Annotated in this window: 205 protein-coding genes, 35 tRNA genes, 1 other RNA gene and 2 pseudogenes (1 of these 243 running past the window's edge); 147 read left to right on the forward strand and 96 right to left on the reverse strand. The window is 41.4% G+C overall.

The window, feature by feature from the left end:
• The 11 genes from ileS to NDQ71_RS17345 form a co-directional block, all read left to right on the forward strand.
• Window positions 1–1,321, forward strand: partial view of an isoleucine--tRNA ligase gene (gene ileS, locus NDQ71_RS17295; protein ID WP_192540425.1) — the final stretch only. It extends 1,508 nt beyond the left edge of the window; 1,321 of the gene's 2,829 nt are visible here — the last part of the coding sequence; its start codon lies beyond the left edge, outside the window; the stop codon is at window positions 1,319–1,321.
• Window positions 1,322–1,330: 9 nt separating this feature from the next.
• A complete protein-coding gene (gene lspA / locus NDQ71_RS17300; RefSeq protein ID WP_064665838.1) occupies window positions 1,331–1,831 on the forward strand; it encodes a signal peptidase II in 501 nt (166 codons plus the stop codon).
• Window positions 1,828–2,268, forward strand: coding sequence for an FKBP-type peptidyl-prolyl cis-trans isomerase (gene fkpB, locus NDQ71_RS17305; protein WP_064665839.1), 441 nt, complete (start codon window positions 1,828–1,830; stop codon window positions 2,266–2,268). Before lspA ends, fkpB begins: the two co-directional genes overlap by 4 nt.
• A complete protein-coding gene (gene ispH / locus NDQ71_RS17310; protein WP_064665840.1) occupies window positions 2,268–3,197 on the forward strand; it encodes a 4-hydroxy-3-methylbut-2-enyl diphosphate reductase in 930 nt (309 codons plus the stop codon). Before fkpB ends, ispH begins: the two co-directional genes overlap by 1 nt.
• Before the next feature lie 38 nt (window positions 3,198–3,235).
• Window positions 3,236–4,276, forward strand: coding sequence for a sensor histidine kinase (locus tag NDQ71_RS17315; protein ID WP_192540421.1), 1,041 nt, complete (start codon window positions 3,236–3,238; stop codon window positions 4,274–4,276).
• On the forward strand, window positions 4,273–4,974 hold the full coding sequence (locus NDQ71_RS17320) for a LytTR family DNA-binding domain-containing protein (protein ID WP_192540419.1): 702 nt from the start codon (window positions 4,273–4,275) through the stop codon (window positions 4,972–4,974). Before NDQ71_RS17315 ends, NDQ71_RS17320 begins: the two co-directional genes overlap by 4 nt.
• A gap of 108 nt (window positions 4,975–5,082) precedes the next feature.
• Complete coding sequence (gene pilV / locus NDQ71_RS17325) at window positions 5,083–5,643, forward strand: type IV pilus modification protein PilV (protein ID WP_192540417.1); 561 nt, start codon at window positions 5,083–5,085, stop codon at window positions 5,641–5,643.
• A gap of 1 nt (window position 5,644) precedes the next feature.
• Window positions 5,645–6,643: a PilW family protein gene (locus tag NDQ71_RS17330; protein ID WP_192540416.1), complete on the forward strand. Its 999-nt coding sequence runs from the start codon at window positions 5,645–5,647 to the stop codon at window positions 6,641–6,643.
• On the forward strand, window positions 6,631–7,116 hold the full coding sequence (locus tag NDQ71_RS17335) for a pilus assembly protein PilX (RefSeq protein WP_301561931.1): 486 nt from the start codon (window positions 6,631–6,633) through the stop codon (window positions 7,114–7,116). The genes NDQ71_RS17330 and NDQ71_RS17335 overlap by 13 nt, the downstream gene beginning before the upstream one ends.
• Before the next feature lies 1 nt (window position 7,117).
• Window positions 7,118–10,306: a pilus assembly protein gene (locus NDQ71_RS17340; RefSeq protein WP_301561932.1), complete on the forward strand. Its 3,189-nt coding sequence runs from the start codon at window positions 7,118–7,120 to the stop codon at window positions 10,304–10,306.
• Between the two features lie 10 nt (window positions 10,307–10,316).
• Window positions 10,317–10,742: a type IV pilin protein gene (locus tag NDQ71_RS17345; RefSeq protein WP_301561933.1), complete on the forward strand. Its 426-nt coding sequence runs from the start codon at window positions 10,317–10,319 to the stop codon at window positions 10,740–10,742.
• Between the two features lie 6 nt (window positions 10,743–10,748).
• On the opposite strand, the gene NDQ71_RS17350 is transcribed toward NDQ71_RS17345, so the two are convergent.
• Together NDQ71_RS17350 and NDQ71_RS17355 are read right to left on the reverse strand one after the other, a co-directional pair.
• Entirely contained in the window at window positions 10,749–11,276 is a 528-nt protein-coding gene (locus NDQ71_RS17350) for a GspH/FimT family pseudopilin (protein WP_301561934.1), read from the reverse strand.
• A gap of 79 nt (window positions 11,277–11,355) precedes the next feature.
• Window positions 11,356–11,904: a GspH/FimT family pseudopilin gene (locus tag NDQ71_RS17355; RefSeq protein WP_301561935.1), complete on the reverse strand. Its 549-nt coding sequence runs from the start codon at window positions 11,902–11,904 to the stop codon at window positions 11,356–11,358.
• Window positions 11,905–12,098: 194 nt separating this feature from the next.
• On the opposite strand from NDQ71_RS17355, the gene NDQ71_RS17360 reads away from it, so the two are divergent.
• Window positions 12,099–12,437: a P-II family nitrogen regulator gene (locus NDQ71_RS17360; RefSeq protein WP_192540404.1), complete on the forward strand. Its 339-nt coding sequence runs from the start codon at window positions 12,099–12,101 to the stop codon at window positions 12,435–12,437.
• A 69-nt stretch (window positions 12,438–12,506) separates the two neighbouring features.
• Here the strand turns inward: NDQ71_RS17360 and NDQ71_RS17365 are convergent, their stop codons facing one another.
• Window positions 12,507–13,268, reverse strand: a complete 762-nt coding sequence (locus tag NDQ71_RS17365) for an outer membrane protein assembly factor BamD (RefSeq protein WP_192540402.1) — start codon at window positions 13,266–13,268, stop codon at window positions 12,507–12,509.
• 141 nt (window positions 13,269–13,409) lie between these two features.
• Between NDQ71_RS17365 and rluD the strand changes: the two genes are divergently transcribed.
• The 3 genes from rluD to clpB all read left to right on the forward strand — a co-directional run bounded on the left by rluD (window position 13,410) and on the right by clpB (window position 17,796).
• Window positions 13,410–14,387: a 23S rRNA pseudouridine(1911/1915/1917) synthase RluD gene (gene rluD, locus NDQ71_RS17370; protein WP_064665852.1), complete on the forward strand. Its 978-nt coding sequence runs from the start codon at window positions 13,410–13,412 to the stop codon at window positions 14,385–14,387.
• Window positions 14,388–14,396: 9 nt separating this feature from the next.
• Entirely contained in the window at window positions 14,397–15,122 is a 726-nt protein-coding gene (gene pgeF / locus NDQ71_RS17375) for a peptidoglycan editing factor PgeF (protein WP_064665853.1), read from the forward strand.
• Window positions 15,123–15,219: 97 nt separating this feature from the next.
• On the forward strand, window positions 15,220–17,796 hold the full coding sequence (gene clpB, locus NDQ71_RS17380) for an ATP-dependent chaperone ClpB (protein WP_301561936.1): 2,577 nt from the start codon (window positions 15,220–15,222) through the stop codon (window positions 17,794–17,796).
• A 68-nt stretch (window positions 17,797–17,864) separates the two neighbouring features.
• On the opposite strand, the gene NDQ71_RS17385 is transcribed toward clpB, so the two are convergent.
• The gene (locus NDQ71_RS17385) at window positions 17,865–19,412 is read right to left on the reverse strand and encodes a PAS domain-containing methyl-accepting chemotaxis protein (RefSeq protein ID WP_301561937.1); all 1,548 of its coding nucleotides are present in this window, start codon (window positions 19,410–19,412) and stop codon (window positions 17,865–17,867) included.
• A 467-nt stretch (window positions 19,413–19,879) separates the two neighbouring features.
• Between NDQ71_RS17385 and gshA the strand changes: the two genes are divergently transcribed.
• Both gshA and NDQ71_RS17395 read left to right on the forward strand, forming a co-directional pair.
• Window positions 19,880–21,457 carry a glutamate--cysteine ligase gene (gene gshA, locus NDQ71_RS17390; RefSeq protein WP_064665856.1) on the forward strand — a complete coding sequence of 526 codons (1,578 nt, stop codon included), beginning with the start codon at window positions 19,880–19,882 and terminating at the stop codon, window positions 21,455–21,457.
• A gap of 125 nt (window positions 21,458–21,582) precedes the next feature.
• Window positions 21,583–22,191 carry a hypothetical protein gene (locus NDQ71_RS17395; RefSeq protein WP_192540395.1) on the forward strand — a complete coding sequence of 203 codons (609 nt, stop codon included), beginning with the start codon at window positions 21,583–21,585 and terminating at the stop codon, window positions 22,189–22,191.
• Window positions 22,192–22,480: 289 nt separating this feature from the next.
• On the opposite strand, the gene NDQ71_RS17400 is transcribed toward NDQ71_RS17395, so the two are convergent.
• Together NDQ71_RS17400 and NDQ71_RS17405 are read right to left on the reverse strand one after the other, a co-directional pair.
• Window positions 22,481–23,749: an HlyC/CorC family transporter gene (locus tag NDQ71_RS17400; RefSeq protein ID WP_192540394.1), complete on the reverse strand. Its 1,269-nt coding sequence runs from the start codon at window positions 23,747–23,749 to the stop codon at window positions 22,481–22,483.
• A gap of 61 nt (window positions 23,750–23,810) precedes the next feature.
• Window positions 23,811–24,617 carry an inner membrane protein YpjD gene (locus tag NDQ71_RS17405; protein WP_192540392.1) on the reverse strand — a complete coding sequence of 269 codons (807 nt, stop codon included), beginning with the start codon at window positions 24,615–24,617 and terminating at the stop codon, window positions 23,811–23,813.
• 271 nt (window positions 24,618–24,888) lie between these two features.
• Between NDQ71_RS17405 and ffh the strand changes: the two genes are divergently transcribed.
• The 6 genes from ffh to tyrA all read left to right on the forward strand — a co-directional run bounded on the left by ffh (window position 24,889) and on the right by tyrA (window position 29,995).
• Window positions 24,889–26,268 (forward strand): signal recognition particle protein, encoded by a 1,380-nt coding sequence (gene ffh, locus NDQ71_RS17410; RefSeq protein ID WP_064665860.1) that lies wholly within the window; start codon window positions 24,889–24,891, stop codon window positions 26,266–26,268.
• Between the two features lie 259 nt (window positions 26,269–26,527).
• Entirely contained in the window at window positions 26,528–26,776 is a 249-nt protein-coding gene (rpsP, locus tag NDQ71_RS17415; RefSeq protein ID WP_016708927.1) for a 30S ribosomal protein S16, read from the forward strand.
• A 17-nt stretch (window positions 26,777–26,793) separates the two neighbouring features.
• Window positions 26,794–27,330 (forward strand): ribosome maturation factor RimM, encoded by a 537-nt coding sequence (gene rimM / locus NDQ71_RS17420; protein ID WP_192540390.1) that lies wholly within the window; start codon window positions 26,794–26,796, stop codon window positions 27,328–27,330.
• Complete coding sequence (gene trmD, locus NDQ71_RS17425; RefSeq protein ID WP_064665862.1) at window positions 27,330–28,097, forward strand: tRNA (guanosine(37)-N1)-methyltransferase TrmD; 768 nt, start codon at window positions 27,330–27,332, stop codon at window positions 28,095–28,097. The genes rimM and trmD overlap by 1 nt, the downstream gene beginning before the upstream one ends.
• Window positions 28,098–28,130: 33 nt before the next feature.
• Window positions 28,131–28,490 (forward strand): 50S ribosomal protein L19, encoded by a 360-nt coding sequence (gene rplS, locus NDQ71_RS17430; protein WP_002962189.1) that lies wholly within the window; start codon window positions 28,131–28,133, stop codon window positions 28,488–28,490.
• Between the two features lie 371 nt (window positions 28,491–28,861).
• Complete coding sequence (tyrA, locus tag NDQ71_RS17435; protein WP_301561938.1) at window positions 28,862–29,995, forward strand: bifunctional chorismate mutase/prephenate dehydrogenase; 1,134 nt, start codon at window positions 28,862–28,864, stop codon at window positions 29,993–29,995.
• A gap of 61 nt (window positions 29,996–30,056) precedes the next feature.
• Here tyrA and NDQ71_RS17440 read toward each other — a convergent pair whose 3' ends face one another.
• Window positions 30,057–31,214 carry a chorismate mutase gene (locus tag NDQ71_RS17440; protein WP_064665864.1) on the reverse strand — a complete coding sequence of 386 codons (1,158 nt, stop codon included), beginning with the start codon at window positions 31,212–31,214 and terminating at the stop codon, window positions 30,057–30,059.
• Between the two features lie 362 nt (window positions 31,215–31,576).
• On the opposite strand from NDQ71_RS17440, the gene NDQ71_RS17445 reads away from it, so the two are divergent.
• Window positions 31,577–34,585 carry an EAL domain-containing protein gene (locus NDQ71_RS17445; protein ID WP_301561939.1) on the forward strand — a complete coding sequence of 1,003 codons (3,009 nt, stop codon included), beginning with the start codon at window positions 31,577–31,579 and terminating at the stop codon, window positions 34,583–34,585.
• Between the two features lie 126 nt (window positions 34,586–34,711).
• Here the strand turns inward: NDQ71_RS17445 and NDQ71_RS17450 are convergent, their stop codons facing one another.
• Window positions 34,712–35,911, reverse strand: coding sequence for an aromatic amino acid transport family protein (locus NDQ71_RS17450; RefSeq protein WP_084448070.1), 1,200 nt, complete (start codon window positions 35,909–35,911; stop codon window positions 34,712–34,714).
• A 385-nt stretch (window positions 35,912–36,296) separates the two neighbouring features.
• Here NDQ71_RS17450 and NDQ71_RS17455 point away from each other — a divergent pair, with 385 nt between their 5' ends.
• On the forward strand, window positions 36,297–37,199 hold the full coding sequence (locus NDQ71_RS17455; protein WP_192540385.1) for a DMT family transporter: 903 nt from the start codon (window positions 36,297–36,299) through the stop codon (window positions 37,197–37,199).
• Window positions 37,200–37,229: 30 nt separating this feature from the next.
• Here NDQ71_RS17455 and NDQ71_RS17460 read toward each other — a convergent pair whose 3' ends face one another.
• Window positions 37,230–38,105, reverse strand: coding sequence for an OmpA family protein (locus tag NDQ71_RS17460; RefSeq protein ID WP_192540496.1), 876 nt, complete (start codon window positions 38,103–38,105; stop codon window positions 37,230–37,232).
• Window positions 38,106–38,328: 223 nt separating this feature from the next.
• Between NDQ71_RS17460 and rnt the strand changes: the two genes are divergently transcribed.
• On the forward strand, window positions 38,329–39,024 hold the full coding sequence (rnt, locus tag NDQ71_RS17465; RefSeq protein WP_064665866.1) for a ribonuclease T: 696 nt from the start codon (window positions 38,329–38,331) through the stop codon (window positions 39,022–39,024).
• Here the strand turns inward: rnt and NDQ71_RS17470 are convergent.
• A complete protein-coding gene (locus NDQ71_RS17470) occupies window positions 39,008–40,633 on the reverse strand; it encodes a DUF342 domain-containing protein (RefSeq protein WP_301561940.1) in 1,626 nt (541 codons plus the stop codon). The genes rnt and NDQ71_RS17470 overlap by 17 nt on opposite strands.
• Before the next feature lie 279 nt (window positions 40,634–40,912).
• Between NDQ71_RS17470 and ssrA the strand changes: the two genes are divergently transcribed.
• From ssrA to NDQ71_RS17490, 4 genes are all read left to right on the forward strand, one after another.
• Window positions 40,913–41,269: a transfer-messenger RNA gene (gene ssrA, locus NDQ71_RS17475) on the forward strand.
• Window positions 41,270–41,500: 231 nt separating this feature from the next.
• Window positions 41,501–41,938 (forward strand): sulfite exporter TauE/SafE family protein, encoded by a 438-nt coding sequence (locus NDQ71_RS17480; RefSeq protein WP_301561941.1) that lies wholly within the window; start codon window positions 41,501–41,503, stop codon window positions 41,936–41,938.
• Between the two features lie 22 nt (window positions 41,939–41,960).
• Window positions 41,961–43,961 (forward strand): Ig-like domain-containing protein, encoded by a 2,001-nt coding sequence (locus NDQ71_RS17485; protein WP_301561942.1) that lies wholly within the window; start codon window positions 41,961–41,963, stop codon window positions 43,959–43,961.
• Window positions 43,939–45,747 carry an Ig-like domain-containing protein gene (locus NDQ71_RS17490; protein WP_301561943.1) on the forward strand — a complete coding sequence of 603 codons (1,809 nt, stop codon included), beginning with the start codon at window positions 43,939–43,941 and terminating at the stop codon, window positions 45,745–45,747. The genes NDQ71_RS17485 and NDQ71_RS17490 overlap by 23 nt, the downstream gene beginning before the upstream one ends.
• 114 nt (window positions 45,748–45,861) lie before the next feature.
• Here the strand turns inward: NDQ71_RS17490 and NDQ71_RS17495 are convergent, their stop codons facing one another.
• The 3 genes from NDQ71_RS17495 to mnmC all read right to left on the reverse strand — a co-directional run bounded on the left by NDQ71_RS17495 (window position 45,862) and on the right by mnmC (window position 50,369).
• Window positions 45,862–47,346 carry a methyl-accepting chemotaxis protein gene (locus tag NDQ71_RS17495; RefSeq protein ID WP_192542705.1) on the reverse strand — a complete coding sequence of 495 codons (1,485 nt, stop codon included), beginning with the start codon at window positions 47,344–47,346 and terminating at the stop codon, window positions 45,862–45,864.
• On the reverse strand, window positions 47,343–48,197 hold the full coding sequence (locus NDQ71_RS17500; protein WP_192542704.1) for a transporter substrate-binding domain-containing protein: 855 nt from the start codon (window positions 48,195–48,197) through the stop codon (window positions 47,343–47,345). The genes NDQ71_RS17495 and NDQ71_RS17500 overlap by 4 nt, the downstream gene beginning before the upstream one ends.
• Window positions 48,198–48,344: 147 nt before the next feature.
• Window positions 48,345–50,369, reverse strand: a complete 2,025-nt coding sequence (gene mnmC / locus NDQ71_RS17505) for a bifunctional tRNA (5-methylaminomethyl-2-thiouridine)(34)-methyltransferase MnmD/FAD-dependent 5-carboxymethylaminomethyl-2-thiouridine(34) oxidoreductase MnmC (RefSeq protein WP_283711219.1) — start codon at window positions 50,367–50,369, stop codon at window positions 48,345–48,347.
• A 177-nt stretch (window positions 50,370–50,546) separates the two neighbouring features.
• On the opposite strand from mnmC, the gene fabB reads away from it, so the two are divergent.
• The 10 genes from fabB to purF all read left to right on the forward strand — a co-directional run bounded on the left by fabB (window position 50,547) and on the right by purF (window position 64,474).
• Window positions 50,547–51,758: a beta-ketoacyl-ACP synthase I gene (gene fabB, locus NDQ71_RS17510; protein WP_301561944.1), complete on the forward strand. Its 1,212-nt coding sequence runs from the start codon at window positions 50,547–50,549 to the stop codon at window positions 51,756–51,758.
• A gap of 112 nt (window positions 51,759–51,870) precedes the next feature.
• The gene (locus NDQ71_RS17515) at window positions 51,871–52,989 is read left to right on the forward strand and encodes a 4-phosphoerythronate dehydrogenase (protein ID WP_301561945.1); all 1,119 of its coding nucleotides are present in this window, start codon (window positions 51,871–51,873) and stop codon (window positions 52,987–52,989) included.
• A 50-nt stretch (window positions 52,990–53,039) separates the two neighbouring features.
• Window positions 53,040–54,056, forward strand: a complete 1,017-nt coding sequence (locus NDQ71_RS17520; protein ID WP_064665886.1) for an aspartate-semialdehyde dehydrogenase — start codon at window positions 53,040–53,042, stop codon at window positions 54,054–54,056.
• Window positions 54,057–54,371: 315 nt separating this feature from the next.
• Window positions 54,372–58,433 carry a FimV/HubP family polar landmark protein gene (locus NDQ71_RS17525; protein ID WP_301561946.1) on the forward strand — a complete coding sequence of 1,354 codons (4,062 nt, stop codon included), beginning with the start codon at window positions 54,372–54,374 and terminating at the stop codon, window positions 58,431–58,433.
• Between the two features lie 171 nt (window positions 58,434–58,604).
• A complete protein-coding gene (truA, locus tag NDQ71_RS17530; RefSeq protein ID WP_064665888.1) occupies window positions 58,605–59,399 on the forward strand; it encodes a tRNA pseudouridine(38-40) synthase TruA in 795 nt (264 codons plus the stop codon).
• Window positions 59,400–59,559: 160 nt separating this feature from the next.
• Window positions 59,560–60,435 carry an acetyl-CoA carboxylase, carboxyltransferase subunit beta gene (gene accD, locus NDQ71_RS17535; RefSeq protein WP_064665889.1) on the forward strand — a complete coding sequence of 292 codons (876 nt, stop codon included), beginning with the start codon at window positions 59,560–59,562 and terminating at the stop codon, window positions 60,433–60,435.
• Between the two features lie 25 nt (window positions 60,436–60,460).
• Entirely contained in the window at window positions 60,461–61,726 is a 1,266-nt protein-coding gene (gene folC, locus NDQ71_RS17540; protein ID WP_283710988.1) for a bifunctional tetrahydrofolate synthase/dihydrofolate synthase, read from the forward strand.
• Between the two features lie 11 nt (window positions 61,727–61,737).
• On the forward strand, window positions 61,738–62,373 hold the full coding sequence (locus NDQ71_RS17545; RefSeq protein WP_064665891.1) for an SPOR domain-containing protein: 636 nt from the start codon (window positions 61,738–61,740) through the stop codon (window positions 62,371–62,373).
• Between the two features lie 61 nt (window positions 62,374–62,434).
• A complete protein-coding gene (locus NDQ71_RS17550) occupies window positions 62,435–62,929 on the forward strand; it encodes a CvpA family protein (RefSeq protein WP_016710222.1) in 495 nt (164 codons plus the stop codon).
• 18 nt (window positions 62,930–62,947) lie between these two features.
• Complete coding sequence (purF, locus tag NDQ71_RS17555) at window positions 62,948–64,474, forward strand: amidophosphoribosyltransferase (RefSeq protein WP_064665892.1); 1,527 nt, start codon at window positions 62,948–62,950, stop codon at window positions 64,472–64,474.
• A 284-nt stretch (window positions 64,475–64,758) separates the two neighbouring features.
• Here the strand turns inward: purF and NDQ71_RS17560 are convergent, their stop codons facing one another.
• The gene (locus NDQ71_RS17560) at window positions 64,759–65,358 is read right to left on the reverse strand and encodes a Yip1 family protein (protein WP_301561947.1); all 600 of its coding nucleotides are present in this window, start codon (window positions 65,356–65,358) and stop codon (window positions 64,759–64,761) included.
• Window positions 65,359–65,571: 213 nt separating this feature from the next.
• On the opposite strand from NDQ71_RS17560, the gene miaE reads away from it, so the two are divergent.
• Window positions 65,572–66,348, forward strand: coding sequence for a tRNA isopentenyl-2-thiomethyl-A-37 hydroxylase MiaE (miaE, locus tag NDQ71_RS17565; RefSeq protein ID WP_283710986.1), 777 nt, complete (start codon window positions 65,572–65,574; stop codon window positions 66,346–66,348).
• Between the two features lie 3 nt (window positions 66,349–66,351).
• Here the strand turns inward: miaE and NDQ71_RS17570 are convergent, their stop codons facing one another.
• From NDQ71_RS17570 to NDQ71_RS17580, 3 genes are all read right to left on the reverse strand, one after another.
• The gene (locus tag NDQ71_RS17570) at window positions 66,352–67,137 is read right to left on the reverse strand and encodes an ABC transporter substrate-binding protein (protein WP_301561948.1); all 786 of its coding nucleotides are present in this window, start codon (window positions 67,135–67,137) and stop codon (window positions 66,352–66,354) included.
• A 47-nt stretch (window positions 67,138–67,184) separates the two neighbouring features.
• Complete coding sequence (locus NDQ71_RS17575) at window positions 67,185–67,928, reverse strand: UDP-2,3-diacylglucosamine diphosphatase (protein WP_301561949.1); 744 nt, start codon at window positions 67,926–67,928, stop codon at window positions 67,185–67,187.
• 88 nt (window positions 67,929–68,016) lie between these two features.
• Window positions 68,017–68,508, reverse strand: coding sequence for a peptidylprolyl isomerase (locus tag NDQ71_RS17580; protein WP_064665896.1), 492 nt, complete (start codon window positions 68,506–68,508; stop codon window positions 68,017–68,019).
• 150 nt (window positions 68,509–68,658) lie between these two features.
• Between NDQ71_RS17580 and cysS the strand changes: the two genes are divergently transcribed.
• A complete protein-coding gene (gene cysS, locus NDQ71_RS17585) occupies window positions 68,659–70,038 on the forward strand; it encodes a cysteine--tRNA ligase (protein WP_192542961.1) in 1,380 nt (459 codons plus the stop codon).
• Window positions 70,039–70,160: 122 nt separating this feature from the next.
• A complete protein-coding gene (locus NDQ71_RS17590; RefSeq protein WP_301561950.1) occupies window positions 70,161–71,051 on the forward strand; it encodes a DMT family transporter in 891 nt (296 codons plus the stop codon).
• Between the two features lie 79 nt (window positions 71,052–71,130).
• On the opposite strand, the gene folD is transcribed toward NDQ71_RS17590, so the two are convergent.
• Complete coding sequence (folD, locus tag NDQ71_RS17595) at window positions 71,131–71,985, reverse strand: bifunctional methylenetetrahydrofolate dehydrogenase/methenyltetrahydrofolate cyclohydrolase FolD (protein WP_064665899.1); 855 nt, start codon at window positions 71,983–71,985, stop codon at window positions 71,131–71,133.
• A 348-nt stretch (window positions 71,986–72,333) separates the two neighbouring features.
• Between folD and NDQ71_RS17600 the strand changes: the two genes are divergently transcribed.
• From NDQ71_RS17600 to ppiD, 11 genes are all read left to right on the forward strand, one after another.
• A tRNA-Pro gene (locus NDQ71_RS17600) sits at window positions 72,334–72,410 on the forward strand.
• A 131-nt stretch (window positions 72,411–72,541) separates the two neighbouring features.
• Window positions 72,542–72,618 (forward strand) — tRNA-Arg (locus tag NDQ71_RS17605).
• A gap of 24 nt (window positions 72,619–72,642) precedes the next feature.
• A tRNA-His gene (locus NDQ71_RS17610) sits at window positions 72,643–72,718 on the forward strand.
• An 18-nt stretch (window positions 72,719–72,736) separates the two neighbouring features.
• Window positions 72,737–72,813 (forward strand) — tRNA-Pro (locus NDQ71_RS17615).
• Between the two features lie 70 nt (window positions 72,814–72,883).
• Window positions 72,884–72,960 (forward strand) — tRNA-Pro (locus NDQ71_RS17620).
• A gap of 494 nt (window positions 72,961–73,454) precedes the next feature.
• Window positions 73,455–74,759 carry a trigger factor gene (gene tig / locus NDQ71_RS17625; RefSeq protein ID WP_064668128.1) on the forward strand — a complete coding sequence of 435 codons (1,305 nt, stop codon included), beginning with the start codon at window positions 73,455–73,457 and terminating at the stop codon, window positions 74,757–74,759.
• Window positions 74,760–74,925: 166 nt separating this feature from the next.
• Window positions 74,926–75,543 (forward strand): ATP-dependent Clp endopeptidase proteolytic subunit ClpP, encoded by a 618-nt coding sequence (gene clpP / locus NDQ71_RS17630; protein ID WP_192542201.1) that lies wholly within the window; start codon window positions 74,926–74,928, stop codon window positions 75,541–75,543.
• A gap of 132 nt (window positions 75,544–75,675) precedes the next feature.
• Entirely contained in the window at window positions 75,676–76,959 is a 1,284-nt protein-coding gene (gene clpX / locus NDQ71_RS17635) for an ATP-dependent protease ATP-binding subunit ClpX (protein WP_192542202.1), read from the forward strand.
• A gap of 150 nt (window positions 76,960–77,109) precedes the next feature.
• Window positions 77,110–79,470 carry an endopeptidase La gene (lon, locus tag NDQ71_RS17640; RefSeq protein WP_301561951.1) on the forward strand — a complete coding sequence of 787 codons (2,361 nt, stop codon included), beginning with the start codon at window positions 77,110–77,112 and terminating at the stop codon, window positions 79,468–79,470.
• 185 nt (window positions 79,471–79,655) lie between these two features.
• The gene (locus NDQ71_RS17645; protein WP_301562686.1) at window positions 79,656–79,958 is read left to right on the forward strand and encodes an HU family DNA-binding protein; all 303 of its coding nucleotides are present in this window, start codon (window positions 79,656–79,658) and stop codon (window positions 79,956–79,958) included.
• A 171-nt stretch (window positions 79,959–80,129) separates the two neighbouring features.
• Window positions 80,130–82,034, forward strand: coding sequence for a peptidylprolyl isomerase (gene ppiD, locus NDQ71_RS17650; RefSeq protein WP_301561952.1), 1,905 nt, complete (start codon window positions 80,130–80,132; stop codon window positions 82,032–82,034).
• 127 nt (window positions 82,035–82,161) lie between these two features.
• Here the strand turns inward: ppiD and NDQ71_RS17655 are convergent, their stop codons facing one another.
• Complete coding sequence (locus NDQ71_RS17655) at window positions 82,162–82,422, reverse strand: Txe/YoeB family addiction module toxin (protein WP_192542205.1); 261 nt, start codon at window positions 82,420–82,422, stop codon at window positions 82,162–82,164.
• Entirely contained in the window at window positions 82,419–82,670 is a 252-nt protein-coding gene (locus NDQ71_RS17660) for a type II toxin-antitoxin system Phd/YefM family antitoxin (protein WP_016710239.1), read from the reverse strand. The genes NDQ71_RS17655 and NDQ71_RS17660 overlap by 4 nt, the downstream gene beginning before the upstream one ends.
• A 710-nt stretch (window positions 82,671–83,380) precedes the next feature.
• Between NDQ71_RS17660 and NDQ71_RS17665 the strand changes: the two genes are divergently transcribed.
• The 3 genes from NDQ71_RS17665 (at window position 83,381) to NDQ71_RS17675 (ending at window position 86,613) form a co-directional block, all read left to right on the forward strand.
• Window positions 83,381–83,899 carry a hypothetical protein gene (locus NDQ71_RS17665; protein ID WP_024606121.1) on the forward strand — a complete coding sequence of 173 codons (519 nt, stop codon included), beginning with the start codon at window positions 83,381–83,383 and terminating at the stop codon, window positions 83,897–83,899.
• A gap of 1 nt (window position 83,900) precedes the next feature.
• The gene (locus tag NDQ71_RS17670; RefSeq protein WP_024606120.1) at window positions 83,901–84,788 is read left to right on the forward strand and encodes a Kiwa anti-phage protein KwaB-like domain-containing protein; all 888 of its coding nucleotides are present in this window, start codon (window positions 83,901–83,903) and stop codon (window positions 84,786–84,788) included.
• Between the two features lie 493 nt (window positions 84,789–85,281).
• Window positions 85,282–86,613 carry a hypothetical protein gene (locus tag NDQ71_RS17675; RefSeq protein ID WP_301561953.1) on the forward strand — a complete coding sequence of 444 codons (1,332 nt, stop codon included), beginning with the start codon at window positions 85,282–85,284 and terminating at the stop codon, window positions 86,611–86,613.
• Window positions 86,614–86,811: 198 nt separating this feature from the next.
• Here the strand turns inward: NDQ71_RS17675 and NDQ71_RS17680 are convergent, their stop codons facing one another.
• From NDQ71_RS17680 to pspF, 6 genes are read right to left on the reverse strand one after another with little or no spacing between them, the layout of a single operon-like run.
• A complete protein-coding gene (locus NDQ71_RS17680; RefSeq protein ID WP_192542207.1) occupies window positions 86,812–87,573 on the reverse strand; it encodes an ATP-binding cassette domain-containing protein in 762 nt (253 codons plus the stop codon).
• Window positions 87,573–88,565 carry an oligopeptide/dipeptide ABC transporter ATP-binding protein gene (locus NDQ71_RS17685; protein ID WP_192542208.1) on the reverse strand — a complete coding sequence of 331 codons (993 nt, stop codon included), beginning with the start codon at window positions 88,563–88,565 and terminating at the stop codon, window positions 87,573–87,575. The genes NDQ71_RS17680 and NDQ71_RS17685 overlap by 1 nt, the downstream gene beginning before the upstream one ends.
• Window positions 88,566–89,459, reverse strand: a complete 894-nt coding sequence (locus tag NDQ71_RS17690) for an ABC transporter permease subunit (protein ID WP_064668111.1) — start codon at window positions 89,457–89,459, stop codon at window positions 88,566–88,568.
• Window positions 89,446–90,480 (reverse strand): ABC transporter permease subunit, encoded by a 1,035-nt coding sequence (locus tag NDQ71_RS17695; protein WP_192542209.1) that lies wholly within the window; start codon window positions 90,478–90,480, stop codon window positions 89,446–89,448. The genes NDQ71_RS17690 and NDQ71_RS17695 overlap by 14 nt, the downstream gene beginning before the upstream one ends.
• Window positions 90,480–92,087 carry an ABC transporter substrate-binding protein gene (locus tag NDQ71_RS17700; RefSeq protein ID WP_301561954.1) on the reverse strand — a complete coding sequence of 536 codons (1,608 nt, stop codon included), beginning with the start codon at window positions 92,085–92,087 and terminating at the stop codon, window positions 90,480–90,482. Before NDQ71_RS17700 ends, NDQ71_RS17695 begins: the two co-directional genes overlap by 1 nt.
• Window positions 92,088–92,105: 18 nt before the next feature.
• Window positions 92,106–93,164, reverse strand: coding sequence for a phage shock protein operon transcriptional activator (pspF, locus tag NDQ71_RS17705; protein WP_192542211.1), 1,059 nt, complete (start codon window positions 93,162–93,164; stop codon window positions 92,106–92,108).
• Between the two features lie 187 nt (window positions 93,165–93,351).
• Between pspF and pspA the strand changes: the two genes are divergently transcribed.
• From pspA to NDQ71_RS17745, 8 genes are all read left to right on the forward strand, one after another.
• The gene (gene pspA, locus NDQ71_RS17710) at window positions 93,352–94,011 is read left to right on the forward strand and encodes a phage shock protein PspA (RefSeq protein WP_064668107.1); all 660 of its coding nucleotides are present in this window, start codon (window positions 93,352–93,354) and stop codon (window positions 94,009–94,011) included.
• Window positions 94,012–94,071: 60 nt separating this feature from the next.
• Entirely contained in the window at window positions 94,072–94,305 is a 234-nt protein-coding gene (gene pspB / locus NDQ71_RS17715; protein WP_064668106.1) for an envelope stress response membrane protein PspB, read from the forward strand.
• Window positions 94,302–94,703 carry an envelope stress response membrane protein PspC gene (gene pspC / locus NDQ71_RS17720; RefSeq protein WP_064668105.1) on the forward strand — a complete coding sequence of 134 codons (402 nt, stop codon included), beginning with the start codon at window positions 94,302–94,304 and terminating at the stop codon, window positions 94,701–94,703. Before pspB ends, pspC begins: the two co-directional genes overlap by 4 nt.
• A gap of 58 nt (window positions 94,704–94,761) precedes the next feature.
• On the forward strand, window positions 94,762–96,174 hold the full coding sequence (locus NDQ71_RS17725; RefSeq protein WP_301562687.1) for a YcjX family protein: 1,413 nt from the start codon (window positions 94,762–94,764) through the stop codon (window positions 96,172–96,174).
• Window positions 96,171–97,214: a TIGR01620 family protein gene (locus NDQ71_RS17730; RefSeq protein WP_064668104.1), complete on the forward strand. Its 1,044-nt coding sequence runs from the start codon at window positions 96,171–96,173 to the stop codon at window positions 97,212–97,214. The genes NDQ71_RS17725 and NDQ71_RS17730 overlap by 4 nt, the downstream gene beginning before the upstream one ends.
• 127 nt (window positions 97,215–97,341) lie before the next feature.
• Window positions 97,342–98,523, forward strand: coding sequence for a methionine gamma-lyase (gene megL, locus NDQ71_RS17735; protein ID WP_064668103.1), 1,182 nt, complete (start codon window positions 97,342–97,344; stop codon window positions 98,521–98,523).
• Between the two features lie 212 nt (window positions 98,524–98,735).
• Window positions 98,736–99,533, forward strand: coding sequence for a phenylalanine 4-monooxygenase (gene phhA / locus NDQ71_RS17740; RefSeq protein ID WP_192542212.1), 798 nt, complete (start codon window positions 98,736–98,738; stop codon window positions 99,531–99,533).
• 9 nt (window positions 99,534–99,542) lie between these two features.
• Window positions 99,543–99,887 (forward strand): 4a-hydroxytetrahydrobiopterin dehydratase, encoded by a 345-nt coding sequence (locus NDQ71_RS17745; protein ID WP_064668101.1) that lies wholly within the window; start codon window positions 99,543–99,545, stop codon window positions 99,885–99,887.
• A 67-nt stretch (window positions 99,888–99,954) separates the two neighbouring features.
• Here NDQ71_RS17745 and NDQ71_RS17750 read toward each other — a convergent pair whose 3' ends face one another.
• Window positions 99,955–100,248 (reverse strand): hypothetical protein, encoded by a 294-nt coding sequence (locus NDQ71_RS17750; RefSeq protein ID WP_064668100.1) that lies wholly within the window; start codon window positions 100,246–100,248, stop codon window positions 99,955–99,957.
• Window positions 100,249–100,429: 181 nt separating this feature from the next.
• Here NDQ71_RS17750 and hrpA point away from each other — a divergent pair, with 181 nt between their 5' ends.
• The 3 genes from hrpA to NDQ71_RS17765 all read left to right on the forward strand — a co-directional run bounded on the left by hrpA (window position 100,430) and on the right by NDQ71_RS17765 (window position 105,064).
• Window positions 100,430–104,317, forward strand: coding sequence for an ATP-dependent RNA helicase HrpA (gene hrpA, locus NDQ71_RS17755; RefSeq protein ID WP_192542213.1), 3,888 nt, complete (start codon window positions 100,430–100,432; stop codon window positions 104,315–104,317).
• Window positions 104,318–104,381: 64 nt separating this feature from the next.
• Window positions 104,382–104,759 carry a PleD family two-component system response regulator gene (locus tag NDQ71_RS17760; RefSeq protein ID WP_301561955.1) on the forward strand — a complete coding sequence of 126 codons (378 nt, stop codon included), beginning with the start codon at window positions 104,382–104,384 and terminating at the stop codon, window positions 104,757–104,759.
• 8 nt (window positions 104,760–104,767) lie between these two features.
• Window positions 104,768–105,064, forward strand: a complete 297-nt coding sequence (locus NDQ71_RS17765) for a PilZ domain-containing protein (RefSeq protein WP_301561956.1) — start codon at window positions 104,768–104,770, stop codon at window positions 105,062–105,064.
• A 5-nt stretch (window positions 105,065–105,069) separates the two neighbouring features.
• Here the strand turns inward: NDQ71_RS17765 and NDQ71_RS17770 are convergent, their stop codons facing one another.
• Window positions 105,070–106,260: a class I SAM-dependent methyltransferase gene (locus NDQ71_RS17770; RefSeq protein WP_301561957.1), complete on the reverse strand. Its 1,191-nt coding sequence runs from the start codon at window positions 106,258–106,260 to the stop codon at window positions 105,070–105,072.
• Between the two features lie 150 nt (window positions 106,261–106,410).
• Between NDQ71_RS17770 and NDQ71_RS17775 the strand changes: the two genes are divergently transcribed.
• A complete protein-coding gene (locus NDQ71_RS17775) occupies window positions 106,411–107,064 on the forward strand; it encodes an HD domain-containing protein (RefSeq protein WP_301562688.1) in 654 nt (217 codons plus the stop codon).
• A complete protein-coding gene (locus tag NDQ71_RS17780) occupies window positions 107,064–107,453 on the forward strand; it encodes a VOC family protein (RefSeq protein ID WP_192542215.1) in 390 nt (129 codons plus the stop codon). Before NDQ71_RS17775 ends, NDQ71_RS17780 begins: the two co-directional genes overlap by 1 nt.
• Before the next feature lie 13 nt (window positions 107,454–107,466).
• Here NDQ71_RS17780 and NDQ71_RS17785 read toward each other — a convergent pair whose 3' ends face one another.
• The 3 genes from NDQ71_RS17785 to NDQ71_RS17795 are packed head-to-tail and all read right to left on the reverse strand — an operon-like array spanning window position 107,467 to window position 109,475.
• Window positions 107,467–108,456 (reverse strand): two-component system response regulator, encoded by a 990-nt coding sequence (locus NDQ71_RS17785; protein WP_192542216.1) that lies wholly within the window; start codon window positions 108,454–108,456, stop codon window positions 107,467–107,469.
• Between the two features lie 3 nt (window positions 108,457–108,459).
• Window positions 108,460–109,275, reverse strand: a complete 816-nt coding sequence (locus NDQ71_RS17790; protein WP_192542219.1) for a potassium channel family protein — start codon at window positions 109,273–109,275, stop codon at window positions 108,460–108,462.
• A 17-nt stretch (window positions 109,276–109,292) separates the two neighbouring features.
• A complete protein-coding gene (locus NDQ71_RS17795) occupies window positions 109,293–109,475 on the reverse strand; it encodes a hypothetical protein (protein ID WP_192542221.1) in 183 nt (60 codons plus the stop codon).
• Between the two features lie 115 nt (window positions 109,476–109,590).
• Between NDQ71_RS17795 and NDQ71_RS17800 the strand changes: the two genes are divergently transcribed.
• The gene (locus NDQ71_RS17800) at window positions 109,591–110,292 is read left to right on the forward strand and encodes a M48 family metallopeptidase (protein WP_225736671.1); all 702 of its coding nucleotides are present in this window, start codon (window positions 109,591–109,593) and stop codon (window positions 110,290–110,292) included.
• 45 nt (window positions 110,293–110,337) lie between these two features.
• Here NDQ71_RS17800 and NDQ71_RS17805 read toward each other — a convergent pair.
• Together NDQ71_RS17805 and NDQ71_RS17810 are read right to left on the reverse strand one after the other, a co-directional pair.
• A tRNA-Tyr gene (locus NDQ71_RS17805) sits at window positions 110,338–110,422 on the reverse strand.
• A gap of 48 nt (window positions 110,423–110,470) precedes the next feature.
• Window positions 110,471–110,555, reverse strand: a tRNA-Tyr gene (locus tag NDQ71_RS17810).
• Between the two features lie 112 nt (window positions 110,556–110,667).
• Between NDQ71_RS17810 and NDQ71_RS17815 the strand changes: the two genes are divergently transcribed.
• The 3 genes from NDQ71_RS17815 (at window position 110,668) to NDQ71_RS17825 (ending at window position 112,816) form a co-directional block, all read left to right on the forward strand.
• Entirely contained in the window at window positions 110,668–111,189 is a 522-nt protein-coding gene (locus NDQ71_RS17815) for a VC2046/SO_2500 family protein (RefSeq protein WP_301561958.1), read from the forward strand.
• Window positions 111,190–111,348: 159 nt separating this feature from the next.
• Entirely contained in the window at window positions 111,349–111,651 is a 303-nt protein-coding gene (locus tag NDQ71_RS17820; protein WP_064668088.1) for a DUF6172 family protein, read from the forward strand.
• Between the two features lie 220 nt (window positions 111,652–111,871).
• The gene (locus NDQ71_RS17825) at window positions 111,872–112,816 is read left to right on the forward strand and encodes a general glycosylation pathway protein (protein ID WP_192542969.1); all 945 of its coding nucleotides are present in this window, start codon (window positions 111,872–111,874) and stop codon (window positions 112,814–112,816) included.
• Between the two features lie 48 nt (window positions 112,817–112,864).
• Here NDQ71_RS17825 and NDQ71_RS17830 read toward each other — a convergent pair whose 3' ends face one another.
• Window positions 112,865–114,490 (reverse strand): M28 family metallopeptidase, encoded by a 1,626-nt coding sequence (locus tag NDQ71_RS17830; protein WP_192542968.1) that lies wholly within the window; start codon window positions 114,488–114,490, stop codon window positions 112,865–112,867.
• A gap of 288 nt (window positions 114,491–114,778) precedes the next feature.
• Window positions 114,779–115,018, reverse strand: coding sequence for an RNA recognition motif containing protein (locus NDQ71_RS17835; RefSeq protein WP_064668085.1), 240 nt, complete (start codon window positions 115,016–115,018; stop codon window positions 114,779–114,781).
• Window positions 115,019–115,262: 244 nt separating this feature from the next.
• Between NDQ71_RS17835 and NDQ71_RS17840 the strand changes: the two genes are divergently transcribed.
• From NDQ71_RS17840 to NDQ71_RS17855, 4 genes and pseudogenes are all read left to right on the forward strand, one after another.
• Window positions 115,263–115,487 carry a DUF6429 family protein gene (locus NDQ71_RS17840; protein ID WP_064668084.1) on the forward strand — a complete coding sequence of 75 codons (225 nt, stop codon included), beginning with the start codon at window positions 115,263–115,265 and terminating at the stop codon, window positions 115,485–115,487.
• A 132-nt stretch (window positions 115,488–115,619) separates the two neighbouring features.
• A complete protein-coding gene (locus tag NDQ71_RS17845; RefSeq protein WP_064668083.1) occupies window positions 115,620–115,871 on the forward strand; it encodes a type II toxin-antitoxin system Phd/YefM family antitoxin in 252 nt (83 codons plus the stop codon).
• A pseudogene (locus tag NDQ71_RS17850) lies at window positions 115,861–116,101 on the forward strand (type II toxin-antitoxin system RelE/ParE family toxin). Before NDQ71_RS17845 ends, NDQ71_RS17850 begins: the two are co-directional and overlap by 11 nt.
• Before the next feature lie 94 nt (window positions 116,102–116,195).
• A complete protein-coding gene (locus NDQ71_RS17855; protein ID WP_263973453.1) occupies window positions 116,196–116,330 on the forward strand; it encodes a hypothetical protein in 135 nt (44 codons plus the stop codon).
• Window positions 116,331–116,397: 67 nt separating this feature from the next.
• On the opposite strand, the gene lnt is transcribed toward NDQ71_RS17855, so the two are convergent.
• Genes lnt through miaB form a run of 5 tightly spaced genes read right to left on the reverse strand, consistent with a single transcriptional unit; the run spans window position 116,398 to window position 121,869 of the window.
• Window positions 116,398–117,963, reverse strand: a complete 1,566-nt coding sequence (lnt, locus tag NDQ71_RS17860) for an apolipoprotein N-acyltransferase (protein WP_192542967.1) — start codon at window positions 117,961–117,963, stop codon at window positions 116,398–116,400.
• Complete coding sequence (gene corC, locus NDQ71_RS17865; RefSeq protein ID WP_064668081.1) at window positions 117,944–118,825, reverse strand: CNNM family magnesium/cobalt transport protein CorC; 882 nt, start codon at window positions 118,823–118,825, stop codon at window positions 117,944–117,946. Before corC ends, lnt begins: the two co-directional genes overlap by 20 nt.
• Window positions 118,826–118,847: 22 nt before the next feature.
• Window positions 118,848–119,306, reverse strand: a complete 459-nt coding sequence (gene ybeY, locus NDQ71_RS17870) for an rRNA maturation RNase YbeY (RefSeq protein ID WP_064668080.1) — start codon at window positions 119,304–119,306, stop codon at window positions 118,848–118,850.
• Window positions 119,307–119,310: 4 nt separating this feature from the next.
• Window positions 119,311–120,372, reverse strand: a complete 1,062-nt coding sequence (locus NDQ71_RS17875) for a PhoH family protein (RefSeq protein WP_192542966.1) — start codon at window positions 120,370–120,372, stop codon at window positions 119,311–119,313.
• Window positions 120,373–120,423: 51 nt separating this feature from the next.
• Window positions 120,424–121,869: a tRNA (N6-isopentenyl adenosine(37)-C2)-methylthiotransferase MiaB gene (miaB, locus tag NDQ71_RS17880; protein ID WP_192542965.1), complete on the reverse strand. Its 1,446-nt coding sequence runs from the start codon at window positions 121,867–121,869 to the stop codon at window positions 120,424–120,426.
• A 176-nt stretch (window positions 121,870–122,045) separates the two neighbouring features.
• On the opposite strand from miaB, the gene NDQ71_RS17885 reads away from it, so the two are divergent.
• Window positions 122,046–123,293: an FAD-dependent oxidoreductase gene (locus NDQ71_RS17885; protein WP_347177785.1), complete on the forward strand. Its 1,248-nt coding sequence runs from the start codon at window positions 122,046–122,048 to the stop codon at window positions 123,291–123,293.
• Window positions 123,294–123,380: 87 nt separating this feature from the next.
• Here NDQ71_RS17885 and NDQ71_RS17890 read toward each other — a convergent pair.
• The 16 genes from NDQ71_RS17890 to lolB form a co-directional block, all read right to left on the reverse strand.
• Window positions 123,381–123,455, reverse strand: a tRNA-Gln gene (locus NDQ71_RS17890).
• 39 nt (window positions 123,456–123,494) lie between these two features.
• Window positions 123,495–123,579, reverse strand: a tRNA-Leu gene (locus NDQ71_RS17895).
• A gap of 120 nt (window positions 123,580–123,699) precedes the next feature.
• A tRNA-Gln gene (locus NDQ71_RS17900) sits at window positions 123,700–123,774 on the reverse strand.
• A gap of 40 nt (window positions 123,775–123,814) precedes the next feature.
• Window positions 123,815–123,899: transfer RNA gene (locus NDQ71_RS17905), tRNA-Leu, on the reverse strand.
• 66 nt (window positions 123,900–123,965) lie between these two features.
• Window positions 123,966–124,040 (reverse strand) — tRNA-Gln (locus tag NDQ71_RS17910).
• Window positions 124,041–124,079: 39 nt separating this feature from the next.
• Window positions 124,080–124,164: transfer RNA gene (locus NDQ71_RS17915), tRNA-Leu, on the reverse strand.
• 169 nt (window positions 124,165–124,333) lie between these two features.
• Window positions 124,334–124,410, reverse strand: a tRNA-Met gene (locus NDQ71_RS17920).
• Between the two features lie 5 nt (window positions 124,411–124,415).
• Window positions 124,416–124,490, reverse strand: a tRNA-Gln gene (locus NDQ71_RS17925).
• Between the two features lie 39 nt (window positions 124,491–124,529).
• Window positions 124,530–124,614: transfer RNA gene (locus NDQ71_RS17930), tRNA-Leu, on the reverse strand.
• A gap of 229 nt (window positions 124,615–124,843) precedes the next feature.
• A tRNA-Met gene (locus NDQ71_RS17935) sits at window positions 124,844–124,920 on the reverse strand.
• A 266-nt stretch (window positions 124,921–125,186) separates the two neighbouring features.
• Complete coding sequence (ychF, locus tag NDQ71_RS17940) at window positions 125,187–126,278, reverse strand: redox-regulated ATPase YchF (RefSeq protein WP_064668078.1); 1,092 nt, start codon at window positions 126,276–126,278, stop codon at window positions 125,187–125,189.
• Between the two features lie 34 nt (window positions 126,279–126,312).
• On the reverse strand, window positions 126,313–126,897 hold the full coding sequence (gene pth / locus NDQ71_RS17945) for an aminoacyl-tRNA hydrolase (RefSeq protein ID WP_192542238.1): 585 nt from the start codon (window positions 126,895–126,897) through the stop codon (window positions 126,313–126,315).
• Window positions 126,898–126,914: 17 nt separating this feature from the next.
• Window positions 126,915–127,520 (reverse strand): 50S ribosomal protein L25/general stress protein Ctc, encoded by a 606-nt coding sequence (locus NDQ71_RS17950; RefSeq protein ID WP_064668076.1) that lies wholly within the window; start codon window positions 127,518–127,520, stop codon window positions 126,915–126,917.
• Window positions 127,521–127,681: 161 nt separating this feature from the next.
• A complete protein-coding gene (locus NDQ71_RS17955; protein WP_064668075.1) occupies window positions 127,682–128,629 on the reverse strand; it encodes a ribose-phosphate pyrophosphokinase in 948 nt (315 codons plus the stop codon).
• A gap of 76 nt (window positions 128,630–128,705) precedes the next feature.
• A complete protein-coding gene (gene ispE / locus NDQ71_RS17960) occupies window positions 128,706–129,587 on the reverse strand; it encodes a 4-(cytidine 5'-diphospho)-2-C-methyl-D-erythritol kinase (protein WP_225736673.1) in 882 nt (293 codons plus the stop codon).
• A gap of 1 nt (window position 129,588) precedes the next feature.
• Window positions 129,589–130,176, reverse strand: a complete 588-nt coding sequence (gene lolB / locus NDQ71_RS17965) for a lipoprotein insertase outer membrane protein LolB (protein ID WP_192542237.1) — start codon at window positions 130,174–130,176, stop codon at window positions 129,589–129,591.
• An 83-nt stretch (window positions 130,177–130,259) separates the two neighbouring features.
• On the opposite strand from lolB, the gene hemA reads away from it, so the two are divergent.
• The 13 genes from hemA to NDQ71_RS18030 all read left to right on the forward strand — a co-directional run bounded on the left by hemA (window position 130,260) and on the right by NDQ71_RS18030 (window position 142,119).
• Window positions 130,260–131,516 carry a glutamyl-tRNA reductase gene (hemA, locus tag NDQ71_RS17970; RefSeq protein ID WP_064668072.1) on the forward strand — a complete coding sequence of 419 codons (1,257 nt, stop codon included), beginning with the start codon at window positions 130,260–130,262 and terminating at the stop codon, window positions 131,514–131,516.
• 7 nt (window positions 131,517–131,523) lie between these two features.
• Window positions 131,524–132,609 carry a peptide chain release factor 1 gene (gene prfA / locus NDQ71_RS17975; RefSeq protein ID WP_064668071.1) on the forward strand — a complete coding sequence of 362 codons (1,086 nt, stop codon included), beginning with the start codon at window positions 131,524–131,526 and terminating at the stop codon, window positions 132,607–132,609.
• A 2-nt stretch (window positions 132,610–132,611) separates the two neighbouring features.
• A complete protein-coding gene (prmC, locus tag NDQ71_RS17980; protein WP_192542236.1) occupies window positions 132,612–133,454 on the forward strand; it encodes a peptide chain release factor N(5)-glutamine methyltransferase in 843 nt (280 codons plus the stop codon).
• A 50-nt stretch (window positions 133,455–133,504) separates the two neighbouring features.
• A complete protein-coding gene (locus NDQ71_RS17985; RefSeq protein ID WP_301561959.1) occupies window positions 133,505–135,046 on the forward strand; it encodes a response regulator in 1,542 nt (513 codons plus the stop codon).
• 48 nt (window positions 135,047–135,094) lie between these two features.
• Window positions 135,095–135,469: a SirB2 family protein gene (locus NDQ71_RS17990; protein WP_192542234.1), complete on the forward strand. Its 375-nt coding sequence runs from the start codon at window positions 135,095–135,097 to the stop codon at window positions 135,467–135,469.
• A gap of 123 nt (window positions 135,470–135,592) precedes the next feature.
• Complete coding sequence (locus NDQ71_RS17995; protein WP_064668067.1) at window positions 135,593–136,420, forward strand: tetratricopeptide repeat protein; 828 nt, start codon at window positions 135,593–135,595, stop codon at window positions 136,418–136,420.
• A 16-nt stretch (window positions 136,421–136,436) separates the two neighbouring features.
• Window positions 136,437–137,690, forward strand: coding sequence for a DUF819 domain-containing protein (locus NDQ71_RS18000; protein WP_064668066.1), 1,254 nt, complete (start codon window positions 136,437–136,439; stop codon window positions 137,688–137,690).
• Between the two features lie 10 nt (window positions 137,691–137,700).
• Window positions 137,701–138,555: a 3-deoxy-8-phosphooctulonate synthase gene (kdsA, locus tag NDQ71_RS18005; protein ID WP_064668065.1), complete on the forward strand. Its 855-nt coding sequence runs from the start codon at window positions 137,701–137,703 to the stop codon at window positions 138,553–138,555.
• Between the two features lie 117 nt (window positions 138,556–138,672).
• A complete protein-coding gene (locus tag NDQ71_RS18010) occupies window positions 138,673–139,569 on the forward strand; it encodes a transcriptional regulator GcvA (protein WP_064668064.1) in 897 nt (298 codons plus the stop codon).
• Window position 139,570: 1 nt separating this feature from the next.
• Window positions 139,571–140,203: an alpha/beta family hydrolase gene (locus NDQ71_RS18015; RefSeq protein WP_064668063.1), complete on the forward strand. Its 633-nt coding sequence runs from the start codon at window positions 139,571–139,573 to the stop codon at window positions 140,201–140,203.
• Window positions 140,204–140,225: 22 nt separating this feature from the next.
• A complete protein-coding gene (locus tag NDQ71_RS18020; RefSeq protein ID WP_064668062.1) occupies window positions 140,226–140,594 on the forward strand; it encodes a DUF423 domain-containing protein in 369 nt (122 codons plus the stop codon).
• Between the two features lie 38 nt (window positions 140,595–140,632).
• On the forward strand, window positions 140,633–141,718 hold the full coding sequence (rlmM, locus tag NDQ71_RS18025; RefSeq protein WP_064668061.1) for a 23S rRNA (cytidine(2498)-2'-O)-methyltransferase RlmM: 1,086 nt from the start codon (window positions 140,633–140,635) through the stop codon (window positions 141,716–141,718).
• A 47-nt stretch (window positions 141,719–141,765) separates the two neighbouring features.
• Window positions 141,766–142,119, forward strand: coding sequence for a YkgJ family cysteine cluster protein (locus NDQ71_RS18030; protein ID WP_192542233.1), 354 nt, complete (start codon window positions 141,766–141,768; stop codon window positions 142,117–142,119).
• 60 nt (window positions 142,120–142,179) lie between these two features.
• Here the strand turns inward: NDQ71_RS18030 and cysZ are convergent, their stop codons facing one another.
• Window positions 142,180–142,905 (reverse strand): sulfate transporter CysZ, encoded by a 726-nt coding sequence (gene cysZ, locus NDQ71_RS18035; protein ID WP_064668059.1) that lies wholly within the window; start codon window positions 142,903–142,905, stop codon window positions 142,180–142,182.
• 243 nt (window positions 142,906–143,148) lie between these two features.
• On the opposite strand from cysZ, the gene NDQ71_RS18040 reads away from it, so the two are divergent.
• Window positions 143,149–143,622: a nuclear transport factor 2 family protein gene (locus tag NDQ71_RS18040; protein ID WP_225736672.1), complete on the forward strand. Its 474-nt coding sequence runs from the start codon at window positions 143,149–143,151 to the stop codon at window positions 143,620–143,622.
• 98 nt (window positions 143,623–143,720) lie between these two features.
• Entirely contained in the window at window positions 143,721–144,341 is a 621-nt protein-coding gene (locus NDQ71_RS18045; RefSeq protein ID WP_301561960.1) for a sulfotransferase, read from the forward strand.
• Here NDQ71_RS18045 and NDQ71_RS18050 read toward each other — a convergent pair.
• Window positions 144,332–145,723 (reverse strand): hypothetical protein, encoded by a 1,392-nt coding sequence (locus tag NDQ71_RS18050; RefSeq protein WP_192542231.1) that lies wholly within the window; start codon window positions 145,721–145,723, stop codon window positions 144,332–144,334. The genes NDQ71_RS18045 and NDQ71_RS18050 overlap by 10 nt on opposite strands.
• A 246-nt stretch (window positions 145,724–145,969) precedes the next feature.
• Between NDQ71_RS18050 and NDQ71_RS18055 the strand changes: the two genes are divergently transcribed.
• The 3 genes from NDQ71_RS18055 to speB all read left to right on the forward strand — a co-directional run bounded on the left by NDQ71_RS18055 (window position 145,970) and on the right by speB (window position 149,466).
• Window positions 145,970–146,431 carry a GNAT family N-acetyltransferase gene (locus NDQ71_RS18055; protein ID WP_064668056.1) on the forward strand — a complete coding sequence of 154 codons (462 nt, stop codon included), beginning with the start codon at window positions 145,970–145,972 and terminating at the stop codon, window positions 146,429–146,431.
• A 196-nt stretch (window positions 146,432–146,627) separates the two neighbouring features.
• The gene (gene speA / locus NDQ71_RS18060; protein ID WP_064668055.1) at window positions 146,628–148,541 is read left to right on the forward strand and encodes a biosynthetic arginine decarboxylase; all 1,914 of its coding nucleotides are present in this window, start codon (window positions 146,628–146,630) and stop codon (window positions 148,539–148,541) included.
• A 1-nt stretch (window position 148,542) separates the two neighbouring features.
• On the forward strand, window positions 148,543–149,466 hold the full coding sequence (speB, locus tag NDQ71_RS18065; protein WP_301561961.1) for an agmatinase: 924 nt from the start codon (window positions 148,543–148,545) through the stop codon (window positions 149,464–149,466).
• A 164-nt stretch (window positions 149,467–149,630) separates the two neighbouring features.
• Here the strand turns inward: speB and NDQ71_RS18070 are convergent, their stop codons facing one another.
• From NDQ71_RS18070 to NDQ71_RS18080, 3 genes are read right to left on the reverse strand one after another with little or no spacing between them, the layout of a single operon-like run.
• Window positions 149,631–149,816 carry a hypothetical protein gene (locus NDQ71_RS18070; RefSeq protein ID WP_301561962.1) on the reverse strand — a complete coding sequence of 62 codons (186 nt, stop codon included), beginning with the start codon at window positions 149,814–149,816 and terminating at the stop codon, window positions 149,631–149,633.
• On the reverse strand, window positions 149,813–150,850 hold the full coding sequence (locus NDQ71_RS18075; RefSeq protein WP_301561963.1) for a M48 family metallopeptidase: 1,038 nt from the start codon (window positions 150,848–150,850) through the stop codon (window positions 149,813–149,815). Before NDQ71_RS18075 ends, NDQ71_RS18070 begins: the two co-directional genes overlap by 4 nt.
• A complete protein-coding gene (locus tag NDQ71_RS18080) occupies window positions 150,851–151,945 on the reverse strand; it encodes a YjgN family protein (protein ID WP_064668051.1) in 1,095 nt (364 codons plus the stop codon).
• A 168-nt stretch (window positions 151,946–152,113) separates the two neighbouring features.
• Between NDQ71_RS18080 and NDQ71_RS18085 the strand changes: the two genes are divergently transcribed.
• From NDQ71_RS18085 to msrB, 9 genes are all read left to right on the forward strand, one after another.
• Entirely contained in the window at window positions 152,114–152,845 is a 732-nt protein-coding gene (locus NDQ71_RS18085; protein ID WP_283710951.1) for an RNA methyltransferase, read from the forward strand.
• Window positions 152,846–152,912: 67 nt separating this feature from the next.
• A complete protein-coding gene (locus NDQ71_RS18090) occupies window positions 152,913–156,308 on the forward strand; it encodes an AAA family ATPase (protein ID WP_301561964.1) in 3,396 nt (1,131 codons plus the stop codon).
• Between the two features lie 40 nt (window positions 156,309–156,348).
• Window positions 156,349–157,125, forward strand: coding sequence for a cell division protein ZipA (gene zipA, locus NDQ71_RS18095; RefSeq protein WP_301561965.1), 777 nt, complete (start codon window positions 156,349–156,351; stop codon window positions 157,123–157,125).
• Between the two features lie 97 nt (window positions 157,126–157,222).
• On the forward strand, window positions 157,223–159,244 hold the full coding sequence (gene ligA / locus NDQ71_RS18100; RefSeq protein ID WP_301561966.1) for an NAD-dependent DNA ligase LigA: 2,022 nt from the start codon (window positions 157,223–157,225) through the stop codon (window positions 159,242–159,244).
• A complete protein-coding gene (locus NDQ71_RS18105; protein ID WP_064668047.1) occupies window positions 159,237–159,581 on the forward strand; it encodes a DUF3392 domain-containing protein in 345 nt (114 codons plus the stop codon). Before ligA ends, NDQ71_RS18105 begins: the two co-directional genes overlap by 8 nt.
• A complete protein-coding gene (locus NDQ71_RS18110) occupies window positions 159,578–160,075 on the forward strand; it encodes a DUF2919 domain-containing protein (protein WP_301561967.1) in 498 nt (165 codons plus the stop codon). The genes NDQ71_RS18105 and NDQ71_RS18110 overlap by 4 nt, the downstream gene beginning before the upstream one ends.
• Window positions 160,076–160,102: 27 nt before the next feature.
• Window positions 160,103–160,543 carry a hypothetical protein gene (locus NDQ71_RS18115; protein WP_283710950.1) on the forward strand — a complete coding sequence of 147 codons (441 nt, stop codon included), beginning with the start codon at window positions 160,103–160,105 and terminating at the stop codon, window positions 160,541–160,543.
• 72 nt (window positions 160,544–160,615) lie between these two features.
• The gene (locus NDQ71_RS18120) at window positions 160,616–161,125 is read left to right on the forward strand and encodes a peptide-methionine (S)-S-oxide reductase (RefSeq protein WP_301561968.1); all 510 of its coding nucleotides are present in this window, start codon (window positions 160,616–160,618) and stop codon (window positions 161,123–161,125) included.
• 7 nt (window positions 161,126–161,132) lie between these two features.
• Window positions 161,133–161,573 (forward strand): peptide-methionine (R)-S-oxide reductase MsrB, encoded by a 441-nt coding sequence (gene msrB, locus NDQ71_RS18125; protein ID WP_301561969.1) that lies wholly within the window; start codon window positions 161,133–161,135, stop codon window positions 161,571–161,573.
• Window positions 161,574–161,705: 132 nt separating this feature from the next.
• Here the strand turns inward: msrB and NDQ71_RS18130 are convergent, their stop codons facing one another.
• From NDQ71_RS18130 to NDQ71_RS18165, 8 genes are all read right to left on the reverse strand, one after another.
• Window positions 161,706–163,367, reverse strand: coding sequence for a tetratricopeptide repeat-containing response regulator (locus NDQ71_RS18130; RefSeq protein WP_301561970.1), 1,662 nt, complete (start codon window positions 163,365–163,367; stop codon window positions 161,706–161,708).
• A 276-nt stretch (window positions 163,368–163,643) separates the two neighbouring features.
• Window positions 163,644–163,719 (reverse strand) — tRNA-Val (locus NDQ71_RS18135).
• Between the two features lie 19 nt (window positions 163,720–163,738).
• A tRNA-Val gene (locus NDQ71_RS18140) sits at window positions 163,739–163,814 on the reverse strand.
• A gap of 42 nt (window positions 163,815–163,856) precedes the next feature.
• Window positions 163,857–163,932 (reverse strand) — tRNA-Val (locus tag NDQ71_RS18145).
• A gap of 19 nt (window positions 163,933–163,951) precedes the next feature.
• A tRNA-Val gene (locus NDQ71_RS18150) sits at window positions 163,952–164,027 on the reverse strand.
• 35 nt (window positions 164,028–164,062) lie between these two features.
• A tRNA-Val gene (locus NDQ71_RS18155) sits at window positions 164,063–164,138 on the reverse strand.
• A gap of 170 nt (window positions 164,139–164,308) precedes the next feature.
• A tRNA-Val gene (locus NDQ71_RS18160) sits at window positions 164,309–164,384 on the reverse strand.
• 155 nt (window positions 164,385–164,539) lie between these two features.
• Window positions 164,540–164,615: transfer RNA gene (locus NDQ71_RS18165), tRNA-Val, on the reverse strand.
• 799 nt (window positions 164,616–165,414) lie between these two features.
• Between NDQ71_RS18165 and NDQ71_RS18170 the strand changes: the two genes are divergently transcribed.
• From NDQ71_RS18170 to NDQ71_RS18205, 8 genes are all read left to right on the forward strand, one after another.
• Window positions 165,415–165,490: transfer RNA gene (locus tag NDQ71_RS18170), tRNA-Ala, on the forward strand.
• A gap of 38 nt (window positions 165,491–165,528) precedes the next feature.
• Window positions 165,529–165,604 (forward strand) — tRNA-Glu (locus NDQ71_RS18175).
• A gap of 233 nt (window positions 165,605–165,837) precedes the next feature.
• Window positions 165,838–165,913, forward strand: a tRNA-Glu gene (locus NDQ71_RS18180).
• A gap of 180 nt (window positions 165,914–166,093) precedes the next feature.
• Window positions 166,094–166,169: transfer RNA gene (locus NDQ71_RS18185), tRNA-Glu, on the forward strand.
• A 91-nt stretch (window positions 166,170–166,260) separates the two neighbouring features.
• Window positions 166,261–166,336: transfer RNA gene (locus NDQ71_RS18190), tRNA-Glu, on the forward strand.
• A gap of 209 nt (window positions 166,337–166,545) precedes the next feature.
• Window positions 166,546–166,621, forward strand: a tRNA-Glu gene (locus NDQ71_RS18195).
• Window positions 166,622–166,801: 180 nt separating this feature from the next.
• Window positions 166,802–166,877, forward strand: a tRNA-Glu gene (locus NDQ71_RS18200).
• 446 nt (window positions 166,878–167,323) lie between these two features.
• Entirely contained in the window at window positions 167,324–170,197 is a 2,874-nt protein-coding gene (locus NDQ71_RS18205; RefSeq protein WP_301561971.1) for a pitrilysin family protein, read from the forward strand.
• A gap of 113 nt (window positions 170,198–170,310) precedes the next feature.
• Here the strand turns inward: NDQ71_RS18205 and gloA are convergent, their stop codons facing one another.
• The 3 genes and pseudogenes from gloA to NDQ71_RS18220 form a co-directional block, all read right to left on the reverse strand.
• On the reverse strand, window positions 170,311–170,709 hold the full coding sequence (gene gloA, locus NDQ71_RS18210; protein WP_301561972.1) for a lactoylglutathione lyase: 399 nt from the start codon (window positions 170,707–170,709) through the stop codon (window positions 170,311–170,313).
• Window positions 170,710–170,864: 155 nt separating this feature from the next.
• Window positions 170,865–172,772, reverse strand: coding sequence for an aminotransferase class V-fold PLP-dependent enzyme (locus tag NDQ71_RS18215; protein ID WP_301561973.1), 1,908 nt, complete (start codon window positions 172,770–172,772; stop codon window positions 170,865–170,867).
• Between the two features lie 110 nt (window positions 172,773–172,882).
• Window positions 172,883–173,046 (reverse strand): annotated as a pseudogene (locus NDQ71_RS18220) (endonuclease III); the annotation flags it as partial.
• 500 nt (window positions 173,047–173,546) lie between these two features.
• Between NDQ71_RS18220 and NDQ71_RS18225 the strand changes: the two are divergent.
• The 5 genes from NDQ71_RS18225 to NDQ71_RS18245 all read left to right on the forward strand — a co-directional run bounded on the left by NDQ71_RS18225 (window position 173,547) and on the right by NDQ71_RS18245 (window position 179,837).
• On the forward strand, window positions 173,547–174,098 hold the full coding sequence (locus NDQ71_RS18225; protein WP_168827633.1) for a TetR/AcrR family transcriptional regulator: 552 nt from the start codon (window positions 173,547–173,549) through the stop codon (window positions 174,096–174,098).
• A gap of 164 nt (window positions 174,099–174,262) precedes the next feature.
• Window positions 174,263–175,399 (forward strand): ISAs1 family transposase, encoded by a 1,137-nt coding sequence (locus NDQ71_RS18230; protein ID WP_024602346.1) that lies wholly within the window; start codon window positions 174,263–174,265, stop codon window positions 175,397–175,399.
• A 91-nt stretch (window positions 175,400–175,490) separates the two neighbouring features.
• Window positions 175,491–177,041 (forward strand): methyl-accepting chemotaxis protein, encoded by a 1,551-nt coding sequence (locus NDQ71_RS18235; protein WP_301561974.1) that lies wholly within the window; start codon window positions 175,491–175,493, stop codon window positions 177,039–177,041.
• Window positions 177,038–177,964 carry a chemotaxis protein gene (locus NDQ71_RS18240; RefSeq protein ID WP_301561975.1) on the forward strand — a complete coding sequence of 309 codons (927 nt, stop codon included), beginning with the start codon at window positions 177,038–177,040 and terminating at the stop codon, window positions 177,962–177,964. Before NDQ71_RS18235 ends, NDQ71_RS18240 begins: the two co-directional genes overlap by 4 nt.
• A 19-nt stretch (window positions 177,965–177,983) precedes the next feature.
• Window positions 177,984–179,837 (forward strand): protoglobin domain-containing protein, encoded by a 1,854-nt coding sequence (locus NDQ71_RS18245; RefSeq protein WP_301561976.1) that lies wholly within the window; start codon window positions 177,984–177,986, stop codon window positions 179,835–179,837.
• On the opposite strand, the gene NDQ71_RS18250 is transcribed toward NDQ71_RS18245, so the two are convergent.
• On the reverse strand, window positions 179,811–180,947 hold the full coding sequence (locus NDQ71_RS18250; RefSeq protein ID WP_024602346.1) for an ISAs1 family transposase: 1,137 nt from the start codon (window positions 180,945–180,947) through the stop codon (window positions 179,811–179,813). The two genes, NDQ71_RS18245 and NDQ71_RS18250, sit on opposite strands and share 27 nt — an antisense overlap.
• A gap of 80 nt (window positions 180,948–181,027) precedes the next feature.
• On the opposite strand from NDQ71_RS18250, the gene NDQ71_RS18255 reads away from it, so the two are divergent.
• Together NDQ71_RS18255 and NDQ71_RS18260 are read left to right on the forward strand one after the other, a co-directional pair.
• The gene (locus NDQ71_RS18255; RefSeq protein WP_301561977.1) at window positions 181,028–182,839 is read left to right on the forward strand and encodes an EAL domain-containing protein; all 1,812 of its coding nucleotides are present in this window, start codon (window positions 181,028–181,030) and stop codon (window positions 182,837–182,839) included.
• Between the two features lie 2 nt (window positions 182,840–182,841).
• Window positions 182,842–184,131, forward strand: a complete 1,290-nt coding sequence (locus NDQ71_RS18260; protein WP_301561978.1) for a PAS domain-containing methyl-accepting chemotaxis protein — start codon at window positions 182,842–182,844, stop codon at window positions 184,129–184,131.
• Between the two features lie 179 nt (window positions 184,132–184,310).
• On the opposite strand, the gene NDQ71_RS18265 is transcribed toward NDQ71_RS18260, so the two are convergent.
• The 15 genes from NDQ71_RS18265 to NDQ71_RS18335 all read right to left on the reverse strand — a co-directional run bounded on the left by NDQ71_RS18265 (window position 184,311) and on the right by NDQ71_RS18335 (window position 196,642).
• Window positions 184,311–186,098 carry a diguanylate cyclase gene (locus NDQ71_RS18265; protein ID WP_192532730.1) on the reverse strand — a complete coding sequence of 596 codons (1,788 nt, stop codon included), beginning with the start codon at window positions 186,096–186,098 and terminating at the stop codon, window positions 184,311–184,313.
• A 169-nt stretch (window positions 186,099–186,267) separates the two neighbouring features.
• Window positions 186,268–186,618, reverse strand: coding sequence for a hypothetical protein (locus NDQ71_RS18270; RefSeq protein ID WP_192532729.1), 351 nt, complete (start codon window positions 186,616–186,618; stop codon window positions 186,268–186,270).
• A 74-nt stretch (window positions 186,619–186,692) separates the two neighbouring features.
• Window positions 186,693–186,821: a hypothetical protein gene (locus NDQ71_RS18275; protein ID WP_263972592.1), complete on the reverse strand. Its 129-nt coding sequence runs from the start codon at window positions 186,819–186,821 to the stop codon at window positions 186,693–186,695.
• A 467-nt stretch (window positions 186,822–187,288) separates the two neighbouring features.
• Complete coding sequence (nth, locus tag NDQ71_RS18280; protein ID WP_301561979.1) at window positions 187,289–187,921, reverse strand: endonuclease III; 633 nt, start codon at window positions 187,919–187,921, stop codon at window positions 187,289–187,291.
• 37 nt (window positions 187,922–187,958) lie between these two features.
• Window positions 187,959–188,657, reverse strand: coding sequence for an electron transport complex subunit E (locus tag NDQ71_RS18285; protein ID WP_301561980.1), 699 nt, complete (start codon window positions 188,655–188,657; stop codon window positions 187,959–187,961).
• Window positions 188,654–189,289 (reverse strand): electron transport complex subunit RsxG, encoded by a 636-nt coding sequence (rsxG, locus tag NDQ71_RS18290; RefSeq protein ID WP_283710942.1) that lies wholly within the window; start codon window positions 189,287–189,289, stop codon window positions 188,654–188,656. Before rsxG ends, NDQ71_RS18285 begins: the two co-directional genes overlap by 4 nt.
• Window positions 189,286–190,344 (reverse strand): electron transport complex subunit RsxD, encoded by a 1,059-nt coding sequence (gene rsxD / locus NDQ71_RS18295; protein WP_301561981.1) that lies wholly within the window; start codon window positions 190,342–190,344, stop codon window positions 189,286–189,288. Before rsxD ends, rsxG begins: the two co-directional genes overlap by 4 nt.
• Window positions 190,344–192,785, reverse strand: coding sequence for an electron transport complex subunit RsxC (gene rsxC / locus NDQ71_RS18300; RefSeq protein WP_301561982.1), 2,442 nt, complete (start codon window positions 192,783–192,785; stop codon window positions 190,344–190,346). The genes rsxD and rsxC overlap by 1 nt, the downstream gene beginning before the upstream one ends.
• Window positions 192,786–192,794: 9 nt before the next feature.
• On the reverse strand, window positions 192,795–193,349 hold the full coding sequence (rsxB, locus tag NDQ71_RS18305) for an electron transport complex subunit RsxB (protein ID WP_064668456.1): 555 nt from the start codon (window positions 193,347–193,349) through the stop codon (window positions 192,795–192,797).
• Window position 193,350: 1 nt separating this feature from the next.
• Window positions 193,351–193,932 carry an electron transport complex subunit RsxA gene (gene rsxA / locus NDQ71_RS18310; RefSeq protein WP_301561983.1) on the reverse strand — a complete coding sequence of 194 codons (582 nt, stop codon included), beginning with the start codon at window positions 193,930–193,932 and terminating at the stop codon, window positions 193,351–193,353.
• A 238-nt stretch (window positions 193,933–194,170) separates the two neighbouring features.
• Entirely contained in the window at window positions 194,171–196,114 is a 1,944-nt protein-coding gene (locus NDQ71_RS18315) for an EAL domain-containing protein (protein WP_301561984.1), read from the reverse strand.
• A 150-nt stretch (window positions 196,115–196,264) separates the two neighbouring features.
• Window positions 196,265–196,341 (reverse strand) — tRNA-Asn (locus NDQ71_RS18320).
• 26 nt (window positions 196,342–196,367) lie between these two features.
• Window positions 196,368–196,444: transfer RNA gene (locus tag NDQ71_RS18325), tRNA-Asn, on the reverse strand.
• 23 nt (window positions 196,445–196,467) lie between these two features.
• Window positions 196,468–196,544: transfer RNA gene (locus NDQ71_RS18330), tRNA-Asn, on the reverse strand.
• A gap of 21 nt (window positions 196,545–196,565) precedes the next feature.
• A tRNA-Asn gene (locus NDQ71_RS18335) sits at window positions 196,566–196,642 on the reverse strand.
• Between the two features lie 1,077 nt (window positions 196,643–197,719).
• Between NDQ71_RS18335 and NDQ71_RS18340 the strand changes: the two genes are divergently transcribed.
• The 5 genes from NDQ71_RS18340 to NDQ71_RS18360 all read left to right on the forward strand — a co-directional run bounded on the left by NDQ71_RS18340 (window position 197,720) and on the right by NDQ71_RS18360 (window position 203,797).
• A complete protein-coding gene (locus tag NDQ71_RS18340; protein ID WP_301561985.1) occupies window positions 197,720–199,099 on the forward strand; it encodes an MATE family efflux transporter in 1,380 nt (459 codons plus the stop codon).
• The gene (gene uvrB / locus NDQ71_RS18345) at window positions 199,096–201,096 is read left to right on the forward strand and encodes an excinuclease ABC subunit UvrB (protein WP_301561986.1); all 2,001 of its coding nucleotides are present in this window, start codon (window positions 199,096–199,098) and stop codon (window positions 201,094–201,096) included. Before NDQ71_RS18340 ends, uvrB begins: the two co-directional genes overlap by 4 nt.
• Window positions 201,089–202,018: a class I SAM-dependent methyltransferase gene (locus NDQ71_RS18350; protein WP_192542502.1), complete on the forward strand. Its 930-nt coding sequence runs from the start codon at window positions 201,089–201,091 to the stop codon at window positions 202,016–202,018. Before uvrB ends, NDQ71_RS18350 begins: the two co-directional genes overlap by 8 nt.
• Before the next feature lie 6 nt (window positions 202,019–202,024).
• Window positions 202,025–202,690 (forward strand): tRNA (adenine(22)-N(1))-methyltransferase TrmK, encoded by a 666-nt coding sequence (locus NDQ71_RS18355; protein ID WP_064668409.1) that lies wholly within the window; start codon window positions 202,025–202,027, stop codon window positions 202,688–202,690.
• 87 nt (window positions 202,691–202,777) lie between these two features.
• On the forward strand, window positions 202,778–203,797 hold the full coding sequence (locus NDQ71_RS18360; RefSeq protein ID WP_192542503.1) for a hypothetical protein: 1,020 nt from the start codon (window positions 202,778–202,780) through the stop codon (window positions 203,795–203,797).
• A 12-nt stretch (window positions 203,798–203,809) separates the two neighbouring features.
• Here the strand turns inward: NDQ71_RS18360 and NDQ71_RS18365 are convergent, their stop codons facing one another.
• Window positions 203,810–204,052, reverse strand: a complete 243-nt coding sequence (locus NDQ71_RS18365; RefSeq protein WP_064668407.1) for a hypothetical protein — start codon at window positions 204,050–204,052, stop codon at window positions 203,810–203,812.
• A 200-nt stretch (window positions 204,053–204,252) separates the two neighbouring features.
• Here NDQ71_RS18365 and NDQ71_RS18370 point away from each other — a divergent pair, with 200 nt between their 5' ends.
• Entirely contained in the window at window positions 204,253–204,702 is a 450-nt protein-coding gene (locus NDQ71_RS18370) for an isoprenylcysteine carboxylmethyltransferase family protein (protein ID WP_064668406.1), read from the forward strand.
• 60 nt (window positions 204,703–204,762) lie between these two features.
• On the opposite strand, the gene queC is transcribed toward NDQ71_RS18370, so the two are convergent.
• A complete protein-coding gene (gene queC / locus NDQ71_RS18375; protein WP_227008908.1) occupies window positions 204,763–205,443 on the reverse strand; it encodes a 7-cyano-7-deazaguanine synthase QueC in 681 nt (226 codons plus the stop codon).
• 148 nt (window positions 205,444–205,591) lie between these two features.
• Between queC and queE the strand changes: the two genes are divergently transcribed.
• From queE to NDQ71_RS18395, 4 genes are all read left to right on the forward strand, one after another.
• Window positions 205,592–206,257 carry a 7-carboxy-7-deazaguanine synthase QueE gene (queE, locus tag NDQ71_RS18380; RefSeq protein ID WP_192542504.1) on the forward strand — a complete coding sequence of 222 codons (666 nt, stop codon included), beginning with the start codon at window positions 205,592–205,594 and terminating at the stop codon, window positions 206,255–206,257.
• Window positions 206,258–206,418: 161 nt separating this feature from the next.
• Complete coding sequence (locus tag NDQ71_RS18385; RefSeq protein ID WP_192542505.1) at window positions 206,419–207,162, forward strand: class I SAM-dependent methyltransferase; 744 nt, start codon at window positions 206,419–206,421, stop codon at window positions 207,160–207,162.
• A gap of 335 nt (window positions 207,163–207,497) precedes the next feature.
• On the forward strand, window positions 207,498–207,764 hold the full coding sequence (locus NDQ71_RS18390) for a hypothetical protein (RefSeq protein WP_192542506.1): 267 nt from the start codon (window positions 207,498–207,500) through the stop codon (window positions 207,762–207,764).
• 313 nt (window positions 207,765–208,077) lie between these two features.
• On the forward strand, window positions 208,078–209,478 hold the full coding sequence (locus NDQ71_RS18395) for an IS4 family transposase (RefSeq protein WP_301561664.1): 1,401 nt from the start codon (window positions 208,078–208,080) through the stop codon (window positions 209,476–209,478).
• Window positions 209,479–209,505: 27 nt separating this feature from the next.
• On the opposite strand, the gene bcp is transcribed toward NDQ71_RS18395, so the two are convergent.
• Together bcp and NDQ71_RS18405 are read right to left on the reverse strand one after the other, a co-directional pair.
• Complete coding sequence (bcp, locus tag NDQ71_RS18400; protein ID WP_301561987.1) at window positions 209,506–209,985, reverse strand: thioredoxin-dependent thiol peroxidase; 480 nt, start codon at window positions 209,983–209,985, stop codon at window positions 209,506–209,508.
• Between the two features lie 10 nt (window positions 209,986–209,995).
• Window positions 209,996–210,529, reverse strand: a complete 534-nt coding sequence (locus NDQ71_RS18405) for an ACT domain-containing protein (protein WP_301561988.1) — start codon at window positions 210,527–210,529, stop codon at window positions 209,996–209,998.
• Window positions 210,530–210,881: 352 nt separating this feature from the next.
• On the opposite strand from NDQ71_RS18405, the gene bamC reads away from it, so the two are divergent.
• Both bamC and NDQ71_RS18415 read left to right on the forward strand, forming a co-directional pair.
• Window positions 210,882–211,943 (forward strand): outer membrane protein assembly factor BamC, encoded by a 1,062-nt coding sequence (gene bamC / locus NDQ71_RS18410; RefSeq protein WP_301561989.1) that lies wholly within the window; start codon window positions 210,882–210,884, stop codon window positions 211,941–211,943.
• 67 nt (window positions 211,944–212,010) lie between these two features.
• The gene (locus tag NDQ71_RS18415; RefSeq protein ID WP_192541620.1) at window positions 212,011–213,429 is read left to right on the forward strand and encodes a YjiH family protein; all 1,419 of its coding nucleotides are present in this window, start codon (window positions 212,011–212,013) and stop codon (window positions 213,427–213,429) included.
• Window positions 213,430–213,487: 58 nt separating this feature from the next.
• Here the strand turns inward: NDQ71_RS18415 and NDQ71_RS18420 are convergent, their stop codons facing one another.
• Window positions 213,488–215,857 carry an EAL domain-containing protein gene (locus NDQ71_RS18420; RefSeq protein WP_301561990.1) on the reverse strand — a complete coding sequence of 790 codons (2,370 nt, stop codon included), beginning with the start codon at window positions 215,855–215,857 and terminating at the stop codon, window positions 213,488–213,490.
• Window positions 215,858–216,095: 238 nt separating this feature from the next.
• On the opposite strand from NDQ71_RS18420, the gene pyrC reads away from it, so the two are divergent.
• On the forward strand, window positions 216,096–217,148 hold the full coding sequence (gene pyrC, locus NDQ71_RS18425; RefSeq protein ID WP_301561991.1) for a dihydroorotase: 1,053 nt from the start codon (window positions 216,096–216,098) through the stop codon (window positions 217,146–217,148).
• Window positions 217,149–217,476: 328 nt separating this feature from the next.
• Window positions 217,477–217,680: a cold-shock protein gene (locus NDQ71_RS18430; protein WP_064668395.1), complete on the forward strand. Its 204-nt coding sequence runs from the start codon at window positions 217,477–217,479 to the stop codon at window positions 217,678–217,680.
• A 169-nt stretch (window positions 217,681–217,849) separates the two neighbouring features.
• On the opposite strand, the gene NDQ71_RS18435 is transcribed toward NDQ71_RS18430, so the two are convergent.
• The gene (locus NDQ71_RS18435) at window positions 217,850–218,986 is read right to left on the reverse strand and encodes an ISAs1 family transposase (RefSeq protein ID WP_024602346.1); all 1,137 of its coding nucleotides are present in this window, start codon (window positions 218,984–218,986) and stop codon (window positions 217,850–217,852) included.
• 447 nt (window positions 218,987–219,433) lie between these two features.
• Here NDQ71_RS18435 and NDQ71_RS18440 point away from each other — a divergent pair, with 447 nt between their 5' ends.
• The 9 genes from NDQ71_RS18440 (at window position 219,434) to NDQ71_RS18475 (ending at window position 226,579) form a co-directional block, all read left to right on the forward strand.
• Complete coding sequence (locus tag NDQ71_RS18440) at window positions 219,434–219,820, forward strand: response regulator (RefSeq protein WP_192541617.1); 387 nt, start codon at window positions 219,434–219,436, stop codon at window positions 219,818–219,820.
• The gene (locus NDQ71_RS24440; RefSeq protein WP_225736580.1) at window positions 219,807–220,025 is read left to right on the forward strand and encodes a LuxR C-terminal-related transcriptional regulator; all 219 of its coding nucleotides are present in this window, start codon (window positions 219,807–219,809) and stop codon (window positions 220,023–220,025) included. The genes NDQ71_RS18440 and NDQ71_RS24440 overlap by 14 nt, the downstream gene beginning before the upstream one ends.
• Before the next feature lie 458 nt (window positions 220,026–220,483).
• Window positions 220,484–221,254 (forward strand): DUF3450 domain-containing protein, encoded by a 771-nt coding sequence (locus NDQ71_RS18445; protein WP_016707788.1) that lies wholly within the window; start codon window positions 220,484–220,486, stop codon window positions 221,252–221,254.
• 6 nt (window positions 221,255–221,260) lie between these two features.
• Entirely contained in the window at window positions 221,261–222,625 is a 1,365-nt protein-coding gene (locus NDQ71_RS18450; protein WP_192541615.1) for a MotA/TolQ/ExbB proton channel family protein, read from the forward strand.
• Complete coding sequence (locus NDQ71_RS18455; RefSeq protein ID WP_064668393.1) at window positions 222,625–223,149, forward strand: MotA/TolQ/ExbB proton channel family protein; 525 nt, start codon at window positions 222,625–222,627, stop codon at window positions 223,147–223,149. The genes NDQ71_RS18450 and NDQ71_RS18455 overlap by 1 nt, the downstream gene beginning before the upstream one ends.
• Before the next feature lie 14 nt (window positions 223,150–223,163).
• Window positions 223,164–223,568: a biopolymer transporter ExbD gene (locus NDQ71_RS18460; RefSeq protein WP_064668392.1), complete on the forward strand. Its 405-nt coding sequence runs from the start codon at window positions 223,164–223,166 to the stop codon at window positions 223,566–223,568.
• On the forward strand, window positions 223,568–224,185 hold the full coding sequence (locus NDQ71_RS18465; RefSeq protein ID WP_016707784.1) for an energy transducer TonB: 618 nt from the start codon (window positions 223,568–223,570) through the stop codon (window positions 224,183–224,185). The genes NDQ71_RS18460 and NDQ71_RS18465 overlap by 1 nt, the downstream gene beginning before the upstream one ends.
• Window positions 224,186–224,196: 11 nt before the next feature.
• Window positions 224,197–225,456: a hypothetical protein gene (locus NDQ71_RS18470; protein ID WP_192541614.1), complete on the forward strand. Its 1,260-nt coding sequence runs from the start codon at window positions 224,197–224,199 to the stop codon at window positions 225,454–225,456.
• Between the two features lie 106 nt (window positions 225,457–225,562).
• Window positions 225,563–226,579: a hypothetical protein gene (locus tag NDQ71_RS18475; RefSeq protein ID WP_301561992.1), complete on the forward strand. Its 1,017-nt coding sequence runs from the start codon at window positions 225,563–225,565 to the stop codon at window positions 226,577–226,579.
• 18 nt (window positions 226,580–226,597) lie between these two features.
• On the opposite strand, the gene NDQ71_RS18480 is transcribed toward NDQ71_RS18475, so the two are convergent.
• Both NDQ71_RS18480 and NDQ71_RS18485 read right to left on the reverse strand, forming a co-directional pair.
• Window positions 226,598–226,942: a TraR/DksA C4-type zinc finger protein gene (locus tag NDQ71_RS18480; RefSeq protein WP_301561993.1), complete on the reverse strand. Its 345-nt coding sequence runs from the start codon at window positions 226,940–226,942 to the stop codon at window positions 226,598–226,600.
• A gap of 69 nt (window positions 226,943–227,011) precedes the next feature.
• Entirely contained in the window at window positions 227,012–227,968 is a 957-nt protein-coding gene (locus tag NDQ71_RS18485) for a tRNA-dihydrouridine synthase (protein WP_301561994.1), read from the reverse strand.
• 518 nt (window positions 227,969–228,486) lie between these two features.
• Here NDQ71_RS18485 and NDQ71_RS18490 point away from each other — a divergent pair.
• The 3 genes from NDQ71_RS18490 to NDQ71_RS18500 all read left to right on the forward strand — a co-directional run bounded on the left by NDQ71_RS18490 (window position 228,487) and on the right by NDQ71_RS18500 (window position 230,653).
• On the forward strand, window positions 228,487–228,942 hold the full coding sequence (locus NDQ71_RS18490; RefSeq protein ID WP_301561995.1) for a hypothetical protein: 456 nt from the start codon (window positions 228,487–228,489) through the stop codon (window positions 228,940–228,942).
• A 135-nt stretch (window positions 228,943–229,077) separates the two neighbouring features.
• Window positions 229,078–229,902 (forward strand): DUF692 domain-containing protein, encoded by an 825-nt coding sequence (locus tag NDQ71_RS18495; RefSeq protein WP_301562689.1) that lies wholly within the window; start codon window positions 229,078–229,080, stop codon window positions 229,900–229,902.
• Between the two features lies 1 nt (window position 229,903).
• Complete coding sequence (locus NDQ71_RS18500; protein WP_192541610.1) at window positions 229,904–230,653, forward strand: DUF2063 domain-containing protein; 750 nt, start codon at window positions 229,904–229,906, stop codon at window positions 230,651–230,653.
• Window positions 230,654–230,686 lie beyond the last annotated feature (33 nt).

Below are 230,686 nucleotides of genomic sequence, written 5' to 3' on the forward strand. Positions count from 1 at the left end.
GCAGCTGGTCGAAAAATCAGGTATTCAAGCATGGTACGACTTAGAGCCTGCGACTTTACTTGGTGAAGCTGACGCTCAACAATACATGAAAGTACAAGATACGTTAGATGTATGGTTTGACTCAGGTGTAACACACGCGTGTGTGGTTGATGCCCGTGAAGATTTAGTTGGCCCAGCTGATTTATACCTGGAAGGTTCAGATCAACACCGTGGTTGGTTTATGTCATCAATGATGACTTCAGTGGCAATTAATGGCCATGCGCCTTATCGTCAAGTGCTAACGCATGGTTTCACTGTGGATGAAAACGGCCGTAAGATGTCAAAATCGTTAGGTAACGTTATTTCGCCACAAAATGTGATGAATAAATTAGGCGCAGATATCTTGCGTTTATGGGTTGCTTCAACTGATTACACAGCAGAAATGACTGTATCAGATGAAATTTTCAACCGTTCAGCGGATCGCTACCGTCGTATTCGTAACACTAGCCGTTATTTATTAGCTAACTTAAGTGGTTTTGATCCAAAAACTGACCAAGTTGCTATCGACGATATGGTTGAACTGGATCGTTGGATTGTTGGCCGTGCAGCACAGTTACAAGATGAAATTTTAGCAGCTTACGAAAGCTATCAAATGCTGCAAGTAACGCAAAAGCTAATGAATTTCTGTACTGGTGAGTTAGGTTCATTTTACCTAGACGTGATCAAAGACCGTCAATACACAGCTAAAAGTGATAGTCATGCCCGTCGTTCGTGTCAAACTGCGCTGTATCATATTGCAGAAGCGATGACGCGTTGGATGGCGCCAATCATGAGCTTTACAGCACAAGAAATTTGGCAAGCACTACCAGGTGAACGTGACCAGTATGTATTCACATCAGTTTGGTATGATGGCTTAAAAGCTGTTAGCGAAGGTCAGTTTAGTAACGATGATTGGTTAACTATTCTTACTGTGCGTGATGAAGTAAACCGCGTCCTTGAAGGTGCACGTAAAGAAGACGTGATAGGCGCAACATTGCAAGCCAATGTCGCTCTTTATGCTAATGCTGAGCTAGCTGCAAAATTGGCAGCGCTAGGTGATGAATTACGCTTTGTGTTCTTAACTTCTAAAGTCACTGTAACAGCGGTTGATGCACAGCCTGAAGGCACTCAAGCGACTGAGATTGAAGGTCTGTATATTGCCGTATCAGCAACTGATGCACAAAAGTGTGAACGTTGTTGGCATTACTGTGATGATGTAGGTTCAAACCCTGCTCATGAAGAAATTTGTGGCCGTTGTGTGAGCAATGTTGACGGCGAAGGCGAGACGCGTCAGTTCGCATAGGAGTATTAAGTGAGCAAACTAGCCCAAAAAAGTGGTTTAGTGTGGCTATGGTTAAGTCTACTACTTTTAGTAGTAGACTTTGCTACGAAAACACTGGTTGTTAAAACCATGAACTTACGTGATTCAATTGATATTTTACCGTTTTTTAATCTTACTTACGTACACAACTACGGAGCCGCTTTTAGTTTTTTAAGTGAAGCGGGTGGTTGGCAACGTTGGTTTTTAAGCATTATTGCAATATCAATTAGTGTGCTGTTGATCTGGTGGTTAAAACGTTTACCTGCGACCAACAAGGTGCTTTGTGGGGCTTATTCGTTAGTACTTGCGGGAGCGCTGGGTAATTTATACGACCGTATGACTTATGGTTATGTGGTTGACTTTTTGCACTTCTACTACGAAAACTGGAACTTCCCTGCATTTAATATTGCTGACAGTGCCATTTGTATTGGTGCTGCATTATTATTATTTGATGCCTTTACTGGCGAAAGTCCTAAGGAGCAAAAAGCATGAGCCAAGTTGTAATCGGTGAAAAGTCAGAAGTTATTTTTCATTTTTCAATTAAACTATCGGATGGCTCTGCTGCTGACTCAACCAAAGTACATAATAAGCCTGCTAAATTAACAATGGGCGATGGCAGCTTGACGGCAAACTTTGAAAAGTGTTTGTTTGGTTTAGCGCCAGGCGACAGTAAGTCATTTGAGCTTGAGCCAGAAGACGCGTTTGGGCAACCCAACCCAGATAACATATATTATGTTGACCGCAGTAAATTTGGCCCTGAAACACCGGCTACCGTTGGTTCTATCATTGCCTTTACACAACCGGATGGTACTGAGTTACCGGGTGTTGTACGTGAAGTGCAAGGGGAGTCTGTAACGATTGATTTTAATCATCCGCTGGCAGGCCAACGTTTAACCTTTGAAGTTGATATTTTAGAGGTGAATGGCTAATGGATATTTTACTTGCAAACCCACGTGGATTTTGTGCTGGCGTTGACCGTGCTATCAGCATTGTTGAGCGTGCTTTAGATATCTTTGAAAAGCCAATTTATGTGCGCCATGAAGTAGTACATAACCGTTATGTTGTAGATGGTTTAAAAAATCGTGGTGCGGTATTTGTTGAAGAGCTGGATCAAGTGCCAGACGACAGCATTGTTATTTTTAGTGCCCATGGCGTGTCACAAGCTGTACGCAGTGAAGCTAAGCGTCGAGATTTAAAAGTATTTGATGCTACGTGCCCGTTAGTGACTAAAGTGCATATGGAAGTGACCCGTGCTAGCCGTAAGGGAACTGAGTGTATTTTAATTGGTCACCATGGTCATCCTGAAGTTGAAGGTACTATGGGTCAGTATGATAACGATGCCGGCGGTATCTACTTAGTAGAAACACCTGAAGATGTTATGAAACTGAGTGTTAAAAACCCTAATAATTTATTTTATTGCAGCCAAACTACTTTATCGGTTGATGACACCGCAGATGTAATTGATGCACTGAGAGTAAAGTTTCCATCAATCGATGGGCCACGTAAAGATGATATTTGCTACGCGACCCAAAATCGTCAAGATGCAGTGCGTGATTTAGCCGATAAAGTTGATGTGTTATTGGTAGTCGGGGCAAAGAATAGCTCTAACTCTAATCGTTTACGTGAACTGGCAGATAAAATGGGCACTGTGGCTTATTTAATTGATGATGCCAGCAATGTAGAAGATAACTGGTTTACCAATGCCAAAGCGGTTGGTGTTACGGCGGGTGCATCGGCACCAGAAGTGTTAGTACAACAAGTGATCAATCGTCTTAAGGAACTTGGCGGTAAGCAGGTAATTGAAAATCCAGGCGAAGAAGAAAACATAGTATTTGCCGTACCCGTTGAGCTACGCTAACCTTAGCGTACTAACAGGACATTTTTAAGGAGCGCGCAATGAGCAAGTCGGTGCAAACCAATACTTTGCTTTTTGCGGCGCTGTTTAAAGAACGCGGCGTACTTGCTACGTTAGTGGTGGCGCAAGTTATCGCCACTATACTTGCGTTCGCTCCTGCAACTGCGGATGATATTTGGATCCGCCTCGGTGGGATCAGCTTGTTTGTACATCTCACATTTTTGTCTAGTCTAACTTGGCTTTACTTACTGCGAACACAACTCCAGCAGCTAAGACAAGCACTGCAATTGACTGCCTTAATGCTCTCATTACTACTTACAACAGCTGTTTTTAGTGGTTTGTTAATTGAGTTTGCTGGTGATTATTTTGTGCAACAAAATAGCTATGAGTTTATCTTAAGAAACCTGCTAGTGGTGTTTTTAGTCACCGCATTATTCATTCAATTCTTAACCATCCATTTTGAAAAAGAACAACAAACCAACGCACTAGCTCGCGCTGAATTAGATGCCTTACAGGCACGTATTCGGCCGCACTTTTTGTACAACAGCCTCAATACCGCCGCTGAACTCACTCATTATGATCCACAAGCCGCAGAGCAAGCAATTTTAGCGCTTGCTGCATTATCACAAGCCGCTATGCGGGTTGGCAAAGAAACCGCATTAGCCGATGAAATCACACTCACTCAGCAATATATAAAGTTAGAAAGCTGGCGCTTTGCAGAGCGCTTGCAAGTTAATTGGCAACTACCTGAACAGTTACCAGCTATCACTATTCCATGTTTAACACTGCAACCATTACTAGAAAATGCAGTGTGTCATGGCGTTGAGCCTGCGCTGACTGGTGCGACAATTTACGTTGAGTTGCATATTAGTAAACGTTCATTAGTTATTTTAGTGGAAAATCCAATCTCGACGCAGCAACAAAAACGCCCTGGAAATGGTATGGCACTGGATAATATTCGTCAGCGGTTAGACCTTTACTATCAAGGTCGTGCAAAGCTGACGGTAACAACCCGTGGTGATGTATTTCGAGTTAAATTAGTGCTGCCTTTGAGTATTGATGATGTGCAGGTGCAAGCATGAAGGTGCTGATCGTCGATGATGAGCCATTAGCGCGCGCGCGTCTTCAGCGGTTACTTGCTCACTACCCTGAATATCAGCATGTAGCTCAAGCAAGTAGTGGTAATGAGGCTTTGCAACAAGTTAAGTTGCAGGCCCCAGATATTGTATTTCTGGATGTTGATATGCCAGCGATGAGCGGTTTAGAAGTTGCGACACAATTGAATAAGCTGCCGGTACCACCTGCGATTATTTTTGTCACCGCTCATCCTGAGCATGCTTTAGATGCATTACAGCTCAGTGCTGCGGGTTATTTAGTAAAACCGGTGACAGAGCAAAATCTGGCAAACACCATAGAGCAGCTAGGGCGTTTAACGAGAGCGCATGTGCACAAGCAACGACCTGCAATGATCAGTTATCAACTTGCAGGCGTGACCAGAAGTGTGGCGTTAGCAGAGGTATGTTATGTGATAGCGGAAGATAAATACACGCGTTTGATATTCACTCACGGCGAAGCACTGCTTGATCAAAGCTTAAAGCAACTTGAGCAAGAATATCCCACCCAGTTATTACGCATCCATCGTAAAATATTAATTAATAAATCGCGCTTAGTTGCGTTAAAAAAAGCGGGTGATGGCAGCCATGTGGTTGCACTAAGCGACTGTAGCTGCTTATTACCGGTAAGCCGACGAGCTTATAAAACCGTTAAAGATCATCTCTAAAGCTAGTTAACCATTCATCAACAAATATAACCGTTCATCCTTAGCATTGTTGTATATACACAGTGTTCGCATATGCTTATAGTCAGATTGTTTTATATTAGGTGTGTTATGAGAGTCACCAATTCGTCATCACAACGAGGCTTTACCTTAGTTGAGGTATTAATCGCGTTTGTGATCCTAAGCTTTGGCCTACTCGGTGCGGTCGCACTACAAGCAAAAGCAAAACAAGCCAGCTTCGACTCTATGCAACGAGCAGCAGCAGTTGCTTTAGGTAATGACATTATTCAACGGATACGAGCAAATGATACACCTCAGTTAGCAACACTTTATAAACAAAATTTTAGCAGTGAAACTAAAGCCAGTTCATCGACAACTTGTTTTAATTCCTCATGTAGTGCCGCACAAATTGCCTTACTCGATATAGAGCAATGGAAACGAGCAATACGCGCACGAGAAAATACCGGCTCTTTAGACAGTGCTACAGTATGTATTAATCCTGAGGCAGTCGCTGGCACTGGAGGAAAAGGGTTTAATTTAGAAGTTATAGTAACGTGGCAAGGGCGCCAAGAGTTTTCCGCAAATAAAGATACCGAGAGTGTTGCGTGTGGTACAGCTGATAAAAGGCGTCGCTTAGTGGTAATTACCAGTTATATTTATGTGAGGAGTTAACATGAAGCAAACAGGTTTTACACTTATAGAGGTGATGATTTCCTTGTTCATTGGTGGGCTTATACTTGGTGGTGTTATGTTTACTTATATTGGTATGAAAGTAACGACTAAAGACACTATGGCTATAGGAGAGATGCAAGAGTCGGGCCGATTAGCGATAAATATAATGCAACGAGATATTGAGCAAGTCGGGTTTTGGGGTACTTATTACGATGATTCATTCACTACAGCTAATACTGTTGTTAATTCAGCTATCACAGAGACCCCAGATTGTGGTGAGGGATTAAATAATGGTAGTTTCCCTGATTTAACGAGCAGCAGTAACTTTCGCTCCATTTACGCAAAAACAGCCAAAAGCAACAATGAGCTAAATTGCATCAGTGATGCAGTTAAAGATACAGATATTCTACAACTGAAATTTTTACAGGGTGATCCCCAGTATAATGCTGCCAATAACATTAATAAAACTATAGATGAGGTTAATTATTTTGTTGCAGAGCAGGAGAATGCCATGTTTGTAACTGGTAATTACACCCCTACAAATGGTAATGCAACAATATGGCCTTATAGCCATCATGTCTATTATATTGCAGAGCAAACATATGAAGTAAATAATAAAAAAATAACAGTTCCTGTATTAAAACGTAAGCGATTAGTTAATAACGGTATGACGTCAGAAACTATCATGGAAGGTATTGAAAATATGCGCTTTATGTTTGGTCTCGATACTACTAACGATAGTCGAGTCGATACCTATAAAAGTATCGCAGATATGACACCGACTGATTGGGAAAATCGTAAAGGAATTTTGACCTTACAACTATTTTTATTGGTAAGAACACTGCAACCCGACCCTGGAATTAAAATTAATAATCAAAAATATATACTTGGAGAAGGTTCAGGTAAGCGAGAATTAACATTTAATGATAACTACAGACGCACCGTATTCACCACTACTATTCGTTTAAGTAACGTTGGGGGAAACCTATGGAAAATTTAAATATGTTACAAAATAGGCAGCAAGGTGTAGTGCTTATTACAGCATTAATTATGGTCATAGCAGTGATAGGAATTGCGGTTACTTTAATGAGCAGTAGTAGTATTGATATTAAAATTACCAACGCAGCCCAAGAGCGCGAGGTTGCAGAAAATCAACTAATTGGTGAAGTGCAGCGAATAATTGCTGACGAAGTCAGTAAAGGAGCTACTAATCAGTTCTTTTTGACCCCTGAAGAAGTTTCAGACAAGGGTATTGTTATGGCCGAACGTGATGATATGAAAAGCAATATGATTAATTTAAACAATGGTGTACTCGATTTAGAATGCCCTCGTCGTTTTAGTTTTACTGCTGGTATCTCATGCAACATGGTACAAGTTTCAACAACCATAGAATATGGCTCTAAAAGTAAGCACCAGCTTACAATTGTCACCGGCGTAGCCCAAGAGATGGCTAGCATAAGTAAGGGGATTTAAAATGAAGCTTACGTTAAAGAGAGTGCTCATTTCTATATTTTGTGTATTAATTAGTTTATCAGCGAATGGTGAAGACATAGAGCTCTATGTTAACCACAATGTGGAAACTAATGAAAAGCCACGTGTTATTATGATTTTTGATACCTCGGGAAGTATGGCCTGGGATGTGGTTGATGGAGAAAAGTGTTACAAAAGAAATAGGAATGGCTTTTACGAAAGTGAATGCTTCAAAAGTAAAGATAGCTATAGTGCATACCAGCAGTGTTATAAATCTGTAAATGGTTATGCGCAAGCTATCTGTGAAGACAGTCGTTTACGAGTTGCACAAAATGCTATTACACAACTAGTGAACGATAATGATGATATTGAATTTGGTTTAATGCGCTTTAATGGCAGTAATGGTGGATATGTACTAGCCAGAGTTGGTGCTGAAAAGTCAACGTTATTAAATAAAGTTGATGAGCTACCTGCCAGTGGGGCAACCCCATTAGCAGAAACATTATGGGAGGCGTACTTATATATTACGGGTCAAGACGTATACTATGGCGGTAATACTAATGAACGAGATTTTACCGCAGAGTCATCAGGAGTTTATAAATCACCCTTTGCCCCAGTAGCGGGTGAACCATTACGTTGTGATAATAGTATCAACATTATTTTAATGACTGATGGAGATCCAAGTAATGATTCCAACAGAAATAATGATATTTACTATCTTCATCGCGACTATTTTTCTGAAAACCCACCTATTGTTAGTAATAGTTATTTAGCAGCCCTAGCTAAAATAATTCATGGTACTGATGATGTGGAAGTCGATTTATATAAAAACACTAAGAATGTACTTGATATTGGACGTGTATTTCCTATTGGTTTTGGTACGGGTATGAGCAACTCAGGAAAGAACCTACTTACTGAGACAGCAGACTACGGCGGTGGACAGTATTTACATGCAAATACTGCAGCACAATTATCAGACGCACTCAAAAATACGATTTCTCGTATTCGTGAAGTAAACGATAGTTTTTCATCGCCATCAGTGGCCAGTAATAACGTAGATCAAACTCGAAGCCGTGATGCTATTTATTTTGCAATGTTTTATCCAGAAACAGGTGCGCGCTGGCGTGGCAACCTCAAAAAGTTAAAAGTTTCAGGTAGTCAGATTGTTGATGCGACAAACAAGCCTGCTCTTAATAGCGACGGTTTAATTTCAAAAGATGCAAAAACATTTTGGCTACCTGCAGGCCAACCCGCTGATGGTAACGCGGTTGCGCAGGGGGGGGTAAACCATTATTTAAGCACCATAGATCCACTTACTCGTAATTTATTTACGGAGAATCAAGGCTCGATTGTTAGTTTTGATACTGCGGCTGTTAGTGACATTCTCAGTGGCATTGTTAATAACCCGCTGACCTTATCCACTCAAGATGTTAATTGGGCAAGAGGAGTAGATGTTGATGATGAGGACAAAGATGGCTCATCACAAGACCAACGCACTGATATATTTGGTGATCCTTTGCATTCAAAACCAATTGCAATTGATTATGGTAATGATGATATTCGCATCCTCATAGGGACAAATGCTGGCTTCTTACATATGTTTAAAGATGCCGGTGAGACTGTAAGTGAAAGTTGGGCATTTATACCTTCAGCACTGTTTGACATTATTAAACCACTTAGAAATAAACAAGCAGATAGTAAAGTATATGGTATGGATGGCCCTATCAGTGTCTACTTTAGTAATAAAAGCTTAAATAGTGAAGGTTTGAATGACGGTATTATAGATGCTAGCAAAGGAGACGAGGTATGGGCTTTTGCTGGAATGCGCCGTGGTGGTAAAAACTACTATGGTTTAGATATTACAAATCCTAATCAGCCAAAACGTCTTTGGAGCAAACCAATTGAAGGGGGTAAAGGCGACTTTAAAGAATTGGCACAAAGCTGGTCGAAACCAACAGTATCGTATATCAATTTAAAAAATTATAAAAATAGGCCGGTACTGGTTTTTGGTGCTGGCTACGATACTAATAAAGATAACGTTACGCGATCAGATGATACAAAAGGACGCGGTATTTATGTAGTCGATGCACAAACAGGTGTAAAAGTATGGTCTCTCACGCCAGCTAATGGGTTTAATGGTAAGCATAGTATTGCCGCAGATATTGCCTTGCTTGATTCTAATTATGATGGTTTTATTGACCGTATGTATGCCACCGATACTGGGGGGGATGTTTGGCGAGTTGATATGCCAACGGAAAACCCAACTGATGGTCAGCAGCCGTGGACACATTTTAAATTAGCTGAGTTGGGAGGGAGTACTGCAACCCAAGATCGTCGCTTTTTTTATAAACCGATGGTAGCGCGTACTATGTTTAGTAAAGTAACAGAGACAACGATAAATGGTAAAACGGTAATTACACGTCAAGATACACCCTATGACGCGGTATTGATTGGCAGTGGTAATCGTTCTAAACCAACTGCAACAACGGTACAAGATCAACTTTATATGATCAGAGATATAAATACAGTTAGCCGATCTTTTATTAGTAATAATACCCCAGCAGCTATTACGACCAATAAATTGATGAATATGAATGCAGATCCGTTTGGAAATGCATTGGATGATGTTGATAAATTTACCCAGCTAGAAGTTGAGCTTGGTAAGTTTAATGGTTGGTACTATAGTCTCCCTGCAAGTGGTGAAAAATCACTTGCCGCAGCTACAGTTGTGGGTGGAGTGGCTTATTTTACCTCGTTTACTCCGGCTTCAGATACAGCAACAGTAAATCAGTGTTCACTTAGTGGTGGTGGAGGCTCACTGTATGCGTTTCATTTACATTACGGCACTAAGGTATACGACGAGCTGAAATTTTCGACCAGTTATGACGTACCCGATACCCCGCAACTGTACTTTGGTGAAGGACCGTCGTGTGCTGATGGCAATGGTGATGGTAAATGTGACGATAACCCGACCGTTGATGTAAAACAGGAAAGCCAATTTTATTTAATTGGACCGGGCATAAAAGGTGATAATGCTAAAAACCCACTGCAACCACTGGAAATTACTGGGCCCGGCTTGAATGTTGTAAACAACAAAATACAATTAATAAATGATAAGGCGTTAGGTTTTGGCTTTAAAACTCGGCAAACATATATTTATAAACGCGAAGAAAATGATGAAGTTAGTAATTAAGGAGATTTAAGTGATTAAAAAGCAATACGGTTTTACCTTAATTGAATTAATGATTGCTGTTGCAATTGTCGGGATTCTAGCTGCAGTCGCTTTACCTAATTATAGTGAATACGTAAAGCGTGCTTCGCGCGCAGAGGCTGTAGCAGCATTATTAGACGCTGCAAATAAAGAAGAGCAGTATTTTGTAGATAATAGAGAGTATACAGAATTACTGAGTGATGTAGGGGTTCAAAGTAAGACAGAAAATAAACATTTTGAATTAACTATTAAAGTGGTTGATAAAAACACCTTCACAATCACAGCTAAACCTATAGCGGGGCCGGTAAAAGGAGACGGTGATTGCACTGAGCTTTTTATAACTGATACAGGTCTTAAAGGTGCTAAAGGTGCTAAAACAAACGACGGGAAAGATATTGACTACTGCTGGGGAAGGTAATTAAGGTTATTCTTCTTGGCATTTGTCAGTTGATTTAATGCGAACTCTGCCCGTTTGACTTACAGATAAAGCTAATCCTTCAAGATTGGCTTTATCACTGTTAGGGCAATATATAAAAGTACCATTTTGAAAACCATTTAACGAACCATCCGGTCGAAACGTAAGTGCACTACGAGGATACTCTAAGCTATCTGCCTCATTTACTTTTTCAAATATACTTAATAACAGTTCGTCATCATCTAATGTAGTTGACTTATCTTTATCGATAAATAGAGACACTTCCCCTTGCCACTCGTCTTTAATGCATTTGCTCTTTTTAAGAGCGCAAAGAGTGACGTAAGTGTTGTTTTCAATTGCATATAAACGGCCATAATTAATATTTCGGTAGAGTAAGTTTATATGGTTATTCAAGCGGTTCTTTGCTAAAAAATCAGGATAAAACCACATAGAAAGTTGACTGACTATACTAACAACAGCCACAGTAACCATAAGTGTTATTAGTGTTACGCCTTTATTTTTTAATAATAACTTCATCCTTGAAGTTCCGAATTGATAAGCTATTTACTCAGTCTAGTTAATGATACAAATATGACAAGATTGTTCTGTGTGTTTTTCAGGTGCAGGTGTTAGTGGTATTACCAACATAAAAAGCAGTTCCAGATTGGCTTACTGTTAACGCTTTATTGTTTACGTTATCACTGCTTGGGCAGTAAATAAAATCTCCTGGCTTTGTTGTAATACGTCCACTGGTGTTAAAGCGAAGGGTACTATCATTACCAGAATATTTTATTTTGTCATTAGAGGGGGTTTTTGACATTATGCGTAATAGACTATCATTTTTGCTATCATAGCTCCCGTCATTATTTTTATCTATAAATAAGATAACAGTATTAGTCGAGCCCCATTCACTTTTACATTCGAGATTTGAGGCACTATCTATAACTGTATTGAGGACTGGGCAGATTATAACTATTTCATCTGTACTAGCGGCTTGTGCACGGGCAAAGCTAATATTACGCTTGAGATCGAGTAAAAAATTTTCGGCCCTGTTTTCTTCAAGCATGTCACTGCTATCCCATAGAGCAATTGCAGCCACAATGCCGACTATGGCAATGGTGACCATCAACTCAAGTAGTGTAAAGCCATGTTGCGGTTTTTTCATGTTCACCTCTAATACTGGATGGCACTGAGTAAACAGTGCACTTTGAGCAACTTACCCTGAGTGTAGTTGCTCCTATTGGAGCAATCATACCATTGCTGGCGATTAAATCACCGTAATTCAATTGCTTTGTTTGCTATGAAGTGCAGGATTGTCTAAAATCGACCCAATTGGCAATATAAGAGCAGCGACTAATAATGAAAAAAATTGAAGCAATAATTAAACCATTTAAACTTGATGATGTCCGTGAAGCATTGTCTGATGTAGGTATCACCGGGATGACCGTTAGTGAAGTGAAAGGTTTTGGCCGTCAAAAAGGCCATACCGAGCTTTATCGTGGTGCTGAATACATGGTTGATTTCTTACCGAAAGTGAAACTTGATATCGTGCTTGGTGATGATGATGTTGAACGTGCTATTGAAGTGATTGTTAAAACAGCACAAACCGGTAAAATTGGTGATGGTAAGATTTTTGTCACTGACGTTGAGCGTGTTGTACGCATTCGTACCGCAGAAGAGGACGAAGACGCGATTTAATTTAAAAGTCAGACATTAAAAAAGCGCTACTTATAAATCATAAGTAGCGCTTTTTTTTGTATTTGGAATTTACTTGCGTTTATTTTGCTCGCGAGTCAGCTTAGCGTGTTCACTTAATTCAGGTAAACCAAGCTTGTTGTAGCTTTTTTCCATCATTTCGAGTGCTTGATCTAAATAACTACTTTGCGAATAATGTTCAACAACGTATTTACCGCGATTTGCAGCTGCTAAATAAGCTTCACGCTCATAGTAATAATCAGCCACTTTTAATTCGTAACGGGCCATTTTATTGAGCAACCAAACTAACCGTCTTTTTGCTTCAGGGGCATAGCCACTGTCAGGGAAGCGATTAACTAAGGTTGATAAATCAGTAAAGGCAACACGGGTACGATTAGCATCGCGATCGGCGCGGTCAACGCCAAAGTATTCCTGAAAGGCGTTTTTATCGGCTTTAATATTTACCAAACCACGCATGTAGTACATATAGTCTAAATCTTTGTGATTTGGGTTTAAACGGATAAAGCGATCAATGGTTGCCAGTGCTTGCTCAGTATTACCTGCTTGGTAATGGGCATAAACTAAGTCCATTTGCACTTGTTTTGACATAGGGCCAAATGGATAGCGCGAATCAATCGCACTCAACAGCTCTATTGCTCGCGCATATAAGCCTGAATCAAGCGTTTGTTTAGCATCTTCATACAATGCCTGCGCTGACTTATTAGGAACGCGTTGGATATCTTCTTCATCAGGTGCTGACGAACATGCACCTAAACCAAGTAATGAAACTGTAAAAACAATGGCAAATGCACGTTTCCCTATTCTATTTATCATTTTATTTGTTACCTTCGATGTCTTCGGCTAGGCCAAGTGGGTAAAACCGAGTAAACTATGCTTATTATATAATGCTTTTATTAAAAGCGATTCTAACCCAGTCGAGCACAGCTTGCACTGGTAAATTGGGTAAAGTTACTAATGACAGAGCAAATTTCTCTTCAAGCCGATGTGCCAACTGAGTTAGGCGGTAAACGTCTAGACCAAGTATTAGCACAATTGTTCCCGGATTATTCGCGTTCACGTATAAAAACGTGGATTTTAGATGATAAAATCACCGTAGATGGTGAAATTTTCAACACGCCAAGAGAAAAACTCTTTGGTGGTGAGGTTGTAAATGTTGAAACAAGTATTGAAGCACCACGTGAATACTTAGCACAAGATATCAAATTAAACATCGTTTATGAAGATGATGATATTTTGGTTATTAACAAACCTATGGGGTTAGTTGTACACCCAGGTGCAGGTAATCCTGATGGCACAGTGCTCAATGCATTGTTGCATCATTATCCAGATATCATTAATGTACCGCGCGCAGGGATTGTGCATCGTCTAGATAAAGATACTACCGGTTTAATGGTGGTAGCTAAAACGATTCAGGCACAAACACATTTAGTTAAAGCCTTGCAAAAACGCGAAAACTTCACCCGTGAATACGAAGCAATTTGTAATGGCACCATGACTGCCGGTGGTATGGTTGAAAAGCCAATTGGTCGTCATCCTACACAGCGTACGCATATGGCAGTGCATGAGCAGGGGAAACCCGCGATTACGCATTACCGTGTTGCTGAAAAATTCCGTGCTCATACGCGATTACGCCTGCGTTTAGAAACAGGTCGTACGCACCAAATTCGTGTGCATATGGCATTTATCAATCATCCATTAATTGGTGATAAAGCATATGGCGGTCGTCCACGTCCACCAAAAGGTGCAACACCTGAATTATTCCAGATGTTACGTGAGTTTAATCGTCAAGCATTACACGCTGTTAAGTTAAGTATTGCGCATCCTATCACCGGTGAAATGATGACCTGGCAAGCGCCTATTCCAGATGATATGGTCGCCATGACTCACGTACTGCGTGAAGATACTAAAGCTAACCCAAATATCGATTTTTAAGCTGCCTTAATGCTTTATCCTAATTGGACAGCGCCACCCAATGTAGGGGCTCTCAGTACAACTCGTCAGGGCGGTGTATCTGATGCGCCTTTTGCGAGTTTAAACTTAGGCCTACATGTGGGCGATGATCAGCACGCGGTATTAACGAATCGCGCGCTTTTAGCTGCTCAGCTTCCTCAAGCACCGGTGTGGCTTAACCAAGTCCATAGCAGTGAAGTTGTTGTTGTGGATGAGTATTTTGACCCACATGCTAATTATGATGCGGATGCACTCTATACCCGATTAAAAAATCAACCGCTGGCAATTATGACAGCAGATTGCCTGCCGATTTTGCTTACCAGTGAAAGTGGTGAAGAGGTGGCTGCTATTCATGGTGGCTGGCGCGGTTTGCATGCGGGTATTATCGCCAATACTTTGCGTCACTTTAGCTGCCCTCCAGCACAGATCAGAGCGTGGTTAGGTCCTGCCATAGGTGCTGCAAAGTTTGAGGTCGGCAGTGAAGTAAAAGCACTTTTCTGTGAGCAATCAGCAACTCATCACACTGCATTTGTGGCACAAGCGGATGGTAAATATTTAGCAGATATTTATCTGCTTGCAACCACAGAGCTTATTAACCTAGGAATAAGAAATATTAGTGGTGGTGAGTACTGTACAGTTAGCAATAGTGAACAATTCTTTTCATATCGTCGCGATGGTCAAACAGGGCGTATGGCTTCTTTGATCTGGCGCAAGTAATAGTCTATTCAGTGAGTATATTTTCTCCTAAGCCTTGATCAAAGTGCCGAGCATACCCATTAATTAAGTAATTAGTTTTTTTAATAGGTAACCCCTTATGCGTTTAGATCGATTTACCAGTAAATTTCAATCTGCGCTCTCTGACGCTCAGTCATTAGCGCTTGGTCGTGATCATCAATTTATTGAACCGGTACATTTAATGTATTCACTCTTGCAGCAAAGTGGCTCAAGTGTGCGTGCGTTATTGGCTCAAGCCAGTGTAAGTGCCGATGAACTCAATACCAAGTTATCGCAAGAGATAGAAAAGCTATTTAAAGTGGAAGGTGTTGGTGGCGACGTGCAGTTGTCAAACAATATGGTTTCACTGATCAACTTATGCGATAAATACGCACAAAAACGTAAAGATAAATATATCTCCAGCGAACTGTTTGTATTAGCTGCCTGTGAAGATAAAGGCCCGCTAGGTGATATTTTCCGTGCGCTAAATATGACCAGCACAAAGATAGAAGCCGCTATCAAAGCCATTCGTGGTGGTCAAAAGGTTGATGACCCAAATGCGGAGGATACTCGTCAAGCGCTTAAAAAATTCACCATCGATTTAACGGAACGTGCAGAGCAAGGCAAACTTGATCCAGTTATCGGTCGGGATGACGAAATTCGCCGTACAATTCAAGTTCTGCAGCGACGCACCAAAAATAACCCAGTATTAATTGGCGAACCTGGTGTGGGTAAAACCGCGATTGCGGAAGGGCTCGCGCAGCGTATTATTAATGGTGAAGTGCCAGAAGGCTTGAAAAACAAACGTGTGTTATCGCTTGATTTAGGTGCCTTGGTAGCCGGTGCTAAATACCGTGGTGAGTTTGAAGAGCGGTTAAAATCGGTGCTCAATGAGCTGGCCAAAGAAGAAGGCCAAGTGATTTTATTTATTGATGAAATTCATACTATGGTTGGCGCTGGTAAGAGCGATGGTGCGATGGATGCGGGCAATATGCTCAAACCCGCATTAGCACGTGGTGAGCTGCATTGTGTCGGCGCAACCACCTTAGATGAGTACCGTAAATACATCGAAAAAGATGCCGCTTTAGAGCGTCGTTTCCAAAAAGTGCTGGTGGAAGAGCCGTCGGTTGAAGACACCATTGCTATTTTACGTGGCTTAAAAGAGCGTTATGAGCTACATCACAGTGTTGAAATTACCGATCCGGCAATAGTAGCAGCTGCGCACTTGTCACACCGTTATATTAGCGACCGGCAGCTGCCAGATAAAGCTATTGATTTAATTGATGAAGCGGGGTCGTCTATTCGCCTGCAAATTGATTCAAAGCCAGAGTCGCTAGATAAATTAGAGCGCCGTATTATTCAGCTAAAACTTGAAGATAATGCGCTAGCTAAAGAAAAAGACGACGCCAGTCAAAAGCGCCGCAGCGAAATGCAAGAGCTGATCACTGAACTTGAAGCACAATATCGTGAGCTTGATGAAGTATGGACTTCTGAAAAAGCATCTTTACAAGGCACGCAAGTGATCAAAGCGGAGCTTGAGCAAGCGCGCTTAGATTTAGATGTTGCCCGTCGCGCCACTGACTTACAGCGTATGTCAGAATTGCAATATGGTCGTATTCCTGATTTGGAGCGTAAACTTGATTTGGCCTCACAAGCCGAAATGCAAGAAATGAGTTTATTGAAAAACCAAGTCGGTGAAGACGAAATCGCCGAGATACTTTCTCGTTGGACCGGTATTCCGGTATCGCGGATGCTCCAAGGTGAGCGTGAGAAACTGCTGCAAATGGAAGAACAACTACATCATAAAGTCATTGGTCAAGACGAAGCTGTAGTGGCAGTTGCCAATGCGATCCGTCGCTCGCGCGCAGGACTTGCAGATCCTAACCGTCCAATTGGCTCGTTTTTATTCTTAGGCCCAACTGGGGTGGGTAAAACTGAGCTGACGAAAGCGCTCGCGGGCTATATGTTTGACACTGAAAGCGCGATGGTGCGCATTGATATGTCTGAGTTTATGGAGAAACACTCAGTTGCGCGCTTAGTCGGCGCACCGCCGGGCTATGTTGGCTACGAAGAAGGTGGCTATTTAACCGAAGCCGTACGTCGTCGTCCTTATTCAGTCATTTTACTTGATGAAATTGAAAAAGCGCACCCTGATGTGTTTAATATTCTACTGCAAGTATTGGATGATGGCCGCTTAACCGATGGCCAAGGTCGCACCGTTGATTTTAAAAATACGGTGATCATTATGACCTCAAATTTAGGCTCGGATATTATTCAAGAGCAAACAGGTAATAACGATTACGCAGCGTTGAAAGAAAAAGTGATGGGCGTTTTGGTTAATGAGTTTAGACCTGAATTTATTAACCGGATTGATGAAACCGTGGTATTTCATCCGCTTGCTAACGAACACATTAAAGAAATTGCTGATATTCAACTCAGCAAGCTACGTGAGCGTTTAACAGCAATGGGGTACTTACTGCAAATAAGTGATGCAGCACTTGAGCGTATTGCTGCCAGCGGTTTTGATCCCGTTTATGGCGCGCGGCCACTCAAGCGTGCAATTCAGCACACGATTGAAAATCCGCTATCTCAGAAATTACTCGCTGGTGAATATCAAAGTGGTGACATGATAGTCATCGATGCTGATGAAAGTGGCTTAATATTTAGCTGTCGCTAATCAATTTATGCCTATAAAAAAACCGCTAGTGTTCATAACTTAGCGGTTTTTTTTATGGACTAAAGTCGTTACACTTTAAAAGTAAGCAGGATATCGTTTACTTTTCGAGAGCCTTCAACTAGTTGTGCAGCGCCACTAGCGACATTAAAACTCAATGTTAAGTTCTCGTCACTGTAACTTTTTATTTGCGTAATGTTATCGCTAATATCAAGGCTGACCGCTTGCTGTTGCTCTGCAGCCGAAGATATTTGTGTGGCAAGTTGCGATATTTCACTGATCTGCGCGAAAATACTATCCAGTTCAGTTTGCGTATGACCTGTGGTATTTACACACTCGTCGGCTTGCGCTTTAGTGTTTTTCATCACCGTAGACCAGCTAAACAGGGTATCTTGAATTTCTTTAATAGAACTATGGATTTGTGCAGTAGCACGCTGTGTCCGAGATGATAATGCACGTACTTCATCAGCAACCACGGCAAAACCACGACCGTGTTCTCCTGCTCGCGCGGCTTCAATCGCGGCATTTAAAGCCAGCAAATTGGTTTGTTCAGCTATACCTTCAATTTCAGTCATTACTTGGTCAATTTTATCAGCCTCGGTGGCAAGTGAGTTAGCTGTACTTGCAGCTTGCTCAACTTGCAGCGCAAGATCAGAGACCATCGCGCTATTATCAGCAATGTGAAGTTTTATATCGGTACAACTTTGATAAGTAAGGTTCACTTTCCCAGCGGTATCGTGAGTATTGCCCGATATCTCACCGATAGTTGCGCTCATTTGTGACATGGCAGTGGCTATTTGGCTAAGACGCTGTCCTTGTGATGCAATCCCTTGTTCGGTTAGGGTGGATTGTTCATCTAAATCAGCCGCTATACCCGTAAAAGTGCTCGTGGTGTCTTTTACTCGGCCCAATACTGTCCGTAATTTAGCGTTCAGCATCTGTATATTATATTCACTGATGCTAAACGGATGATGGCCAACATAGACATAGCGAGACACTGAATCATGGAGTAACTTTTGCTGTTTTAAGGCACTTGGCGTTACGATTAATTCGTCATAATTTAAGGCAACAACAGCTAAGCAAAATAACGCCGCGATCAGTGCAGCAGTAACAGATACAAACGCGGCCAATAACGCAAGACCAATTAAGCCCAGTAGCACAGCAGCAGTTTGGCGTATCGTCACCCATTCACGCCAAGATGACAGGGATTTTCCTGCATTTATTTTAGCGTATAGCTGTTGTGCTTGGCGTTTTTGTTGTTCGCTGGGTTTTGTCCGTACGGACTGATAGCCAACCAGTTGACCATGTTCAAAAATAGGCGTAACAAATGCATCAACCCAATAGTAACGGCCATCTTTACAACGGTTTTTAACCATGCCGCGCCACGAGTGCCCTTGTTTAAGTTTTTCCCACAATTCTTTAAATGCCGCTTTAGGCATATCAGGGTGACGGACAATATTATGATTTTTGCCAACCAGCTCTTCTAAACTGTAGCCTGCGATGGTACAAAATTCCTTATTTGCATAAGTGATAACACCGCGTAAGTCCGTGGTAGAGACAAGTTCTTGTTGCTGTGAAAAAGTAACTTCTTCGTTTAGTAGTTGCTGACCCCGACGCATAGGTAGTCCTTAAACATGCTTTATTATTAGTGATAATTATAAAGTTCATACCAATGTAAAGATAGCAGCTTCAGTGCTATCGGCTATAAAACGATTGTTAATTTACTTTTTTATGATCTAAAACAAAGAAATATAAAAATGCTGATGAACAATCTTTTAATAACTGAATATATAAATTGCTATCATCGGTCTAGTGCTATGAATTGATTATTGTTGGCTGCAGGCGAATCCTATTAAATTGCATCACTGTAGTGCAATTAAAGCAATTGTATATTAGCGCTCACAATGGCAAGATTAGTAAACATATGGGTATGGACTAAGCTGCCCGCAGCGAGTGTGCTTAATAAATACACGGTGACCTTCATGGTAAATAGTGGAAATTTCAGTTATGCCATTATTAAACCTTGAGTATTATCAATTTGCCCCCATTGACTTAGGATTAAGCCACGTGGCTCGAGGAAGCATTTTTGACAACACATGATTTAACTAAAGCGTTAACAGCGCTCGCCCCAGAACAGCATAAATTCGCAATTAAAGGCATTCAACGTGGTATTGAAAGGGAAGCGTTAAGGATCCAACCCAATGGTACGATTTCACAACAGCCGCATCCAAAAGGGGTTGGTTGTGCATTAACGAATGGGCATATCACCACTGATTTTTCAGAGTCATTATTAGAGTTTATTACGCCTGTTAGCGGCTCAGCTGAAGAAACGTTAAATCAGCTACATGATTTGCAAAAGTTCACCCTTTCGCAAATGGGTGATGAATTATTATGGCCTATTAGTATGCCGTGTTTTATCGAGCATCAAGATGACATCGCATTAGCTCAGTTTGGCGACTCTAATATTGGTCGTATGAAAACACTGTACCGTGAAGGCCTTAAAAACCGTTATGGTAGTATGATGCAAGCAATCGCTGGCGTGCATTTTAATATTTCATTTCCAACTACTTTTTGGCAAAGCCTACAAACGATTAAAGGCGATACAGGGCCATTACAAGATTTTATTTCGTCAGGCTATTTAGGTTTGATCCGTAACTTTAAGCGTGAACTGTGGCTGATCAGCTATTTATTTGGCGCTTCACCGGCATTATGTAATTCTTTTTTACAAGGCCGCAGTACCGACCTTCCTTTTAAGAAACTTGGTAAAGGCACACTGTATCTTGAAACTGGCACCGCGTTACGCTTAGGTAATTTAGGCTACACTAATAGCGCCCAGTCTTCATTAAAAGTAATGTATAACTCATTAGAAGAGTACATTGCGGGGCTAAAAGCGGCAATCAATTCACCGTCTGATATTTATGGTCAGCTTGCGGATTATAGAGATGCCCAGCCAAAGCAACTGAATAAGAATGTGTTACAGATTGAAAATGAATTTTACTCGCCAATTCGCCCGAAACGTAATGCGAACAGTGGCGAAACGCCAACAGATGCATTACTACGTGGGGGCATTGAGTACATCGAAATTCGTGCTTTGGATGTAAACCCATTTACAGCGACAGGAATCGATATTGAGCAAATTCACTTTTTAGATGTGTTTTTAACTTATTGCTTATTAAAAGACTCACCAACGATGGATTGGGATTCGCAACAACGCAGCACTGAGAATTTAGATACCGTAGTCAGTGATGGCCGTGCCGTGCAGGTGATGTTAAATCGTTCTGGAGAAGCATGTAGCTTAGCTACGTGGGGCTCAGATATTTTTAGCCAGTTAAACCATGTTGCAGCATATATGGATGAAGCGTATGGGGTGAGTTACTACAGTGAAACCATCACGCGATTAAGCCAATGGGTTGCAGATCCTGAGTTAACGTATTCTGGGCGGTATGTTAAGCAACTTAAAGAGTCGGGTCTTGATAATGGTCATTTTGCATTAGCACTTGCAAGAAACTATCAGCAAAGTCACGTGGATACACCTTATCATGTGTACTCAGATAGTTACTTAAAGCAGCAGGCCGAGCAATCCTTTGTTGCTGAGCAAACCTTGAAAGCAGCTGATAATGTGACATTTAATGCGTTTTTAGATGCGTATTTTAACGCAAACTAAACAGGCAAAAAAAACGCAGCCCAAGTTGGCTGCGTAAAGATTCTTCAGGGATAAACAATGCTAAACTGCGCATTCATAAAGTAGGACTTACGCTTTTATAAAAAGTTCAGCGAGAATCAAAAAAAATGAAAAAAAATTTAATTATTTTATCGCTGGGGGCTGCGTTAACAGGCTGCGCAACTGCTCCTCCAAAGCAACCTAATGATATATGTAAGATTTTTGAAGAAAAAAATGATTGGTATTATGACGCAAGAGATGCTCAAGAAAAGTGGGGATCGCCTAAACATGTACTAATGAGCATGATGTACCAAGAAAGTTCTTTTAGACATGATGCTGCGCCACCTATGGAATATTTTTTATGGATCATTCCCACTGGCAGAGCAAGTTCAGCCTATGGTTACTCACAAGCGAAAACTCCCACTTGGGCTGATTACATTCGTGAGACGGGTAACAGCGGTGCAGATCGAGATGATTTTGATGATGCGATCGACTTTATGGGGTGGTTTGTCTATAAAACCCATAAAGTAAATGGTGTGTCGAAGTGGGATGCTTATGCGCAATACCTTAATTATCATGAGGGTTGGGGCGGCTACAAACGTGGCACCTATAAAAAGAAACAATGGCTAATGGCGGTGGCAAATAAAGTTAAATACCGCGCCAGTCGCTATGGTGCACAACTTAAAAAGTGCGAAGCAGATCTAGATAAAAGTTGGCTAGAAAGGTTATTTAGTTAACCTGAACTCTGATTATTTGAACAGCCCGCATTGCGGGCTTTTTAGTATTCGGTTTATTTTCCAGGAAATTGATGTATATGCATATCGCGTTGTGGAAATGGGGTGGTGATATTTTCTTTTATAGGGGCGACTGAGTTCAGTAATAAAACTTTTCTTATAAACTATAAAGTTAGTAGGGTATATAATAACTTAATATTTAAGATTAAATGAGTAATAGCAGCAGACAATTGCAGAAAGTAAATGATGAGGGGTAGTAGTAGAGTAGTGAAGTACTACTCTACTTAAAGATTTATATTCTACGTTTATTGGCTTGGATACGAACTAGTTTGATCATGTTTTCTTTCACTTCAACTACTTCTATAGGGTAACCTGCAATACGTAAACTTAAATTCGCATCTGGAATATCTTCTAAGTATTCGACAATCAAACCGCTTAATGTTTTTGGCCCATCAAGTGGGAATTCCCAATCCATTTCTTTATTCAGATCACGTACGTTCGCGCCGCCATCAACTAAAAATGAACCATCATCTTGTGGAACGACTTCTTCGCTTGGCGTACGAGTTTGTGTGGTAGTAAAATCACCGACCACTTCCTCTAGGATATCTTCTAAGGTTACAAGCCCTTGAATATCACCATATTCATCAACTACTAGACCAATACGTTCTTTCGATTGTTGAAATTTTAATAGCTGGGTATTTAATGACGTGCCTTCAGGGATAAAATAAATCTCACGCACTGCGCGAAGTAGTGATGGCTTATCAAACTGCTCTTTCGTTAATAACCGCAGCGCATCACGCGAATGAATAAAACCAACCGCATCATCAATTTGATCACGGTAAAGTAATACACGTGTATGTTGTGCGTGAGTTAACTGCTTACTGATCAGCTTCCAGTCATCGTTAATATCAATCGCCACTATTTCATTACGTGGGATCATAATATCTTCAACGGTGACTTGTTCTAAATCTAAAATAGAGGTCAACATACTTTGGTGGCGAGCGGGGATCAGTGCACCAGATTCATTCAGCACGGTTTTTAATTCTTCTTTACTCATGCTGTGCTCTTCAATTTGTGCAGCACTAATACCAAATAACCGTAATATCCCGTTGGTCATCCAGTTTACAATGACGACAAATGGAAACAGAATTTTGAGTAATCCTTTAAGTACTATCGAACTTGGAAAGGCAACTCGCTCAGGGTAAAGGGCGGCTAACGTTTTTGGCGTTACTTCAGCAAAAATTAATACTACTAGGGTCAATGCACCGGTAGCAATAGCGATACCTAAATCACCGTATAAGCGAATACCTATGATGGTTGCAACCTGTGCGGCAGCAATGTTTACCAAGTTATTACCGATTAGGATAAGGCCTATCAGTCTATCAGGGCGGCTCAACAGTTTGTTGACACGCTTTGCTGCGCGATGGTTTTCTTTAGCAAGGTGACGTAAGCGGATTCTGTTAATTGACATAATGCCTGTTTCAGAACCAGAAAAATATGCAGAACAAAGTATAAGTATTCCAAGTATTATAAACAAAACACTTGTAGAGATGCTGTCCAAAGAAGGATCCTTTTTTATTTAACCAATGTGTATTAAGCGGGAGTGAGCTGCCTGAGTCAAGTTAAAACTTATTCAGGATCACCTCTTGCACAAAACGGCTACCAAAATAAGCCAACGTTAAAACAAAAGCAGCAGCCATGATAGCCAGTACAACGGGTTTACCACGCCAGCCTTGCGTTAAGTGACCTACAGTTACAGTTGCGAACATGGCCCAAGCAATCAATGATAAAACGGTTTTATGAATAAACTCTGTTGCAAACATGCCATCTAGGAACACAAACCCAGATAACAGCGCCATCGTCAATAACACGGTGCCTAACGTTAATAAGTGATAAAGCTGACGCTCAACGACCATTAAAGGTGGCAGGTGGCTGTGTACTATGGCTAAATCTTTGCGCTTTAAACGTTTGTCGATAAAGTAAAATTGCACGCTATATAAAGTAGCAATAATTAATACGCAGTAGGCAAGTAATGAAAGTGAAATATGAGTGACTAAACCGATTTCGACATTAATACTTTGCAATAAAATATGATGTGGAATGAATAAACTGGCAATAGTAAGTAATGCCGCAAAGCCATACACTACCGGCAGGAGTAAGGTTGCAGGAAACTTTAATGACACAGTAGTGACCGACACTACAATTACCCAGCAGGTTAGTAGTGCCACATTAACAATACTTAAATCTTGGCCATCGGTGCGAAATACTGAATTCACCAATAATAACATGTGCGCTAAGATCGCCACTGTACTGAGAATAATCGTCAGCTTTTGGCTCGGCCCTTGTTGGTGAAATAACCGAGACAACACGTGAGACGTTGCTAAGATATAAAATAAACTGGCAATAATAGTTAAACTAATAATCAGCATAGTGCTTGGGCCACTCAATTTGAGTCAAATATTCCTTGTTAGAGTAAGGACATTGTATTTTATAGCAAGGCAATTGCATAGAGTTTGTAAAAAGAAACTCAAACAGCGCACTTGAACACTGTATTGTGCGCCACCATTTACGGTATACTGTTTTTAATTAAAATTTTAATAATACTGATTCTAGAAATCGCGCTATTTACGCCAAGTGGTAAACTTGCAGTAATAACCTTGATGGGAAAATTGGTATATCACGTTTGATCGGAACCTTTACATGTTTGAGAACCTCCAAGAACGATTAGGTAAAACCTTAAAAAATATTAGCGGCCGTGGGCGCCTTACAGAAGACAATATAAAAGACACGCTACGCGAAGTGCGTATGGCCTTTTTAGAAGCCGACGTTGCTTTGCCTGTTGTTCGCGAGTTTGTTAAACAAGTTAAAGAGCGCGCAGTAGGTATTGAAGTCACTAAAAGCCTAAGCCCAGGGCAAGTATTCATAAAAATTGTTCGCGAAGAACTTGAAAAGGCTATGGGCGAAGCAAATGAAGAGCTGAGCTTAAATGCACAACCGCCAGCCGTTGTAATGATGGCGGGCCTGCAAGGCGCGGGTAAAACGACCAGTGTAGCTAAGCTTGCTAAGTTTTTAAAAGAGCGCAAAAAGAAATCAGTACTAGTTGTTAGTGCCGACGTTTATCGCCCTGCAGCGATCAAACAGTTAGAAACACTGGCCGATGAAGTTGGCGTTGAGTTTTTCCCAAGTGATATTTCACAACAGCCTGTTGATATTGCAACAGCGGCTATTTCTCATGCCAAAAAGAAATTTATCGACGTTGTATTAGTTGATACCGCAGGTCGTTTACATGTTGATAGTGACATGATGGACGAAATAAAAAATCTGCATCATGCAATCAACCCAATCGAAACCTTATTTGTCGTTGATGCAATGACAGGTCAAGATGCGGCGAATACAGCCAAAGCATTCGATGAAGCATTACCGCTCACAGGTGTGATCCTCACCAAGACAGATGGTGATGCCCGTGGTGGTGCTGCCTTATCTATTCGCCATATTACCGGCAAGCCAATTAAGTTTATGGGTGTGGGTGAGCGCACTGATGCGTTAGAACCATTCCACCCCGATCGTATCGCGTCGCGCATACTTGGCATGGGTGATGTACTTTCATTGATCGAAGAAGTCGAAATGAAAGTCGATAAAGAGCAAGCTGCAAAAGTTGCTGAAAAAGTATTTAAAGGTGATGGCTTTACCCTAGATGATTTTGCCGAGCAGCTAAAGCAAATGAAAAACATGGGTGGCATGATGTCAATGCTTGATAAACTTCCAGGTATGGCCAACTTGCCTGATGCAGTAAAAGGGCAAATGGGTGATAAAACCTTTATTCAAATGGAAGCGATCATCAGTTCAATGACCAAAAAAGAACGTGCGCGTCCAGAGATCATTAAAGGCTCGCGTAAAAAACGTATTGCAGCAGGCTCTGGTACGCAAGTACAAGAGATCAATAAATTGCTAAAACAGTTTACGCAAATGCAAAAGATGATGAAAAAAATGAAAGGCAAAGGCGGTATGCAAAAAATGATGCGTGGCATGAAAGGCATGTTACCGCCAGGAATGATGGGTGGCGGTGGCCCTAAATTCTAAGTTTTTGGCTAACATTCGATGAAAGCGTCATTTAGTTAATGAAAAAAGAGGTAAATAGCCTCTTTTTTTGTGGATAAATTATGCAGTGAAAGCGCGATATAGTCTGAATTAACGCGTAGATCATAGTTTAATCAACTTAACACTCATTTCGAGTCACTTCTTACTTGCATTGTTGCTAAAAACTCGTACAATTCCCCAGCTCCCCATACTGGGGAGTAAATCTTATTAATGAAAACAGTCAATCTATTTAGAGGACGGTATGGTAACTATTCGTTTGCAACGTGGTGGCGCTAAAAAACGCCCTTTCTATCAAATTGTGGTTGCGGATAGCCGTTTCTCGCGTGACGGTCGCTTCATCGAGAAAGTAGGCTTTTTTAACCCAATTGCTAGTGGTCAAGAAGAAAAAGTACGTTTAGATTTATCTCGTGTAGAACACTGGGTAGGTCAGGGCGCATCTCTTTCAGATCGCGTAAGTAAGTTAGTAAAAGACGCTCGTAAAGCGGCTTAATAGGCGTAAGTGTAACCATGAGTCAAGAGAACACCTCATCAATAATTGTCGTAGGAAAGCTCGGTGCCCCGTATGGTATAAAGGGCTGGCTTAAGGTACATTCATTTACTGATGATCCCCAAGGGATCTTCGATTTCAGCCCGTGGTTGATAGGGCAACAAGGTAAATGGCAGACCTTAGAAGTGGTCGACTGGCGTCGCCACAACAAAGGCTTTATCGCTAAAATTGCGCAAGTAAACGACCGAGACGAAGCAATGGCTTATACCCATGCAGAAATTTCTGTGGATGCAGCGCAATTACCAGAACTGCCGCAAGGCGAGTTCTATTGGCGAGATCTCATTGGTATGTCGGTTGTAACTGATAAAGGTTATAACTTAGGCATAGTTGATGACCTGATGGAGACAGGCTCAAATGACGTATTAGTTGTGAAAGCAAATAATAAAGATGCATTTGGCCAAGCAGAGCGTTTAATACCATTTTTAACTGATTCAGTTATCAAAGAAGTTAAACACGATGCGAGAGAAATTACCGTAGACTGGGATCCTGGCTTTTAATGAGTCAAACGAGTTCGTTGTGGGTAGGGGTGATTAGCCTTTTCCCGGACATGTTTGATGCAATTACAACGCAAGGTGTAACTGGTCGCGCAGTAAAAAATGGTTTAATCGATTTTAACTGCTGGAACCCACGTGACTATGCTACTGATAAGCATAGAACCGTTGATGATCGTCCTTACGGGGGCGGTCCAGGTATGTTAATGATGGTTGAACCATTGAAACAAGCCATTCTTGACGCCAAACAGGCGGCAGGTGATGGTGCAAAAGTAATTTATATGTCCCCGCAAGGGCGCAAATTAGATCAGCAAGGGGCGAGCGAACTCGCAAACTCCGAAAAACTGATTTTAATTGCCGGTCGCTATGAAGGTATAGACGAGAGAATAATAGAGTCATACGTTGACGAAGAATGGTCAATTGGTGATTTTATTTTGAGTGGTGGTGAACTACCAGCCATGACACTAATTGACGCAGTAGCGCGATTAGTGCCAGGTGTATTAGGACACAACCAATCAGCAGAGCAAGACTCATTTTCGGATGGCTTGCTAGATTGTCCTCACTATACACGGCCAGAAACATTGGACGACAAACAGGTTCCTGCTGTATTACTCAGCGGTAACCACCAAGAGATAGCAAAATGGCGGCTAATGCAGTCATTAGGCAGAACTTGGTTACGACGTCCTGACTTGTTGCATAACCTAGCTCTGACTGAGGAGCAAGCGGTATTACTCGCGAAATTTCAGCAAGAGTACCAAAAAGCTTGTGGCTAGAAGACAGTTACACCTAGGAAAGTGAGAAACATAATGGCAAAAGTAAACCAAAATATTATTAAAGCGCTTGAAGATGAGCAGCTTAAAACAGACGTACCTGCATTTGGCCCTGGTGATACAGTGGTTGTACAGGTAAAAGTAAAAGAAGGTGCTAAAGAGCGTCTACAGGCCTTTGAAGGTGTTGTAATCGCTAAGCGTAATCGTGGTCTTCACTCAGCATTCACAGTTCGTAAAATTTCGAACGGTGAAGGTGTTGAGCGTGTATTCCAAACGCACAGCCCTCTTATCGATAGCGTAGCAGTTAAGCGTCGCGGTGCAGTTCGCCGTGCGAAACTTTACTATCTACGTGAGCGTTCTGGTAAATCTGCACGTATTAGAGAAAAGCTTAACTAATACGCGCTGTTTAGCAACGCAAAAAAAACGGGTTGCAGCCTTCGGGTTGCAACCCGTTTTGGTTTTTATGAGAAGAGAAGTTAGCGAGGTGAAAGAGTAAAGTTAAAAGATCGAGCTCTAGTGATCACCATAGCTTGATTAGAGCTCAGCGAAGCCCACAAGCAATATTCTAAAAAGTACTACACATATATCGAATTTAACTTCAGTCATCCTTAAAGGATATGGCTCAGTACTTAAAACTCAAACCCTCATTCTTTTACTTATTTAGCCTTTTAACAGCTACCTGATCCTGTTAGTATTTATCGTATTGATTAGTTTACTTTTATGTAAATTTAAATGTACGAAATTGCAGTTTTCAAGGTGGTAGTCGCGTGGCGGATATAAAAGAGTTAGATAAGTTAAGAGAGGGCATTGATGAATGCGATGCCCAGTTGGTTGCTCTGTTGGCTAGACGTAATAGTATTACTGAGCAGATCGGCGCAATTAAACAGCAAACTGGGGCGCCACTGCATGCACCTGATCGTGAAGCTACGTTATTAGCTGCTCGTCGCCAAGAAGCAATCAACCAAGGTGTTAACCCTGAATTAGTCGAAGATATCCTACGTCGTATGATGCGTGAAGCATACCAAAACCAACAAGCGAAACTTGCATGTAGTGCACCGCAATTATCACCTATTGTTATTGTGGGTGGTCAAGGCGCGATGGGGCAGTTATTTGCTCAGCAATTTATTCGCTCAGGGTATGAAGTTAGAATACTCGACAAAGAACAGCAAAGTAACGCGCAAGAAATATTAGCAGGTGCGAAACTGGTGATGATCAGTGTGCCTATTAATGCCTTAGAAACAGTGGTCACTTCCTTACCTAAGCTCGATGATGAGTGCTTATTAGTTGATATTACATCGGTTAAGCAAGCGCCGTTAAAAGTATTAAAAGCGGTGCATAAGGGGCCCGTAGTTGGCTTGCATCCGATGTTTGGTCCAGATATCTCTCATTGGGTAAAACAAACTGTGGTGGTCTGTGAAGGCCGTAACCATGAGGTAGCACAAGGCTTGTTATCCCAGTTGCAAGTGTGGGGCTGTCAGCTTGTTGAACTCGATGCGAAAAAGCACGACGAAGCGATGCAAATTATTCAGGTGATGCGCCATTTAACCACGTTTGTATATGGCCAGTTTTTAGCAAAGCAAAGCCACACTCTTGAAGAGCTACGCAGTTGCTCATCACCTATATATCAGTTAGAGTTGATGATGGTTGGCCGTTTATTCGCACAATCACCAGAGCTTTATTCAGACATCATGCTGGCACAATTTGATAATGTCGAAGAGCTACTAGCGCAGTATCAAGATACGTTTGCAAGTACTTTAGCAAAACTTAAGGCTGGAGATAAAGCTGCTTTGATTGATTCGTTTGCAGATGCGAAAGCGTACTTCTCTGATTCTACCGCGCACTTTTTAACGCAAAGCCGCAGTTTATTAAATAAAGCCAATGACGCCAAAGTGCTAGATTAAAAAATAACTGTATCAATAAAAAAGGGCTAATTTTAGCCCTTTTTTATATTTTATTTAGTGTTTAACTTTCTACACTCACGGCCTGCAGAGATTCGCTTTGGTAACAACCTAGCACGCGCACATATTGAGTGTGCTCTTTAAGCTCTTCCAATGCTTGCTTAACATGGTTATCAACCAGGTTCGCTTCTAAATCAACATAAAACACTTCTTCCCATGGATTGCCAGGAACAGGACGTGATTCTAGTTTTACTAAGTTAATATTATGCTCTTTGAAAATCATCAATGCATCAGCTAAAGAACCAGCTTGCTGCTTAGTCGCCATGATTAAACTCGTTTTAGTTGGGATTTGTTTTGATACATGTAATGGCTTACGTGCGACAACAATAAAACGGCTGTGGTTTTCGCGCTGATTGGCAAGCCCTGATTTAATCACTTCTAACCCGACATTTTTACCCGCTTGTGCTGAGCCAATTGCCGCGCTGTTAGGGGTATCAAGCGCTGATTGCAGTGCACTTGATGTTGAGTCACAGGTTTCGTGTTGAATATCGCCTAAGCCTTGTAAAAAGCGGCTACATTGTGCAAATGGTTGTGGGTGAGCAAAAATTTTGCTGATCTGACTCAGCTCAGTATCCGGTGTAGCGAGTAAGCAGTGTTCTACACTGTGGGTTACTTCACCGACAATAGATACTTGCGCGTGTTGTAATAAATCAAATACTTCGTTAATACTACCGGAACTGGTGTTTTCAATCGGTAATAAACCAAAGTCAGCTTGGCCATTCTCAACTTTACCGGTGATCTGCTCAAAACTGGAGCAACCCATTTCAACAAGTTTACCAGGGCGACGACTAAAATATTTATGGCAAGCAAGTTGGCTATAAGAACCTTGACCACCTAAATACGCCACGCGATGCGTTTCACTCATTGCATCAGGGTTCAAGTTCTTTTGTAGCATAGCTTGTTGGTTTAGTACTGAATCTTCTAAAATTGTTTGAAAAACATTATTCACATAATAGGCATCTAGGCCGAGTGATTTACCGTAGCCAATTAACTTCTCTAATAAAGCGAGCTCACGGGCTTCGTCTCGTATTGGTTTATTATTAGCGATTTTATACTCTACTACGCCATGGCTAATTCGCCGACGCTTAGCCAATAAAACCAATAAGTCAGAGTCGATTTCATTGATATCGTGTCTGAGTGAATTTAGTACATCATTTGTCATTTTTGGGTTCCTCATTCCAAAAAATTACCTTTTGGGTAATAAAAACAAAAAAGCCTCCCAGTTGGGAGGCTTTGCTATTCGGTTGATTTAATCTCGCAAACAGGTAAGCCTCTCCTATCTAAAGAAGCTAAAAAATGAAAAGTGTAACTGCGAGAATTTTATATTCATAGCCTTAATGTATGGAGAGTGGGCTATAAAGTCAACACTCTAGCGGGTTTTATGACCATGAAAAGATGGTTTATTTTCGATATTGGTTTTTTTCAAGCAATATTAACGAAAAATTTATAAATCTAAATAGGGATCTGGTATATTTCTGTAGGTGAATTTAAATAAAAATAATTATTAAAAAATAAGGTTGTCCTGTGGTGTATAGACGCCCACCATCACGTTTTGGTGTAAATTCGTTAAGTATGAAACTCTCATTGCTGATTTCAGCTATCTGTTTAATTGCTGGGATTTGCGCTGCGGTGTTGATGCTCAAATCAGAAGAAAAACAGCTGGTATTTGAAGAGCATGAAATGCTCAAACATTCCAGTGAGCGTTTGATCCGGCAATTTAATAATTTAGTGAAAACTAAAATTAATATTGCCGAGCAAGCCAATAATGTAGTTTCTGGTCAGTTATTCCATAATTCATCGCAATTGGTGAGCAATCACAGTGCGCAACTGAGTTTTGAGCCTGATGGCAGTATCCGTAGCGCTTCTGAAGACGGTTTATCAGCGGCTTTTATGCAACAAGACAAGTATTCACCTTTTTATAAAAAACTGATTAATGATTCCGAATCGCTTTGGAAAATAGTCGCGCCTACTTTGATCCAAGATTTCTTTAACTTCTATTTAATTACCAAAGATAACTTTATCCGTATTGCGCCTCCTAATTGGGCCTTGAATGTTGCGGGTTCACATACATTTATCGATAACCAAAGTTTTAATTATGCGCAAGAAGCGCTTAACCCCACCCGCTCAGCAGTCTGGTCTAAAGTTTATTACGATAAAATTTGGCATAAGTGGCTGGTTAGCGTGCTGGTGCCAATTTATATTGAAAATGAATTTTTAGGGGTGACAGGCAGTGATTTAGCGCTAGATTCATTGATCTCACAATTGCCAATTGGCGATAACGAACAGCACTTGTTTGTGTTTGATAGCCAAGGGCAATTACTTGCTCATCCAAATTTGACTAAAAACCTGTATGAAGTCTACGGCCAAGCAAATAAGCCACTGCGCAGCCATGATTTTGTTAATGGCGATCTGCAAGAATTGATCAAGCAAACCATAAAAATGAACTTGCCGGAATACGCAGACTCTTTTGTGCAAGATGGTGAAACCCACATTATAAATATTCGTAAAGTTCAACATTTAGATTGGTATATTGGCATTTATAAAAAACGCTCATCAGCACTTTCTGCCCTTGAAGAGCTAAAAGTAAAGTTTTTTGGGCTGTTTATTTTATACGCTATTTTGGTGGCGCTATTGTTACATCAAGCATTGTATCAATTGGTGCTTCGTCGTATTCATTCACTTGTGCATGCGGTAACTAGCTTTGGTAAAGGCCACTTGCAAATCGAGTTTCCAAAAGAAAATAAAGATGAAATTGGTACTTTAAATGGCTCTTTTCGCGATATGGCGATTGAAATACGTAAGCTTATTGATGGTTTAAACCAACGTATTACCGAAAAAGAAATTGCTGAAAAAGCCGCTAATCGATTATCAAAAGCGGTGGCTTTCTCAGGTACTGGGGTGGTGATCACCGATCAACACTTTGTTATTGAATACGTCAATCCAAAAATGCTTGAAATGACTGGCTTTGATGAAAATCACTTTATGCAGTCGCCATTATTAAGCATTATTGCCAGCGAAATGGCTATTTTAGTTGATGACATTGATATTGATTTACGTAGTCGAAATTATTGGCGCGGCGATACCTTGATCCAAGGTTTAGATAAAAAACCAATCTGGGTGTCGTTGAGTATTTCACCTATTCGTGAAGAAGGTGGCAGCATCACCAGTTATGTTGCTTCTGCGCAAGATATTTCGTTTGTAAAAGAAAGCCAACGTAAAATGGAGCAATTAGCCTATTTTGATACCTTAACTGGGCTTGCTAATCGTACCTTCTTTAGAATGCAGTTACGCAAATCCATGGCGCTTGCGGAGCGCGGCCATTATGCGTTTGCCTTATTCTATTTTGACTTAGACGAGTTTAAACGTATTAACGATACACTTGGTCATGATGCGGGTGATCAGTTATTGATTGAAGTTGCGGATCGCTTAAAGAAACGACTTCGCGCTGAAGACACAATTGCCCGTTTAGGTGGTGATGAGTTTGCCGTGCTACTAAGCGGAATTGAACGCCAAGAACACGCCATGGATGTAGCGAATACCATCCAACAAACCTTAAATGCCCCCATTATGCTTGGTAATAACGAGGTTATTATTAGTGCCAGCATTGGTATTACTATGGCACCGTACGATAGTAAAGAAGAAGATCAGCTACTAAAACATGCTGATCTAGCAATGTATGAGGCAAAAGCAAAAGGACGTAATACTTACCACTTTTATAGCCAAGAGCTTAACGCTGCAGCTAATGAACGCTTGTTTATTGAGAATGAGCTACGTTTAGCCATTAAGGCGCAGCAGTTTGCTCTTTACTACCAACCGCAAGTTGATAGTCGCACTCAGCATGTAGTGGGCTATGAAGCCTTGATCCGTTGGTTCCACCCAACAGAGGGGATGATCCCTCCAACCAAGTTTATTCCTATCGCTGAGGCGACGGGTTTAATTGTTGAGTTAGGTGCGTGGGTACTCCAAGAAGCCTGCGAGTTTGCGGCTCGATTAGCGCTGCAAGGGCGAGAGAATAATATTTCTATTAACCTGTCAGCACGACAATTTAAAGATGCCAAACTTGTGCCGCTATTAGCATCGATCATTAAGAAAACCAGAGTGCCAGCTAAATGCCTGCACCTTGAATTGACTGAAAGTATGCTAATGGGCAATGTAGAGGCGGCAATAGCGCAGTTGCACCAGCTCAAAGCACTTGGCGTATCAATTTCAATTGATGACTTTGGGACCGGTTATTCGTCATTGAGTTACTTAAAGCGTTTCCCTGTCGATATTTTAAAAGTTGATCGCTCGTTTGTTAAAGATATTCCTGATGATCCTAATGACATGGAGATCACAGCTGCAATTATAGCGATGGCACAAAAGCTAAAATTAAATGTTGTTGCAGAAGGTGTTGAGACCATAGAGCAAGTGGAGTTTTTACAAAACAATAATTGCTATATCGTGCAAGGCTATTATTACAGTGCGCCGATTGCCGAGAGTGAGTTATCAAGCTTGTTTGAAAAGCTCAATGATCGGGTTGAACTCTCCCCATAATATTACGTTCATTGAGCAATAAAAAAGGCACCTGGGTGCCTTTTTTTGTTCTACAGGAAAAATTTATAACGCAGTTAGCGCTTTATTTAGCTCGCTAGAATGGTTAAATATTTAAGTCGGTTGGTATTAACCAATAGCAGGGATAAAGCCGGCCATTTGTAGGCCCTGAGCGCCGATAATAAGCACACCACAAAGCGCAGCAACTGCTAAGCCAATATTGCCACCTCGCACTGTATAGCCGCTTTTATCGCTGTTACGTTGCTTATAAACCATCGCAACGGGTAAAAATACAGCCAGTATCACCAAGGCGATAGCTGCGTACCCTAAAGCCATTATAAAGCCTTGTGGATAAAAGAGTGCAAACCCTAATGGTGGAATAAAAGTGATCAGCGCTGTTTTGATCCTATCTTTATTGCCATTACCTTTTTTAAAGGCATCTGCAAAAAAATCAAATAACCCTAAGCTTACCCCTAAAAAAGAAGTGGCTAGTGCTAGATCAGCAAACAAGTTAACCGCAGTGGCGACCGCTGAGTTGTTGGCAATATTGGCAATGCTTGCTACAAAACCCGGTAGGCCAGTACTTGTTAGTAATTCGGCTTGGCTCATCATACCTTGGCTAATTAATTGCCAAAAAATATAAATTACTAAGGGCAGGGCAGCACCAGTGATCATCACACGACGCAATGTTTTAATATCAAGGCCCACATACTTAACAATCGATGGAATAGAGCCATGAAAACCAAATGAGGTAAATACCACAGGAATAGCGGATAGAATAAGCCCTTGTTCAATCGGCATTTCGAGTAAGTGTTGACCGTGAACATAAGGCGTTAACATATAAAATAAGCTCGCCAATACTACAATTTTAATGCTAAATAGCACCCGATTTAGCTTATCGACTTTACTGGTGCCTAATGTCACAACGGTGCCAATTACAATAGCTAAAATGACAGAGCCGACTTGTGGAGCGATATCGAGGTGAAAACCAGTGTTTATTTTTTCTTGTAGCTGCGCACCACCGCCTGCAATATAAGCCGCACAAAGCGCATAGAATAAAAACATCACTGAAAAGTTAGCCAAATATTGGCCACGCTTACCAAGCCATGATTTTGCTAATGTATTTAGCGTGGCATCGCGATCAGCATGTTGATGTAGTTCAAGCATTAATAACGCGGTATAAGTCATTAACGCCCATGTTGAAATAATTAACGCTAATGCGGTTGTAAAACCCAGCCCAGCAGATGCGATTGGTAGTGCTAGCATCCCTGCGCCGATAGTGGTACCTGCAACAATTAACATGCTGCCGATTGTTTTATTTTTAAGCACTTTTTGCCCCTAAAACTTCGTGAGAGGCAGGCAAGATATAACTAGTTGGCACAAACTTAAATAGTTTTGTTATAAATCAAAGAAAATAAATGTAACTTATGATTTACAAGCTAGGCTAGTGAAGGCTGTTTTTACTATAAAAATCATTCAATGTGTTGACTTATTGTGCAGGTCTGCTATTTCTATAACTTCACTTTATTATTAAAAATTCTATTTATATGCAACACATAAACCGAGCCCTAACAATGCGCCCATGGCTGAATCTATCAGTTGTGCGTCCATTGCTGCGCTGCGGTTAAGTTGTTTTTACTAACCGCGATTTCAAAGCGGTTAGTGTTGTACTCCTTCCTCTTTGTTATCGCCGCCTTGCTAAAGGAATAAGCGTGTGAGCGTGAAAGCATCGTATTTTTTAATGGTTTTAATTTGGTCAACCACCCCATTGGGCATTGTCTGGAGTAGTGAGTCGGTCTCGCCAACACTCGCAGTGTTATTACGTATGTCGATAGGTTTAGTACTGGCTGCCTTGATTGTAGCAATTGCTAATATCCGCGTTCCTTGGCATCGTCGCGCGTGCTTTTTGTATGGCTACTCGAGCATCGGCATTTATGGTGGCATGTTATTGAGTTATATGGCTGCTAAAACGGTCCCTTCAGGGCTTATTTCTTTGATGTTTGGCTTAGCGCCTATTTTATCTGGTCTATTAGCACAGCGACTACTCAACGAGCCAAAATTTAGCGTTGTTAAACTAATTGCGTTAGCGTTTGCATTATTGGGGTTATTCTTGGTAAGTGAAAAACACATGCAAGGCTCATTAATGCAGATACAAGGCTTAGCCTACGTATTTATGGCCGTGTGCTTTTTTAGTTTAAGTGGCGTCATGATCAAGCGAGTAAAAATTGCCATTCATCCAATGGCAACCACATTCGGTGCATTGGTATTTGTAACGCCGTTATTTTTCATTACTTGGTGGCTGGTCGATGGCGAGCTTAACAGCAGTGCGTGGAGTGCAAAATCGTTATGGTCAATTGGCTATTTAGGGGTATTTGGTTCACTCGTGGGTGCATTGGCTTATTTTCATGTGTTACAAAAATTACCGGCAAGTACGGTCGCTTTGACGACCTTGATCACCCCAAGTTTTGCGCTAGGTTTAGGTGCATGGCTAAATAATGAAGCCGTAGATCAGCAATTGTTTATAGGGGCTGGTATTATCTTACTGAGTTTAGCGGTATTTCAGTTTGGTGATGGTTGGTTAAAGAAAAAGGCTAAGTTTACTAAACTTAACCCTTAATATTGGTAAAATGTAGCTAGCAAGTACTGGCTACATTTTTTCTATCTGGATCACTAAGCGGCGGTTTTTATCGCGGCCTAATATATTGTCGTTAGTTGCTATATGGCGTTTCTCACCAAACCCTTCGGTTTCAACTTTGCTTTCATCAATGCCTAAGCTCACCATATATTCTTTAATTGCTAATGCACGTTTTTTAGAGAGCTCTAAGTTATTCCAACGTCCGCCGTAGCTGTCTGTATACGATGCAATGGAAATCGCGGCAATACTGGTATCGTATTTTAAATATTCGGCAATTTCATCTAAGCGTTGTTGCGATGACTTGGTTAGCTTACTGGTGTTCGGCTGGTAGTTCATTACTGTGAACGAGATATCTTCAAAACTGTATGGTAATAATGCATCGCGGCACTGTAAAAATGCCCAATAGGCTTGTTTAAAGTTAATGCTAGATAATCCGACGGCAATTTTATCGGCACTATTTTGCCAGTCTTGGTAATAAAACGTAGGTTGATAGCCTTTTTCAAGCTCGGTTAACATTTCCCATGCGGTGTTATTGCCGAGTTCACCGTCAAACTTGCGGAGTAACTTCATATTGGCAATATCGCGTGCAGGCAAACCCGCCCGCCAAGGTGGTGGTACGGCTTTTAAGCCTGCAATACTGTAATTATCGGGGCGTACAACCATATCTAAGTTAAATAGCACGTTTTTGTTTTTACTGGCAGTGGCACTAAAAATAGCTTCGCCATAGTAGGGAACTTCATGATTTAACTGACATTGTAAACGAGTCGTTGTGACCATTTGCCATTGTGAGTTATCCGCTGTTGCAGTGTACTGACGCATGGCGGCATTGGCATTATAAGTTAATAGACCAATTGCTGTGAGGCTTATAGATAACAATGACAACTTCACCACGGAACTCTCCAACAGGGTTTACTTTAATCAAACTAAGCAGAGCCAATTAATTGGCGAGCTAAACATCAAACACGTCTAGCAACTGCAATTGTGACGCTAATTTAAATTAAAGCAATTTATATGCCTACAATTTATGAAATAATTAGTCCTGAAAGCCCCTAGCCGAGAGGGCATCAATTTTGTCATAATAACCAGCTAATACTGGCAAACCTAGAATACTATGGCAAATACTGAACAAACTCTTTTCGCAAAACGCTTTCGTGGCTTTTTCCCGGTGGTTATTGACGTTGAAACGGCGGGCTTTAATAAAGCAACCGACGCGCTGTTAGAAATTGCGGTGTCAGTATTAAAAATGGATGACGAAGGCTTACTCAGTATTGATCATACTGTGCACTTTCATGTTGAGCCATTTGAGGGTGCAAACATTGAACAAGCTGCAATCGATTTTAATGGTATCGATCCTTTCTCACCATTACGTGGTGCAGTTTCAGAAGAAGAAGCGATCAAAGAAATTTGCAAAGTAGTGCGTAAGGCACAAAAAGCAGCGGGGTGTCAGCGTTCTGTGGTTGTTGCTCATAATGCCGCGTTTGATCACGGGTTTTTAAATGCTGCTATCGAACGTAATAATATTAAGCGCACGCCATTTCATCCTTTTGTAAGCTTTGATACCACCTCTTTGGCGGGCTTAGCGCTTGGCCAAACGGTACTGGCAAAGGCATGCCGTGCAGCGGGAATTGAATTTGACAACAAACAAGCGCATTCAGCTTTGTATGATACAGAGCGCACCGCAGAGCTATATTGCTTAATCGTTAATCGCTGGCAGCAACTAGGTGGCTGGCCGCTGGCTGAAGAAGTGCCTGAAGAAATAGACCAAAATGATGACAGCGAAGACTCAGCCGCTAAAACGACTGAGTAATTTTACCTTCGCTCATTTTCACTGAGTGGGGCGGATAAATACGTGAAAAATGTTTTGAATCTTTTGCGATTTTAAGCTCCACACCAGGATGCATTAGCTCATTAATTTTTAAGCGACTTGTCGCTAAAAGCTGCGCGATCCTTTGTTTAACTAAATACTTTTTACGTTTAGTGTTAGCGATACGTATATCAATTTGCTGCTCACTTGCCCCTATCTTATCTAAAAACAACTGCCGCTTTGCTGGTACTGGAATTTTTACCGCTTTTTTACGAGCTTGCTTTAATGCCGCTGATTTAGTGGCTAAAAGTTTTTCAAAGTCAGCAATTTGTAATTGTTTTTGGCGCAAATCATGCCAATTTTGTGCGATGGAAACGCGTGTTTTAGTGCCAGACGGCGCACCTAGCTCACCGGTTTCAATTCGCATTGCATCTAAAATATTGCCACCGATAATTTTACCGCGCGGATCATTGGCTTTGCCGACGCGAATTAACCGACGTGCACTTAAATTACAATGCAGCGCTTGGCGTTCAATAAATAAGTCTTGCTCACTTTGGATATGGCAATATTGGGCGTAGCCGATAGAAATAGTACGGGCAGCTTTGATTGTACAAGTGAACGCCTCATCATTTTCACGTTTTCGACCAATCGCACCAAGCATGACTGTAACGGCACTGGCGCTGTTTATTTCGCCGGATTCAACAAAACCTAACACAGTAACATCACCGCTGGCATGCACGCGCATGCCATCTTTGATATCACCGCTGATGATCACACTACCATCAAAATTAACATGGCCGGTGCCAATATCAACATTATCAAAGCACAATACATCGTCAACACGCATGCCTCGGGGCAGGGCAACGGGCACACCTTTACTATCAGCAATCAATAAATTAGGGTTTGCAGGATCGAGTTTAGTGCCTTCAAACGGTTGTAAGGGTAAATCTTTTCCCGGTATTGCAGGCAGTACTTCACCAAACACTGTGTAGCCATCTTCGCCAGCGGTAGCCGCAATGCGCTGCATTAAAGGAGTCCCAGGTTTGACTGTGATGATGGCACCTAAGTCTCGCATATCGACCTTACCGCCTTCTTTTGCTTGCGGGCTTAGAACACGATCTTGTGCGGTGGAACATAAACGAACAAATTTCGCATCACTGCCTTCTTTTGGCCTGCGGCCATGAGCAACAATGGCTTTATAAGCAATACCAGCGGGTGTTTCAAATTGTTGGCCTAAAAAATTATCCAATGCACGGCAACTAATCCCTAGCCAAACACCTGCATCAACCAATACTTCACGGGCTTTTTCGATCGACATCAGCGCTCCACCTTTTGCAGTGGTTAAGGTGGCTTCTACGACCATATTCTTTTCATCAACGTGAATGAGTATAGACGCATCAAGCGCGCGGGCAATGATCAAAGAATCGGCGTGATAGTTTTTGTTGGGTGAAAATAGTTTGCCAATATTAGCACTGACTATTTCAAATTCTGCGAATTGTGACTGTTCAATTAATTCAATGAGCTGTGAACTAGTCACAGGGTAACCACTATTTTTAGGGTGCTCAAATAGTGATACAAAACCCGTTTTAGAGTCATGTATAAACAACGACATTTATAGACTTCCTATGTAATATGCCTGTTCTTATTATTTTCTTATTGGTTGTTGTTTAGCTAATACTAAATTCGGTATTTTCAAAACAGCAGCTATTTGAACATAACTTTCAGCGTATGTTAAGTAAATGCTTCTACCTGTGTTGTTTTTAATTAACATTTGTTTGATTGATAATTGTACGGTTAAACAGAAAAACAAAATAAACTAACGAAGACCCTTGAGTATCAGCGTGTTACTCAGTTATACTGCTTGCACGCTCTGAATGAGTTTACTAATTCAGGGGCTGATTAGGATTCGACGGAATTCATGAAGCCCAAGGTGCATGTCGAGGTGCGGTTTGCCTCGTTAAAAAGCCGCAATTTAAAGTAATCGCAAACGACGATAACTACTCTCTAGCAGCTTAGGCTAGCTAGCGCTCCTTCCATGTATTCTTGTGGACTGGATTTTGGAGTGTCACCCTAACACCTGATCGCGACGGAAACCCTGGCCGGGGTTGAAGCGTTAAAACTAAGCGGCCTCGCCTTTATTTACCGTGTTCGTCCGGGACTTAAAGGTTAATTAAATGACGATACTAAACATGTAGTACCGACGGTCGAGGCTTTTCGGACGGGGGTTCAAATCCCCCCAGCTCCACCAATATAGGTTTTTAAATTCGTTTGTTTAAAAACCCTAAAAAACCCGCAACTTGAGCAATCAAGTCGCGGGTTTTTTTATGCTTATAGCGAGGTGTTTTATTGTTTGAATAGCTGGTGGCCTGTTGCTCTTTGTTGTAATAAGCGTTTCATTTTACTGCTGCTTTGGCTACTCGCTTGTTGTTTTTAATCATGCTAACGTCATTATTCTGTTTTACTTGCCAAGTGGTCTTAGATGGAATTTTTAGCTGGTGATTTATTAACGCCGCTCAGCGTGATTGGGCTTATTATTTTGTCGGCTGTTACGTCGATGATTTCTGCGGCTTTTGGTGCTGGTGGCGGGTTGATGTTGTTGGTGGTGATGGCGTCGTTATTACCTATGAGTATTGTTATTCCGGTGCATGGGTTAGTGCAGTTGGGTTCAAATGCCAACAGGTTTATGCTGACTTTTAAGCACCTTGATAAAAGTATGTTTGTATACTTTTCACTTGGTGGGATTATTGGTGCGTTTGCTGCGTCGGCTATTGTGACACGTATTCCACTTGAATTGATGAAAATTGTCGTGGCGGGGTTTGTACTTTATTTATTGTGGGGCGTGACGCCAAAGTTGCGTGAAACCTCAGCTTTATGGCGCAGTGCTGCTGGTGCTGTGACAACCTATCAACAGTGTTAATGACATACCGACTATAACAGGTGTGCCTAGTGGCGCAGTCAATGAAAATTCGCAGTATAGCTTTATTCCAACGGCCACTGATAACGATGGCGACAATCTTAGTTTTAGTATTGAAAATCAACCGCAGTGGTTAGCATTTGATACAACAACTGGGCAGCTTTTAGGTGTGCCTAGTAATGCAGATGTTGGTAGTTACACTGATATTACCTTATCAGTGAGTGATGGAGTTGCAACGCAAAGTTTAACGCCATTCACACTCACCGTGGTAAATGTTAATGATGCACCGATGATCAGTGGTACACCAACGCTTACAGTTGCTCAAGATGTGAGCTACAGCTTTATGCCAACGGTGTCAGATATTGATAATTCAAACCTCATGTTTACCATTGTTAATAAACCAAATTGGGCCACGTTTAATAGCGCAACGGGTTTACTAACCGGGGTGCCAAGTCGCACTGATGTTGGTATCCACAGTAATATTTTGATCACCGTAACAGACGGAGATCTCAGTAATACACTTAGCCCATTTAGTATTGATGTTACTTATGTCAATGCCCCCCCTGTTGCTAATGATATGCAGCTTACTATTGATGAAGACACGAATATCAGTATTAGCGCAGATGTTAGTGATAGCGACAATGATAATTTAGTGATTGAAGTGGTAACGCAACCACAATTTGGTAGTTTAATGCTACAGGGCCAAGTGTTTAGCTATCAGCCGCAAGCTGATTATCATGGCAATGATAGTTTTAGTTATTTAGTTACGGATGGTGAAGCAAGGTCAGCTATCGCCACCGCAGCAATTACTATTCGCTCAATCAATGATACCCCTGTTGCGGAGCCTGATAGCTTTAGCCTGCCTTATCAGCAAAGTGGTCGGTATATGCTTGATGTGTTAGCAAATGATAGTGATGTTGATGGTCATGCTATTACGATTGTTGGCGCTAAGGCATCGGTCGGAACGCTAAGTATTGTTGAGCAACAGTTACAGTATGAGCTGTCGGCCAGCATTCAAGGTAGTGTAACAATTGAGTATATAATCACAGATCCTGAGCAAGCACTAAGTACTGGCACTGCAATTGTAACAATCACTGATGGGGCCGAAAATGCACCTAGTATTACAGCCCCTGCAGATATTTTAGTTAATGCAACCGGCTTATTTACCCGAGTTGATCTAGGCACTGCGATGGCCATTGATAGCCAAGGTAATCCACTTGCGGTATCTGTGCTCGATAATAAGGTCATCTTCGCACCTGGTATCCATCAAGTATATTGGCAAGCGGTTGATAGTAATGGTCGAGTAGCGATTGCGAGTCAGCAGGTTAGGGTTAACCCGCAAGTGTCTTTAGCTAAAAATAGAATTGTGGCGGAGCAACAAAACTATACAACCCATGTTTACTTAAATGGGCCGGCATTGGATTATCCAATGGTGGTGCCTTATACCATTTCTGGCAGTGCTGATGCAGACGACCATGACTTAGTTAGCGGTGAAGTTGTCATTGAATCGGGTGTGATGGCAGACATTAATTTCACCGTGTTTGCTGATAACGTCGTTGAGGCAGATGAAACCCTTATAATTACATTAGATGAAAGCCTTAATTTAGGAGGTCAATCTTCTAATACCATCACCATATCTGAGGCGAATATAGCGCCTAATGTTAGTGTCATGATCAGTCAAGGTAGTGAGCAAAGGCCCTTTGTACTCGCTAATGATGACTTGGTTACAATTACAGCTATGGTATCCGATAACAATCCTGACGATAGCACATCAATCAGCTGGCTTGCTGATGATGAGCGAATTATCAAACAAGCAAGTTCTGAGCATGAGTTTACTTTCTCAGCGAAAGATCTCGATATTGGCGTCTACACAGTGCAAGTGACAGCAACCGATGATGCTTCGCAAAGTCTGGCAACTACAGTTACGGTCTACTTTGAAGTTGTGGCTGGATTGCCTGAGTTGACTAACACAGATACAGACAATGACTTATTGCCTGATAATTTTGAAGGCTATCAAGATTATTGATAATAATGGCTTAGTTGATCATTTAGACGCAATTAGCGCATGTAATGTGATGCCTGAGCAAATAGCTGAAACATCGCAATTCCTTGTGGAAGGTGAAACTGGAGCATGTTTAAGAAAAACCTTTACCCAGACCGAAAATATTACTGCAGCAATGCAAATATTTGCCGATCAGCTTCCTGAAGATCTCGCAATGATAAATACAGGTGGGTATTTCAGTTTTGTTGTATCTGAGCTTGAACGTATAGGAGATAGCTATCGAATCGTATTCCCACAACGGATGCCAATCCCTGCAATGGCTGTATATCGTAAGTTTATTAATGGTGAATGGATAAACTTTAATACTGACAATGGCGATCAGGTCTATTCTGCCCATGGCGAACGTGGTTACTGCCCTGCACCGGGAAGTACACAGTGGCAAGTTGGCTTAAAAGAAGGAGACTGGTGTGTGCAATTACTAATCACCGATGGTGGCGATAATGATGCAGACGGAATTCAAAATGGGCAAATTCTTGATCCTGGCGGTGTTGCAGTATTAATGGGCGAAAATACACAGCCAATCACTCAGCCTGACTCAATCACCATCGCGGTTGGTGAGCAAATGATGTTTGATGTACTTAGTAATGACACTGATGCGGATGGTGATACACTCATATTAACGGGTGCCATAGCGGACTTTGGCCAGATAAGTATTGTTGATAACCAAATACGTTACCGCGCACCTGCTGACTTTATTGGTACAGATACGCTCACTTACAGTATCTCCGATGGCCAAGGCGGCACCGCATTTGATAATGCGAAGGTGAGCATTATTGTCAACAGTGCACCCACAACGGCAGCTGATACAGCGGCAACCAATGATCGCACACAAATAGTTATTGATGTTTTAAGTAACGATAGTGATATAGATGGCGACCTATTAACTGTTACAAATGCAACGGCTGTACAAGGTTCGGTGACTATCAACGCCGATAGTACATTGAGCTATCAGCCAAAAGCAGGTTTTGAAGGTATTGACCTCGTTGAATATACAGTTTCAGATAGTAAAGGGGCAACCGCTAAAGGTGAGGTGAAAGTGACTGTTAAAGCTTATCAAGCCACTATAATTGAAAATAGCTCTTCTGGGAGTTTAGGTGGGGGGATTGTGTTGCTTATAATTGGCGCCGTGCTCCTTCGTCGTCAGCCAAAACTTGCGCCTTGGGCATTACTTGCAACGGTTAGTATCATTAACCCGCCTGTATATGCAAGTAACTGGTCTGTTGATGGCACACTTGGGAAAGCCGCCGTTGCGGGCGCTATCAGCTATAAGGAGCAAGATGAATTAGTGCGCAGTGAGTATGACGATAGTGATGTTAGCTGGTCTATTGGCGCATATTATACTTTGCCAACGAATTGGCAGTTTGGAGTGCGTTATATCAATTTAGGTGAGGCTCAGAATACGTTTATTGGTGAAACGCTTGACCCTGCAACTGCACAAGCAGACTTGGCAACTACCGCACCTATCTTGTCACAAGGACCAGCAGTACAACTGGGATATGTGCTGCCGCTATTTACTCAGTTGAAAAGCAAAGTATATGTGGGCGCATTTAGGTACCATTATACAATCAACAGTCAACTAAATTCGCAGCCAATATCTGAGCACTATGAGAGCAATACTCGGCCATATTTTGGCGCGCAATTAGCTTACTCACTCATCGAAAGTACAGCCATTACACTAAATTACACTCATTACCAATTGAGTGAGAATGACGTAAACGAATGGACTCTTGGTTTACAGTATCAATTTTAGTGATCTTTAAAGTTAACTATCGGCAATAACAATGTCGATAGTTAACGTGCCAGTGTTATTAAGTGCTCGAACTAACAAGTGATATCAGTTTCATTTTAAATGCCATTATGAAATTTAGTATTTAAATAACCCCAGTTTTGCGACAATCCCTTGTTCAAGATCATTGAGTTGCTTTATCGTATCGTCGAGGTGCTCAGCTTCTTGGGCAAGCGATTTTGCGCCATGATTGATTTTTTCCATAGTGACTAATATTCCTTGTGTAACAAACGTTTGCTCTTCTGAGCTTGCCGCAATGCGTTCATTCATCAGATTAATTTCATCAACTTGCTGCGCAATGTTATGAAAAATGCGCTGGCTTTGTTGGTTTGCAGTCGTCACTTGATTACTTACATGTTTACTTTTTTGTGTAGCAGCAACACATTCACTGGCGTTGGTTTGCAGTGCAGTAATAATGTTTTCGATTTCAGATGTGGAATGATAGGTTTTGCTTGCAAGTGCGCGAACTTCATCAGCCACCACAGCAAAGCCACGACCAGACTCTCCCGCCCGAGCGGCTTCAATGGCAGCGTTAAGCGCCAGTAAGTTAGTTTGTTCGGCTATACTTTTAATTACATCAAGTACTTGGCTTATCTCGCTGCTGCGACTATCAAGTTGCTCTACCACTGTTGAAGTATGATCTAATTGATTTTCAAGATCGCTTATCAAGCTGCTGTTATTACCCATCGATAGCTCACCGTCTTGGCAGAGTCCTTGTACTTGTACTGTTTGCTCTGCTGTTTGCGTCGCGCCAAGTGCAATCTCCTTGGTGGCAGATGTTAATTGGCTGAGTGACAAGGTAGCGGCATCGGTTAATTGGTATTCTTGCTCGGCTTCATGTTTAGATCGCACTGTTGCTTCGTTGACTGCTGCGGCAATCACTTCAAGCTCAGTGGCTGTTTGGCCAAGACTGGCGATGATCTGTTGAACCTCATTAATAAAGCGATTAAACCCTGCGACTAAATGTCCTATTTCGTCACTTGATTGATAGTTGATACGTTGAGTTAAATCGCCAGAGCCACGGGCAAGTTCATCCACCAATTGATTAACGCTGACAATCGGTTTAATGATCAGTATGCGGCATACGCTAAGAATAATAATGCCTAACAAAGCAAATGAAATGGCAAGAGTGATAACCATGGTACTTAATGCTTTGTTGATGCTGTTATTTAATTGATCTTGGCTAAAGCTAATATGAATCGTGCCAATTTGTTGCTCTGAAAATGTCAGTGCGATGTGTTGTTTGAGCAATTGCTCCGTTGCAGTACTGGGTTTATCGAGTCGTCCGAGTTCAATACCTCGATGATCAATAACAGTGAGCTGTTGAATATCTGAGTTTTTGGCAAAAGCGTGCAATATTTGTGCTATCAGGGGTTTATCATAGGAAAATACCGGCTCAGCTAAAATAACCGTTAATTGCTGTTTTATCGCATCAATATTGTTGTGCCATTGCTGTGTTTCATCATTCTTTAGCAACATGTAATTAGCCCCAATTACAAAACTAAAAGTAACAAGTAAACATATACTCAGCGCGGTGATTATTTTTCTTTGTAATGATTTCATGGTGTGTTGCTGCTTTCGTTAAGTGGATCAAACCACAGAGAAGGCTGTGATAGCGGCGTGTCTGATGACAAACTAGGATTTTCTAATGGGATCACTGTGCGCGCTGCTAAGTTTGCTTTAGCTAGTACCATTTGCACTTGGCTGTCGTCAAAAAACATACTGGAAAAAGTACCATCGGCAATCATCGCTTGTAATGCGTTACTAAGCTGGTTAGCGAGAGTGTGGTTATCTTTCGCAACAAAAAAATATAGCGGTGCGGTGTACTTTAATAAAATATAGGGGTCAACGGTCAGATTTAATTCTTGATGAGTGGCTATTTCATCCCATGGTTCGTTGACACCACGAGGAAAGTAGTCAAAACGATTACCTTCAAGCATAGGGAAAAGGTTAGGGTATTTAAGCGTGGTAAGTACCTCTAAACCATTGGCTTTTAAAATTTGTGTATCGGGCCAAGTTTTCCCTTGTCCGGCAGAAAATTCTTTAAGTTCAGAAAGTTGGGTTACATGTTTAAATATATCGCGATTTTGCTGGGTGACAATGGCGACCCGCATGCCAAGCAAGCCTCTAAATAGCGGAATATAAATAGCTTGATAGTCTTGCTCAAGTTGTTGGGAGGTCATACTCCACATCACATCTAACTGACCATTTTTTACATCATTTAAAATACGCGCATTTGAAATGTCTTTATCACTTTCATAAGGATGGATATAGGTAAGGTTTTGCCTTGCTAATGCGGTTAGTAATAGCTTGTGCGGTAACGAAGTATCACCAGAATAACTTTGTAATTTGATTGCGGCGGCGTTGCAATAGTGACTGCCGAAGAATATCAATATATAGAGTAAATAGCGCATAAAGGCCGTGTTGTTATTATTGTGTTAATAATAAACTACGACGCTTTTGTTATAAGCTCAACAGTTTGTTTTATGCATACGTATTCAAGCCACTTCGTCGTCAAGCTGTTATTATTTTTTGAGTTCCGACACGCTATGTTTGTTAAGTTAAATTTTATTACGGATTAAATCGCGAACAATAAAACGAGCAGGGTGGATTGCTTGGCTTACTCGCTCACTTAATGGCAGTGGTTCATCGTTAAGTGCAGCAATTAAATGTTCCGCACACAAAGGCGCGCTGCATAAGCCGCGAGCACCAAACCCGGTTAAAAGGTGCAAACCTTGCTGCGGTTTTTGTAAGGCTTGATATTGGTAACGTTTACCCAAACGTAAATTGGCAAATGCTTGTATATAATCACTTTGCTGCGCCCATTCCCCCGCCATTGGCAGATGATCAATAAAACTGCACCGTACCGCGGCTTTGGCTGCAGTGACTTTTCCTAAGCTAGTTGCAAACTCGGTTTGCCCATAAAAGTTCAGTAGTTGCTCTCGGTTAGTTTGGTTGTCTTGCTCGGTGACCGCTCTGCTTTTTGAATTTTTCTCGAACGTTGCGCCCATGCAATGGTGGTCTAAGTATGCGGGAGTAAAATAACCTTTATGGCATAACACTGTTTTTAGCTGGCGTGATGCTGCGCTTGCTTGCACATGAGACACTTGACCACGCACGCCAACAATCGGCAAAGACTGAGTTTGTGCAAAGCGATCGCTGTGCTCACCCGCGCAAATAATAACATCACTAAATGGGCCAAATAGTTGTCCGTGACTTTTTAGTAACCAACCTTGTGAGGTTTTCTCTAGTGCTTCGATGTCACAATTAAAATGGCTCTGAATAGCAGTAAGCGCTTGAGCTTGTTGAAACAGCGCATTCACTAATTGAGGGGGATTTACCCAACCACCCAGTGGAAAGTACACACCAGAATAGCCTGTGCATACACCGGCAATTTCATCACCTTGCTCTGGCGTTACGCTGTGCATGAGCTCAGTTGGCCACAGCTGTTTGTTTTCAATATTTTGATGACGTTCGGCCAGGGGTTGTTTTACTGCATGCTGCAGGACCCCACACCATTGGTGATCATAGTGAAAGCCATTCTCAGTAAGTTGCTGATAAAGTCGCTTTGCATATAAAAAGCTATGTGCAAATAGTTCACTGTGCGGTGAATTCTTGGCTTGTAAGTGTGGGTAAACTGCGCCCTGCACATTATGTGATGCGCCCATTGCAAGTTGCGAGTCTTGGCAAAATAACTGAGCGCCGATACCGCGCTTGGCTAAGCTATATATAACCGCGCTACTGGCAATTCCCCCGCCAATAACCGCGACATTGCTTAATGCACTTGGCTGATGAGCAAAGTAAGCTGGCGTAGAGTGTGCATCATTAGCTTGTGTTAAATAACCAGTTAGCATTTCTCTTTTATTACCGTGGCCTTTTACTTTTTGTACTGTAAATCCGGCCTCTGCAAGCCCTCTGCGGACAAAACCTGCTGCTGTGAAGGTGGCAAAGGTTGCACTAGTGCGAGAAAGATTCACCATTGCGTTAAATAGTGATTGTTGCCACATTTCGGGGTTTTTACTCGGTGCAAAACCATCAAGATACCACGCATCGATAAGCCCCTGCGCAGGGCTACTCATTGTTGCAATCGATTCTTGTACATCACCAAAATGTAAATCGAGAATAATCTGGCCATTATCAAATTCAAGACGATGGCAGCCAGCGAGGTTTATCGGATATTTTTTTAATAACTGGTCAGTTAAAGGGGCTAAAGTTGGCCACACTTGCAAGGCTTTTTTTAGCTCTGTCGCTTTAATCGGGTACTTTTCAAAGGAAATAAAATGTAAGCGTTTCACGTTTTGTTGTTCTAAATTGTGAACTTCTCGATTAGGATGCTGCCTATTGGTTAAATGATTTTTAAATTGCTGCCAGGTATTTAAAAAATTAAGTCCAGTACCAAAACCTGTTTCTGCAATAACAAAATGAGTTTGGTCATGATTTTGTAACCGATACGGCATATTATTTTGTTGATAAAAGACATAATCGGACTCAGACAGGCCATCATCGTTTGAAAAATAGACATCGTTAAAATTGTCTGCGACGGGTGTACCTAAGTTATTAAAGTGGATTTCAGCGTTTTTGATCATGGCATGCAATAAATGAGTACTTTTTTTCATTATTTTACGTGTTTTCTTTGAAATAGTCTGGCGTTATTTATAAGCTAGAGGTTCAGAGTACAAGTGTACGCTAGAAAGCTGACCACTTTGTCGTAAGTTTCAGCGTAAAATAGAATACAATTTAGTATCAAGCTAAGGTAATTACCCATGAGAAGAGCCGTTATTACGGGCATCGGTGTTGTATCAAGCATCGGTAACAACAAAGAAGAAGTATTAGAATCGTTAAAAACTGGTAAGAGTGGTATCGCTTTTAACCCAGAATTTGCTGAATATAAGTTACGTAGTAACGTATCGGGCAAAATTGATATTGACGTTAAAGAGTTTGTTGATCGTAAAGCAATGCGCTTTATGGGCGATGCCGCAGCTTATTCATATATCTCTATGGCTGAAGCTATCGCAGATTCAGGGTTGTCTGATGAGCAAGTATCAAATGAGCGTACGGGGATCATTGTGGGTTCCGGTGGTGGTTCATCTAAATGGCAAGTAGAAGCCGCTGACATTTTACGTGAAAAAGGCGTAAAACGTGTTGGTCCTTATATGGTGCCACGTACTATGGCCAGCACAACGTCTGCGTGTTTAGCAACACCGTTTAAAATTAAAGGCGTTAACTATTCAATCAGTTCAGCCTGTGCAACCTCTGCACACTGTATTGGCAACGCAGTAGAACAAATCCAATTAGGTAAACAAGACGTTGTTTTTGCCGGTGGTGGTGAAGAGCTACATTGGACTTTAGCAATGGAATTTGACGCCATGGGTGCACTTTCTACTAAGTACAATGAAACGCCAGAAAAAGCATCTCGTACTTACGATGCTAACCGCGATGGTTTTGTTATCTCAGGCGGTGGCGGTATTGTAGTGGTTGAAGAACTTGAGCATGCCCTTGCACGTGGTGCGCACATTTATGCTGAAATAGTTGGCTACGGCGCGACTTCTGATGGTTATGACATGGTTGCTCCTTCTGGCGAAGGTGCTGCACGTTGTATGCGTCAAGCAATGCAAGGCATTGACAGCATTGATTACTTAAATACTCATGGCACATCTACACCGGTTGGTGATGTTAAAGAGCTTGGCGCGATTCAAGAAGTATTTGGTGGTAAGTCACCAATGATCAGCGCAACAAAAGCAATGACAGGCCATGCACTTGGTGCGGCTGGTGTTCATGAAGCTATTTTCTCGTTACTTATGTTAGAGCACAACTTTGTTGCGCCTTCAATTAATATTGATGAGTTAGATGAGCAAGCTGCAGGCTTAAACATCATCACTGAGCGTAAAGACGTTGAGCTAAATACTGTTATGTCTAACAGCTTTGGTTTTGGTGGCACTAACGCCACATTAGTAATGAGTAAATATAAAGGCTAATTTGGTTCAAGCTAATTAGTTTAGAAGCCGAGCAACTTGCTCGGCTTTTTCGTTTTCAAAACTGGCCTATGTTCGTTACAATAGCGGCTCTTCGTGCCAACTGGACTTGTTAATGAAAATTCTTGCGGATCAAAACATGCCACTCGTTGAGCAATACTTTGCTGATTTTGGTGAAGTAACGCGTTTTGACGGTCGTACATTGCAAAGTGAACAGCTAATAGATGTTGATGTATTATTAACGCGTTCAGTCACGCAAGTGAGCGAGGCACTGTTAAGCCACGCAAATAAATTACAGTTCGTCGGTACGGCGACCATTGGCATCGACCACATTGACACGGATTTACTTAATCAACGCGGTATCACTTTCTCCAGTGCTCCAGGTTGTAATGCTGTTGCGGTTGCTGAGTACGTGATCAGTAGCTTGTTTGCACTGAGCCAAGAAAATGCCATTAGTGTGCAGGGTAAAACCATCGGGATTGTCGGTGTTGGTAGTATAGGCAGTTGTTTACGAGAAAAACTCGCAGCACTTGACGTAACCGTGCTGCTGTGTGACCCACCCAAGCATGAAGCTGGGCAACTAGCAGAGCATATTGATATAGATGAGTTACTCGCTAAAGCAGATATAGTTACTTTTCATGTGCCACTGGTCACTACTGGCAAGCACAAAACGTTACATTTAATGGATAAAGCTCGTCTAGCTGCACTTAAGTCAGGCACTATCGTGATCAATGCCAGTCGTGGCGATGTCATTGATAATCAGGGGTTGTTAGAAGTGATGCAGAACGGCGCTCAATTAGATTTAGTGCTAGATGTATGGGAAAACGAGCCGAACATCCTGACTGAACTACTCGATTATGTGCGTTTTGCCAGTGTGCATATTGCTGGGCATACCCTTGAGGGTAAAGCTCGCGGCACGCAAATGCTCTATCAAAAACTGTGTGAGCTTAAAGACGTACAAGCAGATAAAACGTTAGCTGATTTTTTACCAGTACCTGCCATTACCCACGTCACTTTACAAGAAACCTTCAGTGTTGCTGACTTGGGGCAATTGCTCCATCTTGTTTATGATGTGCGTCGTGATGATGGTATTTTACGCCGTAATTTAGCAACAGACGGCTTTGATAGTTTACGCAAAAACTACCCGATCCGTCGTGAATTTAGCACTGTAAACATCACTGGCGCGAAACATAATAAAGCACTGCTATCAGGGCTTGGTTTCGTAACCGAATAATCTAATTTTAAACAGCGGCCATAAGGGCGGTTGTTAAACGAGGAATACACATGTCACAAAAATATAATGTTGTCGTACTTGGCGCAACAGGCCTTGTTGGCCGCCAAATTATTGAAACGTTAGAAGATCGTAAATTTCCAGTTGATCAATTATTTTTATTGGCAAGTAGCCGAAGTGCGGGTGAAGATATTAAATTTCGTGGTGAAACCATCGAAGTACAAGACGTTGCAGGATTTGATTTTAGCCAAGCCCATATTGGCTTGTTTTCAGCCGGTGGCAGTGTATCAGAGCAATACGCGCCTATTGCAGCTGATGCGGGTTGTATCGTAATTGATAACACCTCACATTTTCGAAACGATTTTGAAGTGCCATTAGTGGTGCCTGAGGTTAACGCTGCAAGCCTTGCTGATTTTAGAAACCGCAATATTATTGCCAATCCAAATTGCTCAACCATTCAAATGATGGTGGCGTTAAAACCAATTTATGATGCGTATGGGATTGATCGTATCAATGTGTCAACGTATCAAGCAGTCTCTGGTGCGGGCAAGCAAGCCGTTGATGAGCTAGCTAAACAAACGGCTAACTTAATGAATGCTCGTCCAATCGATAGCGAACTATTTCCAAAGCAAATGGCGTTTAATGTTATTCCGCAAATAGATGCTTTTGAAGATAATGGCTACACTCGCGAAGAAATGAAAATGGTTAACGAAACTCATAAAATTTTAGGTGACACAACAATCGCTGTTAATCCTACATGTGTTCGTGTGCCGGTCTTTTTTGGTCACTCTGAAGCGATTAATATCGAAACCAGAATGCCGTATGACTTTGAACACGTTAAGCAATTACTTAACGATGCACCTGGCCTTGAATTAATTGATGATGAAGGCGATTACCCTACACCGGTTTCTGATGCCAGTGGTAACGATACTGTGTATGTGGGTCGTTTACGCCAAGATATTTCTCATCCCCATGGCTTAAATATGTGGGTTGTGAGCGATAACACCCGCAAAGGTGCTGCAACCAATAGTGTGCAAATAGCTGAAGAGCTAATAGCTAACTACCTTTAATTTATAAGTAAAAAAGCGGCTTTTTGCCGCTTTTTTCTTTTTTAGCTGCCAAATAATTGCCGCATAGCCGCTAAAAGCGTATAAACTTAATCTTAACGAAAACAAACTCTTTCAGCTGATAAAGTTTAAGCTATTACGTATCAAAGTGTTGCGATGGATATTAGGACGCAACTGGTTTATAGTCAGCAACTGGAATAGAGCTTGCAAGAAAAACTCAATTAACTATTTATGTAAGTTATTTCTGTAAGAAATAATCAATGTTTAAGCGCCTAATTACAAGGTGCTGCGTTAACATTTAAACATTAAAGGATCAGCATGCGCGGTTTAGCTTCACTCTTCTTATTAGCGTCTGCATTGGTGGTAACACCGATATACTCCCAAGACGGAGCTCAATTAAAAGGGCCTAAGGGTGTCGATTATGGCGTTCAAGGGCGTTCAATTGGGCCAATAAAGCCAACTGATACATTATGGCGTATTGCAGCAAAAATACGACCAGATAACTCGGTCAGTATTTATCAAGTTATGCAGGCTTTGTATGAAAAAAATCCTCAATCTTTTTTAGATCAAAACCTTAATCATATGCGCGATGGCGCGTATCTAAAAATCCCAACCTTAACTGAAATTCAAGGTGTAAGCCCTGAACTTGCTAAGCAGCGCTCTGAGCAAGATGATGAATTGTGGGAAAAAAAGAAAAACGGCACGTTAACGAAAAGTGAGATCAACGCATCACAAAAGAAAGTCACCCAAGCGCGTAAAGTGGGTGTTGATGAGGCAAAGCAAGAATTAAAACAAGAAATCAACAGCATAAAAACGCAGCAAGGCACGCAACTGGTTGAGCTACAAAAACAGTTCAAATCATCTGTGAATAATGTTGAAGAAATATTAGTTGAAAATAACAAATTAAAGCAACAGCTTACAGGTGTTTCTAAAGAACTTGAAAACATTCGTGAACAGCTTGGTCAAGACAGCGAAATTCAACGACAACTGAAAGAATTAATAACCAAACAAAACGAAATTATAGAGCAACAAAATGCAAAAAAGCTCGAAGAGACTAGCGAATTTGATTTTGCTGGACTATTAGCCAATCCGCTAGTTCTCATTCTGTTAATGACCATACCGGCATTGTTGGTCATCTTTGCAATCGTGATGTTTTTGCGTAAGCGTAATAACAAACAAGATGAAGATGTTGATGATGATGAGTTTTTACCACAAAGCCCAAGTTATACCGCCGATGAAGATATCGACTTAGGCCCTTCACTTGATCCAATTATTCCAGATCCAGTTCCTGGTGATATTGATGACTTAAGTGTGCAGTTGGACGATGATGACAAGGATATTTTACCGGACGACGATGACATTATTTTTGATGATAATATCGATGATGAATTTGAAGATGGCGACAGTTTATTAAATCAAGATGAACTAAATGGTCTACTGAGTGATGACATCGTCTTCGATGATGAACATAAAGAGCAAGATGATGAGCTCGATATTTTCATGCAGCAAGATTTTGACAAAGCAGATGATGATAGTTTAGGCGATGATATCGACTTAGATATGAAAGCTGATGCTGACGACGGTGATATCTTAAGTGCTGCTGATCTAGACGACTTATTTGCCAATGACGTTGAACAGCCTGCAACGGCTGAAGCCGATGACTCGCTTGATTCAGATGATGATTTAGCAGCATTGAGTGAAGAATTGGCCGATGATGATTTTGATATTGATGCATTGATTGATGAGCAAAGCAGTAATAAACCCGCAGAGCCTGAACTTGCCTCAGAAGACGATGAATTTGATTTAGACGACATTGATGGTCTGATTGATGAAGCAGCGAGTGACACTAGCAAAGCTGAGCCTGAATTAGTTGAAGAAGACGATGAATTTGATTTAGATGATATCGATAGTCTGATTGATGAGACTGCTGCTGAAGACGTTAAGCCAGAGCCAGTTGAAGAAGACGATGAATTTGATTTAGATGATATCGATAGTCTGATTGATGAGACTGCTGCTGAAGACGTTAAGCCAGAGCCAGTTGAAGAAGACGATGAATTTGATTTAGATGATATCGACAGTCTACTTGATGAAACTGCTGCTGAAGACGTTAAGCCAGAGCCAGTTGAAGAAGACGATGAATTTGATTTAGACGATATCGATAGTCTGATTGATGAGACTGCTGCTGAAGACGTTAAGCCAGAGCCAGCTGTAGAAGATGATGAACTTGATATAGATGATATCGACAGTCTGCTTGATGAAACTGCTGCTGAAGACGTTAAGCCAGAGCCAGCTGTAGAAGATGATGAACTGGATGTAGATGATATCGACAGTCTGCTTGATGAAACTGCTGCTGAAGACGTTAAGCCAGAGCCAGCTGTAGAAGATGATGAACTGGATATAGATGATATCGACAGTCTACTTGATGAAACTGCTGCTGAAGTCGTTAAGCCAGAGCCAGTTGTAGAAGATGACGAACTGGATGTAGATGATATCGACAGTCTGCTTGATGAAACTGCTGCTGAAGACGTTAAGACAGAGCCAGCTGTAGAAGATGATGAACTTGATATAGATGATATCGACAGTCTGCTTGATGAAACTGCTGCTGAAGTCGTTAAGCCAGAGGCAGTTGTAGAAGATGACGAACTGGATGTAGATGATATCGACAGTCTGCTTGATGAAACTGCTGCTGAAGACGTTAAGACAGAGCCAGCTGTAGAAGATGATGAACTGGATATAGATGATATCGACAGTCTGCTTGATGAAACTGCTGCTGAAGACGTTAAGCCAGAGCCAGCTGAAGAAGATGATGAATTTGATTTTGGTGATATTGATAGTTTATTAGATCAGCCGACAGATGCTAAATCTGAGCCTGAACTCGGCATAGATCCTACCGAAACAGAGGATGAGTTAGGTGATATTGAAAGTTTAACGGATGAAGCGCATAACACGCAGCTTGATGAAGCACTTTCTGACTCGATGGAAGAATTATCGAATGTAGAAGATGAACTTGATATTGAAGAAGCTGAATCGATAGCTTCAAGTCTAGTTGATGAATCAGACGCTGGATCAGAACCTACAAGTACAGATGATGATTTATTCTCACAAACAAGTGAAGAATCAAGTGACGATTTGCTCGACGAAGACGATCTATTAGATGAGTATGACGATCCTTCACTCAAAAGTGTTGATGATTTACTTAATGAATTACAGCAAGAAGATGATTACGTTGAACCACCACAATGGTCTGATGTTGATGAACTTGACGATGAAATTGAGGAAGTTGAAATTGACTTGGGGGATGACCCCCTTGCAGATGAAGAACTTGATGATGAATTTGATCTAGCATTAGAAGATGAGCCGCTGAGCGCAGATGCTGTGACGCCGAGTGTAGAGCTTGATGACTATCCAGAACTTGAACTTGATGATGAAGAAGCTGAGGATAACGAGGCACGCGATGATGAAGCTAATGCCGATTCGCCTGAGCTGCAACTTAGTCAAGCAGAGCAAGATTTGGCTGATGCAATGGCGACAGGGCAAGACTTAGATAGTTTAGAACAAGATTTTGACGATGAGTTATTAATCGAAGATGAGTTACTTGCTGAAGATGAACCATTAAGTGAAGAGCCGCAGCTTAACGATACTCTCACGACTAATGACGATGTTAAAGAAGCTGAGACGGACGCTGCAGATGAGACACTGTTAGATAATGAAAATCACAGTGCTGAGCAAGTAACAGATGATGAAGATGATTTGGCCGTCGAACTTGACGAGCCGTTTGAGCAACCGCCAGCGCTTGATAGTAACTTAGATGCACAACAAAATGATCTATCAGACGACCAGCTTGATGATGACTTTATGGCTGATCTTACGCAAACAGATTTTGATGCGTTATTAAGTGAGTTGGCTGAACCAGAGCCGTTAGATATTGATGAGAGCAGTGATTTCGACGTTGATTTTAATGCACTGCTTAGTGAAGATCTTGCGGAACTTGAAGCATTCTCTGCAACTGATGATATGGGCTTGGCGGAGCAAGTAGATGAAGAAATAACTGCACCTAACAACAGTGACGAGCTCAAAGATGATTTTGTAGATATTGATTCATTGCTTGAACAAAGTGACGATGCAAGTTTAGATCATGAACCTTACGATGATGTAAATATGGATGTTGGTTTGAGTGAGTTTGACGCTTTATTAGCGGGCGATAACCCAACAGATGTTGATTTAGAAAGTGGTGGTTTTTCAGCTAAACTCGACTTAGCCCGTGCTTACATTGAAATAGGTGATATGGACTCAGCGCTAGATGCTATTGAAGAGGTTATTGCCAATGGTCCTGAAGAGGTGCAAGAAGAAGCGCTGGGTTTAAAAGCTAAAATAGTTTAATACTATTTTAATTTTAAGAAAGGGATATAAACGTAAGTTTATATCCCTTTCTTATTTAGTCTTACCAGTATAAATAAGTCTCGAGGTGCTTATTTGTAGTGAGTTACTTTTATTAGATTGGCATATAGCATAAAATGCCCGTCCTTTAGCACAGTAGGTAAAGCAGTCATTATGCGAGTAGCACTTGGAGTTGAATACAACGGCGCCCGATACAGTGGTTGGCAGCGTCAATCACACGTTAATAGTGTACAACAAGAAGTAGAAACCGCGCTTTCGCGTATTTGTAATCACCCGGTTGAAATTGTTTGTGCGGGGCGTACAGATGCGGGTGTCCATGGTACTGGCCAAGTTGTGCATTTTGATACGCACGCTGAGCGCGATATGGTGGCATTTACTATGGGTATGAACACTTTGCTACCGAAAGATATTGCTATTCGCTACGCAAAACCGGTGGATGAAAATTTTCATGCTCGCTTTAGTGCTACAGCAAGGCGTTATCGCTACGTTATTTATAATAACTCCTTTCGAGGGGCGATATTGAGTGAGGGAGTGACACATTTTCATCACCCCCTTGATGAAACTAAAATGCAACAAGCATGTCAGTATTTAATTGGAGAACATGACTTTACGTCGTTTCGCGCATTACATTGCCAAGCGAATACAGCGACACGTACCATTCATCATTTATCGGTTGAGCGCCAAGGTAACTATGTGGTCATCGATATAAAAGCAAATGCATTTTTACACCATATGGTACGTAATATCACCGGTTGCTTAATGGATATCGGTTTACATAAGCAGCAACCAGTGTGGCTTAAAGAATTACTTGATTTAAAAGAGCGCGCTAAAGCCAGCGCTACAGCGAAGGCGGCAGGTTTATACTTAGTGGATGTAGATTATCCAGAGCAGTTTGAAATTCCATCAACACCACTAGGCCCTTTATTTTTAGCTGATACTGGAGTTTAATTGGCGATAATTTAAACGTATTTACACAGGCATTTCACTACTAAGACCAGTTTTTTATACCGTGAGTGTGTAATTCATGTTTTAATTGAAAAAATTTGTCTGCTAATTATTTTTTGGCAGGAACGCAGCAAAGCACAGAATAGTATTAAGAGAGTTGCAAATGAGTTGGTTAGAAAAAATCCTACCTAAAACAACAAAGTCTTCGGCTCGTAAAGAGATACCTGAAGGTGTTTGGGCGAAATGTACAGATTGTGATTCGATTTTATATAAAGCGGAATTAGAAAAATCACTTAACGTATGCCCTAAATGCAATCACCACATGCGTGTGAGTGGCCGTAAACGTCTTGAACATTTTTTGGATGATAATGATCGCCAAGAGCTTGGTGTACAACACGAACCAAAAGATATTTTAAAGTTTAAAGACTCAAAAAAATACTCAGACCGTATTGCCGCTGCACAAAAATCAAGTGGTGAAAAAGACGCATTAGTCGCGATGAAAGGGCGCTTAAAAGGTATCCCTGTTGCTGCTGTTGCCTTTGAATTCTCATTTATGGGGGGGTCAATGGCATCGGTTGTTGGCGCGCGCTTTGTTGATGCGGTTGATCAGTGTTTAGAGCATAATATGCCGCTGATTTGTTTTTCAGCATCTGGTGGTGCACGTATGCAAGAAGCGCTTATGTCACTGATGCAAATGGCTAAAACCAGTGCTGCACTTGCGAAAATGAGCGAAAAAGGTTTACCGTTTATTTCAGTAATGACTGACCCAACCATGGGCGGTGTATCTGCATCATTAGCAATGCTAGGCGATATTAACGTTGCCGAGCCAAAAGCCTTAATTGGCTTTGCGGGTCCGCGTGTTATTGAACAAACAGTGCGTGAAACCTTACCTGAAGGCTTCCAGCGCAGTGAGTTCCTACTAGAGCACGGTGCTATCGATATGATCATCGACCGTCGTGAAATGCGTGATACGCTTGCACGTATACTGGCTAAATTTATGAACTTGCCTTCTACGGAACAAGAGCATAGAGTAGCGTAAATTTCAGCTTTACTGATTACACGCTATGACCAAAAACATTCCTAGCCAATCATCAAGCCTTGATGATTGGCTTTGTTATTTAGAAAGTGTTCACCCTGCAAACATTGCTATGGGGCTAGAGCGCGTTGCCCATGTCGCAAATGCGATTGGCTTACTCGACACACCTAGCAAAATAATCCTCGTCGGTGGCACCAATGGCAAAGGTACTACAGCTCGTTGTTTAGAAATGCTGCTACTTGCCCAAGGTTATTCTGTAGGTACCTATGCATCACCTCATCTTATTCATTACAACGAACGCGTACGCGTAAATGGCGCAGAGCTTGATGACCAATTTCATGTTGATGCCTTTGATTTACTCGAGCAGGGCCGTGGTGACACGCCACTGACTTATTTTGAATATGGCACTTTAGGTGCATTGGCGATTTTTAAACGCCACAGTGTTGATTATGTGTTGTTAGAAGTGGGGCTTGGCGGGCGTTATGATGCAACCAACATCGTTACCCCATTTGCCAGTGTGATCACCACCATCGATTTAGATCATAAAGAATACCTTGGTGATACGCGGGAGCTTGTGGGTTATGATAAAGCTGGCATCTTTCGCACCGGTACCCCTGCTATTGTTGGCGATTTAAACATACCGCACACAGTGACTGATTACGGGCATGAGATTAATGCCGATATGTATTTATCAGGCCAGCAGTTTATTTTTGCAGAATATGAAGATACGTTTAGTTGGCAATATCAAGGGCATCAGCTTGAATTAGCTAAACCAGCTATTCCGTGTCAAAACGTGGCGACAGCGTTGACCACATTAGCGGTGTTAAACTTATTACCGGATGAGGCTGTGATCCGCGATTGTTTAACTAATTTAGTGGTTGAAGGGCGTTTTCAGCAACTAAGCAGTGAACCTATGGTCTATACTGACGTGGCGCACAACCCTGAATCTGCACGTTATTTAGCTAAAAAGTTAGCTCACCTGCAAGAACAAGGCTTTAAAGTTCATGCGTTAGTCGCTATGCTGGCTGATAAAGACAAAGTTGCGGTATTAAATGAAGTAAACTCAGTAGTCGATACCTGGTATTTAGCTGGGCTAAATTGTTTTCGTGGCGATAAAGTAGAGAACTTAGCTAAATCGATGGGTAGTGTGCAAACATCAGCGCCGATTGAGCAATATCAAAGTGTTGATGATGCGCTAGATACGGTATTGCCACAATTAGATGATAAATCGATACTGATTGTATTTGGCTCCTTTTTTACTGTTGCAGCTGCCATTAATTATTGGAAAAAATAGAGAGGAATCTGGTGAACTCAGGCTTTATAAATCGTTTAGTCGGCACAAGTATTGTGGTGATTGCAGCTATCGTGTTTATTCCTAATATTCTCGATGGCGAAAAAGTACATTACAAAGAGGGCTTTAAAGCCATTCCTGAACGTCCTGAGTTCAAAACTATCGACCTCCAAGATGCGATAGATGACCAAGTGGCCAACGCACAGCAGCCAAAAGAAGACGTTGAGGAAGATATTGCAGCAGATGATGAACAGCTCACAAGTGCTGCAGAGGTCGTTGTAGAATCAACGCCTGCTGAGCAGAAAGTTGTTGAAGCATCAACTAGTCAAGTTGCAGCCAAAGAGAAACCACAAGCCGTTGAGAAGCAACCAGAGCCAGCACGTAAGCCAGAAGAAAATTTATCTAAAATGGCCTATGTAATTCAGCTGGGAAGTTTTTCTCATGCAGCTAATGTTAAATCGTTACAGGCGAAACTCAGCGATAAAGGCTTTAAAACCTTTACTCGCCCAGTTAAAACACCCAATGGCACTTTAACCAAAGTTTTTGTGGGTCCGTCGCTTAATAAGGCAGAGCTTGAGAGCAAACTCCCTGAATTAAAAGCGCTTACTAAACTCAATGGTAAGGTTACCCAATTTGAAGTAACAAAATGATCTGGTATTTAGCGCCGACCTCTTATAGAATGCGCCCCAAATTAACGACTAGTTGGTTCATATGATCTGGGTTGATTACGCCATACTTGGCATTATTGCACTGTCTACTATTATCGGTTTAATTCGTGGCTTTATAAAAGAAGCAATGTCTTTGGCCGTGTGGGCTGGGGCATTTATCATCTCTAGTTTATTTTACCAATATTTAGCTTCCTTCCTAACCAGTATTTCGGAACCCCTTTTAAGAAATGCAGCGGCCATTGCCATATTATTCTTTGCGACGCTATTGTTAGGCGGATTGTTAAACTACCTACTAGGTGAGCTGGTACATCGTACTGGTCTATCTGGTACAGACCGTGTCTTTGGCATTGTCTTTGGTGCACTTCGTGGCGTGTTGGTCGTGAGCGCGTTACTCTTCTTTCTTGATGCTTTTACTGGTGCGCCTAATACGCACTGGTGGGGTAACTCTATTTTGATCCCAGAATTTGGCTTTGTTGTTGAGTGGTTTTTTTCATACCTCGAAAACAATTCAAGCTTTTTAAATTCGGTCAACCGTTAATCGGCGAGGAAAAATTTCATGTGTGGTATCGTTGGAATAGTCGGAACATCTCCTGTAAACCAGGCGATTTATGATGGCTTAACTGTTTTGCAACACCGTGGCCAAGATGCTGCGGGCATCATTACCATTGAAAACAACACCTTTAGTTTACGTAAAGCGAATGGCTTAGTGAAAGATGTATTTCACACCCGTCATATGAAGCGCTTACAAGGTACTATTGGTATCGGTCATGTACGCTACCCGACAGCAGGTTCATCTAGCTCGTCAGAAGCACAGCCGTTTTATGTTAACTCACCGTTCGGTATTGCTTTAGCACACAATGGTAACTTAACTAATGCAGAGCAGCTTAAAGAGCAATTGTTCTGTGAAGCGCGTCGCCACGTTAACACAACGTCAGATTCTGAAATTTTACTTAACATCATGGCGCATGAATTAAGTAAACCAAATAAATTAAAGCTTGACCCTGAAGATATTTTTAACGGCATTACTGAAGTTATCAATAAAGTTCAAGGTGGTTACGCAACTATTGCGATGGTTATTGGTCACGGTATTGTTGCGTTTCGTGATCCAAATGGCATTCGTCCATTAGTGTTTGGTAAGCGTGACACTGCGCATGGTACTGAGTACATGTTTGCCTCTGAAAGTGTGGCACTTAAAACCGACGGCTTTGAGTTTGTTCGCGATGTAGCCCCTGGTGAAGCAATTTATGTAACTGAAGCAGGTGAGTTTTATTCACAAGCCTGTGCAGATAAAGCGTCTTACTCACCGTGTATTTTCGAGTTTGTGTATTTTGCACGTCCGGATTCAAACATTGACCGTATGTCTGTGTATGCGACTCGCGTTAATATGGGTACCAAACTAGGTGAAAAAATTGCACGTGAATGGGCTGATAAAGACATTGATGTGGTTATTCCAATTCCTGAAACATCATGCGATGTCGCATTGGAAATTGCCCGCGTACTTGATTTACCATATCGTCAAGGCTTTGTTAAAAACCGTTACATTGGTCGCACGTTTATCATGCCTGGCCAAGAAATGCGTAAAAAGTCAGTGCGTCAAAAGCTTAATGCGATTGACCGCGAGTTCAAAGGTAAAAACGTATTATTAGTGGATGACTCAATTGTACGCGGTACTACCTCTGCTCAAATCGTTGAAATGGCCCGTGAGTCTGGCGCTAAAAATGTTTATTTTGCTTCAGCTGCACCAGAAATTCGCTTCCCGAATGTTTATGGTATAGATATGCCATCAGCTGCGGAGTTGATTGCTCATGGTCGCGAAGTTGAAGACATTAATGCAAGCATTGGTGCTGATGGTTTGATCTTTCAATCATTGCCTGATTTGATTGCTGCGGTATCGCAAGAAAACCCAGAGATCACACGCTTTGAAACGTCAGTATTTGACGGCCAGTATATTACCGGCGGCATTGACCAAGATTATTTAAATCGCATTGAACAACTACGCAATGACTCAGCAAAAAGTAGCCGTGAAAGTGCAATGTCTTCTGGTTTAGAGTTACATAACCAAGAAGAAAATGGTTCGGATTAACGCATTCGTTAAACTCTAAACATAAAAAAAGGAGCTAAATTAAGCTCCTTTTTTGTGAAGGAAAGAAAATAATAACACTACTTTTTACTACATTTTACAGCTACTAACATGAAACTAGGAATTATACCAATCGTGTTAAGTTACTGACCATTTATAGCGACAGATAAATGGAGTGATAACAAGGCATAAATTTCGACATGTAGTTGTTCTACTTGAGAAATTTATAACACAGTTAGCGCTTTATTTAGCTCGCTAGAATGGTTAAATATTTAAGCCGATTGGTATTATGTAAAGCTAGGACTTACAATACCATTGGTCCACAATATGGCGGTGACCGCTAAAATAATCACCAACAAAATCAATCCACAGGTTACCACCGAACTTGCATAAATGAAGCCGCGCTCCTGTGGTATATGCATTAAAATTGGCACTCCCGTATACAATAAGTAAACTGAATAAGCTAAGGCAACCATACCTACGCAAACTACAAACCATAACTCTGGCCAAAATGCCGCCAGTGCTGACATAAATACCGGCGTTGAGGTGTAAGCAGCAAGCTCTAACGTTTGGGTAAAGGTAGGTTTAGCACCAAATGTCACCGCCATCCAATGCGCTAAATAAGCCAGTGCAAATACACCGACAATTAAAGCCGCATACATCGCTGCAGCAATTAATATTGCACTATCATGAGTTAAAAATACTGGATTACCAGCCCCGATGCTCCAGCCTAAATAAACGGACGAATAATAGCCCATTGCTGAAGGGAATAACGCGATAAGTAAAATATGTGAAAGGCTATAAGTTAAGCTTTCGTGACGGTTATCAATTGTTTGCCACTCTTCGAGTGGGTGAGCATAGATGCCCCATAAATGGTTTAGTATCATAGTGTGTGCCCCATAAAAGGAAGTAGACGCTGTTTTATTTTTATACAGCTTGTATTAAGTTATGGTTCAGTAATAGGGGCTTGTCAAGCAACAGTAATCTGAAAAGTACATAGGCATAATAATATTAAAAAATTTAGCTTGGTTTTATTCTCTCGATGGTTTCGTGGTAAAATAATCGCTCTATGAATTTAATTTTAATGAGCAGCCTAACTCGTGCCATACAGCCAACTTTTACAACCAATTAATGAGTTTCTTATTTGCGAAACGCCTCAAGCATGGATTGAGGAAGCCGTTAAAAAGGAAAACCTCGCGGTTATTTTAATTGATCATCTGATTTGTGAGCTTAAGGCCGCGCAGTCGGCAATGTTTTTGATTCGTAAATATGCCGTTGATAAAGACAGTAGTGATGCTTTGCTTGAGTGGCTTAAGCCATTTGAAACACTTATTTATAAGCGGGAAGGGAATTGGCGCGATCTTGCGGCGAAAAATAGACTGACTAAAGCCGTGATCCCCAAGTCTGATTCCGCTTATGGGCAAGATTTGGTTGATAAGATGGTGATGCTGATCAAAGAAGAGTTGCACCATTTTTATCAAGTATTAGAGATCATGGACGAATATGGGATTGAGTATCAAAGTATTACCCCATGTCGTTACGCTAAAGGCATGTTACGCCACGTAAAAACCTATGAGCCTGATGCACTAGTAGATAAGCTCATAGTGGGTGCTTACATCGAGGCGCGTTCGTGTGAACGTTTTGCAAAGCTTGCTCCCCATGTAGATAAACGTTTGGGGGATTTTTATATCTCATTATTACGCTCAGAGGCGCGCCATTTCCAAGACTATCTAACGCTTGCTCAAGAAATTGCTGGTTTTGATATTAGTGAGCGAGTGACGTTTTTTGGCGATATTGAAGCTGAATTGATTGCTACACCAGACACCGATTTTAAGTTCCACTCAGGTGCACCTTGCAGCAATGCACAATATAAATAATGCTCAACGCTTTAAAAACTCTAGGTATTGCTCAGTTTTCGCCTCTGAAAAACCGTGACGGAGTAAAACACTAGCAGCTTCGCCATTATTAATAATAGCCGTTAGGCCTGATTCAAGTTGCGAAAGGCGTTGTTCACTGTTTGCTGAAGATCTAGAAAAAACAATGTAAAGATGATGATAAGCTAAGTGTGGCTCTATGTACTCAATTTCAGCGGCTGTATCGGATTGCAAAATAGAATGATTTTTTAGCCAGTACTCGCCGACTTCCTTGGTACCGGCCACCAAATCTACACGGCCAAGCTGAAGCACCCTGAGACTACTAACTAAATCTTTACTTTCTGTGGTAGTTAAATTGCGTTGCTTACTAAACTCATCACCAACAATATAGTCACTGCCTTTACTAATATTGTAATCTTCTAATGAGGCTAAGCTACCATCGTAGCTTATATGAGTGTTTTTCCGCTTAAATAAACCAGTAAACGAATGCGCTAATGGTCGAGAGTAGAGAAATATTTGCTCTCGTTCAGTGCTAAAGTAAGCACCTAAAACTGCAGTGCGTTTATTTTTTTCAACTAGCTTTATAGCTCGGGCCCAGGTCGTAAACTCAATGCTTGCGGTAATATTTTGACTGGCTAATGCGGTAACGGTGAGATCAGCTAACAAACCCTGCTGTGGCAGTTGTTCAGCAAAGTAAGGTGGAAAGGGCTCAGTGACAAAAAGCCACTCTTCTTGGCTGTAAGTATGGTGTGTGAAACAGAGCCAGAATAGTAAAAAACAACGTTTAATCATAGCGGCCAACATTAAAAGCTATTAATACCTAGAGGGTAGTCAAAATTTTAAGCTTGTGCGAATGGCTCGTTTATTAAATTTTGTGCTTGAGCTGTTACCACTAAGTATGAGCCTTGCGTATACCAATCACCAAGCACTGTGCGAGTGAGTGTTTGATCATTAATTTGATAATGATGAACATCGGGTCTGTGGGTATGTCCGTGGATCATATTAGTTACTTGATGTTTGGCAAAAACATCAAGCACCGCCTGCTCGGTGACATCTAAAATCTCTAACGCTTTGCCAGCTTGGTTCATCTTTGATTTTTCTCGGGCGTTTTGCGCTACTTTACGACGATACCACAGCGGCATAGCCAGCATGAGGCGAGGCCACCACCAACCGCGAGCTTTCTTGCGAAACTTTTGATACTCAATATCTTGAGTACACATTTCATCGCCATGTAAAATAACGGTTGGCGTGCCGTATAAATCAATCACCACCTGCTCTGGTAATAAAGTCATGCCTGCTTGTTTGGCGTATTTATCGCGCATAATGAAATCACGGTTACCGTGAACAAAATAAATCGGTGTGCCATTGTCTCGCACTGCTTTTAAATGTTTTGCAACCTCAGTTGAAAGCTCAGTCACGTAGTCATCGCCTACCCACACTTCAAAGAAGTCACCTAAGATATAAAGCGCATCGACATCTTGATCAATAATGTGGGCATCTAAAAATTGAAAAAATGCCGCGGTAATATCAGGGCGGTTTTCACTTAAATGAAGATCGGCAATAAAGTATGTTTGGCGAGTCATAGGTAAGTCTTTTAAAAATAAATAAAGCGGGCATATACGCATAGCATAAATACCCGCTAAAACGCCACGTTACGTGGGTAAGCCTAACTTAGTTTACAGTGACGCTTTTGATGATAACGTCATCAAGTGGTACATCTTGATGAAAGCCTGTGCTGCCAGTAGCAACGGCTTTAATTTTCTCAACTACGTCCATACCTTCAACAACTTCGGCAAATACGCAGTAACCCCAGCCTTGTGAAGTTTCACTGCTGAAGTTTAAGAAGTCGTTGTCATTCACGTTAATGAAAAACTGTGCAGTTGCTGAATGTGGATCTGGCGTACGTGCCATTGCCAGTGTGCCTTTTTTGTTTGCAAGACCATTGTTTGCTTCATTTTCAATAGGATCATGCACTTCTTTTTGCGTCATACCAGGCTCAAAACCGCCGCCTTGTACCATGAAGCCGTCAATTACGCGGTGGAAAATAGTGCCGTCATAAAAACCTGCATTTGCATACTGTAAAAAGTTTTTAACTGTGTTTGGCGCTTCGGTTTTGTGCATGTTAATGGTGATGTCACCAAAATTTGTGTGTAGAACAACCATGAGGTTTCCTATTAGCTGAATTAATTGCCGCTATTTTATCTTAGTTAGCTAAGATTAACAAAGTGCTTATTCAATTGATAAAGCGCTAGAGCAGGGGCTTTTCAAGTGTTAACATAGTGATTCAAGCAAACAGTCAAGGACTTATAGTAAATGGTAAATATATACAACACACTCACGCGTCAAAAAGAGCAATTTAAACCTATGGTCGACGGTAAAATCGACATGTATGTGTGTGGTATCACCATTTATGATTATTGCCACATTGGTCATGCACGTACATTTGTAAGTTTTGACGTGATTGTACGTTACCTTCGTCATATTGGTTATGATCTAAAGTATGTACGTAATATCACCGATGTAGACGATAAAATCATCAAACGAGCTAATGAAAATGGCGAGGCGATCAACGATTTAACCGTACGTATGACTAAAGCAATGCATGAAGATTTTGATAATCTCAATATGCTTCGTCCTGATGTTGAACCGACAGTGACAGGCCACATGGATGAAATTATCGAAATGGTTGAACGCCTTGTTACTAAAGGCCATGCCTATGTAGCCGCTGATGGCGATGTGTTGTTTGACGTATCTACATTTGAGCAATACGGTGCGCTTTCTCAACAAGACCTAACTATGCTGCAAGCGGGCTCGCGTGTTGAAGTGGCTCAAGACAAAGATGATCCGCTTGATTTTGTATTGTGGAAAAAAGCCAAAGCGGGTGAGCCATCGTGGTCTTCTCCTTGGGGCGAAGGTCGCCCTGGTTGGCATATCGAATGTTCGGCAATGAGTTCAAAGCATCTTGGAGAGCATTTTGATATTCACGGTGGTGGTTCAGACTTACAGTTTCCACACCATGAAAATGAAATTGCGCAATCATGCTGTGCAAATAACGGTAAGTATGTAAATACCTGGATCCACACAGGTATGGTGCAGGTAAATAAAGAAAAAATGTCTAAATCATTAGATAACTTTTTTACCGTGCGCGATGTGCTTAAAGAGTATGATGCTGAATCAGTACGCTACTTTTTGATCTCAGGTCATTACCGTAGCCAATTAAACTATTCGCAAGAGAATTTAGATCAGGCCCGTTCTTCACTTGAACGTATTTATACTGCACTGCGTGGTGTTGAACCTGTCGCGTGTGAGCTTGACGGCAACGACTACGTGGCTAAGTTTAGAAAAGCCATGAACGATGATTTTAATACGCCTGAAGCATTACCTGTGTTGTTTGAATTAGCCAAAGAGCTGAACCGTGTAAAAGACACTGATGCAGAGCATGCAAGTAAATTAGCATTTATACTGCGCAGCCTTGGTGAAGTACTAGGGGTTGCACAACAAGCACCAGAGGCCTTCTTACAAGGCGGCCAAGCAGATGACGAAGTGGCAGAAATTGAAGCATTAATCGTTAAGCGTAATGAAGCGCGAACAAGTAAAGACTGGGCTGCCGCCGACGAAGCACGTGACGCACTTAATGCATTAGGTGTAGTGCTTGAAGACTCTGCCGGTAAAACAACCTGGCGTAAAGCGTAAGTCTATTCGTTAAAAAAGTTAAAAAAGGTTGCCAGATTGGCGACCTTTTTATTTTTTGTATATTGACCTCAACTTAGCTTGAGGTTTTATATTTGCATTTCTTAATTTATTAAAGGAATGAAATGAATATTCTTCTTGCTATGATCCCCGCATTTCTATGGGGTACCACCTATGCGGTAACAAAATATGCAACACCAGATTGGCCGCCCGTTTTACTCGGTGCAATACGGGCATTACCCGCTGGTTTACTATTATTACTTATCAAGCCAACTTGGCCAAAATGTAACCAATGGCGAGGTTTGATATTATTAGCTTTAGTCAATATCGCTTTATTTTTTAGTTTTATTTTTGTGATGGCGATTAATTTACCTGCTGCAATTGCTGGGGTGGGTATGGTATCAGTGCCTGTTGTTGCTTTATTGTATGCATGGTTGTTTAAAGGACAACGGCCTGCGCTATTACAATCCATGTGTGCGTTAACATTAGTTTATTTGGCGTGGCGGCTATTCGACCCACAGCACGTTGCAGTCAATATGTTAGGTATTGCTGCGTTGATAGGGGCATTATTAACAATAGTGATTGGCAGTACTTTGGTACAAAAGATCACCACACACATTCATTGGTGGACAGTACTAACTTGGCAACTCATTCTAGGTGGTGGAGTGTTGCTAATTGCCGCAGCAATGCAAGCGCTCTATATTGAGCCACAAGCTTACCAAGTTCTTGCTAAAGCGTTTACACCAAGCCAATGGTTTGTACTTTTTTGGTTGGTAGTGCCCAATACGGCGATAGCCTATACACTTTATGTTTGGCTGCTTGGGCGAATGACGGTGGTTGAATTTACATTCGGTACAATCGCCAACCCAATTGCAGGGATCATGTGCGCTGTGGTGCTACTGGGCGAGCAATATCAACCGTGGCAGTACATGCTTATGGCATTAATGATTTTCTTCTCTGTACTACCGCAATTGTTAAAACTAACACGGCGCCAGCGCTCAGCTAAAATAGCCTAACAATGCTGTTTTTCTTAACAACAAAGGGTTGCTGATCAGCAACCCTTTTAATATTAATAGAAGCAAAAATTAATGGCTTTTAGCTATGATACTTTTCACAGGCTTCAAGGGTATTTTCAATTAAGCTGGCAACAGTCATTGGGCCTACACCACCTGGCACAGGGGTTATAAAGTGTGCTTTTTGTTCTGCGATACCATATTCAACGTCACCCACCAATTTACCGGTATCTAAGCGGTTGATACCTACATCTATTACAATTGCGCCTTCTTTAACCCAATCACCAGGGATAAACTCAGGCTTACCTACCGCAACAACAAGTAAATCCGCACGACGAACATGGGTTTCTAAATCTTGGGTAAACTTATGACACACCGTGGTAGTACAACCTGCAAGCAATAACTCAAGGGCCATAGGGCGACCAACAATATTTGATGCACCAACCACAACAGCATGCATACCTTTGTATTTTACGCCGGTTGAATCCAGTAATGTAATGATCCCTTTTGGTGTGCAAGGGCGAAGGGCTGGCATACGCTGCGCGAGGCGACCAATATTATATGGGTGAAAACCGTCAACGTCTTTGAGTGGAGTAATACGCTCAAGAATTTTCTCAGCATCAAGGCCTGCAGGTAAAGGCAGTTGAACTAAAATCCCATCAACTTGTTGGTCAACGTTTAGCTCATCGATTAAATCTAATAATGTCTGTTCACTTGTATCTATAGGTAAATCAAATGATTTTGATACAAAACCAACTTCTTCACAGGCTTTACGTTTAGAACCTACGTATACTTGGCTTGCAGGATCTTGCCCTACAAGTACTACTGCAAGTCCTGGCGCGCGTAGACCATTTGCAACACGTTCAGTTACTCGTTGTGCTACTGCACTGCGTACTTGTTTAGCTATTGCCTTACCATCGATGATGTTTGCCGTCATGGGTGACCTTTAATTGGGGTTAGTTAACTTAATACCGATACTTTAAAAAAACGAATGCATACAAAAATAGGGGTAATCATGCTAATAAAGACCGTGTTCTTTATTACTCGTTTTTAAACTGCCCACTATTTTCGCAGAAAAGCGTTAAAGCGCCAAGTTGCTTTTCTGATATAGCCGCTAATTCTATAAAAGAGTTGAAATTTTAGCTTGTTTTTACATTATTTAGCCATTATGAACTAAAAATGACCGATTGATTTATTTTCTTAAAAAAAGGTTTGACCTGACTCGGTCAAATCACTATTATGCACCCCGTTGTCAACGAGGTCACTCGCAGGCAATAGTAAGCATCGGCGATTAGCGCAGTTTGGTAGCGCACTTGGTTTGGGTCCAAGGGGTCGCAGGTTCAAATCCTGCATCGCCGACCACTTTCTTAATTATTAATAATAGTGATAGTTGGTTTGGGTATATCTCATGCAGTCTCAGGTTTAAATCTGAAACGCTAGCCACTTTTTTAATTAAAAAGAGAAGCTTATTGGTTCGCTATGAAGTTTTCGATGCGCCCATAGCTCAGCTGGATAGAGCAACGCCCTTCTAAGGCGTCGGTCGAAGGTTCGAATCCTTCTGGGTGCGCCATTTTGAAAACATGTAAATATAGTGGTGGTTGTAGCTCAGTTGGTAGAGCCCCGGATTGTGATTCCGGTTGTCGTGGGTTCGAGCCCCATCAGTCACCCCATTTACAAAAAAAGAATATCGGCGATTAGCGCAGTTTGGTAGCGCACTTGGTTTGGGTCCAAGGGGTCGCAGGTTCAAATCCTGCATCGCCGACCACTTTCTCAAAAGTGGTCTTAAAATCAAAATTTAAGTATTCAATAGAAATATGAAGTTTAGTCTTCAATATCGGCGATTAGCGCAGTTTGGTAGCGCACTTGGTTTGGGTCCAAGGGGTCGCAGGTTCAAATCCTGCATCGCCGACCACTTTCTCAGCATCTAATAAGTAACATCTAACATCTAATATCTATAAAGATTGTTTATTAACTCAAAGTTTCATTATTCTTTTCCTGATAGCTGATAGCTGATAGCTGATAGCTGATAGCTGATAGCTGATAGCTGATAGCTGATAGCTGATAGCTGATAGCTGATAGCTGATAGCTGATAGCTGATAGCTGATAGCTGATAGCTGATAGCTGATAGCTGATAGCTGATAGCGCCTACTTTTCACCCAGTCAACTGCTATAATCCGTGATCTGACCAAATAATTGCCCCCTACACTCGACTATCATAAATATTAGGTTATAATGCCGCGTCTATTGTTTAACATAGTGCCCGAAGGGCAGAGCAGCATTGGTATCTTATAGTGAATATGGCGTAGAAAAGTTGTTTAAATGACTTCAAACGTACCAAACCGCATAGTGATCACCGTGTTTGTAAGGAAGGCGAACAGTCGCCAAAATTGAAGATTGAGGTATATCATGCAAGTTTCTGTTGAGACGACTCAAGGCCTTGAGCGCCGTCTGACCATCACCGTTCCTGCAGAGAACGTTGAGACCGAAGTAAAAAAACGCTTACAACAACTGTCTAAAACCCAGCGTATTGATGGTTTCCGTCCTGGTAAAGTACCAACGTCTGTAATCAACAAGCGTTACGGTGGCGCAGTGCGTCAAGAAGTTGCAGGTGAATTAATGCAACGTAACTTCTACGAAGCAATCGTAGCTGAGAAAATTAACCCAGCTGGTGCACCTACATTCGCTCCTAAAGCGCTTGAAGCAGGTAAAGATTTAGAATTCGCTGCAACATTTGAAGTGTACCCTGAAGTTGAAGTTCAAGGTTTAGATAAGATCGCTGTTGAAAAACCAGCGGTATCAGTGACTGACGAAGATTTAGCAAACATGCTAGAAACACTTCGTAAGCAACATGCATCATGGGCTGAAGTTGACACAGCTGCTGGCGAGAAAGACCGTGTAACGGTTGATTTCGTAGGTACTATCGACGGTGAAGTATTCGAAGGCGGAAAAGCTGAAGATTTCCCATTAGAACTTGGCCAAGGTCGTATGATCCCAGGTTTTGAAGATAACATCGTAGGTAAAAAAGCAGGCGAAGAAGTTGTTTCTGACGTAACTTTCCCTGAAGATTACCACGCTGAAAACCTTAAAGGCAAAGCAGCTCAATTCACAATCACTGTGAAGAAAGTTGAAGCGCAAGAGCTACCTGAATTAAGCGAAGAGTTCGCAACTAAATTTGGCGTAACTGAAGGCGGCGTTGACGCACTTAAAGAAGAAGTTAAAAAGAACATGACACGTGAACTTGACCAAGCGGTTAAAGCGAACGTGAAAGACCAAGCAATCAAAGGTCTTTTAGCTAACAACGAAATCGACGTGCCTAAAGCGCTAGTAGATCAAGAAATTGATGCACTACGTCAGCAAGCTGCACAACGTTTTGGTGGCGACGCTAAAAACATGCCTGAGCTTCCAGCTGAATTGTTCCATGAGCAAGCGGTTACTCGCGTTAAAACTGGCCTTTTATTAGGTGAAGTAATTAAAGCGAACGAGCTTAAAGTTGACGAGTCAAAAGTTGAAGCGTTAATCGCAACAGTAGCTTCTGCATACGAAGATCCAACTGAAGTAGTAGAATACTACAAAGCAAATGATCAACTTATGCAGCAGATGCGTAATGTAGCAATGGAAGAGCAAGCTGTTGAAGCTATTTTAGCTAAAGCGAATGTAACTGACGTTGAAAAAGCATTTGATGACATCATGAATCCGCAGCAAGGTGCTTAATAAGTCATTGACTTAAGTCCTCGCTAACGATTAAATGGCTCGTGTTACTCTGTATTATGCAGTGTGCCCGAGCCATTTTAGTTTGTGGCCTTCAATTTTGCTAAAAAGATAACTATGCTTCCTTATAAATAAGGATAAGTATAAGCGCATAAGGAATAAAATAAATATGAACACTGGTATTACAGATCCTCTCAATGCATTAGTACCTATGGTTGTTGAACAAACAGCGAAAGGCGAGCGCTCGTATGATATTTATTCGAGACTATTAAAAGAGCGAATCATATTCTTAACGGGTCAAGTTGAAGACAACATGGCCAATCTAATTCTAGCGCAAATGCTATTTTTAGAATCAGAAAACCCAGAGAAAGATATTTTCTTGTATATCAATTCACCAGGTGGTTCTGTTACTGCAGGTATGGCAATTTACGACACCATGAATTTCATTAAACCAGACGTAAGCACCATTTGTGTTGGCCAAGCGGCTAGCATGGGCGCATTTTTGCTATCTGGTGGTGCTAAAGGTAAACGTTATTGCTTACCTAATTCACGAGTAATGATCCACCAACCATTAGGTGGATTCCAAGGTCAAGCGTCTGACTTTGAAATACATGCCAAAGAAATCCTGTCTATTAAAGACAAGTTAAATCGTTTAATGGCTGAACACACAGGCCAACCGCTGGATGTGATCTCTCACGATACAGATCGCGATAACTTTATGACAGCAAGTCAAGCAGTTGACTACGGCCTAGTGGATGAGGTATTTACCAGCAGAGCAGGTAAATAATCCCCTTAAGCTGGTGACTATGTCGCCAGCTAAGCCTTTACTATGCGAAAAGCATTTTTTTTTGGTATAGTTAAGCGTATTGAAATAGCTGCTGAGTAGTTTGGCAGCCAACGTATAAGATGAGGTAGCTGAATGTCTGACACTCCTACAGACGGCGACAAAAGTAATAAATTGTTATACTGCTCTTTTTGTGGCAAAAGCCAGCATGAAGTTCGTAAATTAATTGCAGGTCCTTCAGTATACATTTGTGATGAATGTGTTGAGCTGTGTAACGACATTATCAGGGAAGAAATCAAAGACATTGCGCCTAAGCACAATACCTCTGATAAACTACCTGCACCAAAAGAAATTCGTAATCATTTAGATGATTATGTTATTGGTCAAGATCACGCTAAAAAAGTACTTTCTGTAGCGGTTTACAATCATTATAAACGCTTACGTAACCAAACTGGTAAAACAGATATCGAGTTAGGTAAAAGTAATATCCTCCTAATTGGCCCAACGGGCAGTGGTAAAACACTTTTAGCAGAGACATTAGCGCGCTTACTAGATGTGCCATTTACTATGGCTGATGCAACTACATTAACTGAAGCAGGTTATGTAGGTGAAGATGTTGAAAACATCATCCAAAAGCTATTGCAAAAATGTGACTACGACGTAGAGAAAGCACAGCGTGGTATTGTTTACATCGATGAGATTGATAAGATTTCACGTAAATCAGATAACCCATCAATCACCCGTGACGTTTCAGGTGAAGGTGTGCAACAAGCACTTCTTAAATTGATTGAAGGGACTGTGGCATCAGTGCCACCACAAGGCGGACGTAAGCACCCACAACAAGAATTTTTACAGGTAGATACCTCTAAAATCTTATTTATCTGTGGCGGTGCATTCTCAGGTCTTGATAAAGTAATTGAACAACGTAGCCACAAAAATACCGGTATTGGTTTTGGTGTGAACGTAAAAGAGTCTGCGGCGAGCCGTTCTTTAAGTGAAACGTTTAAAGATGTAGAGCCAGAAGATTTAGTAAAATATGGTTTGATCCCTGAGTTTATTGGTCGTCTACCAGTAGTGGCTACCTTAACTGAATTAGATGAAGCAGCTTTAGTGCAAATTTTAAATGAGCCTAAAAACGCCCTGACAAAACAGTACGGTGCATTATTTGGTATGGAAGACGTTGAGCTTGAATTCCGTGATGACGCACTGCGTGCTATCGCTCATAAAGCGATGGAGCGTAAAACAGGTGCTCGTGGTCTTCGTTCAATCGTTGAAGCGGTCCTACTCGATACTATGTACGAACTACCTTCAATGGAAAGCGTCAGTAAAGTCGTGATTGATGAAACCGTGATCAAAGGCGAATCAGATCCAATTTTGATTTATCAAAGTGCCAGCCAAGATAAAGCGGCATCTGAGTAAAATTTACTCATTTTGATAATAAAAAGGAGCCTAGTGCTCCTTTTTTTATAATTTATTTAATCCAGTTACGTTAAATTGTTGAACTTTACTTAGGTTATCCCCATATACTTGAGTAATCTTTAAAATAAATGAAGAGCGAAGAGAAAAATAATGACGCTTGAGAGAACAGATCGAGTCGAAATCCCGGTGCTGGCACTGCGCGATGTCGTGGTATATCCGCATATGGTGATCCCGCTTTTTGTAGGCCGTGAAAAATCAATTAAATGCCTTGAAGCGGCAATGGATAAAGACAAACAAATTTTCCTTGTTGCGCAAAAAGACGCGACCGTGGATGAGCCTGAGCAAGATGATATTTATCGTGTGGGCACCATAGCCACCGTTTTACAATTGCTTAAATTACCTGACGGCACAGTTAAAGTATTGGTTGAAGGCACGCAACGCGCAAAACTAGAAAGCTTTATCGATAATGAAGACTTTTTTGTTGCTAATGCCCAGTTTATTGGTTCGGAAGAAATCGATGAGCAAGAGCAAGATGTGTTTATTCGCAGTGCTATTAGCCAGTTTGAAGGTTATGTAAAGCTTAACAAAAAGATTCCACCTGAGGTATTAACCTCGGTTAGTGGCATTGATGAAGCGCCGCGTCTTGCTGATACTATGGCAGCGCACATGCCATTGAAAGTGCCTGAAAAACAAAAAGTACTCGAAATCACCAATGTTACAGAGCGCCTAGAATACTTAATGGCGTTGATGGAAGGTGAAATCGATTTACTGCAAGTTGAGAAAAAAATTCGTACCCGCGTTAAAAAGCAAATGGAAAAATCGCAGCGCGAGTATTACCTCAATGAGCAAATGAAAGCGATTCAAAAAGAACTTGGCGAACTTGACGATGTACCTGACGAATTCGAAGCACTGAAAAAGCGTATCGAAGAATCGGGCATGAGCAGTGATGCACAAGAGAAAGCTAATTCCGAGCTTGCAAAGCTTAAAATGATGTCGCCGATGTCGGCAGAAGCCACCGTAGTGCGTTCATACATTGACACATTAATTAATGTGCCATGGAAAAAACGCTCGAAAGTGAAAAAAGACTTAGCGGGCGCACAAAAGATTTTAGATAGCGACCATCACGGTCTTGATAAAGTCAAAGAACGCATTATTGAATACCTCGCCGTGCAACAGCGTACCAATAAACTTAAAGGGCCTATTTTATGCCTTGTTGGTCCGCCTGGGGTAGGTAAAACATCACTAGGTCAATCGATTGCTCGCTCAACAGGGCGTAAGTATATTCGTATGGCCCTAGGTGGTGTGCGTGATGAAGCGGAGATTCGTGGTCACCGTCGTACTTACATTGGCTCAATGCCAGGTAAGCTGATTCAAAATATGAGTAAAGTGGGCGTTAAAAACCCTTTATTCTTGTTAGATGAAATCGACAAAATGTCATCTGATATGCGTGGCGATCCTGCATCGGCATTACTTGAAGTACTTGATCCAGAGCAAAATAGTCATTTTGCGGACCACTACTTAGAAGTTGATTATGACTTATCTGATGTTATGTTTGTGGCAACCTCAAACAGCTTTAATATTCCAGGTCCGTTATTGGATCGTATGGAAGTCATCCGCCTATCGGGTTATACCGAAGATGAGAAGCTTAATATTGCTAAAGAACATTTAATTGTTAAACAAGTTAAACGCAATGGCTTAAAAGACGGCGAACTGATCCTTGAAGACAGCGCAATTATCGGCATTATTCGCTATTACACCCGTGAAGCGGGCGTGCGTAATTTAGAGCGTGAAATTTCTAAATTATGCCGTAAAGCGGTGAAAAATATCTTGCTTGAAAAAGGCACACAAACCGTCACTATCAATGCTGATAACCTTGAAGAGTTTTTAGGTGTACAACGCTATGATTACGGTAAAGCTGAAGATGGCGACCGTATTGGCCAAGTAACTGGCCTTGCATGGACAGAAGTGGGCGGTGACTTACTGACCATCGAATGTGCTGCAGTACCAGGTAAAGGCAAGCTAAGTTACACCGGTTCACTGGGTGATGTGATGCAAGAGTCGATTCAAGCAGCTATGACAGTTGTGCGAAATCGTGCTGATGCATTTCGTATCAACAGTGATTTTTACGAAAAACGTGATATCCACGTACACGTACCAGAGGGTGCAACGCCAAAAGATGGCCCAAGTGCCGGTGCGGCGATGGTTACAGGTTTAGTGTCAAGCTTAACCGGTAATCCTGTACGAGCTGATGTGGCGATGACGGGTGAAATCACATTACGTGGTGAAGTTTTACCAATTGGTGGCTTAAAAGAAAAGTTACTAGCTGCTCACCGTGGTGGTATTAAAACGGTTATTATTCCAAAAATTAACGAACGTGACTTAAAAGAGATCCCTGACAATGTATTGGCAGGACTTGATATTCATCCAGTTACGTGGATTGATGAGGTTTTAAAACTGGCTTTAGTACACCCAGTTGAGAGTTTTTCGGTCGAAACACCTAAAAACCAGTAAAAAAGCGAAAAAAAGTGCTTTAAAGGGCTTTTCAAATCGAGATGATATGATAAGTTAAGCACTGGTTTTCAAGCCTAGGCCTTATGTGGCCTAGGCTTAAGAAAAATTACAATCATATGAGCATGAAAAAGTTTGCTCTAAAATTTTCAAAATAGTGATGTTAGTTTAAAAAACAATCGCTCTTGATAATAACAATGAAAGAGGATGATATTGTGAATAAATCTCAATTAATCGATCAAATCGCAGCTGATGCTGACATTTCTAAAGCGGCTGCGGGTCGTGCACTTGATTCATTCATCGAGGCTGTTTCTGGCGCTCTTAAAGATGGCGATTCAGTAGCACTTGTTGGTTTTGGTACTTTCTCAGTACGTGAGCGTGCTGCACGTTCTGGCCGTAACCCACAAACTGGCGAGACAATTCAAATCGCTGCAGCGACTATCCCAGCTTTTAAAGCGGGCAAAGCGCTTAAAGACGCATGTAATAGCTAATCACTGCTCTTTAGTGAGTTAGTTTTGGCAGTGTAAGAAGTTAATCGCTTTTACAGCTTAATTAACTATCTTTCTCGCCAACTGCTTCAAGTGAAAAAGCGTATCTGGTAAGATACGCTTTTTTTACATAAGCAAGGCGATTTCTGCCTCGAATAGAATAGAGATAAATAAATGCTTGAGAAAATCAGAGAAGGTTCGCAAGGACCGGTAGCTAAAGTTATTTTAGGCGCGGTGATTTTATCTTTTGCCTTAGCAGGGATCGGTGGTTATTTAGGTCAAACCACAGAGCAGCCCGTAGCTGAAGTAAATGGAGTTAAAATTAGCCAAACCGAATTTAGCCGTGCGTTCCAAAACGAACGTGCACGTTTAGAGCAACAATTTGGCGAATACTTTGCACAAATTGCAGCTGATCCAAATTACATGGCACAAATTCGTCAAGGCGTTGTTGACCGTCTAGTACAACAAGAATTGCAAACACAACTAGCGGCAGAACTTGGTTTACGTGTTAGTGACGACAGTGTTAAAAAAGCGATTTTAGGATTGCCATACTTCCAAATTGGCGGCCAGTTCAACAACGATCGTTACTTACAAGTCATTCGCCAAATGAACTTCCAGCCAGATGCATTTCGTGAATATTTACGCGAAGAAATGACCCGTAGTCAGCTAATTTCAGCCGTTGCAGGTACTGACTTTGCCTTAAATAGTGAACTGGCCAGTGCTGTAGCACTACAACAACAAACACGTAGTATTGATTATGTTGTGATCAGTAAAGAATCGTTACAAGAAAATGTCGCTGTAAGCGAGCAAGAAATTGCCGATTACTATGACTTGAATACATCACAATTTTTAGCGCCAGAGCAAGTATCAGTAAGCTACATTGATTTAAATGCAGCTAACCTAACACTTGATAGCAATGTAAGCGAAGCAGACGTTAAAGCGTATTACGAGCAAAATAGCGCGCAATACATTGAACCAGAAAAACGCCGTGTAGCGCATATCTTAGTTGATAACAGCGAAGACGATGATGCCGCCAAAGCAAAAGCAGAAGACTTATTAGCACAACTACAGCAAGGTGCTGACTTTGCTGCATTAGCTGAATCATCATCTGATGATATCGTTAGTGCTGAAATGGGCGGTGATTTAGATTGGATCGAACGCGACATGATGGACCCTGCGTTTGAAGATGCGGCATTCGCATTAGCAAACAAAGGCGATTATTCAGATGTAGTACAATCTGAGTTTGGTTACCACATCATTCAGTTAACTGATATTCAAAGTGAACAGGTTAAAGCTTATGACGCTGTTAAAGCTGATTTACGAACTGAACTTGAGCGCACTGCAAAAGTAAATGCATTCTATGAAAAGCAAACAGAAATGGGCGCTATTGCATTTGAAATTTCAGATACCTTAGTTGATGCTGCAGAAGTTGCCGGTGTTGAAGTACAAACGACAGAACTTGTAGACCGTAATGCTTTACCAGCACCGCTTAATACACCAGCGGTAATCGCTGCTATCTTCTCGCCAGATGTGCTTGAAGATAAAATGAACTCAGAAGTTATCGAAGTGGGCGATGAGCATGTGGTATTAGTGCGTGTTAAAGAGCACAAACCAGCTGCAACCAAAGCACTTGCTGATGTATCTGAGCAAATTAAAGCACGCTTAGTAAGCCAAAAAGCATCAGAACTTGCTAAAGAAAAAGCAACAACACTGTATGCAGAAGTTGAAGCAGGCAAGAGCTTAAATGACCTAGTAACTGAGCAAGGCTTAGAACTACGTCAAGAAGCAGCACTGACTCGCCAAGCTTACACAGTATCGCCTGCTATCGTGCAACACGCCTTTAAAATGGCTCATCCAACTGATACAGCAGTGGTTGAAAAAGTTGAATTAAACAACGGTGATGCAGCAATTGTAGCCTTAAAAGCCGTGACTAACGCCACTGTTGAAGGTGAAATTGAAGCGCAACTTAAGCAAAATATTACCATGGCCCAAGTTAACAAAAACTACATGGTATTCATTGAAGCTTTAAAAGCAAACGCAGAATTAAACTTACCTAAGGCGCCAACCGCCACTGAGTAATAGTTAATTAAGCAAACCTAAAAAAGCGCCGAATGGCGCTTTTTTTTGTGGGTGCATTAAAAGGGGCTAGGCGCTAGGGGATTGGCTTGTAGGCGCGAGTTTACCTCGCGCAATGATTGTAATTTTTTTAAGTACTGTAGTGATATCTTAATTGCGCGATTAAAAGTGTATCGTCTTGGTACTTGTATACGATTCTATGCTCATCATTTATGCGGCGAGACCAATACCCAGATAAACCATGTTTTAATGGCTCAGGCTTACCTAACCCTTCATGTGGGCTGCGTTGAATATCTTTAATTAATAAATTTATACGTTTCAGTACTTTTTTATCATGGCCTTGCCAATAAAGGTATTCTTGCCACGCATGAGTAGAAAAGGTTAATTTCACTCAATTAACTCTCTTTGCGTGCCTTCACCTTGCTCAAGCTCGGCAATTGACTCCAAAAGCTTGCGGGCATTTGCAGGGGATCTAAGTAAATAAGTGGTTTCTTGCATGGCGTTATAATCTTCTAACGACATCATCACCACCGGACTTTCACTCTTGCGGGTAATAATAATCGGCGCATGATCATCGCACACCTGCGCCATGGTACTCGCTAAATTAGCGCGAGCAGCAGTATAACTAATAGCATCCATAACAACTCCAAAATGTTCATGTACATTAATTTGTACAGTATAGCCTATGCACAAATAATAAGTCACTTTAAATTAAGACACAGGAGTTAGGTTAAAGGTTAAAGGTTGAAGGCGCTAGGTAACTAGGGGCTAGGGGAGTGTGGCTTGTAGGCTCGAATTTACTTCGCGCTGCTACGCGCAGGTTGGGTAGAGTGAAACGAAACCCAAGGAAAAAACACCCTGTCAGTCTGGATCTAGGTACTGCATTATCGAGTGTTTTTATTTTCTGAATTTTGGCAAAGCCAATTAAGTGATTTATTCACAAAGAGGTTAAGAGACGCTGCGCTTATGAGAGAATATTAAAAACATCAATAATTGAGGTGGAAATTAAACCGAATAGTGTTATGAGACGACTATCAGCGTAACTCGTTTCTGCCCCATTGCGAGTTAACGACAAAGCTCTATGGGAGGCTTTGAGTGAAGCTGACGTTCATCCTTATTTATATTTCCATAATCCTTAAATTTCTTCCACAGTCAGGAAAACGAGCCAATAGGTCATGTTCGTCGTGACCACATTTAGAGCAATATGCTGGTAATTACTTCCTAACTTTGCTATCAATAGCCATAGGACAAACGAGACAGATTACGGTAGAAAAACTACCTAATCGCTCGATATTAAATTGTTAGCATGCAAATCGAGTTCAATCATAACTTAGAGCAAAGGAAATAATGTGTTAAGCACACTTGCCAAAATTTTACTTACTAGCACAGCAATAGCTCCTGTAGGCTTTACTTATGCGTGGGTAGCTTGGTTTAATGACGAAAAAACATTTGCTAGCTTGGCTATTGCTGCTTCATTATTCCTAGTACTGGTTTGCATCTGGATGCTTCGCTATGCCAAAAAGAACCTAGAGCGGTTCAATTTTTCTGTAGCGACTGTTGAAGCTGCTGATCGCGAAAATATGGGCTTTCTTCTTTTATATTTACTACCGCTTTTTACCGCAAGTTTCACGGCATTAAACTGGACAGTCTGGGTTCCAACATTATTAATATTTGCCGTGATAACCAGTACTGGGTATAGCTATCACTTCAACCCTCTTCTAGGCATCATGAAATGGCACTTTTATAAAGTAGGTACACCAGAGGGTGTAACTTACGTACTCATAACAAAAAAAGAACTTAGGCATGCTAGCCAACCCTTAACAGTGGCTCAGCTAACAGAATATATAGTTATCGATGTAGAGGAATAAAATGACAGCACAGCAGAATTTTTTTGCGTTTATTAAGGACGATAGCGGCAGCTGTCAAGTTAAACGAATTAGGGTAAATAATCCACTTCAGTCAGAGCTAATTCAAATATTTGAAGATCAGCGAGTCTCCTTTGAGCAAGGAGTAGATACTGAAGTGGATTTTAATGGTGACTGGAAGCCAGACGCGAATGAAGTCCTCACTATTGATGATATTAGTGAATCAACGTTAATGGCGAATGCAATCAATGCAAATGCATCATCTTTTACGGACGTGAATATTTCCAACTTCTCAAATGAGCCGATAAAGGCAATATTTACAGGCATTACTACAAATGGTCAAACTAAAGTGTTTGTTCAAAAGTTTTCATCAAGACAGGCTCTTTCGCTAAATCAGCTCCCTATAATAAAGATGCAAACTGGCAATACGTTTATAAAAACTACTGATGATATCTTTACGATTGATAATAAGTTAGTAGCAATTATTGAAGGCAATAAAACAAAGTTCAAAAGTTTCCACAATGCTCGAATGGTTTTCGATCTGTCAGAGTTTTATCGAGAGGCAACAGACGAAGACTTAACTCAGATGTCGCAACATACTTCATTGGAAATTACTGATCTTGCAATTTTTATCTCAGAAGCTGATACGCAAGTAAGAAAGATGGCGCACTCCATTAAGAGTTCGGGGGTGTTAGATAACTATACTGTTATCCAAATATCCACTGCTGCGGCCAATTTTCCTGACATTCCAGTCGTTGTAAATAATGGCAAAATAGCATTGCCAAGTGGCAAAAAAGAACTCAAAGAAGTACTGCACTTTTTATTAGAAGATATATATAAAGGGCCGTTGTCTGGTAGCGATTACTTAACTAACTCTAAACGTGTTCGGTAGCATGCTAACAAGTCACTGCACTTGGAAATTTTACTCGCTTCGCCCCAAAATTCCGGTTAGTGAAGCGTTACCGAATAAATACTCAAAGTTGTTTTTGTCCATAGACGGGTTATGTATATAAATCGCCTTTGCCCCAAAATGAGTTCACATGATTACTTTATAGGTCGGCTTTGAGTAATCAGTTACAGTGTTATTCATCTAATGCTATTGGCTCTACTCCATAAATCTGATATTCCACTAACTTTTATGCCATCACCAATACAAATAACTGTATGAATACACATTTTTCTTGTTGTGCTCCCATATTCAAGAAAATGAGCGACTAGCGTATTTTCTTTTTTCTAAATCTCTTTAGCGTCAATAAAAAATTAGAGTTGGCAATGCCTTAAGTTATTTGTTAAGAATAGATTTATTAATACATGAGCGTGGCATCGGCAGAAAGATGCGCTAGACGCGCACTATAAAATTGTTAGTTGCTAATGGAGTAAAATTCATGTGTCGTAATTATAACTGGATACTACTACTTCTTTTACTGTTTTCGAGCCGGGGTATAGCAGCTAGCGAAATCTCTACTGTTATCATAAAGAGCCCTGCTGGAAGTTGGAGTGTCAGTTATACGTCTGATGCACCCGTTACACGTATTTCCTTTCAAAGAAGTCCGGATAGCTCAAGGGGAAAGCGTTGGAGAATTAAATCTGCAGATTTTAAAGTTGTTAAGGTAAATGACTACGAAACTGTAAGACGAGTCGATGGTAAACCTTTCACTCAAGTTGAATTTGAACTTACACCTACATATATCTCATTACCGAAAGACTATGCACCTTTTTCCCCTTTCACTGACGGAGGAATGCTGTTTCATTCTGGCAGGTTCTTTGCGTGCCCTGACCTTTGTGATGGCTCATTAAACGAATGGCATATCCGTATTCGGGCATCTAAAGACGATAATATAATTGTTGACGGAGTTGTTTATACTGGAGATGCCAGTTGGGTGGATAGCGACAGCGGCCAAAAAGTATACGTTGGCAAGGGAGAGCCAATACAAGATGAAAATTTTGTCAGTTTGCTCGATAGAGGTCTTCCTGTACCGCTGAAAGAGTTGATGTCTCAAAACTTGCCAAAAATCCTTTCATATTTCGCCGCCCGCATGGGAGCACTTAACTTTCGCCCAAGCTTGTATGCTTCCTATAGCCAGACTAGCGATGGACGTTATGGTAATCAAGGCGGGACTCTGCCAAGGCAAATATTTATGCATTGGTATGGAGAAAAAGCCATAGAAAAATTAGATGAAAATGCTACATTTTGGTTTTTTGCTCATGAAGTGGCGCATTTATACCAAGGAAAGGCTGGCAATGTAGAAGCTTTAGCCGACGCGTGGTTACATGAAGGTAGTGCTGAACTATTTGCCGGTCTTTCATATTCAGAAATACACGGTAATCATAAAATATTTCTGAGTAAAATGGAGAAGGCAAAAGAAAATTGCTTGAGTAGCTTTGGAACTGAAACCAATTATAGAAACGTTGCCTTAAAAAGCAGTAAAATTCATTATAGTTGCGGCTTGCTGCTCTTTGATGCCTTAAACAATGAGCTTCAAGAGCGAAATAGCGATGTTTTTTTTCTGTGGAAGGCTTTCAATTCGGCTGTTAACGAAGGCAAACCAGCTACAACGGCAACTTTTGTAGAGGTTAGCAAATCATTCGTATCACACACGTCGTGGTTAACTTTGTTAGATTTTGTAACAAAATCTGAATTTAACTCAAGACAGTTCTTTCAGCAAATAGCAACTAACAAGTCAATACAGCCGACCGCTAACGCGTCGGCTGATTGAAGCGTTACCGAATAAATACTCTAACGTGTTTTTGTCCAAAAATGAGTTTGCCCGACCGTCAACTTCTCACTCTAATCCGTCTATCAGCTCTCACATTTATTGTTGGGTTTCGTCGCTCTCAACCACAACCTACGGTGATAAATTTAACGCCGGGCTGCTCTGGCTTTTCCTAGAACCTTTCACCTAGAACCTTTTTCTTCAACAACTCAACAATTTCTGGGTGACTTTTGATTTTGGATTTTGAAATACATCTCTAGTTTTACCGTATTCAACGATTTCACCGTGATCAAGTACCACCAGTTGGTCGCTAATATGACGTACTAGGCTTAAGTGATGGGTGATGAGAATATAGCTAAGTCCGGTGTCTTGTTGCAGCTTAAGTAATAAGTTTACAGTTTGTGCGCGCACTGATGGGTCTAGTGATGATAGGGCTTCGTCGAGCACCACCACTTTAGGGTCGAGGATTAACGCGCGGGCGAGGGCGACGCGTTGTAACTGACCGCCGCTGAACATGTGAGGGTAATAATGTTGATGGTCATTCAGCAAGCCAACCTTATTCAAGGTGGCTCTAATTTTTTCAGCGCGACTTGGTTTGTCTAAGTTGGTGTTATATTGCAGGCAGTCGTTGAGCATTTCGCCAATGGTGAGGCCTGGGTTTAATGAGGCTTCCGAGTCTTGGAAAATCATCCGAATATGGCGACATTGTTGATCCCTTATGCCTTTGTCTTCAATGATAGTGCCATCAAGCAAGATTTGCCCTGTGTCGGCGCTGTCGGCACCGGCTAATAACTTGGCTAAGGTACTTTTACCTGAGCCTGTTTCGCCAATAATCGCCAGAGTTTCACCTTGCTCTAAGCAAAATGAAATATTTTTTAATACTTCAAATCGTTTGCGTGAAAATAGCCCCGCTCTAAGGTTAAAGCTTTTTGATAAGGCTTGCACTTTTAACAGAGGCTGCATTATTTCATCGCCTTAATTAACGGAAAATGACACGCATAGCTGTGACCATGCTGTTTAGTTAAAGGCGGTGTGACTACGCAAGCCTTTTGTGCTTGTGGGCAGCGAGGTCCAAGTCGGCAGCCGATTGGTAAATGCTGCAAAGTGGGAATGGTGCCTTTAAGTGCATAAAACGGTTCTTTGTGCGCAAGCCCTTGTTCATAATCAGGTAAGCTTTTTAATAATGCTTGCGTATATGGATGGCGTGGCTGGCTAAAAATACGTTGAGTTGGACCTGCCTCGACCATTTGCCCACAGTACAGTACATGCATACCATGGGACCAGTTGACGATTTCTTCCAGTTCATGGGAGATCATTAAAATCGACATATTCTTAAGCTGGTTTAAACTTTTTAATAACCTAAATACTTGCGCGCGGGTGGTACTTTCCAGCGCGGTGGTTGGTTCATCGGCAATCAGTAGCTTAGGTGTGCGGGCAATCGCCATGGCTATCATTACTTTTTGACACACGCCTTCTGAGAGCTCATGTGGATAGCTTGACAATACTTTTTCGTGATCTTTAATCCCCACTTTGTGGATCAAGGCCTTAACACGGTCTTTGCGTTCCCGATTACGTTTTAAGAAAAAACCAGACCCTGCTATTTCAGGCAAGGTTTCGGCAATTTGCTCAAATATTTTCGCAGTAGGATCAAGGCAGCGGCTGGGATCTTGATAAATCATAGCGATATCGCTGCCAACAATTTTACGTCGTTGTTCGCTTGATAAGCGCATTAAGTCAACCCCGCGCCAGTGCATGCGGTCTGCGGTTATGTGCCAGCGCTTATTTAAAACGCCAACAATGGCTTTGGCGATTAAGCTTTTCCCTGAGCCGGATTCGCCGACTAATGCATGAACTTCGCCTTCTTTAAGGCTCAAGTTTACTCTATCAACGGCGCGGAACACGGTATCTGAGGTACGCAGCTCTATGGTTAAGTTTCGTATATCAAGTAATTGCATTTAGTCAGCCTTACGTGCTTTGAGCACTTGGCGTAGTCCGTCACCCACTAAATTGGTCGACAGCACCGCTAAAAAGAGTAATACCCCAGGCAAACCAACGGTCCAAGGAGCCAAATAAATTAAACCTAGGTTTTCAGCTAAAATTGCCCCCCATTCTGTGGTGGGCGGTTGTGCACCAAGTTTTAAAAAGCCCAATGCTGAAATATCTAGAATAGCGGTAGACAGTGCCATAGTAAAAATAACCACAATGTGCTCATAAATATTGGGGAAAATCCCCCGCGAGAGGATATGCCAATTAGAGGCGCCATCGAGTTTAAAGGCGGTGATGTAGTCTTTACTTAGCTCCGTCACAATCAAGTTACGTACTGAATGAATAAACTGCGGCAGCAGCGCTAAAATAATCGCCCAAACGGTATTCATCAGACCGGGGCCTAATATCGCAATAATAATAATCGCCAATAATAAAGACGGTATCGATAAAGTTATATCGAGCAGGTGATTTAAAAAGCTTGAACGAAGACCACGGCTAATACCGGCAAAGGTGCCAACTAAAACCCCAATAATAGTGGTGATAAGTGCAGCAATCACTGATAAGCCAAAGGTATAGGTTGCACCATTCATTAACCGTGATAATACGTCGCGACCTAAGTCATCTGTGCCGAGTATAAACCGTACGTCGCCCATTTCATGCCATGAAGGGGGGATCAATAAGGCATCACTGTGTTGCTGGTTTACGCCATAGGGTGCAATCAGTGGTGCGGCGGCAGCCAAAATTGCGAAGGCGATAAAAATCCATAACCCAACTAAGGCGGGGTGATTGGATTTAAACTTGCGCCAAAATCGCGCCAGTGGCGATTTGTTTGACTCTTCTGAAAATAAATTAAACTTTGCCATGCGCTTGATTCCGTGACAGCGGGTCGAACAAGGTATAGGTTAATTCTGCAATAATCGTAGCCAGAATTACAAACATCGATACCGCTAATAAACCACCTTGAATTGCAGGGTAATCGCGCTGGTAAATGCTATCAATCAACCAACGGCCAATGCCTGGCCACGAGAAAATCACTTCTGTGATCATGGCTAGGGTGATCAAGGTACTAAATTGCAAACCAATTTGTTTTATTACTGGTAACAGCGCATTACGCAGGGCGTGATGAATAATTAATTGGGCACGGTTTAAGCCTTTGGCTCGCGCGGTTTTAATATAGCTTTGATCTAGTACGTTTAACATTGAGTCGCGGGTAAAACGCACTAATACCGTGGTTGGGTACATTGCCAGTACGATGGTGGGTAAAGTTAAGTGATGCAAGGCATCCACTATTGCCATACCTGAGTAGGGGAAATCGGCCAATATAATATCTAATAAAATAAAACCGGTTTCAAAAGGTATCTCGTAGAGCAGCCCCATACGCCCAGACATGGGAAACCAACCTAGTTGCAATGAAAACACCATAATTAATAATAATGCCAACCAAAACACAGGCATTGAGTAACCCACTAAGGTGGTGGAGTTTACCAGTTTATCTGGCCAGCGGCGGTGGTATGCAGCGGCAAATATCCCTGCGGGTACGCCAACCACTACTGAGATAATTAATGCGTAAATACTCAGCTCTAAAGTTGCAGGGAACAGGTCGATAATATGGCTAAAAACGCTATCACCAGAGGCAAATGATACGCCCCAATCGCCTTGTACAATACGCGCTAGAAAAGCAAAGTATTGGATCAAATAATTATCATCAAAATGATACTTATCTTGTAGCACGCTGGTTTGTGAAAAGCTGGTATTACTGATGCCACTTAAATTACTGAGCGGATCACCAGGAAACAAATAACTCAGTGAGAAAGTAAATAAGCTTAAGGTAAACATCATAAATAACAGTAAGCCTAAGCGACGTAAAATATAATGTAAAACCATTATTTTTTCCTCGCGTTGGCTAAGGAAATGGCGCCAAATGGGCCAAGTGGAATGCCTTCAACATCGGCACTGCTGGCTTGAAAACGCATACCATGGGCAAGGGGCAGTAGTGGCAGTTCACGTATAAGCATAGCTTGTACTTGCTGATAATAGATTTTACGTTTGGCTAAATCGGTGGTGTCGAGTGCCTGTGTGAGCAGTAAATCAAACTCAGGGTTGCACCAATTTGCAGGGTTTTTACCACTAAAAGCTGCTGTGCAACTTAGCAGTGGGCTGAAAAAGTTATCAGGATCCGGAGTATCTGCAGCCCAACCTAATAACACGCTATCGTGGCGATGCTCACCAATACGCTGAATAAAGGTATTCCATTCATATTCAACAATACTGACATTTACACCAATTTTTCGTAAATCGCTTTGCATGAGCTCAGCCATTTTACGTGCATTAGGATTATAAATACGACTCACCGGCATTGCCCAAATGGTCATATTAAAGCCATTCGGAAACCCGGCTTCAATTAATAACTTTTTAGCCAGATCCGGATTAAAGCCTGGTAACTTAGGTTGTGCTTGATACGCCCATGATGTGGGCGGTAATAAAGATTGTGCACGGATACCATTGCCGTAATAAACAGCCTGCATGATTTTTTCAATATCGATGGCATGGGCCAATGCTTGGCGCACACGTAAGTCATCAAAAGGCGGGCGCTGGGTATTAAACGCCCAATAACCTACGTTTAAGTTGGTTTCTTTTTGCACCTTGATGTCGTCACGTTGCGCTAAAATACTCAGCTGCGCGCTGCTTGGATGCGCAGTAACATCGCACTCTTTTGTCAGCATTTTTGCAATTCGCGTTGTGCCATTCGGCGTGATGTCGTAAACCAACTGCTCAAGTACCACTGGGTGTTTCCAATAATCTGGGTTGCGGTAATAACGCACTAAGTGATCGCGACGATACTCTTTATAAATATAAGGGCCAGTACCAACAGGGTACTGATCAAACAAATTAACTTGCTCGCGCTGTTTTAATTGCATCGCGTATTCGCGCGATAACACCACGGCAAAGTCTGTCGCCATATTGGCTAAAAAGCTACTCTCTGCATTAAAAAGCTCAAAACGCACTTGGTGGTCAGAGACTCTAACGATTTGTCGTATTAATTGGTCAATACCCACACTTTGAAAATAAGGGTAGTCGGCATTACCAACAAAGTGATAGGGGTTATAGACATCAAATAATCGGCTAAAGGTGAAGATCACATCATCAGCATTAAACTCTCTGCTGGGTGTAAAGTAGGCGGTGGTATGAAATTTTACCCCTTTACGTAAGGTAAAGGTGACCGATTTACCGTCTTTACTTATTTTCCAGTCAGTGGCCAGCTCGCTTTTAAATTCAGCCGTGATAGGATCAATACTGATCAAACGGTCATATAATTGATTAGCAATAATATCAATGGTAGAGCCTGTGGTCGTCACTTGGGGATTAAACGACACAGGGTTGGCCTCAGCGCAATAAACTAAGCCCTGATTCTTTTCTTCTAACGTTTTTTCTTTGGTGTCTAAGCAACCTGTTAGGCATACCGTTAAGATACCAAGTAATAATTTATACACTCGTTTAGCCTCTGACTATTATTGTTGATCTAACAAGTTGTATTTTTTCAAATAGCCTCGTAGTTGATGATACGTCAAACCAAGTACTTCTGCAGTTTTCTTTTGATTAAATAGACTAAATTCCAGCGCTTTTTTTATTAAATCTATTTCAAACTCATTGGACAGGTCTTTTAAACTACATGGAAACTGAAATTGTGGGCTATTTGTTGCAATAATAGGTTCGCTGGGTGCTACTGCAACAGGCGCGGCTTCTACGGCCTTAGTGGGTAGCTTTTTAATTCGTTGCTTAGGTCTAAAGCGGCTTTCAAATGGGTCTAAAATAATCTGATGAACGGGAATATGTTCGCTACCATGACGATACAAGCTACGCTCAACCACATTTTTAAGCTCACGAATATTACCTGGCCAGTCATAGCCTTGCAGTATTTCCACGGCGCTGCGGGTAAAACCACTGAATAGTTGCCAGTCTAAATCTCGAGCCATATTCATCGCAAATTGCTCGGCCAGTAACATGATGTCTTCCTGACGCTCGCGCAGCGGCGGTAAGGTAATAACATCAAACGCGAGCCTGTCGAGTAAGTCGCTTCTAAATTCGCCTTGCTCGGCTAGATAAGGGAGATCTTCATTGGTTGCGCAGACTAAGCGGGTATCAACCTTGACGGTTTGCTTGCCACCTACGCGTTCAAACTCTCCGTACTCAATAACCCGTAGCAATTTTTCTTGCACCATGGCGGAGGTATTTGCTAATTCATCCAAGAACAGGGTGCCGGCATTAGCGCGCTCAAATCGCCCTTCGTGGCGTTTACTTGCGCCAGTGAATGCACCGCTTTCATGACCAAATAATTCACTTTCGAGTAGGTTTTCATTCAGTGCGGCGCAGTTGAGCTTAATGTAATTTTGCTCCCATCGCTTTGATAAAAAGTGCAATCGCGCGGCAATTAGCTCTTTACCAGTACCGCGTTCACCAATAATCAGCACTGGTTTATCTAAACTTGCCAGTTGTGAAACCTGATCAAGCACCGCTAAAAAGCTGTCTGATTGGCCGAGTAAATTATCTTGTTGGCGAAATTGGCTCATATTCCCTAACTCTTGGTCATTTTTACTAACAGTTAGTGTATTTCATAATCAAGGAGAACTAAAGGAATTTGTATTTTTAGTTTAACATTATGAAATTATTACTGTATTTTATGTTTTATAAAGTTGGCAAGCATATTGTAATAGTAACTGCAGACCAATTAAGTTAAACACTACAGAGGTAAATGTTATGGGAATTTTTTCGCGTTTTGCAGATATTGTTAATTCTAATATCAATGCCATTTTAGATAAAGCAGAAGATCCTGAAAAAATGGTACGTCTTATCATCCAAGAGATGGAAGATACGTTAGTTGAAGTACGTTCAACCTCTGCAAAAACATTAGCAGAGAAAAAAGAACTCGTACGTCGCGTTGATACACTTAAAGAGCAAGTTGCACAGTGGCAAGATAAAGCGGAGCTGGCGCTGAGCAAAGATCGTGACGATTTAGCCCGTGCTGCACTGCTTGAAAAGCAAAAATCAGCGCAAGCGGTAACCGCGGTTGAAGAAGAGCTTAACCACGTAGAGTCGCACATTGATAAGCTGCAACAAGAAGTAAGTACGTTACAAGACAAGCTTGCCGACGCTAAAGCACGTCAAAAGGCGATTATTCTGCGTCAACGCTCAGCTGAGTCGCGCCTAGAAGTGAAAAAAGCACTCGACAGCTCTAAAGTTGAAGATGCATTAAATCGCTTTGAACGTTACGAAACTAAGATTGATGGACTAGAATCACAGGTAGAATCGTACGACTTAGGCAAAAAGTCATTAGCTGATGAAATTGCTGATTTACAGCAAAATGAAAAGATTGATGACGAACTAGCAGCGCTTAAAAAGAAGCTTGCTGATAAATAATAATAAATGGGGGCATAGCCCCCAGTGCTTAAACATATAACGGATTGATAGGAGAATATCATGTTCGATGCAGAAGTTTTAATGCCACCAATCATAATTTTTATGGTTATTGTCGCTCCGCTTTGGCTTATTCTACATTACCGTAGTAAAAAGCAAGTTAGTCAAGGTTTGAGCGAGCATGAACATCGCCAACTTGTTGAGCTTGCACACAAAGCCGAAAAAATGGCGGAACGAGTTGAAACATTAGAAGCCTTACTTGATCAAGAGGCCCCACAGTGGAGGCGTAAAGTATGAGTACTAAACGTGAACTGTTAAGAGACCCAGTACGTGGCAAAATAGCTGGTGTATGTGCCGGACTCAGTGATTATTTTAATATGGAATTGTGGTTAGTACGTATTATCGTAGTAACGGCAGTGTTATTAGCGGGTGGCCCGCTGTTTGTAGTTGCTTATATCGCCGCTTGGTTTATTTTAGATAAAAAGCCAGCTAATACTCATGGTAAGACTGATACACAGCAACACGAAGATCCACTTGAAGTAAAATTTAAAGTATGGCAAAAAGGTGAGCCACCACGTCGTGCTTTACAAGATTTAAAAGACCGTTTAGGACGTGTTGATACGCGTTTACAAGAAATGGAACGTTATGTTACTTCAACAGAGTTTACGGTTAGCCGTGAAATCAATAAGCTATAAAGGATTTAATAGCACTTTAGACTAAGTAATTATGTAGCTGAAGTGCTAGCTCATTATGATAAACACTTCATCTGCAAAAAACGCCTTTAATAAGCTTAAAGGGAAGGCTGAAAAAGCCGTACACCGTAGCTTAGATCAACACGTGAAATTAGCGGTTACTGGCCTCAGTGGCAGTGGTAAAACCGCTTTTATTACCGCCTTAGTGAAGCATTTGACTAGCCAAGCGACTGATAAAAACTTACCGTTTTTTGATGTGATGCAGCAACAGCGTCATATCGCTACAAAAATTGTACCGCAGCAAGCGCTAACCATTCCGACCTTTGATTATACAAAGGCTTTGAGTGCATTATTACCGCTAGAAGGCCAGCCACACTGGCCTGCCTCAACTGAACGCATAAACACCTTGCGCCTTGCCATTAAATACCGCAGTGATTCTGGTTTACGAGGTCATTTTGCACCGCAATCAACCTTGTACTTAGACATTATTGATTACCCTGGTGAGTGGTTGCTTGATTTACCTATGCTAGAGCAAAGCTATCAACAGTGGAGTGAGCAGCAATATGCATTGTTACAGCGCGCTCCACGAGTTGAAAAGGCACAGGCATTTTTAACTGCGCTTAGTGAACTTGATCTAAATGCCCCCGTTGATGAAAACGCGTTAAGCGAGATTGCAGCGCATTATCAAACGCTGTTAATCGGTCTTAAAAAAGACACTAAGCTTGCCATGTTGCAACCAGGGCGGATGTTGATGCCTGGTGAATTACAAGGCGCGCCACTGTTGTTGTTTTTTCCTGTTGCCAAGTTTACTGATGAAATTATTGCGGGCTCGAACTTAGCGCATTTAAAGAAACGCTTTGATGCGTATGTCAAAGAGGTGGTTAAACCGTTTTATAGTCAACATTTTCGCAATTTTGATCGGCAAATCGTGTTGGTTGATGTGCTTAGTGCGCTCAATGAAGGGCCAGAGACATTACAAGAGCAAGGTGATGTGATCAAACAATTACTTGCCCATTTTAACTATGGCGAAACGGGCTTTTTAAAACGTTTATTCAAACCAAATATCGATAAGCTGTTATTTGCCGCTAATAAATCGGATCACATCAGTAGCGCGCACCATAAAGACTTAGCCTTGCTGCTTGATTCGTTAGTGCATGAGCAAAGTAACCATTTAAAATTTGATGGTGTTAAAATTGAAACCATGGCGATGTCATCAATTGCTGCAACGATGCCAAAGCAAGTGGTTGAACAAGGCAAAACCCTTAATTGTATTTATGGTAAGCCGTTATTAGAGTCGCAATGGTTGACTTATTTACCGCCGCAGCCACCACTGCGAATTCTGGGTAAAGACGAGTGGCCAAGTCATGGCTTTGAATTTTTATCCTTTGCGCCAATGCCAAGCCCAGATAAGCAGTTAAAACACATTCGTTTGGATCATGTCATGCAGTACCTGTTAGGAGACAAATTAACATGAGCGAGACCACATCAGGCTTTCAAGCTGGTAGACGTATTGATACCAGTGAACAGCCTTTAGAGAATGAACTCACCTTGACCCCAGCAAAAGTAATTGATCAAGGTGACTATGAAGATCAACACGTAAATGACGCGCCGCTGGACGAGGAAATTGATTTAGCGCCAGTTTATAAAAAATCAAAATGGCAAACGCTTAAAGCTGTCTTTGTTATTAGCTTTATAACTTTAGTGTTAGCTGAATTTATATTTTCTATGGTTGTGACATTTCAGCAATCTATCATCTTAGGCAGCGTATATTTAATTGCAGTGCTGAGCGGGGTGTTGTTATTAGGCAAGCTATTATGGCGTGAGTATAGAATGTTGCGTAGTTTAAAGCGCAATCAATTGCATCGCCATGAGGCAGATAGACTACTGAATAGCGAACAAGTGGGAGGCGCATTACCTTGGCTTGAAAAGCTCAATAAACATCAGCAATTAACCGGCTTTGACGAGTTTAAAGCCAGTATTGATAGCCATCATAGCGATAAAGAGATCATGACCTTGTACGCCGATAGCTTGTTAGTGAAACAAGATACCCAAGCGAAAAAGCTGATCAACCGTTTTGCTACTGAGTCTGGTTTATTAGTGGCGCTTAGTCCTTTGGCACTGGTGGATATGATGGCGGTGCTGTGGCGGGGCACTAAACTGATTGAGCAAATCGGTAAGATATACGGTATCGGATTTGGTTATGCTAGCCGGATCAAGCTTTATAAAATGCTGATCAAACAAGTGATGTTTGTTGGCAGTGCTGAGTTAGTATCTGATTTAGCGGCAACAGCGCTCAGTGCGGAATTATTAGGTAAACTATCAGGGCGCGCAGCACAGGGCTTGAGTGCAGGGATATTTACTGCACGTATTGGCTATAAAGCCATGGAATTAAGCCGTCCATTACCGCGACTTGAACATAAGCGTAGTTTACTCAAAGGCACCGCGCAGTTGATTGCGAGTAAAATTGTATCTCGTAAAAAAGCGACAACAGAGAGTTCAGCAAGCACAAACTGACAAGATATCTGTACAGTGACTTTGGGTCACTGTACAGAAGATAGCCATCTGAGCATCCGGCATGCTTGTGATCTAGAAGCTGATACGCTTTGATTATGATATTAATAATAATCAAAAAGATCAGACAATGAACACACTCCACATCGACAGTCAATGTATCCACGGACCAGAAAAAGCCAACGATCCACATGGCGCGCTAACCGCACCCTTATACCAAACATCAACGTTTCACTTTAGCAGTGCCGCGCAAGGGGCTGCGCGTTTTGCCGGTGAAGAGCCCGGCTATATTTATACCCGTTTAGGTAACCCAACCACCACAGAGCTTGAACAAAAGGTTGCCCAACTGGAAAGCTGCGAAGCCGCAGCCGCCACCGCAACGGGAATGGGCGCTGTATCAGCATCGGTATTGAGCTTCCTTTCACAAGGCGATCATCTAGTCGCATCAAGCGCTTTATACGGTTGTACGTTTGCGTTCTTCGCGCATATGTTACCGCGTTGGGGGATTGAGGTGACCTTTGTGGATATGACCGATGAACAACAATTACGTGATGCAATTAAGCCAAACTCAAAAATGATTTTTGCAGAAACACCAGTCAACCCAACCATGGCAGTGATTGATTTAGCGTTAATAGGGCAAGTGGCAAAACAGCATAACTTGATTAGCGTAATAGATAACACCTTTCTTACCCCGTTACTGCAAAAGCCAATGGATTACGGCATTGATTTAATTGTTCACAGCGCCACTAAATATTTAAATGGCCATGGCGATGTGGTCGCAGGGTTAGTGTGTGGCTCAGATGAACATATTAACTTAATTAAAATGACGGTACTTAAAGACATTGGTGCAACCATTAGTCCCCATGATGCCTGGCTAATAAACCGTGGTTTAAAAACATTAGCCATACGAATGCAGCGCCATTGTGAGAGTGCGCAAGTGATTGCTGAGTTTTTAGAGCAACACCCACAAGTGAATACCGTTTACTATCCGGGGCTTGCCTCTCACCCTGGGTTTAAGTTTATTGGTAAGCAAATGAAAGCGGCCGGTGGCGTGATTGCTTTTGAGCTAAAAGGCAACTTAAAAGATGGCGAACAGTTCATTAATAATACTCAGCTGTGTACGCTTGCTGTGAGTTTAGGTGATGCTGAAACACTGATCCAACACCCTGCATCGATGACCCATTCTCCGTATTCACCAGAAGAAAGAGCCGCAGCAGGTATCAGCGATGGCTTGATCCGGTTATCCGTTGGTCTTGAAGATGTTAACGACATAATTAACGATCTTAACCATGCCTTTACTTGCATTGGTTGATTTGTAATTTTAAGTTTACACTTTAGTCGCTTTTAAGGCCTTTAAAATAAAGGCTGTAAACTTTTCGATCTTTAACTGTAATTAAATCTATACAAAAGTTGGGGCGGTGCCAATTGTTGATATTAGCCCAGCTATTAAACTTTGTCTTACATTTGCTTAGTATCCCCTTAACACGTTGACACCGATACCGGTTTAACAGCAAGAAGGTTATTATGGCTAAAGCAAGTAAATACACCTCTAGGACACCAGATGAAAATGGCGTGATCCATTGGAGCGAAGAAGAAAATAAAATATGGTCAGAATTAGTCGCACGCCAATTAAAATGCATTGCAGGCAAAGCGTGTAATGAGTATATGGAAGGCCTTAAAAAAATAAACCTGCCTGAGGATCGTATTCCGCAGTTAAGTGAACTTAACGAGGTATTATTAGCGACAACGGGTTGGCAAGTAGCACCTGTGCCGGCGTTAATTGATTTTGATGAATTTTTTCGTCTGTTAGCGAACAAGAAGTTTCCCGTTGCTACGTTTATTAGAAGCCGAGAAGAGTTTGATTACTTACAAGAGCCGGATATTTTCCATGAAATATTTGGTCACTGCGCTATGCTTACCAACCCTGATTTTGCTGAGTTTACTCATAAGTATGGTCAGTTAGGGTATGCGGCTGAGAAAAAAGATCGTGTTTATTTAGCGCGTATGTATTGGTTTACTGTTGAGTTTGGCTTAATGCAAACAGATGAAGGTTTGCGCATTTATGGCGGCGGCATATTATCAAGCCCTGGGGAGACACAATATGTGTATTCAGATAAGCCTGAGATCAAGCCAATGAACGTACTAGATGTACTCCGTACGCCGTATCGAATTGATATTATGCAGCCTTTGTACTACACCATTAATTCTATCCATGATTTATTTGATATTTCACAGTTGGATATTATGGCGTTAGTTGCGCAAGCAAAAGAATTAGGGTTACATGACCCAAAGTTTCCTCCTAAAGAAAAATTAGCAAGTTAAGGATTTAAGATGTCATCACTAAGCGCACAAAAATGCGAAGCCTGTCACGTAGACGCTCCAAAAGTATCAGATGCTGAGTTAGCTGAACTAATTAAGATGATCCCTGATTGGGTGCCTGAAGTACGCGACGGTATTATGCAATTAGAGCGTGTTTATAAATTTAAAAACTTTAAACAAGCTATCGCATTTACTAACAAAGTAGGTGATATGGCTGAAGATGAAGGTCATCATCCCGGCTTATTAACAGAATGGGGCAAAGTAACTGTAACCTGGTGGAGCCACTCGATTAAAGGCTTACACAAAAATGATTTTATTTGCGCTGCTAAAACGGATGACGTTTTCGCTGCTCTATAAATAAAACACAGCATATTGTTCTGCCCAAAGAACATAAAAGGCGCTTAATTAGCGTCTTTTTTATTATTTAAACTAGTGACCAGAGTGCGTAAATAGGCAGTAAGCCAGCCCAAACACTGAGTATTATGACTAGTAACGCACTCTGCCAAAGTGGTAGTTTTTCCGGCTTAGGTTGTTGCCAGTTTTTATCAACTAATATGATCGATTTAAAATCAGCTTGAAAATTTTCTTCCACGCTGTAAATACGATTATCAAGCGTGTAATCAATGGCATCTCTTAAAGTGGTTAAACCGGCTTTATTGCCTAAAATGCAATCGGAGTCGACTTCATTATAAATTTTGATCCAAGGTTTATCTGACATTTATAGTCCTTTCCAGTGCCACGAAATTATTTAATAGTTTTAATAGTATTACATTATCAGAAAATCCCTACAGTCTGCAGCTTGAACATTTATATTATTTTATATCGCAGCAACGTTAACCCTCGCGGCGAAGTTTGCTACAATCGTGCGTCTTTATTCAAATTTTAGAAGGTAGTCGCGGGTGGTTAACCTAGGTCAATTGTTTGGTGAGCTAAAAACGTGTTTAAGAAAAGATCAATTCATCTTTAAAAAACGCCTTCACGGCATAAAAAAAATAACCGATGCAACAAAACAAGCCGCTGTGGTTGAAAAAATCACTGCCGATATTGCTCGTAGCCAACAATTGCGTGAGGTGCGCTTAGCCCAGTTACCTAAAGTTACTTACCCAGAGCAACTCCCTGTCAGTCAGAAAAAAGACGATATTAAAGAGGCTATCGCCAATAACCAAGTGGTGATCATCGCCGGTGAAACTGGCTCAGGTAAAACCACGCAAATTCCAAAAATGTGTTTAGAACTTGGTCGTGGCGTTGATGGCTATATAGGTCATACTCAGCCAAGACGACTTGCAGCGCGCAGCGTAGCGGATCGGATTGCCCATGAAATGCAGTGTGAGCTTGGCCAGCAAGTCGGTTTTAAAATTCGTTTTAGTGACCAAGTATCTAATAACAGCTACATAAAGTTAATGACTGACGGTATTTTACTGGCGGAAATTCAACAAGACCGGTTTTTAAACCAGTACGACACCATCATTATTGATGAAGCCCATGAGCGCAGTTTAAACATTGACTTTATTTTAGGTTACTTAAAAAACCTATTGCCAAAGCGTCCCGATTTAAAAGTGATTATTACCTCGGCGACCATCGATCCAGAGCGATTTTCAAAGCACTTTAATGATGCGCCAATTATTGAAGTATCAGGGCGAACATTCCCCGTTGATGTACGTTACAGGCCACTTGTTGAAATTGATAAAAATGACATGGAAGCCGAGGGCGATCAGCTGCAAGGCATATTTGATGCTGTTGATGAACTTTGCCAAGAAGGTCCAGGCGATATACTGATCTTTTTAAATGGCGAACGTGAAATTCGTGATACTGCCGATGCATTAAGCAAACGTAATTTAAAAGGGGCTGATGTATTACCGCTTTATTCGCGATTATCAAATGCAGAACAAAATCGAATTTTTGCCCCGCACAGTCGCCGGCATATTATTTTATCGACCAACGTTGCTGAAACCTCACTGACCGTGCCAGGAATTCGTTACGTCATAGACCCAGGTACCGCGCGAATTAGTCGTTACAGTTATCGTACCAAAGTGCAGCGTTTACCGATTGAGCCAATATCACAAGCCAGTGCCAATCAGCGAAAAGGCCGCTGTGGTCGTGTTGAAGCGGGTATTTGTATTCGCTTATACGCTGAGGATGATTTTAATTCACGCCCAGAATTTACCGATCCAGAAATACTGCGCACTAACTTAGCGTCGGTTATTTTAAAAATGTTGGGTTTAGGCTTAGGCGATATGGCGCAATTTCCATTCGTACAAGCCCCAGATAGCCGTAATATTAACGATGGTTTAACTTTGCTGGAAGAGCTTGAAGCGGTTAAACCAAGTCGCAACAATAGCAATACGCAACTTACTAAATCGGGTATTGAATTGAGCCGTTTACCAGTTGACCCGCGTTTAGCTAAAATGGTGCTGACAGCGCAAAAGCTGGGAGCGCTGCGTGAGGTTATTATTATTGTTGCAGCGTTGTCGATTCAAGACCCTCGCGAGCGTCCGCAGGAAAAGCGCGCTGCAGCCAATGAAAAACATGGCCGTTTTGACGACCCTGATTCAGATTTTATCGCCTTTTTAAATTTGTGGAACTACCTAGAAGAGCAGCAAAGCGAGTTGAGCAATAGCCAATTCAGAAAGCTGTGCCAAAAAGATATGCTCGCTTATATGCGTATTCGAGAATGGCAAGATATCGTTTATCAGCTCAGTACTGTGTGTAATGAAATGGGCATGAAAGCCACCACCAATGTTGCCGATGGCGATAAAATCCATCAAGCGCTACTGAGCGGCATGTTAAGTCACATTGGCTTTAAAGATGATAAGCAAGTTTATAAAGGTGCGCGTAATAGCCAGTTTCATATTTTTCCAGGCTCTGGGTTATTCAAGAAAAGCCCTAAATGGCTGATGTCGGCAGAGCTGGTTGAAACCAGTAAACTATATGCGCGTATTAATGCGAAAATTAATATTGATTGGGTTGAACCACTCGCGCAGCACTTAGTAAAACGCAGTTACAGTGAACCCCATTGGGAGAAAAAGCCCGGTGCGGTCATTGCGTTCGAGCAACAAGTGCTGTACGGGCTGATTATTGTTTCTAAGCGCCGCTGTGTGTATAGCAATATCGACCCAAAAGTGAGTCGCCAGTTGTTTATCCGCAGTGCTTTAGTTGAGCAAGACTTAGGTCAAAATGAAGGTTTTTTACAATTTAATCGCGAATTAATTGAAGATATTCAAACTTTAGAAAATAAGAGCCGTCGTCGTGATATTTTAGTTGATGAGCAAACCTTATATGAGTTTTATGATAGGAAAATTCCAGCTCAGATCAACAGCCGTGCGGCATTTAACAAATGGTACAAAACACAAAAGCAGCAGGATAAACAGTATTTGCACATGACCCGTGATGAGCTAATGCAACACGGCGCCAATAGCGTTACTGAATTTGATTACCCAGATGTATGGCAGCAAGGTAATCTAATGCTGCCGCTGAGCTATCACTTTGATCCCGGCCAGGCGGTGGATGGTGTGGCGGTGCAAATTCCGGTGGCTTTATTAAATCAAGTGGAAGAAACAGGCTTTGATTGGCATATCCCGGCATTTCGACATGAGTTGATCACTGGTTTAATTAAGTCGTTACCAAAATCGTTACGTCGTAACTTTGTGCCAGCCCCAAATTATGCGGATGCCGTACTGGCTGCCATTGAGCCAATGCAAGGTAGTTTTATTGAGGCGTTAAGTACGCGATTATTACGTATGACGGGGGTGAAAGTGGAGCCGGAGGCATGGGATCTCACTACATTGGCAACACATTTACGCTTACAGTTTGAAGTGCGAGATGATAAAGATACTGTACTTGCACGAGGTATGGATTTAGCGAAACTCAAAACGCAATTACAAGGTAAAGTAACGCAAACCTTGTCTAAAGTTGCGGATAAAGGCATTGAGAAAAGTGACCTGCTGCAATGGGACTTTGGTAAGTTACCGGTATCCTATGTGAAAAAACAAGGTCAGTATGAAATCAAAGCATACCCTGCGCTGGTGGATAAAAAGTCGTCTGCGGCGGTTGAATTATTTGATAATGAGGTTAAAGCCCAAGCCGCACACCAACAAGGTTTGCGCCGTTTAGTGTTACTAAATGTACCGTCGCCGATCAAATATTTACAACAAAACTTACCCAATAAAGCAAAATTAGGTCTATATTTTAACCCGTTTGGTAAAATTGCTGATTTAATTGATGACTGTATTGCCGCAGGCGTTGATAGTCTATTGGTAAAATTAGGTGATGTTCGTACCGAGCAGGCGTTTGAGCAAGTAAAAGAGCAAATTCGCGGCGAGCTGGGTGATGTGGTTGTGGGCATTGCAACTCAAGTTGAACAAGTACTCAGCATTGCCCATGCACTGCATAAAAAGATGAAAGGCCGTGTTGATTTAACCATGATCACTGCGCATGGTGATATAAAAAGCCAACTTGAATCGTTAATTTTTAAAGGTTTTGTTTCAAGCCATGGGGCGGATAAACTCAGTGACCTAATTCGTTACTTAAAAGCGATAGAAAAGCGTCTAGAAAAGTTGCCTGTTGATCCAAATCGTGACAGATTATGTGTACTTGAATTAGATAAAGTTGCGCAAGAGTATCAAAAACTGCTGAAAAAAGTGCCAACTGGGATGCCTGTACCACAACAATTACAGGATATATTTTGGATGCAACAAGAGCTAAGAGTATCTCTTTTTGCACAAACGTTAGGCACACCGTATCCGATTTCAGCAAAACGTGTGCTAAATGCTTTGCAAGAAATTGATTGAGTTAGATATCACTGAGTTTATCTAAAAGGAAACATTCGTAAGATGAGAAGGAACTGTATTAATTATGCGCTCATCCGCTAACAAACCTCCGCGTTTACTGGTTGTAGACGACGAGTACTTTAATTTTGAGATGCTCAAAGTTGCTTTATCAACAAACTTTGAGCTCAGTTATGCTGAATCAGGTAAAAGCTGTTTATCGTCAGCAATTGCTAATCCTCCGGACGCTATATTACTGGATGTATGTATGCCCGGGTTGGATGGCTATGATACTTGTAGAATGCTGAAAAACACCCCTGAAACGCGGGATATTCCAATTGTGATGGTGTCAGGCTTAGAATCTGCACAAGAACAACAAGCTGGCTTTGAGGCCGGTTGTGATGCGTATGTGGTTAAACCTTTTTCTGTAGTGGGGTTGTTGGAAAAAATAAATACTGTGGTGTAGGAGGTCAAATGCTCAATGAAGATAAACGTAACTTTAGACGTATGCAGTTAAATGCCCGTGCCAAACTAACGACTCTTGAGCCTATTGCTGATCAACAATTTGATGTCGTCTGCGTTGATTTAAGTGCAACTGGCTTATCAATACAGTTAGATGAATTACTTGAACTGGGCACCATAGTAAAGGTTAATATTGACTCTACTAGCCCCGCTATTGCACCACTTGATGCCACTGCTAGAGTAATTCGTGCCAGCAAAGAAAGTGATGGCACGGTGACCGCAGGGCTTGAAATAATGCAGTTTAACTAGCTAGACTAGTACACTTTACAGATCAAGCCTTTTAAGTAAAAACCTTCCGGGTAGCTACCTGCAATTGGGTGATCCGCTGCTTGATTTAAGCGTTCCATGATCAATAAATCTTTGCCAGCATCGAGCGCCGCATCGGCAACCACTTTTTGAAACAAGTTTTGATCCATTAAGCCCGAGCATGAGAAGGTTAACAAGGTGCCACCAGGTTTTAAAATTTGCATGGCAATCATATTGATGTCTTTATAGCCACGACATGCACCAGTTAGCTGCGCTTTATTATCAGCAAATTTTGGTGGGTCCATCACAATTGTGTCAAATAGCACGCCGTCTTCACGATATTGACGGAGTAACTTAAAAACATCTTGTTTAACAAAATCAACACGGTTTAAATCTAACTCGTTGTGTTCAACATTACGTTTTGCGGTATCCAGCGCTGGTTGTGATACATCGACGTTGGTTACATGTTCACAGCCGCCGCGCAGTGCATATAATGAAAATGTGCCGGTGTAACTAAAGCAGTTAAGTACTTTTTTATCTTTTACAAAACGCTCCAATGCAGCACGGCTATCACGTTGATCAAGATAGAAACCGGTTTTATGGCCTTCAAGAATATCGACTTCAATTTTAAAGCCGTTTTCCTCAATTAATACGGGTTGCTCGGGTTTATTACCCCATAACACGCCCATGGTTGGCTCTAAACCTTCTTTGCTGCGCACATCGACATCAGAGCGTTCATAGACATTACAGCCTGGGAAAATATCAATTAAAGCACCCACTATTTCACCTTTATGGCGCTCTGCACCGGCACTTAATAACTGACACACTAAAAAGTTGTCAAATTTATCAATGGTCACGCCTGGTAAAAAGTCAGACTCGGCGGCACATAAACGAAACCCGGTTAAGCCACCCTCAGCAATTACTTGCTCGCGTGCAGCTAATGCGCGACGTAAACGACGCTCAAAAAAAGCTTGGTCGATGACTTCTGTTTCATCAAAGCTCCAAACACGGGCACGAATTTGTGAGTGTGGGCTGTAAGCCGCCGTGGCTAAATATTTACCATTGTTATCGTGAATGGTTACTGTGTCACCTAAACTCGGTTTACCTTTTATTTTTTTGATGGCTTTTGAAAACAACCAAGGGTGTTTTCTTTTTAGTGATTTTTCACGACCAGCTTCTAGGTATACGACAGATGACATTAGGCTTCTCATTACGGATAAATTAAGAGCGTATTTTAGTGAAGCAGGCTCGAACATACAATGAATGTTTTGCACAACCCCCTATAACCGCGGTAAAGTAATGGTAATTCAATGCATTAATTTGAAATTACAGAATTTATGGAACAACGTTTGCCCGTTTTAGCATTATCTGAGCCGTTACAACAGCTAGAAAATCATTGTCGTGCCTTCATTATGTCGTTAGTAAGTGCTGATGTCGCCCACGATATAACTCATATTGAGCGCGTGGTAAGAGTCGCTAAGCAATTATGTGTTGCTGAGCAAGCGGATATGAACATTGTTTTACCTGCTGCATGGTTACATGATTGTGTTGCTGTGGCTAAAAATCATCCCGATCGTGCCAGAGCATCGACAATGGCTGCTGATAAAGCGATCACCTTCTTAACGACGATTGACTATGATCCGCAATTTTTTAAAGCCATTCATCATGCTATTGCTGCTCACAGTTTTAGTGCCAATATCGCGATTGAAAGTGTTGAAGCGCAAATTGTCCAAGATGCCGACCGAATGGATGCATTAGGGGCGATTGGCGTTAGCCGTTGTATGAAAGTAGGGGGCTCAATCGGGCGCAATTTGTATCATCCAGAAGATCCATTTTGCCAGCATCGAACAGCTGATGATACTTTGTATACATTGGATCACTTCTTCATCAAGCTATTACATATTGCAAAAAGTATGAATACTCCCTCAGCAAAAGCAGAAGCCGCGCGTCGTACTGAGTATATGCAGGTGTTTATTGAACAACTTAAATCGGAGATAGGCTAATGGCACTCCCTTCTTTATCTGGTGTCGATCATTGCCATTTAAATGTGGCAAACCTTGAGCAAGCTGTGAGCTGGTACAAAACGGTATTAGGCTTTGATATTGTGCCAGAGCTGGCTTTTTGGGATGAAGGTAAAGGGCCTTTAACTTTAGAAGATGCACAGGCGACCATCCGTTTAGCGCTGTTTGAGGCCGAAGGCAAAAGTAAAGGTATTGCCTTTGCCGCATCGGGTGAGCAGTTTATTGCCTGGTTAAAGCACTTACATGCGCTCAATATTAAAACCGTAATTGCAGATCATCAGGTGACCTATTCGGTTTATTTTCAAGATTTAAGTGGCAATAGTCATGAAATTACCTCTCATGACCATGTTTACATCGCTGCGAATATATAACCGCTCTACACCGCTAATTTTGATAGAGAGAATACACTTCTAAAATTGCATCTAGTTGGCCCTCAAATAAAGCTACCAGTTGCGGATCAAAGTGTTTGCCGGCTTGCTCGCGCATATGTGCAAATGCTTCCTCAACGCTCCAAGCTTGCTTATAAGGGCGTTTAGATGTGAGCGCATCAAATACATCCGCAATCGCGACAATTCGCCCTTCAATCGAAATCTCTTCGCCTTTAAGTGCTTTCGGATAACCCGAGCCATCCCATTTTTCATGGTGCTCCATAGCAAGCACATGAGCCAGTTGTAATAATGGTGAAGATGAATTTGCTAAAATTTTTGCGCCAATTTGTGCATGCTCCTTCATATGCTCAAACTCTTCACTGGTTAATTTACCTGGTTTGAGTAGGATTGCATCGGGTATACCAATTTTACCTACGTCATGCATTGGTGCGGCTTGTCTGAGTAGCTCAGCGTGTTGTTCATCCATACCGTAAGCCAGGGCTAAAATTTTACTGTATTTACTCATCCGCGCAATATGTTCGCCGGTATCGGTATCTTTGTATTCAGCGGCGCAGCCTAAGCGATGAACCAAGTCAACATGGGCTTGCTTTAATTGTTCTGCTTGTACTAAGGATAAGTGAGTTTTCACCCGGGCGCGCACGATTGCTGGGCTGATAGGCTTGGTAATGTAATCTACCGCGCCAATTTCAAAGCCTTTAAATTCATCACTCTCATCGGCAAGGGCGGTGACAAAAATGATCGGAATATGTTGTGTTTGCGGGTTTTCTTTTAAACGCTGGCATACTTCAAAGCCGCTCATGTTCGGCATCATAATATCGAGTAGAATGAGTTTGGGTAGCTCTTTTGCAACGAGTGCAAGCGCGGCATCCCCCGACTTTGCAAAAGACAGGCGATATTGATCCCCTAAAACTTCGCGCATTACTTTAAGGTTTGCGGGCTCATCATCAACAACTAAAATACGTGCACGTTCAGTGTTAAAATCCATCAGTTAGCCTCCATCTTTTGCAGTTTGGATAAGGAGCGAAATTAACGACTCTAAGTTGGCTTGAGCAGCATAAAAATCAAACTGGTCAAAAAGCTCAATGATATCGTCAATATCGCTTTGATAATTGAGCGGAGCGTGCGTTTTAATTGTTGTTAATAGCTCATCATTCAATTCTGCATTTTCAGCATGTTGATGTAATTGCTCGCATAGCGTTTTAAATTCAGTTATTGAAATCAGCTGCGTTTTTTGTTCGTTATCTTCAAGTGTAGCTGGTTTACAGGCTAAGGTGTTTTCGCGCAGTAATACGTTTACGCTGCTCAGCTCTGTCTGCAGTTGTGCAATAATTTCAGCTTGTTGTTGCGCTGATGGTGCTTTTTCTAGCGCAGAGAATAATTTCATCATGGTGGGCAGACCTAAATTACCTGTTAGCCCTTTTAACGTATGCAGGCTACTTTGTGGATCACTCAATGCATTAACTCCGCCGCTAAAAAGGGTATCACAGAGTATTTTCTGCTCATCAACAAAGCGTTGTATTTGCGTTAACTGCTTACATTTACTCCCCCAAAGTTGGCTGCCTTTTTTGAAATCAATGTGTTTTGCTTTGGGATCACTTTGTTCAATTAGTACTGCTTTTTTTAGCCCGAGGCCAAGCACTTGCGATATTTCTTGATTGAGTTGATTAATATCAACAGGCTTATTTGCAAAGCCATTCATCCTATCACCATATCCTAAGGTTGTGAACGTAACCACGCTAAAATAAAAGCTATTTAGTAGCGCTGATAAATTATCGCTCAATGATGCCGCAGTATTTAGTTGCATTAGCTGCCCTGCATCCATCACCCAAAAATAAAATAGCACAGGGCACAACAGATGATTAATGACAGGCTAAAGCGGATCACGTTTTCAGGTTTTTCGCCGTAGCCACATAACATATCAAAGCAAAAGCCTGAGCCCATGTCTGTTTCTTGGCAATTGTGGCCATCAGGAGAGGTATAGCTACAACAAGGCTTATCAGGCATCTTTGACGTCGCTTTATTTAATTCTACTTAGTTATAGATTAGCAGTTATTTTGCAGGGTAATATAGCCACCTATTAATTTGTTTAATAACTGCTGGCCAGTTGCAAGAGTTAGGTTTGTTTGAATATACATTAAAACGTAGTCGTCGCCGCAAAACTGTGGCTATCAAAGTGCAACAACAAAGTGTCACTGTTTATGCGCCAGTAGGGGTCGCTAAACAGGAACTTGAAGGTTGGTTATTGAGTAAAAGTGACTGGATAACAGCACAAATTCAGAAGCAAAGTCAGTTACTCGATACTCGTCAATATCCTTTAAAAGATAATAGTATTCTCGTTTTTGCACAGCCAATGGCGCTACTCTATGGAACTAACTCACGCTGTGAATGGCGTCAAGTTAAAAATCAGCCACAGCCAACGCTGCAGTTAAACTTGTCTGGGCGGGTTAAACATAAGCAAGCTATGTATCAAAGCTTACTTGAAGAGTTTCTACATGAGCAACTTGAAAGTTATATCGAAATGCGAGTGAACGAGTATTGTATAAAAATGGCTGAGGCGTTACCGAGCAGTATTCGTATCCATATTTATAAACGTCGTTGGGGCAGTTGTAATCGACGCCGAGAGCTGACTTTTAATTTATTACTTGCCAGCGCACCACCGACTATTATCGATTATGTCATTGTGCATGAACTTGCCCACTTAAAGTATTTAAATCATAGTACGGCGTTTTGGCAGCGAGTCAGTGAGTTTTATCCTGAGTATAAGCAAGCAACAAAATGGCTAAAGGAGCAGGGTGCAAGTTTGTCTTGGGTGGTTGAGTAAAGTTAGCAAGGGTAAAGTTAGCGAGAGTAAAGCTAGAAGGAAAAGTGGTGGAGGGAGCTGGATTCGAACCAGCGAAGGCTGAGCCGTCAGATTTACAGTCTGATCCCTTTGGCCGCTCGGGAACCCCTCCACACTAATTTTGTTACATTTGGCCCCACTTAACTGAGCGATAGAAAAGTGGTGGAGGGAGCTGGATTCGAACCAGCGAAGGCTGAGCCGTCAGATTTACAGTCTGATCCCTTTGGCCGCTCGGGAACCCCTCCAATGCAACGGCGCTGATAATAGCAAAGTGAGTATTTAAGTAAAGAAAAAAGCTAAAGAAATATCAAATAAAGCCGATAAATATCCATTACCTACTTTAATCGGCTAAAGTCTATGCAAATCGATGATTTGTTAATCACAGAGAGTCAACTAAACAATCGTCTTGCTAAAAGTGTGAGTGAATCACGCCGTGGTGAGTTTGCATTGTTATTAGCCATGCTTTCTCATGATGCGCTCGATTTTAGTCAGTTTCATTTACCGAAAACGCCATTTGATACTCATGGGGCGAGCCAAAATGAAACGCAATTACGTGAACAGTTAGGCGCAGGTCCTGAACAAGCACTCGCGCCTGCGCAGTTTGATATATTGATTGGGCAATATAATGCACAACGTTTACAGCAAGGGGGTATGGCAGATATACGTTTACGTTCATGCCTCAAACCTGAGCCATTAGTGATCCGTAATGATGACAAGCATATCCGACTTATTGTGATCGATAATTGTGAACCGGTCGTGCGTAAGCGCCATTTAAATAAAGAAACTCAATTAGATCACCCGCAAATGGATGCCGCTGCATTCTACGATAGTTTGAATAATGCTGACCTTCATCAACCCTTGCACCTAGCACAAGCATGATGTTAGGCTGCTGAAGTTATCGGCAAGACGACTTTATTTGCTTTACTGTAAAAAAAGCATCCAAAAACTAAATGCAATTGCTATAATGGCTGCAAATGGTGTTGCCAATTTATTTGGTATTTATGCCATCATCATTAAATCAAGGTAATTAGGAACGTAATGAAGAAAACATTCACGCTGAATCATGAGAAAATCAAATACCCTCGCATGGTAGATGCTGCAAAGCATGAAGTAAAAAAGTATTTGAAAAGAGAGCGTAACAAAACATTGCCAATAGATGCTGATTACTGGGCATTTGATTGTAAATTTGGTAACACAGCTGAAGATGCGCAAGTTGTGCATGTAGCTGAAATCACTAATTCAATTAGCGAGATTGAAAAGCAAGGCTTAGAGTCTTTCTATGTTGAAATCATTGCTCGACCTGCACAACGTCAAGTGCAAGACTTTGATGATGAAGTGTAAAAGTAATTGATTTGATGAAAAAACGGGCTGCTTAGCCCGTTTTTTTGTGCCTGCAGTTATTGTTTGAAATCTTATCCAAAGTAGCCAATTAACGCACTGTCTCGGTGCGAGAGCAACAATTATCTTCTGTAAATAACTTTAATTTATTGATTTTTAATTAAAAATAAACTTGGTTCTGTAATTGCTTTGGATCCTAACAACGTAGTTAGGAGATTCAATTATGGCCAGAATGAGTTACATCAGTAGCGTTGAGCGTTACCAAGAATATCAACCCGTGATCCATGAATTACTTGATTCAATTTTAGCAAGCCTTGCTGATGGTATTAAAAAGCAACAAGACAACCGGCATTTAGTAAATCAATATCCATTTTTGGAACTGCAATACTGTTTAGATAGAAACGGTGTGCAGCTGGGTAATAATGTCTGTTTTAAACGCCAATATATGAAAACCTTAAATAATCGTGGTGATGCACAAGATTTAAGTGAACGGCCTTATTTTCAAGATATTCAAAAGCAATCTCAGACTCGTTTTACTGCGCCATATATTTCGATTGCCACTAATCATTTATGTATATCGGCTGTCAAAGCACTCAATGATTCCCATGGTGAGCAAGCTTACTTAGTGATTGATGTATGCTTGACCCAATTAATTGAGTTTATCATGGGCGATTGCACTCGCGCGACTATGACGCCATTTTTCAAAGTAGGCTATGGCATTATTGTTAGCTGCTTATTTTGCTTGGTGTTATTTTTACTTTATCGGGTGTTTGGCGACATTTACAGTTTGTTATTTAAAACCTCGTTAGCCGAAGATCCACTCGAGCCTTTTAGTATCATTATTTTTATTACTTTAGCGCTGGCTATTTTCGACTTGGGTAAGACCATTCTTGAAGAAGAAATTTTGATGCATAAAGACATCTTTAGGCACAGCTCAACACGTAGAACTATAACGCGGTTTATTTCGACAATTTTGATTGCAGTATCTATAGAAGCTTTACTGACTATGTTTAAAGCAGCGCTTGGTCAATCTCAGTATTTATTACCGGCTATTTATATGATGCTGGCAGTAGTCGGATTATTAATTGCGTTGGCGATTTATGTGTATTTAGGCGCCAAAGCGGAGACTTTGTTGCTGAGTAGTCAGCGGCATAGGAAAAATACCTAAGTAATTTAATAATGGCTTGAACCTTCAAGCCATTATTGTATGAGGTGTTTATGGGCGTTCTTGTTGGCGTTTCTTCTTAAAGTCTGAATCAGTTTGCCATGCCGGCCAATCACCGTTATTCGCCAGTTTTGTGGCTATATCAACAATTAGCTCAATATCTTGTTTAACCCCGCCAAGGGACCACTGTGGGGAATAGTCATCCGCTTCTTTATGGTATTTGTGGGCGATATAGTCAGGATCAGTATCGCCTAAGCTCATAAACAATAAACTTGGCACACCTTGTTTTGCTAATGAGAAGTGGTCTGAGCGAAAAAATAGGCCATTCTGCGGACGTGGATCCATTTTAACATGGCGCCCTTGTGCTTTGGCCGCATCAGCAAGGTAGTTTTCCATTTCTGACATGCCTTTACCGTACTGCAGAATGTAATCAACACCATCTAGTACGTTCATCCCATCGATGTTGAGTAATGCGACCATTTGTTTGGTTGGCACTATGTCACCAGTGGCAAATTGCTGTGAACCTATCAAGCCGGTTTCTTCTGCGGTGAAGTTGGCAAAAATGATTGAGCGTTTAAATGGGGTTTGCTGATGTATTTTACTAAGAATTCGCGCAATCTCTACGGTGGCAGCACTGCCAGAGGCGTTATCAACTGCACCGTTATATATCTTTACACCGTCATCCGTTTGCTTAGTGCCAAAATGATCCCAGTGCGCGCCAATCACAATATATTCGTCAGGCTGCTCGCTACCAGTTAGCTGCGCGACCACATTATGAGATTGCGCTTGTGATATCTCAGAGTTAAGTGTCAGGTTGGCTTTAGCGTTTAATGGTGTTGCTTTAAAATCTGGGCTCAGCGCTTTGGCCTTTTCTGTTTGATAATCAAGCCCTGCTTGGGCAAAAATGTCATTTGCCGCTTGCTCATCGATCCAGCCCATCACTGGAATATCAGAGGCATTTTTTTCATCATCTATAAGCGTATATTTACTGCCAGTATTCGAGCTTTCAACCACGCCCCAGGGGTAAGCGGCAGGCGCTGTTTCATGGACTATTAATACGGCTTTTGCACCTTGGCGCGCGCCTTCTTCGTATTTATAAGTCCAGCGGCCATAGTAGGTCATGGCATTACCGGTAAATAGGCTTTCGTCTTGGGTCGCAAAACCAGGATCATTGACAAGCACGACGATAGTTTTACCTGTTACATCGATATCTGCAAAATCATTCCACTGGTATTCAGGGGCGTTAATCCCATAACCGACAAATACCACCTCTGAGTCGCTGACATTAATTGTTTCATTAATTTGCTGAGTGCGGGCGGTAAAATCTGTTCCTGCATTAAAGCTTAAATCGCCAATTTTTAATGTCATGTTTTGATCAGGAGTCAACTTTGCCATAGTTACTGGCTGTAAAAATTCACTTTTGTAAGCGCCGGTTAACCCTAGTTTTTTGTATTCATCTGCAAGGTAATTAATGGTTAACGTTTCACCTTCAGTTAAAGGGCCGCGGCCTAAAAACTGATCAGACGCTAAAGTTTCAATTAGTTGATGGACGTTTTTAAGATCAACCGCGGGTTGGCTATCAGTTTGTTGGCCGTTATTTTCTGGCGCAGGCTCAGAGCAGCCAAACAAGGTGAGTAATACCGTTGCAGTTATTACCTTGGAGAGTGTTGTTGTCATTTGGAATCTTTTAGTTATTTGCTATCAGACTGATACCCTACCACTTATTAAAAACCAAGAGTAGAGCTGAATAATACCAATCGGCTTAAATATTTAACTATTCTAGCGTGCTAAATAAAGCGCTAACTGCGTTATAAATTTCTCAAGTGGAAAACTACATGTCGAAATTTATGCCTTGTTATCACTCTATTTATCTGTCGCTATAAATGGCTAATAACTTAACATGATTGGTATAGATACAAAAAAACCAGCTTAAAATGCTGGTTTTTACATGAGTGTACCGCACGATTAAGCGTCTGCTAATTTTACGCGTATCTTACTTTTATCAACACTGGTTTGATTTAATGCGGTGATTGCAGTTTTTGCTTCCGCCTCATCTGGCATTTCAACAAACGCAAAGCCTTTTGATTGGCCCGTTTCTTTGTCTAATACTAAATTACAATTAGTAACTTTACCGTGAGCGCTAAATAATGTGCGAATATCGTGTTCGCTGGTGGTTCGTGCTAAATTTCTGACTAATAGTTTCATTATGAACTCTATTTAAAAATGACGAGGGTGATTGTCTCAAGTAATCTTGCTATGACCTAATGATTAATTACAAACCAGTGAAATAAAGCGTAATAAAGATGGATATGAGCACCGCACTTATTTTTTAAGTGCGGCCAGTAATCAATTAAGCGCGAGTGTAAAAAACTGGTGTGGGCAGATAAATAGCTGTTATCATTTTAAATGATGACAAAATTAAAATTTTTAATACGTTATGGATAAGCACATGCAAATAGACACAGATAAAATAGACGATGCTGCATTAGCACTGATGTATTTAACCTTGCACGACAATTGCCGTGCTTGGAAACAGATTGATTGGGATATTACCAATCGATTACATGACAAAGGCTTAATCGACAACCCCATCGGCAAAGCTAAGTCAGTTGGACTGACGGAAGAAGGCCTAAAACAAGCCGAGCTATTGTTTGAGAAGTTGTTTACGAAATAGTTGCTGTTAATCTGGGTAACACACTTTAGAGTCTAATATATACAGGCTGTCGCGATGTAAAATCGCTGCTACAAGTGGTGGATCAGCGTAGGCTCGGGTTTACTCCGCGCATTTAATAGTAAGGGTATACCTATGAAAAGTTCGCATGCAAATTTTTCAGCGACAATTGCAGATTTAAAACAAGATCCAGCTGGACTGATAAAAAATGCGAATGATTTAGCTATTGCTATTTTAAACGACAATCAGCTTGTCGCTTATTTAGTCTCAGCATCAGCGTATGAAAGGTTGGTTGATGAAATTGATGATTACGAATTAGCAAAGATTGTTGCAAGGCGGAGAGAAAAGGTTTCAACCGCAGTTGAAGTAAATATTGATGACTTATAAGCTCAAATTTTTACCTGCATCACAAAAAGAAACTCATAGAATGACTAGAAAATCCTCATGTACCGGCATCGAAACTAAGAGGTTTTGATAGCCTATATAAAATAAAATTGCGCACAGCAGGCCACAGGCTTGCCTATGAAGTGATTGATGATGAAGTTGTAGTATATGTACTCGCTATCGGCAAACGAGATAAAGATGCAGTGAATAAAAAGTTGATGAAACGCAGTTAATAAATACCGTAAGGGTGATTATGAAAAGTGTATTCATATTTTACCTTTGCAAATAACGCGATGCGCTTGGCTAAATAGGTATTGCAAATTATTAGTGGGTACAGGACTTTCAGTTAAGCTCAAAGCCCATCTAAGTGAAAAATCAACAGTTAACCTGCGTTATTTTGCAGATGAAACCCATGACACTGTTGCTGCATTAAGTTGGTATTATGGACTTAAGAGTTACTAAAAAATAAGTTGTTGGGCTTTGTTACACTCAACCCAAGCTACGAATAAACTCGCTTACCGCTTACCGCTTACCGCTTACGACTTATAGCAATCCCCACAACCCCCATTAACACCACTACAATCCAAACAGGCAAATTCCCATATTGACTATAGATGCTGTCGCCTTGAATGAGTTTGACGTTGACTTTCAAGGTATCGGCTGCAAATTGTGGCATGCTAACTTGAATTTGGCTGATTGGGTCGTATACGCCACTAATGCCGTTGTTGGTCACACGAATAAGCGGGCGTTGCAATTCAAGGGCGCGCATTCGGGCTATTTGCATATGCTGGTGAGGGCCGTGGGAAGCACCAAACCAGGCATCGTTACTGACGGTAAATAAAATATCTGAATTATGGCGATAATTACCACGTACTAAATCAGCAAACGCAATTTCGTAGCAAATGGCCGGTAAGATATTTAAGCCATTAGCACGTAAGTTATTTTGAACTTGGTCGCCTCGAGAAAACGATGACATAGGTAAATCAAATAACGGAGCGATAGGGCGCAATATATCTTCAAACGGCACAAATTCACCAATCGGCAGTAATTGGTGCTTTTGGTAACGATTTTTACCTAGGTATTGATAATGGCCATGTTCGTCGTCGCGCTCTTTATTACCAAGTACAATCAAGGTGTTGAAAATTGCTTTAGTGTCGCGTTGATAGTCAACAATACCAGTAATGAGGGCGGTGTTGTTAAATGAGGCGGCGCTATCTAAGCCTGCTAAATAACTATCTGCAAGGGCTTCTATTTCAGGAACTGCGGCTTCTGGCCAAACGATTAAGTCTGCATCCCAATGCGGGCGAGTCATGTCTTGGTACTTACTCATTGTGGTCCAAAATTCACTCGGGTCAAAACGCAGATGCTGTTTGATATTGCCTTGTACCAGTAAGGTGCTAATGGTTTTATCACTGTAGCTGTTATTACGCGTATAGTGTGTAATAGCCAATAGTAAAGCGATGCTCAGCATCGTGGCTACTGTGGCTTTAAAGTTCCTTGTAAACAGCAGGCGGTAGAGCGCAAAGCCAATAGCGATACAAATAAGGGTTAAGCCAAATTCACCAATCACGGGGGCGAGTAGGTTAAGCGGGCTATCGGTTTGAGTATAACCAAAGCTTAGCCAAGGGAAGCCTGTCATTACCACGCCACGTAAATACTCAGTAACAGCAAAGCCACAAAGTAATAATAAACCATAGCTATTAGGGCCACTGGCAAAGCGTGTGGCAAACATAAAGGCTAAAGTAGGGTAAATGGCTAGATAAGCGCATAACAACACCATCAGTAGTACTGAAGCGATTAACGGCATGCCGCCGAAGGTGGCAATGGATACATGCACCCAGCTGATCCCAGCGCCAAACCAGCCAAGGCCAAAAATGAAGCCGTATTTAGCGGCGCGCTTACTCGCTTTTTTACCGTACTGTAATTCAGGTTCAGTCGTGTGAGTTGTGTAGATTGCCAGCGCTAAGCAGGCAAAAGTGAGGGGCCAAACCTCAAAAGGAGCATAGCTTAAAGTTAAAAGAAGGCCCGCAACCAGTGCGAGCCATGCTTTTTTATCTTTAGCTAAATGCAGGCAGTTAGTCAGTATTGTCTTCACTGTCGTTATCATCAGCCTTTGGCACGGTAACTTGTAATTGCAATAATCGACGATTATCAGCATTGGTTACCTTAAATTGAAAGCCATCAATCTCAATAAGCTCACCACGACCTGGCATGTGCCCAAAGGCATGAAGCACGGTACCGCCGATGGTATCAGCGTCTTGCGTGCTGTAGCCGGTTTTAAAATATTCGTTAAAATCATCAACCGGTGTCAGTGCTTGTACAATAAACACGTGTTTTGCAAGTTGACGAATATCTAGTTGATCTTCTTCGTCGTGTTCATCTTCAATTTCACCAACGATGAGCTCAAGAATATCTTCTATTGTTACTAAACCAGATACGCCACCGTATTCGTCAATAACTAGCGCCATATGATAGCGTTGTTGGCGAAACTCATTAAGCAGCGTATCCACACGCTTACTTTCTGGTACAACAACCGCTGGACGTAAGTAATCACGTAATGATGGCAGTAGCTCATCTTTGTTCAGAATCAGTGGTAGTAGATCTTTTGCTAGTAGAATGCCTTCTATGTGGTCTTTATCTTCACATACCACTGGAAACCGTGAATGCGTAGAATCGACCATCATTGGAATGACTTCTTCCAACGGTGCGTCAACTTCGAGTGTGATCATTTGTGAGCGCGGGATCATAATATCTCGCACTTTTAATTCTGACACACCGAGCACACCTTCGATCATCTCTTTGGTTTCAGGATCTATAACATCCCGAACTTGCGCATCGGCAATTACTTCAGCCAGCTCTTCTCTATTCTGGGGTTCCCCTTGCAACATTTGGGTAATTCTACCCAACCAGGTCTTGCCAGAAGAACCCTGGCTAGTCTGCGAGTTATCGTCGCTCATTGCGTCTATTTGCTCCGTAAATTTAAATATCGTCCCGATATGGGTCTGCTATGCCTAATTCGGCAAGCAATTGCTTTTCAATGCTTTCCATCTCTTTCGCATCTTCATCCTTTATATGGTCAAATCCAAGTAAATGCAAGCATCCGTGGATCACCATATGGGCAAAGTGGTCATGAAATGACTTTTCTTGCTCTATTGACTCAGCTAATACAATGGCCGGGCATATCACTAAATCGCCAACCAAAGGCAGCTCTATTCCTGCTGGCGCTTCAAATTCAAACGACAACACATTCGTTGGTTTATTTTTACCACGGTAGTCATTATTAAGTTGTTGGCTTTGCTCTTCGTCAGCAATCACGATACTCAACTCTGATTCATCACGATATTGACTCAGCGCTTTGTTAGCCCACAACGCAAATTGTTCTAGGCTAGGTAAGTTGTCAAACTCACAGGCTATTTGTAAATCTAATTCAGTGTTCACGGTATTACTCTTTAGTAGCAGGTTGTGCTTGCTCTTGATTTGCGAGCAAGTCTTTAGCGCGCTGTTTTTCGGCGCGTTTTTGTCGCTCAGCTTCGTCGTTGCGCTCATACGCTTCAACAATACGAGCTACCACAGGGTGGCGTACCACGTCTTGTGATTGGAAAAAGTTAAAGCTTATTTCGTCTACCTCACTAAGCACTTCAATAGCGTGACGAAGCCCTGAGCGCGCACCACGAGGTAAATCAACTTGCGTTATATCACCGGTGATCACTGCTTTTGAATTAAAGCCAATCCGGGTTAAGAACATTTTCATTTGTTCAACTGTGGTATTTTGGCTTTCATCTAAAATAATAAAGGCGTCGTTAAGTGTACGACCACGCATAAAGGCCAGTGGCGCAACTTCAATAACATTTTGCTCCATTAATTTTTCCACTTTTTCAAAGCCGAGCATTTCAAACAATGCATCGTATAATGGGCGCAAATATGGGTCGATTTTTTGACTTAAATCGCCGGGTAAAAAACCAAGCTTTTCGCCGGCTTCAACCGCAGGTCGGGTCAATAGAATACGACGGATTTCTTGGCGTTCTAAAGCGTCAACAGCGGCGGCAACAGCTAGATAAGTTTTACCTGTGCCAGCAGGACCAATTCCAAAGGTGATGTCGTGGCGAAAGATATTCGAGACATAATGACCTTGGTTATCGTTGCGTGGCTTGATAACCCCACGACGGGTTTTGATCATCACTTCTTTGCCATACTCGTTCAGTTCATCTTGTTCTAATGCTGATGATTCACTGATTGCTAAATGAACGGTATTTGCTTCAATTTCGGTAATAACACCACGGACCGGCTGCGTTTCGACATATAAGTCTTTGAGAATTTCCATCGCGGCAAATGCGCTGGTGGTTTTTCCGGTGATTTTAAAGTAGTTATCGCGATGAGTAATTTCAACACCTAAACGGCGTTCAATGTGTTTGATATTTTCGTCAAACGGACCACATAAAGAGGAAAGACGTTTGTTGTCGGAGGGTTCTAAATAAATCTCTAATTTCTTTAATTGATTACTCAAAATTGCTTCCTGTTTTGATGTGCCAGCCAAGGCTGGCACAGTAAATTTCGCCTACGGAACGAAAGTCGTAACACCTAATTCATTTGGTGTTGCTTGCGGCTCTGGCTTTGCTGCTTTACTTAAAATATCAGCAGGAGCAACTTCGCGGCGTAAGTTCATTTCTGATTCTGTACGAATTAAGTCACCACGTAAAGAGTTTGGCAGTGCTTCAGTGATACGTACATCAACAAACTGACCGATCACAGTGTGCGGGCCAATAAAATTAACTACGCGGTTGTTTTCAGTACGACCGCGTAATTCCATCGGATTCTTCTTCGATGGCCCTTCAACTAAAATACGTTGCTCTGTATCAAACATTTGGCGACTGATCTGTTGCGCCATTTGGGTAATACGATTTTGTAACAGGTATAAACGCTCTTTCTTTTCTTGCTCGCTCACATCATCAGGCAAATCAGCTGCGGGTGTACCAGGGCGTGCGCTGTAGATAAAGCTAAAGCTCATATCAAAACCAATATCATTGATAAGGTTCATGGTGGCTTCAAAGTCAGCGGTACTTTCACCAGGGAAGCCGATGATAAAGTCTGATGACATACTTAAATTAGGACGAATTTTACGTAACTTACGAATTGTTGACTTGTACTCAATCGCAGTATGGCCACGTTTCATTAAGTTAAGAATACGGTCCGAACCACTTTGTACTGGTAAATGTAAATGATCGACAAGTTCAGGCACATCAGCGTATGCGTCAATGATGTCTGGTGTAAATTCTACCGGGTGCGAGGTGGTATAACGTATACGGTCGATACCATCAATAGCCGCTACATAACGAATTAAGTCTGAGAAGTAACAAATTTCACCATCATGGGTTTCGCCACGATAAGCATTTACGTTTTGACCTAATAAGTTTACTTCGCGGACACCTTGCTCAGCTAACTGGGCAATCTCTAATAATACATCATCAAGCGGGCGGCTTACTTCTTCACCTCGGGTATAAGGGACTACGCAGAATGTACAGTACTTAGAGCAGCCTTCCATGATTGAAACGAATGCAGACGGGCCATCGGCTTTTGGCTCTGGTAAACGGTCAAACTTTTCAATCTCAGGGAAAGAAATATCAACCACAGAGCTGCCTTTGTTACCTTGCACTTGTTTGATCATCTCAGGTAAGCGGTGCAGAGTTTGCGGGCCAAAAATTACGTCTACAAAAGGTGCGCGTTGGCGAATTGAATCACCTTCTTGTGAGGCTACACAACCACCAACACCAATGATTAGATCGGGTTTATCATCTTTAAGTAGCTTCCAACGACCTAGTTGGTGGAAAACTTTTTCCTGCGCTTTTTCGCGAATTGAACAGGTATTGAGTAGGATTACATCTGCATCCCCAGCTTCATCAGTTAACTGGTAGCCGTTGGTTGCATCGAGAAGATCAGCCATTTTCTGAGAGTCGTATTCATTCATCTGACAACCCCAGGTTTTAATATGCAGCTTTTTACTCATTGAAATATAGCCTCGTTTTCAATTCGGTAGTGGCACGATTGTGCGCTAAACAGGATAAGTGGCACGTTCGCTTACTTAAAGGACGCGTATTTTAGCTGGATACCCGCTTAGATCCAAGTATAGTTTTTATGTTTGTGAATTGAAGTCAAACAAAGCGTCTTTTCTAGCGGATTAAGATGAAACTCACTCGCACTAATAAACAGAAGTACGATACAATCAAACGCACTGAAAATAGCCAGATTAGTGACGTAAAAATGATGAAAAATAAGGTTATTGTTGTCGGCGGTGGAATGGTCGGTGCAGCTACCGCAGTGAAGCTTGCAAAACAAGGATGCCAAGTAAGGGTGATTGAACAGCGTGTAATTAACGCCGCTGATGTTCTTGCTAATGACAAGGTTGATATTCGCGTATCGGCAATTAATCGCTTTTCAGAAAATTTATTAGACGAACTCGGTGCCATGGCTACTTTGCGCGCACATCGTCATGCGCCTTACCAGCAGCTCGAAGCATTCGAACGCGCAGGCGACAATCTACTATTTGATTGCCATGATATAAACACCACTCATTTAGGTCATTTAATCGAGAATAACTTAATTCAAGCAAGTCTCTGGCAGCAGTTTGCAGCGTATGATATTGAGGTGGTTGAGATCAGCCAACCGTTATCCGCAATAAAACAAGATGATCAACAAGTAACATTACATTACGCAGAACAACAGTTTTGTGCTGACTTAGTCGTTGCAGCTGATGGTGGACAATCAATGTTACGCCAAAAAGCCGGTATTGGTGTTACCGGTTGGCAGTATGGTCAGCATTGTATGGGCGTGCTTATTAAACTCGATGCTCCACAACAAGTAAAAACGTGGCAACAATTTAAGCCCACCGGCCCCGTTGCATTTTTACCTATGCAGGCACCATACGCTAATTTAATTTGGTATGACGATGGCAGCAAATTACAAAGCTTAAAAAAGTTAACCCCTCTAGAGTTAAAACAGCAAGTATTGGATAACTTCCCGCCACTAGCGGGGGATTTTGAGGTTATAGAGCACGCCGTTTTCCCTTTGGCACGCCAGCATGCAAACCGTTACTCACAAGGGCGAATAGTGCTTGTAGGCGATGCCGCGCATACTATTAACCCGCTCGCAGGGCAGGGCGTTAATCTAGGTTTTCAAGATGTTGTAGCTCTTGCTGATAAGCTCAGTAATGTTGACGATATCGGTGCTGCACAGCACCTTAAGCAATATGAAAACACTCGCCGTAAAGCTAACCTATTAATGATGAGTATGATGGATACGTGTTATTTTGGCTTTTCTAATCATGTAACACCATTACAGTGGGCGCGCAGTCGTTTTTTAAAGATGGCGAATACGTCCGGACCGGTAAAAAACTGGGTTTTAAAGTACGCGATTAGTGGTGAACTTGGTTAGTTATACAAATAACTGGAGTGGGTGAAAGCTCACTCAAATACTATTTGATTAAAGATTAAAGATTAAAGATTAAAGATTTCTGGAAGTTGGCTGGGATACCAGGATTTGAACCTGGGAATGCCAGGATCAAAACCTGGTGCCTTACCGCTTGGCGATATCCCAACTCTAAATTTGGATGAGTTTTAGTTCTAATTAAGAACATGGTGCGGAAGGAGAGACTTGAACTCTCACAACCGAAGTTACTGGAACCTAAATCCAGCGCGTCTACCAATTCCGCCACTCCCGCAGTTCTTAGAATGCAGTTAATCGTTTTGGAACCTAAATCCAGCGTCTAATTCAAGACAACTGCCAATTCCACCACTCCCGCAGTTCTTAATTCTTAGCAACATTCTTTGGTAGAAGAAGTTGGCTGGGATACCAGGATTTGAACCTGGGAATGCCAGGATCAAAACCTGGTGCCTTACCGCTTGGCGATATCCCAACAAAGAATCAGTTGATAGTTTGAGTTCTTATCAAGAACATGGTGCGGAAGGAGAGACTTGAACTCTCACAACCGAAGTTACTGGAACCTAAATCCAGCGCGTCTACCAATTCCGCCACTCCCGCATATAATTTTTATATTTTTACTCTTAACAGAGCTATTCTTTAGCAACATTCTTTGCTAGAAGAAGTTGGCTGGGATACCAGGATTTGAACCTGGGAATGCCAGGATCAAAACCTGGTGCCTTACCGCTTGGCGATATCCCAACAAAGAATCAGTTGATAATTTTAGTTCTTATCAGAACATGGTGCGGAAGGAGAGACTTGAACTCTCACATCCTAAGATACTGGAACCTAAATCCAGCGCGTCTACCAATTCCGCCACTCCCGCATCGAGCATATACAGGTATTAATGTTTTGGAACCTAAATCCAGCGCCTAATTCAAGACAACTGTCAATTCCGCCACTCCCGCATACTTTGTGTAATTAAACACTAGGTAGTTATTTTAAACTCTTCATTGAGTGCAGTTTAAACTCCTACAGAGCCACTTCAAAAGAAGTGGTGGCTAAGACGGGATTTGAACCTGTGACCCCATCATTATGAGTGATGTGCTCTAACCAGCTGAGCTACTTAGCCATTGTTGGCTGGGATACCAGGATTTGAACCTGGGAATGCCAGGATCAAAACCTGGTGCCTTACCGCTTGGCGATATCCCAACAATAAACAATTGATAATTTTAGTTCTTATCGAGAACATGGTGCGGAAGGAGAGACTTGAACTCTCACAACCGAAGTTACTGGAACCTAAATCCAGCGCGTCTACCAATTCCGCCACTCCCGCATCGAGCATGCAGGTATTAATGTTTTGGAACCTAAATCCAGCGTCTAACTCAAGACAACTGCCAATTCCGCCACTCCCGCATCGAGCATACAGGTATTAATGTTTTGGAACCTAAATCCAGCGTCAAATTCAAGACAACTGTCAATTCCGCCACTCCCGCATTTCAAATTTTGATAAATCAAAACTGAGGTAGTTATTTTAAACTCTTCATTGAGCAACAAAAAATAAATGGTGGCTAAGACGGGATTTGAACCTGTGACCCCATCATTATGAGTGATGTGCTCTAACCAGCTGAGCTACTTAGCCATCTTTTTTGTTAGCACTTCATCGCTGAGTGCGGGGCGTATTATGCTGATATGACCCAAATCCGTCAACACCTTTTTTGCAAAAAAACACGTATCGTGGTTTGTTTGCGGGAAAAATAGGCTAACAGGCTAAATTTTAATAAAAATGGTGTTTTTTTAACAGCTTTGTAGTGACTTATTTCTTTAATAGTAGTGCAAAAATAAAAAAGGCTCGTAAAAACGAGCCTTTAAAAATCACTAAATGTGATAAGTCATAGTGGCATGTTGTTAAACGTTGAACAAGAAGTTCATTACATCGCCATCTTTAACTATGTATTCTTTACCTTCTTGACGCATCTTACCTGCTTCTTTTGCGCCACTTTCGCCTTTAAAAGCGATGTAGTCATCAAAAGCGATAGTTTGCGCACGAATAAAGCCACGTTCAAAGTCAGTATGAATTTTACCAGCAGCTTGTGGCGCTGTTGCACCGACAGGAATTGTCCATGCACGTACTTCTTTTACGCCCGCAGTAAAGTAGGTTTGTAAATGCAGTAATTCATAACCACCACGGATCACAAGGTTCAAACCTGGTTCTTCTAGGCCAAGATCGGCCATAAACTCAAGTTTGTCTTCTTCATCCAGTTCAGAAAGCTCTGACTCTATCGCAGCACATACTGGCACAACAACCGCATCTTCAGCAGCGGCAATTGCACGTACGCGATCCAGATGTGGGTTATTCTCAAATCCATCTTCAGCAACGTTAGCAATATACATTGTTGGTTTGATGGTTAAGAAGTTGATAGGCGCAATCGCTGCCTTCTCTTCTTTTGTCAGTGCTAAAGAGCGTAAAGTTAAACCTTCATCAAGGTGTACTTTTACTTTTTCAAGAACAGCGTTTTGTTCTTTGGCGTCTTTATCGCCACCTTTGGCTTTTTTCGCGTTACGGAAAATTGCTTTGTCGGCGCTGTCCATATCCGCAAGTACTAATTCAGTGTTGATCACGTCGATATCATCAGCTGGGTCAATTGTGCCCGCTACGTGAATTACGTTTTCATCTTCAAAACAGCGAACTACGTGACCAATTGCATCTGTTTCACGGATGTTAGCTAAGAATTGATTACCTAGACCTTCACCTTTTGATGCACCTTTTACTAGACCTGCAATATCTACAAATTCCATACTAGTCGTTAGGATGCGTTGTGGATTAACAATTTTTGCAAGCTCGTCTAGACGAGGATCTGGCACCGGTACCACACCCGTATTTGGTTCAATGGTACAAAAAGGAAAGTTAGCGGCTTCGATACCCGCTTTGGTTAATGCATTGAAAAGTGTTGATTTACCAACATTAGGCAAACCGACGATGCCACATTTGAAACCCATAGTTAAGATACCTTGTTTAATTCCGCTTAACCGATTATGGCTTAAACGAATGTAGTCTGTTTTGTGCTTTTAACACACCGTCTTTTGCAAGTATTTCCATACAACGAACTGCTTCATCTACTGCGGCATCCATTTTTTCTTGGTCTTCCTTGGCTGCTTTTCCAAGCACCCATCCGGTGACCATTTCACGATGTCCTGGATGACCTATTCCAATACGTAAGCGCATGAAATCTTTTTGATTTGCCATTTTTACGATAATGTCTTTTAAACCATTATGGCCACCGTGTCCGCCACCTTTTTTTAATTTGGCAACACCGGGTTCTAAATCCATTTCGTCATGGGCAACTAAAATGCTCTCAACAGGGATTTTGAAAAAGTTGGCTAAACTACCGACCGCTTTACCACTTAAATTCATATAAGTTGTCGGGATCAGTAATTTGAATTCTTGACCTTGGATGATCACTTTACCAGTAAGGCCATGATACTTAGGATCGTGTTTTAGCGTACAGTTGTAGCGTGCAGCGAGTTGCTCGATGAACCAAGCACCTGCATTGTGGCGTGTGTTTGCGTATTCGGGGCCTGGATTAGCCAGGCCCACAAGCATTTGAATAGAATTCAAGGTGCAAACCTTAAAAATTATTCTGCAGCTTCGTCTTCAACTGGCGCAGCTTTGTTAGCTTTGATAGTTACGATAGACTGGTCGTGATCAGCACCTTTCGCTAAATCAACAGAAGAAACACCTGCAGGAAGTTTAACGTCAGAGATGTGGATTGAATCACCAGCAACTAGGCCAGATACGTTAACTTCAACGAATTCAGGAAGTGACTTAGGAAGACACGTGATTTCGATTTCTGTTAATTGGTGAACAACAGTGTTACCAGCTTTAGTTACTACGTCTTCACCGATGAAGTGAACTGGCACTTTAGTGTGAAGTTTGTGAGCAGCATCTACACGTTGGAAATCAAGGTGAGTGATTTTAGGCTTGAACGGGTGACGTTGGATATCTTTAAGGATAGCTTCAACTTTTTCACCAGCGATATTAAGAGTAAGAATGTGAGTGTAAAAACCTTCACTTTCTTGTGCTTTGATCATATCTTTGTGTTCAAAAGTAAGTGATGCAGCTTCTTTGTCAGCACCGTAAAGGATCGCAGGGATTTTATCTTCACGACGTAGGCGGCGGCTCGCACCTGTACCTGTTGCTGTGCGTAATTCTGCATTGAATGTATAAGTTTCGTTAGACATGATGTCTCCAATAAATAAATAGTGTAGGGCCTTTGCGACCAAGGTCCCTAGCCAAAAGGCGCGCTATCATACCACTCCCACTGTACAAAAGAAACACGACATATAAAAAAAGCGCCACAGAGGCGCTTTAATTCAATCAGGGGGTTTGTAACTAAATAGTTTTAGTGTTCAAACATCGCTGAAATAGATTCTTCGTTGCTAATACGGCGAATTGTTTCCGCTAGCATGTCTGCAAGTGTTAACACTTTAATTTTATCAATTGCTTTTAATTCAGCAGACAGTGGAATTGAGTCAGTGACAATCACTTCATCAATTACTGAGTTACGAATGTTTTCTACCGCTTTACCAGAAAGTACAGGGTGAGTTGCGTATGCAAATACACGCTTAGCGCCATGTTCTTTAAGTGCTTCAGCTGCTTTACATAAAGTACCGCCAGTGTCGATCATATCATCAACGATGATACAGTCACGGCCTTCAACATCACCAATAATATGCATTACTTGAGAAACATTCGCTTGTGGGCGACGTTTATCAATGATGGCAAGATCGGTATCGTTTAATAATTTAGCAATAGCACGGGCACGTACTACACCGCCGATATCTGGTGATACAACAACAACATCATCAAACTGACGCTCTTTCATATCTTCAAGTAGCACAGGGCTACCGAATACGTTATCAACTGGTACATCAAAGAAGCCTTGGATTTGCTCAGCGTGTAAATCAACCGTAAGAACACGGTCAACACCAACACTTGAGAGGAAATCTGCAACGACTTTAGCTGTGATTGGTACACGGGCAGAACGCACTCGGCGGTCTTGACGTGCATAACCAAAGTAAGGAATGACGGCTGTTATACGACCTGCAGATGCACGACGTAAGGCATCAACCATAACGATTAGCTCCATTAAGTTATCGTTAGTAGGGGCACAGGTTGATTGCACAATAAAAACGTCCGAGCCACGAACATTTTCATTAATTTGAACACTGATCTCACCGTCGCTAAAACGGCCAACAACAGCATCGCCAACTTCAATATATAAACGTTTTGCAACTTTTTGAGCTAACTCAGGTGTTGCGTTACCAGCGAAGAGCTTCATGTCAGGCACGGTAGGGTTCCTCAGGCACTGAATTTCTGGACTAATAAGCGATACATAAAGTATAGCTTATTAACTTAAACTTTATTTACTTGTACGTTACTTCATTGCTTAAATGAATAGCGTTCAACTGCGTATGGGCAGGAGAGATATTAACGCTGCTGGCAATAAAACCGTCCCAGCTATCGGGGAGATTTTCAAGAACATGTTGCGCTTCTTTTTGCGTGGCAAATTCAACAAAACAACATGAACCTGTGCCAGTCATCTTAGACGGAGCGTATTTTAGCAACCACTGGAGGGTCTTTTCAACCTCAGGGCAGAGCTTTTTAACTAAAGGCTCACAATCGTTGCCTAATGTGTGCTGTTGCCAGTTGCCATTTAGCTTCGGTGTATCGCGTTTTAAATCGGGGTGAGTAAAAATTTTTGCAGTGCTGACATGTTCACTTGGATGCACGACACAATACCACTTTTGCGGCAGCTCAACATCGACCAACTTCTCGCCAATGCCTTGCGCTAGGGCGCTTTTGCCGTTAATGAATACAGGCACATCAGCACCAAGTTGCACACCAAGTTGTGCTAATTCTTGTAAGGATAATTGACAGCGCCATAATTTATTCAGTGCTAAAAGTGTACTTGCGGCATCGGAAGAGCCACCGCCAACACCGCCTCCCATGGGCAATATTTTAGTTAAATTTATTTTTGCACCAAAAACTGAATTACAGTGCTTTTGTAATAAAACAGCCGCTTTATAGATCAAATTATCTTTAAGTGGAATAGCAAAGGTGTCGCCAGTGACTTCAATCGCAGTCGTTTCAGTTAAAGTAAAAGTGAGTTGATCGCCGTAATTTAAAAATGTAAATAAGGTTTCGAGTTCATGATAGCCATCTTCACGACGACCATTTATATGTAAAAATAAATTTAGTTTTGCTGGAGCTAATAACGAAAAAGAAGTCATAGTGTGATTAGTCATGTTAGTCAAAGTGCCACTCATAGAGTTGAATTTTTATTTTAATATCGCGGTGTTTTAATGTCAGTTTTTTAGGCAGCCAAAACCCTGCATATTGCTGGTAGTCAGCGTAGTTTATTTGCCATTTAGCTCCATCTGCGGCTTGCCATATTACACTTTTAGCTCGACCTAGTTCATCGACTTGCAGACTTGCATCGTCGACCGTGCCTTTTAACCAGTCATCGGCACTGTCCATGGGGATAGTAAAACCAGTGAGTCGGGCAAGTAAACGTGATGCATTTATATCATGATAAACGTCATCATCGTATTCAAGTTCTGCACCGTGACTATTTTGCGTTAATGCCAAAACTCGGGTACCGATAAAACTAGTTAGAATGAGTTGGTTTAATTCATCCTTTTGTTGCCAGTTTAAATTAGCTGATTGGCGTTCGTCAGGACTAATAAAAGCTAATTTGCCTTCTACTTGCCAGACACTTTGTTGTGATAATTGCGACTTCCAGTCATCATAAAGGGCAGTTTGTGGCCTAATTTGCTGCGCGCAGCCACTTAAAAATAAAAAAAATATGAGTAAAATCAAATATAGTCGAATCAAATGTCGTTCCTTACTTTCCATATTCCGCTGATTTTTGGTAAAATTATCGTCTTTCGAGCACGGCTTAGCAATATTTGGCACATATGACCATAGTAGCACTTGGTATTAATCATAAAACCGCATCTGTAGAATTACGCGAAAAGGTTGCCTTTTCGCCTGAGCAATTATCAGAAGCATTACAGCAACTGAGTGATCATGATCAGTTTAATGAAGCGGTTATTGTGTCAACCTGTAACCGTACAGAAATCTATTGTAGCCTTGCCCAGCAAAATTCCCAAATACTGTTGCAATGGTTAGCTAGTTTCCATGGTTTGGATGAATATGAACTGAGCAGTAATGTTTATTGCCACCAAGATAACGACGCGATAAATCATTTAATGCGCGTTTCTTGTGGACTCGACTCATTAGTGCTCGGTGAGCCGCAAATACTGGGTCAAATTAAGCAGGCATACAATAGTGCTAAAAATCACAACTCAGTCAGTGTGGTGTTTGACCGCTTATTTCAAAAAACCTTTTCGGTCGCCAAACAAGTTCGCACTGAAACAGATATCGGTGCCAGTGCCGTGTCTGTTGCCTATGCTGCGGTTAATTTAGCCAAGCATATCTATGGCAAGCTAGATAAAACCAAAGTGCTTTTAATCGGTGCTGGTGAAACCATTGAACTGGTAGCTAAACATTTATATCAAAATGATCCTCAGCAAATTACCGTGGCGAATCGCACCATCGAGCGGGCGCGCTTATTAGCGGAAGATGTTAATGCTGATGTTATTGCCTTGGCACAATTACCAGAGCGGTTACATCAAGCAGATATAGTGATTAGTTCAACTGCCAGCACCTTGCCGATTATTGGTAAAGGGGTGGTTGAGCAAGCGTTAAAACAGCGCCGAAATAAGCCAATGTTATTTATTGATATTGCTGTACCACGTGACATCGAAAGCCAAGTGGGTGAATTAGATGCTGCCTATTTGTATTCGGTAGATGACTTACAGGCAATAGTAAGCGAAAATATCGCCTCAAGGGAGCAAGCAGCCGATGAAGCGCAAGTGATCATTACTCAGCGCTGTGCGGAATTTGCTATGTGGATGCGTTCACTCGACTCTGTCGATTTAATTCGCAGTTACCGCCAAGATGTACATGATATAAAATCAGAACTGGTTGATAAGGCTATAAGCCAATTAAATACCGGTAAAGATGCAGAACAAATTATTTTAGAGCTGGCCAACAAATTAACCAACCGCCTGATGCACGCACCTACCCGTGCAATTCAAGACGCGGCAAAAAAAGGTGAAGTTGCCCAGTTAAGCCAATTAAAGAAAATGTTAGGTATTGATCAGGAATAGCAGTTACATGAAAGAGTCTGTATATCGTAAGTTAGAAACTTTAGTAGAGCGCTACGAAGAAGTGCAAGCGCTGCTAAGTGATCCGTCAGTTATCAGTGACCAGAATCGCTTTCGTACGCTTTCAAAAGAGTACTCAGAGCTGGAAGAGATCGTTAAAGCGTTTTTAGCGTATCAGCAAACACAAGATGATGTTGCAACCGCTGAGGAAATGCTCAAGGATTCAGACCCAGACATGCGTGAAATGGCGCAAGAAGAATACAAAGAAGCAAAAGCGCAAATTCAGGTAATTGAAGAGCAAATTCAAGTTTTAATGCTCCCTAAAGATCCACGTGATAATAACAATGTATTTTTAGAAGTACGTGCTGGTACAGGTGGCGATGAAGCGGCCATTTTTGCTGGTGACTTGTTCCGTATGTATAGCCGTTACGCAGAAACTAAGAAGTGGAAAGTTGAAGTAGTTAGTACTAATGAAGGTGAGCACGGCGGTTACAAAGAAGTGATTGCTAACATTAGTGGTGAAGGTGTTTACGGACAGTTAAAATTTGAATCAGGCGCTCACCGCGTTCAGCGCGTACCAGAAACTGAATCACAAGGGCGTGTTCATACATCAGCCTGTACTGTGGCGGTAATGGCAGAAGTCCCTGAGGCGGAAGCTATTCAAATTAATACTGCAGACATTAAGGTTGACACTTTTCGTGCATCAGGCGCCGGTGGTCAGCACGTTAATAAAACCGATTCAGCAATTCGTATTACTCACTTACCAACCGGTGTGGTTGTTGAGTGTCAAGATGAGCGTTCACAACATAAAAACCGCGCTAAAGCGATGTCAGTTCTTGCCGCCCGCCTACAACAAGCTGAAGATGAAAAACGCCATGCAGCCGAAGCTTCGGAGCGTCGAAATCTAGTGGGCAGTGGTGACCGTTCTGAGCGTATTCGTACTTATAACTACCCGCAAGGGCGTATTACCGATCACCGTATTAACCTAACACTTTATCGTTTAAACGAAGTGGTTGCGGGTGATTTAGGCTGTGTAATTGAACCACTAATGCAAGAACATCAAGCTGACTTGTTAGCTGCGATGGGCGATGAATAAGCGTGACAGACACGGTTGAATCAGCAATAAAACGGGCTACTTTGCTATTGCAAAGTAGCACCGACAGTGCCAAATTGGACGCGCAAGTTTTATTACTTGATGTCTTACAAAAACCACGTAGCTATTTATTCAGTTGGCCTGAAAAACTGCTTAGTGCAGCACAGCAGCAGCAATTTGATCAACATTGTCAGCGCCGTTTCAATGGTGAGCCAGTTGCTCATATTACGGGTTTAAGAGAGTTTTGGAGCTTACCTTTACAAGTCAACTCAAGCACTTTAATACCGCGTCCTGATACTGAAACACTGGTAGAGCATGCCCTGACACTTGCGTTACCTGCAAATGCTAAAGTACTTGATTTAGGCACTGGTACAGGCGCGATAGCACTGGCCCTTGCTAGTGAAATGCCTGATTGGCAAATAACTGGTGTTGACACAGTGACAGAGGCCGTTTCTTTAGCGAATACAAATAAGCGGCGATTAGGTTTTACCAATGTGAACTTTGTACAAAGTGATTGGTTTAGCCAAGTTACAGCACAACAGTTTGATCTAATTGTTAGTAATCCTCCGTATATTGAACACGATGATATTCATTTAAGCCAAGGTGACGTCCGTTTTGAACCGCTATCGGCATTAGTGGCCGATGATGACGGTATGGCAGATATAAAGTATATTATTAGCCAAGCGCGCGACTTTTTAACCCCAAATGGCACGCTTTTAATTGAGCATGGTTTTCAACAAAGTATTAAAGTGCATAGTTTTTTTGCAGAAATGGCGTATACAAATATACTTACAGTTAAAGATTTAGCGAATAATGATCGTGTAACGCTCGCACAGTGGCCTGGATAACCATAACAATGACAGTGCGAGAGCAGCATAACCGCCTTTGAGGACTTAGTATGATGGATGATTTTTTGTTTTCGGACGAACCGCAAGAAGAGATTTGTGAAGTAATAAAGGGCACGTGGAAAGTTATTATTGTTGATGATGAGCCAGAAGTCCATGCTGTTACTAAACTTGCATTAAGTGATTTTGAATTTCAAGATAAACGCTTAGAATTTATTAGCGCATACTCAGGTGCTGAGGCAAAAGAGCAAATAGATAAAAATCCGGATGCTGCCATTGTATTGCTCGATGTGGTGATGGAAACTGACGATGCAGGTTTAAAAGTCGCGCAGTATATTCGTGAAGTTGCTAAAAATAATCATATTCGTATTATCCTTCGTACAGGCCAACCAGGCCAAGCTCCAGAGCGTCAAGTTATCGTTAATTACGATATTAATGACTATAAATCTAAAACAGAGCTGACCGCGCAAAAACTATTTACCGTGGTGATGTCGAGCCTGCGCTCTTATCGTGATATTTTATCAATTGAACAGTCTCGCCAAGGCCTTGAGAAAATAATTAAAGCCTCGCGTGATATTTTCTCAGCTCACTCCCTCGATCATTTTATTGAAGGGGTAATGCAGCAATTGACTTCGTTGTTGGGCACGGTTGATCAAGCTATGTATGCAACGAGTTTAGTGGCGGGAAATCCACAAGATAATCAGCATAAATTGGTGGTATTTTCTGGGCGAGGCGATTTTGAACGCAGTGAAGGCAAAGCAATTGAAGAAGTACTGAATACCGAGCAGCTATTAGCGTGTCAACAAGCACTCCAAGATAAAACCATAGTCTATAAAGATAATTACCTGTTTGCATACTGTTGCAGTGAGCATAATCATAATTCAATGCTGTTTATTTCTGGCATTCCAAAGTATTTAACTGACACGCAGCGCCATTTAATTGAGATATTTTCGCAAAATGTACAACTAGCGTATGAAAATGTGCAATTACAATCGGAAATTGAAGCAACTCAACAAGAGCTTGTGTTTCGTTTAAGTGAAGCACTGGAGCAGCGTTCAACTGAAACCGGGAATCATGTGAAACGGGTGTCGCATATATGCCATACTTTAGCGCTGGCATATGGTTTATCAAAGCGTGAAGCCGAGCTCGTACGGTTAGCATCATCATTGCATGATGTGGGTAAGGTAGGTATTCCAGACGCTATTTTGAATAAACCAGCAAAATTGAACGCCGAAGAATGGGAAGTAATGAAAACCCACACCCAAAAAGGTTTTATGATATTAAAAGGCTCTCGGCGAGAAATTGTTAATGCGGGTGCTGAGATTGCACGTGACCATCATGAAAAGTGGGATGGCACGGGTTATCCTCAAGGGCTTCAAGGGCTGGATATTCATGTGTTTGGTCGTATCGTTGCGCTTGCGGATGTTTATGATGCGCTACGCCATAAACGTTGTTATAAAGAAGCGTGGACAATTGATGACGTTGTTAATGAAATAAACCAGCAAAAAGGTATGCACTTTGAGCCTAAGCTCGTTGATATATTTAATGATAATCTTGAAGAGCTTGAACAAATACTGGCGCGTTATCCAGATTAAAAATTAACACCGGATTTAAAATTAACATTAAAGAGTAGTTAGGGGCATATGGATTATTTAGCAGTAAAACACACACACATGGCAATTGCAGTTTTAAGCATTGTTTTATTTTATGTTCGTTCATTTTCACGTTTAGGCAGTGGCACTATCGCAAAAAATAAAGTCGTTTTTATTGGTAGCCATGCAACCGATACCTTGTTACTTATTTCAGCCATAGTGCTAATGGCGATTGCAAAGATCAATCCACTAGAGCAAATGTGGTTACTTGAAAAAATTATTCTCGTGGTGGCTTATATTGCATTGGGTATTATTGCCAGTAAACAACAAAAAACCAGTATTAAAGTGCTGTTTTTAGTTGTTACAACCGCGGTCATAGCGCTAATTGGTAAATTGGCTGTCACTAAAACTGCTTTATTTCTTTAAAGTAGTGACTGTGCAAGGGGGAATTTTTACCTTTGCACAGTAAACTTAGCTACGGCGTTGGTATCTGCTCTAAAAACTAGGTAAACTAGTCGTTCATTTTCTATTTAAGATGTTGCCGTATAAATGACCACCCCTTGGTTTGAAGATCAAAATGAACCCTATCAAGATGAGGCTTTTGACACATTCGTTCCCCAAGCGTTGTATCGTTGTATCAGCGCAGAAGCGAAGTGGGATCCACACGCCGATTTAAGTGATAGCTTTGCCACCTTAAACGACTTTGAAACGCAAGTCACCGCACTGTGTCAACAACACGAAGATATTCATGAGCGCTTTGATGCGTTAGTTGATATGTTCTTTACGCAGTGGCTATTTAGCGTATCTAGCCTGAAAGTACCCGAATATACCCTCAACAGCTTTAGCTATATGTTAAGCATGCGCAGCGGTTCAGAAACCACGCTGGCTATTTTACTCTGCCACTTACTTAACCACGCTGACTTTGACGCCAATGTGACGATTAATAATGGCGAAATAAATGTTCATGTTGCCATCAGCGATGAAGAGGGCTATTTGCTTGAGCCAAGTTCTGGTCAGCAAAGTTGGTATATCATTCCTGAAAACGCCAGTGAAGAAAATGGCGATGAACAAGAGCCACTAGAGCTTATTTTTGACGAGGAAGTGTATAAGCTTTACTTAGCGCAACAAAAGTGGGCGTTCATTACCAGCAACAAGTTTGGTCATGCTTTAAGCTGTGTTGAGATGTTGATGGAGTTAATAGGCGATGACCCGTACGAAAGACGCGACAGAGGCTATTTACTTAACCAACTAGATTGTCCGAAAATGGCTCGTGATGATTTACAATTTTTTATCGATGAGTGCCCAGATGATCCTGCGATTGAAATTATCCAGCATCAACTTGAAGAACTCGAAGATAATCATAAAACTCACCATTAACTTTTAAGGAATATACATGGCTGACGCCCATACGGCTCTGATCACCAATGACGCAGTTGTCTTTGGTTTATTAGCAGTAATATTAGGCTTTATTTTTAAAACATCGAGCAGCCAAAATAGTGCGCTGAAAAAGTTTTACAAATATGTCCCAGCATTATTACTGTGCTATTTTTTACCTTCACTACTGAACACCTTTGGCATTGTTGATGGTCACTCATCCAATGTGTATTTTGTTGCATCACGGTATTTGCTTCCAGCATGTTTAATCTTACTGACCATTAGTATTGATTTAAAAGCTATTATTAATCTTGGCCCCAAAGCCCTTATTATGTTTCTAACTGGTACTGTGGGTATTGTTATTGGTGGCCCATTGGCTATTTTGATCATGAGTGCAGTGTATCCTGAAGCTGTTGGCGGTCATGGTCCAGATGCAGTATGGCGTGGTATGACAACCATCGCAGGTAGTTGGATTGGCGGTGGTGCAAACCAAGCGTCGATGAAAGAAATGTTTGAAGTGGGTGGCGATATATTCTCAGCGATGGTGACGGTAGATGTGATCGTCGCGAATTTATGGATGGCGGTATTGTTATTAATGGCTGCCAACCATAAAGCTATTGATGCAAAAACCGGCGCTGATACCAGCGCGATTGAAGAGCTGAAAAACCGTGTTGAGAAGTATCAGGCCGAGCATGCACGCATGCCTACAATGAATGATTATATTATGATCATTGCTATTGCATTTGGTATTACCGGGCTTGCACACTTTTGTGCTGATTTCTTAGGGCCTTATTTTGGGGCTAATTTCCCATGGGCACAAGAATACAGCTTAAACAGTAAATTCTTTTGGCTGATCGTTATCTCGACGACGATTGGTATTGCATTATCGTTTACTAAAGTTCGCCATATTGAAGCATTTGGTGCATCAAAAGTCGCTTCTTGCTTTTTATATATTTTGGTAGCCTCAATTGGTCTGCATATGAATATCACTGCGATAGTCGAATCGCCAATGTATTTTGTTATCGGCTTAATTTGGATGCTAACCCATGCCAGCTTAATGCTGATTGTTGCTAAAATTATTAAAGCGCCGTTATTTTATATGGCTGTCGGTTCGCAAGCGAATGTCGGCGGCGCTGCATCGGCACCTGTGGTGGCGTCAGCATTTCACCCGTCGCTTGCACCGGTTGGCGTGTTACTAGCCGTACTCGGTTATGGCGTGGGCACTTACATGGCCTATATTTGTGGATTAATGATGCAAGCAGTTGCACCTTAAGGAATGAAAAATGAATAACCAACTGATTAAGATTAATGACATTGAATTAGCAAACGAAAAACCGTTTGTATTGTTCGGTGGCATGAATGTTTTAGAATCGCGCGATTTAGCAATGCGTATTGCTGAGCATTATGTTGAAGTGACCACTAAGCTTAATATTCCTTATGTATTTAAAGCCTCGTTTGATAAAGCAAACCGCTCATCAATCAACTCATACCGTGGACCGGGTATGGAAGAAGGATTAAGAATTTTTGAAGAAATTAAAAAAACCTTCAATGTGCCTTTGATCACCGATGTTCATGAACCACACCAAGCCGCACCTGTTGCTGAAGTTGTTGATGTAATTCAATTACCCGCTTTTTTAGCGCGTCAAACTGACCTAGTTGTTGCGATGGCGAAAACGGGCGCAATTATAAATGTTAAAAAACCACAGTTTTTAGCGCCGCACGAAATGCGTCACATCATTACTAAATTTAATGAAGCAGGAAATGACAATATTATCCTGTGTGAGCGCGGCTCAAGCTTTGGTTATAACAACTTAGTGGTTGATATGCTTGGCATGGATGACATGAAACCAATGGCGCCGGTTATATTCGATGCAACCCATGCATTGCAACGCCCAGGTGGTCGTGCTGATTCTGCCGATGGCCGTCGTGCACAGGCCGCTGAGCTTGCTCGTAGCGGCATGGCATTAGGTATTGCAGGTTTATTTATTGAAGCACATCCAAACCCTAATGAAGCTAAATGTGATGGTCCATGTGCACTGGCACTGAGTAAGCTAGAAGGCTATTTAAGCCAAATGAAAGCCGTGGATGATTTGATCAAGAGTTTTAGCCCACTGGATACCAGCGCCAGCGATTTATAATTTTAAATAATACCTAAAAAGCGACTAAGGTCGCTTTTTTTATGTCTTGAATATACACCTAGCTAGTTGGCGTATATAATCCATCCATAAGAAAAACTAATTCTAAGTTTGGTTGCTATGTCTCGACGTGTTCCTCCCTTAAACGCCTTAAAAGCATTTGAAGCTGCTGCTCGCCATTTGAGCTTTACCAAAGCGGCGGAAGAATTGTATGTCACGCAGGCAGCGGTGAGCCATCAAATTAAAACCTTAGAAGAGCACCTCGGTTTAAAGCTATTCTTACGTAAAAATCGTTCATTATTACTGACCGAAGAAGGCCAAGGTTATTTTTTAGATATTAAAGAAATATTTACCCAGCTCATTGATGCGACAGAAAAACTGTTAGCACGTGGTGCAAAGGGCTCGTTAACTGTAAGCCTAACGCCAAGCTTTGCTATTCAATGGTTAGTACCGCGCTTAAGCTTATTCAACGAGCTGCACCCTGAAATTGATGTGCGGATAAAAGCCCAAGATCAAGACGAAAATTCACTTACTGATGATGTTGATGTCGCTATTTATTACGGTCGTGGTCATTGGAGTGGGGTGCAAACCCATAAGCTGCATACCGAATATTTAGTACCTTTATGTAGCCCAATGTTATTAACTGGGCCAAAACCACTTAATCAGCCCAGTGATTTGGCAAATCATACTTTACTGCACGATACCACTCGAAAAAACTGGAAAACCTGGATGAAAACAGCGGGCGTACGTAATGTACAAGTAAACCAAGGGCCTATTTTTAGCCACTCATCCATGGTGCTTCAAGCCGCTGTGCATGGCCAAGGGGTTGCCATTGGTAACAGCGTGCTTGCTAAACCAGACATCGATGCAGGGCGTTTAGTTATTCCTTTTAACCACAGTTTAGAAAGTAAAAATGCCTATTATTTAGTGAGTCGTGAAACGCAATCTGAATTGGGTAAAATAGTGTCGTTTAAGCAGTGGATGCTCAGCCTCGTTGAGCAAGAACAAGAGTATTAATATGATTGAATGGATCAGAAGTAAGTCGCCTGCTAAAGCTCAGTTTATTTTTGCCCATGGTGCCGGTGCAGGTAGTGATTCTGAGTTTATGCAGCAGATGGCGCAATTAATAGCTGCGCATGAAATTGATGTAGGTTTGTTTGATTTTCAATATATGCAAACTGCCAAGCAAACCAATAAGCGCAGGCCACCCGATCGGGCACCTAAACTGCTGGATTATTTTGAACAGGTATTAACCGTTACACAACCTACGCTTCCACTATTTATTGGTGGTAAGTCGATGGGCGGGCGCATGGCATCAATGCTTGTCAGTGAAGCGCGAGCAACAACTCCCGAAATTTCAGGGGTGGTTGCATTTGGCTACCCATTTCATCCACCAGGTAAGCCTGACAAATTACGCATCGATCATTTTGGCAAAATAGCATGCCCGTTTATGGTGCTTCAAGGGGAGCGCGACACGTTTGGTACTCGCGATGAATTAACTCAGATGCAGCTCGATAAGCGCCCTGATTTTGTCTGGTTACCTGATGGCGATCATTCATTAAAGCCACGTAAACGCAGTGGTTTTACAGAAAGTGAAAATATCCAAAGCGCAGCTGAGCACGCCGTAGGGTTTATCAAGCAGCATATTTAAAGGCAATTTCGCAGGAAAAATCATGATTAAACTATTTTTAATGACAGGCAGTTTATTTTGTATGCTGTCAGTGGTGTTGGGCGCATTTGCAGCCCATGGCTTAAAAAGCCGAGTGTCTGAATACGCAATCGGCGTATTTAAAACCGCAGCAGAATATCAAATGGTGCATGGCCTTGCGCTAATTGCGATTGCCATTTTAATTAAATGGGGAATTAACTTAAGCTGGGCTGGTTGGTTTATTATTGCTGGTATTGTGCTGTTTAGCGGTAGTTTATATTTATTAGCAATCACAGGTTATAAGTGGTTAGGGCCAATTACGCCACTTGGTGGAGTCTGCTTTATAATCGGCTGGGTTATTTTATTAGTGCAAGTGGCGCGCTTCAAATTTTAATAGAGAATATCGCGCGAGTGCGTAATTAAAGGGTTTTTATGTCAAGTGTAGTGATTTACTGTCGTAGTGGGTTTGAAAATGATGCCGCTGCAGAAATAACATTTCATGCAGCAGAGCAGGGCTTTGCAGGCTATGTAAAAGCAAAACCTAATACCGGTTATGTGATCTATGAATGTTTTGAAGCGCACCATAGTGACGAAATTATTAAAAAAGTCGATTTCAAAAATATGGTGTTTGCCCGTCAATGGTTTGCTGGGACTTTGCTGGAAAATATGCCTGTTGAAGATAGAGTTGGCGAAATCGTAACAGCAGCAGTTGATTTTCCACTTTGCTCAGAGCTACGGGTAGAAACGCCTGATACAAATGAAGGCAAAGAGCTATTAACGTTTTGCAAAAAAATCTCTACTCCGCTTAAAAAAGCGTTAGAGAAACAAAACACTGTGCTACGTGAACCGAAAGCTAATCGTCCTGTTATGCACATCATGTTTTTAACCAACAACACCGCCTATGTTGGCCATTCATATAGCTATAATAACTCGCCATTTTTTATGGGCATATTACGACTAAGAATGCCAAGTGATGCACCGAGTCGCTCGACATTAAAATTGGATGAAGCGTTTAACGTATTTATTCCTGAAAAAGATCAAGAAAGCCGCGTACAAGCCGGTATGCGCAGTGTTGACTTAGGTGCTTGCCCCGGTGGCTGGACATATCAATTAGTGCGCCGTGGCATGTTTGTCAGCGCTATTGATAATGGCCCAATGAACGATGATTTAATGGAAACAGGTCAAGTTAAACATTTTCGTGTTGATGGCTTTAAATACCGCCCAGAAAAAAGAAATATTACTTGGTTGGTGTGCGACATGGTGGAAAAACCAACCAAAGTAACCAGTCTTATGATTGATTGGGCAGTCAATGCCTACGCCAAAGAGCTCATATTTAACTTGAAACTCCCTATGAAAAAGCGTTTTGATAGTGTGTATGAATGCTTAACCATGATCAAAGAAGAGCTTAATAAATACGGCATAAGCTATGAGCTACAAGCTAAGCATTTATATCATGATAGGGAAGAAGTCACTGTGCATTTGAACGTGACGAAAGTGCCGCAAAGCCTATATAGCTAATTAATTTTAGTGTGGCATGAATACCGGCTAAATAAAGGTAAAAATTGATGTATAAGAACCAAGAAGTTATTTTGCGCTTGCGCGCTAATATACCACAGTTTGAATGTGTTGAAGGTTGCCATGATTGCTGTGGGCCCGTAACAACTTCATCTGAAGAAATGTCTCGATTACCAGTAAAAACGGATGCCGAGCATGAAGCCGCACTAAATGAATTTAATTGTGTACATCTGGGCCCTAAAGGCTGCACTGTATATGACGAGCGGCCGTTGATTTGCCGCTTGTTTGGTACTACGCCTCGAATGCCTTGTTCGAATGATCGCAAGCCTGAAAAGCCTGTCGATGCTAAAATAGAGCGCGAAGTACATCATTTTATTGCCAATACACGGCAAGTTTTAGTGTAAATAGAGGGGGCAGTTTGGGGACTTTAACGGTTTGCTAGCAGTCCCCTTTGAATATTGCTATTAGCGGTAATTAGGGCGGTATTGGTCTACCCATAAGCGCGTTGCACCGCACACTGCAACGGGCATAACAATTAAATTTACGATAGGGATTGCAGTAAGTAGCAGAACCGCTATACCAAACCCGTAAGATAATGTTTGCTTTTGTTTTAGGTCTTGCTTCATCTCGTTAAAATTGATTTTATGGTTATCAAATGGATAATCTTTATATTGCACCGCATACATCCAGCAAGTAAACATTACCCACAACACTTGGCCAATCACAGGTAATACCCATAACAAAATAAAGAAACCGATGGCGCGTGGTAAATAGTAACAAAGTTTTGTCCATTCACGGCCAAGCATCCGCGGCACGTCTTTAACAATCTCCGCTAAGCCATCATCATTAATTTTTTGCCCCGTTAAGTGCAGCTCAACTTTTTCGCTGAGTAAGCCATTAAAGGGTGCAGCAATAAAGTTAGTGATCACCGTAAACAGCATACTGTAGCTAAATAAAATAACTAATACGGCAATCGGCCACATTAACCACTCGAGCCAACTTAACCAACTTGGTAATAGATCATTTAAATAAGCAAACCCATCGGTAAGCCAGCCATATAAAAAGAATAACGAGCTACCAAAGAGCACAATATTGATTAACAAAGGAATAAGCACAAAGCGCTTTAAACCTTTCTGGGTGATTAATTTAAAGCCCGAAAAAAAATATTCCATACCCTGCGTAAATTGCACGTTAAAACCTCAGATCATATCAACATTGCTCACAGTATAAGTTGCTCAGCTTTTTTGAACAGTATTTTTGCGTAACAAAGTGTTTAAAATCCAGCGTGTAACAGCGAGGCCTGAATACATTATGGATTGCCATTGAGGCGCAAATAGAAAGTGCAGTAAATAATTGTATCAATATTAACGCTGGGCTATGGTTTGTAGATTAATTGATACGAGAGCAGCAATCAGCTTGTCAGGATGCCCCAAATGACTATGAGTAAACGCTATTTTTTGTCGTTGTTATTGGTTCCACTTTTAAGTTACGCCAATACTGATCCTTTACAAAATAAAATGCGCGGTTTAGATGCCGCATTGTTTGATGCTTTTAATCATTGTGATAATCCAGCGCAATTGGCGAAGCATGCTAGTTATTTTGCCAAAGATGTCGAGTTTTACCATGATAATGGTGGGGTGACTTGGGATCGTGATTCCATGATAGCCAATACCAAGAATTTTGCATGTGGTAACTATACGCGGGAGTTGCTCAGCGGCACGTTTGAAGTGTTTACCATTAAAGATTTTGGTGTAATGACCAAAGGAACCCACATATTTTGTCAAGATGGCGGCAATAAATGTGACGGTAAAGCTGATTTTGTGATGCTTTGGCATGACTTAGGCGACAAATTAGAAATTACCCGAGTATTGAGTTATGGGCACCGTAGCAATATGAATAATAAATAAGGGAGCTTGCGGTTAAACTTCGGCTTAGCTTTGTTGCTCTGTGGGTGATGCTGCCATTTAGGTATATACTAACCAGCCTTTTTATATGAGCGTCTGTGATGTCTAAGATTTTTATTATCGGCCTACCAAGAACGGGCACTACTAGTATTAGTGTTGCGTTGTTAGACATGGGCTTGTTGGTTGCGCATACTGCCTTTACTAAAAAAGCATTTGAGGTAGCTGACGCTGTATCAGACGCGCCATGTTTTAGTGATTTCAAGCAATTAGATTTATTATTTCCCCACAGCAAGTTTATTTATTTAAATCGAGAGCTTAGCGCGTGGTTGCCATCCATCACTATGTTGCTTGAAAAAATGGCGCCGCATTTGTGCCTTAAAACAGGCCATTTTAATCCAGTATTAAAACGCAGCTTTCAACAAACTTTTCCTAATATTCACCCTCTGAATGAGCGCGAGTTGGCTGCTTGTTATACACAACATCAACAGGCAGTATTAGAGTATTTTAAAGATCGTGATGATTTTTTATCGCTTGATGTAAGCGTGCAGGGCAGCCTGCTAAAGCTAAAACAATTTTTGGGAATGCCGACAGATGGCGATACTGACTTTGCGAAATTAAATGTTGGCCGAAATGTCGCCAACTGGCGTGAATATAAACACCCTAATAAAGTGAATGCCAACTTGGCAGGCCTAGAGCACCGTAAGTTCTTTGATTACGGTTGATTTTCAGCTGATTGAGGCGCTTCACTATCTACTGAACTGCGAACGTTGCCACTGCTGAAAAAGGTAAGATCACCGATTAAATCAGGTATTAGTCGCTCACTATTATAGTCATAAATTTTATTCATTTGAGCTACGTGAAATGCGCCTTCAATACGCGAAATATTTTTTAGTGCCCAAGCTTCAACTGAGTCTGAGCGGGTAAACTGCTCAGGCAGTTTTTCTTTATCATCAAGTAGTGTTTGCCATAATTCGTTTTGAATTTGCGCTGGCGTGCCGGTGAACTGCTCTAGCGCATCGTTTATCCAGCCCATGCCAATGTCGTTATAGGCGTTTAAGATATTGTTATAAAGCTCACGTCTATTAGAGTCAGAGCTAATATTATCTTGCTGTGCAACAAATTTACCGTTGTCCATTTGGTAATACTGTTTATTCGCTTGGTAATTGGTTTGCTGCGAAAGGTAGCTAAACAAGTTAGGCTCGCCGTCTTTATCAACTTCATTGAGCATCGCTAATACATCATCGTTTTGATGGGTTTTCAATAGACTCATCATGTCGATAATACCGCTGCTTTGCTCAAGTGTACTTTCAGACAGGTGGTCATTTAATTGGATAAGCTGGCCTTCGCTAAAGGTTTTTTCAATTAATAAATCGGCATAGTTATTTGCTAACTCATACTTTGCTGTGTTGGCGCTGTAGTTTGATTTAAACCAATTTATGTTTTCAGGCATGCTGATCATTTCTAACGTTTCATTACCATTTTTATTCTCTCCGATTGGCGACACTGGTTTTTTATAATCATTCCCTTGCTGTAATAGCTCACCCATGGTTGCAATTGTGCTGCTTAAGGCATCATCAGAGAGTTTGCTCAACGATGAAATTAATTGCTCACTAATATTCTTGTTTTCTATGCCAAATAAGTGACTAGAGGTTTTGACAGCAAACTGAGTGAATGCAGCAAGTTCTTCATCACTCATTTTTTGTACGAGCTCAAGCAACTCAGCGGTTGGCTTGAGATGTTGAAACATGTTTTTCAACTCCCCATCTAGACGATCCACCTGATCTAAAAAAGCATTTATGTCATCGTGATCTGTAAAATCACCATAGCGGTAGCTCGGCTGTGTGATTGGTTCTCCCATGTTAATGGTATTACTAGAAACGATACTGTGATGTTTCATACCCAAATAGGAAGAGGGGGTATAGTCTAAGTTAAACCTACGGCCTTTAAAGGGGTCATGCAAGGGCGTACTTGCTGCGCTTTCCAGCTTTGATAAGTTACCTTGTGGTTCGATAAGAGTCGTTGCAGTTTTAAATTCAGCGGCCCGATTAGCAGACACTTTCTGTAACGCTATCTGCTGTATTTGATTAAAATTAGTTAGTTTCATTGTTATTCCTTTAACGATACCTTATATAACTTATCGGCGCTGCACGATAGAACTTGATGTTATAGCTTGTTATTTTATAAAACTTTAATAAATACAGTAGCTAACAGAGTATTAAAATACAGACGCAAGACAAAAGTAGTAACAAATAAATGCATAAATAAACGATAAATCCATTATTCTGGGTTGTTCATTCGCTGCAATTCGGTATAGTTTGTTATCAAATTATAATTATAAATTAGAGCTTTTATGCAGTTAGTCGACTTAACCCCTGATGATCCGGATGTGATTAATGTTTTTTCGGATATCGATAGGCTTATAAATTCTCTGTATCCAGTCGCTACGGCTCAGTCGTTATCACTCAATGAACTTGGCCAGCCTAATATATTTGCGATAGGCTTAAAAAATGACGATGGTATTGTCGCGTGTGGAGCGATTGTAAAACAGCTTGATACCGTTCCTTATGGTGAAATACGCCGCTTGTATGTAAAACCGAGTTATCGTGGCAAAGGGTTATCTCGACGTATTATGCAAATCTTATTGCATCATGCCGGAGAGGAACAAATTCCATTGATCCGATTGGAAACGGGGCCAAAACAAAAAAAATCAATAAGTTTATATGAAAACTTAGGCTTTCAACCTTGCGGCCCGTTTGGTAACTACACAGAGAATCCGCAAAGTTTATTTATGGAATTAGGCTTAAATCAATAATTTTTCAATTCAGATCTAAATAATTTGGGGCTTGGCGTAGGCTGGGCACCCAAATTGTACCCTGCAAGCCCTTTCACACTATCAACAGCAAACCTCACTCGTTACGAGCAAAAATACTTGTTGGACTTGATAAGCTATTTTTCTTTTAATGCGCGCAACAGCCGCAAGGCATTCATTAAATAAAAGAGAAAGATAAATGAAAGAGACAACATCACTAGAACAAGCTCGTACGAGTTACAATGTTCGTCATTGGAGCCAAGGTTTTTTTGGTATTAATGATCAAGGTGATGTGTATGTTGCGCCAAAGGCTGATGCCCCAGAGCAAACCATTGCACTTATTGATATCGCGAAACAACTTGAAGATAAAGGTTTAAGTCTGCCTGCTTTGGTACGTTTTCCACAAATCTTGCATCACCGTGTACACAGTTTATGTGCGGCATTTAATACCGCAATTGAAAGCTATGGTTACCCTAAAGATTACTTACTTGTTTATCCAATTAAAGTGAATCAACAACGTGAAGTGGTTGAAGAAATCGTGGCAAGCCAAGCCAATGTTGAAAAGAAACAACTAGGTTTAGAGGCGGGCAGTAAGCCTGAGCTATTAACCGTTTTAGCGTTAGCTGAAAAAACCAGTGCAGTGATTGTATGTAATGGCTACAAAGATCAGGAATATGTGCGTTTAGCGCTAATTGGTGAAAAGTTAGGCCACAAAGTGTATATCGTGCTTGAGAAATTATCTGAGCTGGATATGGTACTTAGCCAAGCGAAAGAACTTAATGTAAAGCCACGCATTGGCATTCGCGTACGTTTAGCGTCGCAAGGTAAAGGCAAATGGCAAGCCAGTGGCGGTGAAAAATCAAAATTTGGTTTATCGGCTTCACAAGTATTACATGTTGTGAACCGCTTAAAAGAAACTGATCAGCTTGATTTAGTACAGTTAGTGCATTTTCATTTAGGGTCGCAAATGGCCAACATTCGCGATGTACGTTTAGGTGTCAGCGAAGCGGCACGTTTTTATTGTGAGTTACGTAAATTAGGCGCACAAATTGATTGCCTAGATGTAGGTGGTGGTTTAGCCGTTGATTATGATGGTACGCGAAGCCAGTCTCATAACTCAATGAACTACAGCTTAGCAGAGTACGCAAATAATATTGTTTACACCATAGGTGATATTTGTAAGCAGTATGAGCAACCGTTCCCGACCATTATCTCTGAGTCAGGACGTGCGTTAACTGCGCATCACGCGGTTCTTATCTCTAATGTGATTGGCACTGAAAGCTATGAGCCTGAAGAAATTCAAGCACCAGCAGCAGATGCCCCATTATTACTAAATAATATGTGGTTATCTTGGCAGCAATTGCATGTGTTGACTGATGACCGTGCACTGATTGAGATTTATCATGATAGCCAAGGTGACTTAGCTGAAGCGCATAACCAGTTTGCGATGGGCTTATTAGATTTAACTCAACGGGCATGGGCAGAGCAAATTAACTTACGTGTATGTTATGAGCTTAACAAACACATGGATAATAAAAACCGTTTTCATCGCCCAATTATCGATGAACTCAATGCGCGGTTAGCAGATAAGTTTTTTGTTAACTTCTCACTGTTTCAGTCATTGCCTGATGCGTGGGGAATTGATCAAGTGTTTCCAGTATTACCATTAAGTGGTCTGACTGAAGCGCCACAACGTCGTGCGGTATTATTAGATATTACGTGTGACTCAGACGGTGCACTAGATCATTACGTTGATGGACAAGGCATTGAGAGCACTTTACCAGTGCCGGCATTTAGTGCAGAAAAACCGTATTTGATGGGCTTTTTCTTAGTGGGCGCGTATCAAGAGATTTTAGGTGATATGCATAACCTGTTCGGTGATACCCACAGTGCGATGATCAGCATGGATGAGCAAGGCCAGGCGAGTATCGTAGAAATTAATCAAGGTGACACAGTGGCAGATATGATGCGTTATGTGCACTTAGATGTTGAAGGTTTTCAATCTTCATATGCACAGCTGGTGGCTGCAAAATTACCACAAGCTGAGCAACAAAGCGTGCTTGATGAATTACAAGCGGGTTTAGACGGTTATACTTATTTAGAAGAGCTTTAATATGACCACTTTGTTTGATCACCCTGATCACTCATTGTATTCCAATGGCATGACGTTTTTACGTCAGCCAATGGTACAAAATATTGCTGACATCAATGCTGATGTTGTGGTGTTAGGGTTGCCATTTGATATGGCAACCTCAGGACGCCCAGGTGCACGGTTAGGCCCTGATGCGATTCGTCGTGCATCAGTGCATTTAGCATGGGAAGAAACAAAATACCCATGGACGTTTAAATTGTTTGAGCGTTTAAAAGTGGCCGATGCAGGGGATTTTACTTACCCAGTTGGCGATGCTGAGTACTTTACCGCTAAGCTTGAACACGCAGCCACAGGTATTTTAAGCCAAGGCAAAACGATTTTAGGTTTAGGAGGCGATCACTTTGTAACTCTGCCATTACTGCGCGCGCACGCAAAGCGCTTTGGTAAAATGGCCTTGGTGCATTTTGATGCCCACACAGACACTTACAGTAATGGCTCACGCTACGACCATGGCACCATGTTTTATCATGCGCCGAAGGAAGGGCTGATTGACGTTGATCACAGCATCCAAATTGGTATTCGTACTGATTTTGATCAAAGCAAACACGAGTTTGCAGTGATTGATGCGATGGCTGCCAATGATTTATCGGCGCAAACCATTGCTGAGCAAATTAAAGCGAGAGTGGGTGATTTGCCGGTGTACATCACCTTTGATATAGATTGCTTAGATCCGGCGTTTGCTCCAGGTACTGGTACACCAGTATGCGGCGGCTTAAGCAGCGACAAAGTGCTGAAAATATTACGTGCTCTTAAAGGCATTAATATGATTGGTATGGACGTAGTTGAAGTATCACCTTCGTATGATCAAAGTGAATTAACTGCGATTGCCGCAGCAACCATTGCCAGTGAGCTATTGCATTTATGGGCACTAAAGCATAAGTATTAATATGTTTTAATGCAGATTAAAAAGCGCCAATTTGGCGCTTTTTTTAATCCAGCAAATTATGGAAATTTCATATTATGCTTTTTTGCATAGAGCAAACAAACAGGTATCTCGATAATTAAGTAAGTTAGCAAGGTAAACCAAAACCAATTCAACTTAAATCCTAGTCAGTTAAATTCAATGTTGGAGTTGTAATATAAGCTCGCAGCGATAAACAAAGTTACGGCCGTTGCAAACACATCTTGCATCGATACTCTTTTAAAGTCATTACCTGCAAAGCGTGGGTAAATAAAACCATATCCTAGCGCAATCATGATAGCGGCTAAAACGATTAACGTTAACTCAGGTGTCATTTGGGCTTATATTGCCTCGCATAATCAATTCGCTCTTGCGAGCTTGGGTGTGTTGATAAGTATTCTAACCAGCTATCATCAAGCTTAGCCTGTTCATCGAAGCGTGTTTGCAGGGCTTCAATTGCATCCGCAAAATCATGATTAGAGTAACCTAATGCAATTAATTTTTCGATGGCATACTGATCAGCTTCGCGTTCCATATCTCTTGAAAATGCTTGCTGTAAAAAAGACGATCCAGAGCCCAAAACCACCTCTGTAATACCTTCTAAGTCACCAAAAATAACCGCGAGAACAATACTACTGGCAGCCGCTTGGGCGGTCAGGCGAATACCATGATGGTACTCAACATGACCAATTTCATGTAATAAAATTGCGCGGAGTGCGTCCGGCTTATCATTCAATAGCGTTACTAGCTCATCGGTAACAACAACGCGGCCATGGGGCAGTGCAAACGCATTAGCAGACAAGTAGTCTGATTTATAAAATGAGAGTCTAAATTTAGCGGTATCTAAATTCAACTGCTTGAGCATGGTTTGCCATTGTAACTGTAATGCTGATTGCTGGTCTTCACTGAGGTTTGTTGGCTCTAAAGCAACTTTCTCAATCACAGTGAGAGCTTGCTCTCCCATGTTTTCAACGGTGTTAGGGGAGGCCAAGCTTACGCTATATACCGCGATGGCTGGGATGCCTCGGTATAAAATAAACCACAATAGCAGTGGCGTTAAGATAATTGACAGTAAAATAAGCGTTTTATTTTTTTCTAAGCGTTCAGTAAGTCCCTGTTTATCCGGAGCAAACGGCCAGCGAAAATGTATATCCTGGGGCACAAAGCGGCCCCCTTCAGAAAAGCTGATTGCGGATGCAATACCCGGCAAAGGGCTTTCTAACTGGCAATTTACGAGTGATGAAGACACTAAAAGCTGTTGTTGAGCGTCGACAAGTTGCAGGTTGTCGTCAGTGACAATAGCGCTGCATTGTTGATGCTGGCTACTATTAGGGTAGTAATAGCAGCCAGTGATAGGAAAATCACTCATTTAAGTAAGCGAAATATCAATATCAAACACATTTGCCGCTTCTTCGGCAAATGATGATTGCTCTTGTTGTGCGGTATCAATAATTGCAAGGGCACCGCTGTAGATGGTGACCTCTGTTGCTTTAGCGAGTAGGCGAGCTCTGCGTATTTTTGCCCATGGGTAAGCCATGCCTAAGCTAAAAATAATTGCCAGTGCATTAGTAAATAGTAGTATGGCGTAGTCAGCTGCCTTTAAATCAGATTTAAAACTAGCAACATCGTCAAATTCACTGCTGTTAAATATATGGTTACGAATAATTGATTGATAAACTGCACTGAGCAATGTCAAAAATGCAATATAGAGTGCCATGATTAACACGGGAAATAATATTGTCGAGACATTTAAGTTACCTGGGTCAACATTACCTACACTCATCGCAACACCGCTAATACCTACAAATATACCAAAAATGACCAAACCTGCGATTGCAACTCCAATTGTAATGAGTGCAGCCATATAATAGGTTTCACCTTTGAGGTTCACATTGATAGCTTTATTACCGTAACTGATATTTTCATGTAAATATTGATCCATACGCTTTAACGCGTAAGGCAGTAATAAATACAAGGTGAATACACTGGCGATAGGCAATAGTACAAAGTTAACGAATGCGTCGCCGTAGTTGCCAGAAAATGCAAAACGTACGTTACGATGGCGGGTCATACGCATATTAAAACGTAGGCCTTGGTTGATGATCCAAGGCATAGCCAATAAAAAGCCGAGTGCGAATAATAGTCCAATTAATGGCAATAACTGTACAACAAGGCTGTAAATTACAAACACCACCACCGCTAAAATACGCCCTTTGAGAATTTGTATTGGGGTGGCTAGGTAGTCAAAACTATGGCCATCGATTTGGGTGTTACCATAAAAATAACGATAGGTGCGTACTTTAGCCCATGCCGAATAAATACCGAGGGTTAAAATACTAAGCAAAATATTGACTATCCAGATGCCAAAGAATTCGCCAGCTTGACCGCTAAATTGTACTCGGCCTTGAAAGATAGTTGGATTAGTTGCGATTGGTGATTCAGCTGAATGTGTGGTGGGTTCCATTTTTATTTCCAGTTCCTTTTATTAAGCAGCAAAAGTTACTAAAAAAATGCTTTTTAATCAATCATAATCAACAGTAGTAGCTGATTAAACGGTAGAAAGACTGAGTTTTCAATTTTAGAACTTCTAGTTATATCTGTTATACTCACGGCGTCATTTTATGAGGCTGTTATGATTTCAAAAAACCAACTCAAGTTAATTCGTGCATTAGGTCAAAAAAAATACCGAAAGCAACATAATCAATACCTTGTGCAAGGTGAAAAAAACGTACTTGAGTTATTGGCAAGTGGCTTGGCGATAGTTGATGTATTTGCTACAGCTGCCTTTATAGCGCAGTTCCAAGCACAATTTCCTCATGTCACTATGATAGAAGCGGATGAAGACAGCCTAACTAAAGCCAGTACCTTAGTGTCAAACAATGCGGCAATTGCGGTTGTTGCTATGCCAACCGTTGCTTTACCAAGCCCAGAAGGATTAATGTTAGCTTTGGATGGCGTATCTGACCCTGGTAACTTAGGGACGATTATTCGCGTTGCGGATTGGTATGGGATCAACCATATTGTAGCGAGCTTAGACAGTGCCGATCCATATAACCCAAAAACTATTAGTGCCACTATGGGATCGTTTGTCCGCGTTGCCGTAAGCCAAGTAGATTTACCTGCTTATTTAAATGATCTTGATTTACCTATTTATGGTGCCTTTTTAGAGGGTGAAAACTTACATCAAGCAACACTCGCGCAAACAGGTGTATTACTAATGGGCAGTGAATCGCATGGTATTCGCGGCGCCTGTGCCGCACTGGTTACAAATAAAATTACTATTCCGGCGTTTGGCGCTGCTGAATCACTCAATGTTGCTATGGCAACGGGAATTATTTTAGATAATTTTAAACGCCAAGCTTAACCTTTTGACTCAAAATGGGTTAAATTAACATTAAGCAGATAACAATAATAATCGGTAAACCAATTAGATGCGTTTGAGCACCATAAAATTAGCGGGCTTTAAATCTTTTGTAGAGCCCACTAAAATACCATTCCCTGATCAAATGACCTGTGTTGTTGGTCCAAATGGCTGCGGCAAGTCTAATGTCATTGATGCGGTGCGCTGGGTGCTGGGTGAAAGCTCTGCTAAAAATTTGCGTGGCGATGCCATGACTGATGTTATTTTTAATGGTTCAACAAACCGTAAACCCATATCTCAAGCTTCAGTTGAACTTATTTTTGATAACACACAAGGGCATTTACCCAATACCTTTGCCGATCGTAATCAAGTGGCTATTAAGCGTTTAGTAACGCGTGACGGTCAATCGCTATATTTTCTCAATGGCAGTAAGTGTCGAAAGCGCGATATTACCGATATATTTTTAGGAACAGGCCTTGGCCCGCGTAGTTATGCGATTATCGAGCAAGGCATGATCTCACGCTTGATTGAAAGCAAACCTGCCGATTTACGGGTGTTTTTAGAAGAAGCCGCAGGCGTTTCAAAGTACAAAGAGCGTCGCCGTGAAACACAAACTCGAATTAAAAGCACCCGCGAAAACCTTGAGCGTTTGCTGGATGTACGTAAAGAATTACAAGCACAAGTTGATAAACTGGCAGTACAGTCTGTTGAAGCAAAAAAATACCGGGAGCTAAAAGCGCAAGAGCGCACCCTTAAAGGTCAACTAGCGGTATTGAAATGGCAAAAGTTACATCAGCAGCAAGTGATTAAAGCCGACAAAATGGCCCAGTTAAATGAGCAAATAAGTTTTTTTAAAACCGCTCATTCAGGTCATGACGATGTACTAGCAAGCCTTGAAAACCAAGTACAACACCAGCTTGAAAAACTCAATGATGCGCAGCAAGCACAACATAAAACGCACACCGAACTTACCCGTGCAGAGCAACAACAAATTAGTTTAAAGCAGCAACAGCAAGCGTTTAATCATAATTTGCTGAAACAACAGCAGTTGCAACTGCAAAATCAGCAGCTACAACGCCAGCAGAAAGATCACACCGATGAACAGCAAAGTGCCTTACAAGCGGCGATAGAACATACCTTGATATGCACAGAGCAAGTGGCAGAAATGGCTGAAACTGTTGCTCAGTTACAGACCGAGAAAGAGCAAAAAGTTACTGATTGGCAAGCGATTAATGAGCAGTTTAAAACTATTAATGCGCAATATAGCCAGCAACAGAATATCGCTCAGCAGTACACGCAAAATGCCCAGTATATCGAAAATCAGCAAACTGCATTGGTCAGCGAATTAGCAGAACTTGCTGAAAACCCAATTGCGCAGCAAGTTACGCAGCAGCAACAATTGATGCAGTCGTTGACCCAAGAGCTCGCGGCAAAACAAAGCGCATTGAACAAGGTTCAGGCCAATGTACAACAAGCCCAAACGGCCTTACGCAGCAGTCAAAATACTCAGCAAACTCTCACTCAGCAACTCAACGAGAATAAAGCCAAAATAGCGGGCTTAACTTCAATGCTGGGGGATGCTAAAGAGCAAGGCGAGGGTAATTTGCTCGCACAATTAGTTGTGCGTAACGGCTTTGAACATTTAGTTGAGCAGGCGCTACAAGGGCTTGAACAATTAACTGTCACTGCCGCAGTAACACCTAACGGAATATGGCCTGTACTTGATACTGCCCCTGAAGGGTCATTGGCGACATTTATTGAGCAAGGGGTTTATCCGGATTTATTACATCGCATTGCCTATAAAGATAGCTTCAGTAAAGACGATTTAGCAGATCAATACTGGCTAGCTGTGATAGATCGCGAGGGCAATATCCATGGTCGAAATTGGCAGCAGCAAGCAGATAAAAATGCAGATAATTCTTTGCTTGTTAAACATAAGCAGTTACAAGAGGCGACGCAGCTAACAGCAGAGCTTAGTAGCGAGCTGGCCACACAAAATACTTCAGTAGCCGCGCAGCAGCAAGTTTGCGAACAGTTGCATACGCAAAGCGAAGCATTAAAAGCTGCCGTTCATCAGCTAGCGCAACAAGTGGCATCGGGCAGCACTCGTCGCGACATGCTCAAAGATCAATTACAGCAATTTCAAAATCAGCAGCACAAGTTACAAACTAAGCTCGCGCAATTAGATGTTGAACACAGCAGCCTTGAAAATAAGCTAACAGCTCAACAGCAACATATCGAACAGCTCGGCGCGCAGCGGGATGAAATAACGGACACGCTTACTGCTGCTCAATTGGCGCAACAGCAAAGTGATGAGCAGTATAAACAAGCACATGCGCAGTTAGAGCAATACAAAACACAAGCTCACCAAGCCACTCTAAGTGAGCAAAAGGCGCGTAGTGAATGCCAACTCAGCGATACTAAGTTACAGCATGCAATTACGGCCAGTGAGTCAGCTCGTGAAGCTGTAATGGAATTAACAGCCCAAATTGAAGAGCTGGTTATGCCATTAGAAGAGGTGGCAGAGCAAATCTTGCGCCTATTGGAGCAAAACCAGCAAAGTGACATTGAGCTTAAAAATTTGCAAACTGCATTAAGTGAAGCTAAAACAGCACTTACGGATAAACAAACAACGCTTAAAGCTTCGCAAGCAGAAATGACACAACTGCAAGAGCAATTACAGCAACATGCTCTTGAAGAACAAAGTTTATTAGTAAAAGCACAAGCGGCGCTAGAGCCACTTGATGAATTGCAGCAAAACTTAAAACAAGTGTTGGCGCAGCTCCCTGAAAATGCCAACATAAATACGCATCAAGGACAGCTCAACAAAGTTGCGCAAAGTCTCGGTGAGTTGGGCGCTGTGAATTTAGCCGCGATTGATGAATTTGAACAAGCACAACAGCGTAGCCAGTACTTAGACGCTCAAGTGGAAGATTTAACTAAAGCGTTAACAACGCTTGAAGGTGCAATTGGTAAAATTGATCGCGAAACAAAAACTCGCTTTAAAGCAACATTTGATCAAGTTAATCGTGATTTTGCTCAGTTGTTCCCCAAAGTATTTGGCGGCGGCAGCGCATATCTTGAATTAACCAGTGATGACTTATTGGAAAGTGGTGTTAGTATAATGGCACGCCCGCCGGGCAAGAAAAATTCAACAATTCACCTGTTAAGTGGTGGAGAAAAAGCGCTGACCGCATTATCATTAGTGTTTTCAATATTCAGGCTCAATCCAGCTCCTTTCTGTATGCTGGACGAGGTAGATGCACCACTTGATGATGCGAATGTTGGACGGTTTTGTCGATTAGTTGAAGAAATGTCACAATCGGTGCAATTTATTTATATCAGTCATAATAAAATTGCCATGGAAATGGCTGGCAGATTGACCGGTGTAACAATGGCTGAACCAGGCGTTTCGCGTGTGGTCGCTGTCGATATTGAACAAGCGGTGCAAATGGCACACGCATAAATATTAATATTTGAGTAAATAGATAATAAAAGGTGAGGGGATGGCCGAACAATTAAGATGGGTTTTAATCATTATCAGTGTAGTAGTCATTGGTGGATTATTAATACATGGCCTATGGTCTGTGCGTAAAAAAGATGCGCCCGCTGCGACACATGACGAACGGGTTGAACCTGCAGCTCATCAAGCACCTGTTGAGCGTCAAAGTACACCTGAGCCAGTTTCTCACAATGAGCGTGATGAACCGCAGTTTGGCGATTTAAGTTTTAGCGCTGATGAAAAACAGCACTCTCACGCTGATTCATTTGCTGAGCCAGAGCAAGAAACCACCTCTGAGGTTGATGATGTTGCAACAGCAGCAGACTCAAACGATGCAGTGGTAACTGAGCAAGAGCCTGAGCAACCCGTGGCCAGTGATTTTATTATTGTTCATATTCAAATGCCTGAAGGTTTAAATATGGAAGGTAGTAAATTATTACCAGCGGTTAATACACTTGGTTTTAAATACTCAGAAGAAGGCTTTTTTAATCGTCATTTAGATCCTGCCGGCCATGGTCCAGTGCTATTTCGCTTAGTTAATATGTACAACCCAGGCACGTTCGATATTGATAATATGGAACAGTTTAGTACTGCCGGGGTCAGTTTATTTATGACTCTACCGTGTGATGGTGATGGCCTTGCGGCCTTTAACATGTTGCACAGTGCCGCTAAAAAGTTAGCCGATGAATTTGGCGCAACTATTTTAGATTCACAACGTGAAGAAATGACTGTTGATAGTGTACGTGAGTATGTTGAAAAAGTGAGACGCTTTTCAGTTTGATTACCAGCTATGTATAAAGTTAATTAGTTAAGAGTTTTATAAGCCACTTAATGATGACTCGTTAAAGTGGCTTTTTTTATGTTTTTTTGAGGTCAGTATGTCCACTTTAGTGTTAGCGCAAATCACGCAACTTCGTCAGCAATTAGAAGATCACAATCATAACTATTACGTGCTTGATAACCCCAGTATTCCTGATGCTGAGTATGATAGATTATTACGTGAATTGAGTGCGCTTGAGACGGATAATCCAGAGTATATGAGCGCCGATTCACCGACTCAAAAAGTGGGCGGTGCTGCACTTGCTAAATTTGAGCAAGTAACACATCAAGTGCCTATGTTGTCGTTAGATAACGCCTTTAGTGAAGAAGAGTTCAGCGCTTTTAACCGTCGTATTAAAGAACGGTTGATGGACAATAAAGAACTTACTTTTTGTTGTGAGCCAAAACTTGACGGCCTTGCTGTATCGATTTTATACCGCAACGGCATACTCGTGCAGGCAGCAACCCGCGGCGACGGTCACACCGGTGAGAATATTACCACTAACGTGAAAACAATTCGTAACGTGCCACTAAAGTTACGCGGTGATGATTTCCCTGAGGAAATTGAAATTCGCGGTGAAGTATTTATGGACAGCGCGGGTTTTGACAAACTCAATACTGAGGCTGAAAAGCGTGGTGACAAAGTGTTTGTTAATCCTCGTAATGCTGCGGCGGGCAGTTTGCGTCAGCTGGATTCAAAAATTACTGCCAAGCGACCATTGATGTTTTACGCCTACAGTATTGGAGTTGTTAAAAATGGTGAGCTACCGAGCGATCATTATCAACAGCTAGCAAAATTAACTGACTGGGGTTTGCCACTGTGTCCAGAAACAAAACTAGTTGAAGGTCAGCAAGCAGCGCTTGATTACTATCACGATATTCTTGAGCGTCGCAGCAGCCTTAAATACGAAATTGATGGTGTAGTGATCAAAATAAACAACAAAGCCATGCAAGAGCGTTTAGGTTTTGTAGCGCGTGCTCCGCGCTGGGCAATTGCGTATAAGTTTCCTGCGCAAGAAGAGATCACTCAACTACTAGATGTTGAATTTCAGGTCGGCCGTACAGGGGCTATTACCCCTGTTGCCCGCTTAGAACCTGTGTTTGTCGGTGGTGTTACGGTATCGAATGCAACCTTGCATAACCGTGATGAAATAGACCGTTTAGGAGTTAAGATTGGCGATACAGTGATCATTCGCCGGGCTGGCGATGTGATCCCACAAATTACTCAAGTGGTATTAGAGCGTCGCCCTACAGGTGCGAAGGAAATCGAGTTTCCGGCGACATGTCCAATTTGTGACTCCCATGTTGAACGCATAGAAGGTGAAGCCGTAGCGCGCTGTACAGGCGGTTTGGTATGCCAAGCACAGCGCAAAGAAGCCATTAAACACTTTGCTTCACGAAAAGCGCTCGATATCGATGGCCTTGGCGATAAAATTGTTGAACAGCTGGTGGATAGAGAACTTATTAAAACGCCTGCGGATTTATTTATTCTTAAGCAAGGGCATTTTGAGTCACTTGAACGCATGGGTCCTAAATCAGCTAAAAACCTGGTTGCAGCACTTGAAGATGCGAAACAAACCACTTTGGCCAAATTTTTATATTCTTTAGGTATTAGAGAAGTGGGTGAAGCTACGGCGCAAAATTTAGCAAACCACTTTTTAACACTTGATAAAGTAACTAGCGCAACCACTGAAGCGTTAGTTGAAGTAAGTGATGTTGGCGAAATTGTAGCTAAGCATGTACAGGGCTTTTTTGCTGAGCAACACAACTTAGACGTTGTGAATGCTTTAATAGAGCAGGGGATCCATTGGCCTGAATTAACTGCGCCAAGTGAAGATTCACAGCCGCTAGCGGGCTTAACCTATGTGTTAACAGGGACTTTAAACGAGCTAAATCGTAATGATGCCAAAGCACGGCTGCAGCAATTAGGCGCAAAAGTGTCTGGTAGTGTATCAGCGAAAACAGATGCTTTGATTGCTGGTGAAAAAGCCGGCTCTAAGCTAACTAAAGCGCAAGAGCTAGGGGTTGATGTACTCAGCGAAGATGACTTAATTGCATTACTGGCGCAACATAATGGATAGTGTTATTACGCTTTGTCAGGATTTAGCGCTGACTTTCGGACAATGGTTAAAGCCGTACTTGTATAATATCGCTTTATTACTGGTGGTTTGTATAGTGTCTTTATATGCCAATGAAATCATTAAAACCACGAAACGATTTGTAGCAAGACGTAACTTTATTATCAGAGTGTGCGCGTTTGTCCTGGTAACTGGGTTCGGTTTTGGTTTATTAGTGGTGTTTGTGACGCCGTTAATTAGCCAGTTATTGATGTTTTTTGGCACGCGTTGGTTAGCAGTGATGGTTGTTTCAGCATTTATCCTACTTGGCATCTTAGCTGATAGGAAAAACCAGCTATGAAACGTTATGGGCCTGAGTATTGGGATAAATACGGCACATATCGGACCCCAATCGCATTTCATTTGAGTTTATTGGTCTTGCTGCGAGCGTATTTTATCTGGATCATTGCGGCGCTAAGCCGCCGGCCTGAGCTTGATTTGATGTCATTGGCATTTCGCTCAAAAAGTGATTTTTTCAGTGCTTTGGCCATTGGTGCTATTGCAATTATCCCTGCGGTGGTTTTTTGTTTGCGCAGGCCACAAAAAAGCCCCGATCATGCAGCACGTTTTGCCCGAATATGGCGTTTTATGCGCTGGCCATTATTGGTGTGTGCAGCAGTAGATTTAAGTTGGTTGGTTATTCAAGCTGCACATAGCTATTATCAGTTCTCGATGTTTTTAGCCTTACAAATGGTAACGGTGTTGTGGGTACTACTGTATTTAGCTAAAAGCCGTTATTTAACGGTGTTTTTTAATGACTGGCCCGATCCAGAAACGGATAAAAAGAGCCATTAACTAAAGCAGTATAAAATAGGAGCTGCAATGCGAAAAATTAATCAACGATTGGCGTTGATCGTCGCCTGTTTTGGCATCGTACTGTTATTGTTGAGCGTATTTACTGGGCTATTTCAACAGGCTTGGTTTGTATTTTTAATTGCCTTATGGCTGTTTGTATTTAGCTCATGCTGTTACCGGTTAACGCCACTATTTATAGCGCGTAACCCGTTAGATAAATTTATTAAACGTGAGCAGCAACACCTTTTACTATTTACCTTGTCGGGATTTTTCGACAGGACTCATGGCCCGCAGTGGCTGGTCATTGATAGTATTGAGAAAATACAGTGTAATGATGACCAATGCACTATTTTTTGCAGTGAGCAGCACCAATACACTATAGGCTTACCGGCCTCTAAAACTGAACTTATGTATTATTTTAATGGTCTTTTTACTGAGCATGAAAAGCAGATAATTATCATTTGCTGAAATTAAATTCTGCTTTACACGGTATAAGTTAGTTCAGTGAGCTGTGATTAATAAAACAATAGGAGGTATAGCATGCTACAGCAAGTTGGCCTCGGAGGCAGCTGTCATTGGTGTACAGAAGCTATTTTTAGTTCACTGATAGGCGTTGAAAGTGTTGACCAAGGTTGGTTTAAAAGTGCAGAGCAAGATAGTCAGTTCAGCGAAGCGATAAGACTACGTTTTTATCCTAAAAGGATCAGCCTCACAGACTTAATTGCTATTCATATCGATACCCACAGTGCCACCAGTAAACACAGTATGCGAGAAAAGTATCGCTCGGCTATTTATGTCTATAGCAACGAACAACGTGACGCTGCATTACGGGCTTTAAATTTAAAGCAGACTGATTATGCTGATCCTTTAATAACAAAAGTGGTCACCGCGGGTGAATTTAAACACTCACCAAGTCAGTATCAAAATTACTATTTTTCAAACCCAAACAAACCATTTTGCGAAGTGCGGATAAATCCCAAGCTCGCAAGGTTATTAGCGCGATACCATGATAATGTGGATAGCAGTAAATTAACCCATCTTACTCAATGAGGTCAGTATGTTGAATTGGAATGATATTTTAAACTTTGCCAATAAAGGTAATCCAGAGCCGAGCCGTAAAGTAGTTAAAACCGAGCAGCAATGGCGTGAACAACTAAGCGAAGCCGCGTTTTATGTTACTCGCAACAAAGGCACAGAGCGCCCACACAGCTCTGATAGCTGCACTTTGTTTGAACCAGGTAAATACGCCTGTGTGTGCTGTGATAACTTACTGTTTGATGGTGATGAAAAGTTTGACAGCGGCACTGGCTGGCCATCATTTACTCAGCCCGCTGAAATCAACTCAATTGCTTACAATAGTGATAAAACCCATGGTATGCAAAGAATCGAAACAGTATGCAACGTATGTGACGCGCATTTAGGCCATGTATTCCCTGATGGTCCTATGCCAAGTGGCCTGCGTTATTGTATTAATGCAGTATCATTACAAAAGTTATAATAGCTAATCTGACTTATCAACGTTTTACTGGATTTAATTTACTAATCCAGTAAAACTCACAGTGGTTAGCTAAATTGTTAGTTATGAATTGATGGTTTTTCATGCTGCCTAAACAACAGCTATTTAAATAGTTTATTTAGTTTTGCCAGGCTCTTCTAAATTCGCAAGTGTTATCCCCATCGCTGTCGCTTGTAGAACTATTTTATTAAAGCGTTGTTGTTGCTCATTATCCAGCGCCGTTGTATTTAGTAACGCATAACATTTCTTTGCCATCATTGTATTTAATGATTGACCATTTTGTTTAGTATTATCAAATAAACACTGCAACAAATTTAAAGCAATGCTGGAGTTGCGAGGCATGATCCTAAATGCTTGAGTGAAAGCTTCTAAAGCGGTATTTAATTGCCCACGATTAAACTGAGTCACAGCATGGTTGTTGAGCTCTTTCGGGCCCATTTTTATATCGCGGCGCTCGCTTTGCTGCTGCTGAATATATCGTAAATAAACCGGATCACTCACTGTAGGATGACGCTCACAATGGCTGATAATTTGGTTGAACAGTGATTGTGCTTTATGGTGAAAGCCCAACTCATGAAATGCTTTTGCTTTATCAAGCGCGCCATCCACCGAGCGAATATGATTATCGTCATCATCAAGTTGCTCTATCAACATTTTTGCTTTTTGGTGCTCGTCTTTTAGATAATGCAGGCGGGCATTGAGCACATCAATTTGCGCTTGATTATGACTATTGGGGAACTGGCTTTTTAAATCAGTTAAATATTTATTGGTTTGTCTTGAAATACGTTGAATTTGGTCGCTTTGATCTGTTGTTAAGGCAAAGTCAATTCCCGCCCGTGCTGCATTTAAATAAACATCAGGGTGATCGTGAATTGAGTGCTTGGCAAAATTAGCGATGTCTTTTTGGGTTAGGTAGTTTTTTTCATAATCGTGATTGATCAGTGAAACATGACTCAGTGATTTTTGACGTTCGATATTACGTGGTGCAATATCAACTGCTTGGCTTAAAAAGTCTTGTGCTAGCTCGAACTGGTTTAATTTTATTTCTAACTTACCAAGTAAATCCAGTGCAACTAATCGTGTTTCATGGCGCTGCAACATTGTTTTAAGCATTCTTTGTGCAAGAATATGCTCATTGTTTGCAATTAATGCTTCTACTAATCCTACCTTGGCCCAAGCGAATTTTTGAATGTCTAACACGGATTTAAAAAAGGCTTTTGCTACATCTGCACGTTTTAAGCGAAGTAGGGCATCGCCTTTCAAACGTAAGAGTATCGCACTGTAAGCATTGCCTTTTTGATCAAGTGCCGTGTTTATCTCCTTTAATGCTTTAGAATCATTACCATCGTCAATGTAGTTGTATATTGTTTGTAAGTTATTTTTACGCAGTAAAATTCGTTCTATACGCGTTTTAAGATCATAGATGGTAAAAGGCTTTACTAAAAAATCATCAGGTTGCAGCTCTAAAACACTGTGCACAAGGGAGCCGCTAGTTTCAGCAGAAATAAAAATGAAGCCTGTGGAGTTTTTTATTAAACGTTTAACCCGCAACTCTTCATACAGCTGATAGCCATCTTGATTTTTACTCAGATTAAAAGAGCACACAATGAGATCAAATTGCTCAGTGGTGCACTGCTCTTTAGCTGAATTTGCATGCTCAGCGAAGCGTAACTGCCGAAAGCCTAATTTTTCGAGCGATTGTTTCATATAGCTTTGAGCAAGTGGTTGCTCTTCAACTATTAATATTTTGGCATTAGAAAAAATCTTTGCTGGCATTAGACTTGTGACCACGTGAACGTATCAGTGACTATAATAAACAGTCTAGTCGCTGACAAGGGAATTTAAAATTTAATACTGCAGACTGCGTTTATTTAATCAGTTATAAATTTTCAAGCAGCCTAATTATGCTTGAGGATTTTTATAGGGATAGGAGCCCCTAGGTTGATGCTTTTCAAACTTAAATAGATCATCTATTTGTGAAGGGTGGCGATGCTCTTTCTTTATCAGCTGAGCTAATTATTGATTAAAGAATATAACGTGAGGTTTTATATGTGGTGGGTGATACTGGACTTGAACCAGTGACCCTCGCCTTGTAAGGGCGATGCTCTCCCAACTGAGCTAATCACCCACATATAATTTTGATTAAATGGTGGGTCGTACTGGACTTGAACCAGTGACCCTCGCCTTGTAAGGGCGATGCTCTCCCAACTGAGCTAACGACCCCAAATAATCAATTACTAAACTTTACGATAACCATTTTATAAATGGTGGGTCGTACTGGACTTGAACCAGTGACCCTCGCCTTGTAAGGGCGATGCTCTCCCAACTGAGCTAACGACCCGTAAAGTTTTATATCTAAATGGTGGGTGATACTGGACTTGAACCAGTGACCCTCGCCTTGTAAGGGCGATGCTCTCCCAACTGAGCTAATCACCCATTTAGATACTTTGTAATATGCACCATTCTAGGAATGGTGGGTCGTACTGGACTTGAACCAGTGACCCTCGCCTTGTAAGGGCGATGCTCTCCCAACTGAGCTAACGACCCATATTACAATATTAAGCTGCTACTATTAAAATAAATAGTACTGGACTTTAACCAGTGAACTTCGCCGTTACTTGTAAATAGCGGTGATGCTCTCTTTTCTTGTAACTGAGCTTGTGACCCATATTACAAATTTAAAACGTGACTATTAATATAATAACAGGTTTTATATGTGGTGGGTGATACTGGACTTGAACCAGTGACCCTCGCCTTGTAAGGGCGATGCTCTCCCAACTGAGCTAATCACCCACATATAAATTAAAACTCGACTATTAAAATATAAATAGTACTGGACTTTAACCAGTGAACCTCGCCGTTACTTGTAAGTAGCGGGGATACTCTCTTTTTCTAAATGAGCTAACGACCCATATAGAATATCAGATGTGAAGCACTTTAAAATAAAGTGGTGGGTGATACTGGACTTGAACCAGTGACCCTCGCCTTGTAAGGGCGATGCTCTCCCAACTGAGCTAATCACCCACATCTGAACAACATCACATTGCTGCGTTGTTGTGGGGCGCTATTATAGATAGAGTTGTAAATGTGTCAACACTTGAATGAGTAAAAATGTTTTAGATGCAGCTTTTATAATCAATGAACCTTTATTGAGATTGTTTTATAGCCAATTCGCTGTCTTTACTACATAAGTGAAATCACTTTGGTACTTATTTAAGTTTATCCGTGTAATAGTTTACGGCTAACTACCAATACTATTGATTAGTAAGTTTGCATACCTACTTGCTTTGGGATTTTACTTTATTTTGGCTTAATCTGGATCTACCTATACTTTTAGAGGCATAAAGTGACGAATAGCAACCGAACACAATTTGGCAGTTTTGCTTAGCCAATCATGTAGAAAGAGAAAATATTTTAATAGTAAGTAAAAATTACTCAGGGTAGGGAAGCTCACTATAGATTGACTCTGGTTTTCATACTTATGAATAATTGGCTGACACTGATGGCCAAAAAAGAACAAAAACACAGTGACTTTATTTTGCATATAAATGTATAACATATTACTTTGCTAATTAGCGCACCCTAAACAATCAAGGTAACTTTGTTTGTTGGTGTTTAAGTTTCAAATTTTGTTTCGAAACAGTAGCTTTGCGTGCATTTTGAACAGTGCAGTTTATTCGTTATTCAGTTTGCTGAAAATTAAACCATTTGAATAAAGTTACTGAAAAAAATGTTGACATTATTTTGGTGGCTGCATAGAATGCGCCCCGCACTCAGCGATACACAGCACGGTTTAACTGCGCAGTGTTTAGCAAAATAAATTGGGGCTATAGCTCAGCTGGGAGAGCGCTTCGCTGGCAGTGAAGAGGTCTGCGGTTCGATCCCGCATAGCTCCACCAATTTATAAAGTGTTTGTCCTAGGGTAACAGTTTTCTGTGTCCCCATCGTCTAGAGGCCTAGGACACCGCCCTTTCACGGCGGTAACAGGGGTTCGAATCCCCTTGGGGACGCCACTTAACTTTTATTAGTTAAAGGCGGGTTAACCGAGAAAATAGCGAACAAATTAAGCTCGAGTCTTAATTTGTATATATCGCAATTACCTTATACAGCTCAGGATGTGAGTTTAACTAATCAATTGTCCTAGTGACACAGAAAATGTTTCTGAGAAGATAATGCCATTCGCCTCGCAGGCTCGGCTCATCTTACGCAGAAATAGCAAATCAGTGATTTGCAAAGCAATTTCTGCGTCCCCATCGTCTAGAGGCCTAGGACACCGCCCTTTCACGGCGGTAACAGGGGTTCGAATCCCCTTGGGGACGCCACTAATTATTTTAAGTAATGTATAAAGCAGTGTGACACCGCACTCTCTATGCACGACGTTAACAAGAGTACTAATCTCTTGGGGACGCCACTTACTTATTTTTATAGGCAAGTGCAGTGTTATTAAGAAGCTCGTCTGAATCGAGTTTAACTATTCAGTTGTCCTAGTGACACATTTCTGTGTCCCCATCGTCTAGAGGCCTAGGACACCGCCCTTTCACGGCGGTAACAGGGGTTCGAATCCCCTTGGGGACGCCACTTACTTATTTTAATAGGGAAGTGCAGTGTTATTAAAAAGCTCGTCTGAAACGAGTCTAACCATTCAGTTGTCCTAGTGACACATTTATGTGTCCCCATCGTCTAGAGGCCTAGGACACCGCCCTTTCACGGCGGTAACAGGGGTTCGAATCCCCTTGGGGACGCCACTTACTTATTTTAAGTAATGTATAAAGCAGTGTGACACCGCACTCTCTATGCACGACGTTAACAAGAGTACTAATCTCTTGGGGACGCCACTTACTATTTTCATAGTTAGTGAAGTGTTATTAAAAAGCTCGTCTGAATCGAGTTTAACTATTCAGTTGTCCTAGTGACACAGAAAATGCAAGTCAGTGATTTGCAAAGCAATTTCTGCGTCCCCATCGTCTAGAGGCCTAGGACACCGCCCTTTCACGGCGGTAACAGGGGTTCGAATCCCCTTGGGGACGCCACTAATTATTTTAAGTAATGTATAAAGCAGTGTGACACCGCACTCTCTATGCACGACGTTAACAAGAGTACTAATCTCTTGGGGACGCCACTTACTTATTTTTATAGGCAAGTGCAGTGTTATTAAGAAGCTCGTCTGAAACGAGTCTAACCATTCAGTCGTCCTAGTGACACATTTCTGTGTCCCCATCGTCTAGAGGCCTAGGACACCGCCCTTTCACGGCGGTAACAGGGGTTCGAATCCCCTTGGGGACGCCACTTACATTATTTTAAGTAATGTATAAAGCAGTGTGACACCGCACTCTCTATGCACGACGTTAACAAGAGTACTAATCTCTTGGTAACGAAACATATTTATTTTAAGTAACGCATAAAGCGGTGTAATGCCGGACTTTCTATTCACATGTTATCAGGAGTGCCAACTCTTAAAAATTAACAGTGATAAATAACATTTCATAGTTATCTTCATTATTTATAAAATAACCTCATCAAAATATTTACTGTAGGCCAAATTAAGTTATATTTTTCTGACCGCTGACCGCTGACCGCTGACCGCTGACCGCTGACCGCTGACCGCTGACCGCTGACCGCTGACCGCTCATTCACACTTAGTTACAAATTGCTGCAATTGTTTGTTTAGCTGCGCTTGTTCCACTTTTAATAAAACCATAAACTCGCTGGGTTATTAAAAAATGGATGATAAAATGAAATTAACAAAAATTGCCGTTGCGGTACTACTGACAACGGGTTTGGCTGGCTGTAGTAATAGCTCAGTAAATAATACCAACGAAGCAGCGAGCGCAGTCCAATCTGCCTACCCGGGCATTACCTTAATTGAATCAGTTGCGGCGAATGCTGCTGAGATCAGTATCCCCTATAAAAAATATCAATTAGAGAACGGCCTTACTGTTATTGTGCACGAAGATCATTCAGATCCGTTAGTACATGTAGACGTGACATATCACGTAGGCTCTGCGCGAGAAGAGTTAGGTAAATCAGGTTTTGCCCACTTTTTTGAACATATGATGTTTCAGGGTTCTGAAAACGTTGCGGATGAAGAGCACTTTAAAATTATTACTGAGGCGGGCGGTACACTCAACGGTACCACTAATTCAGACCGTACTAACTACTTCGAAACTGTGCCTGTAAACCAACTAGAAAAAATGTTGTGGTTAGAAGCTGATCGTATGGGCTTTTTATTAGACGCAGTAACCCAAGAGAAGTTTGAAGTACAACGCGAAACAGTTAAAAATGAACGAGGCCAGCGTGTTGACAACCGTCCTTATGGTCGTGTAAATGAACGAGTTTCACAAGCATTATACCCAGATGGTCACCCATATTCTTGGCCTGTAATTGGTTTTATGGACGACTTAAATCGAGTTAACGTAAATGATTTAAAAGCATTCTTTTTACGTTGGTACGGTCCAAATAATGCAACGATCACCATTGGTGGTGATGTCAGCGCGGATGAGGTGTTACCGTTAGTAAGTAAATATTTTGCCCCAATTCCGCGTGGGCCTGAAGTTACTAACGCCGAAAAAGTTGCTGTGACTCTTGATGCCGATCGTTATATTTCAATGGAAGATAAAGTTCATTTACCATTGTTAAGTATGAATTTCCCTACCACTTATGCTCGTGCCGCAGATGAAGCACCACTTGATATTCTTGCTGAGATCATTGGCGGTGGCAATAACTCATTACTTTATAAAAACTTGGTTAAAACACAGCTTGCAGTTCAAGCGGGTGTTAGCCATCCGTGTCGTGAGCTGGCGTGTTCATTAAGTATTTATGCCTTACCAAATCCTGCCTCAGGTAAAACTTTGGCTGATATTGAAAAAATTGTTCGAGATTCATTTACTGAGTTTGTGCAACGTGGCGTAACTCAAGATGATTTAGATAAAGTGAAAGCTAAAATCGAATCCGGCGCTATTTTTGGCTTACAAAGTGTCGCAGGTAAAGTATCTCAGTTAGCTGCATTTGAAACCTTCACTGGTAACCCAAATTTTATTCAGGATGATCTTGCACGCTATAACGCAGTGACTAAAGCTGATGTAATGCGTGTATTTAATCAATATGTAAAAGGTAAAGCGGCAGTGATCATGAGTGTTGTGCCTGAGGGACAACGTCAACTTATTGCGGCAGAAGATAACTTCACACCTATTTCACATGACTTTGGTGGCCCTTCAACAACCAGTGCCGATGATTTAGTTGCCCGTAAAGCAGTTGATACCTTTGACCGTAGTAAACAGCCTACAGCTGGTGTTAACCCTGCTGTAGAGGTACCAAAATTATGGCACGCAACAACAGCAAATGGTATTGCAGTGTTAGGCACTCAAAGTACAGAGACACCAACTACCTCATTATTAATTAAAGTACCCGGTGGACAATACAGTGAGCAAGCTGAAAAAGTAGGGTTGGCAACAGTAACAGCAGCACTATTGAGTGAGTCAACACAAAACTACACCACTGAACAAATGAGTGGGGCACTTGAGAAGTTAGGAAGCACTATTCGTATATCGGCAAACAGCACTCATACTAATATATTTGTTTCAAGCTTAACTAAAAACCTTGATGCGACACTTGCGTTGCTTAAAGAAAAACTCTTTAACCCAGCTTTCAGCGAAGAAGATTTTAATCGTAATAAGCAGCAAAGTATGCAAAACATTCAGCACGCGCTTAAAGATGCGGGTTATTTGGCGAGCAATGCTTACAGTAAGTTATTGTATGGCGATAGCATTGCCGCATTGCCTAATGGCGGCACACTCGAGAGTATCGAAGCGATTAGCCTAGATGATGTGAAAGGTTTTTATAACGCTAACTTTAAACCGCAAGGCAGTGAAGTGATTGTGGTTTCTGATTTAGCTCAGCAAGCACTGCAAACAAAAGTAACCGCTACACTTGATAATTGGCAAGGTAAAGCGCCAGCTCCTACAGCGACTTTTGCTGAGCCAAATATTGCGGGTAATGTTATTTACCTTGTCGATAAGCCAGGTGCACCACAATCAGAAATCCGCATTGGTAAGCGCGATATGATTGAAGATATTACCGGAGAGTTCTTTAAGTCAAACCTAATGAATTTTGCATTAGGCGGTAATTTCAACAGTCGCATCAACTTAAACCTTCGCGAAGATAAAGGCTATACTTACGGCGCACGCACTAATTTTTGGGGTGATTCAACTTCTGGTGGGTTTACCGCATCAGCGGCTGTACGGGCAGATTCAACTGCCGCGTCTATTGTTGAATTTACCAATGAGTTAAATAATTATGCGCAAAATGGTATCAGTGATGAAGAGCTTCACTTTATGCGCCAAGCTATCAACCAAAAAGATGCCTTGAAGTATGAAACACCCAATGCCAAATTAGGCTTTTTAGCACAAATACTCGAGCATGATTTACAGCCTAGTTTTGTCAAAGATCGTAATAAAATCGTCAGTACAATTAGTAAATCAGAAATAAATGCTTTGGCCGCAAAACATCTCAATACTAAAGAAATGGTGTATGTTGTAGTCGGTGATGCTAAATCACTTAAACCTGAGCTTGAAAAGCTTGGTATGAAAGTACTTGATTATAAGCTTTAATAAGTACTGATGTTGCGGTCTTCTTCGTGGCCGTATTTCAGTTACTGTAATCACGAAATAATCAAAAAAGGTGCACCAAGCACCTTTTTTATTTCTTAATCTGATTTTACCACTTAAAATTGGTGATTGTCTTTTTTCTGTATTAACTCAATAGCATAGCCATCAGGGTCTTTTACAAACGCGATTTCTGTGGTGCCGCCTTTTACAGGGCCTGGCTCACGGCTAACATTACCGCCAGCTGCTTTGATATCAGCGCATGCTTTATAAATATCATCAAATTCAATCGCAATATGACCATAAGCATTGCCTAAATCGTAGCTGTCAGTGTCCCAGTTATAAGTCAGCTCTAATACAGTGCTGTCTTTTTCATCACCGTAGCCTACAAAGGCGAGTGTGTAACGGTATTCTTCGTTGTCCGCGCGACGTAACTCTTTCATGCCGAGTATTTGAGTGTAGAACGCAATAGATTTTTCTAAATCAGCAACCCGTAACATGGTGTGTAGTAAACGCATTTAAATCCCCTTGTAAATTCACATAAATTTTTAACAGCAGTGCATGTAACTATTGCTGTGCTGTTAAAATATCAATGATCCGATTATAAATTATTTCGTTGAGCATCACAGTATCATTGCCATTAGTATTTATAAGACAGTATTAAAGGATATATTTACTTGTTTACCTTACCCTTAAGAACATAGATCTCACCATCGAAACTTCCTTGAATCGTCAAGCCTTGTCCCGCCAATTCTTTCAGATATTCAATATGTTCTTCAGTGATATGCTGGCCCGGCACTAACAGTGGAATGCCCGGTGGATAGGGCGTGACTAAACCGGCACAAATGCGGTTGTTGCTTTTGCCGATAGGCACAGATTCGCGCTCGCCATAAAAAGCGTCGCTTGGAATACACGCTAAGTCTATGGCAGGCAAGTTTTCCGGCAAGCGAGATCGCCGCGTCGATTTTGATAGCTTTACCTTACCGCTGTCGAGTTTTTTGAGCGCATTGTACAGACGAATTATTTTTGAGCGCGTACCGCCAAGGGTTAGTAAAACCAAGATGGTGCTGTGAGTGTACTTCTCTATTTCTAAGCCAATTTCATCCAGTAGGAATTTATGAATATCCTTTAATGAATACGGTAACTCGCTAATATCGATAAGGATCTTCAGTGGATCGTGGCCCATGTTATCGCCACTAAAATGCGGAAATATTTCCATAAAGTCTTGCTTACCAAGCACTTTGATATGCTTGAGTGAGGCCATCTGTTGTTTAAATTCATCCACATGGTTTAGCAAGGCATTGAGTAATTTATAGCCTTCCATCTCTAATTGCTTTTGGCACACGTCAAGTGACGCAATAAGCTGATACTTTGGTGATGTGCTGGCGTAAATACTGTAAATCTCGCGAAAGAAATCGGCATCGAAATCGGGATCGTTCACATGAATATAAGACGCCTGAGAAAACGCTGATACCACTTTATGCGCTGAATGGGTAACATAGTCAGCGCCCGCATGAATAGCGGAATAATAGCGTAGGCTGGGGTGAAAAAGGGAGTAAGCAAACCAGGCTTCGTCGATAAACACTTTAATACCATGTTGATGGGCAAACTCGACCACTTGTTTCAAATCGCTCAGCAGGCCATCGTAAGTACAACCGGTGAGCACCAGTAATTTAGCATCGGTATTTTGTTCAATTGCCTGCTTGATGTCGGCCAACGACGGCGGTGCAAAGATGCCATATTTTGGATTTAAAATACTCGACAAATAAATAGGGAAACTGGCTGATTGCAAAATGCCATAGTGCACAGACTTATGACAATTGCGGTCGATAATCACTTTATCGCCCTTGCGCAGCAGCGTCTGTAAGATGATTTTATTTGAGGTGGACGATCCGTTGGTAACAAAGTAAGTATGCTTAACCTCAAACGTCGCCGCTGCTGACTCTTGCGCACGGCCAATGGTATTGGTGCTGTCTGATAATGAACCTAACGAATCGACTGAAACCGACAGATCGCCAACGAACACATTGCGGCCATAAAACTGATAAAAATCTTTGATATAAGGGGAGTTTCTAAAGCTAGAACCGCCGCTGTGACCGGGTGTATGCCATGAATCGTTCGCTTCGCCGACATAACGGCGATACGCGGTCCAGAATGGGGTTTCTGATCGGTCATCAAAGTCGTTGATCATATACCCTAAAATTGCTTCAGGATCAGAAATCACCTCATCTTTAAAGAAGAACGACTCAATCTCCTCCGACTCGTTGACTATCTCCAATCCTTTCGTGTCGTCGCCAATAACATAAACGGGCAACTCAAGGCGGATCCCCTTTAACTGCTCGATAAAGCGACTATAAGTGCGTTCGCCCTTGTTGTGTACATCCCAACTGAGTACTACGGCTTGAATATCACCATCTTCCTCAACACATGCTAACGCTTGCTTCAGCTCGAGACGCTCAATAATATCGATATGAATATCATCTCGCTCAAAATTAGCAATGGTTTTTGAGAGATTCGTTGAAAGCTCTTGCAAGGTGATTGGGTCTTGCTCAATTAACAAGATGCGAAGTAAAGGTAACATAGGAATTCCCGCAATAAAATTTCATAATGCTCAACAGCATAACCAAAGGATTGACACTTGTGAAATTAATACTTTGAAAATGTTTCATTAATTGGGCAGTTTCACTAACACGCCACGCAGGTGTAAAGCCCATGGAGTATGAGGCAGTGGTGCACATCAACTTTAAATTCTTTTGTGATCACTTTTTCAAGCTTTTGTTCACCTCAACTACATTTTTACCCATCGCAAATTTGGTTCGATTTGATACGCGGTCGATGTGGGTGTCTACTCGTACAGGGCTAGCCGGAGGGTAATAAAGGTAGATATAAAATATGTCTAATTGCACAAGGCTGGTTTGTTCCATGAGCAGACATTGAAGATTTTTAATGTGTGAAGTCAAGATCGGCTCTAACTCATTTTTGCCCCAAAACGTGTTAACGTAATTACTCTATAGGTCGGCTTTGAGCGATAAGCGGAGATATTGCTTTAGACTTTAAAACTCATCAATGTCTGCTTTGAGTTTTGTAGGGATACGGCGAGCTCAAACTCGTAATCTTTAAGGGTTAACTAAGTAACATTAAAATTCAAATTAGTTCTCCCGTCTAAAAATGTTTAAAAAAACAAGCAGACACCCACGCGCCAAGCTATGATATTCAGCGAGTAATTTTATCTCTCATAATCCAAGATTTCATTTTAGTTATTTGAGATCAAAGTCATCTTTTATGAGCTGAGTTAAGATGCCCCCTGAAGGAACTTTGAGGATAATCTCGCTTTAATCAAAAGGGACTCTGCTTAATGAAAGCAAAGATCGTTGAATCCGCTATTACTCTCATCGAGTCAGGTGAAATAGACAAATTTTCCGTAACTCAGGTCGCTAAGTACATGGGGATTTCTCAAGGAAACTTGACCTATCACTACCCAACTAAGCAGGCTTTAGTTGAGGCAATTATTGATAGACTTCTCGAAAGACACACGATACTGCTTCCTGAATCGTTTTACAAAAACTTTGATACCAAAAACACCTTGGTTTCGGATGATGCACTAGAGCACTTTATGCGACGGACATCTCAGCGAGAAGTTGCTAACATAATGGTGTTTATCTGGAAACAGGCAATTAACTCTCCAGAAATTGCGCAAAAACTGGCAGAATACTACAGAACGATAATATTTAAGCAAATTAATGATGCTGGTGTAGAGCAGACTCAAACAGACAAAATCAATCACATTATCTTGCTATCATCGATGGTCGTTGGACTCATACCACTGATGGGGTTAGGTCGTACAACATTTGACATCAATGAACTCGTAGCAAATGCCAAGTTGATAAATCAGAAGCTCAATCGGTAATGTAAACTTTTAAATACACCCCGCCTAGCACAGTAAATGAGGATAGCGCAATCAGTTTGCACAAATTCGGTGCACATAAATCACGGCAAGATCATTATAAATTGAACTTATAGAATATGTAGTGATCAGATCAAGGCATAATAATCACCTTGGTCACGTAAAATATGAGCGCTACTTTTCTGAAACACTTTAATTCAATTACCGATCCTCGCATTGAACGCTGTAAAAAGCATGAGCTTATCGATATTCTCCTTTTAGCCATTAGTGCAGTAATCTCCGGTGCACAAGGATGGGAGGATATTGAAGACTTTGGGCATCTAAAACTTGATTGGTTAAAAAGATATGGCGCTTTCAACGCGGGTATTCCAAGACACGACACCATAGCCCGTGTCATTTGTCGGTTAAAATCAGATGAAATAGAGCATGCATTTCAATCTTGGATATCTTCACTTATTGAAACCACGGGTGCTGATATTATTGCTATGGATGGAAAAACTGCACGTCGTTCATTTACAACCAAAGATAGAAAAAGTGCTTTACATACCGTCAGTGCATGGAGCTGCCAACACCAGTTAGTTTTAGGGCAAACAGCCGTTGATAGCAAAACAAATGAAATCACAGCCATACCTGAGTTACTCACCATGCTAGATATTGAAAATAGCATCATTACACTTGATGCTATGGGCTGCCAGCAAGAAATAGCGAAACAAATAATTAAACAAAAAGCTGATTATATCCTAGCGCTCAAAGGTAACCATTCAGGTATGCAGAGTGAATTAGAAGCTTGGTGGCACAAGAGTGAGCGCGAAGGATTGACCAATAGCAACTATGATAAACATACCGAAATAAGCTCAGGGCATGGGCGCATTGAAACAAGGGTTTGTCAGCAATTGCTTATTGATAAAAGCTGGTTAGATAAAATCTACCAATGGTCTGGCTTAAAGAGTGTTATTCAAGTAACCGCTGAGGTTCACGATAAATCATCAGGTACAGACACGATAGAAACGCGTTGGTATATTAGTTCGTTAGCGTTAGGTGCGGAGCAAGCACTTAATGCGGTACGAAGCCACTGGCAGGTTGAAAGTATGCATTGGATGTTGGATATGAACTTTAGGGAAGATGAATCAAGAATCCGTAAGAAGCAAGGACCCCTTGTTTTTAACGTAATGAGAAAAATAGCCATGGCGTTATTTAAACAAGATACAACTAAAACAGCCAGTATGGCGAGAAAAAAGAAAATGGCAGGGCTAGACGATGATTATCGCTCAACCCTGTTAGAATCTGGGATTAAAATGCGCTAGCCGTGTATTTACTAATAGATCTAGGTTAATCCACCTACATGATGTAAGGTGAGTATATTTAATAAGCTAAATATGCACACGGATGCTATCTATGCGCAAAAACCTCCCTGTTACATCTAACGAAAAAACTTTCCCATCGTCTGTGAAGCTAATTTCAGTTACGGATAAAAACGGCAATATTGTTGATTGTAATGACGCTTTCGTTGAGGTAAGCGGATTTTCCAGGTCGGAGTTAATTGGCCAGCCACATAATATTGTTCGACACCCCGATATGCCAGCGATGGCTTTCAAAGTAATGTGGTCACATCTAAAAGAGGGTAAAGCATGGATGGGGTTGGTTAAGAACCGTTGTAAGAACGGTGACTTTTACTGGGTAGACGCTTATGTAACACCCGTGACCGCTAATGGACAAGTTATTGGGTACGAATCTGTTCGTTCAAGCCCAAGAGCAGAAGATGTACAAAGAGCAGACAGAGTATACCGCCGCTTGAGTTCGGGAAGTAATTTACCTAAACCGTTACCTATATCGCTGCCTAACATTTTTTTAATGGTGTCTGTCGCTATCGCGCTTGCGACATTCTTTCTTGGTTACAAAGAGTTATCAGAGAGTTTGTTGCTCGCCGTCATTGCGATCTATGCAATTTGGGTCAATGTGAAAGACCACGCCAGAGCGTCTGACTTAAAGAAATTACTAAGCCGTTCTTTCTCGCATGAACTCGCAGTTCTCACCTACACCAATAAGTCCGGACTTACTGGCGCATTAGAAGTCTCTGTATTGAGCCAGCAAGCTCATCTGACAACTATTATCAACCGCATTGATGATGCCGCGAAAAGAGTATCGCGCGAAACACTTTCCTCATTTGACTTGGTTAAACAATCTAAGCAGGTTATTGATCACCAGCAATCTGAAACGATTCAGGTTGCTACAGCGATGAATGAGATGACGACAACTATTTCAGAGGTATCGTATCATGTTTCCAATACCGCTTCACAAGCTGATAAAGCATTTAATCTGGCCGAAACCGGTGGAGGACTCTTCAAAACAACAAGCGCCTCTATTGAAAAACTTAGAGCAACTGTCCAGACCATTTCGAAATCCGTTGTTGATGTAGAGCTACAAACGACGAAAATTGCCCAAGCAGCTCAAATAATTGAACAGATTGCTGAACAGACCAACTTACTTGCGCTAAATGCTGCTATCGAGGCAGCGCGTGCCGGCGAGCAAGGCCGAGGTTTTGCCGTGGTTGCTGAAGAGGTGCGTAATCTTGCAAAACGTACCCAAGATTCTACGAAAGAAATATACGAGATTGTCAGAGCTCTCTCACTAAAATCCAGCGAGGCCGTTAAAGTAGCTGAATCAGGTGCTTCTGACGCTGACGAGGGGCTGTCAAAAGTCATTGAGAGTGGAGATATGCTGCAAGGAATCGTTGCCTCAGTCGGGCATATATCCGAAATGACGACACAGATGGCAGCAGCTGTAGAGGAGCAAGCTCATGTGGCTGAAGATATCAATCGCCAGGTTGTAAGTATTTCAACATTGGCCGATGAAAGCGCCAATTCTGCTGATAAAACAGCAAGCTCTCTAGAGCACCTTAAGAAAATATCTGAAGAGCTACACGAGCTGGTGGTGCGTTTTAAATGAATATGTTAATGAAGTCTATTGACCAAAGGACAAATCTGGCAGGTCAAAATCGCTTTGAAATACTCCTCTTTAGCCTGAATGGTCATCAGCGTTTTGGCATCAACGTCTTTAAGGTTCGGGAAGTAATTCGTGTACCTGAGCTCATTGAAATGCCAGGAGCCCACCCTTTTATAAAGGGCATTGCGCAGCTTCGTGGCAATCCAGTTATCGTTATCGACCTGAGTGAAGCTACGACAGGTAAGCCGATAGGTTATCCCGAACAGGCTTTTGTGATTGTGACGGAATACAACCGCCATATCCAAGGCTTTCTGGTTTCGGCAGTTGATCGCATCGTTAATCTGAACTGGAGTCAAATTCAACCTTCACCTCAAGGAGCAGGGCAAAGTCATTACCTAACTGCAGTGACAGAGATTGAAGGCAAGCTCATTCAAGTCATAGATGTTGAAAAAGTGTTCTCGGAGATCATGCCCAACGACCATGAAATTGAAGCTGAAACGGCGCAACAGCTTAAAGGGTTCAACACCTCTGAGATTGAAGTGTTGGTTGCGGATGATTCAGCAGTTGCCAGAAATCAGATTAAACGCGTATTAGACAGCGTAAATATCCCGTCTAAACTGGTTAATGATGGCCAATCTGCGCTTCAATTTTTACAAGACTTGGCAGTTAAGCATAAAGGCGTCCTTTCCGAGAAGATACCTTTGGTTATCTCCGATATTGAGATGCCAATTATGGATGGCTATACGCTCACTTCTGCGATCAAATCTGAACCACTTTTAAAAGATATTCACGTCGTTTTGCACTCATCACTAAGCGGTGTGTTCAACGAGTCAATGGTTAAGAAAGTCGGCGCAGACCAATTTATCGCTAAGTTTCATCCCGATGAATTATTACAAGCAATCAATCACTGGTTGTTAACGAAGTAAAGACAGGTGCGCTATGAGAGTGGAAGAAGTATTAAAGCGATTAAACATCAACCCCGTCTCTTTTGATGAGCGTAAAGCTCTTATTAATCTTTCAACTACCGAAATTAAATTGCTCGAAGCCATTCATAAACCACTTTATGCCTATGAGAATGAGCTTATTCATGCTTTTTATCAGCATCTTTTAAAGTTTGACCATGCATCGAAGATGCTGCATGACGTTAACCTGATGAGCAAACTTCAAGAAACACAAAAACTGTACTTTAGGAAATTAACTGCCGGCGATTATGGATTCGACTACGCCCAAGATCGTATTAGAGTGGGCATTGCGCACCAAAGGGTTGGTTTGACGCCGCAATGGTATATTGGCGCTTACGGTGTTTACTTAGATCTCGTTTGTAAATTCGTCAGTGTGATATTGAATAGCGATATGGAGCGTATCGAGCCAACGTTAACTGCGCTCTACAAAGTGGCGCTACTGGATATCACCCTCGCCTTTGACGCCTACATGTACGCTAGCCACCAGACACTTGAGCAGTCCAGGCAGCAGATTTCTGACAAATACGATTTTCAAATTCGTACCAGCAATGCCATCGCTAAGATTCAGCGCGCTTTTATACTTAATGAGTCGTATGACAGTGCACTTAGCCTTTTACTTAATGAACTCATCGCTCTGACAGATAGTCAGTTCGGTTTGATTGGTGAGGTGCGGGAAGACTCGCAACTACGACCGTATCTGAAGGTCAGCGTTTTGACAAATATCAGCTGGGATCATGAAACCCGTGAGCTATATGAAAGAAGTAAGGCGGATGGCTTAGAGTTCCATAATCATGACAATTTACTGGGTGAAGTATTAACAACCGGCCAAGCTGTTATCTCAAACAATCCTCAGGATGATTCTCGTGCTGGTGGCACACCACATGGTCATCCCAAGCTCTCCTCCTTCCTTGGATTACCAATTAAACATAATGGTAAGTTGATTGGCATGGTCGGTCTGGCTAACGCAGCCAACGGCTATGAACAATCTGACGTTGAGAAACTGAACCCCATCCTCGAAACCTTGGAATCGCTGTCTGAAGCAAGAGAGATTAAAAATAAACTTGCTCTGACACTGGAAGAGAACGCCCGCCTTGCATTAGTTGCTACACAGACTGTGAACGGAGTAATGATCTTAGATTGTGATTACAACATCACTTGGTGTAATGCTGGCTTCGAACGAATCTCTGGTTATTCTTTGGAGGAGCTTGCGGGTCAATCGCCGTGGGCAACATTAACTGGGCCACAGACTAACAGCTTTGACCTTTTGGAGTTACAAAAAGCAGTCGCAAAGAAAAAGTCCATTGAAATTGAATTACTTAAATATCGAAAGAGTGGAGAGACCTTTTGGAGTCGCATCAGTTGCAACCCTACGTTTAATGAGCTTGGAGAACACTCGGGATATATTTCGGTTGAACTGGATATAACTCAAGAGCGCTTGAGGCAGGACGAACTGACCAGCTTTAAAAGCGTTGTTGATCAAATCGCTGATGCCGTCTTATTTTTTGATGCCGAAACGTTGGACATTTTATATGCCAACCTCGCTGCACAGCATCAACTTGGGCGGAGTTGGGCGATGTTACAAATTATGAAGCCCTACGAATTTAAGCCGAGCTACGATGCACAATCGTTCGATCGGCTTTTGAAGCCGCTCAAAATGGGTGAGGTGGAGCTGCTGCATTTTGTTACCCAACATCGCAAAGGGGATGGCAACATCTATCCTGCAGAAATTAGTATGCAGATTGTACAAACCGCGTTTAACCAAAAAGTCGTTGTCAATATAATTCGTGACATCTCAGCGCAGCTTGCACGGCTAGCGCATTTTAATCCCAGATTCTAACAGGGTTGAGCGATAATCATCGTCTAGCCCTGCCATTTTCTTTTTTCTCGCCATACTGGCTGTTTTAGTTGTATCTTGTTTAAATAACGCCATGGCTATTTTTCTCATTACGTTAAAAACAAGGGGTCCTTGCTTCTTACGGATTCTTGATTCATCTTCCCTAAAGTTCATATCCAACATCCAATGCATACTTTCAACCTGCCAGTGGCTTCGTACCGCATTAAGTGCTTGCTCCGCACCTAACGCTAACGAACTAATATACCAACGCGTTTCTATCGTGTCTGTACCTGATGATTTATCGTGAACCTCAGCGGTTACTTGAATAACACTCTTTAAGCCAGACCATTGGTAGATTTTATCTAACCAGCTTTTATCAATAAGCAATTGCTGACAAACCCTTGTTTCAATGCGCCCATGCCCTGAGCTTATTTCGGTATGTTTATCATAGTTGCTATTGGTCAATCCTTCGCGCTCACTCTTGTGCCACCAAGCTTCTAATTCACTCTGCATACCTGAATGGTTACCTTTGAGCGCTAGGATATAATCAGCTTTTTGTTTAATTATTTGTTTCGCTATTTCTTGCTGGCAGCCCATAGCATCAAGTGTAATGATGCTATTTTCAATATCTAGCATGGTGAGTAACTCAGGTATGGCTGTGATTTCATTTGTTTTGCTATCAACGGCTGTTTGCCCTAAAACTAACTGGTGTTGGCAGCTCCATGCACTGACGGTATGTAAAGCACTTTTTCTATCTTTGGTTGTAAATGAACGACGTGCAGTTTTTCCATCCATAGCAATAATATCAGCACCCGTGGTTTCAATAAGTGAAGATATCCAAGATTGAAATGCATGCTCTATTTCATCTGATTTTAACCGACAAATGACACGGGCTATGGTGTCGTGTCTTGGAATACCCGCGTTGAAAGCGCCATATCTTTTTAACCAATCAAGTTTTAGATGCCCAAAGTCTTCAATATCCTCCCATCCTTGTGCACCGGAGATTACTGCACTAATGGCTAAAAGGAGAATATCGATAAGCTCATGCTTTTTACAGCGTTCAATGCGAGGATCGGTAATTGAATTAAAGTGTTTCAGAAAAGTAGCGCTCATATTTTACGTGACCAAGGTGATTATTATGCCTTGATCTGATCACTACATATTCTATAAGTTCAATTTATAATGATCTTGCCGTGGCGCAGCTTGATTATGAAAGACTCAAAAGTGAAAACGAAAAGCGCTTGGTGAATTTGCTGCATAAATCAGAGGATGCGATGGGCATAATCAGCCCAGATTTTGTGATTACCGATTGTAATGATGCAGCCGCAAAACTTTTTGACTTGTCTGACCGCAAAGCGCTGATTGGCTTGTCGCCTATTCAATTTTCACCATTGAGCCAGGGTAAAAACAACAGCGAAGAGCTCGCCAAAGTTCTTTTAAATAAAGCCTCAACAGAGGGCTACCAGCGTTTTGAATGGCTTCATATCACTAAACAAGGTCACCATCTACCGATAGAGGTAACGCTCACTCCAGTCATCTACCTTGGAAAAAACGCTATCCAGGTAATTTGGCGTGATTTAAGTGACATTAAAGCCAAAGAGCATCGCATCAAGCAATTGGCATTTTTTGATGAGCTAACGGGACTGGCTAATAAAAATTTATTCTCTGACCGAGTTAAATACCTACTTAAAATTGCAGAGAGACATCAATATACCATCGCGATTGTATATATCGACCTGGTTAATCTTGAAGATATTAACGAAACAATGGGATACGAAGCGGGTGATGCAGTCATCCAAGCGGTCGGTCGCAGATTAGCAAAAACCATCCGCGGTGCAGATACTTTAGTGCGTTGTATCTTTGAGAACGAGGACTGCCAGACTTTACCTGTCGTCAATGACATAGATCGAGAGTTTGACTCCTTAGCCCGTTTAAATTCTGATATTTTTGCGCTTGCAGCCGTTTTATCTAATCCCGATGCGGCATCAATAATGGTCAACAGGTTACAACAAGCTCTCGCTGAGCCGCTCGAAACCCTAGAGGGTGAAGTCAGTATCAATGCAAGAGCTGGAATTGCTTTATATCCTCAGGATGCGGATACCTTTGATGCAATAACACGAGGTGCCAATATAGCACTTAATATGGCCAAAGAGTCCGGTTTACCCAGTTGCTATTTTAATATTGAAGAGGGTGAAAGGATTCAGAAAAAATCAATTATCTCAAAGCAACTTGAGAGAACCTTACTCTCCTATCCTGATAATCTGCGAATCGTCATTCAACCTCAAGTTTGTTTAAAAACACATAAGTTAGTCGGTGCTGAGGTTCTGGTGCGCTGGAGAGACGAAGAGCTTGGCGAAGTTTCGCCAGGATACTTTATTCCAATTGCTGAAGAGCGAGGGTTAATCAATAAGTTGACGCATCTCGTATTAGAACGTGTTATTGAACTGAAACGCAGTTGGCAGAAAAAAGAAGTGTTCTCGCAAGAAAATTTGCGCTTCAAACTTGCGGTTAATATTTCAGCGAAAAGCTTTGATGATGAGTCTGTAATTAATGGTTTTTTATCTTTGATAGAGCAAGCGGGGTTAGAGCCAAATGATTTTGAGCTTGAGCTTACCGAAACTGGGATTATGCGTGATCCCGATAAAGCAATATCAACTTTAAATATGATACGAAGTAAAGGTTTTGCGATTGCCATTGATGACTTTGGTATGGGGTATTCTTCATTAAGTTATCTAAAAAACATCAATGCGGATGTGCTGAAAATTGATATGCACTTTATCAAGTCAATACTTGAAGATGAGAAAAACCTCGCCATTGTTAAAACCATTATTTCAACAGCAAAGATTTTTGGCATGAAAACTCTTGCTGAGGGAATTGAAACTCAAGAAATTGCGACGCTACTGGCAGAACTGGGTTGTGATTGGGGGCAAGGTTACTACTTCGATAAACCTCTCTCTGTTGAGCAGTTTGAAAAATTACTTTTGAGCTATAAAAGAGAATACTGATTATGTTCGACTTTCTAAAAAAAACACCCACTTTAACCGAACCACTAAAAGTTTCTGATGAAAAACTCCTCTTTAATGCCATGTTAAACGCTACCGCGATGGTGATTTTTAATCATTCAGGCGAAATACTTGAAGTGAGTCAGAAGTTTGCTGACTTTATGGGGTACAGTAAACAGGAACTTCTGGGCCAGCATCACCGCATTTTGTTTGAGACTGCCTATACATCGAGGCCCGAGTATACTACCTTCTGGCGAAATCTCCTTGAGGACAAACCGCAGCGAGATACCTTTAAATATATGAAGAAGAATAGGGAAACTATCTTTGTCGGCGCACGTTATGTGCCAATTAAGGATGAACAAGGTAAGGTGTATCGTGTTGTTAAATTGGCTTTTGATGTCACCGCGCAGTATAACGAATCTGCGTCGCAGAATGCTGTTTTTACGGCACTTAACCGCTCACAGGCTGTAATTGAATTCACCCCGGATGGCACAATCACCAATGCTAACCAGAATTTTCTTAATGCTATGGATTGCAAACTGGAACAGATAAAGGGTAAACACCACAACATTTTCTGTGATGAAAACTTTTATCGTGATAACCCAAACTTCTGGCGCAACTTGGCCAACGGTAACTATCAGACAGGTCGATTTCTAAGAAGAAGTCTGTCTGGCAGGAGCGTCTGGCTTGAAGCAACTTACAACCCCATTCTTGATGGGCAAGGTAAAGTCTATAAAGTGATAAAATTTGCGTCAGATATTTCTGAGCGCGTCAATAATGCCATTAATACAATGAACCTCGCGGCGCAAACATCCGAAAAGACATCAGCGTTAACAACAACGGCAATGCGAGAGCTGGATAACAGCGTAAATACCAGTGTTCAAATCGCATCACAGGTTGAAAATACTGCACAAGTTGGTCAAGAGCTAAATCTGAAATCAAAGAATATTCAGGAAATAGTAACCACCATACGTTCTATTGCAGATCAGACAAATTTATTGGCACTTAATGCGGCGATTGAAGCTGCAAGAGCCGGAGATTCCGGCAGAGGGTTCGCAGTTGTTGCAGACGAAGTAAGAAAGCTTGCCGCCAGAACGGCTTCCGCAACCTCAGACATTGCGGAGGTCGTAAAGGAGAACGCGGGGCTCATTGATAAAATTGACACCGGTTTAAAAGAAATAAATGTGATCGCGAAAAAAGGTCATGAATCTATCGAGCATGTCGAAAAAGCTATCGAGAGTGTGAATGTGAGTATCAGTGAACTCGTGTCAATGGTTGAAGCATTGAAACCCTAATTTTTATACCAACAATCCTTTATTTATTGGATTTGTTACCAGAGCGCTCCTGATTTGTTGGAAGGTGTTTTACTTCTTCATCAGATAGCGCTATTAACGATGAATGAAAAATGGACAGCTCACATCAAAACAAAAATCTAACAATTAAAAAACAATGCGTTTAAATAAAAATTTTTAACCTAACCATACGCATCATTACCAGAGACTAAATAGAAAGCGTTCTTTTTCTTTTTTGCGATATACATAGCCTGGTCAGCTTTATTAATAATCTCATCTGAACTAAGTTTTTCGCCTTTATGAATGTAGGCTCCAATACTTGAAGTACAAATATAAGATTCGGCCCCTAGATCGTAAGGATAACTTAGTCGTTCTCTTATTTTTTTGCCTATTTTTTTAACCCAAGCATCAGAAGAGAAAATTTGGTTGCGTCCAGAGAGCATAATTAAAAACTCGTCACCTCCAAACCGGCAAACCGTATCGCTATCACGAACAGATTCTATTAATCGATTTGATACAGCTTTAAGTAAATGATCTCCTGCCTCATGACCTTGAGTATCATTTAGTAACTTGAAATCGTCGAGATCTATATACATCAATGCAATAGGAAATTTATCTCTTTTAGCTGATAGTAGTAGTTGCCCTAATCGTTCTTGCAACAATCTTCTATTAGCAAGACCTGTTAACGAATCATAGAATGCAAGGCGCTTAATTTCTGCCTCTGCCGCTACAGCGGCACTAATATCTCTCGCTATCTTGGAAGCACCTATTATCTGCCCCTCAGAATTATATATCGGCGAAATACTCACTGATAAATCTATTAGTTGACCATTTTTGTGTTTGCGTTGCGTGACAAAATGATCTACTTTCTGTCCACTTGAAATTTTATTTAGAATTTCAGCCTCTTCGTGTGACCTCTTACTTGGAATTATCAATGTCATTGATTGACCGATTATCTCCTCCTCTGAGTAGCCAAAAATCTTTTCAGCCCCTCTATTCCAACTTGCAATAATTCCATGACTATTCTTACTGATAATCGCATCGTCAGAAGATTCAACTATGGCTTTGAAATGCGCAAGGTTTAGTTCTGCAAGTTTCCTTTGAGTTCTTGCTATCCAACTGATAACACTTTCCCGTGAATTTCCTTTAACTATAATTGGCGTTAAAAAATTCCCTTTCCCTAACTCATGTAAATGGCCTTCTAATTCAGGAATAGAACAGCCGATTATCTTACGAAGCTGCACGCCAATTTTAAGAATAAAAATAATCAGAAGTATCGAAAGTAAACATAGACTTCCTATAACTAGCATCAGCCTATTTTTTGCTATATTTACAGTGGATTGTGTCCTGTCAAAAACCATCTGTTCAGTTTCGATAATCGGTCGCATGATTTCTGCCTTTGTTGAGATAAAGAAATCATCTGCTAGCATTTCTAAAGCTTTTTCGCGTTTTTTAGGATCTGTCGGTACGTTTTCTTCAAAAAGGTCAATTGCTTTATTTTCTACCGCCACTAATAAGTCTGACTTTTCCTTAGAAAGCTTTAAATTTTGTAATTCAATTTCAGTAAAGCCAGCTCTTTGCATTAGTTCAATAATCGAAATTCCGTCACCGCTGGCGTCATGCTTCGACTCTGAAGTATCGGGGGCTGCTCCATTAACATCCCAATAAGCAAGAGAATAATTCTTCGGTCGCGTTCTCAACCCGTCACGTATTTCAACGACAGCCTGAAACTGATGTTTATAAAGAGGGTTACCAGTAATGATATAAGTTCTTACTAACCTTGCTAAATCGTTAGATGACTGGCGAAGCTCCGCAGCCAACTTAATAGACTTCTCTCTCGTATCAACAGCACTCTGATAACGTAATTGTTCAAAAACAAGTACAACGATACTCGTACCTAACAAGAAAACAATAGCTAGCATCGAATACAAATAAATTTTGAATGCTTTAGGTTGTTCCTTCCATTCCATGTGCTAATAAATCCTGTCTGTAATTTTGATATTAAGGTTAAAAAAAACAAATTCAGAGATTAATCATACTGGAAACGCTTGAATATGTCGAAAAGTGAGTGTGAAATAATATTGTGTAGAGAGGTCCGTCTAATGCGTCAGACATAAGTCGCTAGCCTGATGGCACACTTTATTTATATGAAACGTTATCATGCACGGTAAATTTCGGAATCACGCCACAATCAGCAAACACAATCCCTGCCTCTAATTGATCAAAAATCCAAAGTAGATGACCAACTCTTATTTTTTCCTCACCGGTATGCTCAAGTATACCGACTATGTAATCCCGAAAACTCTTACCCAATCCTACCTTGTCCGCTTCACGCAGAGCTTGGGCTAACGCCTCTTCACTTAAAAACTTGTATGATTGAGATTTCAAATTCTCGTAGAACTGTCGGTCAGTTCCCCATGTATTAAAGGTATGAAATAGATAAAGAATTACTGCTGCAAATACCAGTGATATAAGGATTTCGAACAACACGGGGTAATCCTCGGTTAAATATCCATTGTGAAATAAAACAAAGTTTTTAAGCTCTGATCACTATTGCAGCTAGCCTAAGAAATTTCATCTAGCATAGCAGCATACCAGGCTAGTAGTTGTTGATAACATGAAAAAGATTGCTCAAGTGCATACTCTCCATCGTTATTAATATCCACGATAGAAATTCGATATTGCTGACCCACTCGACCAACTCTTGGTAACGATAGTAGTGAAGGACCAGCATCGCGCCATCTTAATAGCTGCTGTTTGAATGCGACTCATTGACAAACCGGATATCCATAACAAACTCAGCAAGGAACGCTATTTATATTAAACGTAGTTAAATAACGTTGATATCGCAAGTGTTTTACTAGGAGGGCACCTATTGTACTTAAAATATCCAAATTTTCTGATGCTGCAAGGTCATCCTGAACGTCAATACCTAAGTAAAGTTCTGCACTATTAATCTTTTGTGGCTCAGTAAAAGCTAAATGGCACGAATGTTGGTTAATGGCGCAGGGGCGATCTTCACTATGAGCGTGAAGTGGATATTACAGTTTTCATGGGTAAATGTCCGCTTTTGTCACAGAGCCGTCATTCGGCTCTGAAACGTTTATGTCCAAAAACGTGTTTGCGCGAACTTCCGCTATTGCTCAAAGCAGTCACTAACTTACTCTACTTTATCTTTAAACTCACATAAGTCTTCAATAATACAACTGCCGCATTTTGGTTTGCGGGCTGTACAGACATAACGACCATGTAAAATAAGCCAGTGGTGTACATCGACTTTAAATTCTCTTGGTACCACTTTTTCGAGCTTCTTTTCTACTTCAACAACGTTCTTACCCATAGCAAACTTGGTGCGATTTGATACTCGGTCGATATGGGTGTCTACAGCGATAGTCGGCCAGCCGAAGGCGGTATTGAGCACTACGTTTGCAGTTTTTCGGCCAACGCCGGGTAGGGCTTCTAGGGCTTCACGGTTCTCAGGTACGATGCTGTTGTGCTGATCAACTAAAATTTGGCACATTTTGTACACATTGGCGGCTTTAGAGTTAAACAAACCAATGGTTTTAATATAATCGCGAAGTTTATCGTGGCCTAAATCTAAAATAGCTTGCGGTGTATTGGCTACGGGAAAGAGCTTGCGCGTGGCTTTATTGACGCCCACATCGGTGGCTTGTGCTGATAGCGTTACCGCAACTAACAGTTCAAACGGGCTTGAATATTCAAGCTCGGTTTCTGGATGTGGATTTTGCTCGCGCAGGCGAGAGAGTATTTCGTATCGTTTTTCTTTATTCATGCAACTTAAACGCACAGTAGCTACTGTGCGCTTCCCCTTAAGTTAAACTGGTGACCCTTGCTCGCGGGCCTTTTTCGGCCACAGGTGGTGCAACTTGCTTTGCTTTTATTTGCGCATCAATGACATTTTTAGCAGCAATCAGTAAGCCTAAACCTAAAAATGCACCGGGTGGTAAAATAGCGAGCAAAAATTGATTATCAAAACTAAATACTTCAATGCGTAAAACCGATGCCCATGGGCCAAGTAATAAATCAGCGCCATCAAATAAGGTGCCTTGGCCGATCAGCTCACGCATTGCGCCAAGCACAACAAGTACCACCATAAAGCCAGAGCCCATCATTAAACCGTCAAACGCTGATAAATGAATCGGGTTTTTAGACGCATACGCTTCAGCGCGGCCAATAATGGCGCAATTCGTTACAATTAAGGGAATAAATATTCCCAACGATTGATATAAGCCAAACGTATAGGCATTCATTAATAGCTGCACTATGGTTACAAAGCCTGCGATAAACATCACAAATACAGGGATACGAATATCTTTAGGTACGAAGTTTCGCACGGCAGAAATAGTCACATTTGAGCCAACTAATACCATTAACGTGGCAAGGCCAAGGCCCATCGCATTGGTTATCGTTGATGTTACGGCCAGTAGTGGGCACAAACCGAGTAATTGCACGAGGGCAGGGTTGTTTTTCCACATTCCTTCGTTAAACAGTTCTTTTAATTGGCTCATGGCTCACCTACTTGGCATGCGTTATCGGCACTAAATACCGCATCGAAATTATTTTTTGAGAATAACACAGCGTGTTTCACTGAGCCAACCACCGCACGGGGTGTGATTGTCGCTCCTGTGAATTGGTCAAAACTACCGCCATCTTTTTTAACTGCCCAACGTTCGTCGTCTTCACTTAGTAATGTTTGACCTTTAAATGAGGTGATCCATGATGATTTTTTTATTTCTACTTTATCACCAAGCCCTGGTGTTTCTTCATGTTTTGTAACACGAACACCAGCAACTTCACCATTAGCAAACACCGCCGTCAATAACTCGATATCACCACTATAACCTTTAGGCGTTACGTGACGCATCACTAAAGCGATTGGTTGCCCATCTTTACGCGCACGGTAAATTGTTTGTGGATGATCACCCAAAAGCGGATCATCAATAATGGCACAGTCTTGGTAAAGGGTATTATCGTAAAAATGCGGATCCAATACAGCTTGCAGTTGTGAGGACAGTTGTTTTTGCTCTTGCTCGGCAATATTATCTGCAGTGAGGCTATGAATAACGCCTACAGCGCCGGTGGTGATCAGTGCAAACAACGCTAAAATACTGCCATTTTTTGTCATTGATGAAATGATCATTTATTTACCCCATGGCCATAAGTACGCGGTTGGGTATAGTAGTCTATCAGCGGTACAGCCATATTCAGTAATAATACTGCAAAGGCCATAGCATCAGGATAACCGCCAAAAGTACGAATTAAATAAACTAATAAACCAATTAACGCGCCGTAAATTAATCGGCCGCGATTAGTGGTAGCTGCTGACACAGGATCGGTGGCAATAAAAAATGCCCCCAGCATGGTTGCGCCGCTGAATAAGTGAAATACCACGCCAGGCTCAGTGCCCGGTGCTGCGATATAGCCAATAGCGCTGCACACAGCTATTGCTGCAATTACACCAACTGGAATATGCCAATTTATAACCTTGGCTTTAATTAGGTATAAACCACCAATCAAAAAGCCAAGGTTTACCCAGCCCCAACCTTCTCCTAGCCAACTATTAAAAATAGCGGCTTGCATACTTTCAGTTACGGTTAAACCATGGGCGATATCAGTCTTGATGGTATCCAAAGGTGTGGCCATTGTTACACCATCAACACCAACTCTGAGTTGATCAACACTAAACCCAGCACTTGTAAAACCGTTGAAAATAACACTCAGTTGCTGAGCTAAGCTAACCGGATTTGCGAGTAAGTCACTAACTGGCATCCAAGTTGTCATTTGTACTGGGAATGAAATCAGCAGTAGTACATACGCTGCCATGGCGGGGTTAAATAAATTAAAGCCAAGTCCGCCATACAGCTGTTTCACAATGACAATAGCAAAAAAGCTACCGATCACAATAACCCACCACGGTGCCAACGGTGGAATACTCAGTGCTAATAACACTGCGGTAAGCCATGCACTGCCATCACTCAATGCAGGCCATACAGGGCGCTTTCTAATAAGCATGATAATAGCTTCACTAATACTGGCGGTGAGCAACGCTAAAACAAGCTGAATTATTACGCCAGTACCAAAAAAATACAGTTGCGCGATAAGTCCAGGAATACAGGCTAAGATCACTGTTTGCATCAACCTGCTCAGTGATTTATGACTGTGGCTATGCGGCGAGCTGGCCATCGTTAGCTTCATTACTTATCACTTCCTTCTTGTTGTAGTTTCTTCGCTTTTGCTCGGGCAATAGCAGCAGCGACTGCGGCCTTTTTCTTGTCTTGTGCCGTTTGTTCTGGTTTATCTTCGGCGTTTACTGTTTCGTTTATAGCTGTAGATGCCGACTTACTCTGTGAGTCATCGCTTGCTACGCTGGCAGCCTGTTCAGCTTGTGCCGCCTTTTTAGCTTTAGCTCGGGCGATGGCGGCAGCAACGGCGGCTTTTTTATCATCAGTTGGCGTGGTTGCAGAGGATTCACTTTCAGCGTTACTGCTTTCTTCGCTTGCAGCTTGTGCCGCTTTTTTCGCTTTAGCTCGGGCGATGGCAGCAGCCACGGCGGCTTTTTTATCATCAGTAGGGCTTGTTGCAGCGGTTTCACTTTCAGCGTCACTGTTTTCTTCGCTTGCAGCTTGTGCCGCTTTTTTCGCTTTAGCTCGGGCGATGGCAGCAGCCACGGCGGCTTTTTTATCATCAGTAGGGCTTGTTGCAGTAGCCTCGCTTTCAGCATCGTCGTTTTCTACGCTTGTTGCTTGTTTAGCTTGTGCGGCCTTTTTTGCTTTCGCGCGAGCGATGGCAGCTGCAACGGCGGCTTTTTTATCATCTGCAGGAGTGCTTGCAGCTGTTTCATTTTCAGAATTATCGTTTTCTAATTCCGCTGCTTGTGCAGCCTTTTTTGCTTTTGCACGTGCAATGGCGGCGGCAACAGCTGATTTTTTATCATCTTGCTGCGCTGGTGCGTCGTCACTTGCGGCTTTTTGTTCTTTATACTTACGCGCTTGCTCTTTGCGCGCTGCGCGCTCTAGTGCAACTTCGCTGTTATCTGGCTCAAGTGTAGTATCTTGCTGTTGCTTTTTAGCTTTTGCACGGGCAATTGCTGCAGCAACGGCCGATTTGTCGTCGTCTTTTGCTGGTTTATTTTTAACGCGTGCCAGTGCATCGGCAATTTTTTGTTTTTCGTCAGCTGACTTTTCAGTTGCTGGTTTGCGCTTATGGCGGTTTTGTCGTGCTTCTTGCTCACGCTCAAGACGCAGCTTACGCAGTTCAAAACGTTCTTTCGCACGTTCAGCTTTAACTTGCTCTGCTTGTTGCTCTTTTATTTCAACTTTGGCAACGCGATAATACTGCACCAGTGGAATTTCACTTGGGCATACATAGGCGCAAGCACCACACTCTATACAATCAAATAGATTATGTTCTTTGAGCTTGTCGTATTCTTTAGATTTAGCAAACCACTGTAATTGCTGAGGTAAAAGTGAAGCAGGGCAGGCATCTGCACAAGCACTACAGCGAATACAGGCTTTTTCAGGGCCAGGCTCGGCCAGTTCATTGTGATCTGGCGCTAAAATACAGTTAGTGGTTTTTACCACACCAATACGTACCGTTGGCAAGGTAAAGCCCATCATCGGGCCGCCCATCACCACACGTTGTTGTGGCACCGGTGAGAACCCTTGGCAGTCAAGCAAGTGTTTTATCTCAGTGCCTAACAAGGCCCACACATTACCTGGTTTATGAATTGTATTACCCGTGACAGTGATAACCCGCTCAATCAGTGGTTTACCTTCAAAAACTGCTTGATTAACCGCAAATAAAGTCCCCACGTTTTGCACTAATACGCCAATGTCAGCAGGTATGCCACCACTGGGCACTTCTTTATTGGTGAGCAACTTAATTAATTGCTTTTCACCACCAGATGGGTAAATCGTCGGCACTGTTTGAATGATTATTTTGTCATTATGCTCAGCTGCTGCCTGCATGGCTGCAATGGCTTCAGGCTTATTATCTTCAATACCAACGATGGTAAGTGTTGGTGTTAATAACTGCTGCATGATCTCGATGCCAGCAACAATGCCATTGGCATGTTCACGCATTAGCATATCGTCAGCGGTAATATAGGGCTCACATTCTACTGCGTTAACTATTAAGTACTCGATTGCTTTGCGGCTATCAGCTTTTATATAGGTTGGAAATCCTGCTCCGCCCATACCTGCAATGCCGCGATCATGAATAATATCAATAAGCTGATCGTGAGAAAGCAAGTTTGGTGATGGGACAGGTGTTAATGTACACCAGTTATCTTGGCCGTCAGGCTCAATAATAACGCTTAATTCAGGCAATGCAGACGGGTGCGCCGAAGGCATTTGGCATATATCAGTAATTACACCAGATGTTGGCGCGTGAATAGGCACGGACCAATTTGCAACAGGTTTAGTAAGGGCTTGCCCTTTGAGTACTTGCTGGCCTTTTTCAACGAGTAATTTGCCATTAGCACCAATGTGCTGCTTTAACGGAACAACTAGCTTGTCGGGTAAAGGCAAGCGGGTAATTGCCTGAGCTGTGGAGATTGTTTTTTGCCCCGGTGGGTGGATCCCCCCAGGGAATGGCCACACTTTACCTTGTTTAATTTGAGCAATTAGCTTTTCCATGTGTGCCCCTTAATCAATTTGTGTAACTGGGATTGCATCAAGTTGCCATTTCCACGTTTGTTTGGTGGTTTCAACTGGCAACATGTCAATGCAGTCAACAGGACAAGGTTCAACACAGAGATCACAGCCTGTGCATTCATCAATCAATACCGTATGCATTTGACGCGTGGCGCCAACAATGGCATCAACTGGGCAGGCTTGAATGCATTTTGTACAGCCAATGCATTCGTCTTCGCGAATATAAGCAACGGTTTTAATTGGCTCTGCTTGCTCGCCACCGGCAAGAGGTTTCGCTTCTACACCCATTAAGTCGGCAAGTTTTTTAACGGTAGCTTCGCCACCTGGCGGGCATTTATTGATTTCATCGCCATTGGCAATCGCTTCAGCATACGGGCGACAACCCGGGTAGCCGCATTGGCCACACTGCGTTTGTGGTAAAATGGTATCGATTTGTTCGACAATAGGATTACTTTGCACACGAAAACGTACCGCAGCAAATCCTAAGATCAACCCAAAAATAAGTGCCAGTGAACCCAGCGCAATCAAGGCATAAAACAAGGTCATGTTAAAACTTCACTAATCCTGTAAAGCCCATAAAGGCCATCGACATTAAGCCTGCGGTGATCATCGCAATTGATGCGCCTTTAAATGGGGTAGGTACGTCAGCAGCGTTTAAGCGTTCACGAAGCGCTGCAAATAAAACAAGTACCATAGAAAAACCAACGGCAGCACCGAAGCCATAAACCGCTGATTGTAAAAATGAATGATCTTCTTTGATATTTAACAGTGCAACACCGAGTACTGCACAGTTAGTAGTGATTAAAGGTAAAAATATACCCAGTAAGCGATAGAGTGTTGGGCTGGTTTTTCTGACGACCATTTCGGTGAACTGAACAACCACAGCAATCACTAAAATAAAGCTCATAGTCCGCAGGTAAGTAATATCAAGCGGGACCAAGATATATTGATTTACTAAATAGCTACTGACAGATGCTAGCGTTAACACAAATGTGGTCGCAAGAGACATGCCGATAGCGGTATCTAGTTTGCCAGACACCCCCATAAAAGGGCATAAACCTAAAAATTGTACTAACACAAAGTTATTAACTAATACAGTGCCGATCAACAGCAATACATATTCTGTCATGTTCGCCTCAAGCTATAATAAACGCTGACATTATCCTTTTTTATTTGCTGTTTAACAACACGTAGAAGGTAAATAAACGGCTCATTTAATAATGATAGTGAATTGCATTTAGAATTTTATAGCATGATAAATAAAGATTAACGGTTCATTAACCTAGTTACTGACATATACACAGATAAAGCAGATCAAGGGAGAGAGTAAACTAATATAAAAAGGTGCTTAAAGCACCTTCTCGAGATTAAATATCTTTGGGTTTTTCGATATAGTAACCTTGTACACCATCAAGGCACAAGGTTTCTACTATGTGCTTTTCTTCTTGGCTTTCAACGCCTTCAGCAAAAACACTTACGCCAATGCGGTGTGCTAAATCAACCATTAAACGCATAAAGTATTGATTGTTTTTATCTTCTTCGAGGCCGCGAGTATAACTGGCGTCCATTTTTATAAAGTCAGGTTTTAAATCACGGAAAAACTTAAATGATGTCAAACCGACCCCAAAACGCTCAACAGTAATACGCGCACCTACACGATGAACCATATCTATAAAACGTTTACTGGCTTTAATATTCTGTTGCAAACCAAACTCACTCACCTCAAATATTAGTTTAGAGGCAATGTTGGTATCTTTTAATAGACGGCGTTCTAGCCAAATTACAAACTGGTCGTTATGGGCACTTGAAGCTGTAACATTTAAACCAAAAAACTTTTCTGAGAAGTTACGATTTTTTATTTTTTCCAGTGACGAGTCAATAATTAAACGGTCTATCTCAACTGCCATATCAAGTTTTTCAGCCATGGCTAAAAATGATGCGGTAGGCAATGCCTGATCTTCAGCGGTTTTAAAACGAACTTGAATTTCTGCATAAGCTTTGACACTTTTGCCGATAGGCATAATGTTTTGCATAACTAAGTGAACGCGTTTGGCTTCAATCACTTCGTTAATTATTTTACGCCAATTTTGGTTACCAAACCCAGCACTGACATTATTAACTAAGTCAGTTTCACGCTGTACGTGCCATGCATTCGCTTGTTTCGATTGCGCCATACTCATCGCATTATCTACGATAGATAGTAGCTCGCCAAGTGGTTTGCCTTTTTCATAACCGACAATACCCGTGTTTGCCACTGAACTTAACTCTTGATTTTGTTGGTATTGGGTAAAACGAGATTGCAGGTTCTCACCAAAGCTTTCGGACTCTTTTAGAGGAGTGTTTGGTAGCACGACCGCAAAATCTGAGCTATTTAAACGGAAAACTTTACTACCAGTGTACGTACCACTAATGTGTTTAATAATATCAGCAACAGCCTTGATATATTCATCACCTTTTTGATAGCCACGAGTTTGATTGATTGCTTGTAGTTCGCTACAACGAACCATTGCAAGTGACCCAAAGGTACTTTTTTCACTGCTTTCAATGTACTTCTCATAATATTCAACAAACATATTACGGTTGCCAAGTTCAGTAACTACATCTTTATATGCTTCTTGTTTTATTGAATGTGCAGCACTTTGGATATCATCATGTTTACTTTGTAAAAAATGTGACAAGCGGTTAAAACTAGGTACTAAATCAATGCCCAACTGCTTAATTTTACTGTTGTTTATTGCAGTTTCAAGATCGTTGTTTACTTGGTTTTGATTTATATAAACATCAATCACTTCAGCAACTGTCATGCTGATATTTCTATTGAGCTTTTTGAACATGGTTTTCATAAACACAATAGGAATAATAGCCATTAAGCCTGAGACTAAAATAACGATGAACAACCCTTGTTGGAGTAACACCCCAAGGTTATTCGCGTTGATAATGAACTCAACCCTAATATCGGATGTTTGATTAACTGCAAACTGTGGTCGAATAGAATTAAAGCTGGTTGCAACTAATTGGGCGATTGTAGGTAGTGGAGCAGGGGACTTTATATTTATTAGTTCTTTACCATCTTTATTACGCAGAATAAACGAGGAAAATGTATTGCCATCAGCGAACACTTGTTGAATCTTTTGAGGAGATATTTCTGCAATAGCATGTTTATTAATATAGTTATTAACAACTATTTGGGTTTTTTGTTGCGCATTGTTTACGGCGCCATCAAATGCTGACGCAATAAAGTAGCCGCCAATACCTGCAAATAATAACCAAGATATTAATTGAATAAATATGAGTTTTTTAAAACCAGCCATGTCTTATTCTTTTAGTAGATCAAAAGGGAAGGAGTCAGATCCTTGATTAATCATAATATCTTTTACTGATTAATTTTTTAGTAAAAACAAATATTGTGACTGTTGTAGAGTAGTGGAAATCTTTGGGAAAGTCTAACTGATTCTTTAAGTTGGCTCCCCCTCCCCGACTCGAACGGGGGACCTGCGGATTAACAGTCCGTCGCTCTAACCAACTGAGCTAAGGGGGAACTACTATACTTAAATTTATATGATTTGGCTCCCCCTCCCCGACTCGAACGGGGGACCTGCGGATTAACAGTCCGTCGCTCTAACCAACTGAGCTAAGGGGGAACAATAATCATATTACATAAACTTGGCTCCCCCTCCCCGACTCGAACGGGGGACCTGCGGATTAACAGTCCGTCGCTCTAACCAACTGAGCTAAGGGGGAATCGTTTATGGCTGAAAAACTTGGCTCCCCCTCCCCGACTCGAACGGGGGACCTGCGGATTAACAGTCCGTCGCTCTAACCAACTGAGCTAAGGGGGAAGCGTATGTGCCTTTCAACGGGGCGAAATATTAATGACCGCGCCGCAAAGTGTCAACACATAAAACCTTATAAACAAAAAAAAGCCGTCTGTTCGATGTTTTTATGTTCGATCTGGCTGTTTTGTGGCTTTTTTTAGTCACGTTTAGTCTTCAAAAATACACATACACAGTAATATAGCGAAGGGAGTGAATGATAAATGAGCAAGTTTATACGTCAATAAATTATAAAAAGTGATCTTTTATATCGTTTAGTACGAATAAATTTATCAAATACACTTTTTAGTGCGAGTGCGATTATCTCTACGTAGGGCTTTAATCAAATAGATGCTATTGCTTTTACGTTACTCATAAAAGCGCAATAGTAAAGTTCAGATATGCTGTAAAAAACGACATTTGCGGATGTGTTGTTGAGAAAAACTCTAATTATTTATTTATTTATTCTTTAATATTAATAGGTTAAATGTATTTCAAAGTGTAATTTAACCTATACTTAGAAGAGCTTAGATTAGCCTCTTTGGGGTTAAGTATGATTTGCGACCGATTAGCTGTGAATTTGATCATGTTAGTATTTACCAACTTTTATTTTCGTTAAATTTCTCTACGCCTGTGAAAGCCTTTATTAATGCGGCTTTGCATGAGTTATCCACGGTTTCTGTGGATAACTCTGTTCATGAAACTTTAAGAACGTTGTCAGCACCATGTTTTTAGGGTGCTGTGGGGATATCAAGCATTTAAAACAGTTTTTTTATCCTGCATTAAAACAATGGCTTATAAAAAGAACAGACAAGTGGCCTTGTTGATGAGTAAATTTATTCGTGACGATTCGATATACGCAATTATTGTGTAAAAATACACCGCTAGCGGCGATTTTTTTGTGATGAAAGTTATAAATATGTATTTTTATTGTTTCTTGTGACGGTTCGTTAATAAATAACGACGAAACCCTCAAAAGAGACACTTTTATTACGCTTTCGGAGTCTATTTTTTACCAATTACTAATCAATTGATAAATGCGTGGCTTGCAACGCCTCGATGCTTTAAAATGGTTTGCTTAATAAAAGAGGTTTATTTATTCCCATGCGCGCAACTTTGCAGAGCAACACAGCTCCCGATTTATTAAACGATCCTATAGTACCCACACTTAAGAGAATGACGATCCCGATGATTTTCGGCATGATCACCTTAATGATGTTTAATATTGTCGATACTTTCTTTATCAGCTTGCTGGGCACTGAGCCATTAGCTGCGGTTAGTTTTACCTTTCCCGTTACTTTTACGGTTATAAGCCTTGCCATTGGCTTAGGTATCGGTACCTCTGCGGTTATTGCTAAAGCCCTTGGTAGCCACAATATTGAAGAGGCACGCTTTGACGCTAGTGTGGCGTTATTGATAGCGGTAGTTATGGTGGTATGTTTATCGCTATTTGGTTATCTGTTTATTGCACCCATTTTTAAATTATTAGGGGCTGGAGAGTCTGTATTACCGCTGATCCATGATTATATGAGTGTGTGGTTTTTAGGTAGTGTCTTTTTAATTACACCGATGGTGGGAAATTCTGTGCTGCGTGCTAGTGGCGATACGAAAACGCCAAGTTTAGTGATGGGGGGGGCAGGTTTGATTAATGCTGTGCTTGATCCTATATTAATCTTTGGTTTTGGGCCTATCCCAGCGTTGGGCATTCAGGGAGCGGCGATAGCCAGTGTTATCGCTTGGTCGGTTGCTGTGGTGATTATTATTTATTTGCTGGCAATTAAAAAAGGTTTACTCAGTTTACAAGCTAAAAATCAAACGGCCGTTAGCTCTATACGTAAAATTCTTAAAATTGGCTTGCCCGCAGCTGGCGCAAATATGCTAACACCCATCGCTATGGCTGTGATGACTGCACTTGTGGCGTATCATGGTCCTGAAGCGGTAGCTGCATTTGGTGTGGGGAGCCGAATTGAATCAATTGCAAGTTTGGTGGTGTTAGCCTTATCGATGACATTACCACCTTTTATCAGCCAAAACTTTGGGGCTGGTAAGCTATGTCGTGTTAAAAATGCGTATAAAACAACATTAAAATTTGTGATGATTTGGCAATTTATCATTTATTTACTGCTCATTGCATTTTCGGGCGTTATTAGTCAGTTGTTTGGTAAAGAGCAGTTAGTAATTGATGTGATTAAACTATTTATTTTTACTTTACCACTGAGTTATGGTTTCCAAGGCGTTATTATCTTATCCAATTCATCTTTTAATGCCTTACACAAACCAATGAATGCGTTAATCTTGAGTGTTATCCGCTTATTCATTTTTTATGTACCATTCGCTTATTTCGGTAACTTATATGCCGGTTTACCTGGCTTATTGGTGGGCGCAGCGCTGGGTAATTTATTTACTGCCACAGTAGCTTATAAATGGTTTATAAAAGAACTTAATATGCTCAGTAACCAAGCTGTACAGGAGTGCCAAGCATGAGTGACCATTTTCAATTAGTGTCAAAATTTAAACCAGCGGGGGATCAACCCACCGCTATTGCACAACTATGTGATGGCTTAGAATCAGGGCTTGCGCATCAAACATTACTAGGGGCAACCGGTACGGGTAAAACCTTTACTATGGCCAATATTATTAATGATTTGAATCGACCAACAATTATTATGGCGCATAATAAAACGCTAGCTGCGCAGTTATATGGTGAAATGAAAGAGTTTTTCCCACATAACGCGGTTGAATATTTTGTCTCCTATTATGATTACTATCAGCCAGAAGCTTACGTGGTTGCCAGCGATACTTTTATTGAAAAAGATGCCTCTATAAACGAGCACATAGAGCAAATGCGTTTAAGTGCAACTAAAGCATTGTTAGAGCGTCGAGACACCATCATAGTCGCCTCTGTATCTGCTATATACGGCCTAGGCGACCCAAAATCTTATATGAAGATGATGCTATTGCTAAAAGTGGGCGAAAAAATAGATCAACGCGATATGTTACGCCGCTTAGCTGAAATTCAATATACCCGTAATGACATTGAATTTAGTCGAGGTACCTATCGCGTTCGTGGTGAAGTAGTTGATATCTTCCCCGCGGAATCAGAAACCTTTGCAGTTCGAGTAGAAATGTTCGATGACGAAATTGAACGCCTTAGTATTTTTGACCCACTCACTGGAGCCGTTGAAAAGCATATAGTGCGGGCCACTATTTATCCTAAAACGCACTACGTGACACCCCGAGAAAAAATTCTAGATGCGGTTGAGCATATTAAAGCTGAACTAAAAGATCGCCGTGCGCAGTTACTCAGTGCTAATAAATTGGTCGAAGAGCAGCGCGTGGCACAACGTACACAATACGATATTGAAATGATGACCGAGCTTGGCTATTGCTCAGGCATCGAAAATTACAGCCGTTACTTGTCAGGTCGTACACCGGGCGATCCACCACCTACATTATTAGATTACCTACCTGACGATGCACTGATGATCATTGATGAATCTCACGTTACGGTATCGCAAATCGGTGCTATGTATAAAGGCGACCGCAGTCGTAAAGAGAACCTAGTGGAATATGGCTTTCGGATGCCATCCGCGATGGATAATCGGCCGTTGCGCTTTGAAGAGTTTGAAGCAATAGCCCCACAAACAATTTATGTATCAGCTACGCCAGGGGATTTTGAGTTGGAGCGTTGTGGTGACGACATTGCTGAGCAAGTTATTCGTCCAACGGGGCTGCTCGATCCACAAATTGAAGTACGTCCAGTCGCTACGCAAGTAGATGATTTATTATCCGAAATTTATAAACGTGTGGAACTGGATGAACGTGTCTTGGTCACCACATTGACCAAACGTATGGCTGAAGACTTAACAGACTATTTATCTGAGCATGATGTGAAAGTACGTTACTTGCACTCAGACATCGATACTGTTGAGCGGGTTGAAATTATACGAGATTTCCGTGCTGGGGTGTTTGACGTGTTAGTAGGTATTAACTTACTACGAGAAGGTTTAGACATGCCAGAGGTGTCGTTGGTTGCTATACTTGATGCGGATAAAGAAGGCTTTCTACGCTCAGCTCGGGCACTTATTCAAACCATTGGTCGTGCAGCTCGTCACTTAAATGGCCGCGCTATTTTATACGGTGACAGAGTTACCAAATCGATGGCTAAAGCGATTGATGAAACCCAGCGTCGTCGCGATATTCAACATGCTTATAATATTAAGCATGGTCTTGAGCCACAAGCGTTACTGAAAAAGATCACCGACATTATGGATGTGGGCGAACGTGCTGGTCCGCAAGATAATTTACACTTGATCCGCAAAGAATCTAAGCAAGTGTTGAGTGCGAAAGAGATTGCAGTGCAAATTAAACAGCTCGAAACCAAAATGCATGCGTATGCGAGTGATTTAGAGTTTGAAAAAGCCGCCTCAGTACGCGATGAGATCCATGAATTACAACAACAGTTAATTAAAAATGCATAAATTTACGCCCCTTATTAATGCACTTGAAAGTGCGCCCTTAGCAGACAATGAACTTTGTCGTGTGTTTCATGGCCGTGGTCACAGTGTTGAGCAGTTAAGTCATTTAAATATCGACTTTTATCCTCCTTGTTTATTTGTTGTCTCTTATGAGGAAATTCCCGCGAGTGAGCTACAGCAGCTTAGTCAGTTACTGTGGGAATGGTCACAAACACATGCCGCTGATGCTGTTACCGCGTTGGTTTTTCAACAGCGTGCAGGGCAACAAACAGAAAACACCTTGTTATATGGTGAACTGCCCAACCCGCATAGTGTAAAAGAGGGCGACTGCCAGTTTTTAGTTGATTTGATGAGCCGCCAAAATACCGGAATATTCCCAGATATGCGCCGTGGTCGGGAATTTGTGCAAGCTCATAGTAAACACGCTAAAGTATTGAATTTGTTTTCCTATACCTGTGGTTTTTCGGTTGCTGCGATGCATGGCGGTGCCGATAGCGTGATCAATATGGATATGAATAAAGGGGTACTGCGCACCGGTAAACAAAATCATCAACTAAATGGGGTTGACCGTGGTGTGAGCTTTTTACCCCATGATATTTTAAAGTCGTTTGGGAAGCTGAAAAAAGCAGCGCCGTTTGATGTCATTATTGTTGACCCGCCAAGTTTTCAAAAGGGTAGTTTCATTTTAACTAAAGATTATCAAAAGGTACTGCGCCGCTTACCTGAATTGCTCAACGACAATACCCAGCTATTGTTATGTGCAAATAGCCCTGAGTTAAGTGAAGCCGCATTCATAGCACTGATCGCTGAGCATACCCAAGGCGCGATCGAATTTGTAGAGCGCTTAGCGCCAACGGATGGTTTTATTGAAGTAGACAGTGATAGAAGTTTGAAAGCATTGATCTATAAAACGGCTCAAGTTTAGCCTTAAATGAAACTAAGTAATCGCCTTAGCGCCATCGATAATTTGATCAACACGCCGTATGATGTCATTTGGGATTGTTGTTGTGATCATGGTCAGCTTGGAATGGCACTTCTGAAGCGAGGTGCTGCCAAACAAATAAATTTTGTCGATATAGTGCCTGCGCTAATGGATGAACTTAAAAACACGCTCATACGCTTTAGTGACCAGCAAGCAGCAGCTTGCCAATGGCGAGTATTATGTCAAGACGTAGCTACTATTGAGCTGTCATCAGCTGCTAAACAGCTGATTATTATCGCTGGAGTTGGCGGGGAATTACTGCTTAGGCTAGTACAACAGATTATCGCTAATTGCCCAGTAAAGCTTCGTGAGCAACTCAGTTTTATTGTGTGTCCAGTGCATCATACCTATGCCTTACGCCAAGGTTTACAAGCGTTAGGTTTGGGCCTTATCAAAGAGCAACTGGTGCAAGAAAACAACCGGTTTTATGAAGTGATTCAAGTTAGTTTTAATAGCCAACAGCCATTAACTGCTGCGGGTGCTGAAATCTGGCAACATACACAGGCGCAGCGATATCTTCATCAATTGCTTGCCCATTACACGCGAATGTTAAATAAAGACCGAGGCTATTTTCAGCAAGTACTCGATGATTATCAAAAAATAGTGATAAATTAAACGCAGCACTGTGATCTATCGACTAGCGTTCCAGCGTAAATAACTCATCTTCAGTGCTTCGCGTTAGCGCGTTTACTTGGTTTAGTTATGTCAGATAAAAACAATTACTTTGCATCAGTCAAATATACTCACAATGAGCTACACTACAACTGTGAGCAGCCGATCGCTTATGCACCGATTGTGCAATTAAGTAACGCCAGTTGGGTGGTTCCGCAACATTTTTTGCGGTATCAACATAGCTTACAAAGTGTCAATGAAACGCTTGATAATATTGAATTTTCAACTCACTTTCGAGTGCTCGCCGCAAAGCAGGATGAACAAATTTACTTACAAGTGGCAATTCTTAGTCCGGATAATTACCGCTGTACTAAAGCAAAAAAGTTATTATTTGGTCGGCGTTGGTTCGTGGAAGAGAACTTACCTACCTCGGAATTGATCCAAACTGCTTTTTTAGCGTTAAAAATAGCCCGTGAGCACGAAGTGAGAGAGTTATTTCAGCTCAAAAGTGAGCAGGGCAGCAGTACGCCGTTTAACAATCACCATGATTTACCACTTTTAGCGCAAAACCCGCAATTAACCATAGTTGTTAATAATCAGCCGCAAAGCATCACAAAATTGCTTGCGAGATGTTCATTTGCGCAAGCTTCATTGACTTTAATTGCACAACAAAAAATAGCTGATGAGCAAATGCTTTATACATTGCGACTCAATTGCCGTGATTGCCAGCTAAGCGAGTTTAACCTAAAAACAGTGGCTTTTTTAGCTGTTGATAAATCTGAAAATGCTTTTTTGCATAGCTTGATCAACGCGCTGATCGCAATTAGTAATGACTATGTGAGTGAGCAGTTTAAATACGCAGGCTATGCCCGTTTTAGCAAACAGGTTATTGCTGAGCAAGTGGGCGCATTGAGTATTTTGCTGCGTTCGCAACAGGCTTTGCAATTATGTGCACGTGGTAAGCAGCATGCTGCGCAGCTAAATTTTGAGATTGATAGTCGCCGCGCACCACAAGGTTGTGGGCAAGCAATAAACGGTTTTTTAGCTGCTCACGGCATTGAAAAGCCCGAAAACGCGCACCTGTATTCGGATTTCTTACAAGCCTTGTGAAGAGTAGGCTGTTTACAGCTTATTGATCTCTTGTTTTACGCTATAACTCTGATCAGTAACGATGGCTTCGAGCGTTTGTACTCGCTCTTTTAGTGCCAACATTTCTGCTGTTACTGCTGCAATTTGGTTATTTGATTCTTTATTATCAGTGAGAGTGCGGTGCTTGAATTCTAAATGTTTTTTATACATATCGTACATTACCCCAAACCCAACAGAGATAAATACAATCATCACTACCATTGTTGTTCCTGACATTTTATTCCCTTATCCTTTTTAGTTAATGATTAAAGTATAACCACAATCTCTCAATGATGAAGCTGACAATTGTAACTTTATTTGTCGTAATATTAGTCTTGGCAAAATATTCATTAGTGATACAGTGTGATGAGTGTTTAATAAGAACATCTAAATATGTGTTTATAAAAAATTAAATACAACAATGACAGTGAGTTAGTATGCTAAATAATAAAATTCCTCCGATTATAGTCGTCGTCTTTTTTGCTATCGTTATGGCAGTCATTGCTCATTATAGCGTAATTGATTTTACCGCTTTTATTTTTTATGCCGCGACCATTTTACTGGCTATAGGCTGTGTATTTTGTATTGCTGGAGTGGTTAGTTTTCGCTTAGCGAAGACCACTGTAAATCCAAGAAAACCAGAACAAGCATCAGAATTAGTGACGACAGGTATTTATAGATTCTCTCGTAATCCAATGTATCTAGGTTTTGCTTTTATACTTGCAGCGTGGGGTGTGTGGTTAGCATCGTTGTGGGCGCTGTTGTGCGTCATTGCGTTTATTGGTTATTTAACCTGGTTTCAAATTATTCCCGAAGAGCGGGAGCTGCAGAAGATATTTGGCAAAGCCTATAGTGATTATAAATTACAGGTAAAACGTTGGTTGTGAATGGCCTGTGATCAGCAGTAGTAACAAAAAAGGCTATCGAGATGATAGCCTTTTTAGTGTTTATTCGTATTCGATAGGGTCGGTTATGTTATTCAGGCTAAACGCTTCCAAGCGTTCTTGGCAAGCACCACACTTACCACAGGCTTTTTCACGGCCGTTATAACAGGTCCAAGTTTGGCTATAATCTAAGCCCATTTTTATACCATCAGTTAAGATATCAATTTTCGTATCATTTAAATATGGGCTGAAAATTTCCACTGCATCGTAATTCGCAATACGGCAAACATCATCCATTTTTTGAACGAACTCAGGGCGACAATCAGGGTAAATAGCATGATCACCAGAATGTGCGCCGTAATAAACTTGGCTAGCTTTGAGTGAAACCGCATAACCTACCGCCAATGATAGTAAAATCATATTGCGATTAGGCACGATTGTGCTTTTCATATTTTCAGCTTCGTAATGGCCTTCAGGCACATCAATATCATCTGTTAATGACGAGCCACCGATCAATTGGTTGATCGCAGAAATATCGACAATTTTATGTGATACACCGAGCTTTTCACAGACACTCGCTGCAACTTTAAGCTCTTTTACATGACGCTGACCATAGTCAAATGACAGGGCATACACTTCATGGCCTTGCTGCAGGGCTTTATTTAATACGGTAAATGAGTCCATACCGCCGGAATAAATCACAACTACTTTTTGCGTCATAACTGTTTTGCTCTTAGTTTTAATAGAGGTTTATATCAGGGCGCGATATACTACACGGCTGGAGCATAAATAACAATTTTTGACCGTGATTTTTGATTTTTCAAATTGGCTTTCTTCATGCTCAATAATTAATGACGCTCATAATTAATGCCAAGTAGTAAGTGAGATACTTTTGTACAAAATTAATGAAATATTTGAAACCATTCAAGGCGAAGCGAGCTTTACTGGCACGCCTTCAATATTTTTACGTTTACAAGGCTGTCCTGTCGGTTGTGCTTGGTGTGACACTAAGCAAACGTGGGAAGTGGATGACGTGTATAAAGTATCACTTGATGACACGGTAGAAAAAAAAGCTGATTCAGATCACTGGGCTGACGCATCGGCTGAGCAAATACTTAACTTGTTTGCAGATCGCGCTTATCGCGCAAAGCATGTGGTGATCACCGGTGGTGAGCCTTGCATGTACGATTTAAACCCTGTTTGTGAACTACTCCATGCCAACGGCTACACCACGCAAATAGAAACCAGTGGCACCTTTGAGATTTTAGCGCCAGCACAAACTTGGGTCACGGTATCGCCAAAAATCAATATGCGCGGTGGTTATGAAGTACTTACTTCTGCCATGCAACGTGCTGATGAGATCAAGCACCCAATCGCCATGCAAAAACACGTTGAGGAACTTGAAGCCTTGTTCGCTAAAACTGGTGTAAGCCCAAAACTTGTTTACCTGCAACCAATTAGCCAAAAAATCTCTGCCACTAAGCTGGCAATTGAAACGTGCATCGAGAAAAACTGGCGCTTATCAGTGCAAGTCCATAAATATTTAGGGATAAACTAAAGCTGCGAGCGGTAAGCTTTAAGTTAATGTTTACAATAAACGTTGGGTTAAGTGAAACGATACCCAACAAATCTCTTTTCGTTCAATCAGCTTCGTTAATGGTGATAATTAGTTTATTATGCGCGCCTTAACGTACCCTCCTACAAATGATTAGGCCTAATATGTCCGCGAACGCGCTATACACAGACCTTTCTGATCACTATGACTTAATGTGTGCAGATATAGATTATCAAGCCCAAAGCTATTTTATTCACAGGCTACAGCAGATTTTCGGTAATAGCGGAAATACCCACCTTGATTTAGCGTGCGGAACAGGCCCGCATGTACGTCATTTTATCGATTATGGTTATCAAAGTAGTGGGCTGGACATAAATCAACCTATGCTAGATAGAGCGGCCATTCGTTGCCCAGAAGCACAATTTTCACTGCAAAATATGAGCGAGTTTGTGGTCCCTGAGCAACTAGATTTAATTACCTGCTTCTTGTATTCAATCCATTATTGCGATGGTATTGCTAAATTATCAGACTGCATTGCGAGCGTGCACAATGCTTTAAGAGCTGGTGGCGTATTTTGCTTTAACGTTGTTGATAAAAACCATATTGATAACGATGCATTTGTTGAACATAACGCTGCAATTGATAATAGTGTATTCACATTTCGCTCTGGCTGGCATTATAGCGGTACAGGCGAACAACAGTCATTAAAACTCAATATTGAAAAAGCAACGTCAGATGAAACACTCATATGGCACGACGAGCACCGTATGGTCGCTGTTAGTATTACCCAGCTTAAAGAACTCTTAAAACCTTATTTTGAAGTACATGTGTTTGAACACGACTACGAAAAAATAACCCCATGGGGCGAAAAATCTGGCAATGTGATTTTTGCGTGTGTAAAAATTTAAACTTACTTGTTGGGTTAATAATATAGAAAAACCGTAATTAACGATGCACTATTTAAGGAAAAAGCCCTTTTTCCTTAAATAAGCCACTCAAACACCTGTAATACCTTCCAAAATGCCAATTGAAACAACAGTAAATCTTTTTTATATTTCATTTGAAATAGAAGTAACCGATTGAATCAAAATAGGAACTCGGCTATGGTTGATGCATCAATAAAAATAAATTAAAAACGGGTTATTCTACAGGCTCATTAGCGCTTTCAAGGAGTATGATAATCGAATCAATGTATATTTATATAATTATAGCTTTCATAGTTATTTGGTTTATAGAACATAGAGTGAACTTATCTAGTTCCCACAAAGCATTAATAGAAGATGGGGATAGGGTTATAGTTAATACAACCATACTATCTCGTTGCTATGGCTTTTCATCTAAAGTGGTTATTAAATCAGATATTACGAAAGTTCAAATAGCTGATAGTTGTATTAGCTTATTTACTCAAAGCGGTCATGCGATAGATATTTGGTTGCCAAAACAGACATGTAACAATATTGTAAATTTGGCCCAACAATATTTTAGAAATGCTAGTTTTGTAAAAGTGTAAGGTTATATAAGGTGAAGTCCAGAGACTACAGATAGATATGGCACGTTCAGGTTATAAATAGATTCATAATAGCGTGACTTAATATCACGAGTCCTGCGTCCATTAGGTTCTGTGAATGCCAATTGAGACAAATTGACGGATGTGATTTTTATCCTGCCAACCAAAAAAGCGTTGCACATTGGCAACGCTTTTGTATATTTTTACGGCTTACGGCTTACGGCTTACGGCTTACGGCTTACGGCCTGTCTCTTATACAGAAGTTTCTATTTTCTTATATTCATGATCTAATATACAAAAAAAATAGGTCATGAATATGGTAAGCAATGAATCTCTCGAATGGGCGCAACTTATTTTCAGTAAAGCTAAGCTTAACGATCCTCGCCGCACTAAACGCCTTGTAAAGATAGCCGCTTCTTTGGCAAGTAATGCCGGTAAGTCCTTAATGTCATCTTGTCCAGACCCTGCAAGTATTGAAGGCGCATATCGCTTTATCCGTAACGATAATATTTCTGCTGATGACATTGCGCAAGCTGGGTTTGCGCATACTGACACCATCGTTAAAGAGCGACCACTCGTGCTTGCTCTTCAAGATACAACAGGGCTGAGCTATAAACATTCAGTATGTGATGAATTAGGTGAGGTCAATTCGGCATCTGATGAAAAGCGCAGCTCTAAAGGTCGCACTTTATACGCTCACTCAACACTGATGCTCGATGCAAATGAAGAAAAAGCAATAGGGCTTGCATACCAACATTACTGGTATAGAGAGAAGAAACAAACGGGTAAACAAAATACGCTGCAATGCCGTGATAGAGAGCTAAAAGAAAGCTACAAATGGCAAAATAATGTTGAAGAAGTTAAAGAGCGCCTTGGTGATTTAAGTAATGTAATAGACGTATGTGACCGCGAAGCGGACATGTATGAATACCTTGATTACCAAATACAAAATGAACACCGCTTTATTGTCAGAGCAAAAGACAATCGTCGTCTTGTAGGTGAATATCATAAATTAGAAGATATTTTACCGACACTCACTCCCGCAGGTCAGTATGAAATAGATATTCAACAAAGAGGCGGGAGAAAAGCACGAACAGCCCATATAGATGTAAGCTTTACATCGATTAAATTGAAAAAACCACAAAGAGCAAAAGGTGAAAAAGAAGCCCCGCTGACCCTCGTGGTATGCACGGAACAAAATAACGACAACAAGAATAAATTACAGTGGTTACTGTATACAACAGAGTCGGTTACAAATGCAGTAGAAGCAAGAAAAATAGCGCGTTATTACGAGTTAAGGTGGCGCATAGAAGAGTTCCATAAGATTTGGAAAACGGAAGGAACAGAAGTTGAAAAGTTACGCATGCAACACTTAGATAATTTAAAAAAGGCAGCAGTAATAGAGGCATTTATAGCGGTCAGACTTTTGCAATTAAGGGAGCTTGCTCAAAATAGAGAAGAAGCAGAAAAAATCAGCTGCGAAGTCTATTTAGACACATTAAGTTGGAAATTACTCTTTAAAGCGACAAATCAGCAGGCTGCACTGCCGAAGAAAGCCCCGTCGTTAAAGTGGGCATATTATGCGATAGCCAAATTGGGAGGTTGGCACGATAGTAAACGAACAGGGCGTGTTGGCACAAAAGCCATGTGGGATGGCTGGGTGAAGTTGGTATTTTTAGTCGAGTCCTATGCTTTTATGAAGGAACTCGACTTGTGATCAAGAGACAGGCTTACGGCTTACGGCTTAATCTTTAGTCAAATAATCTAGTACCACTTGATGATGATCTTTGGTTTTAAATTTATCGAAAAAGTGCTTTATGGTGCCGTCTTGGCCAATTAAGAAGCTTAAACGATGGATGCCGTCGTATTCTTTGCCCATAAATTTTTTGTAGCCCCATACGCCAAACGCTTCAGCAATGTCATGATCTTCGTCTGAGAGTAAATCAAAGTTAAGTTCTTTTTTGGTTTCAAAGTTCTTTAATTTTTTTACTGGATCAGGGCTGATACCCACTACGCGAGTGTTAAGCTGGGCTAATACGTCTTTTTCGTCGCGGAGGTTTTCAGCTTGTACTGTGCAGCCTGGTGTTGAGGCTTTTGGATAAAAGTACACTAATACTTGCTGCTCTTTTAATAGCTCTGCAAGGACGATTGTTTCGCCATCTTGGTTTTGTAAACTAAAAGCAGGGGCTTTATCGCCGGCTTGTAATGGATTAATGGTGTTCATGCTTTGCTCCTTAGCGAATGCGTCGAAATATATAATCGACATTAAGAGTACGTGAAAGGTCTTCAAATTGGACTTTAAAGCTGTCAATGTCAACCTCTACTGGAATGTTAAATTCCAGTTCACAGCGCATTATGGTGTCTTCATCTTCGTCATAGGTATCTGACTTTAAAGAACATATACTGATATGTTTGTCGGCAAAAAAGCGCGTTACTTTACTTAACGTGCCAGGGGTGTCGATGCCTGTGTATTCAAGGGTGTAACCGGCACAAAATTCACTTTGAGTATGACTGGCGGTGCGCTTCATCATAGTGAGTAAACCTAGCTCCATGCCTTTGAGGGGCAGGGTGTGTTCAATACGGCTAATTGCCGACATATCGCCCGATAGCAACATAATAAAGGTAAATTCATTACCTAAGATGGCAATGCGGCTATCAATAATATTACAGTGACAGTCACTGACTAATTGGGTTAATTCACTGACAATACCAGGGCGATCATCGCCAATGGCAGTTAAAACGATCTGATGATTTGAAAAAGTAGTCATGAATTCAAGTACCTAGGTTATATTATTAATAACAATCAGAGTAAGCTAAGCCGGCAATTACCACCACACGGCGGCGAAGTTTAACACAAAACAATCGCTAAACTACAGAGCGAGCTAATTAAGCTGTTATTAAAGCACGGTGTTTCTTGTTTTTAGTGGCATGGGAAAGTACCATAGCTAAAATTTTGCATATTAACTGGCTAGCATTGCTGTTAAGCCGTATCCCAAAGTAACGGGTTTTGCATAAAAACAAGATACGTAAAGTTAATATTGACTTTACACTGAACCAAATCGGCATAACCCACTCATATATTTGTTAAAACAATTAAGGGTATGCTAAGGAGAATTATCTGTGCAGTATTGGATCCCAAAAGCGCTTGCTGTAAGCGTGTTGGTTAGCTTGTCAGGATGTGGTGTGTTCACTGACGAAGCGCATCATAAACGTAATTACCGTGCCGGTGAGCCGGTACAAGTGCCTGGGCAATTGGCGCAGCCAGCTCAAGATCCTATCTATAAGATGGAAGTGGCGGAGTATGATAATAACCCTGATTCAACAAATTACCGTCCGCCAGCACAAGTATTAACGGTTGCAAAAGGCAGTTGGGTTGAAGAAGGTGATAAGCAAGCACGTGTTTATTTTGATAAAAACGATGGCATTGCCGATTTAGATGAATTTATTTGGGACTCAGTTCAGGCTGTGTTAGCCGAACATCAAACAAAGCCAATAAAACAAGACAAGCTGTTAGGTTCAATTGAAACAGATTGGTATGCCATTATCAAACCAGAAGAAGGTTGGTTATGGGATAGCGAAGATGAAGTTTCTCAGCAACGCTTTATTTTTTCTATTGAAGAAAAATCGCATCAGCGTACAGCTTCGTTAAGTGCTAAGTTAGCTGAATACGAAAGTAAAGATGTGCCACTGACACCTATACTACAACAGCAGTTAGAAGTGCGTGCATTAAACCAAATTGTAGCAGAATTTGATTATCGCTACCGTCAACTTGAAGTTGAAATACGTAAACAACAAGGCATTATTTCGTTGGAAATGGGCTTTGATAATAAAGGTAATGCGGCATTAGTAACCGAGCAAGATTACTTTGTAATATTTGATCGTTTTTCAGGATTTTTAGAGCGTTTATCGTTTACTATTGTTGAAATTGACCAAGAGCGCGGCTTGATCACGGCTGATTACAACAAACCAGAATCAAGTGTATGGGATTCAATTTGGGGCGAAGAACTTGCTGAGTTACCTATTGAAGAGGGTCAATATCAAATATTAGTCAGTCGTACTAAAGATGGCGGTACGAGCTTGACCTGGATGGATGACGAAGGCACAACCTTAGAGCCGGGTACCATGAATGATTTACAACAAGCATTAGAAAATGCTTTGCGTCAACGCGGTATTAAAATTTAATAATAAATAATAATAACACCACAAAAAGAGCTTTTGCTCTTTTTGTGGTTTCTACAGGTTGAAAACAATGTCTAATCTAACTTCCTCTGCCGAGCAGTTTGACTTAAAGGTATGGTTAACTTTTATCATTCCGTCCCTGATCGGTGTATTCTTGTTCATGACTCCAGTACCAATGGATGGAGCGATGACTATCCCGATTGCCGTTATGGCTAAAGCTGTAAAAACGGCAGTTGCATCCTATATTGATCTGTTGATCACCGTTATCATTTGTACCACAGGTGTTTTGTCTTTAGTGATGAAACTATTTAAACCAGCGACATTAATGAAATCCGCTATTTTAAAGCACCTATTTGATGTGCACTGGCTATGGGTTGTGATCCGCTTATTTGGTATGGCGTTTATTATTCTTACGGTTTTAAGCCTTAATAACCCAGATTTAAATTCAGCACTGCCGGGCGTATTACAACCTATTTTCACTGGTATCACTTCAGAAAATACCGGTGGCTTAGTATTAAAAGATTTGCTGCCCGTTTTATTTTCAGTGTTTATTTTAGCGGGTTTGTTACTGCCTTTGCTGTTGAATTTTGGCTTACTTGAATTAGTGGGAACATTGTTAACTAAAGTGATGCGTCCGCTGTTTGGTGTGCCAGGGCGAAGTGCGGTTGATTGCGCCACGTCATGGTTAGGTGATGGCAGTGTGGGTATTTTAATGACTGCACGGCAATACGAAGAAAAGCATTATACCCAGCGTGAAGCCGCGATTATTGGTACTACCTTTTCAGCAGTATCAATTACGTTTTGTTTAGTGGTATTAGGGCAGGTAGGGCTGGAGAAGTTATTTGCGCCGTTTTATTTAACGGTGTGTTTAGCTGGGGTTGTTGCTGCATTGATTGTGCCGCGCATTCCGCCATTAAGTTTTAAAAAAGATGTGTATATTGATGGCAGCCAACCTGATCCTCATAAAGAGCGCGTGCCACATGACAAAAATATATTAACCCATGCTTTGCATGTAGCGCTAAATAAAGCTAAGCATTCACCGGGCTTTGTAGGTACCTTGAAAGAAGGCGTTCACAACGCCTTAGACATGGTGTTTGCGGTATTACCCATTGTGATGGCGGTGGGCACGTTTGCATTAGTTATTGCTGAATACACGCCAATATTTGCTTATTTAGGCAAGCCGTTCATTCCGTTTTTAGAGCTATTACAAATCCCTGAAGCAGAAGCCGCCGCGCAAACGATTATGGTTGGCTTTGCTGATATGTTTATCCCGTCAATTTTAGCTGCGGGTACAATTGAAAGTGATGTAACGCGTTTTATCATTGCTGCAATGAGTGTAACCCAGTTGATTTATATGTCTGAAGTTGGCGCGTTATTATTGGGCAGCAAAATTCCAGTGAATATTTTTGAGTTATTCATAATATTCATTCTTAGAACCTTGATAACACTACCTGTTATTGCCCTGATGGCGCATTGGTTAGTTGGCTAGAGGAAAATATTAACTCTAGTTTAAGGCCCTGCACCGCAGGGCCTTTTTTATACAAACGTTAAAGCGGTTGATCAATCAATAAGATAGCTTGCGCTGCAGGCATTGGTTTGGCTTTTAAGAATCCTTGACCAAAATCACATTGCGTTTGCTGCAAGATACTTAATTGCTCTTGGGTTTCAATTCCTTCTGCGACCACGTCTAATTTAAGCGATGAAGCGAGTGATAAAATGGCATCAACCAATGGCGTGACGGTATCTTTTAAATGATCGATAAAGCTTTTATCAATTTTTAACACATGAATGGGTAGTTGATGTAAATAGCCTAAAGAAGAGTAGCCTGTACCAAAGTCATCTAAACATAACTTTACTTTCAATGGTGCTAAACCTTCAATTATCTTGGTCGCTAACTCTAAATTTTCGATTAGGCCAGATTCAGTGATCTCCAAACATAATGAGCCTAACTCGAGCGCATATTTGTTATAAATCGCGTGGATCTGTGAGATGAAATCAACACTTGCAAAGTGTCTGGACGAGACATTTACGGTGATCCGCAAAAACCGTTTACCTTGCTGTTGCCAAGCCGCTATTTGTTTTGCTGCAAGCTCTAACAAATGCAAATCAAGGTTAATAATTTGCCCAGTGCTTTCTGCAACTGGAATAAAGTCATTTGGCGCTACAAAGCCTTTACTCGGGTGATGCCAGCGTACAAGGGCTTCAAAACCGACCACTTCACAATTCTGGATGCCAAAAATAGGTTGAAAGTAAAGCTCAAATTCATCGTGCTCAATACCATGTTGTAAATCATTCTCGATATCAGCATGGCTTTTTAGCTTTTTGCGCATGGTATTGTTAAAAAATTTTACTTGTCCACGGCCTGTTGATTTAGCTTCGTACATAGCAGCGTCAGCATGCTGCAACAGTTGATAGGCTTTATCGTTTTCGTTTTCACAAAATGCCACGCCAATACTGGTAGATGCTTGTAACAAATGGCCATCAATATTGAGCGGTGCTTCAAGCGCATTTTTAATGCGTTTTAGGGCATCGTTGACTTGGTTTTTATGGGTAATGTTCTCCATAAAAATAGCAAACTCGTCGCCACCAAGTCGTGCAAATGTGTCAGTATTACGAATAGTGCCTTGAATTGACTTACAGATAGCAATCAGAAAGTGATCGCCCACCTCATGCCCTAGTGAATCATTGATACTTTTAAAACGGTCAAAATCTAAATACAACAGCGCGTGATAGCATCCTTTAGATGTACGCGTAAGGCGTAAAATGCCGTGTTTTATTCGGTCAATCAGTAACGAACGATTTGCAAGGCCTGTTAACTCGTCGTGTAAAGCACGGTGCTCAAGTGCTTGGCGAGACAATTGTCGGTCAATTGCCATGCTAATTTGACGGCTAACGTAGGTGAGTCGGGCACGGTCATGATCGTTGTAATGATGTGTTTTATCGTAACTTTGTACCACAATCACGCCACTCATATGATCACTCACTCTAAATGGCACACCTAGCCAAGACTCAGATTGGCGGCCCACCATTTTAAAATGACCGGCTGCGATATGTTGTTGGTATTCTTGCTTATTTAAAAGCAGTGATTGCTCTAAATTTAGTAAATAATAGGAGGCGGTATTTTTTAGTTGTTCTTTGGATATTTTTTTATGAGCATTCGAACGTACCCCTTCTTCAACAATATAAACAATATCAAGGATATCGATATTTTTGTTGTATAAACCGACCAAAAAGTTATCAGCACGCAGTAAGTTGGTCATAATGTTGTGCAATGATTCTAAAAAAGCATCTAAATCATTGGCTTGATAGGTTAAATTAGCTATTTGTAATAAGGTGCCTTCCAGCTTTTGCGCGCTATTTAATTGGCTAACTGTTTGCTGTAAGTTTTCAACGGTGTTGACCTGATTTATTTTTGCGCTAAGTAAATGCGCGACGGTCGTTAAAATCTCTAAGTGAGCATCGGTAAAATAGTTGCGTACTGGGTGTTCACAGTCAATAACACCTAAAACCTGTTGTTTGTATACTAGGGGGACACACAGTTCAGACATTGCAGGGCGCACATCTGCAATATAGCGGCTATCAGTACTCACATCACCTATAATTACAGCGCGACCTGTTGAAGCTACATAGCCTGTAATACCTTGATTAAATGCAATGGTTTTTTGTGCAATTGCATAGTCACTATTAGCATGGGAAACACCCATTGATGCGACTTCATGCAGTACGGTGCCACTGTTATCAGCGATATAAATAACGCAATCAACAAAGCCTAAGCGTTTAACGACTTCAGTAGTGACATAGTCGAACAATTCATCGAGTTTATCGAGTTGCAATAAGCTTGATGAAAACTGATTAATAATACTCAGTTGTTCGGTTTTAACATCAAGCGCTGATGATAAATCTATTTTATTCTGCATATGGCACGCGTGAATATACCGTATATTTGTCGTTAATATACATCCACATTAACGGATTGTTAACTTACAAACAAAGAAAAATTAAAAATTTTAGATGCTTAGCTGTAAACGCAAGCGCACGTCAAGCCACTGATGCAGCGATGCATTACCAATATTCAACAGTAAAAACAGCAATAAAATCTTTACTCGGCTATGCCATATGCATATGATCAATTAAATTCAGCCGTGGAAACAAGTAATGACAAATCAAGCCTCCAATACTCAAACAACCTTAACGATCACTCGCCCAGATGACTGGCATGTTCATTTACGTGATGGAAATCAATTAAAAGATACAGTTCGGGATATTAGCCGTTATATGGGGCGCGCGATTATTATGCCAAACTTAGTTCCTCCGGCAACGTGCACTGAAACCGCGTTAGCGTATCGAGACCGGATCATGGCCGTTGGACCACAAGGTAACTTTGAGCCACTCATGGTACTTTATTTAACGGATAACACGAGCGCAGATGAAATTAAAAAAGCCCATGCTACAGGTAAAATTGTTGCCGCTAAAGTATATCCAGCAGGTGCAACTACCAACTCTGACTCAGGTGTAACATCAATCAAAAAGATTTACCCGGTGCTAAAAGCGATGCAAGAAGTCGGTATGTTATTGCTGATCCATGGTGAAGTAACAGATTCATCGATTGATATATTTGATCGTGAAAAAGTCTTTTTAGAAACAATTTTAGTGGATGTCGTAAAAGATTTCCCTGACTTAAAAATTGTTCTTGAACATATTACAACCAAAGATGCGGTTGATTTTGTAAATAACGCCTCTGACAATGTCGCAGCTACGATCACCGCCCATCATTTACTTTATAATCGAAATCATATGTTGGCTGGTGGTATTCGCCCTCATTATTACTGTCTACCGATATTAAAGCGTAATACTCATCAACACGCACTCATTGAAGCGGCTACCAGTGGCAGTAACAAGTTCTTTTTAGGTACAGACTCTGCGCCACACTATAAAGATAAAAAAGAAGCTGCTTGTGGCTGTGCCGGCGCTTATACAGCTCATGCGGCACTTGAGCTTTACGCTGAAGCGTTTGAAGACGCTGGTGCATTAGATAAATTAGAAGGCTTTGCTAGTCATTATGGTGCTGATTTCTATGGCTTACCAAGAAATACAGATACTGTAACCTTAGTGAAGCAGCCTTGGACAGTGCCTGCAAACTACCCACTAGGTGATGATCATGTCGTGCCTATCAAAGCGGAATCAATTATTGATTGGCAAGTGAAGTAACGATTTAACTTACCTTGGCGATTAAAAGAGTATTTTAATCGCCTTTCTAGCGCTAATCTGTGTTGCTATAGCGTGTAAAATCAGCAATTAAAGCCTGTTTAAAATAATTCTGAATTAATAGAGCTAAAACGATTTTATTATGTTAACCTTAACTTGCTTTGAGTTTTTGCGTATAGAATTTTCGGTTAATGTGCGGCGTTTATGGTTACCTGTTTTGGTCAATTATTTCTTCCTGTACTTTACCCAAAGGATTTTTGGGCATTCACTCAGGGAGGATATAGCCAATTACTGGCTGAATTTTAAATTTTGACTTACAGGAAAATATAGTATGTCAACTACTGGTAAAGTTAAGTTCTTCAACGAAGCTAAAGGTTTCGGTTTTATTGAACAAGAAAATGGCCCTGACGTATTCGTACATTTCAGCGCTATCACTGGCTCAGGTTTTCGCACTCTAAGCGAAGGTCAGCAAGTGACTTTCAGCATCAAGCAAGGTCAAAAAGGCCCTGAAGCTGAGAACGTAGAACTAGCATAATTTTTATTATGTGAACCTAGGTTCAACTTGGTGAAACAGGACTCTGTTTCACCATAATTCCCTCCTTATTTTTTGTAATACCTACTTACGTAAACCTTCCCTTTGTTATTGTTTTTCTAAATACCTGTATCTTTGCAATTAATACTCCATTACGCTATTTAAACCACGGCTAGCGCATTTTAATCCCAGATTCTAACAGGGTTGAGCGATAATCATCGTCTAGCCCTGCCATTTTCTTTTTTCTCGCCATACTGGCTGTTTTAGTTGTATCTTGTTTAAATAACGCCATGGCTATTTTTCTCATTACGTTAAAAACAAGGGGTCCTTGCTTCTTACGGATTCTTGATTCATCTTCCCTAAAGTTCATATCCAACATCCAATGCATACTTTCAACCTGCCAGTGGCTTCGTACCGCATTAAGTGCTTGCTCCGCACCTAACGCTAACGAACTAATATACCAACGCGTTTCTATCGTGTCTGTACCTGATGATTTATCGTGAACCTCAGCGGTTACTTGAATAACACTCTTTAAGCCAGACCATTGGTAGATTTTATCTAACCAGCTTTTATCAATAAGCAATTGCTGACAAACCCTTGTTTCAATGCGCCCATGCCCTGAGCTTATTTCGGTATGTTTATCATAGTTGCTATTGGTCAATCCTTCGCGCTCACTCTTGTGCCACCAAGCTTCTAATTCACTCTGCATACCTGAATGGTTACCTTTGAGCGCTAGGATATAATCAGCTTTTTGTTTAATTATTTGTTTCGCTATTTCTTGCTGGCAGCCCATAGCATCAAGTGTAATGATGCTATTTTCAATATCTAGCATGGTGAGTAACTCAGGTATGGCTGTGATTTCATTTGTTTTGCTATCAACGGCTGTTTGCCCTAAAACTAACTGGTGTTGGCAGCTCCATGCACTGACGGTATGTAAAGCACTTTTTCTATCTTTGGTTGTAAATGAACGACGTGCAGTTTTTCCATCCATAGCAATAATATCAGCACCCGTGGTTTCAATAAGTGAAGATATCCAAGATTGAAATGCATGCTCTATTTCATCTGATTTTAACCGACAAATGACACGGGCTATGGTGTCGTGTCTTGGAATACCCGCGTTGAAAGCGCCATATCTTTTTAACCAATCAAGTTTTAGATGCCCAAAGTCTTCAATATCCTCCCATCCTTGTGCACCGGAGATTACTGCACTAATGGCTAAAAGGAGAATATCGATAAGCTCATGCTTTTTACAGCGTTCAATGCGAGGATCGGTAATTGAATTAAAGTGTTTCAGAAAAGTAGCGCTCATATTTTACGTGACCAAGGTGATTATTATGCCTTGATCTGATCACTACATATTCTATAAGTTCAATTTATAATGATCTTGCCGTGCTATTTAAACTTAAAAAGTCACATTTTTAGACCCTGGTTTTCATCTGTCAAAGCAGTAACTAGAATATTTAAGTCGATTGGTATAACCCTTACTTTGCGCAAACCTGCCCTTAAGCCTGTATTAATGCAGTTAATTGTGTCGTCATTCTTTGTTTAACGCGCTGAATAGATTTGCTGCAAAAGCCGTTCTACTGCCATGTAAAAAAGTACATACTTATTTTTATTAATATTTAAATGCTAGGTTCTGAGCAGAATTAATCAGTAGAATTCTAAGGTCAAGACTAGTTTAGTTTTAGAAAATGAGTCGTTGTAGTTAACTAAAGAGTGTAAAAGGTTTACCTATTCAATGTGTATTAGAAAGAATGTGTTAATTGTTGATGATCACCCTTTGGTTGGTGCTACGATAACAGCAACGTTGAAAGAATCTCCTCTGATAGCAGATACTTTTTTTGTCAGTGAGCCAAAGGCTGCATTAGCTTTTCTCCGGTTGCATCGTATTGAGCTTCTTATTTTAGATATTGAACTAGGTAATACCGATGGTTTTAGCTTGTATAGGCGTGCATTATTAAACGGATATAATGGCAAGGTACTATTTTTGTCAGCTAAACACGCTAATCATTTGATCCGCATTGCGGCAAAACTAGGTGCTCAAGGTGTTATCAATAAATCTGAAAGTTTAGAGAATATCAGCTTAGCGATAGAATTAGTTTTACGTGGACAGGTATATTTTCCGCACGATGGGGGGGTATAATAAAAAAGATCTTGATCAAATTTTAACTGAGCGTGAGTTCACCGTCATGGGGTATTTGGTCGAAGGATTATCAAATAAACAAATCGGAGAAAAACTTTTTATTAGTAATAAAACAGTGAGTACTTATAAAACTAAAATCTTTGAAAAATTAGAAGTAGACTCTGTGATCTCGCTCGCTAAGCTAGCCGAAGTAGCCGCAGTGTAAAATTTAGGTGTAAAAAGTAGGTGCTCGCTCCTGTAAACGGTCCAAAGAGTGTGTGTTTTACACCAACATCACTAGCTTCACCTGCATAAAAAGGCTTTTTTACTGAATGATTACGCTTATTTGAAATTATTATTAACTTTTTTAACCCTCCTAGATTACACATAAAATGTTACATTTATGTTTTGTCTTTCACGAGAATAAATAAAACAGCTGTAGTTAGCGGCTTTGCACGAGATGAAAATTCGGCGCTGTTGCATTAATGTTAATCCTTTGTTTTGTGTGTTTTAGTTTGTAGTGATTGAATTAATTTATTTCCTGCTAATTCCAAACATCAAGTTGACAGCGTGCATTGCATTTAGCATTATTGGAGGGTTGATATCTATTAAAAGATATCAGGGTTGTCTCCTTCGGGAGGTAATTAAATTATAAAAGTAACATTACTTAATTGGTTGGGAACTATGTCTGTTAAAATCAGAAAGAGTCTTGTAGCAACTGCGTTGGTTGGCGCGTTTGCATTCGCAAGCAGCAATGTGATTGCAGATCCTTTGAATGACGTGCAAAAAGCAGGTCTACAAATTCAAACGGCTGCGGTTAAGTCTCAAACTAAAATTGACAACGTATATGGTCAAACTCAAGAGCTATTAGCTGAGTACCGTAGCGTTGTTGATGAATCTGAGCTTTTGAAAGTATACAACGATCACGTTGCTCGTTTGGTCGCTGACCAAAACGCGCAAATCGAATCGTTTGACCGTCAAATCGCTACGATCGACAACACAAAACAAAACGTTGTGCCTTTGATGTATCGCATGATCGATACGCTCGAGCAATTCATCAAAGCGGACGTTCCGTTTAACAGTGACAATCGTTTGGCGCGTGTTGAAAGATTACGTGAAACAATGGTTTCTTCTTCTGTAACGACTTCAGAGAAATTCCGTCAAGTATTAGAAGCTTACACAATTGAAGCTGCTTATAGCTCTTTAGTTGCTGCTTCTCAAGGTACTTTAGAAATTGATGGTAAGAGCATTAACGTTGATTTCGGCCAACTTGGTCGCATCACTTACGTTGCTCAATCGTTTGACTTAAAGCACGCATGGGTATGGGATAACAATACTAAACAGTGGAAAGAATTAGGTGATGAATACCTAAAACCTGTTAAAGAAGTTATTCGTATGGCGCGTAAGCAAGCGACATTAGAACTTGTTAAACTACCAATCTTTGGCGCGGAGTAATCAATAATGAAGAAACTATTTAAAGGTTTTGCTGTTGCAGCAGTACTATCTGTTTCTGCAGGTACCGCGCTGAATGCACATGCAAATACAGATGCTTTAGATAAAATCCTTGAGCAAGTAAAGCAAGAGCGTATCTCTGAAGGCAAAATCAATAAGCAACGTGAGCAAGAGTTCTTATCAGATCGTGCTGATAAGCAAGCGTTACTTAATAAAGCGAAAAGCCAATTAGCTGCTGAAAAAGCACGTGGTGATAGCTTAACAAAGCAATATGCACAAAATGAAACTACTTTAGCTGAGAAAGAAGCAGCTCTACAAAGTGCACAAGGTACTTTAGGTGAGATGTTTGGTGTTGTACGTCGTGCAGCACAAGATGCAATCGGTTCAATCGAAGCATCACTTGTTTCTGCTGAAAAGCCAGGTCGTGCTGAAATCTTACGTTCATTAGCAGCAGCTAAAGAACTACCAACAGTTCGTGAACTTGAAGAACTTTGGATTTCACTACAAACTGAAATGACTGAGTCAGCAAAAGTTTCAACGTTTGAAACTGAAGTTGCAGGTCTTGACGGTAACCCGACTGTGAAGAAAGTAACGCGTATCGGTAACTTCAACTTAGTTACAGACGATGGCTACTTAATTTACTCACCTGAAACTAAATCAATCCAGCCGCTAGGTAAGCAACCTGATAGCTATATCCTTGCTGGTATTGATGATTTAGCAAATACTTCTGCTGATAACTATGCAGGCGTATACGTGGATCCAACACGTGGTGCTATCTTACGTATCAATACACAAAAAGCGACGCTTGAAGAATACTTCCACCAAGGTGGCGTAGTTGGTTATATCATCACTGCGTTATTAGCTTTAGGTATGTTGATCACTGCAGTTCGTTTTGTTGACCTTACACTTACTACTAGTAAGATTAAGAGCCAGCTTAAAAATGTTGCTACACCGAATACAAATAACCCATTGGGTCGTATTCTTAAAGTGTACCATGACAACAAGAACCAAGACGTTGAAAACCTTGAGCTTAAACTAGATGAAGCGATTCTTCGTGAAACGCCACGCATCGAAGCTGGTATCAACATCATTAAAATTCTTGCTGCAATCGCGCCACTACTTGGTCTACTAGGTACGGTAATCGGTATGATCTTAACGTTCCAAACAATCACATTGTTCGGTACAGGTGATCCGAAGATCATGGCAGGTAACATCTCTCTAGCACTTGTAACTACTGCGCTAGGTCTAATTGCTGCATTACCACTTATCCTTCTTCACGCTGTTGTTGCGGGTCGTAGTAAGTCGGTATTACACATCCTTGATGAGCAAAGCGCGGGTATCGTTGCGACTCACGCGGAGAAGGAGAAAGCCTAATGCTAGTCCTGATGGAGATCTGGGAATCTATCAGGGATTTTGTTGGCACAGGCGGCCAGGTTTTATACGTGGTCGCGATAGCACTCTTTCTGATGTGGGTTTTAATGATTGAGCGCTATTGGTTCTTACTTTCTGAGTTTCCTCGTATGTCGAAGGAAATTGTAGCAAAGTGGGATGCCCGCCAAGACACTACGTCTTGGTACGCACACAGAATCCGTGAAGCATGGATTTCTGAAGCGTCTGAAAAATTAGATCAGCGTATGTTGTTGATTAAAACATTAGTAGCTGTTTGTCCTTTAATCGGCTTACTTGGTACAGTAACAGGCATGATCGCGGTTTTCGAAACCATGGCCAGCCAAGGTACAGGTAATGCACGTTTAATGGCATCAGGTATTTCAATGGCAACAATCCCAACAATGGCTGGAATGGTTGCGGCATTATCTGGAGTTTTCTTTAGCTCACGCCTTGAGGCAAGAGCGAGAATGGTGAAAGCCAAACTTGTAGATAGCATGCCTCATCACTAGAGAGAGAATTAAATATGGCACGTAAACAACGTTTTCGTGAAGAAGAAGAAGCAGCGGTAGATATGACACCGATGCTTGACATCGTATTTATCATGCTTATTTTCTTTATCGTAACTACATCGTTCGTTAAAGAGGCTGGTATCGAGGTCAATAAACCAAAAGCGGCCCAAGCTACGAAGCAAAAAAATGCTAACATTTTTATTGCAATTCGTGACAACGGCGAGATCTGGATTGATAAGCAACAAGTTGATGTTGAACGTGTTTCAGCAAAAATTGAAAGCTTATTAGCAGAACAACCTACTGAAGTTGTAATTTTGCAAGCTGATAAAGAAGCAAAACACGGCGTAGTGGTTAAAGTTATGGACCAGATCAAAGCGACGGGTGATAACCTGAGAATTTCAATAGCTGGAGATCAGTAATGATTCGTTTTCTGTTTTCACTGATTGCAGGTGGGGCAGTTACTTTCGGCTTGTTCTACTTCATGGCCTTCCTCATCTCTGGTGGGGCTGACCGTAATACGGAACAAAAAGAGCAGATCATAGTCGAAATTATGACGAATCCGCCTGAATCTAAGGTGCAGGAACGGAAGCGTGTACCGCCTCCGCCGCCTCCACCGCCTAAGCAGCCGCCTAAACCGCAGCCGCCACAGCCGGAAAATAACAACCCAAATCCAGGTGCAATGTCATTTAATATGGGCAGCATCGATGTGGGAAGTTCGGCAGGTGGTCTAAGTGGTCCAGGGGCATTCGGACGAGATGGTGATGCGACACCTATCGTTCGTATTGAACCAAAATACCCAACACAAGCAGCACGTGATGGTAAAGAAGGTTGGGTTCAACTTTCATTCTCAATCGATGAGTTAGGTGGCGTAACTGACGTTGAAGTTATTGACGCAGATCCTAAACGTATTTTCGATAGAGAAGCTAAGCGTGCCTTGAGCAAGTGGAAATACCGTCCTAAGATCATTGACGGTAAGCCACAAAAGCAAGTTGGTTTACAAGTTCAGCTAGACTTTAAAATTAACCAAGGCAACTAAGGAGGCAAGTAATGAGAAATTTATCTAAAGTAACAGCACTTGCGGTACTTATGTCTTTCTCAGGTGCAGTATTTACTGCATCTGCTCTGGCTGCGCCGGATTACGCAAAGATTGAAGAGCGTAAAAAAGCAAAGACGAGAGTGATGGGAGAGCGCGTTGGTAAAAAGGTTATCAAAGCGTTCGACTTGTATAACGAAGACAAGCTTGATGAAGCTATCGCGATGTTGAAAGAGTTAGATCCTTCTGATGATTTCGACAAAGCAACTGTTAATCGCTATTTAGGTAGCATGTATGGTCAAAAAGAGCAGTATAAAACTGCGATTAAACACCTACAATTAGCTGTTGCTCCTGATGTTTTAAATTTTGCTGATCAAGAGCAAAGCTTAAAAACATTAGGCGATATGTATGCTGGTACTGAACAGTTTGCAAAAGCCAAAGAAGCTTACATTGCATGGATGGATTTTACTGGTGAAGAAGACGCGACGGTTTATACGCGTATAGCCCAAGCGAATTACCAGTTAGAAAAGTTCAAAGATGTTTTTTCACCTGCTGATAAAGCAATTAAACTTCAAAAAGAGCCTAATAAAGGCCCTTACCAACTTAAATTAGGTTCTTACTTTGAACTTAAAGACTATAAAAATATGGTTAAAGTTGGTGAAGAAATTGTTCGTATCTGGCCTGATGATAAAAAAGCATGGGTAAGCTTAGGTAAATACTACCTTCAGACGGAAGACTATAAAACTGGTCTTGCAACGATGGAAGTAGCTTACAAAAATGGTTATTTTGAATCTGAAGTTGATTATAAAGTTTTGTCTAACTTCTATTCATTGAATGAAATTCCTTATAAAGCCGCATTGGTTTTAGAGAAGTCTATCAATGATAAGATTGTTAAGCGTAATAAACAAAATATCAGCGCGGTAGCGAGTAACTATCATCGCTCGAAAGATATTGAAAAAGCAGCTAAATACTATGAAGAAGCGGCAAAATTTGATGATGATGCTGAGCTTTATCGCAAAGCAGGTTCATTATTATTGCAATCGCAAAATTATAGTGCAGCCGTTGTTCGTTTGAACAAGGCACTTGAATTAGGTTCTGATAAGCAAGGAACTATTTATTCAGATTTAGCAGAAGCTTATTACTATCAAGAAAAGTATAAGCAAGCTTATGCTGCAATTACTAAAGCAATGGATGACCCACGCACACGTAAGTTTGCTAAAGGTTGGTCTGTATTTATTAAAGATAAAGCCGCTCGCAACGGTGTTAAAATTTAACTTTAATTTGCTATAGCAATTTATAAAAAGCCCCCTTTGGGGCTTTTTTTATTGGATTAAATTTATGCTAAAGAACTTAATATGGGTATGCCTCAGTGCGTTTTTTTTGAGCGCATGCAGTGATGGAAATAAGCAGTATCAATCTAAAGAGCAAGCCGAACAGGCATTATACTCTCTCAATCAGTTTTTAAGACCGACAAGTAATGTTATAAGCACTGGCATATCTGAGTCACAGTGGCCGTTTAGTGATGCGTATTTAAAAGAGCGCCACACAATATACCAAGCGATGCAGTCTCTGGAGTTATCAGCAAGTGATAAGCAGCTATTAGACTACCTCGTCATTGCAGAGCGTTTTCCACAGCGTTATTTCAGCTGGCCGGTATATATTCCTGTGCTCGAAAATATGCTTGAATACAATCAGCATCAGGATATTGCAGCGGGTATTGCTAGTTGGATCAGTTTTACGCAGCAACAGCTCGTAGCAGCGAAAGAAAGTAAACTAAGACTTAATTCTATCGAGCTTGATGCATTGCAAACGCAAGTATCAAAAAGTCTTTCCCGCAAAGACTTACCAGTAGTTATTAAGCACACATTAACCGATTTCAATGCTTTTTTAGCGTCGTATACACCACGCGGTAGTGCTGGTTTACATGGTTTATCTAATGGTGGGCCTTGGTATCAAAGTAAACTAAATTACTTCTCAGGAGCGACTCAAGCACCTATTAATTGGTTGGTTGCAGTGCAATCTCAATTGAAGGGGAGCAAGCAGCAAGCTTATCCGCTTAATTTAGCGACTGATCATCAGCATTCAGTACTTGAGCAGCGTTTTTCGCTGTCTGAAAGTCAAACGACGGGTTTTGACTGGGCGCAAAATTACCAAAATCTTAGAGACTCAGCCCAGCAAGCTGCAACTGGGCTAAGCGATGCAGAGCGAATATTTTGGCTGGCGATGATGGAAACCGATCTTGGTATTCATTACCATGCTTGGACAGTGCAACAAGCGAAAGTTAATTTACTGAAACGCCTAAAAATGACCCCACAACAAGCTGATTATTTAGTCACAGATATCATTTTTTATCCGGCTTACAGTTTTGCGTTTGCCACACTTATCACTGCACCTTAAGTGATAAAGCACATACTTTTATAAATTAGACTCGCAATTGCTACAGCGTTGGATTGTAGGATCAATAAGCAGTTTTTGCGGGTCAATTTTTTCTTCACAGTCACAGCAATAGCCGTATTGGCCAATATCAATTTGGCAGATGGCAGCTTCAACTTGCTCCAAACGTAAAACGATATCTTGGTATTCAGTGCCAAGTTGCTTTTGTAGTAGCTCTAACCACTGCTCAGGATTGTGTTTGTGTAACCTTGCAACCAATGCATGATGAATAAGGTTATTTGACTCTGTGAGTCGCAATAGCAAGGCTTGCCTTACTTGTAGCAGTTCTGTATTTAATAACTGAAGGTGGTGTTGAGCATTGACCATGATTATTTCCTCGTTGAGCAATGCTGTAGTATTCATTAATTAACAAAAAGCACCATGATGTGTATCAAGTTAAGGTGCAATTGCGTATTTTTTCAAAACCTCAGCTACATCTTCTTTTATTTTTAAACGTCTGATCTCATCAAATAAAGTATCAGCTTGAGAGTATTGACGTTTTAAATAGCCCAACCATTGCTTAGTGCGAGAAGCAAAATATTTTTCATCTTTAGCGGGATCATGGTGGATGGCTGAATTAATTAAATGATGCAGAATATGTTCCCATTGCAGGCTTGCATCTTGTTCACCATTAACATGTGCTTTTATTTTTCGTGCAAGATCTGGGTGAGAGAGCGCACCACGGCCTAGCATTAAGTCTGTGCAGCCACTGCGTTGCTGGCACAGTAGCGCGTCTTCTACTTGCCAAATTTCGCCATTTGCCACCACGGCTATATCTTTATCTTTGATAAGCGGTGGGATTTTTTCCCAATAAGCGGGCGGGTTATAACCGTCTCGCTTTGTACGAGCGTGAATAGCAATGCTATTGGCACCGGCGCTGACAACGGCATCAACAATTTCCTGGCTGTTACTGTCATCATCAAACCCTAAACGAATTTTAGCGCTTACTTGATGTTCACTTGGTACGGCGTCACGGACTGCTTTAATGATTACATACATGTGCTCAGGATCTTTTAATAGCACGGCACCGCCTTTACTTTTGTTGACCGTTTTAGCTGGGCAGCCAAAATTAAGGTCAACGCCATGAGAACCGAGTTCGATTACTTTCACCGCATTTTCTGCCAGTGCGTGCGCAACTTGGCCAAGCAATTGGATGCGAACGGGTGTGCCAGCACGCGTTAAGCCATTGTTTTGCAATTCAGGGCAGTAGCGATTAAACACTTTGTCGGGTAAGCAAGCATCTACCACACGTACAAATTCAGTTACGCATAAATCAAAGCCACCAATATCGGTGAGTAGCTGACGCATTTTAAAATCGACAACCCCTTCCATAGGCGCTAAAACTAATTTCATGATCGAGACACTTCATACTACTGAAAAGGAGGCGTAGTTTACCTGTATACTTAAGCTACCTCAAGATGCCAACCATGCAGCATAGCTATAAATATAATATTGATAAATCCCGACTTTACTTCCATAGTTAATGTAGTCAATTGTGAGACTTTTGCAGTGAATGCAAAAAAATAATATAAAAACTTGTTGGCAAGTGAAATATTATTTTTTGTAGCGAGGTCTACTAATATATCCAAACCACCTTAAAATGCAGAATTCAGCGTTTCACAGGTGCTTAATATCAAGGCGTTACTTTGCAAGAATGCAGTCCCTTTTAAGAAGTAACAACGATGAGAGTAAGTGCCTGTGAAACGCCCTGCGGGTTGGTTTAAAAGCGATTTATACTGCGTTATTGATTTTAACAATAGAACCACTATTATTTGCAATCAATGCCTTGTCTAAATCGCTTTTAATTCCAACTACGCTCGCATCTTGAGGTGGTTTGGGTATAACACCCTTTGTTTAGAGAGAGTCATAAAATGAATACAATTAAAAAGAATTCCATTGCGTTAACATTAGGCGCAGTAGTAGTAGGCAGCACCAGTTTCATTTCTGCAGATGTACAAGCAAATCCGTTTGAATTTCAACAAATGGTGACGGGCTACCAAGTTGACGCTACCGAAGGTAAATGTGGCGAAGGTAAATGTGGTGGTGATGCAAAAAACAAAGACGACAAAGCTAAAAAAGAAGGCAAGTGCGGCGGTGATGCTAAAGCTAAAAAAGAAGGCAAGTGCGGCGAAGGTAAATGCGGCGGTGATGCTAAAGCTAAAAAAGAAGGCAAGTGCGGCGAAGGCAAATGTGGCGGTGATGCTAAAGACGCAAAAGCTAAAAAAGAAGGTAAATGCGGCGAAGGCAAATGCGGCGGTGATGCTAAAGACGCAAAAGCTAAAAAAGAAGGTAAATGCGGCGAAGGTAAATGTGGTGGCCGTAGCTAATTTTGATTGAGACAATACCAATCTCGACTTAATACGATTGGTATAAATTAGTCGCAATGCATAATCAGGGCCTGCATAGGCCCTTTTTTATTGGTGGAGATTTAAATGGTAGTAAAAAAACAAGATGAATTTGGCATGGTAGGTCTTGGCTTACGTCGAGAGATGCTCGACGAGTTGCTTACTCAGATGCCAAGCCAAATTGATTTTATGGAAGTCGCGCCAGAGAATTGGTTAAAATTGGGTGGTCGTTTCGCTAAGCAGTTTAAGTCACTTACTGACGCAAATAATTTCCTCTGCCATGGTTTATCGTTATCTATAGGCTCCCCTGAACCGTTAGACATTGAATTTGTAAAATCATTAAAAGTATTTTTCAAAACACATAACATTAAACTCTTTAGTGAGCACCTCAGTTATTGTTCAGGCAATGGGCACATGTATGACTTAATGCCGATCCCATTTACTGAGCAGGCAATTAAACATGTTGTCTCTCGAATTAAACAAATACAAGATATTCTTGAGCAACAAATTGCGATTGAAAATGTTTCTTATTATGCCGCGCCAGATCAGCAGATCAGTGAATTGGACTTCACTAATGAAATTTTACAGCAAGCTGACTGTAAGTTACTGCTAGATGTGAATAATATTTATGTAAATTCAGTAAATCATGGTTACGACAGCGAACATTTCTTGGCGAACTTACCATCAAACCGCATAGCGTATGGTCATGTAGCAGGGCATTACAATGAAGCGGATGATTTGATTGTTGACACGCATGGCGCGGATGTAATTGATCCGGTGTGGCATTTACTTGACCTTGCTTATCAGCATCACGGGGTGTTTCCCACCTTATTAGAGCGTGATTTTAATATTCCAGCTATGCCTGAGCTTATAAAAGAGTTGGATATCATCCATCAGCTACAAGCAAAACACGCTATAACACAGAATAAAGAAAGTGCCTGATATGAACTTTATAGATAGCCAACATGCGTTTATGGCGCATATTCGTAACCCGCAATTACACCCAAAGCCTGATGGCATAGAAGACCGCCGTATGGCGATTTACCGTGACCTATTTTTTAATAATATCAACGGCTTTATTTCCTCTGGGTTTCCAGTACTGAAAACACTTTACAGCGATGATGACTGGGTAAAGTTAGTGCGGCGGTTTTTTGCAGAGCACGATTGCCACTCTCCCTATTTTTTGGATATCGCGGGAGAGTTTATAGCTTATTTAAGTACTGACTACGAATTACAGCCAAGTGATCCTGTGTTTATGTTAGAGCTTGCCCATTATGAATGGATTGAGCTGGATGTATCGATAGCACAAAGCGATCCAATAGAGTGTGCAATAACTGATGAGCTAACCGAGGTGCCTCTGTATCTAAGTAGCAGCGCTAGAAACTTGAGTTACCAGTTTCCTGTGCAGCATATCAGTGCGGATTTTCAACCACAACTGCCTAGTGAGCAGCCGCACTATTTTGTGGTATACCGTGATACAGATGACGAAGTGCAATTTCTTGCCACCAATGCAATGACGGCGCTGTTATTATCGATTATAGATGTTACCCCAAGTATTCGTTTACCTGTTTTGGTGGCGCAAGTTGCTCAACACGCCCCGCAATTTACGCCAGAGCAATTATTTCAAGGTGCGACTGCAACGTTAACTGCAATGGCTAAACTTGGTGTCATCGTGACAAAAAATCACGCTTAAAACCTTTATTGATTATTTTACATCGTCTATTAT

Origin of the sequence: Pseudoalteromonas sp. KG3, assembly GCF_030436385.1 — a bacterium.
In the GTDB taxonomy this organism is placed as follows: domain Bacteria; phylum Pseudomonadota; class Gammaproteobacteria; order Enterobacterales; family Alteromonadaceae; genus Pseudoalteromonas; species Pseudoalteromonas prydzensis.

Bases quoted from the DNA above. Each gene is read 5' to 3' on its own strand.
- NDQ71_RS17335 (WP_301561931.1), top strand. From the start codon at position 6,631: ATGGAAAATTTAAATATGTTACAAAATAGGCAGCAAGGTGTAGTGCTT.
- clpB (WP_301561936.1), top strand. From the start codon at position 15,220: ATGCGTTTAGATCGATTTACCAGTAAATTTCAATCTGCGCTCTCTGAC.
- NDQ71_RS18355 (WP_064668409.1), top strand. From the start codon at position 202,025: ATGAAACTAAGTAATCGCCTTAGCGCCATCGATAATTTGATCAACACG.
- NDQ71_RS24440 (WP_225736580.1), top strand. From the start codon at position 219,807: ATGGGGGGGTATAATAAAAAAGATCTTGATCAAATTTTAACTGAGCGT.
- NDQ71_RS18110 (WP_301561967.1), top strand. From the start codon at position 159,578: ATGAAACGTTATGGGCCTGAGTATTGGGATAAATACGGCACATATCGG.
- folC (WP_283710988.1), top strand. From the start codon at position 60,461: ATGACCAAAAACATTCCTAGCCAATCATCAAGCCTTGATGATTGGCTT.
- pilV (WP_192540417.1), top strand. From the start codon at position 5,083: ATGAGAGTCACCAATTCGTCATCACAACGAGGCTTTACCTTAGTTGAG.
- NDQ71_RS18480 (WP_301561993.1), bottom strand. From the start codon at position 226,942: ATGGTCAATGCTCAACACCACCTTCAGTTATTAAATACAGAACTGCTA.
- purF (WP_064665892.1), top strand. From the start codon at position 62,948: ATGTGTGGTATCGTTGGAATAGTCGGAACATCTCCTGTAAACCAGGCG.
- NDQ71_RS17500 (WP_192542704.1), bottom strand. From the start codon at position 48,197: ATGCGCTATTTACTCTATATATTGATATTCTTCGGCAGTCACTATTGC.
- NDQ71_RS17985 (WP_301561959.1), top strand. From the start codon at position 133,505: ATGATGGATGATTTTTTGTTTTCGGACGAACCGCAAGAAGAGATTTGT.
- megL (WP_064668103.1), top strand. From the start codon at position 97,342: ATGAACACACTCCACATCGACAGTCAATGTATCCACGGACCAGAAAAA.
- rsxB (WP_064668456.1), bottom strand. From the start codon at position 193,349: ATGACCTTGTTTTATGCCTTGATTGCGCTGGGTTCACTGGCACTTATT.
- pspA (WP_064668107.1), top strand. From the start codon at position 93,352: ATGGGAATTTTTTCGCGTTTTGCAGATATTGTTAATTCTAATATCAAT.
- NDQ71_RS18050 (WP_192542231.1), bottom strand. From the start codon at position 145,723: ATGAAACTAACTAATTTTAATCAAATACAGCAGATAGCGTTACAGAAA.
- NDQ71_RS18045 (WP_301561960.1), top strand. From the start codon at position 143,721: ATGTCTAAGATTTTTATTATCGGCCTACCAAGAACGGGCACTACTAGT.
- miaB (WP_192542965.1), bottom strand. From the start codon at position 121,869: ATGAGTAAAAAGCTGCATATTAAAACCTGGGGTTGTCAGATGAATGAA.
- ychF (WP_064668078.1), bottom strand. From the start codon at position 126,278: ATGGGTTTCAAATGTGGCATCGTCGGTTTGCCTAATGTTGGTAAATCA.
- NDQ71_RS17350 (WP_301561934.1), bottom strand. From the start codon at position 11,276: ATGAAGTTATTATTAAAAAATAAAGGCGTAACACTAATAACACTTATG.
- NDQ71_RS17770 (WP_301561957.1), bottom strand. From the start codon at position 106,260: ATGTCATCTGTCGTATACCTAGAAGCTGGTCGTGAAAAATCACTAAAA.
- NDQ71_RS18090 (WP_301561964.1), top strand. From the start codon at position 152,913: ATGCGTTTGAGCACCATAAAATTAGCGGGCTTTAAATCTTTTGTAGAG.
- rlmM (WP_064668061.1), top strand. From the start codon at position 140,633: ATGTCAAGTGTAGTGATTTACTGTCGTAGTGGGTTTGAAAATGATGCC.
- NDQ71_RS18405 (WP_301561988.1), bottom strand. From the start codon at position 210,529: ATGACTACTTTTTCAAATCATCAGATCGTTTTAACTGCCATTGGCGAT.
- NDQ71_RS18370 (WP_064668406.1), top strand. From the start codon at position 204,253: ATGCTAAATAATAAAATTCCTCCGATTATAGTCGTCGTCTTTTTTGCT.
- NDQ71_RS17995 (WP_064668067.1), top strand. From the start codon at position 135,593: ATGACCACCCCTTGGTTTGAAGATCAAAATGAACCCTATCAAGATGAG.
- NDQ71_RS18315 (WP_301561984.1), bottom strand. From the start codon at position 196,114: ATGGCTGGTTTTAAAAAACTCATATTTATTCAATTAATATCTTGGTTA.
- NDQ71_RS18385 (WP_192542505.1), top strand. From the start codon at position 206,419: ATGTCCGCGAACGCGCTATACACAGACCTTTCTGATCACTATGACTTA.
- NDQ71_RS17385 (WP_301561937.1), bottom strand. From the start codon at position 19,412: ATGCGTCGGGGTCAGCAACTACTAAACGAAGAAGTTACTTTTTCACAG.
- NDQ71_RS18365 (WP_064668407.1), bottom strand. From the start codon at position 204,052: ATGTCAGGAACAACAATGGTAGTGATGATTGTATTTATCTCTGTTGGG.
- zipA (WP_301561965.1), top strand. From the start codon at position 156,349: ATGGCCGAACAATTAAGATGGGTTTTAATCATTATCAGTGTAGTAGTC.
- NDQ71_RS17840 (WP_064668084.1), top strand. From the start codon at position 115,263: ATGCAAATAGACACAGATAAAATAGACGATGCTGCATTAGCACTGATG.
- NDQ71_RS17730 (WP_064668104.1), top strand. From the start codon at position 96,171: ATGAGCGAGACCACATCAGGCTTTCAAGCTGGTAGACGTATTGATACC.
- NDQ71_RS17480 (WP_301561941.1), top strand. From the start codon at position 41,501: ATGGAATTTTTAGCTGGTGATTTATTAACGCCGCTCAGCGTGATTGGG.
- NDQ71_RS17750 (WP_064668100.1), bottom strand. From the start codon at position 100,248: ATGTCAGATAAACCTTGGATCAAAATTTATAATGAAGTCGACTCCGAT.
- NDQ71_RS17820 (WP_064668088.1), top strand. From the start codon at position 111,349: ATGAAGAAAACATTCACGCTGAATCATGAGAAAATCAAATACCCTCGC.
- NDQ71_RS17795 (WP_192542221.1), bottom strand. From the start codon at position 109,475: ATGCCTGATAAGCCTTGTTGTAGCTATACCTCTCCTGATGGCCACAAT.
- NDQ71_RS17395 (WP_192540395.1), top strand. From the start codon at position 21,583: ATGAAAAAAAATTTAATTATTTTATCGCTGGGGGCTGCGTTAACAGGC.
- NDQ71_RS18130 (WP_301561970.1), bottom strand. From the start codon at position 163,367: ATGCCAGCAAAGATTTTTTCTAATGCCAAAATATTAATAGTTGAAGAG.
- NDQ71_RS18445 (WP_016707788.1), top strand. From the start codon at position 220,484: ATGTCTGTTAAAATCAGAAAGAGTCTTGTAGCAACTGCGTTGGTTGGC.
- ispE (WP_225736673.1), bottom strand. From the start codon at position 129,587: ATGACTAATCACACTATGACTTCTTTTTCGTTATTAGCTCCAGCAAAA.
- NDQ71_RS17765 (WP_301561956.1), top strand. From the start codon at position 104,768: ATGCTCAATGAAGATAAACGTAACTTTAGACGTATGCAGTTAAATGCC.
- NDQ71_RS17670 (WP_024606120.1), top strand. From the start codon at position 83,901: ATGACAGCACAGCAGAATTTTTTTGCGTTTATTAAGGACGATAGCGGC.
- uvrB (WP_301561986.1), top strand. From the start codon at position 199,096: ATGAGTGACCATTTTCAATTAGTGTCAAAATTTAAACCAGCGGGGGAT.
- NDQ71_RS18040 (WP_225736672.1), top strand. From the start codon at position 143,149: ATGACTATGAGTAAACGCTATTTTTTGTCGTTGTTATTGGTTCCACTT.
- NDQ71_RS18460 (WP_064668392.1), top strand. From the start codon at position 223,164: ATGGCACGTAAACAACGTTTTCGTGAAGAAGAAGAAGCAGCGGTAGAT.
- pspF (WP_192542211.1), bottom strand. From the start codon at position 93,164: ATGAGCCAATTTCGCCAACAAGATAATTTACTCGGCCAATCAGACAGC.
- NDQ71_RS17580 (WP_064665896.1), bottom strand. From the start codon at position 68,508: ATGGTTGTTCTACACACAAATTTTGGTGACATCACCATTAACATGCAC.
- rsxC (WP_301561982.1), bottom strand. From the start codon at position 192,785: ATGGAAAAGCTAATTGCTCAAATTAAACAAGGTAAAGTGTGGCCATTC.
- NDQ71_RS18500 (WP_192541610.1), top strand. From the start codon at position 229,904: ATGAACTTTATAGATAGCCAACATGCGTTTATGGCGCATATTCGTAAC.
- NDQ71_RS17590 (WP_301561950.1), top strand. From the start codon at position 70,161: ATGAATATTCTTCTTGCTATGATCCCCGCATTTCTATGGGGTACCACC.
- NDQ71_RS17825 (WP_192542969.1), top strand. From the start codon at position 111,872: ATGGCCAGAATGAGTTACATCAGTAGCGTTGAGCGTTACCAAGAATAT.
- NDQ71_RS17515 (WP_301561945.1), top strand. From the start codon at position 51,871: ATGAAAATTCTTGCGGATCAAAACATGCCACTCGTTGAGCAATACTTT.
- NDQ71_RS18470 (WP_192541614.1), top strand. From the start codon at position 224,197: ATGAGAAATTTATCTAAAGTAACAGCACTTGCGGTACTTATGTCTTTC.
- NDQ71_RS18465 (WP_016707784.1), top strand. From the start codon at position 223,568: ATGATTCGTTTTCTGTTTTCACTGATTGCAGGTGGGGCAGTTACTTTC.
- NDQ71_RS17760 (WP_301561955.1), top strand. From the start codon at position 104,382: ATGCGCTCATCCGCTAACAAACCTCCGCGTTTACTGGTTGTAGACGAC.
- cysS (WP_192542961.1), top strand. From the start codon at position 68,659: ATGGTAAATATATACAACACACTCACGCGTCAAAAAGAGCAATTTAAA.
- NDQ71_RS17365 (WP_192540402.1), bottom strand. From the start codon at position 13,268: ATGATAAATAGAATAGGGAAACGTGCATTTGCCATTGTTTTTACAGTT.
- NDQ71_RS17495 (WP_192542705.1), bottom strand. From the start codon at position 47,346: ATGAAATCATTACAAAGAAAAATAATCACCGCGCTGAGTATATGTTTA.
- gloA (WP_301561972.1), bottom strand. From the start codon at position 170,709: ATGCGTTTACTACACACCATGTTACGGGTTGCTGATTTAGAAAAATCT.
- NDQ71_RS18430 (WP_064668395.1), top strand. From the start codon at position 217,477: ATGTCAACTACTGGTAAAGTTAAGTTCTTCAACGAAGCTAAAGGTTTC.
- NDQ71_RS18235 (WP_301561974.1), top strand. From the start codon at position 175,491: ATGCGCAAAAACCTCCCTGTTACATCTAACGAAAAAACTTTCCCATCG.
- clpX (WP_192542202.1), top strand. From the start codon at position 75,676: ATGTCTGACACTCCTACAGACGGCGACAAAAGTAATAAATTGTTATAC.
- rluD (WP_064665852.1), top strand. From the start codon at position 13,410: ATGACAGAGCAAATTTCTCTTCAAGCCGATGTGCCAACTGAGTTAGGC.
- NDQ71_RS17575 (WP_301561949.1), bottom strand. From the start codon at position 67,928: ATGACTCGCCAAACATACTTTATTGCCGATCTTCATTTAAGTGAAAAC.
- NDQ71_RS17525 (WP_301561946.1), top strand. From the start codon at position 54,372: ATGCGCGGTTTAGCTTCACTCTTCTTATTAGCGTCTGCATTGGTGGTA.
- NDQ71_RS18435 (WP_024602346.1), bottom strand. From the start codon at position 218,986: ATGAGCGCTACTTTTCTGAAACACTTTAATTCAATTACCGATCCTCGC.
- pyrC (WP_301561991.1), top strand. From the start codon at position 216,096: ATGACAAATCAAGCCTCCAATACTCAAACAACCTTAACGATCACTCGC.
- pspB (WP_064668106.1), top strand. From the start codon at position 94,072: ATGTTCGATGCAGAAGTTTTAATGCCACCAATCATAATTTTTATGGTT.
- NDQ71_RS17560 (WP_301561947.1), bottom strand. From the start codon at position 65,358: ATGATACTAAACCATTTATGGGGCATCTATGCTCACCCACTCGAAGAG.
- trmD (WP_064665862.1), top strand. From the start codon at position 27,330: ATGAGTCAAACGAGTTCGTTGTGGGTAGGGGTGATTAGCCTTTTCCCG.
- rimM (WP_192540390.1), top strand. From the start codon at position 26,794: ATGAGTCAAGAGAACACCTCATCAATAATTGTCGTAGGAAAGCTCGGT.
- NDQ71_RS17675 (WP_301561953.1), top strand. From the start codon at position 85,282: ATGTGTCGTAATTATAACTGGATACTACTACTTCTTTTACTGTTTTCG.
- NDQ71_RS17690 (WP_064668111.1), bottom strand. From the start codon at position 89,459: ATGGCAAAGTTTAATTTATTTTCAGAAGAGTCAAACAAATCGCCACTG.
- NDQ71_RS17835 (WP_064668085.1), bottom strand. From the start codon at position 115,018: ATGAAACTATTAGTCAGAAATTTAGCACGAACCACCAGCGAACACGAT.
- clpP (WP_192542201.1), top strand. From the start codon at position 74,926: ATGAACACTGGTATTACAGATCCTCTCAATGCATTAGTACCTATGGTT.
- ispH (WP_064665840.1), top strand. From the start codon at position 2,268: ATGGATATTTTACTTGCAAACCCACGTGGATTTTGTGCTGGCGTTGAC.
- NDQ71_RS18455 (WP_064668393.1), top strand. From the start codon at position 222,625: ATGCTAGTCCTGATGGAGATCTGGGAATCTATCAGGGATTTTGTTGGC.
- NDQ71_RS17550 (WP_016710222.1), top strand. From the start codon at position 62,435: ATGATCTGGGTTGATTACGCCATACTTGGCATTATTGCACTGTCTACT.
- NDQ71_RS17695 (WP_192542209.1), bottom strand. From the start codon at position 90,480: ATGGTTTTACATTATATTTTACGTCGCTTAGGCTTACTGTTATTTATG.
- hemA (WP_064668072.1), top strand. From the start codon at position 130,260: ATGACCATAGTAGCACTTGGTATTAATCATAAAACCGCATCTGTAGAA.
- NDQ71_RS17360 (WP_192540404.1), top strand. From the start codon at position 12,099: ATGAAAAAAATTGAAGCAATAATTAAACCATTTAAACTTGATGATGTC.
- NDQ71_RS18285 (WP_301561980.1), bottom strand. From the start codon at position 188,657: ATGAGCCAATTAAAAGAACTGTTTAACGAAGGAATGTGGAAAAACAAC.
- mnmC (WP_283711219.1), bottom strand. From the start codon at position 50,369: ATGATCAAAAACGCTGAAATCCACTTTAATAACTTAGGTACACCCGTC.
- NDQ71_RS18225 (WP_168827633.1), top strand. From the start codon at position 173,547: ATGAAAGCAAAGATCGTTGAATCCGCTATTACTCTCATCGAGTCAGGT.
- NDQ71_RS17660 (WP_016710239.1), bottom strand. From the start codon at position 82,670: ATGGATGCTATTAGTTATACTGCTGCTCGCGCTAATTTAGCGAGTACC.
- folD (WP_064665899.1), bottom strand. From the start codon at position 71,985: ATGACGGCAAACATCATCGATGGTAAGGCAATAGCTAAACAAGTACGC.
- corC (WP_064668081.1), bottom strand. From the start codon at position 118,825: ATGAGCGACGATAACTCGCAGACTAGCCAGGGTTCTTCTGGCAAGACC.
- lon (WP_301561951.1), top strand. From the start codon at position 77,110: ATGACGCTTGAGAGAACAGATCGAGTCGAAATCCCGGTGCTGGCACTG.
- NDQ71_RS18350 (WP_192542502.1), top strand. From the start codon at position 201,089: ATGCATAAATTTACGCCCCTTATTAATGCACTTGAAAGTGCGCCCTTA.
- NDQ71_RS17330 (WP_192540416.1), top strand. From the start codon at position 5,645: ATGAAGCAAACAGGTTTTACACTTATAGAGGTGATGATTTCCTTGTTC.
- ffh (WP_064665860.1), top strand. From the start codon at position 24,889: ATGTTTGAGAACCTCCAAGAACGATTAGGTAAAACCTTAAAAAATATT.
- NDQ71_RS18030 (WP_192542233.1), top strand. From the start codon at position 141,766: ATGTATAAGAACCAAGAAGTTATTTTGCGCTTGCGCGCTAATATACCA.
- NDQ71_RS17785 (WP_192542216.1), bottom strand. From the start codon at position 108,456: ATGGATTTTAACACTGAACGTGCACGTATTTTAGTTGTTGATGATGAG.
- NDQ71_RS18495 (WP_301562689.1), top strand. From the start codon at position 229,078: ATGGTAGGTCTTGGCTTACGTCGAGAGATGCTCGACGAGTTGCTTACT.
- NDQ71_RS18080 (WP_064668051.1), bottom strand. From the start codon at position 151,945: ATGGAACCCACCACACATTCAGCTGAATCACCAATCGCAACTAATCCA.
- fkpB (WP_064665839.1), top strand. From the start codon at position 1,828: ATGAGCCAAGTTGTAATCGGTGAAAAGTCAGAAGTTATTTTTCATTTT.
- NDQ71_RS18265 (WP_192532730.1), bottom strand. From the start codon at position 186,098: ATGGAATGGAAGGAACAACCTAAAGCATTCAAAATTTATTTGTATTCG.
- NDQ71_RS18395 (WP_301561664.1), top strand. From the start codon at position 208,078: ATGGTAAGCAATGAATCTCTCGAATGGGCGCAACTTATTTTCAGTAAA.
- NDQ71_RS18055 (WP_064668056.1), top strand. From the start codon at position 145,970: ATGCAGTTAGTCGACTTAACCCCTGATGATCCGGATGTGATTAATGTT.
- truA (WP_064665888.1), top strand. From the start codon at position 58,605: ATGCGAGTAGCACTTGGAGTTGAATACAACGGCGCCCGATACAGTGGT.
- NDQ71_RS18115 (WP_283710950.1), top strand. From the start codon at position 160,103: ATGCGAAAAATTAATCAACGATTGGCGTTGATCGTCGCCTGTTTTGGC.
- NDQ71_RS18240 (WP_301561975.1), top strand. From the start codon at position 177,038: ATGAATATGTTAATGAAGTCTATTGACCAAAGGACAAATCTGGCAGGT.
- NDQ71_RS18120 (WP_301561968.1), top strand. From the start codon at position 160,616: ATGCTACAGCAAGTTGGCCTCGGAGGCAGCTGTCATTGGTGTACAGAA.
- bcp (WP_301561987.1), bottom strand. From the start codon at position 209,985: ATGAACACCATTAATCCATTACAAGCCGGCGATAAAGCCCCTGCTTTT.
- NDQ71_RS17520 (WP_064665886.1), top strand. From the start codon at position 53,040: ATGTCACAAAAATATAATGTTGTCGTACTTGGCGCAACAGGCCTTGTT.
- NDQ71_RS18000 (WP_064668066.1), top strand. From the start codon at position 136,437: ATGGCTGACGCCCATACGGCTCTGATCACCAATGACGCAGTTGTCTTT.
- rpsP (WP_016708927.1), top strand. From the start codon at position 26,528: ATGGTAACTATTCGTTTGCAACGTGGTGGCGCTAAAAAACGCCCTTTC.
- NDQ71_RS18360 (WP_192542503.1), top strand. From the start codon at position 202,778: ATGTCAGATAAAAACAATTACTTTGCATCAGTCAAATATACTCACAAT.
- NDQ71_RS18340 (WP_301561985.1), top strand. From the start codon at position 197,720: ATGCGCGCAACTTTGCAGAGCAACACAGCTCCCGATTTATTAAACGAT.
- NDQ71_RS17845 (WP_064668083.1), top strand. From the start codon at position 115,620: ATGAAAAGTTCGCATGCAAATTTTTCAGCGACAATTGCAGATTTAAAA.
- NDQ71_RS17340 (WP_301561932.1), top strand. From the start codon at position 7,118: ATGAAGCTTACGTTAAAGAGAGTGCTCATTTCTATATTTTGTGTATTA.
- NDQ71_RS18215 (WP_301561973.1), bottom strand. From the start codon at position 172,772: ATGTTACCTTTACTTCGCATCTTGTTAATTGAGCAAGACCCAATCACC.
- NDQ71_RS17680 (WP_192542207.1), bottom strand. From the start codon at position 87,573: ATGCAGCCTCTGTTAAAAGTGCAAGCCTTATCAAAAAGCTTTAACCTT.
- NDQ71_RS17570 (WP_301561948.1), bottom strand. From the start codon at position 67,137: ATGATTAAACGTTGTTTTTTACTATTCTGGCTCTGTTTCACACACCAT.
- accD (WP_064665889.1), top strand. From the start codon at position 59,560: ATGAGTTGGTTAGAAAAAATCCTACCTAAAACAACAAAGTCTTCGGCT.
- NDQ71_RS18105 (WP_064668047.1), top strand. From the start codon at position 159,237: ATGGATAGTGTTATTACGCTTTGTCAGGATTTAGCGCTGACTTTCGGA.
- NDQ71_RS17470 (WP_301561940.1), bottom strand. From the start codon at position 40,633: ATGTCGTTGTTTATACATGACTCTAAAACGGGTTTTGTATCACTATTT.
- rsxG (WP_283710942.1), bottom strand. From the start codon at position 189,289: ATGATCATTTCATCAATGACAAAAAATGGCAGTATTTTAGCGTTGTTT.
- rsxD (WP_301561981.1), bottom strand. From the start codon at position 190,344: ATGAAGCTAACGATGGCCAGCTCGCCGCATAGCCACAGTCATAAATCA.
- NDQ71_RS18015 (WP_064668063.1), top strand. From the start codon at position 139,571: ATGATTGAATGGATCAGAAGTAAGTCGCCTGCTAAAGCTCAGTTTATT.
- NDQ71_RS17745 (WP_064668101.1), top strand. From the start codon at position 99,543: ATGTCATCACTAAGCGCACAAAAATGCGAAGCCTGTCACGTAGACGCT.
- rsxA (WP_301561983.1), bottom strand. From the start codon at position 193,932: ATGACAGAATATGTATTGCTGTTGATCGGCACTGTATTAGTTAATAAC.
- kdsA (WP_064668065.1), top strand. From the start codon at position 137,701: ATGAATAACCAACTGATTAAGATTAATGACATTGAATTAGCAAACGAA.
- NDQ71_RS17440 (WP_064665864.1), bottom strand. From the start codon at position 31,214: ATGACAAATGATGTACTAAATTCACTCAGACACGATATCAATGAAATC.
- ppiD (WP_301561952.1), top strand. From the start codon at position 80,130: ATGCTTGAGAAAATCAGAGAAGGTTCGCAAGGACCGGTAGCTAAAGTT.
- speA (WP_064668055.1), top strand. From the start codon at position 146,628: ATGAAAGAGACAACATCACTAGAACAAGCTCGTACGAGTTACAATGTT.
- speB (WP_301561961.1), top strand. From the start codon at position 148,543: ATGACCACTTTGTTTGATCACCCTGATCACTCATTGTATTCCAATGGC.
- NDQ71_RS18250 (WP_024602346.1), bottom strand. From the start codon at position 180,947: ATGAGCGCTACTTTTCTGAAACACTTTAATTCAATTACCGATCCTCGC.
- NDQ71_RS18230 (WP_024602346.1), top strand. From the start codon at position 174,263: ATGAGCGCTACTTTTCTGAAACACTTTAATTCAATTACCGATCCTCGC.
- ligA (WP_301561966.1), top strand. From the start codon at position 157,223: ATGTCCACTTTAGTGTTAGCGCAAATCACGCAACTTCGTCAGCAATTA.
- NDQ71_RS17790 (WP_192542219.1), bottom strand. From the start codon at position 109,275: ATGCAACTAAATACTGCGGCATCATTGAGCGATAATTTATCAGCGCTA.
- pgeF (WP_064665853.1), top strand. From the start codon at position 14,397: ATGCTTTATCCTAATTGGACAGCGCCACCCAATGTAGGGGCTCTCAGT.
- NDQ71_RS17885 (WP_347177785.1), top strand. From the start codon at position 122,046: ATGAAACTCACTCGCACTAATAAACAGAAGTACGATACAATCAAACGC.
- NDQ71_RS18020 (WP_064668062.1), top strand. From the start codon at position 140,226: ATGATTAAACTATTTTTAATGACAGGCAGTTTATTTTGTATGCTGTCA.
- NDQ71_RS18205 (WP_301561971.1), top strand. From the start codon at position 167,324: ATGAAATTAACAAAAATTGCCGTTGCGGTACTACTGACAACGGGTTTG.
- NDQ71_RS17355 (WP_301561935.1), bottom strand. From the start codon at position 11,904: ATGAAAAAACCGCAACATGGCTTTACACTACTTGAGTTGATGGTCACC.
- pspC (WP_064668105.1), top strand. From the start codon at position 94,302: ATGAGTACTAAACGTGAACTGTTAAGAGACCCAGTACGTGGCAAAATA.
- NDQ71_RS17685 (WP_192542208.1), bottom strand. From the start codon at position 88,565: ATGCAATTACTTGATATACGAAACTTAACCATAGAGCTGCGTACCTCA.
- phhA (WP_192542212.1), top strand. From the start codon at position 98,736: ATGGCTAAAGCAAGTAAATACACCTCTAGGACACCAGATGAAAATGGC.
- NDQ71_RS18085 (WP_283710951.1), top strand. From the start codon at position 152,114: ATGATTTCAAAAAACCAACTCAAGTTAATTCGTGCATTAGGTCAAAAA.
- NDQ71_RS18490 (WP_301561995.1), top strand. From the start codon at position 228,487: ATGAATACAATTAAAAAGAATTCCATTGCGTTAACATTAGGCGCAGTA.
- NDQ71_RS18420 (WP_301561990.1), bottom strand. From the start codon at position 215,857: ATGCAGAATAAAATAGATTTATCATCAGCGCTTGATGTTAAAACCGAA.
- NDQ71_RS18415 (WP_192541620.1), top strand. From the start codon at position 212,011: ATGTCTAATCTAACTTCCTCTGCCGAGCAGTTTGACTTAAAGGTATGG.
- NDQ71_RS17815 (WP_301561958.1), top strand. From the start codon at position 110,668: ATGCAAATCGATGATTTGTTAATCACAGAGAGTCAACTAAACAATCGT.
- NDQ71_RS18450 (WP_192541615.1), top strand. From the start codon at position 221,261: ATGAAGAAACTATTTAAAGGTTTTGCTGTTGCAGCAGTACTATCTGTT.
- fabB (WP_301561944.1), top strand. From the start codon at position 50,547: ATGAGAAGAGCCGTTATTACGGGCATCGGTGTTGTATCAAGCATCGGT.
- tig (WP_064668128.1), top strand. From the start codon at position 73,455: ATGCAAGTTTCTGTTGAGACGACTCAAGGCCTTGAGCGCCGTCTGACC.
- NDQ71_RS18070 (WP_301561962.1), bottom strand. From the start codon at position 149,816: ATGACACCTGAGTTAACGTTAATCGTTTTAGCCGCTATCATGATTGCG.
- NDQ71_RS17780 (WP_192542215.1), top strand. From the start codon at position 107,064: ATGGCACTCCCTTCTTTATCTGGTGTCGATCATTGCCATTTAAATGTG.
- NDQ71_RS17320 (WP_192540419.1), top strand. From the start codon at position 4,273: ATGAAGGTGCTGATCGTCGATGATGAGCCATTAGCGCGCGCGCGTCTT.
- NDQ71_RS17950 (WP_064668076.1), bottom strand. From the start codon at position 127,520: ATGTCTAACGAAACTTATACATTCAATGCAGAATTACGCACAGCAACA.
- NDQ71_RS18075 (WP_301561963.1), bottom strand. From the start codon at position 150,850: ATGAGTGATTTTCCTATCACTGGCTGCTATTACTACCCTAATAGTAGC.
- rnt (WP_064665866.1), top strand. From the start codon at position 38,329: ATGGCAAATACTGAACAAACTCTTTTCGCAAAACGCTTTCGTGGCTTT.
- NDQ71_RS18485 (WP_301561994.1), bottom strand. From the start codon at position 227,968: ATGAAATTAGTTTTAGCGCCTATGGAAGGGGTTGTCGATTTTAAAATG.
- msrB (WP_301561969.1), top strand. From the start codon at position 161,133: ATGTTGAATTGGAATGATATTTTAAACTTTGCCAATAAAGGTAATCCA.
- NDQ71_RS17405 (WP_192540392.1), bottom strand. From the start codon at position 24,617: ATGCTGATTATTAGTTTAACTATTATTGCCAGTTTATTTTATATCTTA.
- prfA (WP_064668071.1), top strand. From the start codon at position 131,524: ATGAAAGAGTCTGTATATCGTAAGTTAGAAACTTTAGTAGAGCGCTAC.
- NDQ71_RS18260 (WP_301561978.1), top strand. From the start codon at position 182,842: ATGTTCGACTTTCTAAAAAAAACACCCACTTTAACCGAACCACTAAAA.
- NDQ71_RS17830 (WP_192542968.1), bottom strand. From the start codon at position 114,490: ATGACAACAACACTCTCCAAGGTAATAACTGCAACGGTATTACTCACC.
- NDQ71_RS17990 (WP_192542234.1), top strand. From the start codon at position 135,095: ATGGATTATTTAGCAGTAAAACACACACACATGGCAATTGCAGTTTTA.
- NDQ71_RS17315 (WP_192540421.1), top strand. From the start codon at position 3,236: ATGAGCAAGTCGGTGCAAACCAATACTTTGCTTTTTGCGGCGCTGTTT.
- rplS (WP_002962189.1), top strand. From the start codon at position 28,131: ATGGCAAAAGTAAACCAAAATATTATTAAAGCGCTTGAAGATGAGCAG.
- nth (WP_301561979.1), bottom strand. From the start codon at position 187,921: ATGAATAAAGAAAAACGATACGAAATACTCTCTCGCCTGCGCGAGCAA.
- NDQ71_RS18010 (WP_064668064.1), top strand. From the start codon at position 138,673: ATGTCTCGACGTGTTCCTCCCTTAAACGCCTTAAAAGCATTTGAAGCT.